The sequence below is a fragment of the Nonomuraea jabiensis genome, assembly GCF_014204795.1.
In the GTDB taxonomy this organism is placed as follows: Bacteria; Actinomycetota; Actinomycetes; order Streptosporangiales; family Streptosporangiaceae; genus Nonomuraea; species Nonomuraea jabiensis.
Genome location: NZ_JACHMB010000001.1, coordinates 2,790,675 through 3,016,870 on the forward strand (window position 1 = coordinate 2,790,675; position 226,196 = coordinate 3,016,870).

Consider the following 226,196-nt stretch of genomic DNA (forward strand, 5'->3'; position numbering starts at 1 on the left):
CCGGCCAGCCGGGCCGTCGCCCGGTGGAAGGACATGTTCGCGTCGTGCAGGAGGGCGTCGTGGCCGCGCAGGTGCCTGCCCGCCTCTTCGAGCACCCGCTTGAGCGGAGCCAGCTCCTCGGGGTCCGCGTTGTGCGCGGCCATCGCGGCCAGCGGCGGCTCGATCACGATCCGCGCGCCGAGCAGCTCCAGGAGCTGGGCGGCGTGCATCTCGCGCATGTTGGGGTTGGGCAGGACGACCCGTTCGATGTCGGTTCCGACGTAGATGCCGGAGCCGTGCCGCATCTCGATGGCCCCGGTGGCCTCGAGCCTGCGGAGCGCTTCGCGCAGCGTCGGGGTGGTGACGGCGAAGCGCTGGGAGAGCTCCCTGGTCGAGGGCAGCCTGTCGCCGGGCCGGTGCCCGCCCGTACGGATGAGCTCCAGCATGCGCTCGGTCAGAGCGTCGGACAGCGTCGGCCGCGTTACCTCGGACATATCAAGTGATCTAATCACTTATTCGTGTAGGCGTCTACGCCCATCGAGCGCTCGCTCCGGGACTTCCTCAGCGCTTCAGCAGCTTCATCATGATCTCGACCTGTCCCTTGCGCGAGGTCCGCACCTGCCCCGCCCACTCCTGAACGGCCGGATTCGCCCCGCCCGCCACCTCGGCGGCGGCCATCTGCACGGCGTCGTCCTGGTGCGCGATGAGCAGGTTGAGCAGGTCGTGCTCGAAGTTCTTGGACTTCCGCAGCGCCTGGATCCGCTTGACGTCGGTCTCGGGCATGCCGCCGTGGTGGTCGTGCGCGCCGTTCGGGGGCGTGAGCGGCTGGTCCCAGGAGTGCAGCCAGCGCAGCATCCGCTCGACCTCGCTCTGCTGCGTGCTGGCGATGGCCGCGGCCAGCGTCCTGAGCTCCGGCGTGGTGGCGCGCTCCGCCCCCACCTTGGCGATCTCGATGCCCTGCCGGTGGTGCGGCACCATCATCTGCACGAACATCACGTCCTCGGCGTTGACCGGGGCCTCCTGGACCGGGGCGGGGCCGCAGGCGGTGATCAGCAGCAGAGCCGCTAAGGCGGGCAGCGCGCGCATTATTGATAGGAAACCTTCCTAAGGGTTTTTGTCAGGCTACGTGACTTCGTAGCGCAGGTAAACGATCCCCGAGGGGAACGCCCGGGTTTCCAGCACCGGGTCGTCGGGCCGCTCGTCGGCGGTGGGCCAGTAGGCGGACGTGTTCTCGTAGAGGCGCCGGCCGTACAGGGAGCCGCCCGCGGAACTCATCACCTTCTCGCGAGGAATTCGAGCGCCTGCCCGCTGTGGAACTTCGAGATCCCCAGCATGAACTCCCGCTCCGGGAAATCGCCGTCCAGCAGCCGGAGCGGCCCCGCGGTGAGCGACAGGTGCTGGGCCAGCCCGTACAGCCTCATCCGGCCCTCGTCCAGCCCGTCGACGCGCAGCCGCTCGTAATGCTCGTGGAAGCGGATCCGCAGGAAGACGTGCTCCCACTCGACGTCGAAGAACATCGTGCCTTCGATGTCGATCAGCACCGGCCTGTCGCGGTCGTCCACCAGCACGTGATCAGGGCCGAGCTCCCCCTGGATGAGCCCGTGATCGGCCCGGGGCTCCACGTCCGCGGCCATCTCCCGCAGCGCGCTCTCGAAGTCCTCCCGGACCGCGCCGATCCGCCCGACCCGTACGGCCGCCTCGTCCAGGTCCCGCAGCGCCTGCTCCAGCACGACCTCGACCGCCGATCGCCGCCGGGTCCCCTCGACCTTCCCCACCCACGGGGCCCGCTCCCGCCCCATGGCCTCAAGGCTCTGCGCCAGCCGATCCATCACCCGGCCCGCCCGCCCCGGGTCGTCGCGCAGCAACGCCTCCAGCGTCCCGCCGCGCACGTCCTCGACCACCACGACGTCGCCCGGCCGGTCCACGAGATAGACCTCGGGCACCCGCACCCCGAGGCCCCTCAACCGCCCATGGGCAGCCTCAAAAAACCGCAGCCCGGACGCGTGGCCGAACGGCGTCTCCGGGTCGGCGTCCGCCGCGGCGGGCCAGAAGTCCTCCTCCCGGGACCAGACATAGACGATCGCACCGGGCCCGTCGTCGTCGAACGAGAGCCGATAAACGCCCTTCTTGCTCCCGCCCCGGAGCCGCTCGACCCCAGCCAGCCGGCGCCCCTTCCCGAACGCCGCACGCGCGATCTCGGCGAACCGCTGACCATCCATCACATGCCCTTCATCGTGGTGCCACTCAGCCTGCGCAGCCTCAAGAGCCCAGGCTCCACACCCGGATGGTCTTGTCGAGGCCGCTCGAAATGGCGACAGGGGTGCCGTCGCTGCGTTTCCCGATCGCCAACGCGAATATCGCGCGAGTGTCCCCGGTGAAGGGCCCGCCGACGCGAGCTCCCGTATCCAGGTCCCACACCGACAGGCCGCCACCGTCACCGGAAACGATGACCGGGGAGCCGTCGCCTCGCTGCCCGACCGCGACCTCCATGGTGTCGCTCTGGGCGGTGATGGATTCTCCGATGGGCTTGCCGGTGTCCAGGTTCCAGATCCGGATCGAGCTCTTGGGAGTGCTGCCCTCCTCGGCCGGAGAGCCCGGGATGTCAACGGTGACGGCCACCGGAGTGCCGTCGCCCCGCTTGCCTACGGCCAGCCCTTCCACCAGGCAGGTGCCGCACCGGCTGAGAGATTTGCTGAGAGGCTTGCCCGTGTTCATGTTCCAGATACGCGCCCTGCCGTTGGTCGCGCCCGTGACGAACACAGGCGTGCCGTCGCTGCGTCTGCCGGTCACCAGTTGGGTGACCGTGAACGCGAAGGGGTCGACGGACGGCTTGCCGATGAGTTTCCCCGTGTCCAGGTTCCAGATTTCGACGTCCCTGGTCAGGGCGTCTCCGCTGGAGATGATGACCGGGGTGCCATCGCCGCGCCTGCCGGTCGTCACCGCATGGACAAGCCCGTTCCGAGCCTTGAGAGGCTTGCCGATCGGCTTTCCGGTGTTCAGGTCCCAGATCCGTATGTCATCGGCGGCACCGGAGACGATGACCGGGGTCCCGTCGCTGCGCCTGCCGACGGCGACATCGTAGATCTCACCCTTGTGGCCTTTGAGGGGCTTGCCGAGGGCCTTTCCGGTGTCCAAGTCCCAGATCCGCACCGTCTTGTCGTAGCCGGCGGAGACGATGACCGGAGTGCCGTCACTGCGCTTGCCCACCGCCACCGCCTCCACCCGGGCTGTGTGCCCTTTGAGGGGCTTGCCGACGGGCGTGCCAAGGGGAGGGACATTTATCCGCGACAAGGCGGCCGCAGCCGTACCGGTCTGCGCGCCGGACGCGAGGCGGAAGTCGCTTCCCACTGCCGGATTGAGCAATCCGACGATCATCAACGCGCCCATTGCGATCGCCTTGGCCGGCGCGCTGCGGCTTCCCATGCCCGTACTCCCAAAGTTGATCATCCAGATCGCCGCAACGTCAGCGACTGGAACCGAAGTTCGTCAGATCCCACGGTGTGGAAATCCACCACCTCGAAAGCCTTGCGTGCGTACTCCTGGAGCTGCTCATCGCTGCGGAAGGAGAAGAACCGAGGAGGACGGTGATCGTCCTCCTCGAAGGGACCCTCGCCCGTCAGGCTGCCCCCGCCGTACACGCCGAGAAAGAAGAGGCCACCGGGCCGCATCAGCGTGTGGATCGCCTCCATCACCGCCGGAAGGTCGCTGTTGGGCACATGCAGCAGGCAGTTCATCGCGTACACCGCGTCGAACGAACCAGGCGCGAAATCGAGGCCCAGAAAGTCCATGACATGGGCTTCGACGCCCTTCTCCCGGCAGAGCGCCACCATGGCAGGCGACAGATCGACGGCCACGACCTCCAGGCCGTTTTCCTGAAAGTACACGCTGTCCTGGCCCGTTCCGGCGCCGATTTCCAGCAGCCGTCCGCAACGGTCGCCCTGCAGCCGGCTCAGGAACGCCTCCCGCTCCGCCAGCTTCCACTGGGTCTTGCCCATGGCATCACGTCGCTGGGCGCCATCGTCATATGCCGTTCGGAGGGGGCCGATCACGTCGTCGTAGCGCGCGCTCATCGCGCCATGATGCCCTACAAGGGATCTTCGACAACAGGCACCCGCCAGACGCTCAGAAGCCCTCCCGGATCCGCCGAGAGGTGACCCGTCGCGATCTTCCAGTGATCCGCGAACGGCACAATCTCCCGCATGCTGTTCCGCCTTTCGGCACTTCCAGGCCTGACCATATGCATGGTGGCCGCGCTCACGGCGTGTACCGCGGCGCCCGCTTCCTCGCCCTCCGCTACCCCTAGCGTCCGGCAGGCGGCTCAGCCGACCCCCTCCCCCTCCGAGGTCAGCCTTCCAGCCGGCGTGCACCGATATCACGCCACCGAACTGAGGCCGGGCGACTGCATCGATCCCCTACCTGACAACTTCATGGTGACGGTCGTTCCATGCGATCGGCCGCATGTGGCGGAATTCGCCACTATCTACGTCATCCCTGATGGTCCGTATCCGGGGATGGGGGATATGCAGCGCCTGACAGAGAACGGGTGCACGCCGAGAATGCGACTGGTGGAGAAGCGAAAGGACGAGGTCGCCGTGGGCGGCCTGGCGCCTTCGGCGGAAGACTGGCCTCGGTACAGGACGATTTACTGTCTCGCGATCGCCGTCGGCCAAGGATCGTCACTGGTTGGGCGGGTCATTATGTAGTGCAATATGTCGCCCTATTACAACAGCGCCGACCAGCTCGGCCAGATCGCGCCTACATCAGCCACCTCAGCGCATACGTCACCGACGACCTACCCCGCCAGCCCGTCCCGTCCGATCCCCTCCTGAAAGAAGTCGACTGCACGTGGCAGGGTGACGAGGACGCTGAGCAGGGCGGCGGTCCCCCGCTGGGCGTCGCCCGGCCCGCCGTTCGCTGCGCGGCTCGCGCGGCCGCTGTGAGCGGGGCGACTGTGAGCGGGCGGCTGTGAGCGGGCGGCTGCGAACGGGCGGCTGCGAACGGGCGGCCTGAAGCGGGGGGACTGTGAGCGGCGGCCGTCCTATGAGGCGTCGTGGACGACCAGCGCCAGCTGGACGCGGTTGTCCAGACCCGCCTTGGTGAGGATGCGGGAGATGTAGCCCTTGACCGTGCCCACGCTCATGTGCAGCTCGCCGGCGATGACGGCGTTGGTCTTGCCCTGCCCGACCGCGAGCGCCACCTCCCGCTCGCGGTCGCTGAGCGCCGACAGCACCCGCCGGGCGTCGGCGCGCCGCCGGTTGTCCTCCTCGGGCACCAGGTGGGCGATCAGCCGCCGGGTGACGCTCGGCGACAGGCTGGGCTCGCCGGCGGCGACGCGCCGGATCGCCTCGACGATCCCCTCGGGCGGCGTGTCCTTCAACAGGAACCCGCTGGCTCCCGCCCGCAGCGCCCGGAACACGTGCTCGTCGGCGTCGAACGTGGTCAGGATGATGACCTCCGGCGCATCCTGGCGGGCGCGCAGCCTGCGGGTCGCGTCGATGCCGTCGACGCCGGCCATCCGGATGTCCATCAGCACCACGTCGGGAGAGTGCTCGCCGACCGCGGCCTGGACCTGCGCACCGTCGGCCACCGCACCCACCACCTGGAGGTCGGGCGCGCCCTTGAGCATCAGCGTCAGCCCGGTACGGACGAGCGCGTCGTCGTCGACGATGAGCACCCGGATCGCGACGGCCGCACTCCCGGGCCCGCCGAGCGGCGCACCCGCAACCCCACTCACGGGCACACCCGCAGACCCACTCCCAGGCCGCCCCGGAGACCCACCCATGGGCGCACCCCCAGCCCCACTCACGGGCGGACCCGCGGACCCACTCACCGGCCCGCTCAACGGCTCACTCATGGCGCCGCTCACCGGCCCGCTCACCGGCTCACTCATGGGGCCGCTCACGTGGCCATGGTAGCCGCGCCGCCAGCCGGAACCCGCCGCCGTCAGTGCTTCCCCGTTCCAGGCGCCCACCCGCCAGCGACACCCGTTCCTCCAACCCTGCCAGCCCGGCTCCACCCCCGGTCGTGGCCAGCTCCACCGCCGCCTCCCACCCGGCAGGCAGCGGGTTGCGTACCTCGACCGTCAACTCACCACCGGCCGCGCCGGAGACCACGACGGTGACGGGCCGGCCGGGCGCGTGCTTGCGCGCGTTGGTCAGCCCCTCCTGCACGACGCGGTACGCGGTGCGCCGGGTCGCCTCCGGCAGATCGGCGAAACGTACGTCGTTCTCGTCCAGCTCGATGCGCATCCCGGCCCGCCGCGACTCCTCCACCAGCGGTGCGAGCCCGGTCAGCGGGAGCTCGGCCGACGGGCTCTCGCGCAGCACGGAGATGACCGCGCGCAGCTCCTGCAGCGCCTGGTGGGCGCTGGTCCGGATCACCCCGGCCGCCTCGGCGACCTCGTCCGGCCTGGCACCGGCATTGAACTCCAGCGCTCCGGCGTGCACCGCCAGCAGCGACAGCCGGTGGGCGAGCACGTCGTGCATCTCGCGGGCGATGCCGAGGCGTTCGGAGCGGCGGGCCTCCTCCGCGCGCAGCCGCTGGTCGGCTTCGGCGCGGCGGGCCCGTTCCGCCAGTGACGCCAGCAGCTCCCGCCGGGTCCTGGCCAGGATGCCCCAGCCGGTGATCGCCCCGCCGAACAGCACGCCGACCAGCGCCCACACCGGGTACGGCGCCAGCCCGGGCGGCCGCCACGCGAACCTGACCAGCGTCGCCGCCACCCAAGCCGCCCCCACCGCGACAGCCGCGGGCGGTCGCCGGTACAGCGCCGCGACAAGCGCGGCGATCCCCGCGGCCACCGACGCAGCCGCGGCGGGGACAGACAGCGCGATGACAACCAGCGAGGCAGCCACCGGCCACCGCCGGCACAGCCACAATCCCACGCACGCCAGGACCCCACCGCCCACGTCGGCCCACAGGTACCAGCCCGGCGTCCCCGGGACCAGATCCCCCCAGACCACCGCACCGGCCCCGGCCACGGCAAGCACGATGCCACCGGCTCCAACCGCCCAGTCACGCCGCGAACCCCGCCGCCCACCCACCCCCGAACCCCAGCCGCCCGCAACCGCGCCACCGCCCGCAGCCGCGCGACCCCGTCCCAGCCCGTCATCGCCCACAGCCGCGCGCTCCCCTCCCGGGCCGTCGTCGTCTGCGGCTGCGCGATCCCGCCCCGAACCGTCGTCGTCCGCGGTGTCTCCGTGCCTCCGGGGTCCGCCGTCGCGACGGCCCCCGTCCCTCCCCTGTGCTTCGAACACAACCGCAGATCGTATCCGCCGACCTTACGCTTGGTAAGCAACGAAGGTCACCATCGTCGCCCCACCATGGCAACCAAAGTCACCACCCGGAAGCGACCGAAGAGGCCACGGACCGGCCTGGCGGCAGCAGCGCGCCGCACCCGCCGCGGGAGACCGTAGGCGCATGGTCACCTCACGAGCACGCGGCCGGTGGGCCGCGCTCCTGCTGGCCGGGCTCACCCCGGTTGTCGCCGAGCTCACGCTCGGCAACCCGCCCCTCCGCAAGGCATGGTTGTTGCTGCTGTGGGTGCCGATCTACGGCGCCGGCACCGTACTGATCCGCGAGCTGGTACGCCGTACCGGCCGGGGCTGGCTCGCCATCCTGCTGCTCGGGGCGGCGTACGGGATCGTGGAGGAAGGACTGGCGCTGCAGGCGCTCACCAGCCCGACCATCTACGGCGTGGCCGACTGGGCGCCCAGGATCCTCGGCCTCAACAGCGCCTACACCGAGCTGAACATCCCCTATCACGCGGTCTTCAGCGTGGCACTGCCGATCCTGCTGGTGGATCTCATCGTCCCGAGCCTTCGCCATCGTCCCTACCTGGGGCGGACGGGGCTGGCCGTGGCGGGAGTGGTGTTCGTGCTGGGCGCCCTGCTGCTGCGGTGGACAACGGCCTTCATCGACCCCGGCTACCAGGCACCGCCGGCGATGCTGGCGGCCTTCGCACTGACGATCGCGGCGCTCACGGTGCTCGCACTGCGCTTCACCCCCCGCCCGCGCAACCTGCCGTCCACCCCGCCCCGAACGACCCCCACACCGCCAGATGCGCCAGCCACAGCCCCCCAGACGACCCCCACGCCACCGGACGTGCCAGCCACCGCCCTCCAGACGACTCCCACACCTCCGGTCGTCGCGTGCCTGGCCGGGACGGCGGCGTTCGGATATCTCGCGCTACTGTTCCCCTTCGGCGGCGCCCAGCACCCGGCCTTCACCCAAGGCGGCTGGGTAGCGGTCCCGATGGTGGCGGCGGCCCTCCTGGCGGTGGCGGCAGGGATGCTGCTACGCCGGTGGACGGCACACGACGGATGGCGCGATCAGCACAGCCTGGCACTGGCCGGCGGGGCACTCGTGGCGCACACCGTGTTCGGCGTGATCGCCAACGGCGAGAACACCACCGACCGCGTGTCACTGGCCGCGCTCGGCCTCGTCATGATCGCCCTGCTGGCCCTGCTCGCCCGGCGTAACCGGATCTTCGGCGCTCAGTGAACCTGCGCCATGGTTCGCTGACGCCCCTGCCTCAGTCTCCGATCCCTGATCACCGCAAGCACAAGCAGATGAGTCACCAGGCCAACACCCAGGATCAGTCCCGCGATCCGGAACGCAGGCGTCGTGAGTTCACCGGACAGGGACTTGAAGGCCAACGCAAACCCCAACCAGAGCTGAGCCCCGCCCCCAAGGCGTGCTCGCCCCCAGGGAATGCTGTGTACAACAGCCACCGCCGAGATGACATAAGCAAGGATCAGGAAGAACGCGGCAAGATCGTGGGGAGGATTCATCAGCAACAGCGCCATCCCGCCCACGAGGCCCACCGCTGATACTGCGACCACGATCACGCGCTGCGGCACGGTCAGGGCGTCAAACCACGACCTCTTCTGATCAACTGGCTCCACGGACTCACGGTCCCACAAGCGGCCACAAGCGACCACCCACGTCGCCACACCACCTTGCCGCGGCCTCCTCAACCAGCGCTCAGGCCCTTGTGCTCCGACGCAGGGGCCTGCAACGTTTCCCCTGCCGCCGACGCGGGCCGCCGTCTCCAAAGACCACGAGGTGAGACGTTGGCGCCGACGTGGATCCTCAGGTCACGTCGGGCCTGCTCGTAGAAATAGTCTCGTGCCGCCCCGGCATCAGCGTAGACCGACGCCCATTCCTCAGGGTCGTTCCGGCTACCGTGAGCGAACTCTTCCATTCGAAGTGCAAGAGAGTGCCATGCGCGTCCCGCCTCGATTGTCTTGTCATCGCCAAGCAGCAGGACCGATTCCCATTTGGCCGAGCGCTCAAATGCGACGCGGGCGAGCTCCTTGAGACTCTCCTCAGCATCGACCTTGTTCACGATCCTGAAGCGAGTGTTGACACCTCGCGCTGCGGCTATCTCGGCCGACATCTGAATCAGCGCCTTGACGGAGTGCGCGTACTCCGCGTAAGCCTTTCGACGTTCCTCATCCCACCGAGTCGTCTGTTGTCGGTTCCAACGGACACGCTCTACCAGGTAGGTAGCCGTATAGGAGCCCACTGCACCGACGATCACTCCCAGTAGGGCGGGGAGTTGCGAGAGTAAGACGTCCACAGCCCCATGCTGCATCATAACGATCATCTGGGCGAGCGCCCGTTAGCAGAAGTGTTAGCAAAAGGCCCTCCCGGATCATCCGAGAGGGCCTTTGACCTGGAGCCGCCTTGGGGATTCGAACCCCAGACCCCTTCATTACGAGTGAAGTGCTCTGGCCGACTGAGCTAAGGCGGCGTGCTCTGCGACTTGGAAGAGTCTACAGGAGCCGGAGGGGTACTCGCTCCCCCGTTCACGCCTCAGCCGAATCCCCATATGTCGAGTCATACGCCTTGCGCGGCGCGCACACGCTGGCCTTCGAGCAGGCGCACCGCCGCCCCCCGTCGTTGAGGCGCACCACCACGGAGTCCGACGGGACGTTGTGGCCCACCACGACGCCCGGACCCTGTGGGGTCTCCACGCTGACCCCCGCCCGGGGAGCCGAGGCGCGGAACTCCTGGTAGAGCGGGTGCTCGTACTTCAGGCAGCACATGAGCCGCCCGCACGCCCCGGCGATCCGCAGCGGATTGACCGGAAGATCCTGGTCCTTGGCCATGCGTACCGAGACCGGCTCGAAGTCCTTCAGGAACGTGGCGCAGCACAGGTCACGGCCGCAGGGCCCGATGCCGCCCTGCAGCCGCGCCTCGTCCCTCGGGCCGATCTGCCGCAGCTCGACCCTGGCCCGCAGGTTGCGGGCCAGGTCGCGGACCAGGGCGCGGAAGTCGACCCGGTGCGGCGCGGAGAAGTAGACCGTGTAGATGTTGTCCTCGTCGAGGTAGTCGATCCCGACCACCTTCATCGGCAGGGTGTGCCGTTTGATCAGCCGTTTCGACACGCTGCGGGCCTCGGCCCTGCGGCGCTTGTTGGTCTCGTCGCGGGCCAGGTGCTCCTCACCCGCCAGGCCGGCGCACAGGGGCAGCCCCTCGACGTCCTCGCTCGTGTACTGCGGCGCCCAGACGCACTCCGCCACCTCGGGGCCCGAGTCGGTCGGCACGAGCACCTTGTCGCCCACCTTCGGGCTGTGCTCGCCGGGATCGAGGTAGTAGAGCCTCCCGTAACGGGTGAAGCTCACGGCCATGATCATTCCCATGGGCTCGAGCTCGCCTCCTGACGGCCTAGGGGTCGAACGACCTTCCCTGCCACATTACGTGTGTCAGCCCGCCGTGGGAGAGGGGCCGGGGTCCGGATGTTCGCCGGATCGCCTGTCGGGAGGGCACACCTTGCTCTCGGGCAGGAACAACCCGTAGCGGTTCATCAGCCGAGCGCTGTCGTAAAGGCATCCGTGGTAGAGAGCCTGGCTCACCCCTGGTTCCCGCCCCAACCTGCTGACCAGCTTGCTCCAGTCGGCCTCGGGCAGCAGCATCACTCTGAACGATTGGGGCATGTCGGTGACTTTCGTGGCGTTGAGCATCACCTTGTTGTCTTTGTACAAGCGGCGGAAGTTCTCGTAAGCCGTCGTCTGGTCCTCGAAGAACACCTCCTTGACGCCGGGCGTCGAGACGATCAGCTTCTGGATGGCCTTCTTCTGCGCGAGCGTGACGCCCGTCCCCTCCTTCGTGACGGTGAAGCTGCCTTTGCCGTCGGGCTTACGCTCGGCGCCGCAGGACGGCATGCCGGACGAGGGGCTGCAGAGAAAGACGCTCAGATCCCATTTGCTCGGCGGAGTAGCGTCGTCGGGTACCACTTCCCGAACGTCCAAGATCCCTGGCAACCCGCGCAGCGCCTCCTGCACACTGCGCGGATCGGTGCCCTCCATGAGGGTCAACCGCAACGAATCAGGGATGTCGTCGACGCCGACAGCGGCCAGGAGTGGCTCGTTGTGCGCGAAATTCCGCCGGAAGTCGGCGTACACCGCGCTCTTGTCCGCGTAGGACATCTCTTTGAGCCCCGGCACCTGCCGGACCTTCGCCACGATCTCCTGCGTCTCCTCCTCACTGACAGCGCCCTTGCAGGCCGTCTGCTTCCGGTCCGACGACTTCGCGCACAGGAAGACGGTCACCTTCCGCTCGGCGGGCGGCGGATCGGCCGCCACCGCGCGGTTCTCGTCACCCGGGCCGCCCAGCAGCCCGACAGTGGTCGCCGCCCCCGCGAGCACCACGGTCGCCGCCACCGCCACCAGCCGGAAATCCACCCTGAACCGCCGCCGCTCCGGCGCCCTGAGCGGCCTGAGCGTGCCGGCGTCCACCGTCGCCCCCGCCTCGGTGAGGGCCTCGCGCAGCCTGTCTTCCATCGCGCTGTTCATGAATCCTCCCCAAGTGCCCGGCCGAGGGCGGCCAGCCCCCGCGCGATCGTGGACCTGACCGTGCTGGCGCCGATCCCCATGGTGTCGGCGATCTCCTGGTCGGACAGGTCGAGGTAGTAGCGGAGCGTGAGCGCCTCCCGCTGCCTGCGCGGCAGCTCACGCAGGGCGAGCAGCACCCCGCGCCGCTCCTCGCCCAGCAGCGCGGCGCTCTCCGCCGACCAGACGGGCGGCTCGTACGGCACCGCCCGCCGGAACACGGTCGCCCGCCTGCGCAGCACCGACCGGCAGCCGTTGAGCACCGCGGAGCGGACATAGGCCAGCGCCTTGTCGGCGTCGCGCAACCGGCCGCGCCCGGCGTGGGTGCGGGCGAACGCCTCCTGTACGACGTCTTCCGCGGTCGCCTGATCGCCGACCATGATCAGGGCAAGCCGTACGAGGCCCACGTGGTGCTCGGCGAAGATCGACGCCACGTCGACCCGCTGCCGCGCCAGGGCCTCTTGTTGGGTGAGTAGTTCGACTTCCACGTATCAGAGACGCCCGTCAGCCCCATCTGCTGCTCGCGTCACCCTACGGGTTCACCGGCGCGGCGCGCAGACCTTACTGTCGGGCAGGTCACTGCGCCCGTACTCCACTTCCAGCTTGAGCTTGGCGTCCGTACACCTCAGGTTGTACACCTGGCTCACCCCTGGCAGCCGCGCCAGGCTGCGGCTCACGGCGTTCCAGTCGACGTCGGGCCGCATGGTCAGCCGGTACGACTCAGGAATGTCCGACATCTTGGTGACGCTCATGAGCGACTCGTTGTCGGCATAGGACTCGACAAAGTTCCGGTAGGCCGTCGCCTGGTCCTCGAAGATGTACGTCTCGACCCCGGTCGTGCCCTCGATCGCCTTGGCTATGACCTTCTTCTCCTTTAGGGTCGCGATCTTCCCGTTCGCCTTGCCACGACCGGACAGGCAGGCCGGCATGGCCGAGTCCTTCACGCACAGAAAGATAGAAATGTCCCATTCCGACGCCACAGGCTGCGTATCGCCATAGAGCACGGTTTGGTCGATGACCTCGCCCACCCCGGGCCGCCGATACACCGCGTGCCGCATCCGATCCCGGTCGACCCCCGTCTTCACCCGCAGGCGGAACGACTCCGGCAGATCCTTCGCCCGTACGGCCTTCAGCAGCGTCCTGTTGCCGGCGAAGTCCCGCCGGAAACTCTTGTACGCGCTCGCCCGATCGACGAACCGGACGTCGCTCAGCTCCGGCCTGGACTCCAGGAACGTCCTGAGTGCCTGCTTCTGCTTCGCCGTGGCGTTGCGCTTGTGGCAGCCGTAGGTGGCCGGAGTGCACAGGAAGACGGCGATCTCCCACTCGTCGCTCGCACTGACCTCCGCCGCGGCCGGCGTACCCGCGAGGACCGACATCCCGGCCAGCAGCATGGCGATCAACGACCGTAACCTCCGGGGCGCCTCTCCAGCCACTGCCACTCCTCATCCCCGCGCGATCGACCCGGGCAGCCTAACGCCCCGTGATCACGACTCAGGAACGCAGCGACAGCATCATCGCCTCGACGGCCATCTGGGGGTTGACGTTCGCCGCCAGCCGCTCCCTGCACTGCATGATCGCGTCGATCCGGCGCAGCGTCTCCTCGGGCGTGGCCGCCTTGGCCAGCTGGTCGAGGTCGAAGCGGAGGTCGTCGTTGGCCAGCTCGACCGAGGCCCCGAACTGCATGGCCAGCACGTCCCGGTAGAACGACACCAGCTCCAGCAGCGCCGCGTCCAGCGAGTCGCGCTTGATCCGGGTGGCCCGCGACTTCTGCCGGTCCTCCAGCTCCTTCAGGGCCCCGGCCCCGCCGCGTACGAGCCCTCGGTTGAGCCCCTTGCCCGTGGACCCCTCGCCGTAGAGCTTGCGCAGCTCGGTGGTCTCGTTCTCGTTGAGCGCGGCCGTGGCCGCGGCGGCCTCCTCCTCCGCCGTCTTGACCAGCCGCTCGGCGGCCGAGACGCACTCCCCCACCCCGGTCAGCGAGCGCGGGATGCTCAGCACGGCCTCACGACGCCGCCTGACGCCCTCGTCGAGCGCCAGCGCCCGCGCCCTGCCGATGTGGCCCTGCGCGGCCCTGGCGGCGAACCTGGCCACGTCCGGCGGCACGCTGTCGCGTGTGGCCAGCACGTGGGCGACGGCCTCCGTGGCGGGAGTGGTCAGGTTGACCACCCGGCAGCGCGACCTGATGGTGATCATGAGGTCGTCGGGGGCGGGCGCGCACAGCAGCCAGACCGTACGGGGCGGGGGCTCCTCGATGGCCTTGAGCAGGGCGTTGGCGGCCGACTCCGTGGCCCGGTCGGCGTCCTCGAACAGGATGACCCGCCACCGCCCCTGCGTCGGCGCCCCGGCCGCCCGCAGGATGAGCTCGCGGGTCTGCTTGACGCTGTAGGACAGGCCCTCGGGGCGTACGGACTCCAGGTCGGGATGGGAGCCGACGAACACCTGGTGGCACTGGTCACAGTGGCCGCACCCGCCGTCGGGGCAGAGCAACGCGGCGGCGAAAGCCCGGGCGGCGTCCTCCCGGCCCGAGCCCGGCGGCCCGGTGAACAGCCACGCGTGCGTCATGCCCGCGCCGCGCCCGCCCCGGACGGCCTCCCCGGCCGCCGCCGCGGCCCGCGACAGCACGGCCACCGCCTGGTCCTGCCCGACGAGGTCATCGAAAACTGCCACGACGTAAGGCTAACCGCCGGCAGCAGCCCCCACGCCCGTACGTGGGGAAGGGGCTAGTCGCGGATGGTGGGCATCGTCCAGTCGCCGCGGATGGCGGGCATCGTGCCCGTGGCGTCCTCCGACTCCTGCGGCACCGGGTCCGGCAGGATGTCGCGGATCCGGTCCTGGATCTGCCGGGTGATCACCTCGGCCTCCAGCGTGCCGTCCACCACCAGGTAACGCTCGGGTGCCGCCGCGGCCAGCGCCCGGAACTCCTTGCGTACCCGCTCGTGGAAGTCCAGCGGCTCCGACTCGATCCGGTCGGCGGCCCCGCCCAGCCGGGTCAGCCCCACCTGCGGCGGCGTGTCGATGAGCACCGTCAGGTGCGGCACCAGCCCGCCGGTGGCCCAAGCGTTGATCTTGGACACGTCCTTGGGGTCGAGCGCCCGCCCGGCGCCCTGGTAGGCCAGGGAGGAGTCCACGTAGCGGTCGGTGATCACGAGCGAGCCCCGGTAGAGCGCGGGACGGATCACCTTCTCCACGTGCTCGGCCCGGTCGGCGGCGTAGAGGAGGGCCTCCGAGCGCGCCGACAGCCCGCGCTCGGCCGCGTCGAGCAGGATCGCCCGCAGCCGCATGCCGACCTTGGTCGAGCCCGGCTCGCGCGTCTGCACCACGTCGTAGCCCTGGTCACGCAGCCAGATGGCGATCAGCCGCGACTGGGTCGTCTTGCCCGACCCCTCGCCGCCCTCGAAGGCCACGAACAGCCCGGGCACCGCCTCGGCCGCCTCGGCCGGGAAGCGCTCGCCGCGCACCGCCGCGATCAGGTCGCCGGCCAGCGAGACGCCCTTCCTGTCGTCCATGTGCCGCAGCGCGAGGACGCCCACGACCATGGCGAGCACCCCGCCGATGACCAGCACCAGGTTGGAGCCGTCGAACCGGTAGGCGAACCCGCCGAACCTCAGCCAGTGGACGTCGAAGATCGCCGCCAGCGGGTTGGCCACGGCGACCACCAGCAGCAGCGTCACCCGTGCCGTGGACTGCAGGAACGAGAACGTACGGCCCCGCAGCCCGTCCTCGACCTCGAGCCCGATCAGCGTGTAGCCGATGATCCACGCGATGCCCGCGCACGCCCCCAGCAGCACGGTCAGCATGACCACGATCGCCAGGTTGTGCACCAGCGCGGTGGCCACCAGCACGAGCCCCGCCACGGTGATGGCCAGGCCGAACAGCCGCCGCCGCGACAGCTCGCGCAGCAGTCTGAGGCCGAAGAACATGCCCAGCGCCATGCCGACGAAGACGGCGCCGAACACGACGCCGTAGGCCGCGTCGCCGCCGCCGAGCGCCTGGACGTAGATCTTCGCGACGCCGACCACGGCCCCGCCCGCGGCGAAGGCCCCCAGCATGCCGATGATCAGCCCGCGCACCAGCTGGTTGCCGCCCACGAAGCGCCAGCCCTCGACGATCTGCTTGAGCACGGAGGGCGTGGAGATGGCGCCGTCACGCTTGGGGATCTCGCGCAGCGTGAAGATCAGGACGGCCGAGACGAGGTAGGCGCAGGCGTTGACGACCAGCGCGAGCGACGTGGCATCCTGGCCGGACATGAACGGCACCACGCTCGTGATCACGTCGCCCACCACGGACAGCGCCGCGAACAGCATGGCCGCGACCGGCGCGGTGCCGTACGTGACCAGCAGGTTGAGCCGGTTGGCCGACTCGAGCTGGTCCTTGCGCACCAGGTTGGGCACGGTGGCGTCCTTGGCCGGGACCCAGAACAGGTTGACGCACTCGACCAGGACGGTCGCGACGATCACCCACTGGTAGCTGCGGACGAACGGGATCGACAGCACCACGGCGAACCTGAGCAGGTCGGCCACGACCATCATCAGCCGCCGGTCGAACCGGTCGGCGAACACCCCGGCGAGCGGCCCGAGCAGCACGGCGGGCAGCATCTTGGCGATGAACACCCCGCCGACGGCCAGCGACTGCAGGCGGTAGTCGCTCTGCGTGAGATTACCGGCCAGGGCGGTCAGCGCCAGGATGTTGAGCCAGTCGCCCAGGCTGCACACCGACATGGCCATCCAAAGCCGTCGGAACGGCGCATTGGCCAGCACGTGGGCCGGGCGGCTTCGGCCAGGGGCAGTCATGATTTCAGCGTATCCAGGAAGTGGGCGGACAACAGACCAGCCGGATATTCCCGGCCGACTCGGGGCTGAGGGTATTACGTTCGCGGGCCAGCGTGCAGGTTACAGACCTCGAATAGGCCCCCAAAAGCATCATCAATTCATAACTCCGGCCTCAAGACGGGCCTCTTCCACCAATGGCCCCCACCCCGCGCGGATCTCCTCGGGCAGCTCCAGCTCGCCCCACAGCTCCACGAGCAGCACCCCGTCCACGTGATCGAGCAGCTCCTGGGGCTCGCCCTCGCACAGCAGCACGGTGTAGGCGGCCCGGCGGGCCTCCCGGTCGGCCAGGTCGTAGACCCGCTCCCGCAGCCGCACGACGCCCAGCGCCGCCCCGACCGGCAGCCGCCGCAACCGGCTCGGCACGTGGAACGTCCGCCCGTCGCCCGCGCGGGCCGCGAACTCGACCTTCGCCTCGAGCGCCAGCCGGAAGCCGGCCGCGTCGAGAATGCGCCCCGCGGTCTCCAGCGTCGGCGACTTCCGGCCGTGCTCGTAGGCCGACAGCGTGGTCCTCGACGTGCCGCTCACGCTGGCCAGGACGCGCTGGTTCATGCTCGCGGCATGCCTCGCCTGCTTGAACAGCTGCCCGCCACGCTTGGCCCAGAAGGCGGCATGCGCCGCCTCCATAGGCGAGGAGACCATCCCCCACCTCCGATCGGTATCCGGTTGGATACTCTACGCCATCATGACCGCAGGTGACCAGGGGATTGCGTAAAGTCAGCCGCGCAACTCCAGCAGCGTGATCTCGGGTGGCGCCCCGACGCGCACCGGCGGGCCCCAGAACCCGGCGCCCCTGGTGACGTAGACCTGCACCCCGTCGACCGTGGCCAGGCCGGAGACCACGGGCTGCTGCAGGCCCACCACCAGGTTGAACGGCGCGATCTGCCCGCCGTGCGTGTGGCCGGACAGCTGCAGGTCGACGCCGTGGCGGGCGGCCTGCTCGACCTGGACCGGCTGGTGTGCCAGCAGCACCGTGGACCTGCCGGTGTCCCGGCCGCCCAGCGCCTTGTCGAAGTCGGGCCCGTCGCCCGCCGAGGCGCCGTTGAGGTCGTTGACCCCGGCGAGGTCGAGCACGGCGCCCTGGTGCCTGATCTCCACGCGCTCGTTCCGCAGCGAGCGTACGCCGAGCTGATCGAGCTCCTCGATCCACTCCATGGGCCCGCTGGGAGCGAAGTATTCGTGGTTGCCGGTCACGAAATAGGCCCCGTAGCGGGACTCCAGGCTCTTCAGCGGCTGCGCCAGCGGCCCCAGCTGGGCCACCGACCCGTCCACCAGGTCGCCCACGATCGCCACCACGTCGGCCTCCAGGCCGTTGATCATGCGGACGATCCGCTCGGTGTGCCCCATGCCCGTGAGCGGCCCCAGGTGGATGTCGCTCACCACGGCGAATCGCAGGCCGCCGAGCCGAGGATCCAGCTTCGGCAGGACCACCTTCACGCGTTCGATCACGGGGTCGCCCAGGGCGCTCGTCATGCCGTACCCGACCGTGCCCAGCGCTCCCACGCCCGCGATGGCGGCGGTGGTCCGCCCCAGGAAGAGCCTCCTGCTGATCGGGGCCACCACGGGAGCGGGCTCCGGGGGCGCCGGGGCGCCCGCCATGGCGGGCACGGGCACCGGCGCCGCCTCGCGCGTCACGGCTTTCCGCGAGGCCCCGCGCAGGACGAGCGCGGCCACCGCCCGCGGCACCTCCAGCACCACGAGGAAGACGATCAGGTAGAACATGAGCGCCAGCCAGACGTAGCCCGGCCAGGCCAGCCAGTGCCCGAAGTCCATCCGCGTGAGCGCGAACGTGGCCACGACGAGCACCGCCAGCCCCACCACGCCCCACGTCAGCGCCTTGCGCAGCCGCCCGGGGGCCGTGGTGGAACGGACCATCCGCTGCCACAGATAAAGGTGTGCCAGCAGGATCAGGCCCGCGAAGAACAAGACGATCACAGCATCGATGCTACTTGCGGGGCCGCCGACGCGGCCCCGCAAGGTCTCGCGGCTCGCCCTACGACTTGGCCGCCGGCTTCTTGGCGGGAGCCTTCTTCGCCGGCGCCTTCCTCGTGGTGGTCTTCTTGGCCGCCGGCGCCCGCTCGCGCCGCTCGGCCAGCAGCTCGGCCGCCCGCTCGGTGGTGATGTCCTCGACCGTGTCGCCCTTGCGCAGCGAGGCGTTCGTCTCGCCGTCGGTCACGTAAGGCCCGAACCGCCCCTCCTTCACCACGATGGGCTTCTTGGAGTTGGGGTCGGCGCCCAGCTCGCGCAGCGGCGCCGCCGCCGCGGCCCGCCGCCCGCGCTGCTTCGGCTGCGCGAACAGCTCCTTGGCCTGCTCGATCGTGACCGTCAGCAGGTCTTCTTCCGAGGCGAGCGAGCGCGAGTCGGAGCCCTTCTTCAGGTACGGGCCGAACTTGCCGTTGGAGGCCACGACCTCCTCGCCCTCCAGCTCGCCCACGACCCTGGGGATCGTCAGCAGCTTGAGCGCGTCCTCGAACGTGATCGTGTCCAGCGACATCGACTTGAACAGCGAGGACGTGCGCGGCTTCGGCGCGTCGGCCTTCTTCGTCCGCCTCTTGGGCGCCTCGTCCTCGGGCGGCTCGGGCAGGACCTCCGTCACGTACGGGCCGTACCGGCCGTCCTTGGCCACGATCATGTTGCCGGTCACCGGGTCGCGCCCGAGCTCCCGGTCGCCCGTCGGCCTGGAGAACAGCTCCTCGGCCTTCTCCGCCGTCAGCTCGTCGGGCGTCATGTCCTCCGGCACGTTGACCCGCGCGCCGTCCCGATCGAGGTAAGGCCCGTAGCGCCCGACCCGCAGCACGATGTCCGTGCCCTTGACCGGGAACGAGCTGATCTCCTTGGCGTCGATGTCACCGAGGTCGGTGACCATCTCCTTCAGGCCCTCGTCGCCGTCGGAGCCGTAGTAGAAGCGCTGCAGCTCGGGCACCCGCTCGGCCCGGTCGTTGGCGATGTCGTCGAGGACCTTCTCCATCTCGGCCGTGAAGTCGTAGTCGACCAGGTTGCCGAAATGCTGCTCCAGCAGGTTGACCACGGCGAACGCCAGGAACGACGGCACCAGCGCCGTGCCCTTCTTGAACACGTAGCCGCGGTCGAGGATGGTCCCGATGATCGAGGCGTACGTCGAAGGCCGCCCGATCTCGCGGTCCTCCAGCTCCTTGACCAACGACGCCTCGGTGTAACGCGCGGGCGGCTTGGTCGAGTGGCCCGCCACGTCGAGCCTGGTGACGCTGAGCGCGTCGCCCTCCGCCAGGTTCGGCAGCCGCTTCTCGGAGTCGTCACGGTCGGTCGAGGGGTCGTCGGCCCCCTCCACGTACGCCTTGAGGAACCCGTAGAACGTGATCGTCCGCCCGGACGCGCTGAACTCGACGTCCTCGCCCGACGACGACCTGCCGGCCACCTTGACCGTGACCGACTCGCCGACCGCGTCCTTCATCTGCGAGGACACCGTGCGCTGCCAGATCAGCTCGTACAGCCGGAACATGTCGCCCGACAGCCCGGTCTCGCCCGGCGTGCGGAACTCCTCGCCCGACGGCCGGATCGCCTCGTGCGCCTCCTGCGCGCTCTTCACCTTGCTGCTGTAGACGCGCGGCTTGTCGGGCACGTACGCGGCCCCGTACAGCTTGATCGCCTGGGACCTGGCGGCCGCCACGGCGGTCTCCGACAGCGTGATGCTGTCGGTACGCATGTAGGTGATGAAGCCGTTCTCGTAGAGCCGCTGCGCCACCTGCATCGTGTACTTAGCGGAGAACCCCAGCTTCCGGCTGGCCTCCTGCTGCAGCGTGGTCGTCCGGAACGGCGCGTACGGCTTGCGCGTGTACGGCTTGCGCTCGACAGACCTGACCTCGAACGACGCGCCCCTCAGCCGCCCGGCCAGCTCGCCCGCGGCCGCCTCCGACAGGTGGAGCACGTCGACGTTCTTGAGCCGCCCGGTGCTGGCGAAGTCGCGGCCCTGCGCCACCCGCTTGCCGTCGACCCCCGTGAGGGTCGCGGTGAAGTCACGCGGCCGCTCCTCGGGCTTGTTGGTGTCGAAGAGCGCCTGCAGGTCCCAGTAGTGGGCGGGCGTGAACGCCATGCGCTCCCGCTCGCGCTCCACCACCAGCCTCGTGGCCACGGACTGCACGCGGCCGGCCGACAGGCGGGGCTTGACCTTCTTCCACAGGACCGGGCTGACCTCGTAGCCGTAGAGGCGGTCGAGGATGCGCCGGGTCTCCTGGGCGTCGACCAGGCGCAGGTTGAGGTCGCGCGGGTTGGCCACGGCGTCCTGGATGGCCTGCGGGGTGATCTCGTGGAACACCATGCGGTGGACCGGGACCTTGGGCTTGAGCACCTCGCGCAGGTGCCAGGCGATGGCCTCGCCCTCGCGGTCCTCGTCAGTGGCCAGGTAGAGCTCGTCGGCGTCCTTCAGCAGCTGCCGCAGCTTGTTGACCTGCGACCGCTTGTCCGGGTTGACGACGTACAGCGGCTCGAACTCGTGCTCGACGTTGACCCCGAGGCGGGCCCATGGGGCTCCCTTGTACTTCTCGGGGATGTCGTCGGCCTTCTCCGGAAGGTCACGGATGTGGCCGATGCTCGATTCGACGATGTAGCCGCGCCCGAGGTACCCGGCGATCGTCTTCGCCTTGGCGGGCGACTCGACTATCACCAGGCGTGTTCCGCCGGCGCTGCCGTTCTTGGCTGGCACGCTGCTTCCTACCTCGCTGTTCGCTTTGCAAATCCCCCTGCCGGGAGTCGGCACAGACTGAAAGGTAACCCGACTCGCGGAAATTTCCTTCCCCCGGGCTACCCACTAGCTTCCGGGTCCACCCACAAGCACGCAGAATAAGGCCCATCGAGCGGCATGGCGCCCTGACTCACCCTGGAGACTAATCGTTGTGCTCGACTACTCCTACATGGATATCTTCATTCCACGCGATCTCACTCGTGAAGCAGCACGTCAGCTGCTGACCGAACACGCAGAGTACGGGCAGTGGGAGCTGGCCCGCGTACGCGTGTACCCCGACGGGAGCCGTCACGTACGGCTACGCCGGAAGGTCATACGGGTACGCAGCACGCTGTGAACCCCGGACATGGCTTTGCCCGCCCCGGGCCGCGCCCCCGGAACGGGCAAAGCGTCTAACGCTGACCGCTCACAGGCTGTGAGCGGTAGCCCTGCTTGTTACGTGCTGCCTGATTCCCTTACTTCCGGCCGAACCGGAACCGGCGGGCGGTCCCGAACAGCGTCGCCGAGGCGGCGAACATGGCGCCGATCACGAGGGCGAGCAGGGAGCTGGAGTTCATCCCGCCGAGGCCGGCGGGCTGCTCGGCGCTCATCAGGCCGCTGACCGGCAGGCCGCGGGAGGCCGAGGTGACGGCCCCGCCGACCGGGGTGCCGGCCACCAGACCGGTCGCCGGGGCGAGCACCGACACGGCGCCGCCGGAGGCGGGGCGCCCGGCGCCGTCGGTCCGGCCGGCCGCGTGCGTCTTCTTCTTCGGCTGGGCCGGGGCCTGCGCCTGGGCGGGCAGGCCGGGCAGCTCGGGCAGGCTCGGCAGGCCGAACGTCTGGGCGGCGTCCTCGACCAGCGGCACCGAGGTCAGACCCGTACCCGTGACCTCCTGCAGCTTGCCGGCCACGCCCAGTTGCTGGGGAGCCCCGGCCAGGTCGTTGCCCTTCTGGGCGACGCCGGCGAGGTCCTGCACGCCGCCGAGGACCGGGACGGCGGGCAGCATGGGCAGCAGGCCGCCCTTGGTGCCCTTGCCGGCCGTCCTCTCGACGCTGCCGCGGACGTAGCCGTGCCCGTACTCGGGCCTGCCGACGTTGGCCCCGCCGAGGCACCCGGCCGCGGCGTCACCGAGGACGGCCACAGCGTTGCCGCAGACGTTGATGGGAGCGGCGATCGGCGCGATGACCTGGTTGCCCGCGAGCACCCCGGCGCGGCCGGAGGTGTGGTTGCCGCCGCCACCGGTGCGGTCGACCTTGGCCCCGCCCTTGCAGTGGGCCCTGGAGGCGCCGAGCACGGCGGCCGCGTTGCCGCAGATGTTGATCGGGGCGGTGATCGGCGCGATGACCTGGTTGCCGCTCAGCACGCCGGCCCGGCCGGAGGTGTGGTTGCCACCGGCGCCGGTGCCGCCGTTCTTCACGCGGGCGCCGCCCTTGCAGCCGGCGAACGCGTGCCCGACCAGGGCCACCGCGTTGCCGCAGACGTTGACGGGCGCGCTGATCGGCGCCACCACCTGGTTGCCGCTGAGGACGCCCGCCTGGCCGGAGGTGACGTTGCCGCCCGCCCCGGACCCGCGGCGGGTGTTCTCCACCTTGGAGCCGCCCTCGCACCTGGCGGCGGCGTTGCCCACGGCGTTGCCGCAGACGTTGATGGGCGCGCTGATCGGGGCGATCACCTGGTTGCCGCTGCCGACCCCGAAGCGCCCGTCGGTGTCGTTGCCCGAGGAGCCCACGGGGCCGCGGGGTCCGTGGTAGCCGCCCCGGTGGCCGCCGCCGTTGGTGACGGTCGAGCCGCCCTTGCAGCCCGCGAACGCCCGGCCGGCGACGGCGACGGCGTTGCCGCAGATGTTCACCGGCGCGGAGATCGGCGCGACGACCTGGTTGCCGCCGAGCACGCTCGCGTTGCCCGAGGTGCGGTTGCCGCCCGCGCCCGTCCCGGTGTTGTGGACGCTGGAGCCGCCCTTGCAGCCCGCCGTCGCGTCGCCGAAGATCGCGACCGCGTTGCCGCAGGCGTTGATCGGCGCGGAGATCGGCGCGGTGATCTGGTTTCCGCCGAGCACGCTGGCGTCGCCGGAGGTACGGTTACCGCCCGCGCCGCCCTTGCCCTGGTTGCGAACGGCGGCGCCGCCCTTGCAGCCCGCGTCGGACCTGCCGACCAGGGAGATGGCGTTGCCGCAGGCGTTGACCGGGGCGCTGATGGGCGCGTTCACCTGGTTGCCGCCGAGCACGCTCGCGTTGCCCGAGGTGCGGTTGCCGGGGATGCCGCCCTTGTTGACGACCTGGGCGCCGCCCTGCGAGGAGGCCGAGGAGCTGCCGACCGCGCCGACGGAGTTGCCGCTGATGTCGATGGGCAGGGAGATCGGCAGGTCGACCTGGTTGCCGCCGCCGACGGACGCGTCGCCCGAGGTGTCGGCCAGGGCGGTGCCGCCGCCGAACGACATGACGGCAACGGCGAGCAGGGCCGCGGGAGTAGATGCCTTTGCCCACGTACGCATGATGAATGCTCCTAGTGGTTCTTCTTGGGGGGATATCTTCTTTGGGGGAAAACGGAGCGGTTCGCGGGCAGCCCGAGGCCGTGCGAGGTTTCGCGCACAGCGGAGACCTCGGGTTCGCGAACAGCTGAACTGACGTGTTTGTGCACCCGCCGGCGGAGAGGCGTCTCAGATCGCGCTCAACCGCGTTACTTCGGAAAGGGGCCGGCCAACTCAAGGACCGGCAGCTGCAAGGCGGGATCAGTCAGGCGAGAAGGAGGGGTCGTCCGCCGCTGTGCGGACGACGGGGGCAGGCACCCGCGCCACGAGGGCGCGCCGCACCTGCAGTCGCGGGTCGAACAAGGACCTCGCGACGTCCCCCGCAGCGGCCCCGAACGAGCCGCTGCCACCGCCGTTGGGCACCAAGCCATTGGTGTCCAGGATCTTTCCGGCGGTGGATGGCGATGGCAGGCCAGGATCCCGCTGGCTGTTGAGCCCGTCGACCGTACGCCCGGCCATGGCCTCGGCGTTGTCATCGGGGCTGGTGAGGGAGTGAAGCACCTGAGCGGACGCGGCTGCGTCCACGGTCTGCGCGGCCGTGGTCTTCGCTTGCGCGTCCGCCGCAGGAGTCGTCGCTTCGGCCGCCGCCGGGGCGGCGGTGAGCATGCCGAAGATGACGGCGAACAGCCATCCGGCGGCTACCAGGGCGCCGACAGTGACTGCCCGCACGACGAGCCGCCGGGCACCGGCCGCGAACCGCGCCATCCGGTCAACCCGATCGGTGGTCACGTCATGCGCCGGGACGGTCACGGGCAGGCGATGCGCACCGAGGGCCACAGCCCTCCGCTGCACCACCATGCGCGCCACGTGACCTCCCGCACTCCAGAACCGGCCTCATTGGTCGTGAGGCCGGTCCATGGACTCACCCCTCAACGGTCCGTAACCGTAGCAGCACTCAAGGTTGCCGCAAGAGCTTTTCATCGGAGACCCAGAAAATCGCCAACTCCCCACCGGCCAAACCGCCACCAACTGCCCCAACACCCTCTGGCGTACGTCAGCAAGGCCCCATCGGGAGCTCCTGGCCGCCCCATTTCCCGGCCCGTGGGGACACCTCGGAGGGGCGAGCTGATTCTTGGTATGACGCACCCCTCAGAGTTTGCTAACCTTACTGAGCCGACGCGAGATGACGGTCCCGCGTGCAGGCACCAAGTCCGGGTGGCGGAATAGGCAGACGCGCTAGCTTGAGGTGCTAGTGCCCAGTGATGGGCATGGGGGTTCAAGTCCCCCCTCGGACACAGTTTCGTACATGATCGCCCAAGCTCAGCTTGGGCGATCACTGCGTTTCGGGTCGGTTCATAGGTCAGGCGCAGGCCGAGCTCGCCATAGACCTCGGCCTTGTCCTGCGGGTCCGCAGTGCGAAGTGCCCTGCGTATGTCTCCGATCGTGGCCACCATCTCGGCTATCTCCTCTTCGGTGAGTCGTTTCGGGATCTTGCTCATCACCTTGTCCAGGCGCATCTGCTCGACCTTCCGCTTCGCCTCCGTCTCGGCGATCCAGCCGGCGACCACAGCCGGATCGCTCCCCGCATCGACGAGGGCGCGGTAGGAGGTCAGCTTTCGCTCACACTCGGCCACGGCCTGGCGGACGGTTTCGAGTTCTGCCAGGCGGTGGTCGTCGGCGAGCTGGGCGCCGGACATCGCGCGGATCGTGTCCGGCAGGTGTGCGGGATCGAAGATCGTGGCCAACCACTCATCCAGCGGCTGGACTATCAGCTCCTCTCTCACATAGACGGAGCGTGGGTGGTCTATCTGGTTGGTCTGCGCGTACTCGCGGGGGAAAACGCAGCGGTAGTGCGGCTTGCAGTTGTTCCAGCTGCCCTGCATACGCCGCTCACAGATGCCGCAGAACAGCAGCCCCCGGAAGACGTACGGACGAGGAGTCCGGCGAGGCTTACGTCCCTCCTGGGCGCGTCCAGGAGCCGCCAGCAGCGCCTGAACCTGAGCGAAGGTCTCGTCCTCCACCAACGCCTCATGAGCCGCCTGCTGGGACCAGATCCAGTTGTCAGGGTCATTCCAGCGAAGCTTGGTCATGTGGCCGAGGGCGACGTCGTTGACGTCGATGAGCACCTCATCCTTGCGCTGCCGGTTCCAGACCTGCCGACCGGTGTAGCGAGGATTGAGCAGGATCGCTCGGACCGCCGCTTTCGACCAGGCGATCCCGCTGCGATGGCGGTTTCTGGCCTGGTCGTAGGCCGAGGGGCACAGGATGCCGTCGCGGGTGATCCCTTCTGCGATGGCGAGTAGTCCCCTGCCCCCGAGAAACTCGGTGAAGATGCGCTGCACCACGGGGCCGGTAAGCGGATCCGGCTCAAGGCGACGCAGGCGCTTGCCGTCGGCGGCCTTGGCCGGGTTGGGGTGTGGACCGGCATCGACCAGGCGATAGCCGTACGGTGGACGCCCTCCGAGATAGCGGCCCTCCACCTGGGCGAGCGCGGCCATAGAGGTGCGAACCCGCAGCTGCTGATGGTCGTCGGGCTGGGCAGTGTCGCCCTCGCCCGCAGCGCTCTCGACGCCGCCGCCCGCGACGCCGCCCGGCAAGCCTCCCTCGCACGCGATCCCACCACTGCCCGATCGGCGGCTGTGACGAGCGCACGGGCAGCACTTGCTCGTGAAGGACTGGCATGCGCACCGTCGGTGACCGTGGACACCGCAGGCTTGTCCGCACCACTGGGCAGGCCGGCCTCAGTGATCGCCCGAGTCTCCTGCGAGGTGAACCTGGCCGACCTCGGCCTACCAGGAATCCCCGGCACCAAGAACATCACCAGCAGCTTCACCAGTCCAATCGACCCGTACCGCGCACGAGGAGACCAGCCGTGAACGCGGAGAGAGGCTCGGTCACGCTGTTCACCGCAGTGGTCGCGTTCGCACTGCTGCTGTGCGCCGGACTCATGGTGGACGGCGGCGCCAAGATCCAGGCCTACCGCGAAGCCTATGCCGCAGCCGAGGAAGCCGCCCGCGCTGGAGCCGGGCAGATGAACACCGGCCACGCCTACACCAGCGGCCAGTTCAAGATCGACCCCGCCCAGGCAGCGAACGCCGCCCGCGCCTACCTGTCCTCGGCCGGCCACGCCGGCACCGTCTCCACGACCGGCAACCAGGTGCGGATCACCGTCACGGTGACCAAGCCCACCGTCCTGATCTCCTGATCGGCATCGGCACCGTTTCCGCCACAGCCACCGCCTCCGCGCGAATGTTCCACGGCATCGAACAAGGACAATCATGACGATGTACGGGCTGCGTCATCCACTGCTCGTCAGAACCGCCGCCGGCGCGGCACTCACCGGCCTGCTGGCCGGGATCCCCGCCATCCTTCTGATCTTCTTCTGGCCGATCGACCTGCCCACCTTCGACGACCTGGCCACTCCAGGCGAGCCCATCGTCATCAAAACATTGCTGCTGGCCACGGTGTGGACCTGCTGGGCCCTGTTCGCCCTCGCGGTGACGGTGGAGCTCGTGGGCACGCTCCGCGCCCAGCGCAGCCAGGTACGCCTGCCGTTCCAACGACTCGCCGCGTACCTGATCACCACCATCACCGTGGCCGCGACCGCCCCCATCGCCGCGCCTCGCGCCCTGATCCCAGCTGCAGCGATCGCCGCGACCTCCACAGAGATACACGATCACCCTGCGACCGCCGCATTGGACAAGGGCGAGGCTGCGAAGCCGTACGTGACCTACGTAGTCCAGTCCAGAGACACCCTCTGGACGATCGCCGAAAAGCAGCTCGGCGACCCGATGCGCTACCGGGACATCATCGCCCTGAACCAGGGCCGCACCATGAACGACGGCCGCCCCTTCACCCAGGGCGAGTGGCTACAGGCCGGCTGCACCCTGCACCTGCCCGCCGACGCCAGGAAGCCTGAGCCTACGCGGCTACGGACGCATACCGTCACCTCGGGCGAAACCCTGTGGGGCATCTCCAAGCAGCACCTCGGAAAGGGCATCCAGTACAAAAAGATCTTCAAGCTGAACAAAGGACGCCCACAGCCTGGCGGGACCCGGCTAACCGACCCTGACGTGCTGGAACCGGGCTGGCGGCTGATCCTGCCCAAGCACGGACGTGCCACGCAGAAGACCAAGTCGGTCCACCGCCGCACCCTCCAACGGCACGCAGCCAAGCCAACTCATCGCACCCCTTCGTCGCACCACTCGGAGGACCCACCTAGCTTCCGGACCTCGTCATCTCCCCTCGCCACCGAGACAGAGCCCTCCTCCCGGGATATCGCCCCACCTCATCCGGCCACCGGAACAATCGCGCTCCGCCCTGTTCTCAACCCCGCCTCGCCCCACCCACCTGCTGAGCCTGCGCCGCAGATTCCGAGACCGGCCGCAGTAGCGACCTCTGCCGAGGTGGTCATGCTGCCCCAGGGCGGGATGATGGCGCTCTCCTTCGCCGCGGGCATCGCCGTCGCACTCGCCGCCACCCGGCTCCACCGCAGACGCCGTCTGCCCGCCCCGACCATCGACGAACCCGTCAGCGTGCTCGCCCCAGAACCCCAATCCCCAGCCGTACGAGTGCTCGAACAAGCACACCGCAACAGTGATCCAGAAGCGGCACCGCCGGACGACTTCGAACTGGTCAGCTCGGCGTTCGAGATCGACCCACCCGTCACGCTCAAAGCCGGAATGCGTAACGACGACCCCGTACACCTGCCCCTGTCCGGACTGAACCTGGCCCTCACCGGCTCAGGAGCCGACGATTGCATCCGCGCCATCATCCTCGACCTGCTCGCCCAGGCCGACGCCCACCGCGCCAGCATCATCATCCCGATCCAAGACGCCGAACGCTGGTTCGGCGCCACCATCACCACCCTGACCAACCACCTGCCCGAGCTCCACCTAACCGCCACCCTCGACGAAGCCATCAACCACTTCGAAGAACAACTCGTCGGCCGCCGCGGCCTCCTCCAGGACTACGAGGCCAACGACATTCAGCAACTCCGCCAAGCCGAACCCGGCGAACCCCTCCCCGCCCTACTGCTCGCCACCTGCTGTCCCGACGGCCACCCCTACCTGGACACCCTCCTGACCATGACAGCCCACCTCGGGCTCGGCGCCGTACTGACCGGCCATTCACCATCAGGAACCACCTGCGAGCTCGACCAGAATCACCACGTCACCGAAGCAACCGGCCCCATGGCCACCGAACTCGACAACGTCACGCTCTTCCACCTACCGCCAGATGCCGCAACGTCGGTGCTCCACACGCTCGCCACCGGCAACGGCATGCCCACCGAACACCCCGAACAGCTAGCCGATCTCCCGATCCCTCCGCCCAGCACGACACCCCAACCAGTACGGTTCACCCTCCTGGGAGAACCCGCGATCGACGTACGCGGCACACCCGTGGACCTCACTCGACGCACCAAAGCACTCGAACTGTTCGTCCTCCTCGCCCTTCACCCGAAGGGACTGGACCGCGAGGAGATCTGCGAGCGCCTATGGCCCGACCTGGAGGAAACCCTGGCTAGCTACCGCTTCCACGCCGCCCTCAAAGACCTGCGTACCGCCCTTCGCGACGCCTCCACCCCTGACGACAAGAAGGCCCATTTCATCGAACGTAGCGGCAAGACCTACCGCATCGAGCCCCAACACATCGACGTCGACCTCTGGAGCTTCCATCAAGCACTCGCCGAGGCCCGTACCGCCACCAACGCACAGGAAAAGCTCACAGCCCTGGAAACCGCCGCATCCCTATGCCTCGGGCAGCTCTGCAAGGGCCTCAAATACGACTGGCTCGATCAGGACCACCGCTGGCCGCTCACCATCGCCAGCATCAAAGCCCTCCTCCAGCTCGGTGCTCTCCACGAACACGCAGGACATGATGAACGAGCCCTGGAGATCTACGATCAGGCCTGCGCCCTCGACCCCGACATGGAAAGCGCCGCTCGATCTACCATCCGCCTCCTGACCACCCTCGGCCGCACTGACGAAGCCCGGCAACGCGCCCGGCAGCTCAAAGCCCGCCTCAACGCCCTCGGCGTCACCCCCTCACCCGAAACCCAAACCGTCCTAAAACAACTGAACGGCCCTTCAAACCCGCCATACAGGCTTTAGCTGCTGCGCGCTGGCTACAACCGTCCAGCAACAAGGCGCTGATGCCTGCCCACGTCACCTTGTGAAACTGGCCAGCTTGCGTTGGCCTGCGATCGAGTCTGAAGGCATAGCCCAGCGGAGCTTGGAACCGTACCTGGTTGGGCCACCCTGAACTGCCTCAAAGGCACTCGTGCCCCCAACCAACTCCGTACCCTAGGTACATCGCCACCGACAAACATCGCTGCCAGGCACACCGCGATACCCTTCACCTCCTCGACGAAGTTAGTGGACCCAGCATTTCTGGAGAGGAGCGCAGGAAGGTGAAACAGCACCCCGCTGTTGCACAACCGAAGGAAAACGGCGCCTTCCGCCGATAAACCCGCAGGTGAACAAGTGTCGGCCCCGCGCACGCGGGGGTGTTCCGTACCCCTGTCCATCGAGATCAAGGACCCGTCCGTCGGCCCCGCGCACGCGGGGGTGTTCCGCACATCCAGGCGGTTGACGCCATGCGCCCCCCGTCGGCCCCGCGCACGCGGGGGTGTTCCTGGGCCACCCTATCTCGATCAGCACCCGCGAGGGTCGGCCCCGCGCACGCGGGGGTGTTCCACGCCCCAACGACGCCCGCTGTGATCGCCGCGCGTCGGCCCCGCGCACGCGGGGGTGTTCCCGATGTCCGCCAACAGGCGATAGTTGTACTTCCGTCGGCCCCGCGCACGCGGGGGTGTTCCTTCGCGACCCATGTAAAGGATGTCCTCAAGCTCGTCGGCCCCGCGCACGCGGGGGTGTTCCGTGCAGTGCCTCGCGATGGGCGTCGTGGAGCAGGTCGGCCCCGCGCACGCGGGGGTGTTCCCGGGGCGAGCCTGGCCTGCCAGGCGGTCGAGGCGTCGGCCCCGCGCACGCGGGGGTGTTCCGAACGTCGTGATCGTGGTCTGCACCGTGACGTGGTCGGCCCCGCGCACGCGGGGGTGTTCCGCGCGGAGGCCGGCCAGGCATTCCTCTGGGGTGGTCGGCCCCGCGCACGCGGGGGTGTTCCGCAAGGGGATTCCATCATCGTGGCGGACGAAATGTCGGCCCCGCGCACGCGGGGGTGTTCCCTTCCATTGCACCCCTTAGGTTTTCGCTGGTCAGTCGGCCCCGCGCACGCGGGGGTGTTCCGATGAACACCGACGTGCGTAACGGGCTCAACTTGTCGGCCCCGCGCACGCGGGGGTGTTCCGCCGCCGACGTCACCCAGGAGTGGGCGTCCATCGTCGGCCCCGCGCACGCGGGGGTGTTCCCGTAGCGTGACGTGGTTTCGCCCGGGGGGATGCGTCGGCCCCGCGCACGCGGGGGTGTTCCGCACTACGTGGCGAGCCTGCCGCCTTATACGTGGTCGGCCCCGCGCACGCGGGGGTGTTCCTCTGGTCTCTCACCAGTTCGCCCCCGCCACCGAGTCGGCCCCGCGCACGCGGGGGTGTTCCCTGCGGCGAGGCGAACGCCCTCGCCGAGCTGCTGTCGGCCCCGCGCACGCGGGGGTGTTCCGAGCACATCGCCGCGATGCAGGCCGAGGGGGACGTCGGCCCCGCGCACGCGGGGGTGTTCCGAGCACATCGCCGCGATGCAGGCCGAGGGGGACGTCGGCCCCGCGCACGCGGGGGTGTTCCTCGGATGGGCCAACGTGATCTTCACCATGTCACGTCGGCCCCGCGCACGCGGGGGTGTTCCCCCGGAGGGTTCATCACGACCGACATATTCGATGTCGGCCCCGCGCACGCGGGGGTGTTCCCCAGGACCGGCAAGACCGGTACCCGGATCTTGTGTCGGCCCCGCGCACGCGGGGGTGTTCCGCCGACCAGCGCGCACGGGTTCTCCGCCTGCGAGTCGGCCCCGCGCACGCGGGGGTGTTCCCTCGGCCTCATAGTCCCTGTGGACGAGCTGAGCGTCGGCCCCGCGCACGCGGGGGTGTTCCGACCAACCCCGGCCCGGCCGACCTTGTCGATGCGTCGACCCCGCCCACGCGGGGGTGTTCCTCGACTGGACGGACGAACACCTGGCCCTCCGTGGTCGGCCCCGCGCACGCGGGGGTGTTCCGTGCGGCAGGATGTGCGCGCGGATCATGTAGGTGTCGGCCCCGCGCACGCGGGGGTGTTCCGGCGGTGCGCCGTTGGAGTGGGCCCAGCTCCCCGTCGGCCCCGCGCACGCGGGGGTGTTCCCATCAACGGCACCACGATCTTCACGAACCAGAAGTCGGCCCCGCGCACGCGGGGGTGTTCCGGTCGCGCTCGGGATGGCGTACGCCACCCTGCTGTCGGCCCCGCGCACGCGGGGGTGTTCCTGGTCCCGCGCGAGACGGGGAGTTCTTGATCCAGTCGGCCCCGCGCACGCGGGGGTGTTCCCAACGAGTATGAGGGGGGAAGGTGCAGTCTGGGTCGGCCCCGCGCACGCGGGGGTGTTCCCTGGTCGCCGAGGGGGATGGAGGCGCGCTTGATGTCGGCCCCGCGCACGCGGGGGCGTTCCCCCCTTCCTGGTTAGCCCCTCCGGGTGATGAGGGTCGCCCCCGCGCACGCGGGGGTGTTCCGCTATGGACGCGTTCGTTCAGAACTTCGACCACGTCGGCCCCGCGCACGCGGGGGTGTTCCGGTCGGCGGCCGGTGGGTCATCACCCTCGCCGCGTCGGCCCCGCGCACGCGGGGGTGTTCCTAGGTCATGCCGTGCGCCTCGACCCAAGGTAGAGTCGGCCCCGCGCACGCGGGGGTGTTCCGCACATGTCGCACATGCTGACCGGGAAGGCGCCGTCGGCCCCGCGCACGCGGGGGTGTTCCCTCCATGGCCACCTCGCGCGGTGCCGCGGGGAGGTCGGCCCCGCGCACGCGGGGGTGTTCCGCACACCTTGGCCATCTCGGCGTCGCTTGTGGCGTCGGCCCCGCGCACGCGGGAGTGTTCCGAGCGCCTTCCCGGCCACCGAGCCCGGCCGTACGTCGGCCCCGCACACGCGGGGGTGTTCCCCTGAGGTGCCTGATCCCGTGCAGTAGCACGTCGTCGGCCCCGCGCACGTCGGAGTGTTCCGGAAGGCAGCCCGGCCGGTGACCGGTTCGCGAAGTCGACCCCGCGCACGCGGGGATGTTCCGACGCTCAAGGAAGCGGTTCCCGGACCGTCAGCCGTCGGCCCTGCGCACGCGGGGATGTTCCGCCGGTGGGGAGCTGGACTTCACGTCCCAAATGGTCGGCCCCGCGCACGCGGGGGGTGTTCCCCCTTGACCTGCTGGTTGACCTTGAATTCGTAGTCGGCCCCGCGCACACGGGGAGTGTTCGTGTCACATGCCGCCGTTGACGGGCAGTCGCTGTCAGGCCCCGCGCACGCGGGTGTTCCGTGGCGGCGCCGGCCTGGCGGAGTCCCGCTCTGTCACCCCGCGCACGCGGGGAGGTTTCCCGTGCAGGCCGAGGATATGGGGGGAAGTACTGGCGTCGGCCCCGCGCACGCGCGGCGTTTACCGCCATGCTCGGAATCCGCGCCCGTGTTGTAAATCCCTCTATGGGCGACGTGTGGGTTGGTCGGTGCGCGTACCCGCCACGGCGTCGTCGTGATCCCTGTATGTGGAGGCCATAGCGTGATCTGTGGGGTTAGCATGGGCGCGTTCGGGTGATCCCGCAGGGCCAACCGACCTGCATCGTGAAGCCGGCCTCTTCATCGAAGGTGGTTACGCGATGAAGAGGCCGGGGGACGGCATTGTTGAGCTGACGTTTTATCGGCGGTTGCGGGCGGAGAGAATCAGTCCGTCGAAGTCGACGGGGTACCAGCGGTCTTTCCCGGCCGTGCGGAGAGCCCAGCCTTGTTCGTTGGAGGCGGGTTCGACGAGGATGGCCTGGCCGTCGCCGATGCGGTTGGCGAGGAGGGTCCAGATGCGGTCGCGGATGCGTTTGCTGGGGTTTCCGACGAACATGCCGGCGCTGACTTCGACCATCCAGCGGGTGAGGTGGCCGCGTAGTCCTTCGGGAGCGGCCACCAGGACGATGACGGTCATGAGTTGCTCGCCTCATCGGTGTGGAGAGGTTTGTCGAAGTCAGGGCCGATGACGGCGATGTGGTCCTCGCCCATGGTGGCTTGGTTGAACTCGGCGTAGAGGGGATCGTCGGGGAACTCTTCGGTTCCGGCCCAGTTGACGCCTCCTGCGACGGTGCCGACCTTGTCGTCCCAAAGTTCGTTGACATCGATCTCGGGGACTTCGGTCCCATCAAGGGCCAGCAAGGTTTTGATGTCGCGGACGATGCGGCCGAGGAGTTTGTCTTCGGCGATGCGGTCGCGCAGGCGGAGGCGGGCGTCGCGTTCTTCGGTCAGGCCTTGGGCAGCCAGGTCAAAGGCGAGGGGGATGGTGTAGTCGGCTTTGTAGAGGTCTGCGATGTCCATGACGAAGGAGGTGGCGGAGCCGGTGTGGACGAAGCCGAGGCCGGGGCTGGCGCCGAGGCCGACGATGACGGCGTGGCAGATGCCGTAGAGGGCGGTGTTGGCCGCTGACAACAGGCGGTTGAGATCGTCGCCGGTGGCGAACGGGTCGCCGGGGCGGTAGTCGCGGCCGGTCCAGGCCACGCCGGTGCGTTGAGAGTGGTGCTGGTACTGCTTGCGGACGCGGGCCCCTTCGCGTCCGCGCAGTTGTTGCATGGTCATGGCGGAGACGTCTTCGCCGGGAAAGCGCATGCCGTACATGGCGCGGGCGACGGCGAGGCGTTCCTTGGGGCGGGTGACGAGCCAGGCCTGGCGGTAGAGCAGTCCGGCGCCGCGGCTCGGGCCGAGGCCTGAGGCGTAGAGGCGGACGCCCTGTTCGCCGACCCAGCACACGGCGGTGCCGGAGTCGCCGAGGAGTTGAACGGCGCCGTGGGTGATGCGGGTGCCGGGTCCGACCAGCATGACAGCGATCATCGCGGCGGGGATACGGACGGTGTCGCGTTTGTTGATGACGACGACGGCGTTCTCGTCGCGGTCGATGTGGCTGCGTTCGATGTAGACGCTGGAGACGCGGTCGGCGATGCGGTGCAGGTCGTGAGGGTGTGCCTTCTGCCAGATGTCGGCCATCACCTCTCCTGCCGTAGACCAGGCAAGGGAGCGAGGGTGAGCAGGCCGCAGCCGTAGGACTTGGCCGGGCCGATGCCGCCCAGGAGCCTCTCGGTGAACGCGACCGCATCAGTGATGCGTAGCCGGCCTTCAAAAGTGGCGGTGTGCAGGACGACCGGTTTGGCGCCGTTGTTCTTCTTGCGGAAGGAGCGGCGCGCTCGGGCGATGATGCGTACCTCGCGGGGTGTTGACGGCTGCTGGTCGTCGTCGGCGGCGTGCAGGCCGAGGGCGGGCGGGTCGGTGCGCGCGCGTGGGACCTCGAATCCCCACTGCTGGGTGCGGGACAGAAACCAGGCGAGTTGCTGGCCGGCCGTGCGGTGGCCGATGCGGAAGGACCGGCGTTTGGTCTCGGCGGCGCGTTCGAGTTGCGTGGCGGTGGGCTTGGTGGGGGTGGAGGTGTTCTGAACGGGGTTGGCGGTGAGGCGGAAAGCGAACTCGCGGCCGACGGCGATCTGACTGAGCAATGGGGCGTAGTCGCGGATGGCGGCGTGTTCGCCGTCGGCGTCGGGCCAGCCGACCTGTTCGACGAGGTGGCTCCAGTCCGGGCGGGTGGCGGTGAGGACGAACAACATGGGCCTGCGGGGGTCGTCCGCGTCAAGACGCCACAGGATGCGCTGGTCGGTGGGTGCGTCCGGGATGCCGTACATGACGGCGCCGTGCATGGCGTGCGGGCTGGCCAGCAGCACCCGGCTCTTCTCACGCAGGGGGTTGATTCTGATGCGGGATAGATAGGTCATGTCGGTGGTCACCAGCCCAGGAGGGCGAACGGGTCGTGGCTGGACGGGCTGTCCGGAGCGCTGCGGGCGTTGGAGAATCCGGTCGGTAGGGTGATCCAAAGGTGGTGGATGCGGCGGCTGGTGAAGCTGCGCTCACGAGGGGCGAAGGAGCGCGGGACGTCGGTGGCCGAGTCCTCGCCGTTGGGGTCGTCCACGGTGGCCGGGAGGCGAACTGTGGCGGGGCGGCCGCGGTCGCGGGCGTAGAGCTGTTTGGCGGTGTCGGTAGCCTGCCAGGGCTCGTTTTCCAGTGCCTCGAGTAGAGGTGTTTGGCGGACGGCGAGGAAGAGGGGCTGGGTGGGGACGCAGGAGCGGCGGCCCAGCGCGAGGGGGAAGGCGGGACGTTGCACGGCCTCGGCCAGCGTCTCCACAAGGGCGGTGGGACCGTGCAGAGCGGCGAGGAAGACCGCGTCCTGGAGGTAGAAACGCTGGGTGACGTGCGTGTGCTTGGCTGGCGAGGTGGGCTTTTGCACGCCTTTGGCGGATACGCCGGCCTGCGGCAGCGGGCGTCCCCGGTAGTCACTGACGGTGTGGTAGTCGCGCAGCAGGCTGCCAGGCTGGTCGACTCGGACGCCGAGATGGAGGCCGAGCAGGTCGTCCAGGGGTTCTTCGCGGGCTCGGCCGGAGGCGGCGGCGAGCAGGCCAAGGATGCCGGATTTGGTGGGTTCGGGGCGGGTCTCGCGGCGGTTGAAGACGCTCCGGTCGCCCCAGGACTGCAACGGGCCGGCCAGGCGCAGTAGCAGCGTGGCCTGGGGAGCGGTCATCGGGTCTGCTCGATCTTCTCGGCCAGTCTGGCGTGTAGGTCGGCGATCAGAGTGGGGAAGGGGGTGTTGGGGCCGAGGATCGTGGTCAGGCGTTCGCCGGTGTGCCGGTCGGGGTCGAAGGTGTGGCAGACGGCGACGTACGCGGGGGTGTCTCCCCATTGCCGAGTGGCGCGGTCGTGTTCCACGGCCAGACGGATTGCGGAGTCGGCGGCCAGGCCCTCACCCTCCTCGTCGGGCTGGAGCGGCTTTTCGAAGGCGGAGACGAGGTTGACCGGCTGGTCTTCGCGTACGACGACGGCGAGCAGGCTGGGCAAGGTGCGGTGGGCGAAGGAGTTCTGGTGCCCGGAGGGGATGGAGCGGGCGAAGTGCTCGATGAAGGCGTCAACGGCGGTCAGGGCGGCGTCGCCGTCGCCGAGGTTGTCGATCAGCTGTGGGACGTTGACGGTGGCGTAACGGTACAGAGTGGCGGAGTTGAAGCCGATCTGGCCGATCATGCCGGCGCCGGTCTCTTCCTTCGGGTTCTCGTCATCGACGGCGGTGTAGTAGTCGAACTCCAGGTCCACGGCGTGGGTGGACAGCGCGTGCGCGACCTGGACGGCGGCGTCGACGTTGAGGGCGGGGATGTCGGCGACCATGCGCCCGAACATCGCCACGTCCATCGGGTGGCCCTGCTGGAGTTTCGCGGCGACCGGGAGGTCTTTGACGGCTTTGGCCAGTTCCTCGTCCTCCAGGGCGATAAGGTCGGTGGCCTGGTCGGTGACCAGATCGATGATGTCCTCCAGCTGGCGGTAGCCGAAGAACAGCAGGTAGGCGGTGTCGCCGGCCTTCTTGCCGGGCTTGATGCCGAGCGGCTGCAGGAGCGCCGTGGCCAGGCGGGTGGCCTGCTCGGTCTCCAGGCCGGTGCGACCGGCCAACCGCTCGGCGAGTTCGGCCGCGATGCGCTTGGTTCGGGTGGCGTGATCCTGTTCATGGGTGTGCTCGGCGAAGCGGGTGCGGGTGGCGCGCTTCCACGCCTGTGACGAGACCCGGGCCCGGCGGTGCCCGCCGAAGTAGGCCTCCTTCGGGTTTCCCTGATCGTCGCGGTTCAGGTTCGCGGGCGGGACGGTCTGGATGATGTGCACGTCGACGTACAGGCGCTTGGCCATGGGAACTCCGGATGAGATCAGGGAACGTTATTCGGGGTTGGGCGTGGACTCGGCAGGTGCCTGCGGGGTTGGCTGCCAGCCGTAGTAGTCGAGTCCGAGCCGGCGTCGGGCCAGTTGCCGGGTGTCGGGGCGTTGCCAGTCGTGGATGTCGCGCAGCAGCCGGTCGTAGTCCAGCGGCGCGCCTACGGTCCGCAGTTGGGAGATCAGGCCGCGCAGGTGGGTGAGGAAGGCGGGGACCTGGGTGGCCGAGGCGGCGGCGTTGACCCGCCGGTCCACCGCCTCCCGGGAGAACCCCTTGTCGTGCTCCGACTGCTTGTGCAGACGCCGGAGCGCCTGACCGAGCCGGGTTCCGGGGCGGTGCATGGGATCGGAGCGGGACTGCTGATGAAGCCCGTACAGGGCGAGCGCGGCATGCTCGGCCGCCAGCTCGGGTGAGACCTTGCCCTGGCGGGCGAGCCGGTCGTCGATGGGCGAGGTGTAGTACGGCCACAGGGCCGGCACCGTACCCGCGGGGCGGCCCAGTCCGGCGCGGAAGGCGGCCAGGTCCTCCCCCGGCGGCGGCCCCTGTTTGGGACGCCAGGTGCCGTCGGCGGCCACATAGCGGGTCCAATATCGGACGGTGCGATCGTTGGTGGAGGTCATGGGTGTCCTCGTTCTCAGGCTGGCTGGGGTGCCCGTCAGGCGGGGAGTTCCGCGGGGCCGGCGTCCGGGTCATCGCGTACGGACTGAGCCCAGCGGGGCAGTGCGGCGCGTAGCCGCTGGCGGAAGTTCTGCTCGGCGGAGGCCAGCCGGTAGACGTACTCCATCTTGTCCTTCTTCACCACGCGCCCGGCGAACTCGCTGCCGGTGGCCGTGGCCAGCAGCTTGTCCGCCACGTCCTGGGTTTGCCGGTGGGCGAGCTTCTCCCAGGCGGTACGGCCCCGCTCCAGCAAGTCGGGATCATCCGCGCTGGCCCGTACCCCGACCAGGAAGCGCCGCACCAGCGGGTCGAGGGCGTGCAGCACGAACTCGCCGGGACGTTGCCCCTTGTTCCAGGGGATCGGATCGGCTCCACGTGCTCGCCGCAGGTCGCCCGACAGGTTGTTCACCGCTCGTGCCAGGTCTTCGGCCTGCTCGGTCACCTCGACCAAGGTGGTGTAGGTGTCGGTTTCAGTGCGTAGACCGGCGATCGGCAGCGGGATCGAGTCGAACAGCACGTCCTCCACGACCGCGGACTGGGTGCCGTAGACGATGCCGATCGTCTGCACCTGCAGCGGGTAGTCGAAGGGAAGAGCATCGTCGGCCTGAAGGTCGGCGAGCTGGCTCAGCAGCACCGAGGTCTCCATGCCGCCGTCACTGTTCTGCCGCTCCGCGGCCAGCAGCGCCTCCATGCCACGCCAGGCGGCCTTGCCCGGTATGTGGCGCCGCGGCCGGCGCACTGTGCCCGTGGGGCTCTTGGTCTCTTTGGCGAAGGTCCAGGCCGTGTGCGGCTCCCATTCCGGGATGGCCTGCAGCCGGTCCCCTGCGCACAGCACGACCCGGCAGACCCTCAAGCCGTGCTCGGTCTGTTCTGGGATCAGGCGGATCCGCCGCGCTTGCCAGGTCCATAGGTCCAGCAGACCGGTGGCGCGTCTGGGTGCCCACTGCCCGGATGAGGGTGGGCGTCGCCACTGTGGGAGGTCATCGGCGGGTTGGCGTCCGATCGGGATGTTGAGCATCAACGTCTCGAACAACGTGCGCCCCGTCGGAACGATCATGCCTAGCGACCCCAAGGGACCTGTGACATTTCCGGTGGTCTTGCCCGCTTTTGCCAGAGTGTCGTCGGCCGCGCCGGACTTGATGCCTGCGGTGTCCCAGCAATGTGTATGCAGCAGCCAGTGGACCGCCTCAGCCGGGGTCAACGGTAGCGGGTCGCCCTCGGTGCGGGTCGAGAACAGCGGCACGTTGTTCCCGGACGCTTGGCTGGCCACCAGGAGTGCGGAGCCTTTCGTCTCGTCCTTCGCCGTGTGCAGTCCGGCCGCCTGAGCGAACGGCGCTTCGGAGCTGAACAGGTCGAAGCGAGGCCGAACCTCGTCCAGATAGGCGCTGAGCGTTTCTTGCTCGGTCTCGGTGAAACGCCCGTTGGCGAACCGGCGAGCCCACTGTTTGCGGTCCGCGGGTCGTCCTAGAGCGTGCATGACGACGGGCAGAAGGACCTGGCGCAACAGCGCCGGGGTATGTGTGGAGACCTGGACTTCCAGCGCGTCGAATTGGTCCGCGTGGAGCAGCGTCTCCCGCAAGGAGCGGGGTTTTGCGGCGGTCTCGCCCCGTGGCCGGGGAAGCAGCCACGGGGAGTCGACCAGGTCGTAGCCGAACATTGAGAGCTCCTCTAACTAGTCTTGTTTAGAGGTTGCGGTTTGGAGCGTGCCATGCCGGACGTCACCGCGTCTGCGGAATCCCTAAAGTGGGGTAGGTCGGCCCTGCGTCACCGATGGCGCGGGGATGGCCCGTGGTCGTGTTTCGGGCATACGTCGGCCCCGCTATGCGGGGATCCAACCCCGCGCGAGCCGGGCGGTCTTCTCCATCAGGGCAGTGCCTGAAGCCGTCTGGCCGTGCGGGGCTCATGTGCGTCTCCGGGGTGGGCGCCGTGGACCGCCGTCGACCAATAGCCCGAGCTTCTTGTCGTACCGCACTTGATACTCACCCAGGGTGGTTGGGGTATCGGCCGTCAATTTCAGCGCCCGGCTGTGTTTCAGCCAAGGGTGGCTTCGCCATCCGTCCAGCGGTGCCAGTTCGCGCTCGGCCGACTCAGTCAGCTTGGACGGCAGTCGTACGGTCGCGCCGAGCACTTGCTCCACCACCTCGTCTGAGAGCGCCTCGCCATTGACTCCCAGCCAGCGGCCTGCCAGCGTGTGGTAGCCCCGCTGGTCCTCACGTACGAGGATCGCCTCCACGCTGCGCTCCCCATCCCGGACCACGGCCTCCAGCCTGTGCTCGGCCAGGCTGCCTGGAGCCGCGCCATAGTGCAGGCTGTCCAGCGTCTCATTCGTGTGCCCGCCAGCGCGGGTGAGCAGGAAGTGCTCGGCGCTCCGGGCCCGTTCCTCCTGCTGGGCCGTCCACTTCTGGCGGGCCTGCTGCTCGTCCGCGCTCCACGCGGGCGGGACCACGTCGGTTGCATCGCCGTACACGCGCTCGACCAGACATGGCACCTCACTCGGCACCGACCAGCTACCGCCGTCCGCAGCACAGACCATGGCGGCAGTGCGCAACAGCAAGTAACGGCCGTAGATGGCCTCACTCGCCGGCAATATCCACGGCGACTTCTCTCCATGCGGCGCGAACCCGGTGATGATCACCTCTGGCCGACGTACTCGTGCCGGCCGAGCTACCCCGCCATGGCGGTGCATCCGGCCGAGCCGTTGCAACAGCAGGTCGATCGTGGTCAGATCGGTGACCAGCACGTCCGCGTCCACGTCGAAGGACTGTTCGGCCAGCTGTGTCGCGACCAGGATCAGCCGCTCCGGCCGTCGTACTCCGTCATTGCCCGGCGGGCCCAGCGATTGCAAGCATTCCTCGGTGCCCTCCGCGCGATCATGTGCGGTCATGCGACCGTGCAGCAGTCGCACGTCACCATCGCCGAACCGCTCGCGCAGCACCTGGTACGCACGCTGTGCCCGGGGCACGGTGTTCCGAATCACCAGCGCGCACCCGCCCTGAGCCAGCCGGTCCTGCAGCAGGTCGGCGAGGTCGTTCTCAGCCTGCCGGCTCTCTTCTTCTGCTGTGTCCGCGCCGTGAATCTCCGGCAGGACGGTCACCTTCACGTCCAGGTCCGGCCGCCACTGCGGCGCGTCATCGACGTCGTAGACGGCCCGGCCGTCGACCAGGCACGCTGCGCTGACGCTCGGATAGCTCTGCGGCGGCGGCAAATCCGTGACGTCGAACGTCTCCGCCGAAGCTGTACCAGCCAGATACGCTGCAACGAACGCGCGGCGCTGTGCGGGAGGCAAGGTGGCCGACAACAGCACGACCGGCACCTGCGCCTGCCCCAGCCAGCGCAATCCCTCCAGCAGAAACTGGGACATGTACACGTCAGCGGCGTGCACCTCGTCCAGGACCACGACCTTGCCCATCAGCCCGGCGGCGCGCAGCATCACGTGCTTGGTCCGCGTCGCCGCAAACAGCAGCTGATCGATCGTGCCGACCACGAACGGGCTGAGCAACCCGCGCTTACGCCCCAGGAACCATTCCGCCGGCGCCTGCCGCTCCGCCGTCCCCGCGTCGCCGAACGGGGAGTCGGCCAGACCATACAGGTCGTCTTCCTCGATACCGCCATAGAAGCTGTCGGGGTCGGCGTCCGACCCGTCCAGCAGACTCTGCCACTCCTTGTTGAACATCCGCTTGCCGTGCAGCAGCGCCACCTGACCTGCCAGCTCAGGATCGATCTTGTTCAACCAGGTGCGGACCTGGCTGAACATCGGGTCGCTCGTCGCCTGCGTCGGCATCCCTACAAACACCCCGTCAGCGCCGAACCTGGCGGCCAGCACCTCGGCCGCGCCCAGCGCCGCCTTGGTCTTGCCCTCCCCCATCGGCGCCTCGACGATCAGCAATCCCGGCGCCGGCATCCGGCGGGCCACGTCGAGCACGAGCTCCTGTGATGGGCGAGGCGGTTGATCAAACCGGCACACGAAGGCGTCCAGCTTCGGGACATCCAGCCGTCCCCAGCCGCCTCTCAGGCCGAGTCGCCCCCACGCCTTCACCGCGCGGTCCCGAGCTCCCTGCATGGTCACATCGCCCAGGTCGTCGACGCCAGGGAAGTGCCGCTCATCGCTGGCGATCCAGTCCGCCATCACCACCATGCCGCTGAGCTGCAGCTGCACCGCCCGGCCGGGCACCTGTTGAGGCTGCACGTCGGCCAGATCTCCGAATCCGACCAGCCGCGTGAACACCTCCACCACCGCCGCCTGTACGCGCGCCCAGGCGGGACCTTTTCCTTGAGGTTCGCCCCGACCCGTCCGCAGCCCCAGCAGCGCCCCCTTCGACGGCACCGTCCCGTGATGACCGGCGACCAGTGGCCACAACCAGGCGATCTGCTCGGCCTCCCAGCCGGCCTCCTTCAGCAGACGCAGCAGGAGCGTTCCGCCAGCCTTGTCATGCCGCCATCGGGCCTTCTGCACCACCGGCTCGATCCAGCTCAACCCAGCCCGTCGGACCGCGTCCGCTCCCTCCGCGTCGACCCTCTGGAATGCCGGAGTCGCCTTACCGCAGTCATGAATCCCACACAACCACGCGAAAAACAGCCTGCCTCGGCCCTGCGAAAGCGTGTTCAACACCCGTTTTGTGGAGGGAGCCAGATAGTTATCCCATATTTGCTCCGCCACCGCCGCAGTGTCCAATAGATGCGAAAGCAGAAGATTTGTCCTGCCTCCTGCTTTCTGGCGCGATTTACCCCATAGCGCACCAAGTTGCCGCATCACGACCGGATCGCAGTCAAGCGCGTCATGCCAATTCATCACACCTCCTCCCATCAAGCCCGCACCCTAACCGCCGCCACCGACAAAACAGAGCCCCACGGCGCATCTCCGGTATCGTTCAACTTCTGCGTAGCGTTAGCAGGACGATCAACCTGAAGATAAGCCGTAGGCAGGGAATGCAGCAGCCCACCGATTCGCAACCGAAGGAAACCAGCGCACTCCGCTGGTAAACCCGCAGGTGAACAAGTGTCGGCCCCGCGCATGCGGGGGTGTTCCCCAAGATCCCCGGAGCGGAGCTACATCTCCCGGGTCGGCCCCGCGCATGCGGGGGTGTTCCTTACTTTGGCGAGTTCTTCGGCGCTGGAATGGCGTCGGCCCCGCGCATGCGGGGGTGTTCCGCTGCATCGGGATATCGCGTTGGCCACCAGGTTGTCGGCCCCGCGCATGCGGGGGTGTTCCACATGGGGATGCCCCCGGGCCTGGGTGGGATGAGTCGGCCCCGCGCATGCGGGGGTGTTCCGCGTGATGCCGGTAGTCCAGCAGATGATCAAAGGTCGGCCCCGCGCATGCGGGGGTGTTCCGCTCGCGAAGAACGGCAGCGTAGGGACGCGAAGGTCGGCCCCGCGCATGCGGGGGTGTTCCTGCGGGATCGTGTACGTGCCGTCGTCGGCGACCGTCGGCCCCGCGCATGCGGGGGTGTTCCGGACAGCATGGCGATGCTGATCCGCATCATGGTGTCGGCCCCGCGCATGCGGGGGTGTTCCGCCATCGACCTGGCCGCCGTGGCCGGTCTGCACGTCGGCCCCGCGCATGCGGGGGTGTTCCGTCGTCAAGGCCGGGCTGCCCGAGGATCAGGCCGTCGGCCCCGCGCATGCGGGGGTGTTCCGAGGGGCTTTGATGGATCTATCCGAGGAGTAGAGTCGGCCCCGCGCATGCGGGGGTGTTCCGCCTTTGGCGACATGTTCGCGGGCTGGACGGTCGTCGGCCCCGCGCATGCGGGGGTGTTCCCGCAACCGCCCCGCCCACAACGCCGCCGACGACGTCGGCCCCGCGCATGCGGGGGTGTTCCTCCACAAGGGCCTCATACGCTTGCCGGTCGTACGTCGGCCCCGCGCATGCGGGGGTGTTCCCTCCGCCGCGGTCTGCGCGGGGTCATGACCGGCGTCGGCCCCGCGCATGCGGGGGTGTTCCCCCGCGGGCACCACGGAAGCGGGTCCGAGCGCGGTCGGCCCCGCGCATGCGGGGGTGTTCCGCCCAGCGAGCGCGTTCTGTTCCCGTCCGTCACGTCGGCCCCGCGCATGCGGGGGTGTTCCGCTTTCGCGGCTGATCCGGTCGGGCCGCCACGGGTCGGCCCCGCGCATGCGGGGGTGTTCCCCGGAGCGTTTGCGGGTTGATCAGTCATCACGCGTCGGCCCCGCGCATGCGGGGGTGTTCCGGCGGCCGACGAGTCCGTCACCTCGAGCACGACGTCGGCCCCGCGCATGCGGGGGTGTTCCACGCTCTGTCGCCGGCGGGCAGGACCGCGGCCGGTCGGCCCCGCGCATGCGGGGGTGTTCCCCACCCCGGCTGTCTGGTCGGGCTCGACTCCCTGTCGGCCCCGCGCATGCGGGGGTGTTCCTCCCCGCCTGGGCCGGCCCAGTGTTCGCCTCGAGTCGGCCCCGCGCATGCGGGGGTGTTCCCCGCCAGGCAGAGACATCGTCGTACAGACGGATGTCGGCCCCGCGCATGCGGGGGTGTTCCGGTGCTCGACGTCGCCAACAGCGGCGGCGGGGAGTCGGCCCCGCGCATGCGGGGGTGTTCCCACGATTTGAGGCAGCGACGGACCCGCCGTGATGTCGGCCCCGCGCATGCGGGGGTGTTCCGACCCTGGTCTGGCGCGCGGCCCTCCTCCGCATGTCGGCCCCGCGCATGCGGGGGTGTTCCGTCGCCGAACGCGTGGCGGATGAATTCGGCCAGGTCGGCCCCGCGCATGCGGGGGTGTTCCCCCACCCAGGGGCCCAGTCGTAGAAGGGTTCCGGTCGGCCCCGCGCATGCGGGGGTGTTCCTGCCCGTGCGACCAGGTCCCCGACTCGGCGCGTGTCGGCCCCGCGCATGCGGGGGGTGTTCCCCCGATCGAGCGCGGCAGCGAGGCCTTCGCCCGGTCGGCCCCGCGCATGCGGGGGTGTTCCGCGGCGCGACCTGATCGACGCGATCGAGACCGGGTCGGCCCCGCGCATGCGGGGGTGTTCCCGATCCCCGCCATGGCCGAGGCCTCTGTGACAGGTCGGCCCCGCGCATGCGGGGGTGTTCCTACCAGACCGGTCCAGTCCAGGTACGGATTGTCGTCGGCCCCGCGCATGCGGGGGTGTTCCGGTGTCGATGTCGCCAGACAGCGCGGCCTTGAAGTCGGCCCCGCGCATGCGGGGGTGTTCCCGACGGTCCAGACGTCAAGGTCATCGTTCGAGCGTCGGCCCCGCGCATGCGGGGGTGTTCCGTACGCGACCGGAAACCGGCGGACGGCCTTGTGGTCGGCCCCGCGCATGCGGGGGTGTTCCGCGGCTGGAGTCGGAGGTGAGCACTTCGTCGGCGTCGGCCCCGCGCATGCGGGGGTGTTCCCGTCGCCACCGGTAACGACGTGGTGGGCGTCCAGTCGGCCCCGCGCATGCGGGGGTGTTCCGTTTCCTCGCTCGGTGCCGATTAACGAGCGTCCGTCGGCCCCGCGCATGCGGGGGTGTTCCGATGCTGGGTGGCACCCGTGGCTGATGACCAGCGTCGGCCCCGCGCATGCGGGGGTGTTCCGCCCGACGTCAAGACGCCCAAGGACGGCAGCGGGTCGGCCCCGCGCATGCGGGGGTGTTCCGTCCGGGATCTGTATGACCAGCTCATGCCGGAGGTCGGCCCCGTGCATGCGGGGGTGTTCCCCGGGCGCGACGCGGCGGCAAAAAGAAGTGATCGTCGGCCCCGCGCATGCGGGGGTGTTCCTCGCCAGTGTTCCGCCCAATGAGAAGTTCTGAGGTCGGCCCCGCGCATGCGGGGGTGTTCCGTCCCGCTAGTGCCAATGCTCGAGGCTCGCCTTGTCGGCCCCGCGCATGCGGGGGTGTTCCCTCCTCAGCACCGGCGAATCCGAGCCGCCGACCGTCGGCCCCGCGCATGCGGGGGTGTTCCGCGGGCGGCGACTTTCGCCGCGAGCACGGGCAAGTCGGCCCCGCGCATGCGGGGGTGTTCCGCCCTTGCCGGCCTGCACGCCGGCGTCGAACAGGTCGGCCCCGCGCATGCGGGGGTGTTCCTTCCGGTCGCTGCCCAGGACAATGACTGCCCCGGTCGGCCCCGCGCATGCGGGGGTGTTCCGGACACGCGGCGCTACTACCGGCAGGCGGCGGAGTCGGCCCCGCGCATGCGGGGGTGTTCCACCCCTTCAGGGTTCATGTAGCCGGGCTTCGCGGTCGGCCCCGCGCATGCGGGGGTGTTCCTCAGTCTCTCTGCCGCGCGACCGCGGCATTCATGTCGGCCCCGCGCATGCGGGGGTGTTCCCCGCGTGGCCATTTTCCACGGGGTGGTACCACCGTCGGCCCCGCGCATGCGGGGGTGTTCCCTGATCACGCAGCTTATGCAGGTCAAGGACCCGGTCGGCCCCGCGCATGCGGGGGTGTTCCGAATGACAATAGAGTAGTGGGGTGCCTTCTTAGGTCGGCCCCGCGCATGCGGGGGTGTTCCGCGCTGGGCGACCACCATGAACGGGCACGTGGCGTCGGCCCCGCGCATGCGGGGGTGTTCCGCCGGCCAGCGCGCGGCCTGGCCGCTCTTGACCGTCGGCCCCGCGCATGCGGGGGTGTTCCGGGCATCACGGTCGAGGTGATCCAGCTCGACGCGTCGGCTCCGCGCATGCGGGGGTGTTCCGGAGGACCCGAAGGCCCGCACCGCGTACGACCGCGTCGGCCCCGCGCATGCGGGGGTGTTCCCACCGAGCGTCGCGGTCCTCTGCGTTTTGAGGAGTCGGCCCCGCGCATGCGGGGGTGTTCCCCGTCACGGGGTCGGGGTCAGAGTCGCGACCCGGTCGGCCCCGCGCATGCGGGGGTGTTCCGCACGCTGGCCCATTTCCAACGGGGACGAGGATGTCGGCCCCGCGCATGCGGGGGTGTTCCCCCCGGGGCAAGCCCGTCGTGCTCGTTGGGTGTCGGCCCCGCGCATGCGGGGGTGTTCCGTTCTCCCGGTTGGCCAAGGCCCAGAGCAGGAGGTCGGCCCCGCGCATGCGGGGGTGTTCCAGGCCCACTCTTTGCCATGTTTGTCCAGTTCGGGTCGGCCCCGCGCATGCGGGGGTGTTCCCGCTCGCCACCGCGATAACGACGGGAGGGGCGTGTCGGCCCCGCGCATGCGGGGGTGTTCCGTCGATGAAGTCGAACAGGACGGTGCCCGTGCCGTCGGCCCCGCGCATGCGGGGGTGTTCCGCGTTTCGCTGAAAAGTACAGGGGGAAATTCGGTCGGCCCCGCGCATGCGGGGGTGTTCCATGGCGTACGACACTTACGGGCTGAGAGTTGCCGTCGGCCCCGCGCATGCGGGGGTGTTCCTTGCTCGGGTTGTTGATCGCGGTCGTGTCCTGGGTCGGCCCCGCGCATGCGGGGGTGTTCCCCTCGAGCACACGATCATGCTCAACTGCAGTCCGTCGGCCCCGCGCATGCGGGGGTGTTCCCGCGATGATCGGCTGATACATCAACGATTCGAGGTCGGCCCCGCGAATGCGGGGGTGTTCCCTATCCCGAGAGTTGGTCCGCGCGATGCTCGCCGTCGGCCCCGCGCATGCGGGGGTGTTCCGACCGCCAAGCAGTACGAGCACATTGTGCCAGCGTCGGCCCCGCGCATGCGGGGGTGTTCCCCTGGCGGGTCACCTCGGCGAGCCGGTTCTGCGGTCGGCCCCGCGCATGCGGGGGTGTTCCAGCACCCCGTACCACGGGGGCGAGTCCTTGCGCGTCGGCCCCGCGCATGCGGGGGTGTTCCGAGCTTTTCCCCGGAGGAGGAGGGGCCGGCCTTGTCGGCCCCGCGCATGCGGGGGTGTTCCGCGCTGACGTCCTGTCCTGCCCGACCCCCTGCGGTCGGCCCCGCGCATGCGGGGGTGTTCCCGTCAGCGTCCGGCCGTACTGCGTGCTTTGCGAGTCGGCCCCGCGCATGCGGGGGTGTTCCGGTCGAATCGGCTGTAAAGGGACAGGGAGAGACGTCGGCCCCGCGCATGCGGGGGTGTTCCGATCGGCGACATGGACCGGGCCGCGCAGGCCCCGCGCAGGCGGGGGTGTTCCTCCGCATCGTCGCCGTCCCCGAGGGCGGCGTGCAGTCGGCCCCGCGCATGCGGGGGTGTTCCGTTCTCTGAGTACGCCCACCTGTACGAGTGGGGGTCGGCCCCGCGCATGCGGGGGTGTTCCGTACGGCATCTCGTACGCCACAGTGCTGCCTGGGTCGGCCCCGCGCATGCGGGGGTGTTCCGTTTCCTCGCTCGGTGCCGATTAACGAGCGTCCGTCGGCCCCGCGCATGCGGGGGTGTTCCGGCGTTGAGATTGGCGATGTGCTCGGGAAGGTAGTCGGCCCCGCGCATGCGGGGGTGTTCCCCCTGTTCGACGCGCATGCGGGGGTGTTCCGAGCGTCATTCGCTGGGATTCCGTTGAGGAGCTGTCGGCCCCGCGCATGCGGGGGTGTTCCCTGGGGTCTCAACGAGCAGCTCCTAGCGCTGACGTCGGCCCCGCGCATGCGGGGGTGTTCCACGATCAGGCCAGCGCGGCAGGATGATCGGGTGGTCGGCCCCGCGCATTCGGGGGTGTTCCGGACGCCAACAACGTCTACATCTGGCAGGCCGGGTCGGCCCCGCGCATGCGGGGGTGTTCCCGTCGCTTTCCCCTTTGGCCGCCGCCCTCGGGCGTCGGCCCCGCGCATGCGGGGGTGTTCCCACCTACGTGCCCCCGGGCACGCACACGGTGACGTCGGCCCCGCGCATGCGGGGGTGTTCCCCGGCCTCGGCTGTTCTCGTACAGCTTGCGCCGGTCGGCCCCGCGCATGCGGGGGTGTTCCCCAGGACACGATGTCCTTGATCCATTGGACGCCGTCGGCCCCGCGCATGCGGGGGTGTTCCGCACGTCGCCCCGAGCGCGATGCCCGGGACGGTGTCGGCCCCGCGAATGCGGGGGTGTTCCGCCCGCCAGCACCGACACGTCCATCACCACGGAGTCGGCCCCGCGCATGCGGGGGTGTTCCAATCTGCCGGAAGAAGTAGTCGGTGCCCTGCTGGTCGGCCCCGCGCATGCGGGGGTGTTCCGTACGCCCTGCGGTGCGCCTTCCTGGCGCTCGGGTCGGCCCCGCGCATGCGGGGGTGTTCCGTGGCTGGCGGACGTGAAGCGGGAATGGACCTTGTCGGCCCCGCGCATGCGGGGGTGTTCCTCTCAACGCGGGGTCAGTAGCGCGTACGGGGCGGTCGGCCCCGCGCATGCGGGGGTGTTCCGCCGTCCGCGTTGCCGCCGGGCGCCGCCCAGGCGTCGGCCCCGCGCATGCGGGGGTGTTCCCAGGCGATGCAGCGCCTCACGGACCTGCACGACGTCGGCCCCGCGCATGCGGGTGTGTTCCGCTATCCAGCTAGCTTGTAGGTGATCCACATGCGTCGGCCCCGCGCATGCGGGGGTGTTCCTGTGAGACGGCTAGCCCGCCCCACTGTCGCCCGGTCGGCCCCGCGCATGCGGGGGTGTTCCGAGCGAGTCCTGGGCCCGGGTGGTGAGGGGTTCGTCGGCCCCACGCATGCGGGGGTGTTCCGCGCATCAACGGGTTCGTGGATCGGGCCGGCCGGTCGGCCCCGCGCATGCGGGGGTGTTCCAGAGCCAGCGCCGTTGGCAAGCGTGCGGATCACGTCGGCCCCGCGTATGCGGGGATGTTCCGGGGACGTACCCATGGCCAGACCCCATGTTGGTGTCGGCCCCGCGCATGCGGGGGTGTTCCGCATTGCCCCGGGTGCGAGGGCCACGTGGCCGCGTCGGCCCCGCGCATGCGGGGGGTGTTCCTGGGACGCTGACCCTGGCCGAGGACGAGACCGGGTCGGCCCCGCGCATGCGGGGGTGTTCCCGCGGACGGCACGGTCAAGTGGCGTGCGCTGGAGTCGGCCCCGCGCATGCGGGGGTGTTCCGCCGTCGGGGGACAATCTCGCGCGGCTCGTCGCGTCGGCCCCGCGCATGCGGGGGTGTTCCCCCGCTCAGGGGCGGGTGCCTGGGGTGGAGCTCGTCGGCCCCGCGCATGCGGGGGTGTTCCGTAGTAGACGCCATATCACGCCGTTCCATCCGTGTCGCCCCCGCGCATGCGGGGGCGTTCCGCCCCCGGGCCGGGATCGCGGCCCGGTAGAGGAGGTCGGCCCCGCGCATTCGGGGATGTTCCGGCCCGTGCGACGTGCAGTGTGGTACCGGCATCGTCGGCCCCGCGCATGCGGGGGTGTTCCGGCGATCGGCAACATCGCTGAGGCTATGGCCCCGTCGGCCCCGCGTATGCGGGGGTGTTCCGGATCCGGAGGACTACCTGGTCGGACAGTCCATGTCGGCCCCGCACATGCGGGGGTGTTCCGTACCACGCGGGCGCGAAGGTGGACCGATCGAAGTCGGCCCGCGCATGCGGGGTGTTCCCTGGGCGCGTCTCGTAGAAGGGCGTGCCGAGGTCGGCCCCGCGCATGCGGGTGTTCCGCTCCAGGCGGCAGTCATGGCCGGGTCACCAACGTCATGCTTGGTATCCGCTATGTCACGCGGCAGTGGAGTGATCGCGCCCTGCGAGCTTCCCTTCAAGACCAATTCGCTTGATCCAACGTCCCCACCGAGCACTCCGCGCGAACTGCTCAGCGATAACCCGGCCCGACGGGAGCGCCCCATCAGGAAGGCGATTCGCCAGAGCCCACCGCCAAGCGGTTCGACGGAGATCTTCCCTCCCGAACTCATCAGGACCCGCTTGCTCTGGCGAATCGTGGTCATAGACCCCGACAGGTTCCGGATCCCTTGCCACCTCGCCCTGCGCCCCAACTGGCTCTTGGGCGGAAGCTTGACGGATCTGGGACATCAAGAGCTCGTAACTGCCGATCAAAGCGGCGCTTGGCCAAGCGGCGATGATGCGACCGATCAGGCTCGGATCGGCGACGGCGATGTTGGCTCCGAGGCTGGCGAGGCTGCCGATCAGCAACATGGTCCAAGCCAGCAACCCGCCACGGGATCCGTACCGGTTGCCCAGGAGAATGGACATTGAGGCGACGACGATCGTGCCGTCGACCGCGAGCGGGATGAGCACCGCCGCCACATGATCCTCACCGTGGCGGAGGCACAGCTCGTGCATGTGCCGGAACGATACGACCGCCGCGATGGTTGCGAGAAGCAGGACTCCTGTGATCGTCGTACGGTGAATGCGGCGCACAGCTCGCATGTTCGTCTCCATAGCTGCTCAACCCTCCCGACCTGGGAGAACGAGTGTGGTGGAGGCGCTGAAGGGCATGTACTTATCGAGTGTGTCCCCCCTCGGACACAGGATTACTCCATAAAGGGCTCGCTCTCCGGAGCGGGCTCTTTAGCGTTGAGCCCACTCACGACGCGGGTCTGCGCATCTCGAGATCTGGCGCTCGTGTACCCGTGACGGCCCCGGTAACCTCCCGCTCACCCAATGCGAGTCCATCCGACGCCCGCAAAGCCACACCGAAGTAGCCCTGCGAGCAGCTAGATGCGCGTGCCGCCGTCCCGGGTCGACGAGCAGCTCGAATTCGGATCGGCCGGCGCGGTCAGCAGCGCGGCGGCCTTGCGGTCGCTCGGTCCACGGCAGCCGCCGCGGGCACCCGATGTCGACGAGCTCGGTCACGATCACGCCTTGGCCCGCGATCAAGCTCTGCACCACCTCGCGCTGCCACCCACAGCAGGAGACCGGATCCTGGAAATCCTCAGTGGACGTGCGCCCGTAAAGGGCGAGCCGCAACGGCTCATCCTTCGCGTCCATACATCGCGAGATGATGCCCCTGCTTCTGCCTTCACCACATGGGCCCGTCCGTGGTGTGGCTCACCTGGTGAGCGTGACGCGTTGTTCACGATCACTGGCGTCGTTCGCCTGACGACCCTCGGGGTGGCCCTGAGCTGGTCATTTCTCGGAAAGGCGGCACTCTTCACGAGGTGTGGGTTGAGGTGCGGCGTTAACGTCGCCGCATGGGGATCGACGTGGTGCTGCCCTGCCTGAACGAGGCGGCGGCCCTTCCGTGGGTGCTCGGGCGGATGCCGGACGGCTTTCGCCCGATCGTGGTCGACAACGGCTCGACCGACGGATCCGCGAAGATCGCGGTCGGGCTCGGCGCCACGGTGGTGTGCGAGCCCCACCGCGGGTTCGGCGCGGCCTGCCATGCGGGCCTCGTGGCCGCGGTCTCGGACGTCGTGTGCTTCATGGACGCCGATGCGTCGCTTGACCCGCAACAGCTGCCCCGGGTGAGCGGACCTGTCGTGGCCGGCGAGGCCGATCTCGTCCTCGGCCGCCGTGTCCTCCGGCCGGGCGCGTCATGGCCGGTGCATGCCCGGCTGGGCAACGCGATGCTGGCCCGGAGGCTGCGCCGCCGTACCAGTGCCTCGCTGCACGACCTGGGGCCGATGCGGGCGTGCGGGCGCGTGGCGCTGCTCCGGCTGGAGCTCGTCGACCGGCGTTTCGGCTATCCGCTGGAGATGGTGCTGCGTGCCGGGGCGGCGGGCTGGCGCATTCGGGAGACTGAGGTGGACTACCTGCCCCGCGAGGGCCGGTCAAAGGTGACCGGCACGGTACGCGGCACCCTGCGGGCGATCGGCGACATGCGCCGGGTCATGGCTCGTCGGGATGGAGCCGCGTGAGTCCGGAGGACGGCCGGGACGGCGACGGCCGCCCCCAGATCGTTGTGATCGCGAAGGAGCCCGTGCCCGGAAGGGTCAAGACGCGGCTCGTTCCCCCTCTTACCCCCGGTGAGGCCGCCACGCTGGCCGCCGCCTTCGAGGACACCCACAGGCTGCGGCCCACCCCCATCGTGCTCATTGGCATGGACACCCCGCAGGTCTCCCCCGGCCTGCTGGTCGACGCCGTGTCTCTGCTCGCCGGCCACGACGCGGTGTTCGGCCCGGCGGCCGACGGCGGCTTCTGGCTGCTCGGACTGCGCGCGCCCGATCCCGCGATGCTGCTCGGCGTACCGATGTCAGAGCCGGCCACCGGCGAGGTCCAGCTGCGAAGGCTCAGGAAGGCAGGGATGAGCGTCGCCTTGATGCCGTGCCTGACCGATGTGGACACCATCACGGACGCGATCGAGGTGGCGGCGCTGGTTCCGGGGTCGCGCTACGCCGCCGCGCTCGCCGGGATCGGAGCACCACGATGACGAAGGTACTGGTGACCGGTTCGGCCGGATTCATCGGAAGCCATGTGGTCGAGGCGCTGGAGGCGGGCGGCCATGAGGTGGCCGGTCTCGACCTTCGATCCGGCTACGACCTCCGGGACACGGCCGTTCTCGATCGGCTGCTGCCCGGGGCCGACGTGGTCGTGCACCAGGCCGCCAAGGTCGGGCTCGGCGTGAACGTGGCGGACCTGCCCGACTACGCCTCGGTCAACGTGTACGGCACGGCCGTGCTGCTGGCGGCGATGGCGGAGCACGGCGTCGGGCGGCTGGTGCTGGCGTCCTCGATGGTGGTCTACGGGGAGGGCGCCTACGACTGCGCGCGGCACGGCCGGGTGCGGCCAGGTCCCCGCTCCGCCTCGGACATGTCGCGCGGGTCCTTCGAGCCCCGTTGTCCCCGATGCGGTGAGGGCGTGGTCCTCGCCGCGATCGACGAGGAGGCGCCGACGGATCCGCGCAACGCGTACGCCACCACCAAGCTGGCCCAGGAGCATCTCGCCGCCAGTTGGGCGCGAGAGACGGGCGGTACGGTGACCGCACTTCGCTACCACAATGTGTACGGCCCCAGGATGCCGAGGAACACGCCGTACTCGGGCGTCGCGGCGATCTTCCGGTCCGCGCTGGAGGCCGGCTGCGCCCCGCGCGTGTTCGAGGACGGTGGGCAGATGCGCGACTTCGTCCACGTCCGCGATGTCGCCGACGCGAACGTCGCCGCCCTCACCTGCGGGGAGCCGGGAACGCTGACCGTCTACAACATCGCCAGCGGGGAGCCCCACACCGTCGGAGAGATGGCCCGAATCCTGGCGGCGCAACGGGGCGGCCCGAATCCGGTCACCACCGGGGAGTACCGGCTTGGGGACGTGCGCCACATCGTGGCCTCGCCGCACCGGGCAGCCGCCGAGCTCGGTTTTCAGGCGCGGATCGGCTTCGCCGAGGGGATGAAGGAGTTCGCCACCGCGCCGCTGGCCTGACCGCTCGTATCGAGGCTCGATTCCCAGCATGGCGAGGGAAGATGCACAACCTGATCCGCTGCCCTCTCGCCTGCGCGACCGTGCTCCTCCTCGCCCTGCTCTGCGTGCTCGCACTGACAATCAGCACGGGATCCTTCTACGCCGATCGCGCCGGCCTGCTCTGGCGGTACGCGCTCGCGTGGGCGCTCTACGCCGCGGGGGTGTGGGCGCTGCGCAAGGTGCCAGGACGTCAGGCGGCGTTCCTGGTGATCGCCGGGGGCATCGCAGTGACCGCCACGGGGCTCCTGGCGCCACCGGCCACCAGCACCGATGCCTATCGCTACGCCTGGGACGGCCGCGTGCAGGCGGCGGGCGTCTCACCCTATGACCACGCCCCGGCCGACCCCGCGCTCACGCCGCTACGCGACCGCTGGCTCTTCCCCGAGGGCGCCGACTGCGACGGCCCCGACCGTTACCCGGTCCCCTCCCGCGACGGCGCCCGATCGTGTACGCGGATCAACCGCCCCGCTGTCCACACGATCTACCCGCCGCTGGCGGAGGCGTACTTCGCGGTCGTGCACCGGCTCTCGCCCGAGGGGTCGCGGCACAAGCCGCTCCAGATCGGCGGAGCGCTGCTGGCCTTGGGCACGTCACTCGTCCTGCTGATAGCGCTCAGTCCCAAGGCTCCGGCGCGGGCGGCCTGGTGGGCATGGTGCCCCGCCGTTCCGATCGAGGCGGTGAACAACGCCCATGTCGACGCGTTCGGCGTCCTGCTCACCGTCATCGCCCTGATCACCGCGAGCAGGCACAGAGTCCGCGGCGGCCTGCTGCTCGGCGCGGCCACCGCCGTCAAGCTCCTGCCCGCCGCGGCCGCGCCCGGGATGCTCTCCGGGCTTCTGGCCAAGGGCGGGCCCTCCGGGTGGCGGCGGGCGCCGGCTGCTCTGGCGGTCCTCGGGCCTGCTCTTCTCGTCGTGGCGCTCGCCTATCTGCCGTACGTGCTGGCGTCCCGCGATTCCGTCTTCGGCTACTTCTTCGGTTATCTGAACGAAGAGGGCTACAGCGATGCCGGCGCTGACAGCCGCTACGCGGTACTGCGCCTGATCCTGCCCGACTCGTGGGCCCTGCCTGCCGCCCTCGCCGTTTTCGCGGCCGCGGCCCTGTTCGTGCTGCGCCGGGGCGATGCTCACCGGCCGTGGCGTGGAGCCTTGGTGGTGACCGGCACGGCCTTCCTCGTCTTCACGCCGGGATACTCCTGGTACGCCCTGCTGGTCGTCGCACTCGCCGCTCTTGACGGCCGGTGGGAATGGCTCGGTATCCCGCCGGCCGGTTCGGTCGCTTACCTGAGCGCTCAGGCCGGGCTCGGGACTGCCGCCTACGGTGTCGCGGCGCTGGCGGTCATCACGGGTCTCGTCGCCCGCGTCCGCTTCTCAGCGCACGGCGCCGCACGGCGTACAGCAGCCCCGAGACGCCGAAGAGAACCAAAGTGATCAGCAACCACCGCGCGAGGTAGGGAGAGGTGCTCAATCCGACCGCCCAGCGATAGTTGCGTCGGCGCCACGGAGGATGAGCGGGAACCACACCAACAGCAACAAGCCCGACAGCATGGCCGGCACTCTCAGGTAATTGACCACACCGGTCCGGCGTGGGCGAGCCACTCGCCTGGTCAAGGCCTGCGTGACCACGTCGGCCCCGGAATACAAGGGCAGCAGCACCAGATCGTGCAAGATGATCGCACCGGCGAACCACACGGCGAACCCCAGCAGGATGCCGGCGGCGACCACCCGCGTGGCGACATAGCCGGCGACCACGAAGCAGGCCACCAGCACGAGAAGATGCCACAGGGGCGCGCCGTAGACACTCGCCAACCGCTTCACGAGATCTCCACGCGGAAGTCGAGTTCGCGCACCCACTTGGTGTTGTGCACGCCAGGGGCGTTCGGCACGATGATCCGCGCCGGATATCCGTGGTCGAGCGACAGGTCGGCGCCGTTCACCCGCAGCGCGAGCAGCGAGCGCAGGTCGGCCACCTGCCGGGCGCTGAGCGACGCCTGGCCGAAATAGCCCACGCGCTGCAGTGACCTGGCCGTTACCCCCGCCGTACCGAGCCGCACTCCGGCCAGGTGGGCCAGGTCCGCCAGGCGTACGCCGGTCCAGGTCTGCTCGGTCGACCATCCCTCCACGCAGGCGATCGGCAGCGCGTAGGTGTGCAGCGGCATCGCCAGCAGGTCCTCCCGCGACAGAAGGATCCGGCCCGCGCCGACGACGGCCAGCCGCCACTGAGGGCCCGTCTCCGCCGCGGTGACACCGAGGCTGGCCGCCGTCTTGTTGACCTGGAAGTCGTTGGGCCCGGTGCCGTACTCGCGCCCGTGCGGCGCCAGCAACGCCGTACGGCGCAGCGGCCCGTCCACCGTCTGCCCCACCGACAGGCCGAACATCATCGCCGAACCCCCGCCGACGAACGCCAGCAGCCCGCGCCGGGACATGGTGGGCGGCGCCGGATCCACGGCCACCAGGCCGTCCGGGTCGGGCGGTTCCGGCCGCGTATCCGCCAGGCCCGTGCGCAACTCGCGGCCCAGGCCGCGGGACCGCACGGCGCGGATCGCCTTCGGCAGCCGCACCACGACGTGGACGACGAGCGCGGCCAGGAAGATCCACGCACCGTACAGATGCGCCGGGTAGAAGGAGAACGGGAAGACGTAGAAGACCTGGATGTTGAGAATCCCGGTGACGAACTGGAACACCGCGCCACCCACCAAAAGCACCAGACTGGCCCGCTCGACAGCCTCGGCGATCGAGCGCGCGGGCGGCCAGGCGAACAGCTTCGGGATCACTGACCACAGCTTGGCCAGCAGCACCGGCACCAGCGTCAACCCGACGACGACGTGAGCGCCCTGGGTGAGCCGGTACATCCAGACCGGGTTCGTCGGCCAGTCGAAGAGATAGAAGCCCAGCAGGCCCTTGGAGGGGGTGGTGTCGTTCCCCGGCAGTCGCGGCTCGTAGGCGGCGTACGACAACAGCCCGGTGACCGCGACGATGACCAGCCCGACGAGCAGGACCAGGCCGAGCACTGACGTGAGCCACGGGCCACGCAGGGGGCTGCGCCAGAACTCGGGCCGGAACGGCCCAGGAGGGCCGTCACGCAACCATGCCGCCAACCGCGTCCCACCACTCGCGTCACGCTCACGGTCGCGTCTGGGTGACATATCCGGCATAGATCCCCCCGAAGCCGATGTCGGATGCTGCTGTCCTTACCGGTTACGTCGCCTTCTACGCTTCACAGCGATACGTATTCGGCCAGGTCCGAGGCTTCGGATCGCCTGTGTCCCAGCTTCGCGCCTCGCCCGCATGCAGTGCTGCCCAGCGACATGGCTCATCCCGGTTCGGCCATGACGCCCCGTCACCCGGTTGACGCTAATGCGCTGCGCGGTCGTGCCGAAGTCTTGTTCGCACTCCGTAAGATCTAGCGGCCCGAGGTTCTTGCGAAGTGCGTACGGCCTGCGCCGCAGCGGCCGCGAACCCGGCCCCCGTTGCGAGACCGCGATCCGGCCGAACGGCTTCCGTCGCGGACCCGGCGACATCCAGAGTCGTCGCGGACCCGGCGACATCGGGAGTCGTCGCGGACCCGGCGACATCGGGAGTCGTCGCGGACCCGGCGACATCGGGAGTCGTCAGCATGTCGTAAGGATTGAGCACGGTCCGTCGCCCTACTGTCGATCACATGGCCCAGATCGTGATCATCGCCAAGGAGCCGGTAGCCGGGAGGGTCAAGACCCGGCTGACCCCGCCGTTCAGCCCGGACCAGGCAGCGGCGCTCGCAGCGGCCGCTCTGCGTGACAGCCTGGTCGCCGTGGGTGAGACACCCGTCGCCCAGCGGGTGCTCGCCCTGGACGGGCTGCCAGGTAGCTGGCTGCCGCCCGGCTTCGTGGTGATCCCGCAACGCGGCTCGGGCCTGGACGAGCGTCTGGCGGCGGCGTTCTCGGACGCCTATCGGCTCCGGCCGGAACCCGCCGTACTGATCGGCATGGACACCCCGCAGGTGACATCCGCTCTGCTCAAGGAGGCAGCGGACGCGCTGGAATGCCACGACGCCGTGTTCGGCCCGGCCACCGACGGCGGTTTCTGGCTGCTCGGCCTGCGCGAACCGGACCCTTCGCTGCTCCGCGGGGTGCCCATGTCACACCCGGAAACCGGCAAGCTCCAGCTCGACCGGCTGGACCGGGCCGGACTCGCCGTCCATCTGCTGCCCGAGCTGACCGACGTGGACACCGCGGCCGACGCCGTCTCGGTCGCCGCAGAGGCGCCCGATTCCCACTTCGCCAAGACGCTACGGGAGCTGGGCGAATGATCGGGCAGATCTACGCCGACGCGCTCGCCGGAGCCACCACCGAGATCGAGCACGTCGATGGCACCCGCGTCGTCCTGGAGACCGCCCGCTGGTTCGAGCCGGTCGACGGCGACGAGACGCTCCTGAGCAGGTGCACCAGCCCGACCCTGGACATCGGCTCAGGGCCCGGCCGACTCACGGTCGCACTGGCCCGCCGCGGCGTTCAGTCGCTCGGCATCGACATCACCCCTCGCGCCGTCGCCCTCACCCGCAAGGCGGGAGGCTTCGCCATGCTCCGGAACGTCTTCGACGAGGTCCCGGGCAGCGGTCAGTGGGCGACGGCGCTGCTCGCCGACGGCAACATCGGCATCGGCGGCCACCCCGAGATGCTGCTGCGGCGGGTCAGGCAGCTGGTCCGGCCGGACGGCACGGTCCTGGTCGAGGTAGCACCGCCCGAGACGAGAAGCCGCGTCGACCGGATACGCCTACGCCGCGGCCCGCACGTCGGTGACTGGTTCGGATGGGCGACCGTGTCGGTGAGCGACATCCAGCGCGTGGCAGGCGCCGGTGGCTTCCCGAACGTGGACTGCTGGACGACTCACGATCGCTGGATGGCCCGCCTGAGCTAGACAGGGGCCTCCACCGCCGGAAGCACGAACACGTCGCCCAGCTGCGCAACACGGCGAGCCTCCTGGCCGAAGAACGGGTGACGGCCCGAAGCTTGCCCACGGAGGGCACCTGGATCGCATCGAAGGAAGCCGTCATGATGACAGTCAACGGAGCGCCTGCCCGGTATGACGATCTGCGGGCGCTGTTCATCAACTGCACCCTCAAGAAGAGCCCCGAACGCAGCCACACCCAGGGCTTGATCGATCTCAGCACGCACATCATGGACACGCAGGGTGTACGCGTCGAGCAGTTGCGGGCGATCGACCACGACATCGCCACCGGCGTGTGGCCGGACATGACCGAGCACGGCTGGGAGAGCGACGAGTGGCCCGCCGTCTACCAGCGGGTGCTCGCCGCCGACATCCTGGTCATCGCCGGGCCGATCTGGCTGGGTGACAACAGCTCGGTGACCAAGAAGATCATCGAACGGCTGTACGCCTGCTCCAGCCTGCTCAACCAGGCCGGCCAGTACGCCTACTACGGGCGGGTGGGCGGCTGCCTGATCACGGGTAACGAGGACGGCGTCAAGCACTGCGCCATGAACGTGCTCTACAGCCTGCAGCACCTGGGGTACACCATCCCGCCGCAGGCCGACGCCGGCTGGGTGGGCGCGGCCGGACCCGGACCGTCCTACCTCGACCCGGGCTCGGGCGGGCCGGACAACGACTTCACCAACCGCAACACCACCTTCATGACCTGGAACCTGCTGCACCTGGCACGCATGCTCAAGGACGCCGACGGCATCCCGGCCCACGGCAACCAGCGCTCGGAATGGGACGCCGGATGCCGCTTCGACTTCGACAACCCCGAGCACCGGTAGGAGGTCCGGCGGGCGCGCCTGGTCGGTGGAGGCGCTCAACAGCGGTTGGGCCCTAGCGGCGGCCGACGCCCGACAGACCACCGACATCCCCCGCTTCTGGCATGCGAGACGTTAGCGTTATGTCCATAACGCAGTTCCAGGAGAAACCATGTCCTCACGGCTCAACCCGTACCTCACATTCAACGGCGACGCCCGCCAGGCGATGGAGTTCTATGCGAACGTGTTCGGCGGCAACCTCGCCCTCAACACCTTCGCCGAGTTCGGCGCCACGGACTCGCCGGACGCCGACCGGACCATGCACGCGACGCTGGAGACCGACGCCGGTTACACGATCATGGCCAGCGACGTCACCAGTGACATGCCGTACCAGCCCATGACGGGCTCTTCGGTGAGTCTCAGCGGCGACGACGCCGGCCTCCTGCGCGGCTACTGGGAGAAACTGTCCGCAGGCGGGACGGTCACGATGCCCATGCGGAGGCAGGCCTGGGGTGACGAGTTCGGCATGTGCGTCGACAAGTTCGGCGTGTCGTGGATGGTCAACATCAGCCAGCCGCAGGCTCAGCAGGGGTAACGATTGTTCTTGCGGCTTCTCCCACCGTTGGCCCGACCGCGGAGCCAAACCAGGAAGGTGACGAAGCGGCACCGGAACACCGTGGCCCTCGACGGCTCGCTGCGCGGCTGACCAGGGCCCAACGGGACAAGCTGAAGCCCTGACGGCATGGAGTAGGGCAGGACCTCCTCCGCTCGTTCGACCTGCCGGAGGTCGCCCGGCACTGACCGGTCACTGCTCCACCCGGACGCGACCTTCACCAGCAGAAACACATGGGTTCTCGCACCGCTGTCGCCTTACCACTACACCTGGCAGCACCGGGCCGGAGACATGGGCGAGGTCTCCCGCTCGCCGGCGACTTCGCCTTCACGCGCCTCGTCGCCGGATTCACCAATGGCGAAGGCTGTCGCGCCATGCCGCCGCCAACACCGCGACCGGCGTCGCTTCGACCGGCCGGATGTGCTCGACCCACGCCGCCCTCTCGGTATGAGGCAGGCACTGAGCGCTCCGCCGGTACGCGCCTGGTCGAGCTGAGCCTCACGCTTCGGCGGCCGCAGATCATGCGTCCTGCGTAGGCGGGTACAGCCCGGCCTGCCGGTAGACGGACGTGAGATAGCGCAGCATTTCGTCGGGGTCCGGTGGATCCGGCTGCAGGACGCGGTAGGTCACGGCGCCGGCCATCGCATCACCTGGGCCCTGCTCGCCCGAGGCAAACGGCTCAGCCGCAGAGAGTCAGCCTTGCTGCTGGTGCTGTACGTCGCGGTGCTGCCATTGATCGCGTGAAGGCGCGCCGAGGGCGGCGGCCTGGACGTGCTGCTGTCAGCCCGCCCTGCTCGGCGACGCCGCGCATGCGATGAGCCCGGGCCGCGGCCAAGGCGCCAGGCAATCCCTCGGCGACGCCGTCGTACTCGCCGCCGCCCTCGCCGACGAGCCCACGATCGAGGTCGCGCTCCACCGCTACGACGCCGAGCGCCGCCCGCGCACCCAGGCCACCGCTTGCAGGGCATGGGCGGGGGCCGGGCGGCGGCTCGTCCATGCCCCGATGTTCGCGCGCTCGCCCGCGAGGCCCAAATCGGGGCGACCGTGTCAGCGTCGCGTGTGCCCCGTGTGAGCGACTCCCGTCAGTCTTCGCATACCGCACCAACCCTCACGAACAACGGAGGCCACAGATGACCGGGACGAACGACGTCAGCAGCTGGGTCCGGAGCTGGAGCGCCTCGCCTCAGGCGGCTCACGACGGGCTCGGCTCGTTCGACGACCACCCGCCCCTCGCCGACGTGACCCTGCGCCAGGTGGTGCGCATCAGCGGTGGTGGGCGCCGGGTACGCGTCCGCTTCACCAACGAGTTCGGGACCGCACCCTTCGCCATCGGCGCGGCGCAGGTGGGCCTCGCGGTGCCCGGTGGCGGGGTGCGGCCGGGCAGCGAGCGCGTGCTGACCTTCTCCGGCGCACCGGACGTCACCGTACCGGCGGGCGCGCCGATCCTCAGCGATCCGGTCGACCTGCCCCTGCCCGGCCTCGCCAAGCTGGCGATCAGCCTCTACCTGCCGGGGCGCGTGGAGACCTGCACCTGCCACGACCCCGCCCTGGAGACCGGCTGGACGATCCCGGGCAACGCCGTCGCCGCCCCCGCCCTGCCGGAGAACGCCGAGGTCCTGCCGGTGCGGGCCCTGATCTCCGGCGTAGACCTGCTCGCCGACGCCCCTGCCAAGGCCATCGTGGTGGTGGGCGACTCCCGTACCGACGGCGCCGGCTCGACCCCGGACACCAACCACAGCTGGCCGGAGCTGCTGGCCGCGCGTCTCGCCAAGCAGGGCGGCGTGGCCACCGGCTACGTCTCCAACCAGGGCATCAGCGGCAACCGGATGCTCAACGACGGCATCGGTGCCGCCGCCCTGGCCCGCTTCGACCGTGACGTGCTGGCGACGCCCGGCCTCGGCTACGTGGTGCTCTCCGTGGGCGGCAACGACATCGGCATCTCGTTCGCCCCACGGGACGACGGCCTCATGGCCGATTTCCTGAAGAGGTTCCCCGGCGCGCCGGTGACGGCGGACGACGTCATCGCGGGCTACCGCCAGCTGGTCGCCCGGGCGCACGAACGTGGCGTCAAGGTCTACGCCACCACGATCGCGCCCTTCGAAGGCACGGAGATCTACACGCCGGAGGGCGAGAGCGCACGCCAGACGGTCAACGAATGGATCCGCACCGGCGGCGCCTTCGACGCTGTGCTGGACTTCGACGCCGTCTGGCGCGACCCGGGCCGCCCCAGCCGGATCAGGGAGGGCTTCCACGCCGGCGATCATCTGCACGGCAGCGATGCGGGCTACCAGGCCCTGGCCGACTCCATAGACCTGTCGCTGTTCAGCTGAGTCAGCCGGCGTGAGGTCCGCGCGGGAGTTTGCGGTCGTGGTCTTCGGCATCCGCGGACGGCGTTCCTGAAAGTCCCCACCGGAGCGCACTCCTCGCGCAGTAGCGTGCCTGGCATGGCCCGTGAACGCCTGGCCGAGTGCTCGACGCGTCGGCGGAGCCGGCCGCGTCCAGCGTCCATCGGCAGCTTCCCAGGACCGACCTGTCGGTGGTGGTCGATGGGGTCGGCCCGCTGCGGTTCCCCGTCTGGTGCGCTCGCGGCCGTCCTCGACGGAATGCGCCAAGGTTGGGGCTGCCGCCGCACTGCGAGCTCGCGCCTGACCTGCATTCCATGCTCCTGTACGAGACCGGGCAGTTCTTCGTCGCGCACCAGGATTCCGATAAGGACGACGCGATGGTCGCGACCTTGGTGGTGACGCTGCCGTCCGCGCACACCGGCGGCGAGCTCGTCGTCGAGCATCAGGGCCAGAGCAAGAAGTACCGGGGCTGAAGACCGCGGTCTCGCTGGTGGCCTTCTACGCCGACTGCCGGCACCAGGTTCTTCCTGTAAAGACGGGCAACCGCGTCACCCTCACCTACAACCTGCTCCTGACGGGTGACAGCCAGGCTGCGGCGGCCGAACATCCGCTGGTCAGCGATCTTGCGGCCTGCCTGCACGCGCACTTCACCACTCCGGCTGGCCTACCTCCTCGACCACGAGTACACCGCCCGCGGGCTGAGCTGGTCCCGGTTGAAGGGCTCCGACGCCGCGCGGGGCGCGCTGCTGCAGGCTGCGGCGGAGCGGGCGGGTTGCGAGATCACCCTGGCTCTCGCGGAGATCGCTCGCCCACTGGATCGGCCCGGAAACAGGGCGGCTCGAGGACATCTCGCTGGACCTCAGCGACGCCGAGGTGGCCTCGACGACCCCGACGGCCGATCTGACGCCCTACTTCTCCGAGTACGAGGGTTACATGGGCAACTACGGCAACGCCCTGGACCGCTGGTACCGGAGAGCGGCGCTGGTCATCTGGCCCAGGGGCCAGGGCTTCGCCAGCCGGGCCGAGGCGTCTCCGGGGTGGGCGCTGGACGAACTCACCGCGATGGCCCGCGCCGGGGATGTCTCGCGGGTCCGAGGGCTGGCGGCCCGGCTCCTACGGCCTCGCCCAGGCGCCGCTGGAATGGCTCGAGAATCTCCCACGGCTGTGTACCGCGCTCTCGGCGGAGGGGAACCCGTCCATCACGGCCGCCCGCCGCATCGTCGATGTCTCGTGGGCGATGTTCGCGGGCCAGGTCGGTCCAGCGCTCGACGGGCCTCTCACCTCCCGGCATGAAGCATGGCTGACCGCCTTGGGGGCGCCCTGCTCGGGGATCATCGCGGCCGCGGCCCGACTGGGATCGACGGGCGTACCGGAGGACGCCCGCAAGCTCATGCGGACGGCCGATGATCGGGCGCACGTGCTGGCGATGGCCACGCTGCGCGCCGCAGGGGCGCACCAGGCGGGCTTCGAGGAGCTGGCCATCGACTGTGCCGAACGGCTCCGGGCATCACTGGCGCAACCCCAACGCGCGCCGGGCGACTGGTCGATCGAGTTGCCCGCCGAATGCGCGTGCGACCTGTGCGAGGTGCTCGGCACGTTCCTCCTGCACCCTGAACGGCGTGCTCTCGACTGGCCGCTCGCGAAGGACAAGCGCAGGCATGTGCACGCCCGGATAGACGACGCGGAGCTGCCCGTCCGTCACGAGACCAGACGGCAGGGCCGCCCGTACACCCTGGTGTTGACCAAGACAGAAGCCCTTTTCGAACGCGAGCGTCTCGCCCGCGGGCGCCACGAAGCAGACCTGGCCTGGCTCACCGGCAACTGCTGAGAGGCGGGCGCTGCCGGAATAGCATGACCTGGTGGGATCGTTGTGGCCGGTGTGCTCGGTTGGCGACGAGCACCGTTCCCGGCAATAGCCTGTTCGGCTGCGACCGTGGCCCCCACGCCCCGCCATCATCCCTTGATCCACCGCTGTGCCAGGAGTGTGCATGACCGACCGCCTCACCGCCAGGCTGATCAGCCAGGCGGCCGAACGGCTACGGCCGGTGATACGCCATACCGCACTGGAGCCGAACCATCGGCTGTCCGACCTGCTCGGCGGTCAGGTGCTGCTCAAGCGCGAGGACGCGCAGGTCTGCCGCTCCTACAAGGTGCGCGGGGCGTTCAACCTGATCGCCTCCCTCACGGATGAGGAACGGCGGCGCGGCGTGGTCTGCGCGAGCGCGGGCAACCACGGGCAGGGCGTCGCGTTCGCCTGTGCCCGGCTGGGGATCAGCGGCCGGGTGTACGTCCCGTCCACCACGCCACGGCAGAAGCGCGAGCGCATCGCGGCGCTCGGCGGCGACCAGGTGGAGGTCGTGGTCGGCGGCGGCACCTACGACGAGGCGAGCAGCGCCGCGCACGCCGACAGCGAACACACCGGCGCCGTCTACGTGCATCCGTTCGACGATGTCAGGACGATGGCCGGGCAAGGCACGGTCGGCCTGGAGATCCTGGCGCAGTGCGGGGAGGCGCCGCACACCGTGGTCGTCCCCGTCGGTGGAGGCGGCCTGATCAGCGGCATCGCCGTCTGGCTGCGCGAGCACTCCCCCGCCACCCGCATCGTGGGCGCCGAACCCGCCGGAGCGGCCAGCATGCGAGCCGCCCTCGACCACGGCGGGCCTCTCGCCCTGCCCGAGCTGGACACCTTCGTGGACGGCGCCGCCGTCGGAAGGGTGGGAGACTCCACGTTTCCCCTGGTCAAGGATCTGGTGGACGAGGTGGTCGCGGTCGATGAGGGCGCGGTGTGCACCGAGATGCTGGATCTCTACCAGACCGACGGCATCATCGCCGAACCCGCCGGAGCTCTCGCGGGTGCCGCCGCCCGCGAGCTCCTGCCACACGCCTCCGCAGGACCGGTGGTGTGCGTGGTGTCGGGCGGCAACAACGACGTCAGCCGGTACAACGAGGTGCTGGAGCGCTCGCTTGTCCACATCGGGCTGAGGCACTACTTCCTGGTGACCTTCCCGCAGCGCCCCGGCGCCCTGCGCCACTTCCTGGACGAGGTTCTGGGAGAGGGCGAGGACATCATCGCCTTCGAGTACGTCAAGAAGAACAACCGCGAGACCGGCCCGGCGCTTGTCGGCATCGAGGTCGAGCGAGCCGGCGACCTCGACAGTCTCCTGTCCCGGATGAAGGCGAGCCCGCTCACGGTGGAGCGCATCCCACCGGGCTCGCCACTGTTCACCTTCATTCTCTGACGCGGCGGGGGCTGACGCCCCTCAAGCGACGGCGGGCACCGTCATCAGCAGGGTCCAGTGGGTCCAGAATCGCCGCAGGATGAGCCCGGCGACGACGAGCCCCCAGATCAGGCGATCCGGCGCCGCCTCTCCTGTCGCCGCTGTTGAGCCTGCAGCGCGGAGAGCCGCTCCTTATACGTGCCCTGCGGCCTGTCGCCCATTCGACTGCCTCTCCCTGCGATCTTCTACGTTGCGTAGAAGTTCTACCGCATGTAGAGGTCGTAAACGAGGTGTGGAGAACCTGATCGGGGGGCAGCGGGTTCGGATGGGTGTGGTCACGGTGTCGTCCTGGAGGGAGCTGGATGACGCGATCAGCGAGGCCGGTCGCGGCGACGGGCCTGCGCACGCGCATTCCACGCTGGTTTTCCGCGGCCTGGCGCGCAGCACGTACTCGCACGTGTCCGGCCTGGCCCGGCTGAGAGGCGACTACGCCGCCCTCGAATCACACCTGATCCGTAATTTCCGCAAGTACGCGCACCGGCAGGAGCCGGGTCCGACGGTCTGGGACTGGCTGGCGCTGGGCCAGCACCACGGCCTGCCCACCCGGCTGCTGGACTGGACCTTCTCCCCTTTGGTGGCCCTGCACTTCGCGACCGCGTCGTGGCCCGAGGAGGACGCCGTGCTGCTCGCGGTGGACTGCGCGGGCGCGCACCGGCTGCTGCCGAAGTCGTTGCGCCGGGTCCTCGAAGAGGAGGGAGCGCTCGTGTTCACCACGGAGATGCTCGCCGAATGCGCCCCGGATCTCGCGTGCCTGGACCGGTTGGGCGGCGAGGAGCCGTTCCTGACGTTCTTCGAGCCGCCGTCCCTGGACGAGCGCGTCGTCAACCAGTCGTCGGTGCTGTCGATGTTCTCCGGTCCGACGTTCCAGCTGGAGCAGTGGCTCGAGGAGCATCCTGGCCTGTGGCGCGGATGGGTGATCCCCGCCGAGGTGAAGGCCGAGATCAGGCAGCGCCTGGACCAGGCGAACATCACCGAGCGATTGCTGCTCCCGGGGCTCGACGGGCTCGCGGACTGGCTGCGGCGCTACTACTCTCCCGGCGCGATCCGGTACGGCCAAGGCGACGGCGGCGCCACCATGGGCGAATGAGCGGCGAGGCTCAGCGGAGCAGGTCGCGGATCCGTGCCGCCGCCGGGTGGTCCTGAGGGGCGATGCGGAGGAAGCGGGCCAGGGTCCGGCGGCCCTGCGGCGGGTCCGTCACGAGCTGCGCGGTGCCCCAGGACGAGAAGCAGGTCCGCGTCCTCGGGACGGCTCGACGCCAGCGGCTGGAGCAGGGACACGGCCTCGGCCGCCCGCCCCTCCTCCACCAGGCGGAGACCTCGTCGGTACACGGACTCCGGCTCTGGTGCGGACTGCCCGGTGGTGCCCGCTGACTGGGCCCGCTGGCCGGTCCACAAGCGCCGCCACCGGCAGCAGCCACAGCACGGCCGGCAGCCCGTCCGCGCGCGGCGAGAGCAGGATCCAGTCCCCGTATCGCTGCCTGAAGTGTTCGAGGATCGCTTCCTGATCGCGGCCCGCGCCGAGCTGGCGCTCGTTCTCGGCGCGGACCGACAGGGCCAGCTTCGAGGACGACTCCGCGGCCGACACCCCCTGGCAGTCCGGGCAGCGCAGCAAGTCGGCGATCTCGCGCGCCCGCTCGCCGGGGCCCGGCTCGCGCCCTGGTCTGCGGCGTGGGCGGTCATGAGCCGCTGGGCATGCGCGGCACCCCCCGCGTGACCGCGTGAGGTCCCATCGGCTCACCCGCCTGCGGCTGCCACTCCACGAGCAGCACGGTGGCATCGTCCTGGAGCACGCCTCGCTGGTACTCCAGCAGCGCCTGGACCAGCCGGCGCAGCGTTTCGGGGGCGGAGACCTGATCGGCTTCGTGGCGGGTGATGAAGTCCACGAAACGGTCCAGGCCGAACTCGCGGCCGTGCGGGTCCTTGGCCTCGACGACGCCGTCGGTGTAGCACAGCAGCCGGTCGCCGGGCTGGAGCTGGTAGTGGGCGGGCTTCTCGTAGGCGCCCAGGCGCAGCCCCATGGGAGGGTCGGGTTCGGTGGCCAGTTCGGCCACCACGTGGCCCTGGCGCAGCAGCAGCGGCGGCGGATGGCCGCGGTTGACCCAGGTGAGCATTCCGGTGCGGATGCCGAGGGCAGCCAGGATCCCGGTGGCGAACTGCGTACGGGGGAACTGCTGGGCGATGGCGGCGTCGATCGCCTCGCCGACGGCGCGCAGGCCGTGGCCGCGCAGGCGGTGGTTGCGGAAAGCGCCGATGGCGATGGCGGAGGTCAGCCCGGCGGTGAGGTCATGTCCCATGGCGTCGAAGACCGCCAGGTTCAGCGTGTCACGGGTCAGGGCGTAGTCGAAGGCGTCGCCGCCGATCTGGTAGGCCGGTTCCAGGGCGCCGGCGACGACGATCTGGTCGGTGGCGAAGGTCTTGGCGGGCAGCTGGGACCACAGCACTTCGGCCGACAGGTCCATCGGCCGGTCGCGGACCACGGTGGCGTAGGTGTCGCTGGTGGCCCGTTTGCTGGCTATCACCAGGGCCAGCAGGGAGGCGAGCCGGTCCGCGCGGCGCCGGGTGTCGTCGTCGCCGCAGGGGGCGGTGACGGCCAGGACGCCCATGCGGTCGGTGCCGTCCAGCATCGGCAGCCACCAGCGCCTGGGGCCGTCCTCACCGGGACGTGCCTCCTTGAGCCCCTCCGGGTCGGCCGCGCCGGGATCCCCGATCTTGGTGGAGGAGACCAGGTAGAGGCTGCGGTAGGCGCGCCCGGCCAGGGTGGTGTCGATGCGCAGGCGCTCCGGGGGCGAACCGTCGGGCGCGTGCTGGCCGGGCAGCGGCACCAGGTACTGCTGTTGCAGATCGGCCAGATACACCAGCGGCTCGGAGAAGCCGGCCAGGCCGGCGTAGGCGGCGACCGCCGCGGGCAGGTCGTCCATGGGCGTGAGGTGATGGGCGGCGATCAGCCCTGCGAGCATCTGTTCGCCGCCCCTGTCCATGTGCTGCCTGTCGCGGGCGTTCAGGCGTCCTCGCGCTGAGGGTTCTCCAGCCGGAAGAAGTTGCTCTGGCTGCCGTCGCTCTTGGATTCCTGATAGATGAAGTTGAGCCCCCGCTTGTCGAAGGTCTCGAACCACTCTTCCCAGCTCACGTGCCGAAGCTTGTCTCCCCCGCCGTAACCGGGGAAGTCGAATCGCAGCACCCCCAGATGATCGCCGTGCTCGGTGCCCTCGACCGTGGCGGCCGTCGCGCCGCGTCCCTCGGCCCAGTTCTTGATGACGTCGTGATCGGTGGTCACCAGGGTCTGGCCGGGGCGGTCGGGTTTTTCGTCCGGCGAATGGATCTCCTTGGCGTACTCCAGGCTCTTGGAGCTCTCAGGACCGCGGCGAGCCCCACCGTCGCCGGAACCGCCGTTGCCCCGGACCGCGTCCGTGGAATCGTCTCGTCGTGACATGGCCTGCTTCACCTCCGTGTGGCCCGCCTACCCGTGACCTGCACCGCTAACGGGGTCGGCGGCCCAAGCTTTCTTGGTGATGGCCAGGACCGGGGCGCGTTATGGAGCGGGCGTTCCGGGAAGCGGTACGAGGTGATGATCATCATCATCTCCCTGGGTGCGGCGTGCCTCCTGGGCATCGGCTTCGTCGCCCAGCAGCATGCCGCCTACCGCGAGCCCCTGGAGGAGATGCTGCACCCACGCCTGCTGCTGGACCTCATGCGCATGCCGCTGTGGCTGGCCGGGATCGGGCTGATGGTGTGCGGCCAGATCCTCGGCGCCATCGCGCTGCGGGACGCGGACGTGGCGCGGGTGGAGCCGCTGCTCGCGATGAACCTGCTGTTCGCCCTGACCGCGGCCCATGTCATCTACCAGGAGCCGTTCGGCCGCACGCTGCAACTGGGGGCCGTGCTGGTGTGCGGAGGAGTGGCGCTGTTCCTGTTCGCCGGGCGGCCGACGGGTGGCCGGCTACCCGATCCGGTCTCCATGCGGTGGCTCGCGGCGCTGCCGGTGGTCGTGGTCGCGGTGGCGCTGGTCTTCTTCGGGCTGCGGCGGTCCCTGAAGGTCAAGGCGATGTTGCTGGCGGCGGCCGCCGGGGTGCTGTACGGCCTGCAGGACGTGCTGACCCGCGGCTCCCTGCTCACGCTGGACAGCGGGCCGAACGTGCTCGTGACCTGGCAGCTGTACGCCCTGCCGTGCGTCGCCGTGGTGGGGCTGCTCCTCAATCAGAGCGCGTTCGACGCCGCCCCGCTCCAGATCTCGCTGCCGGCCACCACGGTCGCGGAGCCGATCTGCGGGATCGTGCTGGGGGTGGCGATCTTCGCCGAGCGTCTGCAGGTCACTCCGGCGGCCATCGCGGGCGAGGTGGCTGGTCTGGTCGCGATGGTGACCGGCACCGTCATCCTCGGCCGATCCCCGTTCCTGGCGAAGCCCGTGTCTCAGCCACAGTGACGTACGGCCCAGGTTTCCAGTTTCAGAGGCAGTACCGCACGAGCCATTCGTCCGCGTCGTAGGCGTCCCGTGCGGGGTCCGGCGGGGTGGCCGGGTGCTCCTCGACCGTGTCCTCCAGCCGGATCCGCTCAGGCAGCCGGCCGAACCGGGCACGGCGTGCCGACTCGGCCGGGTCCTGGGCCGGGCGCATTTCAGGCGGCTTTCGCGTTGATGGTGACCGGGATGTTGCCGCGGGTGGCCTTGGAGTAGGGGCAGATCTGGTGGGCGGCGGCGCCGAGCTCGTCGGCCGTCTGCTGGTCCACGCCTCCTAGTTCCAGGTTGAGCACGGCGCTGAGGCTGAACTCGCCGTCGTCGCCGTGGTGCAGGGTCACCTCCGTGGTGATGGCCGTGCTCGTCAGCGTGACCTTGCGCTGCGCCGCCGCCCTCCTGACCGCGCCGAGGAAGCAGGAGCCCCAGCCTGCGGCCAGCAGTTGCTCGGGGTTGGTGGCTCCGCCGGCGCCGCCGAGTTGCTTCGGGATGGCGAGGGTGGTGTCGAGGAGGCCGTCGTCGGCCTGGGCACGGCCTCCGTTCCGGCCTTCTCCTGTGACGGTGACGACGCCGGTGTAGCTGACAGGCATGGCTTTTCCCTTCAAGGGTTCCGGGGACACCGTGTGCGTCACCGGTTTAACTGGTGACGATATTGGCGCAGCTTCGCGTCACCTGTCAAGCCGGTGACATGCGCCCTGGGGGCCGCCCTGCGTCAGCTCACGTCGTGCCAGACGTCGCCCACGACCGGGGCGGCTTCCAGCTCGTCCCGCTCCGGCGTCGGCAGGGTCAGCCGGCTCATGAAGGTCGGCAGCCGGCTGCTCTCGCGGCACCGGAGCAGGGCGAACGCCTCTGGCTGACGGCCCAAGCATTGCCGGACGGACGCGGCCGTGAACTCGCCGTCGCTCTCGCGGACCAGGGTGATGAGCTCGTCGTGGCCGCAACCGTCCGGGACTGCTGCGGGCGGCCGAAGCGGTCCGGGACCTGGTGCATCGGCAGCCGCTGTTGTTCCCGGCGTTGCGCGAGCGCATCTCGCCGGAGGAGGCCACGCTCGTCCTGTCCGGCGTCACGGGAGCGCACGTAGCAACCGCACCGCTGCACCCTTCACCGACCGGCCGGCTATGGCTTGTATGCGCGTTGCCCGCCGTTCCGTATGAAGGCGGTGCCTAGGGTCGTACCGGGGCGGGCTTGCCCGGCCGTACCGTACGAGGAGACTCACGACCGACGCCGCGGAGCAGGGTGTCGACCACGAGGTCGGCGGCCTGTGCGGCGCTCAGCTCGGGCAGGTCCTCGGCGGCGTGCACCATCAGCGGCGGCAGGACCGTGGCCACCCAGCCGGGCGGCAGGTCTGAGCGCAGCAGGCCCTCGTCCGTGGCGCGCCGCAGGAAGGCGTCGACCTCGTCGATCAGGCCGCGACGGCGCTCGCGGAGCGTCTCCTCGCGGAGCATGCGGCTCGTTTCCACAGGCCATTTGCGGTTGACGGCGATGATGCCCTCGACGTAACGGTGCAGCGCGACCTCGACCGGGGCCTCGCGGAGCCTGGCCGCCTCGATGGCCTTCTCGACCGCGTCATAGCGGGCTCCGTAGACGGCGGCCATGAGGTCTTCGCGGGAGGCGAAGCGGCGGTAGACCGTACGGCGGTCCACTCCTGCCGCGGCGGCGATGGCGGCGATGGTCGCCGAGGGGTCGTCGGCGAGCATGCGGGCGCCTGTGCTCAGGACGCGTTCGAGGTTGCGGGTCGCGTCTGCTCTCACCCGCTCAAAGATACCTCTGCAGCGTGGCACATGAAGCAACTTACTGTCACATTAGTGAGGCAGTTATCGTTGTCCAGGAGTGAGGCCGCGTGGCCGACCTTGCGACACCGAGGCCCTGGTCTGTTAACAGCAACACTAACGGTGACCTTAGATTTGTAAGTGCTACATTGATGAGGCGGTTATACGAAGGGACACCCCATGGCCAAGACATGGCTCATCACCGGATCGTCGCGCGGTTTCGGCCGCCACCTCACCGAAGCCGTCCTCGAAGCAGGCGACCGGGTCATCGCCACCGCGCGCAGCCCCAAGCAGCTCGACGACCTGGTGGCCCGCCACGGCGACCGGATACGAGCGGTCGCGCTCGACGTCACCGACGCCGCCGCAGCCGCCCGGGCGGTCAAGGAGGCCATCGACGCCTTCGGCAGCCTCGACGTGGTCGTCAACAACGCCGGCTACGGCAACAGCGCGCCGATCGAGGAGATGGGCGAGGACGACTTCCGCGCCCAGATCGAGACCAACCTCTTCGGCGTGGTGAACGTCACCCGGGCCGCCCTACCCGTCCTGCGCACCCAGCGATCAGGAGTCTTCGTACAGTTCTCCTCCATCGGCGGGCGCGTCGGCGGCACTCCCGGGATGGGCGCCTACCAGACCGCGAAGTTCGCCGTCGAAGGGTTCTCCGAAGTGCTCGCCAGTGAGGTCGCGCCCTTCGGCGTCAAGGTCATCATCGTGGAGCCGGGCGCGTTCCGTACTGACTGGCAGGGGTCCTCCATGGAGCTCCACCCCGTCGGGCCCGACTACGAGCAGACCGTGGGCGCCATCCACCGCTACCGGCGCGACACCGACGGCACCCAGCCCGGCGACCCCGCCCGTGCCGCCAGGATCATCATCGACGTCGTCGGCCACGACGACCCGCCCCGGCGGCTCCTGCTCGGCAGCGACGCCGTCGCCTCCGCCCAGAAAGCCGCCGAGCTCCGTGCCGCAGAAACCGAGAAATGGGCCGACGTCAGCCGCTCGGCCGACTACCCGGCCGACGAACGCTAGTCACCGGCCCGGCCGCGCGGCCGGTGGGGGCGACGGGGAGGGCGAGGACGGCGTGGGAGGTGGGGGCGGCGGGAGGGCGAGGACCGCGCGGACGGCGGCCTTCAGCCGTTCGCGGCTGTCCGCCCCGATCTCGGGCCGGCCGTCCGCGGTCGGACCCGCCAGCGCCCGCCGGAACACGGCGGTCGGCAGATCGACCACGCACAGCGTCACCACCTCGACGCTCGCCCCGTCAGCACGGTCCCACAGCGCCCGCGACAGCCGGGTCAGCAGCGCCACCAACCGCTTGTCCAGGGCGAACATCTCCTCGGCCAGCTCCTGCGGCACCTCGGGACCGAGCAGTTGGTCACGCCGGACCGCCACGAGCATCCGGGCGGCGGCGGGCCGGCGGTCGGCGAACACCGCGGGCGCACTCGCCACCGCCGCCACCGCCTCGACTGCCGCTTCGCGATCGCCCCCTTGCACCGCGTCGGCCAGCTCGACCTGGAGATCCAGGAAATCTCCCGCCGCCCTCAGCCACAGCCGCCCGAGCAGTACGGGCAACGACCCGAACGCGTGGTAGATCACCCCGTTCGACACCCCGGCGGCCGTCGCCAGCGCTCGCACCGTGAACCGCTCCGGGCCGCCATCTGCCACCAACTGCTCGGCGACGTCCAGCAACCGATCGAGATCATGAACCCGAGGGCGAGGCATGCCCACCATCATAACAGAGCACACGCTCCAAAACCGCCCGGGTCGCGCCGGCCATCACGTCGCGGCCTCCATCCGGGCGCAGCGACGGTCACATCGTGGCCTCCGCCCGGGCGCGACGGCCGGCCCAGATCCGGCCGAGCTGAACGACGCTCATGCCGAACATCAGGACGCCCAACGGGACATGCAGGGTCTTCACGTGCGCTATGCCCAGCGCTATCTGCGCCGACGTGACCCCGAAGAAGCCGGCCGCGTACAGGATGGGCCTGGGCGAGCCGCCGCCCGGCCGCCACACCAAGATCGCGACCACCAGGTGCAACAGCGTCACGACGAACGTCGCATATGCTCCAGCACTGTGCAGGGCCCCACCCCCGGGCGAGGACAACAGCAGCCCGGCGGTGATCGCCTGGACAAAGACGGCCAAGGTTTGCAGGGTGATCGCGATCTGCAAGAACCTGAGGTTCGTGGGCGTGGACATGGCGGGGCTTCCCTTCTCGATCCCGGTGTCTCGGCAGTCCGACGACACGACCTCCGGGAATGTGAGGTGCGGCGACCTCACGTTCCGGAGTGTTGTCTCGTCTGTCCGGGTGAAGGCGGAAACGAGCGAGGAGCAGGCGACACCATGACCACCCCATCCGAGCCAGGGACCGACCCGAGCCTGAACGTGATCATGAGCGAGCGGCGCCAGCTGATCAATCTCGCCTACCGCCTCCTCGGCTCCCTTGCCGACGCCGAGGATGTCGTACAGGAGGCCTGCGCCCGCTGGTACGCCATGACCCCGCAGCAGCGGCAGGCCATCGAGTCCCCCGGCGCCTGGCTGACGAAGGTGGCCGGGCGCATCTGCCTCGACGTGCTCGGCTCGGCACGCAAGAGGCGCGAGCGCTACGTGGGCGAGTGGATCCCCGAACCGCTGCCCGACCGTACGGAGTGGATCAGCGCACGGCCGGGCGGCACCATGATCGACCCCGCCGACCGGATCACCCTCGACGAGTCGATCAACATGGCCTTCCTGGTCGTGCTCGAGTCGATGACCCCGGCCGAGCGCGTGGCGTTCATCCTGCACGACGTCTTCCGCTACTCCTTCGCCGAAGTGGCGGAGATCGTCGGCCGTACCCCGGTGGCGTGCCGCCAACTGGCCTCCTCGGCCCGCCGTCGTCTTCGCGACGCACAGGCTCCCACGGCTCCGGCGGCCCGGCCCGGCATCGTCGGTGATTTCAAACGGGCGTGGGAAGCCAAGGACATCAAAGCCCTCATCGACCTCCTCGACCCCGACGCCAGAGCGGTCATCGACGGCGGCGGCCTCGTCAGCGCCGGACTCCACCCGATCGAAGGCAGCGAGCAGATCGCCCGCTACCTCCTCGCCATCGCCGGAATGTCACCCGGCATGACGATCCTGGAACGTACGGTCAACGGTCAGCCCGGTCTGGTGGCCCAGCAGGACGGCGTGACGGTGACGGTGGCGGCGTTCGACGTCACGGGCGACCGGATCAAGCACATCTGGGCAGTACGCAACCCCGAGAAGCTCCGGCCCTGGACGGCGCAGCCCCAGCCTTAGGACCGCCTCGTCCGACTCGCTCCAGGAAGGCGCGAACCTCCCCGGCCTCCGGAACACCAAGCTCCTCACACATGCACTATCCCTGCCAACAAGACCAACTGAAGAGCCCTCCGGCACCGCCACTCGACGATAACCACCTGACACATGCACAAGCCCGACCTCAGGCCAACCGAACAGACGCCAGCGCCACCACCCCACAATGACCGCCCGCGACACATGCGCAAGCCCGGCCAAACGAGGGCAATCGGAGAGCCCTTGGCCTTGCCACCGGCGATAGCCGTGTCTGGCCGCGCGTTCTAACCCGGTTTGACGAGGCCGGCTTCGTAGGCGGCGATGACGAGTTGGGCGCGATCTCGGGCCTGAAGCTTGGCCAGCAGGCGGCCGATGTGCGTCTTCACGGTCCCGGGGCTCAACTGGAGCTGGGCGCTGAGCTCGGCGTTGGACAGTCCGTGAGCGATGAGTGTGAGCACCTCTCGCTCCCGATCCGTCAGGTTGTCGAGCCCGTGGAAGACCCGCTGGGCCGGCCGCCGTACGAACTCCGCGATCAATCGCGTGGTGACGCTGGGCGCGAGCAGCGTCTCACCCGACGCAACCACCCGGATCGCCCTCAGGAGATCATCGGGGGGCGCATCCTTGAGCAGGAACCCGCTGGCGCCCGCGCGCAGCGCCGCGTAGACGTACTCATCGAGGTCGAACGTCGTCAGAATGAGGACCCGAGTATCCCCGGCGATCTGCTGGGTGGCGGCGATGCCGTCCATCTCCGGCATCCTGACGTCCATGAGCACGACGTCAGGGGACTCTTTCCGCGCGAGCGCCACCGCCTGATGGCCGTCAGCCGCTTCCCCGACCACGACGAGATCGTCCTCCGAGTCGATCAGCAATCGGAAACTGCCACGCAGCAGTGCCTGATCGTCGGCGACGAGCACTCGAATCAAGAGATCCCCCACAACACACCCACCACGAGCAGGCTCGACACTAGGTCCGCTGACGCTCTGTCCAGCTCTCCGCCTCCCATCCTGCGCCACTCAACACCACGGATACCGGCTCCCGGGCCGCGATCTTGACATCAGCCGCTCCCGCATCCATCCATCCCCGCCGCACAGGACCACCGACCTCGAACCACATCGCCGACCAGCCAGTAAGCCCAAACACGAGGTCACGCCAGCCACAGGGACCACGTGGACAACGGGATCGCACCAACCACGGGATCACACCGACCACGGCGCACACCGACCACAAGATCCCACCAGCCACGAAGCCACACCGACCACGGAATCACACCAACCACGAGGTCACACCAACCGCAGGATCACACCAACCGCAGGATCACACCGCCCACAAGGCCCCACCAGCCACGGAGCCTCGCCGACCACGAGGTCACACCAACCGCAGGGGCGTGCCGGCCACGGGCCGACGTGGCGCGCCGGGGTCTCGGAGTGCCACGCAGCTGACGCCAGTCAGGTAAGTCACGGGATCTCCCATGATGCCTGTACGCCGAACCCACCCCCCGGCAGAGGCCCGGCCTCGAAGGCGCCGCCGTACATCGTCGCCCGTTCCCGCATCCCCGCAAGCCCGTGCCCGCCCGCCTTCCCCGGCAGCACTCGCTGCCCCGGCCCGTCGTCGACCACCGAGATCTTCAGCAACCCGTCGACGACCGACACGCTGGCCCGGCAACGGGCGGGAGCGGCGTGCCTGACGACGTTGGTGATCGCCTCCTGGACGATGCGATAGACGGACAGACCCATGCTGTCGGGCACGGCTCCGCTCACCGAGAGGTCGACCTGCACACCGGCCTCCGCCGCGCGGCGTGCCAGGGACGGCAGGTCGGCGAGGCCGGGGAGCGGCGTGCTCTCGGGCGCGCTGTCGGACGAGCGCAGGGCCCCGAGTAACTGGCGCATCTCCACGAGCGAGCCGCGCCCGATCTGCTCGATGGCCCGTAACGCCTCACGCCCTTCCTCCGGGTGCTTGTCCAGGACCTTGGCCGCCACCCCAGCCTTGACGGTGATCATGCTCAGCGAATGGGCGACGACGTCGTGCAGCTCGCGGGCGATCCGCAGGCGCTCGTCGACCACCGCTTTCTCGGCCTGCATCCTGGCTTCGCGCGCGGCGGACACGCGGCGGGTGCGCACCGCCGTACCGAGACTCCAGCTCGCTCCCACGACCAGCCAGGCCACCCCGACGACGGGGACGGGATCCGGCCAGCCGTTCACTCTCGGCGCGCCCATCACCGAGGCCAGCAGAGCGCCTCCGGTGACAAGCAGGCCCAGCCCGAGGGCGATCGCCGATCGCCGCACCGGTTGGGTGGCCGACACGGGGTAAATGGTCAGGGCCACCACACCGACCATCATCAGCCGGTTCTCCTGTAGCGTGAGCAGAAGGGGGCCGAGCAGGAGCGCACCGTAGTATGCGGGCATCGGCCAGATCCGCCGCACCGCCACGGGCACCATGAGCAGCCAGCAGATCAGCACCGACGTGGTGCTCACCGCCAGACCTTCCGGATCCGTCGTCGCCCCCAGCGCGAGCAGCACCGCGACGACGGCGTCGGCCAGGATGAGCAGCCTGTGGGTAGGCCGCCGGGCGAGCAGGTTCACAGCTCGACGTTATCGAGGAACGGCCGCGAGCGAATCGGAGCACGAGCCGTCAGACCAGGGTCGTACTCCGCTCTCTTACGCCCGCTCCGTATGACCCTGGTCCGAGCCGCAAGACCGGATCTGGCTCCGATGTGCACACCCACCGCCGTGCAGGATCGTTTCCCGCATGGATCGACGCACACTCATCGCCCTGTGCCTCGCCGCCTGCCTCGCCGTCTCGCTCGGCGGCATCGCGCTGGCGTCGGCGCAAGCGTACCCCCTCGTCTGGAAAGAATGTCGTGACGGCCTGCGATGCGCCGAGCTGGTCGTTCCCGTGGACTGGGCCGATCCGGGCGGCCCCAAGACCTCGGTGCACGTGGCCAGACTGCCCGCGACGGGCAGGAGCATGGGGCCGCTGATCATCAATTTCGGAGGCCCGGGCACCAACTCGACGATGCTCAGGCCCAGAAACGAACCCGATGTTCCGCCGGAGCTGCCGGCCCTGCTCAAGGAGCTGCGGAGCCGGTTCGACATCATCGCCATGGATCCGCGCGGGATGTCCGAGCCGGGGAGCGCCAAGAGAGTGAGCTGCGAGGAGCCCGGGGCCTCCGTCTTCGGATTGGTCCTGGCGCGGACGAAACAGGACTGGGACGCTCACGCCGCCAAGAACGCGGCCCACCAGGCGAGCTGCCGCAAGACGGCCAGGTCGGCGTGGTACGGAATGACGGCATGGAACGTGGCGCACGACATGGACGCGCTGCGCGCGGCACTCGGCCAGGAGAAGCTCCGCTACGCGGGCAACTCTTACGGGACCGTCTACGCCCAGGCCTATCTGGAGCTGTTCCCGCAGCGGGTGGAGCGGATGTATTTCGACGGGACCGCCGATCACACCCAGCAGGAGTTCGAGCCCTGGTTGCGCAACTACGCGCGCACCCAGGAACGGCATCTCACCCGCTTCCGTGACTGGTGCGCCCGCCGTACGGACTGCGCCCTGCACGGCAGGGATGCAGGCAAGGCATGGGACGAACTGGTCGCAAGGGTGCGCCGCGCGCCACTGCCGGCGTCGGCCGGCAGGACGGTGCATGAGGGACAGCTGTACGCGGGCGCGATCAAAGGCATCAGCCCGGCGTACTGGCCGCGGTTCGCGACTGCCATCCGAAAGGCCCTCGACGGCGACGCCGCCGACTTTCTCACCGAACTGGCGCCGGAGCAGGGCAGTTCCTCCGTGAGCCAAGATTCCCTGTGCAACGACTTCATGCCGAAGCTGCCGACGTACGAGGAGTTCCAAGGCATCGAGGCCAGGCTTCGTGAGATCGCGCCGAGGTTCGGCTGGATCGAGGGGCGCTTCGAGCTCGGGCGGTGCTGGGGGCGCAGCGGGGGCGCGTCCTGGGCGCCGCACCCGTTGCGCGTGAAGGACGTCCCACCGATCCTCTTCGCGATCGGGGAGCTCGACAACAACACCAATTACCTCGGACAGCAGCACGTGGCGGAGCAGGTTCCGTCCGCGCAGATCCTGTGGCACGGCGACGGCCACGCGTCGTGGGCCGGCAACACCTGCCTGCGGCGGCATGTCTTCGCCTATCTGACAACGGGGGCGCTGCCCGCGCGGGGCACGCGCTGCCCGGCCGAGCTGATTCAACGGGTGGGGAAATGATCGAGGTCATAGATCTGACAAAGGTGTACGGTTCCACGCGGGCGGTCTCGGGGCTGACGTTCGACGTGAAACCCGGACAGGTCACGGGATTTCTCGGGCACAACGGGGCCGGCAAGTCCACCACCATGCGAGTGATCCTCGGCCTTCACAAGCCCACCTCGGGCAGGGCGTTGATCAATGGCGTCCGCAAACGCGACCTCCGTGACCCCATGCGTGAGGTCGGGGCCATGCTCGATGCCACCGAGGTGCAGGGCGGGCGCAGCGCGTTCGATCACCTCCAGGCGCTGGCGCATGCCGGTGGGATCGCGCGCCGCAGAGTCGTAGAGGTTCTCGAGGAGGTCGGCCTGGCCGGCGCGGCACGCAAGCGGATCGCCGGGTTCTCCCACGGGATGCGCCAGCGCCTCGGCATCGCGGCGGCACTGCTCGGCGAACCGGGAGTGCTCATCCTTGACGAACCGGTCAACGGCCTCGACCCCGACGGCATCCGCTGGCTCAGGACGCTGCTGAGATCCCTGGCGGCCGAGGGGCGGACCGTCCTCCTGTCGAGCCATCTGATGACCGAGATGTCCCTCACCGCCGACCGGCTCATCATCATCGGCCGCGGTCAGCTGATCGAGGACACCACGATGGCGGAGTTACTGTCCCGCTTCCAAGGCGACGTATCGGTCCGATCGCCCCACGCGACCCGCTTGACCGGAGCACTCGAAGCAGCGGGAGCAACCGTACGCCGCGCCCAGGCGCCCGGCGCGAGCACGCCTTCGACTTCTGTCTCCCGGGCCGAAGGAGAGCTGCTGGTGACCGGCTTGTCCGCAGCCGCCATAGGAGATCTCGCCCTGGTGAACGGCTGCGCCATCCACGAATTGACGCCACGCCAGGCGTCGCTGGAAGAGGCCTTCATGGAGATAACCCAATGATCAACGTCGTCGCATCGGAATGGCTCAAGCTGCGCTCGCTCCGATCCACCTACTACGTCCTGGCCTCCACGCTCTCGGCCGTGGCGCTCACCGGCTTCATCGCCTTCTCGATCTCGCGTTACTTCGACACCAAGGGTCCCGGCGGCGAACCCGTCGGCACGGGACTCACCTTCAGCGCCGACATTCCCCCCGTGCTCTTCGGCATGCTGGGCGCACTCGCCATCTCCGGCGAATACAGCACTGGCATGATCAGGCTCACGTTGACCACGATCCGGCGCCCGTGGATCCTCGTCCTGGCCAAGGCCGCCGTGGTGGCCACCGTGGCCGCAGCAGCGGGTCAGGTGCTGGCCTTCGCCACCTATTTCACCGCACAGGCAGTGGTGGGCGGACGCCCGATCGGCGCCTCGTTCTCCGAACCGACCGCCCTGCCCGAGGTACTGTCAACAGGCGCCGGCTCCGCCGTCGCCGCGGTGATGGGGCTGTGCCTGGCCACGATTCTGCGTTCGACACCCGGAGCGCTCATCGCACTGGTCGCCCTACTGACGGCCCCGACCGTGACCGAGCGCTTTCTCCCCGCCCCTTGGAACGACTGGACCGGCTCCCTGACCATCCCATCACTGACGAGGCAGTTAGCCGCCGTCCCCGACTCCGGCGCCTTCGCCCCCTCCTGGGCCACCGCCGTCCTCGCCGGTTATGTCGTGATCTTCCTCGCCGCAGCAGTCCTGGCAATCACCCGCCGTGACGCCTGACCACAACTGAGCGCCTCGGGTGACGTCCGGCGGGAGTACGGCGGCGGCGGCGGTCTCAGGCACCGCTCCGGGACTTCGCCCCTCTTCGCCTCAGCCGGCTATGCCCTCGCCTTCCCCACCGCGTGCGATGTAGTTCTCCCCGGCCCCGCGCTGCTGCAGTCCCATCCGGCTCATGAGCGTGCGTCGGCGAAGCCAAATGGCCTATCGGCGCAGAGGGGCAACGGCATGCCGGTACGGGGCGAAGGGGCGGACCTTCGACCTCGCCGAAGCAGCCGCCGACGCCATTCGCGGAGTAAAGGAGCCTCGTTCAGTGGGGTGTCAGCGATACTTGTTGAGGGCTGCGGCGACGAGTTCGGCGGCGCGGTCGGCGGTGCCGAATCCGGAGCGGCGGGCTCTGACGGTGATGGACACTGAGACGTTCGACAGCCGGAAGGAGATCTTGGTCTCGTAGAGCCGCCATGGCCAGCCGGGCACCTGACGGGTGTAGCTGAACGCCTCGTCGCCGACCTTCGGTCCCGTGCGGATCTTGGTCTTCTCGTTGCGCTTCGGCTCGTCCTTCATGTACTCGACCATCTGATCATGGGTCAGGTTGGCCGCGGAGGCGCTCGGCAAGCGGTACGCCATGATGCTCAGGGTGGAAGCGTCCGCACTGGACCAGGAGCAGGCGGCGTCGGTCAGGAACTGGCGTTTCATCGAACCGCCGAACAGGGAGCGCGTCTGGGCGCTGGTCAGCAGATCGCACGCCTCGAAGTCGCGGGAGATGACCGGGGTGGCTTCTGGTGAGAAGCCGAACGTCGGCCGCGGGGAATAGGTATAGCTGACGCGGGGCGCGAGCATGACGCCGAGTACGCGGATGACGTTCGGGAACAGGTAGGGCACGACCACCACCCCCGCCGCCACGACCAGTACCACCGCGAGCAGGGCGCCGATGACGACCTGGACGCGGCGACGCCGACGCGGGCGGCTGCCCGGCACTGTCCGCGTCCGTGGCGAGGTCGGGACGTTCGTGGTCTCGCCCCGCGAGAGGGCCCTCAGCCAGCCGGCCACCTCGTCCGGGGAGCAGCGGCGTGCCGGGTCCTTCTCCAGGATCGCGGCCAGCACGGGTGCCAGCGGACCGGCCAGCCGGAAGGGGGCGGGCTCCTGCATCAGTACGGCGGCCAGGACCGCGGCCTCGTTCGGGCGGGGGAACGGCGGGCCGCCCTCCACAGCCGTGAAGAGCGTGGCACCGAGCGACCACAGGTCGGCGAGCGGGCCGTCGGCCTCACCGCGCAGGCGCTCCGGGGCGATGTAGCCGGGCGAGCCGGTCAGCATCCCCGTCTGCGTGAGCCCGGTGTCCCCGGCGATCGTCGCGATGCCGAAGTCGGTGAGCAGCACCCGCCCGTCGTCGGTGAGCAAGACGTTGGCGGGTTTGACGTCCCGGTGCAGGATGCCGGACGCGTGCGCGGCGGCGAGGGCGTCGAGCATCTGCATGCCGATCTCCGCCACGCGATGCGGCGGCAGCGGGCCGTCGTCGCGTACGACCCGGTCGAGGGAGCGGCCGCGGACCAGCTCCATGATGATCCACGGCCGGCCGTCGTCCAGGACGACATCGTGCACGGTGACGATGGACGGGTGGGAGCGTAGCGTCGCCGCGGCGCGCGCTTCCCGGAGCGTGCGTTCGGCCAGCTCGGCCCGCGACGCCTCGTCGAGATCCGACGGGAGCCGGACCTCCTTGATGGCTACCTCCTGCCGGAGGAGCTCGTCCATCGCCCGCCAGACGGTGCCCATGCCGCCTTGACCGAGCTGCGAAAGCAGGCGATAACGGCCCGCGAGCAGCGTCACCGTGCCATTACCGACGTCTCGGACTCCGCGACCATTCGTCGCCTCCTGTCGATATCCGGCTCAGCACGGGCACATCAGATAGTAAGCGAACGGATCGCTAGCGTCAGGGAATGTCGATCAAAGGTCACAGGACACCTTTTAACCTCTGGCTCAGGCCACTCTCGGCCTTCAAGGGAGGCTCGGCTCCAGATGGCCCCGCCGCCGACGCCGGCATGGCGGTCAAGCGGTGCTCGCGGCGCAGGCGGCCCAAGCTTTGCAAGCGGTGCTCGCTGGATAGGCGGCGTTGGCGGCGTTGGCGGCGTTGGCGGCGTTGGCGGCGTTGGCGGCGTTGGCGGCGTTGGCGGCGTTGGCGATGCACCCGGTGACGACGGCGTTCGCGGCGCTCGACGTTCACGGGGCTCGACGTCCGCGGGGCTCGGCGTCCGCGGGGCAGGCGGCGCCCGCCGGGGTTCGAGCGCCCCATGGCGACGCGTGGTGCGCTGGGTGCTGACCGCGTCCTCGGTGCTCGCTGCGTAGGCGGCGTGCTTCGACGTTGCGATGCACCCGGTGACGAAGGCGTTCGCGGCGCTCGGCGTTCGCGGCGCTCGGCGTTCGCGGGGCAGGCGGCGCCCGCCGGGGTTCGAGCGCCCCATGGCGACGCGTGGTGCGCTGGGTGCTGACCGCGTCCTCGGTGCTCGCTGCGCAGGCGGCGTGCTTCGACGTTGCGATGCACCCGGTGACGACGGCGTTGGCGGCGCTCGGCGCTCGCGGCGCTCGGCGCTCGCGGCGCTCGGCGCTCGCGGCGCTCGGCGCTCGCGGCGCTCGGCGCTCGCGGCGCTCGGCGCTCGCGGGGCTCGGCGCTCGCGGGGCTCGGCGTTGGCAGGGGCTCGGCGTTGGCAGGGGCTCGGCGTTGGCAGGGGCTCGGCGTTGGCGGGGCTCGGCGTTGGCGGGGCTCGGCGTTGGCGGGGCTCGGCGTTGGCGGTGGCCGAGGTGCTCGGCGCTCGCGGTCACGCTGCGCCCGCCGGGGTTCCAGTGTCCCCATGCCGACGGCGTTCGTGGGTGCGTTAGGTGCTGGTGGCGTCCTTGGTGTTCACGGTGCCGCCGTTCCCGGTGCTCAGCGGTGCTGGGGTCTTCTGGCGCTCAGGGTGCCGGCGGTGTGGGCAGCGGTGGTGCTCGGCGCTTGCGGTCGCGCGTCCGCCGGTGTCTCGAGGACCGTGACGTTGGCGGTGCCATGGTGCGGACGGCGTTCGTGGTGCTCATGGGGCTTGTGTGCATGTCGCGTTTGTTGGTGTTTGGAGTGCTCTCTATGCTCAGGGCGTTCGCGGTGCTCAGGGTGACCATCGCGTTCGCCCTGGTCATGGTGCTCGGCGCTCGCGGTGCGCGCCGCGTCCCTCGGTGTTCACAGTGCTGATGGTGCTGCGGTCTTGGGGTGCTCGCAAGGTTGGGGGTTCACGGGTGCTCGCGTTTAAGGATGTCGGCGCCGTCCCCACTCGCTTGAGTTGGCTGGTGTCCGCTATGCCGAGGTTTTTGCGATGTGCTGGGCCGTCTGTTTGTTAGGGCTGCGTGGCCGATGATGACGTTCGCTGGTCTGATCTTGGCTGCCTGGTGGCCCTTTGGCGCCTGATGGGAATGGGGCCGCGCCGGCGTGCTCGCGCTGCGGCGGCTCGGCCCTGGTATGCGTACCTTTCAGGATGTTTACCAGTGGTGGGCGCCGTGGAGCTGGCCGCGGACGGCGCCGTCGGGGAATTCGGACGTGTGCAGGTTGGCGTACCAGTTCTTCGGGTTCTTCTTGATGCCGTTGAGGATGCTGGTGTCCTTGACGCGGACGGAGCCGGAGCTGGTGTTGCCGCGGATGGTGCCGTTGGCTAGTAGGTCGATGACGACGGGGCCGTTCTTGCCGGCCTTGCCCCGGTGAATGTGGAAGGCGGTGGGCTTGGCGACCTTCTTCCACTGGACGAAGTAGTAGAGGCGGTTGCCCTTGATGCGGAACTTCGCGGCTGCCAGGCCGTTCCGGTCGTTGACCTTCTTGCCGGCCTCCGGCACCTCGTTCTTGCCGAGAAGGACTGTGGCGAAGTAGTACGTCTTGGCCGTGCTGGCCGCCTTGGCGCTGGTGGACGTGGCGGGGGCGGCGTTGGCCGGTGTCGAGGTGACGGCCAGGGCCGCGGTGGAGGCCAGCGCCGCGATGGCCGCGCCGGCCACCGCACGCCGCCACTGGATACGCCCGTTGCTGATCTGCTGGAAAGTGTTCACGGGGACCTGCCTCTGGTTGGTCTTACGGATCTCTTCGGACACGGCAGGACGTTAGTGAGGCGGTATCCGATGTTCTGTGGACAAATCCGCATAAGGGGGTGGGGTGATCAGTGTCACAAAGCGCGAGGCGGACAGGCCAAAGCCGCTGCGATTTGGTGCGGCGCTGGTGAGCAGGTGAGCCAGGCCGGTGAGGGGCGGGCAAAGGCTGGCGACGGGCAAGTGAAGGCCTATGACGGGCGGGTGACGGCTGGGGTCGGGCAAGCGGGATTCCACGACGGGCGGGGTGATGGCTGCCGACGCGTGGGCGGAACGCCACGACGGGCGCGTGATGGCTGCCGACGCGTGGGCAGAACTCCACGACAGGCGCGTGACGGCTGCCGACGCGTGGGCCACCGATGGAAGAGGGTAACGGCAATCTCGGCGGCGACCCTCACGATGATCACCTCCACCGCGCTCCCGGCCCTGTCACACGATGCCGCGGACGCGATCAAGCACGCCTGGACACGGGGATGCGTCACTCACGCGAGGCCATGCGGCGCTTGATGGACTCACGCCAGCCCTGCTGGTTGTGCCGCGCGTACTCTGGAAGAGGGGACGCTCGCCGGTCGAGCGCGACCACGACGCGGGAGACGGGTGAGCACACGCGCACTCGGGGGGTGAGCCCGATGAGGCCTCACGACGTCTGGTCCGCAGGCACCGCAACGGTCGCAATAACAGCCGCCCTATTCACCGGCACACCGACAGCCACGGCCCAACTGTCCACCGGCACACCAACAGCCACAGGACAACTATCAACCGGCACGCCAACGGCCGCAGGGAAGCCCTCCACCAGCACGCCAACGGCCACGGGGAAGCTGTCTACGGGCGCCGGCGGCGGCACACCAACGGTCACGGGAAAGGTGTCCACCGGCACACAAACGGCCGTGGGGCAGACGCCCGGGTTGCGACCCGCCCAAGAATGCACCCCTCCGCCACTGCCAGGCAAGGTAGTAGACGTCGACCTGACCGACGCGGCCGGGGCAGCACCCATGCGCCTGACAGTGAAGCCGACCAAGGTCCCGCCAGGCGCCGTGTCTCTCCGCGCCTCCAACACGGGCACCCTGGCCCACGAGGTGGTCGTACTGCCACTCGCAGCGGGCCAGCCCCTCGGAAAGCGGCCGATCGTATCCGACAGCCGAGTGAGCGAGACGGGCTCCGTCGGCGAAGCGGCCCACAACTGCGGCGCAGGCGAGGGCGGCGGCATCGCGCCCGGCTCCGCGGGCTGGGCCACCCTGACGCTGCAGCCCGGAAGGTACGAGCTGATCTGCAACTTCCCAGGACACTACGCCGCGGGCATGCGCGCAGAACTCGACGTCTCCCAGTAACCCCATGCCAACCGCGTGACGGCTCCCGACGCGTGGGCGAAACTCCACGACGGGGAGGTTGTCACTTCAGGTGTGTAAAGAACGTTTCTGATGGCCTGAGGTCGGTCTTTACCTGATGCGGCCTGGATAGGCGATGTCGAGTTCGATCAGCGCTTCGCGCCAGCCGATGGTGCGTTGTCCTTCGATCAGGCGGGCGGTGCTGGGCGAGTTCTTGATCTTTCCGGTCTCCTCCTTGGTGATGGCGCGTTCGCGGGCGCGTTTGTCCTCGATATTGATGATGGCCAGCCACAGCAGTTTGACCACGGCGTCGTCGCCGGGGAAGTGGCCGCGGGCCTTGGTGACCTTGCGCAGCTGGTAGTTCAGCGACTCGATGCTATTGGTGGTGTAGAGCAGCTTGCGGACCGCCGGGGAGAAGGCGAAGAACGGGGTGAAGCGGTCCCAGGCGGTCTCGAACACACGGGCCGCCTGCGGATACCTCTGGCCCCAGGTGGAGGCGGTGAAGTCGGCCAGGGCGTCGAAGGCGGCTTCCGCACTGGGCGCCGTATAGATCTTCTTGAGCTCGGCGGCCAGCGTGGCGCGGTCACGACGGGCGACCGGCCGCAGCGCGTTGCGGATCAGGTGCACGACGCAGGCCTGCACGATGGTGTGCGGGAAGGCATGGTGGATGGCGTCTTCGAAGCCGTTCAGTCCGTCGGTGCAGGCGATGAGGATGTCGCGCACTCCCCGGTTGCGCAGGTCGGTCATCACAGAGGTCCAAAAACGGGCCGACTCGCCGGCGGTGGCGGCATCGAGCGGGGTCTTGGCCAGCCAGATCCCCAGCACGTGCTTGTCGCCGTCGGCGTCGATACCGATCGCGAGGTAGGCGGGTTTGGCCTGGACGCTGTGGTTGTCGCGGACCTTGACCACGATGGCGTCCAGGAACACCACCGGGTAGACGGCATCCAACGGCCGTGCCTGCCAGGCGCGGACCTCTTCGAGTACGGCGTCGGTGATGTTGGAGATGGCCTCGTGCGACAGTTCGGTGTCGTAGATCTGACGCAGGTGGTGCTGGATGTCGCGCACGCTCATGCCGTGCGCGTACAGGCTGATGATCATGTCGTCCAGGCCGCCGGAGACGCGGCCGGCCCGTTTGGGCACCAGCATCGGCTCGAAGGTGCCGGCCCGGTCGCGGGGCACGGACAGCCGCACCGGCCCCACCCCCGTCTGCACGGTCTTGCCGATCCTGCCGTTGCGGGAGTTGCCGCTGCCATGGCCGGCCACCTCGTGCTTGCCGTAGCCCAGATGCGCCGACAGCTCGCCCTCCAGCGCGCGTTCCAGCACCGCCTTGACCAACTCGCCGAGCATCGAGCCCTGCCCGGTCAGCCGCAGCCCGCCCGCGCTGTCGCGTGAGCGTTCCAGCAGCAGGTCCAGCACGTGATCGCCGAGCAGGTCCCGCAACGGCGTCTCGCCGTCACGCTGGGGGGATTTTTCCCCGCCATGATGAGCAGCCGCCCCCAGCAGCGCCGATGTGTCATCGTGCTGGTCTTGCCCCACCGCGGCCAGCGCGGTTCTTCCCCGTGTCGTGGACATGATCGTGTTCTCCCCCGAGATGGTCAATGATCTTTGCAGATTTCCGTCTACGTTTGGTGATCATTTCCACACCTGGAGTGATACCCCCACGACGGGTGGGCGAGGGCTGGTGAGGGGCGGGTTTGAAGGGGTGGCGGTGTTTGGTTTGGCGTGGCCGCGGGCGTTGAGTGGTGCGTTTTGTGGGTTGAGGTGGGTGGGGTGTTGACTCCCCCTTTGTCACGGAAGCAAGTGTCGAATGTTGAAAGTTTCAGTTGCCGCGTGGCTGTTGTCGCAGATGGGCGGGGCGGGCGGTTTGGGGTGATTGAGGTCCTGCGGTTGCGATGCCTACGGTGCTGGGGTCCGCACACGGTGATCCCGTCAAGGAGTCCGTCATGCGCGCCCGTGCCGTACCCGCCCTGATTCTGGCCCTGATCGCCCTCATCGTCACCGCTCCCGAGGCACGCGCGCAGGTGGTCGGGGGTTTCGACTTCTCCAGGGCGGAGGTCTCCGTCACGGGGCTGCAGGTGCCGTGGGGGTTGGCGTTCCTGCCGGACGGCAGTGCGCTGGTCTCCGAGCGGAACACCGGGCGGATCCTCCAGGTACGGCCCGGTCAGACGCCCACCCAGGTCGCCACCGTGAACGGGGTGAGTGCTTCCGGTGAGAGCGGCCTGCTTGGCATCGCGGTCAGGGATGGCTGGGTGTACGCGTACTTCACCAGCACCGCCGGGGACAACCGGCTGGTCAGGTTCCAGTTGAGCGCGCCTCAGACGCAGACGGTGATCTTCTCCGGCGTCCCGAGCGCCACCATCCACGACGGCGGGCGCCTCGCCTTCGGACCGGACGGCATGCTTTACCTGAGCACCGGCGACGCGAGCAACACCAGCAACGCCCAGAACCTCAATAGCCCCGCCGGCAAGATCCTGCGCATGACGCCCACCGGTGGGGTGCCTTCGGACAATCCGTTCGCGGGATCCCGGGTCTGGAGCTACGGCCACCGCAACGTGCAGGGTCTGGCCTGGGACTCGCAGGGCAGGATGTACGCCAGCGAATTCGGCCAGAACACCTGGGACGAGATCAACCAGATCGTCGCGGGCGGCAACTACGGCTGGCCCACCTGCGAAGGCAACTGCGGCAACTCCTCCTTCCGCAACCCCATCGTCACCTGGGCGACCGCCGAGGCCTCGCCGAGCGGGCTCGCGTACGCCAACAACACGCTCTTCGCCGCGGCCCTGGGCGGCCGGCGCCTCTGGACGGTGCCGCTGAGCGGCAGCGGCACCCCCGGCACGCCGGTGGCCGAGCTCCAGTCCACGTACGGTCGTCTTCGCGCGGTCGCGCTCGGACCCGACGGCTGGCTCTGGGTGACGACCAGCAACCGGGACGGCCGCGGCACACCCGTGGCCCAGGACGACCGCATCATCCGCATCCCGCCCGCCACGAGCGGAACCGACACCACCCCGCCGACCGCCCCCGGCAACCTGGCCGCCTCCGCGACCACCTCCACCGGCACCACGCTGGCGTGGACCGCCTCGACCGACAACGTCGGCGTGACCGGCTACGACGTGCTGCGCGCGCCGGGCTCGTCCGGCGGCGCCTTCACGCAGGTGGGCACCGCGGCGACCGCCTCGTTCACCGACAGCGGGCTGACCGCCGCCACCACCTACCGCTACCAGGTACGCGCCCGCGACGCGGCGGGCAACGTGTCGCCGGTGTCCAACACGGTCACGGTCACCACCGGTCCGGGCGGCAGCACCGGCGGATGCACGGCCACGCCGACCACCCAGACCCAGTGGAGCACCGGCTACGTGATCCAGCCGGTCACGGTCACCAACACCGGCACCGCCACGACCACGGGCTGGACGGTGACGTTCACGCTGCCCAGCGGGCACGCCGTCACCGGCTCCTGGAACGCCACCCTGACCGCCAGCGGGCAGACCGTCACGGTCAGGAACGCCGCTCACAACGGCACGCTCGCGCCCGGTCAGAGCACCACGTTCGGCTTCCAGGCCAGCCGCCCCAACGGCGACACCCAGACTCCTTCCGCCTATCGGTGCACCAGTCCATGACCTGGCGCTGGGGATGGATCGACGGCGTCGTGCAAGGTCCAGCGGGGCCGGGTCATCGGCGGTCGCTGCCGGCTCCGTCCGTCTCGTCCGGGGATTGACCAAAGATGTAAAGCCATACATCGATCGATGTACGGCTCATTTCGCTCGCCGGGACGACTGGGACGGGCCACCCCGCCACCAGGCTTGATGGTGTGACCAGACGTATCGACGCGCTTGACGTGTTACGGGGCGTGGCCATCATGGGCACGCTCGGCACGAACATCTGGATCTTCACCGCACCGGGCGGATCCGCCGAGTTCCTTCAGTTCGGGGGCGGCGCCGGTGTGGTGGAGACGTTCCTGAGGTTCCTGTCGAACGGCAAGTTCCTCGGGCTGCTGACCCTGCTCTTCGGGGTCGGCCTGGAGTTGCAGTACCGCAGTGCGGTCCGGCGCGGGCTGACGTGGCCGGGCAGGTATCTCTGGCGTGCGACGCTGCTGTTCGTCGAGGGGGCGCTGCACTACGTCCTCGTCTTCGAGTTCGACGTGCTGATGGGGTACGCGATCACCTCCATGATCGTGGCGTACGTGGTGGGCAGGAGCCGCCGTGCGGTCACCGCCTGGATGGTCGCCGCTGGAGCACTGCACGTCGCCATGGTGGCCCTGCTCACGGCGGCCCTGATGGCGGGGCCGGCCGGTGGCGGCACCCCGATCTACCCCCAGGACGGCTGGCTCGACCAGGTCGTCTTCCGCCTGCGGCATGTCGCCGTCTTCCGCGCGGAGCTGGTGTTCATCATCCCCATGGGCATCGTGCTGTTCCTGCTCGGGGCCCGCCTGATGCGTGCGGGCGTCTTCGAGGAGCGCGGTGCTGGTCTGCGGAGGAGGCTGATCGTCGTCGGCCTTGGTGCCGGTGTGCCGCTGAACCTGGCGACCTCCTTCGCTGGGCCGGCGTGGTTCGCCGTCGACCGCTATCTGCTGGCGCCGCTGGTCGCCCTGGGTCTGCTGGGGCTGATCACCTCGATCGTGCTCGGTATGGGCGGTGCGCCGGGCGTGCTCAGGAGGGGCATTACGGACGTCGGGCGGACGGCGCTGTCCTGCTACGTCTTCCAGAACCTGGCGGCCAGTGTCCTCTGCTACGGCTGGGGTCTGGGGCTGGCGGAACGGTTCGACGGGCTGCGGCCCTGGTGGGTGCCGGGGGCGTGGGCCGGGATCTGCGTGTTGTTCATGGTGCTGTCGTCGCTGTGGCTGCGGCGGTTCAGCCGGGGGCCGCTGGAGCTGGCCTGGCAGTGGGCGTACCAGGCACCGGCCCTGGCGCGACGGCCGTGACAACCAGCGGCCGATGCGCGGGTGACCGGGCCCAGGGGGCTGGCGACATGAGGGCGGCCGGCGGCGCCGGGGATGGCCGTCGGGGATGGCCGGTGGGCAGGGGGGCGGGTGGGGTGGGGTGGGGAGACCGTACGCTGGGTCGCGGGTCCGGGACACGGAGGTGAGCGGAGGATGCGCTACCGGCGAGCGGTGGAGCGGCTGCGGCAGCTCGCCCAAGCCTGCGACCAGACCCGCCGCGTGCCCGCGGACCAACCCTTCCTGCGCGCCGCGCACGTCTTCGGCGACCTGCTCACCGGCGCCGACCCCATCGACCACCTGGAGATCGTCCTGGTGCTGAACCTCCCCCCGGAGGAGGTGACCTGGGGCTCCCAGCCGCCCGGCACCGCGTGGCTGGTCGACTTCCTCCGGCTGGACAAGGGCGGGGTCGCGTACTGGTGGCGCTCCCACCTGGATCCGGTGGAGAACCATCGCATCCACGACCCGGTGCGGTTCTGGTCGCTGGACGGGCCCGAGCAGGACGTGCTCGACGCGCTGGCCGAGCGCCGCTTCGACCGGGTGCGGGAGGTGGCGTCCCGGCCCCAGGAGGAGCCCGCCCAGGTCGCCGGGGAGTTGCAGGCGGCGCTGGACCATCTGCGCGCCGTACGCGACTCGTACTGGGACCGGCAGTGGCGCCGGCGGCACCGCACCCTGGGACGCTACCCCGAGCACCACCTGTGGGAGGCCGTACAGGGCTACCTGGATCTCCTGGACGCGCACGAGGAAATTCGTTTGCCGCCGGAATCCGCCGAGGGCTAAGGTCGCGATCACCATCTCGTGACGGAGGAGTTGCTTTATGCGTGTCGATGAGCTGACCCCGGTAAATCAGTCATCACACGTAAGGACTCACGATCTTGGATCTGCCACGTAGCTTCACCATCCGGGAGAGCAGCCACCGGATTCTCAACCCGTTCACCCCTGAGAAGCTGGCCACGCTCGGCGCGGCGATCGGGCTGCGGCCCGGAGCCACCGTGCTCGACCTGTGCTGCGGCAAGGGTGAGCTGTTGTGCACCTGGTCCCGCGATCACGGGATCGCCGGCACCGGGGTCGACATCAGCACCGTCTTCCTCGCCGCCGCCCGCGAGCGAGCCGCCGAGCTCGGCGTCGGCGAGCGGGTGCGGTTCACGCACGGGGACGCCTCCACGTACGTGGCCGGCGAGCCGGTCGACGTCGCGGCGTGCGTCGGCGCGACGTGGATCGGCGGCGGGACCGCCGGCACGGTCGCGCTGCTGGAGCGCAGCCTGCGCCCGGGCGGCACGATGCTGATCGGTGAGGTGTTCTGGCGGGCCGAGCCGCCCAGCCAGGAGGCCGTCGAGGCGTGCCACGCGACCTCGCGCGACGACTTCGGGACGCTGCCCGGCCTCTTCGAGGTGTTCGACGGGCTCGGGTACGACGTCGTCGAGATGGTGCTCGCCGACGAGGACAGCTGGGACCGGTACTACGCCGCCCAGTGGCGCAACCTGCGCACCTGGCTGGACGCCAACCCCGACGACGAGCTCGCGCCCGAACTGCGCGCCGAGCTGTCGCGCGAGCCGATGCGGTACGTCCGCTTCCGGCGGCATTTGCTCGGCTGGGGCGTGTTCGCCCTCATGAAGCGCTGAGCTGCGCATACTTCGGCCCGGTCTCGTGTTCGAGGCCGGGCCGAAGCCCTTTTCGCGGTCAGGTTTGAAAGGGCACGCGCGGAGAATCTTGACGGAGGGATCGCTTCGCGGGCTATCGTTGTTTATATGAATAGCTCTTCAAGTGAGCGAGTCGTCCTGTCTCCGGACGGGTGCGCGGTCCGGGTGGTCGACCCCGACCGCGTCGCCGCCGTGTGCGAGCGAATGCCGGCGGCCGACGATCTGGCCGACACCGCCGACATCTTCGGCCTGCTGTCCGATCCGAACCGGCTGCGGCTGCTCGTGGCGCTGCTGGACGGAGAGCTGTGCGTGTGCGACCTGGCCGCGGTGACCGGCCAGAGCGAGTCCGCGGTCTCCCACGCCCTGCGGCTGCTGCGCGCCCACCGCATCGTCGTCGCCCGGCGCGCCGGGCGGATGGCGTACTACCGGCTGGACGACCCCCACGTACGCATGCTGCTCGACCTGGCGCTCGCCCACACCGAGCACACCGAGGCCATCCACCCCGAACGGGACGGGACAGACTGATGGGCGCGGGGCACGGACACGGGCACGCCGGTGCCCGGCACCGGTGGCGGCTGACAGTCTCGTTCGTCCTGATCGGCGCGTTCTTCGTGGTCGAGCTGGTCTACGGCCTGATCTCCGGCTCGCTGGCGCTGATGTCGGACGCCGGGCACATGGCCGCGGACGTCGTCACGCTGGGCGCCGCCCTGGTGGCCACCCGCATCGCCGCCCGGCCGGACGCCACGGGAAGGCGCAGCTACGGCTCCTACCGGGCCGAGGTGTTCGCGTCCCTGCTGGCCGTGGTCATGATGCTCGGCGTCGCGCTGTACGTGGTCGCCGAGGCCATCGGGCGGATCGGCGAACCCGCGGAGGTCTCCTCCGGCCCGATGCTCGTCGTCGGCGGCGTCGGCCTGGTCGTCAACCTCGTCGCCCTGTTGCTGCTGCGCGCCGGGGCCGCCGAGAGCCTCAACGTCAAGGGCGCCTACCTGGAGGTCGTGGCCGACACGGCCGGGTCCGTCGGCGTCATCGCGGCGGGCTGGCTGATCACGGCCACCGGCCAGACGTTCTGGGACACGGTCGTCGCCCTCGCCATCGGCGTCTTCGTCGCCCTGCGCGCGATCTCCCTCGGCCGTCAGGTCTTCGCGGTGCTGGGCCAGCACGTGCCCGAGGGCATGGACGCGGCCGCGGTGGCGGCCGACCTGGCGGCGCTCGACGGCGTACGCGACGTGCACGACCTGCACCTGTGGACCCTCACCTCCGGCATGAACGTCGCCACCGCCCACCTGGTGACCGTCGACCCGAAGGACCACCACGCCATCCTGGACAAGGCCCGCGACCTGCTGCTCCGCCGACACGGCGTGGCGCACGCGACGCTCCAGGTGGAGCCGGCCGACCACACCGGCTGCGACGAGCTCGGCTGGTGACCCCCACCCCTGAGGGAGTCTTCAGGGACGTCTCAGGGAACTCCCCGACGCCCGGGCAGGGTCTCGTGACCCACACTTAGGCGTTATGGGCATGAAGAGAGCGGGCATGATCGCAGGGCTGCTGGGGGTCGCGGCGGTGTTAACCGGCTGCGGCCTCGGTGGACCCGTCGATGAGGAGACCAAGTCCTACGACGTCACCGACAAGGTGGCCGGCATCAGGGTCGGGTCCGACTCCGGCACCATCGAGGTGGTGGAGTCGGACCGCCAGGGCATCCACGTGACCGAGCATCTCGTCTGGCGCAAGAACAAGCCGGAGACCAGCCATGGCGTGGAGGGCGACACGCTCGCCCTGACGTACAAGTGCCCCCGCACCTGGGGGCTGGGGAGCGGGGGCACGGCCTGTGACGTGAACTACAAGGTGGAGATCCCCAAGGGGCTCCGTGTCAAGGTCAACTCCGACTCCGGGGACCTGACGCTGAAGGGCCTGTCCGGCGAGATGGACGTCCAGAGCGACTCCGGGGTGATCGAGGCCAGCGGGCTGTCGGGCAAGCGGATCGTCACGGAGACCGACTCGGGGGACGTCGAGCTCGCCTTCACCGCGCAGCCGGACAAGGTCGTCAGCACCTCGGACTCGGGCGCGATCAGGGTCCGCGTGCCGCAGGGGCCGTACAAGGTGATCGCCAAGACCGACTCCGGCAGCAAGCACGTCACGGCGGCCACCGACGCCGCGGCGCCGCGTACGATCGAGGTTTCCAGCGACTCCGGCGACCTGGAGGTCGTCACCCCCTGAGGCCACAGGTCCGGCCGAAAGTACTGTCGCGAACCCTGCTTCCGGCCGAAGCCGGCACCGGCATGAGCCCGCAGGATGAGGCGTCATGCCACCCGAAACACCAGATTCCCGAAGAAGAGCGCGGATCAGCGCGCTCGACGTCATACGCGGCTTCGCGCTCTGCGGGATCCTCCTGGCCAACGTCCAGCCGATCGCCCACGTCGGCGACGCCCTCGTCGCCGTCCACCACGCGGCGGAGAGCCCTGGCGCGATGTGGATGGGGCTGCTGGTCGAGCAGCGGTTCTTCCCGATCTTCTCGCTGCTGTTCGGCATCGGCTTCTCGCTGCTCCTGGAGTCCGCGGCCGGGCGCACCACCAGCCCGCGGCTGCTCCTGCTGCGCCGGCTCCTGGTGCTGCTCGCGATCGGCCTGGTGCACATGTTCGCGCTCTGGCGGGGCGACATCCTGACCATCTACGCCGTCGTCGGCCTGGTGGTGCTCCTGCCCTCGACGTGGCTGCCGCGCTGGGCCGTGGCGGGCCTCGCCGTCGCGCTCGTCGTCGCGGCGCTCGCCTTCGGCGGCGGGACCGCGCTGGTCCCCGGGCTGTTCCTGGCCGGATCGGCGCTGACCCGGTACGGGGTGATCGACCGGATCGAACGCTCCGCCCCCGTGGCGCTGACCGTGCTCTTCGCGGCCGGCGCGGCGCTCGCCCTGTGGCTGCAGGAACGCGCGCAGGACGGATCGCTCGCCGTCGGCGGGCTGCTCATGGCCGGCGTGTACGTGTGCGGCCTGCTGGTCCTGCTCAGGACGCCGCTCCGGCCGGTCCTGCAGGCCGTCTTCGCCCCGCTGGGCCGGATGGCCCTGACCAACTACCTGTCCGCCACGGTCCTCGTCCTGGTGATCTCCAAGTTCGTGACCGGCCCGCCGGAGACCTGGCCGGTGACGACGGTGCTGCTGATCGCCGGGGCCATCCTCGCGGGCCAGTGGCTGATCTCCACCCTCTGGCTGCGCCGCTTCCGGTACGGCCCCATGGAGTGGCTCTGGCGCTGGGCCACCTGGCTGCGCCGCCCGGCGATGCAGCGGATCGGGGACGGTGCGCGTTCCTAAGGCATGAACGGTGAGACAGTCGCCCGCGCGCCCGCGCCGCCCGAAGTCGAGGCGGTGCTGGCGATTCTGTACCGCGAGCACTGGCTCGCCCTGGTGCGCCTGGCCGTGCTCCTCGTCGGCGACCGGGAGAGCGCCGAGGACGTCGTGCAGGACGTCTTCTCCAGGTTGCACGGCATACGCCCCGAGAAGCTCACCCTGGCCTACGTCCGCGTCTGCGTGCTGAACGCCTCCCGCTCGGTCCTGCGCAGGCGCGGCGTGGCCGCCCGGGCGCCGCTGGGCGGGTCGAGCGAGCAGGTCGACTCGGCGGAGACGGCCGCGCTCCTGGGGGAGTCGCGCCAGGAGATGCTCGACGCGCTGGGCCGGCTGCCCAGGCGGCAGCGCGAGGTCCTCGTCCTGCGCTACTACCTCGATCTTTCCGACGCCGAGATCGCGAAGGCGACGCGCGTCAGGCAGAGCACCGTGCGGTCCACCGCCTCCAGGGCCCTGGACCGGCTCCAGCGCGAACTGGGAGGCCGCGAAATGCGAGGCCCAGAAATGCGAGGCCCCGAAATGGGAGGCCCCGAAATGGGAGGCAGGGCATGACCGGCATCGAGGAACGCCTGAGGGACGCGCTGGCCGCCAGGGCCGAGACCGTACGCGACGACGGGCGGCCCCGCCACCTGCCCGCGCCGCGCGAGCGGTCGTCCGGCGCGAGGTGGTGGGCGCCGCTGGCGGTGGCGGCCGCGATCCTGATCGTGGTGGCGGCCACCGTCGTGGTCACCCGTACGGTCACCTCACCCGCTCCGGCGGTCCGGCCGACCCCCGACACTTCGGTGGCCCCCGTCGAACAGATGTGGCCGGGCGCCGTACACGAAATCCCGACCAAGGGACCGGGCGGTGCGGGGTTCATGCCGGACGTGTTCGTCAGCGATCGGGTCGTGGTGGGACGGGGATACCCCGAGAACCGGCCGCTCGAGATCTGGTCGTACGACCTGGACAAGCGGACGTTCGCCACGATCGCGCGGCTCAGGAAGAAGGACGTGGGGAACCACCCGCTGGTCTTCGGCGACGGTCACCTGGCGTGGGCGGCGTTCAGCGGCCGTATGAAGGAGGTCTGGACGGTACCGGTCACGGGCGGCGTGCCCCGCCGGATCGCCTCGGACCGCGCCACGGTCACCCGCGACAACATGACCTTGGGGATCTCCCGCCTGGCCATCGCGGACGGCCTGGTGGTGTGGTCGCCCGACGAGGGCGGCGTCTATCGGGCCCCGCTGAAGGGCGGGAAGGCGACCCTGATCGACGGGACGAAGGGGTACAGCCTGGTCGAATGGCCCTGGGCCGGGTCACCGCGAAACGACAGCATGGTCGGCGACCTCAGCCGCCGTCCCGTGGAGCACCTGAAGAACCTCCTCACCGGCGAACGCAGGGACGTGGTCCCTCCCGCCGGGCGGACGTCGTGGACCGACTGCGGGGTGACGTGGTGCTTCAACGGCGAGGAGGCGTGGCGGCGCGACGGCGCGGGGCTGCGGAAGCTGCCGGGGTACACCCACGGGGAGCTTTCCATGGACCGCTTCGTCCGGCTGCTCCAGGCGGTCCCCGGCGGGCAGAAGTGGGTCACCCTGTACGACCTCGCCACGGGACGCGCCGGCCTGCTGTACCAGATCCAGACGGGCCTCAAGCGCACTCCCATCCTGGCCCTGCGGGACGGCATCGCCTGGTTCCAGAAGGGACGGAGCACCCAGGTAGTCATCAATCTGGCCGCCATCGGCCGATGAGTTCCGCCGGCGGCGGGAGTCATATCGGCGACGGTGAAATGACTGGAGGTTTCCATGACGAGCACGCACACCCTCGCCATCCCGGGCGGACGCCTGCACTACGAGGTCCGCGGCGCCGGCCCGGTGCTGGTGGTCACGGGGGCGCCGATGGCCGCGGCCGACTTCGCGCCACTGGCCGAGGCGATGGCGGGCGACTACACGGTGGTCACCCACGACCCGCGGGGCATCTCGGGCAGCGTGCTCCACGACCCCACCCAGGACTCCACCCCCGAGCTGCGGGCCGACGACCTGGCCCGGCTCCTGGACACCCTGGGCGTCGAGACCGCCGACGTGTTCGGCAGCAGCGGCGGCGCGGTGACCGGCCTGGCGCTGGTGGCCCGGCACCCCGGCCGGGTCCGTACGCTCGTCGCGCACGAGCCGCCCTCGCTGGAGCTGCTCCCCGACGCCGCCGACCAGCGCGCCGCGACCGAGGACATCATCGCGACCTACCACCGGGACGGCGTCTGGGCGGCTTTCGCCAAGTTCATGGCCACCGCCGGGTTCGACCAGGGCGACGAGGGCGCCCCGGCCGGCCCTCCCGGGGAGCCGACGGAGCAGATGCTGGCCGACAGCGCGCGCTTCTTCGCCCATGAGCTGCGTGGCACCACCCGCTACGTGCCCGACGTCGCCGCGCTGAAGGCCGCCCCGGCCCGGGTCGTGGTGGGCATCGGTGACGAGTCGGGCGGGCTGGTCACGTACCGGACCTCCGTGGCGCTGGCCGAGCTGCTGGGCACGGCTCCGACGGAGTTCCCCGGCGACCACGGCGGCTTCATCGGCAGGACCGAGGAGTTCGCCGCGGTGCTGCGCAAGGTGCTCGCCGGCTGAGATCGCCGGCCGGCCGACGTCGCTCGCCGGCTGAGATCGGCGGAAGACGCCCGCGGGCCCCGGGCGTTGGGGTGGAAAACCCCTATGAGGAGGGCCGATGAGCAAGCGGGCACTGGTGCTGGGTGGCGGCGGGGTCGCCGGGATCGCGTGGACGACGGGCGTGCTGGCGGCGCTCGCCGACGGCGGTGTGGACGTGACAGGGGCCGACCGCATCGTCGGCACGTCGGCGGGCTCGGCGGTCGCCGCCCAGGTCACCAGTGGCCTGCCGCTCTCCGAGTTGTTCGAGCGGCAGGTCGATCCCACGCTCCAGACGCTCGAACTGCCCAGCGGGGTGCGGATGGAGGAGCTGTGGGCGAAGCTCCAGGAGGTCTACGAGAGCACGTCCGACCCGGTCGAGCAGCGGCGGAAGATCGGCGCGCTGGCGCTGGCCGCCGACACGGTCAGCGAGGCCAGGCGGCGCGAGGTGATCGAGGCCCGGCTGCCCGTGCACGAGTGGCCGCGGCGCGACCTGGTGATCGTGGCGGTCGAGGCGGTCAGCGGCGAGACCCGGCTGTTCGACCCCGGGTCGGGGGTGGAGCTGGTGGACGCGGTGGCGGCCAGCTGCGCGGTGCCCGGCGTGTGGCCGTGCGTGACGATCGGCGGGGTCCGGTACATGGACGGCGGCGTGCGTACGAGCACCAACTCCGACCTCGCGGCCGGGTTCGACCGGGTCCTGGTGCTGGCCCCGATGCCCGACGTCGGCGAGCCGTCCTGGGCCGCGCTCGACGGCCGGGTCGAGGTGATCGGGCCGGACGCCGACTCGCTGGCCGCCTTCGGGACCGACCCGCTCGCCCCGGAGGTACGCACGCCCAGCGCCCGAGCCGGTTACGCCCAGGGCCGCGGCGCGGTCGCCCAGGTGGCGGCGCTCTGGGAGTGACGCCTCGAAGGTCGTCAGCGGAGCCGCACGGTCGTGGCGGCGCCCTCCCGGCCGGCCAGGCCGTCGAAGGTGAACGTCTCCCCCGCCCACGTGACGGTCAGCTCGTCGAGGTCGCACCGGGGGTCCGACACCGTCAGCGTGTCCCCGCGCACCAGCACCGCGCACGGGGCCGAGGCGGTCAGGCCGCCCGCGGTCCCGGCGGCCCAGAAGTTCGCCGCGGTGAGGCCCAGCGAGGGCACGTGGACGGCCTGCAGGCGGTCGGTGTTGGCGAGCACGCGCACCCAGCCGGGGTCGGCGGCCCTCGCGCGGGTCTCCTCCTGGCCGGCGCCGGGCATGAGCAGGTAGACGTATCCGGCCGCCCGCGGATCGACGCCGTGGTCGATCCAGAGCGTCACGTAGTCGCGGGTCACGCCGCCGCCGGCGCGGCGCTCGCGCAGCGTGCGCAGGGGCCCGCGCACGACGTAGCCGCCGTGCCCTTCGAGGTGGGCCCAGCCCTCCCGCACCGTCAGCGCGGCGCCGGTCCTGCGGTTGTCCACGACCGTCTCGACGGGCACGCCGTCCTCCGCGGTGATGCCCGCGCCCAGGCACACGATCGCGTCGTCGAGGAAGAACCACGACCTGAACGCCTCCATCGTGCTCTCCAGGCCGTTCAGGTGCTGCCCCACGGTGGCGTACGTGCCGTCCGTGGCCCCGCCCACCCACCGGCCCGGCGGGCAGGTGTCGCCCCAGTCGCCGCCCGCGCCGTCGGGCAGCCGCTTGGTGGAGACCATCGTCCCGGGCAGCCGGTAGGGGTCCACGGTGGGCCAGAAGTCGTCCGAATACTGGTCGCCGTGGCCCGCCGCCCACCAATAGAGCATGCCCGAGCCGGTGTGCCAGCCGCGCAGGTTCTCGCCGTTGCCGTGCTCGTAGTGGCCGATCCTGGACGAGGCCATGCTGAGCGCCGCGCACCAGCCCGGCCTGCGGTGCACGGCCCGGGCGCTCATCGGCAGCAGCCGGTGCCCGACCGGCTCCTGCGCCGCGGGCACGGAGGCGTCGTCCACGACCGCGGCCAGCCGGGCGTGGAAGGCGGGCTCGGGGTGCTCCAGCATCGGCCGGTACGTGTCGCGTACCGCCCAGCCCTTGACCATGGCGTGCCAGCGCGCCCGCTCGGCGGCCGAGGCGCCCTCCCCCAGCAGCAGGACCGCGGCGGCGATCTCCCGCCCCCGCTCGTGGTCGCCGAACGGCTTGCGGCCGACGCTTCTGCCGCGGACCAGGTCCATGCAGGCGCCGTCGCGGACGAAGGGCGCGAACGACCGCTCGACCATGTCGAACACGTTCTGGTCGGAGACCTCCCACGGCGTGCCCCGCAGCACCGCGAACATCGTCGCCAGCCCCGTCAGCAGCGTCACCCCGTAGGCTCCCTGGTAGGGCACGTGCGTGTGCTGGATGAACGACCCGTCCCGGTAGAACCCGTCGCCCTCGCCGACGAGGCGGAACACCGGCGCGAGCGCGGACACCGCCAGCGCCGCCTTGCCGTAGTCGGAGCCGAGCATGGCCCGCAGCAGCATCACCAGGCACAGGTCCACCCGGTTGGCCGCGGTGCTGTTGCCCCTGTACTGGCCGAGCCTGCGTTCCGGCACGAAGTGGTCGACCGCGTCCCGCAGCCGCGCGCTCACCGGCTCGGGCACCCCGGCGAGCACCGCCGCGTCGAGCAGCGCCTTCGGCACGCCGATCTGCCAGTGCCACCAGTTGCCGGTCGCCTCGGCGCCGTCGGCGTACACGCTGCGCCGGTAGTGGTCCACGCCTTCCGCGACCGCCGCCGCCAGCCCCGCGTCGCCGGTCAGGCCGGTGCCCTCCAGCACGTACGCCTGTGCCATGGCCCGCAGCCGCCGCGGCGTGGCCACGAAGGAGGGGAACGCCTGGTCGGGCCAGAGCGAGCCGCGGCCGGGGGCCATGGTGTCGCGGTGGCGGGCGGCCGTCCTGCCCAGTTCGGCCAGCCAGGTCCGGTACGGCTCGGCGGCCGGGTCGTACCCGCCGCCCACCGTGACCTCCCGCCAGCGGCGGCGTAAGCGCAGGAAGGAGTCGTCCGGGGTGTGCGCGGGGCCGGCGGGCACCAGCGCGCCGAGCACCCCGGCCGCGGTCACGCCGCCGAGCCGGAGGAGCGAGCGCCTGGTTGGCCTGTGCACGCCTCGATTATCGGGTCAGAGCGGGAGCACGGCCCCGAACCGCTTCACGGTCCTGATGATCGGCGCGGTCTCGATGCGCCCGATCGCGGGCAGCGCGCCCAGGCTCTCGGTCAGGTAGCGGTAGAGGGCGCGAGCTCGGCCGCCATGTCGTACGCCCCGCCGCACCGCGCGGGCATGGCCGCGAGCGCCGTCACCGGCATGGCGGCGGGGCTCCTGGTCCTGGCGACCGTCCGTCCCGCGAGAGCCGCGTGAGCGTCAGAGCAGGCGGCGGATGTCCCCGTACGCGCGGTAGAAGCCGCCCCGGCCGGCGGAGCGCACGCCGTCGACGAGGTAGCGGGCTCCGGCCTCCCGGATGTCCTTGGGGAACTGCACGTTCCACGACTCGTAGCCGGGGCTGACCACGCGGACGCGCAGCCGCTCGCCCTCCTTGAAGCACTCCACCACCACGCCGTCGCCCGCGTCGGTGGTGGTCTCCACCGTCACCGACGGCTCGACCACCTGCAGCGACGCGGCCGCCTTGACGTCGAGGGGCTGCGGCACGCTGCCCGCGCGGGCCGCGGCGATGGCCGCCTCGCCGGCGTCGATGCAGGCCAGCGAGCCGTCGGTGGTGACGATGTAGAGGCGGTCGTCCAGGAACTGCATGGAGAACGCGGAGCCGCAGCCGGTGCCGAGCTTCCACAGCCGCTCGCCGGAGGCGTCGAAGCAGTAGACCGACGAGCGGTCGTCACCGGCGAAGACGTGGCGGCCGCCCGGCGAGGTGGCGCAGGAGTAGACGGCGCCGTCGCACTGGTAGGCGGCCTCGATCCGGCCGTCGCCCTTGGCCAGGCGGATCACGCGGCCCACGGAGCCGCGGGCGGTGCCGGCGTAGACGGAGTGCGCCTCCTGCCAGCCGAACAGCACCTGCTCGCCGAGTGCGGTCTGCCAGACGGGCGTGCCGTCCTGGACGTCGTAGCGGGCCACGCCCTTGGAGTGCCCGTGGTAGACCGAGTCCTCGTCGCACCTGACCATCCAGGCCGAGTCGCCGGCGACGCCGCGCGACCACTGGAACTCGTCCTCGTAGTCGATCGTGGTGACCCCGCCGGCGCGGTCGGAGACGCCGAGCACGCCGTCGTGGATGTCGAGCCAGTAGATGTCCACGTCGGCGGCTATCTCGTACGCGGACCTCGGCACCTTGCCGCTCAGGTCGTACACGCGGCCGTCGTCGCAGCCGGCGTAGATCCAGAAGTCGTCGGCCACGATGCACTTGACGCCGTCCGGCAGCTTGAAGCGGCCGGTCACGGTGCCGGAGTGGGTGACGGTGTAGACGTCGCCGTGCTGGTTGCCGACCCAGCAGCGCTCGTCGTCCACGAAGATGCCGAACGCCGACGCCCCGCTGTCGAAGCGCCACAGGACCGGCGCCTGCTGGGCGGTCGACCGGGTGCTGGGGATGGCCCGGTGGGTGACGGCCCGGCGCTGGCGCACCCCGCGGACCGCCGGGGCGTACCCCTTGCGGGTCTTCTCGCCGATCTTCTTGGCGGCCGCGGCCTGGGCCTTGGCCTCGGTGGGGAAGTCGGTGACCTTGGTCTGGCCGGTCTCGCCGATGCGTCCGTACGTGATCGTGACGCGGGTGCCCGCCACGGTCACGTCATAGAACTTGTGCGATCCGCCGCCGTCCTCTGACAGCTCCAGGTAGGTCATGTCCGCACTTCTCCTGATTTGCCGGGCTTGATCACTTGCCCCGGAGAGTAGAGGACGGCGGCGACAAATCGCAGGAAGTTACTTGTCGTACTCGTACGCCCCGGCGTCGACCGCGCCGTCACTGCCGTCGATCGCCCGGCCGGTCACGTCGTTGTTGCTGAACTTGGTGATCCCGAAGTCGATGGCCGGGCTCCCGGCACGCAGGCTCAGCGGGTTGGCGGTGTTCGACAGGTTGAACAGCGGGTCGGCCGTGATGTTGTCGTGGCCGCCCATCTGGTGCTGCGTGGCGCCGAAGAACACGTTGTGGTGGCTGTCGGTGACGTTCGGGCCGTAGGCGGTCTTGGCCGTGACCTGGATGATGTTCTGCGACATCGACAGGTGGGCGTTGGTGCAACCGGCGTCGCAGACGACGCCCTGGGAGCCCGCCTGGGGCAGGTACACGGAGTTGTTGCGGAACACGGTGCCGAACACGGGCCCGTTCGGGTCGGGGTCCTCCCCGGGCTCCTGCGGGCCGCGGGTGACGAGGGCCGCGCCGGTCTTGGGGCCGGTGATCACGTTGTACTCGAAGACGTTGCCCGAGGTGCCGTCGGGGTCCACGGGGTTGCCGTCCTCGTCGACGTCATGGCTGGTGCCGAGCTCGGTGAAGGTCTCGTTGTCCACCGAGATGTTGTGGTGGATGCGGTTGCCGGAGCCGAGGAAGATCTCCACGGCCGCGCCGTCCAGCCCGTAGTCGAAGCTGTCCGCGATCGAGCCGCGGAACTCGTTCCAGCCGATGTCGGTGTTGTCGCCCTGGACGAGGATCGCGAACGCGCCCGAGTCGTCGTTGCGCGGCTCCTCGGTGTTCTTGCTCATGAAGTTGTTGTCGACGAAATCGTTGGCCGTCACCGCGTTGTACTGCGCCTTCGGCGCGATGTAGACCCCGGCCGCGGCGCCCGTGATGTAGTTGCGCTCGATGACGTTGTCGTTGCCCGTCACCTTCACACCGGCCCACTTGCAGCGGCCGTCGTCCTGGGGAACTCCCACCTGCAGGTTGTAGACCTCGATGTGGTTGCCCCCCAGGCTCACGCACGCCTCGTCGTCCCCGGAGATGATCGGTCTGGCGGTGCTCGTGCCGTAGGTGTCCACGACGATCGGGGCCTGCGCGCTGCCCGACTCGGTGATCGCGAGTTGCTGCCCCTTCCACCTGCTGCCGCGCTTCAGCAGCAGCTTGGCGCCTTGGGGCAGATTCGCCGCGGTCGCCTTGGTGAGGGTCTTCCACGCGGTGGTCTCCGAGGTGCCCAAGGCGGAGTCGTTGCCGTTGACGGAGTCCACGTAGTAGACGGCGGCGGCCGCCGATGCGGTGCCCGGGGCCACGGTTGTGGCGAGGGTGGTGGCGACGAGCGCGAGCGTTGCCGTCGTCGCACCGGTCCGCAAGTTCCAGCCTGACATTCAGCCTCCAGAACTGCCAGGGCTCCGTCACGCGACGAAGATCATCCCCGGCTTGCGGCTGACACATTAACTGGATTTAGTCGGAAAGTCCCGATTTTTCCTGACTCAAATCGGACGTTTAGGTCCCGGCCCGGATCGGCACCACGTTGCCGGGCGCCCCGCTCCGCGGCAGCGCGAACCAGGTGGCCTTGCCGACGAGATCGGGGTGGGTGACGTAGCGCTGGGGATGGCAGCCGTAGAACCCGTCGGAGAGCCTGGCGACGATCCGCAGCCCCCGCCCGTGCTCGGCCCGCACGTCCGGCGGGGCGGGCTCCGGCAGCAGCGGACTGCTGTCCACGACCACGCACATGATCTCTTTCTCGTCGATGTGCAGGGCCAGTTCGTACGGGCCGTCGCCGTACATCAGGGCATTGGTGATCAATTCACTCGCCATAAGGACGGCGTCGTCGACGAGATCCGAACAAAGGGAGAGTGCCGACAATTCTTCGCGGATGATCGCCCTCGCGTGGCCGACCGTCCGGACGTCCTCGTGCAGCGGCCACACGTACTGCAGCCGGCTCCGACGAGCTGATCGCAGCGTGGTCATGGCATCTCTCTCCTGTGTTTGCCGGGGTTCCGGGACAGAGGGACAGCGAATGCGCGTTTCACTCAGCAAGAGGGCCCGCCTTTGGGTCGACGTACACGGCCGTCGAAACCTGTACGCACGGGGAGGCCATTTGGGTCGAATCTTCGGGGAGAAATCGCAATTCTTTTTAGCCGCCGCCCGAAACGACGGGTATGGGCCCGGGTATGGCCCTGCCATGAGCACTGACGAGAACACATCCGAGATCGACTCCCAGCCCCCCGCCGCCGCCCGCCGGCCGGGCAGGCGTGGAGAGCCGCCGCCCAAGCCCAAGCCCGCGGGGATGCAAGCGCTGGAGCAGGCGCTGTCGCGGGCGGGCAAGGAGCTGAAGGACATCCTGTCGGTCCGGCCATGACCACCGGCTCCTGAGGGCCCGGTTCGCGTCGCCGCCGCCGAGGCCCGGCGACGCGACCGGCTCAAGAGGTCTCGGCCACCCCGCTCGGCTCAGGAGGTCTCGGCCACCCGCGCTCGGCGGCGCGACCGGCTCAGGAGGTCTCGGCCACCTCCGCGAGCAGGGACCAGAGCGAGTACGGGGTCAAGGGGACGTCGGTGATCCGGCCGGCGATCTCCGGGAGGGCGGCGGCCACGGCATTGGCGATGGCGGCCGGAGGGCCGATCGTGCCCGACTCCCCCACTCCCTTCATCCCGCCGGGCGTCAGCGGCGACGGCGTCTCCAGCATCACGACCTCGATGTCCGGCACCTCCCGCGTCGTCGGCAGGAAGTAGTCGGTGATGGGCTGGCCTTCGGGGGTGTAGACGATCTCCTCGGTGAGCGCCTGGCCGATCCCCTGGACCACGCCGCCGCGGATCTGGCCTTCCACGACGGCCGGATTGACCAGCACCCCGGCGTCGTTGACGACCCAGTAGCGCTCCACCTCGACGGCCCCGGTCTCCGGGTCCACGGCCACGGCGGCCGCGTGGGCCCCGTAGGCGAACGTGTAGGCGTCGGGGTCGTAGCTGACCCGTTCCTCCAGGCCCGGCTCGACCCCGTCGGGCAGGTCCCAGCCGCGCCACGCCGACGTGGCCAGCTCCCGCAGCGTGAGGGAGGCCGCCGGGTCGCCCTTCACCCGCACCACGCCGTCGGCGATCTCCAGGTCGCCGGGGGCCGCCTCCAGGCGGTGCGCGGCCAGGGCCACGAGCTTGCCGCGCAGCCGCTCCGCGGCCCGGGTGAGCGCCCCGCCGCCGACCACGAGCGAGCGGCTGGCGATCGACCCGACCGACGAGTACGGCGTGGCCGCCGTGTCCCCCAGCACCACCCGTACCCGCTCGATCGGCACCCCCACCCGATCGGCCGCGAGCTGGGCCAGCGCCGTCTCGATGCCCTGCCCTATCGACACCACCCCCGACGACACGACCACGGACGCGTCCTGCTCCATGCGCAGGAACACCGACTCGTAGCCGCCCGCCTGGATCCCGGTGTCCCTGAACTCCTTCGAGGGACCCATGCCCGTGGTCTCCACATGGCAGGAGTAGCCGATGCCGCGCCTGCGCCCGTCTGCCTTCTCGACGGGGGCGACCAGGTCGCGCAGGGTACGCAGGGCGTGCGGGTAGTCGCCGGAGTCGTAGCGCTGGTAGACGCGGTTGGTGTACGGCAGCTCGCCGGGCCCCAGCATGTTGCGCAGCCGCAGCTCGACCCGGTCGATCCCCAGCCGGCGCGCCGCCTCGTCGATCAGCCGCTCCCTGGTCAGGCTGCCCTCCGGCTGCCCGAACCCGCGGTAGGAGCCGGTCGGCGTGGTGTTCGTGACGACGCCGCGCACGCGTACCGCCACCCGGTCGAACCGGTACGGGCCCGGCAGCAGGGTGGCCGTCACCGCGAAGGTCGACGCGCCCACGTTCGAGGGGTGCGCGCCGAGGTCGCCGACCAGGTCCACGTACATCGCCACGAAGCGCCCGTCGCCGTCGAGTGCCAGCCGCGCCCGGTGCACGGCGGCGCGCGCCGGCAGCGTGGCGACCAACCGGTCGCCCGGCGACTCCGACCAGCTCACCGGCCGGCCCAGGCGCATCGAGGCCAGGCAGATGAGCGCCTCGTCCGGGTAGACGTGCTCCTTGCCGCCGAACCCGCCGCCCGTGTCGCGGCTGATGACGCGTACCCGGTCGTGGGAGAGCCCGAACGCCTCCGCCAGGTGCTCGCGCGCCTGGTGCGGCGCCTGCGAGGAGATGTGCACGGTCAGCTCGTCGTCGTCGTACGAGGCCACCACGCCGCGCGGCTCCATGGGGTACGGCGAGACCCGACCCATCGTGAACGTCAGCTCCACGACGTGCGCGGCCCCCTCGACGAAGGCGGCGCAGTCCTCGTCGCCCATCGTGAAGTCGGTGAGCACGTTCGTGCCCCACTCCGGATACAGCAGCGGGGCGCCGTCCCGCATCGCCCGCTCCGTCCCGACCACCGCCGGCAGCTCGTCCAGCGAGAGATCGACGAGCTCGGCGGCGTCCCTGGCGGCCTCGGGGGTCCGGGCGACGACGAGCGCGAGCGGCTGGCCGGCGTACCTGATGGCGTCGTCCAGCACCCGGTAGGACTGCAGCCGCTGGCCGGGGGACAGGTGGACGCAGGGCAGGCGCAGGTCGGGGGCGTCGCCGGGGGTGATGACGTCGAGCACGCCCTCGACCGCCCAGGCCGCCTTGGCGTCGCAGCCGAGCAGCCGCCCGTGGGCGATGGGGCTGCGGACCACGTACGCGTGGACCGTTCCCGGCAGCCGCACCGCCCCGACGTACCTGCCTCGGCCGGTCAGCAACCTGGCGTCTTCCCGTCGCGGCGTCCTGGCGCCGACATAAGGCTCACCCATGGTCCCGATTCTGAGCGCGCCCGCCCGGACTGTCGATGACCCCAAGGCAACCACGGACGGCGGGCCTCATACGACCTCGAAAGCCGCCATCATCGCCATGTCCTCGTGTTCGAGGTTGTGGCAGTGCAGCACGTACCGCCCCCGATAGTCGGTGAACCTGGTGACGATCTCCACGGTCTGGGCCTCGCGTAGCTCCACGGTGTCCTTCCACGCGGGCGGCCCCTGCGGTCGCTCCCCGTTCACCGTCAGCACCTGGAAGTGGTCGAGATGCAGGTGCACGGGATGGGCGACGTCACTGGTCAGCCGCCAGACCTCGACGTCCCCCAGCCTGGACCTGGCCTCCACGCGCTTGGGGTCGAACGGCTTGCCGTTGATCAGCCACCCCATCCCCCCGCTGCTGAACTCGAACTCCCGCGTCACCTTCGCCTTCCCGGGGTCGAGCGCCTCCACCGTGGACAGCCGCGCCGGCACGGCCGACTCGTCCCTCTCGTCCCGGTCCACGGCGAACCGCATGACCCTCGCCTGCGCGCCCTCCCCCGCCAGGTTCCGCAGCTCGACCTGCTGACCCACCTTGTACGCGGAGAAGTCGACCACCACGTCGGCCCGCTCGCCAGGAGCCAGCCGGAGCTGCCGCACCGTACGCGGCTGAGCCAGCAGCCCGCCGTCGGAGCCGATCTGGACCAGCGGCCCACCGGTCGCCAGCTCGTACGTCCGGGCGTTGGAGGCGTTGCACAGCCGCAGCCGGTACCGGGCCCTGGCCACCCGCAACTCGGGCCACGGCGCCCCGTTCACCAGGATGACGTCCCCGAGCACGCCCCCCATGTACGCCTCCCGCACCCCCGGCCGGCCCTCCAGCGCCGGATACAGCATCGTGCCGTCGGCGGCGAACGACCGGTCGCAGATCAGCAGCGGCAGGTCGCGCTCCCCGGCGGGCAGCGGCAGCGCCTCCTCCTCCGCGTCCCGCACCAGGAACATCCCGGCCAGCCCGCGCCAGACCTGCGGCCCCGTGTAGTCCATGCGATGGTCGTGGTACCAGAGCGTGGCGGCCCGCTGCTCCAGCGGGAACGCGTACTCGCGGGACGCCCCCGGCGCCACCAGGTCGGTGGGGAAGCCGTCGGACTCGGGCGGGGTGTGCCCGCCGTGCAGGTGCAGGACGGTCGGCTCGCCGAGCTGGTTGACCAGCTTCACGACGGTCCGCCGCCCGGCGCGCGCCTCGATGGTCGGCCCGGGGAAGGTGCCCCCGTACCCCCAGATCCCGGTACGCAGGCCCGGCAGCACCTCCACCTCGGCCGCCCGCTCGGTCAGCTCGTAGAAGTCGGCCCCGCCCGCGCTGCGCACCGGCTTGGCCACCTCCGGGACCGGCAGCGGCACCGCGTACGGCCTGGGCAGCGGCGCCGTGCTCGCCAGGAGCTGCGGCTGCGGGGTGCCGGTGATCAGCGAGCAGCCCGGCACAGCGGCCACCGCCACCGCGCCCAGTCCCAGCAGCCGCAGCGCGTCGCGTCGCGTGTGGGTCATTGCCGCGCCATGACCCGGTTGAGCTGCTCGACGCCTCCGTGGAACATCAGCACCCCCAAGGGCACGTGCAGGACCTTCAGCCCGGCGACTCCGAGAATCGCCTGCACCACCGTGGCCACCAGAAGGATCACTGCCGGAAGGATGAACGTGGCCTTCCCACCGCCGGGCCAGCGGACAAGGATCGCCACGACGACATGGACGATCCCTATGACGAGCAGGGCGACGGCCGTAGCCATGTGCAGCGACCGGCCGCCGGGCGTGGAGAGCAGCAGGCCCGCCGCCACCGCCTCGAACAGCAGTGCGACGGCGTGCAGGGGCGCCACGACCTTGAGCGCCCACATGGGCCAGGTCGCCGGCGGGGCGGCAAGGGTCTGTTGCGCGGTCATGATCCATCTCCTGTGAGTGCTGAGGCGGTGATGAAGGTCTCCATGCGTTCCATGGCCGACGCCGCGCCGTACGCGCAGAGCCGTACCAGGTCCTCGTCCGGCCGCGAGCCGCGCCAGGCGGCCACGTCGGCGTCGGTCACCCGGTACGGCGCGAGCGCGGCGAGCAGGGCCAGCCGGGCCCCGGCGCGCTCCCCCGCCGGGACCTCGGCGAGCGGCGCGTCCAGCCAGGCGCCGCCCATGGGCGGGTGCTCCCCGTCCCAGGCCGCCACCGTGTCCGCCACGGCCGCGCGGGCGGCGTCCCCGAGCAGTTCCCCACCGGCGATGCCGGCGGCCCGCAGCGCGGCGTAGGCGGCGCCCACGGACGTGCCGGCGCCCCAGGCGGGCTCCGGCCCGGCGGGCAGGTCCGCGACCAGGGGCAGGCTCGCGCCTGACAGCAGCCGCCTGCGCACCGTACGGGCCATCACCCGGCCGCCCACGCTCCTGACCAGGCGCGATTTCTGGAGGTTCGCGGGTAGGAGGTTCTCGGTGAGCAGCGCCGAGGCCATGCGGTTGACGAAGTGGAAGGCGAGCGCCGTGCCGATGTGCTCGGGCCCGATCTGGGCCCCGCCGCGCCGCGACGTGGCCCAGGCCAGCATCGCGGCGTGCTCGGGGTCGTCGGGCGTGCCGCCGGCGGCGACGGTCTCCGCCAGCCGGTGGTCGCCGGTCGCGTGCAGCAGCGTCGTGTGCGCGGCCACGCAGAACGGGCACCGGTTCGCCAGCGACACGCCCAGCGCCACGACCTCCTTCCCGGTCCTGGACGCCTTCCCGGCCAGCAGCGACTCGCGCAGCATGGCCCACGTCGCGGCGAGCACGTCCGGCGCGGGCGACAGCGTCAGGAAGACCGCCATGCGCGCCATGCCGAAGTCGTCCGCGAGCTGCGCGTAGACCTGGGCCACCCGGCCGGTCGCCGCGTGCGGCGGCACCGGCGTGACATAACGGAACTGTGTCTCCATAGCCGGACATCGTGGTATTTCTCGTGCCTTGGGGCGTCGTGCCGTGGTTGACTCATGCGCCTACCGCCCCGGAAGGCACCTTCGTGCGGACTACTTCGCCGGGAGTAGTCCGGAATTACATCCAGGCGGCGAGGATCGTGCCCTGGTCAAGGCTCTAATGTGCAGGAATGACCTTTCTGCGCGGATGGCACCCGCTCGCCGTGGACAGCGCGCTCGCCGCCGTCGTGGCCGTGATGCTGTCCGCCACTGTGCTGGTCACGCCGCAGGCGGGCGTCCTGGACCTGGCCGCCGTCCTGGTCGGCTCGCTCTCCCTCGTCGCCTGGCGCCGCGCGCCCCTGGTGCCGCTGGTCGTCGGCACGGCCAGCATGCTCGTCTTCTCCGTGCACGCCCAGCCGGGCCCGCCCGCCGCCTTCCCCGTGATGATGGCGGTCTTCGCCGCGGTGTGGGCCGGACACCGGCTGCTGCCCGCGCTGGCGAGCGCGGTGTTCCTGGGCGTCAGCCTGGCGGTCGACCTGGCCACCGCCACCGGGCAGAGCCCCAAGGACATCGTCCAGGCAACGACGCTGCTGCTCGGCTGGTTCCTGGCGTCGGGGGTGACGGCGACGGTCACCCGGCAGCGGCAGGCGTACCTGGAGCAGGTCGAGCAGCGGGCCGTGGAGGCCGAGCGCACCCGCGAGGAGGTCGCGCGCCGGCGCGCGGGCGAGGAGCGGCTCAGGATCGCCAGGGAGCTGCACGACTCGCTCACGCACAGCATCTCGGTCATCAAGGTGCAGGCGGGCGTGGCCGTGCACCTGGCCCGCAAGCGCGGCGAGGAGGTGCCCGGGGCGCTGCTGGCCATCCAGGAGGCCAGCGGGGACGCCATGCGCGAGCTGCGCGCCACGCTGGAGGTGCTGCGCGACACCGACGACCCGGACGGCTGCGGCGACCCGGACGGCTCCGGCGCGCAGGACAGCCGCCTCGACCGGCTCGACGACCTGGTGGAGCGGGCCCGCTCGACCGGGCTGGCCGCCACGGTCACGATCTCGGGGGTACGGCACGAGCTGCCCGCCGAGGTGGACCGGGCCGCGTACCGGATCGTCCAGGAGGCGCTCACCAACGTCTCCAGGCACGCGGGCGGGGCGGCGGCGTCCGTACGCGTCGACTTCGGCTGCGACGAGCTGGTCGTGCAGGTGGACGACGACGGCCTGGCCAGCAGCGACGCACCGCCCGTGCCCGGCGTGGGCCTGCTCGGCATGCGCGAGCGGGTCACGGCGCTCGGCGGCCGGCTGCGGGCCGAGCCCCGCCCGGAGGGCGGCTTCACCGTACGCGCAGAGCTTCCACTGGGGGAACCGACGTGATCCGCGTGCTGCTCGTGGACGACCAGGCACTCATCCGCGGCGGCTTCCGCGCCCTGCTGGAGGCCGAGGACGACATCGAGGTCGTGGCCGAGGCCGCCAACGGCGAGCAGGCCCTCGCCCTCGCCCTCGAACACCTGCCCGACGTGGCGCTCGTCGACGTCCAGATGCCGGTCATGGACGGCATCGAGGCGACCCGGCGCATCGCGGCCGACGAGCGGCTGAGCGAGGTCCACGTCGTGATCCTCACCAACTACGGCCTCGACGAGTACGTCTTCAACGCGCTCCGGGCGGGTGCGAGTGGGTTCCTGGTCAAGGACACCGAGCCCGCCGACCTGCTGCAGGGCGTCCGGGTCGCGGCCCGCGGCGACGCGCTGCTGTCCCCCGCCATCACCCGCCGCCTCATCGGCGAGTACGTGGCCCGCCGCCCCGAGCCGGAGCCGCAGGGCCTGGACGTGCTGACCAACCGCGAGCGCGAGGTGACGGCGCTGGTCGCCCGCGGCATGTCCAACGACGAGATCGCCGCCCACATGGTGATCAGCCCGACCACCGCGAAGACGCACGTCAGCAGGGCGATGACCAAGCTGCGGGCACGCGATCGGGCGCAGCTCGTGGTCTTCGCGTACGAGTCGGGCCTGGTGGCGCCGCGTCGGGGCTGATCGCGTGATGAAATGAGGCGTGAACATCATTTCGCGCGGTTTCCGCGGACGGCACCGGCCGGACGGCGACCGGCTGCCACCCGGGCAGTACCTGGTCGACGACTTCCCCGTGCTGTCGGCAGGGCCGACGCCGCGGGTGCCGCTGGATCGGTGGGAGTTCGCCATCGACACCGAGGCGGAGCAGACCCACCGCTGGTCGTGGCAGGAGTTCATGGCACTGCCCAGTGAGACTCCCACGGTCGACATCCACTGCGTGACCAAGTGGACCAAGCTGGACACCACCTGGGAGGGCGTCTCGCTCGACGTGCTCTTCGAGGACGTCGAGACCGCCGCCGAATACGCGCTCGTCTACTCGTACGGCGGCTACACCACGAACCTTCCGCTCGAGGACCTCCTCGACGGCAAGGCGTGGATCGTGCACCGCTTCGACGGCGAGGAGCTGGAGCCCCGGCACGGCGGCCCGGCCCGGCTGATCGTGCCGCACCTGTACTTCTGGAAGTCGGCCAAGTGGGTACGCGGCATCCGGCTGCTCAACGAGGACTGGCCCGGCTTCTGGGAGACCGCCGGCTACCACAACTACGGCGACCCGTGGCGCGAGCAGCGCTACGAGGGCGACTGAGGTGCGCCGCCTGGCCTGGCGGGCGGCCGAGCTCGCCGAGATCGTCACCGAGACCGCGACCGCGCGCACGCTGCGGTTCCGGGTGCCCGAATGGCCGGGGCACCTGGCGGGGCAGCACGTGGACGTGCGGCTGACGGCCGAGGACGGCTACACCGCGCAGCGCAGCTACTCGCTGGCCGGCCCCGCCGACGGCGACCTCGTCGATCTGACCGTGGAGACCGTCCCGGACGGCGAGGTGTCGCCGTACCTGACCCAGGTCATCGAGGTCGGCGACCAGGTCGAGCTGCGCGGCCCGGTGGGCGGCTGGTTCGTCTGGCGGCCGGAGAGCAAGGCGCCGGTCGTGCTGGTGGCCGGCGGGTCGGGGATCGTGCCGCTGATGGCGATGATCAGGACGCGCCGGCAGGCGGGCAGCCGGGTGCCGTTCCGCCTGCTCTACTCGCTGCGCGACCCGGACCGCCGCTACTACGCCGAGGAGCTGCGCAGCCCCGACCCGGGGCTCGACATCTCCTACCTCTACACCAGGTCCGCGCCGTCCGGCACGTCCCGCCCGCCGGGGCGGATCATGCTGGACGACCTGGCCGAGGGCGGCTGGCCCGCGACCTTCGAGCCCGACTGCTACGTGTGCGGGCCGACGGGGTTCGTGGAGGCGGCGGCCGACCTGCTGCTCGCGCTGGGGCACGCGCCCGAGCGCATCCGTACCGAACGTTTCGGAAGTTCCGGACAGGGGGAGCTGACATGACCGCAGAGCACCTCGACGGCAACGCGCTGGCGGGCCCGCTCGGCGAGATCTTCGCCGTGGACGTCACCGCCGCCACCGGCCGCTGCGCGAGCTGCGGCCTCGCGGGCCCGGTCGCCTCGCTGCGCGTGTACGGCCCCGACCCCGGGCTGGTGGCCCGGTGCCCCGGCTGCGAGGAGGTGATCCTCCGGCTGGTACGCGGCCCGGGCACGGCCTGGCTCGACCTGCGCGGCACGGTGTCGCTGCGCGTCAACCTGCCCGACTGACGACGTTGGGGACAGATCGTTCCGCATGAACGGGCCCGACTGAGTACACTCGGGCACGTTCAACCGGCCGAGATCTGTACGGCGAGGCTCTTGGCCATGGGCGGCGGCCCGCGGCCCCGTCCCTCTGGAGTCACGTGAGCAGCGGGCTAGTCGACGCGCCCCCGTCCGAACCGAGCGCGCCACCCCGGCGGCGCCGCCGCTGGCTGCGCTGGACGATCGCGGTCGCCGTGACCGTGGTCCTCCTGGTCGCGGGCGTCGCGGTCGGCGTCTACGCGAAGCTGACCGGCAACGTCAAGCACATCGACGTCACCGCCGACGACCTCGGCGCCACCCGGCCGCCCAAGGTCGCGGGCACCGCCATGAACGTCCTGGTCGTCGGATCGGACCAGCGCGACGGCAAGAACGCCAAGTACGGGCACCATATCGCGGGCGAGCGCACCGACACGATCATGCTCGTGCACGTGTCGTCCAAGCGCGACAACGCGATGGTCGTCAGCTTCCCGCGCGACTCGCTCGTCCAGCTCCCCGCCTGCCGCGCCACCGGCGGCCTGCCCGGCCAGCGGCCGCACCTGGGCATGATCAACGAGTCGTTCAACTCCGGCGGCATCGCCTGCACCTGGAAGACGATCGAGACGCTCACCCACATCCGCATCGACCACTTCGTGAAGGTCGACTTCACCGGCTTCAAGAGCATGGTCAACGCCATCGGCGGCGTCGAGATCTGCCTGCCCGAGCCGGTGAACGACAAGAAGGCCCTGCTCCACCTGCCCGCCGGGCGGCAGACGCTCACCGGCGAGCAGGCGCTCGGCTACGTACGCGCCCGCTACAGCATGGGCGACGGCTCGGACATCGGGCGCATCCAGCGGCAGCAGATGTTCATCGCGTCGATGGTCAAGAAGGTCATGAGCGGCGAGACGCTCACCGACCCCGCCAAGCTGCTGGGCATCCTCGACGCCGGCACCAAGGCGGTGACCACCGACCGCGGCCTGAACTTCGGCGTCATGAAGGACCTCGCCACCAGCCTCCAGGGCCTGAACGCGGGGCAGATCCGCTTCATCACCACCCCCTGGCACTACTCCCTCACCCAGCCCGGCCGGGTCGAGTGGGTGCAGCCGCAGGCCGGCCACCTGTTCCAGATCGTGGCCAAGGACCAGAGCGTCCAGGGCGTCAAGGGCGGCCAGGCCAAGGTGGGCCGGACCAAGATCCAGATCGAGCTCCGCAACGGCACCTGGCGCAGCGGCCTCGGCACCCAGGTGGCCGCCGCCTTGGAGCAGCGCGGCTACCACATCACCAAGATCGGCGACTCGGCCCGCAAGCCGCAGGCCAAGACCACCCTCCTGTACGGCCCCAACGGCGAGACCCGCGTCCCCACCCTCACCAACGACCTCCAGACCTCTGCGCTGCGGAAGGTGGCGGGGGCGCAGACGAATCGGCTGGTGCTGGTGATCGGCTCGGACTGGACGGGGCTGAAGCCGTTGCGCGCGGACGACACGGAGTCCATCAAGGGCTTCGACGCCACCCACGACACCTGCGCCACCTGACCCCCGCCGTACCCCGCCGACGCGGCGCGCCAAAGACGAGCGCCCACTGCGGGTGCGGCGGGCAGTGCGGCGGCGGCGGGGCGCGGTGGTGGCGTGGGTGCGCGGTGTGGCAGGCCGGAACGGGGGCGGGTTCGCGGGTGGCCAGGACGCCGTGGGCGGGTTCGCGGGTGGCCGGGAGGCGGCCGCGGTCAGCGGGCTTCGGAGAGGCCTCCGCCGTCGATGGCGGTGAAGCCGGCGTCCTCGATCAGCGGCACCACCTCCTTCTTGGCCGCGTCGTCGTCCCCCCAGTAAGGCATGTCGGCCCGCGCCCCGCCCCGCTGCCCCACCGTCCCCAGCGTCAGCAGTTCCTTCGAGTACTTCGTGTTGAACGTCCGCACCAGCCGGACCTCCTCCCCGAGCACGCGCTGCTGGTACTGCGGGCTGGTGAGCCCGCCGGGGACGGCGACCACCACGGCCAGGCCGTCCCGTTCGGCGATCGGGTTGCTGGGGTCGACGACGATCTTGCCGGAGAGGGCGTCTCCGAGCTCCGCCGACACGGCGCGGAACGCCTCCCAGCCCACCGCCAGCACGATGACCTCGCCGAACCGCACGGCCTCGCTCGGCGTGCCGCCCCGGGCCCGCCCGGCGGTCGCCGCCGTGGCCGCTGCCACGCGGCTGGGGTCGGCGTCGCTGAAGAACACCTCGTGTCCGCCCGTCGAGAGCAGGCGGCCAAGAGGCACGCCGAGTCTTCCAGAACCCACGATTGCCACACGCATGTCTTGATCACCTCGTCACCGAAAGGGACCCACCAGACCCCGCCGGTCACATTCCTCCCCAGGTCAGAGGCTTGCTACGCGATGAGCGACGAGAGAGCGGCGAGGGAGTCGACGACCTGCCGGGCGTCGGGCGTGGCGGCCGGGTCGAGCAGCCACTGCAGCAGCAGCCCGTCGGTGATGGCCACCAGCACCGACACGAGGACCTCGGGCGCCACCGGCAGCTCGATGCCGAACTGGGCGACGGCCCGGCGCACCATGTCGGCGCCCGCCCGGCGGCAGCGGGCGTACGACTCGGCCAGCCGTTCCCGCAGCGCGGCCTCGCGCAGCGCCGCCGGGTAGCCCTCGACGAAGACCACGAGCTGCGGCCGCAGCTCCTCGAATCTGTCGACCAACTCCGTCATGGCGCGCTCCAGCATCTCCCGCGCGCTGCCCGGCTGCGAGCTGAACATCGCCCGCTCGACCTGGGCGATCCACTGGTCGAAGAACTCGGCGAGGGCCTCGTTCAGCAGCGCGTCCTTGCCGCCGAAGTGGTAGCCGATGGAGGCCAGGTTGGTGCCCGAGGCGGCGACCAGGTCCCGGGCCGTCGTACGGGCATAGCCCTTCTCCTGCAGGCAGCTCACCGCTCCTGCCAGCAGTCTCTCCCGGTATCCACCGGCCTCTGTTCGTGCCACGTGATCCATGCTACAGATATATACAAGCGTCTATGACATACGTACGTACACGAAATGAAGAGGTCGGACATGATTCCTCCCGGGCCGAGACTTCCCTCGGCGGTGCAGACGGCGTGGTTCATCCGGGACGCGCCCGGCATGCTCACCAGGCTCCGGCGCAAGTACGGGCCGATCTTCACGGTCCGCTTCACCGGCCTCCCGCCGGAGGTCTACGTGACCACCGGGGAGCTGGCCGAGCAGGTCTTCCGGACCGACCACGGCGGCGGGCGCGCGGGCGAGGCCCGGCGCGAGTTCCTCGCGCACATGGTGGGCGAGCACTCCGTCCTCACGCTCGACGGCGACCCGTGGTGGCGGCACCGCAAGCTGCTCAACCCGCCGCTGCGCGCCAAGCAGGTCGCCGGCTACCGCGACGACATCGCGGCCATAGCGGCGGAGAGGATCGCGACCTGGCCGCTGGGCAGGCCTTTCGCGCTGCGCGACCGCATGCAGGACATCACGCTGGAGATCATCATCCGGCTGATCTTCGGCATCCACGACGCCGGGCGCGTCAGCCGGCTACGCGCGCTGCTGCCCGAGCTGATCGAGACCGGCGGGTCCCCGCTGATCCCCATGCTTCCGGAGAGGTTCCGCCGGATCCCGTTCGGGCCCTATCCCCGGTTCGTACGGGTGAGCGCCGAGGTGGACGCGATCCTGTTCGACGAGATCCGCCGCCGCCGGGCCGCGCCAGGAGGCACCGACGTGCTCGGCCGCCTGCTGGACACCGAGCTGGGCGACCACGAGATCCGCGACGAGCTGATCACCATGCTCCTCGCCGGGCACGAGACCACCGCCACCGGCCTCGCCTGGGCCTTCGAACGGCTCCTGCGCATGCCCGAGATCCTCGACCGGCTCCCCGACGACGAGGCCTACCTCGACGCGGTGGTCAAGGAGGTGCTGCGGGTCAGGCCGGTGGTCTACGAGGCGCCGAGAATGCTCGACGCCCCGCTACGGCTGGGCGAGTACGAGATCCCCGCCGGATGGTACGCGGGACCGTTCATCCCGCTCGTGCACCACGACCCCGCCGCCTTCCCCGAACCCGACGAGTTCCGCCCGGAGCGCTTCCTCGACGGGCCCCAGAGCAGGGCCTGGATGCCGTTCGGCGGCGGGCGGCGCTTCTGCGTCGGCGCGCAGCTGGCGCTGCTGGAGATGCGCGTCATCATCCGCGAGGTACTGCACCGCCTGGAGCTCACGGCACCCGATCAGGCGCCGGAGGCCAGGCGGCTGAAGAACGTCACGCTCGCACCCGCGAACCTGACCCGCGTCACTGCGCGCGCTCGGACTCCTGCTCGGACCCCGTAGGCGGGTAGATCTCCTCGCGGCGCGCATCGGCTCCCAACTCCTCGCGAAGCCGGTCATAGTCGATGTTGTGGTTGGTGTACTTCAGCTGGCGAGCGACCTTCGTCTGCTTCGCCTTGGCTCTTCCTCGGCCCATGGCTACTCCCTAGTCCCCGCTGTCATCCTAGCCAACAACGTTACGACTTGAAGAATTATGCAACTGCGCTGGATTAGTCTGGGCTATATGCACGTGGAGGTCCACCAGGCCAAGGCCGACTTCTTCAGAACGCTCGGCCACCCCGCTCGCATCCGAGTGTTGGAGCTACTCCAGGAAGGGCCGCTTCCCGTCCGGGATCTGCTGGCCCAGATCGACATCGAGGCCTCGAGCCTCTCCCAGCAGCTCGCCGTCCTGCGCAGAGCGGGGATCGTGAGCGCGATTCGCGAGGGCAGCACCGTCGTCTACACGCTGGCCACACCCGAGCTGGCCGACCTGCTCGGGGCTGCCCGCAGGATTCTCACCGACATGCTCGCCGACCAGGGCGAGCTGCTCGCGGAGCTGCGAGCGGAGGTCACTTAGCCAGCGCCGTCCGCACGCGCTTGGGGTACCAGGCCGTGAAGACGGCGGGCAGAACGAAGGTGAGCACCTTGATGGCGATGACGAGCGTCGTCGCGTGAGGTGAGAGGGACAGCACGAGCGTCAGGGAGACCGCGGCGACGGTGAAGGCCGCCGCCCAGACCGTGGTGATGACCGCGTTGACGCGGTGGAAGCGCGGGGTCTCCCAGACCTCCTTCGGCGCCATCGTGCGCGCGATGCCGAGCGTGAAGGGCTTGCGGATGGCCAGCGAGCCCCAGGCGGTGCCCGCCAGCCAGACGTTGACCAGCGCGGGGCCGTACGGAGTGAGCGGCGAGTGCGGGGCCACCAGCGACAGCGCCGTGAGGCAGGCGAAGAACAGCGCCGCGCTGCTCTCGATCACCATCTCGTCCCAGGCCCTGCCCGCCCTGCGGTCGATGACGACGAGGCCGAGGGCGATGACGAGCCCGGTGATGGCGCCCCAGCGCCACTCGTCGCCGGTGGCGATGACCGCGTAGACGATCCAGGGCAGGAAGCCGAGCAGACCGCGCATGGTGGGGTGTCCTTTCACATTCCTAAAGTGACATGTCGAAGCTAGAACCTCCTGCGCTGATATGTCAATATAGGAATATGAGCCTTCGACACGCCGTGCTGGGACTGCTCTCCGAGGGACCCGCGAGCGGATACGACCTGATGAAGATGTTCGACATCTCGCTGTCGAACGTGTGGCCCGCCACGCAGAGCCAGCTCTACGCGGAGCTGGGCAAACTGGCCGACGCGGGTCTCGTGGACGTGTCGGCCGAGGGCCCGCGCGGCCGCAAGGAGTACGCGATCACCGAGGCGGGCCTGGCCGAGCTGCGTCACTGGATCACCGAGGTCGAGCCGACCAGGGTCCTGCGCAGCGACATGCTGCTCCGCGTGTTCTTCCTGGCCCAGGTCGCGCCCGAGCAGGCCCGCGGCTACCTGCGCCACCAGGCCGAGCACGTCCGCAAGCACGTGGAGCACCTGGAGGGCATCCGCGGGTTCCTTGAGAACCGCGACGACAACCTCTCGGTGTACGGCCGGATCAGCCTCGAATACGGCCTGCGCCTGGGCAGGGCCCAGCAGGAGTGGGCCGAATGGGCCGAAGGTCAGATCGGTTAGGCTCTGGCGCATGGTCTCCGAGCTGTTCGATCCCAAGGCGTGGCAGGCGGTCGAGGGATTCGACTTCACCGACATCACCTACCACCGGGCAGTCGACCAGGGCACGGTGCGGATCGCGTTCGACCGCCCCGAGGTGCGCAACGCCTTCCGCCCGCAGACCGTGGACGAGCTCTACCGCGCGCTCGACCACGCCAGGCAGACCACCGACGTCGGCTGCGTGCTGCTCACCGGCAACGGCCCCTCGCCCAAGGACGGCGGGTGGGCCTTCTGCTCGGGCGGCGACCAGCGCATCAGGGGCAAGGACGGCTACCAGTACGCCGACGGCACGGCGGCCACCGGGCGGCTGCACATCCTGGAGGTGCAGCGGCTCATCCGGTTCATGCCCAAGATCGTGATCTGCGTGGTGCCCGGCTGGGCCGCGGGCGGCGGCCACAGCCTGCACGTCGTGGCGGATCTCACACTCGCCAGCGCCGAGCACGCCCGCTTCAAGCAGACCGACGCCGACGTGGCCAGCTTCGACGGCGGTTTCGGCTCGGCCTATCTCGCGCGGCAGGTCGGCCAGAAGTTCGCCCGCGAGATCTTCTTCCTCGGCGACACCTACACGGCGGCCGACGCGCACCGCATGGGCATGGTCAACGCCGTCGTCCCGCACGAGGAGCTGGAGCGTACGGCCCTGGAGTGGGGCCGCAAGATCAACGGCAAGTCGCCGACGGCGCAGCGGATGCTCAAGTTCGCCTTCAACGCGATCGACGACGGGCTCGTCGGGCAGCAGGTGTTCGCCGGCGAGGCGACGCGGCTGGCGTACATGACGGACGAGGCGGCCGAGGGGCGCGACTCGTTCCTGCAGAAGCGCGAGCCCGACTGGTCGCCGTACCCCTGGCACTTCTGAGCCGGCGCTTCCGGGCAGACTGGGGCCATGACGATCAGGGTGCCGGCGGCGTTGACCGAGTCGCACGTGAAATGGGACGGGGAGGCCGGTCGCGCCTGGTCCGCGGCGCTCCCCGCGCTGGCCGAGCGTTACCTGGAGGAGTGGGCGCTGCGGCTGGACGGGGAGCCCAGGCACGGGGTGGTGTCCCTCGTGCTGCCCGTCTTACGCGAGGACGGGACGAAGGCGGCGCTCAAGCTCCAGCCCGTCACCGACGAGAACGCCACCGAGGCTCCCGGCCTGCGCACCTGGGCCGGTGACGCGTCGGTGCTGCTGCTCGACTCCGACCCCGACACCGGCACCCTGCTGCTCGAACGGCTGGAGGCCGACCGGCCCCTGTCCGCCATGCCGGACGACCTGAAGGCCCTGGGCATCCTCGCGGACCTCCTGGCCCGCCTGGTGTCCTACCGGGCGCCCGAGGGGATGCGCCGGTTGGGCGACATCGCCCGGGCCATGCTGGAGGACGTGGACCGGGCCGTGGCGAAGCTGCCGCGCGAGAGCGACCGCCGCTGGATGCGCTACTGCGCGGGCGCCGTCGGCGAGCTCGTCTCCGAGCCGGGCGACCGGCTGCTGCACTGGGACCTGCACTACGACAACGTGCTGGCCGCCGACCGGGAGCCGTGGCTCAGCATCGACCCCAAGCCGCTGGCGGGCGACCCGGGGTTCGACCTGCTGCCCGCCCTGCACAACCGCTGGGACGCCGTGGTCGCGACCGGCGACGTGACGCGGGGCGTGCTGCGCCGCTTCGACCTCATGGTGGACCGGCTCGGCCTCGACCCCCGGCGGGCCGCCGGGTGGACGCTCGGTCGGGTGCTGCAGAACGCCCTGTGGGACGTCAAGAACGAGGAGACCGAGCTCGACGAGATCGGCCTGGCCGTCGCCGAGGCCGTACGTCAGCGGATCTGAAGGACGATCTTGCCCTGGCCGTGGCCGGTCTCGATCTCCCGGTGCGCCTGCGCCGCTTCCTCCAGCGGGTACGTCCTGCGTACCGAGAACGTGAAGGCGCCCTCGGCGTACAGGCGGGCGTAGCGCCCGAGCCGCTCGGCGGAGCGCTGCCCCTGCACCACCCGGACACCCAGCTCGGCCGCCTTGCCGTGCTCGACCAGCGTGACGATCCGGGCGCGGTCCTTGACCAGCTCGATCGAGACCTCCAGCGCGTGGCCTCCGGCCCCGTCGAGCGCGGCGTCCACGCCGTTGGGGGCGAGGGCGCGTACCCGGTCGGCGAGCCCGTCGCCGTAGGCCACCGGGACGGCGCCGAGGTCGCGCAGGTAGTCGTGGTTGGCCTCACGGGCCGTTCCGATCACGGTGGCCCCGCGCCGCCGGGCGATCTGCACGGCCGCCGTGCCCACGGACCCGGCCGCGCCGTGGACGAGCAGCGTCTCGCCCTCCGCCAGGCCGATCCCGTCGATCGCCAGCTCGGCGGTCTGCACGCCCGAGGTCAGCCCGCCGGCCACCTCCCACGGCACCTGCGCGGGCTTGGGCGCCACGTCCGTCCCCGGCACCACGATGTACTCGGCGTAGGCGTGCAGCGCCGAGAACCCGAGCACCTCGTCCCCGACGGAGACCCCGCTCACGCCGTCGCCCACCTGGTCCACCACGCCCGCGAACTCGTTGCCGGGAATGCGCGGGAAGGGCTTGGGGCCCATGTACGGCGGCAGCCACCCCGCCCGTACGGCGGTGTCGAACGGCTGCACGCCGGCCGCATGCACCCGTACCCGGACCTCGCCGGGGCCCGCCTGGGGCGCGGGCAGCTCCATCACCTTCAGGACCTCCGGGCCACCGGGTTCGGCGAAGGCCGCGGCTCTCATCACGTCAGTCATGAGCTCCAGCCTGCAACCTCAACCTAAGTGGAGGTCAAGTCGGGGAAACTCGCCAGACTTTTCGGGAACTTCTCGCTTTAGTCGCGCTTTATCTGTATATAGTCCGTCAGGACGTCAACGGGGGATGGGCACACGAGGCGGGATGACTGAGTTCTTAGACACCGTACTGAGCTTTCCGACTGTCATTTTCACTTTCCTTCTCGTGGTGGTCATCGGTTATTGGCTGACCGTGATCACCGGGCTGTTCGAACTGGAAGATGACGCCGCCTGGCTGGGCCTCGGGGGAGTCCCGGCCGGCATCGTGCTTTCGCTGTTGATTGCCCTGGCCTGGTTGCTCTGCCTCATAGGCAGCGTGGTGGCGAGTGGCGGCCTGCTGATCGCCGTCCCCTTCGCCGCACCGGTCGGGGCCTGGCTGGCCATCCGTGGCCTGCTGGGTCCGCTGCGCAGGCTGTTCCCCCCGGGGGACCGGCATTCGCGTGGCGACTTCGTCGGCCAGATGTGCGTGATCCGCACCGGCGCGGCCACCTCCGACTTCGGCCAGGCCGAGGTCACCGCCGCCGACGGCTCGTCCGCGGTCGTGCAGGTACGCACGACCGGCGAGGACCGCCTCGCCCGCGGCGACAACGCACTCATCTTCGAATACGACAAAGACGGCGAATTCTTCTGGGTCATGCCCTACGAAAGTGAGCACTGATGGACGTCATCTCCACCGGCTTCGGCGTATTTCTCGCCGTCATCCTGGTCATCGTGATTGGCCTGCTCGTCGTCATCGGCCGCCTTTTCCGCAAGGTGGAGCAGGGCAAAGCACTGATCATCTCCAAGGTCAACAAAGTGGACGTGACGTTCACCGGCGCCGTCGTCTTACCGGTCGTCCACAAGGCCGAGACGATGGACATCTCGGTCAAGACCATCGAGATCGAGCGGACCGGCCGGGAAGGGCTGATCTGCCGGGACAACATCAGGGCCGACATCAAGATCACGTTCTTCGTCCGCGTGAACAAGACCGCCGAGGACGTCATCAAGGTCGCCCAGGCCATCGGCACCGTCCGCGCCAGTGACGAGTCGACGCTGCAGGAGCTGTTCAGCGCGAAGTTCTCCGAGGCGCTCAAGACGGCCGGCAAGCAGCTCGACTTCGTGGACCTCTACACCAAGCGCGACGAGTTCAGGGACCAGATCGTCCGGCTCATCGGCACGGACCTGAACGGCTACAGCCTCGAGGACGCCGCCATCGACTACCTCGAGCAGACCTCGCTCATGCAGCTCGACAAGAGCAACATCCTCGACGCGCAGGGCATCCGCAAGATCACCGAGCTGACGGCGATCGAGCACGTGCGGACGAACGAGTTCCAGCGCAACGAGGAGAAGGAGATCACCCGCCAGAACGTCGACGCCCGCGAGGCCATCCTGGAGCTGCAGCGCCGCCAGGCCGACGCCGAGCTCAAGCAGCGGCGGGAGATCGAGACCGTCAAGGCCCGCGAGGAGGCGGAGATCGCCCGCGTGCAGGCCGAGGAGCGGCTGCGCGCCCAGAGCGCGAACATCAAGGCCGACGAGCAGCTCGGCGTGCAGAACGAGAACCGCGCCCGCGAGATCGCGGTCGCCGAGAAGAACCGCGAGCGCGTGATCGCGATCGAGTCCGAGCGGATCGAGAAGGACCGCGTGCTGGAGGTCATCGCCCGCGAGCGGGAGACCGAGCTGTCGCGCATCGCCAAGGACAAAGAGGTCGAGACCGAGAAGCGGACCATCGCCGAGGTCATCCGCGAGCGCATCGCGGTCGACAAGACCGTGGCCGAGCAGGAGGAGAGCATCAAGCGGCTGCGCGTGGTCGAGGAGGCCGAGCGCACCCGCCAGACCGTGATCATCGCCGCCGAGGCCGAGGCCCAGGAGAACCTGGTCAAGGACATCAAGGCGGCCGAGGCCGCGGAGGCCGCGTCCAAGTTCAGGGCCCGCGAGGAGCTGGTGCTCGCCGAGGCCAGGCAGCAGGCCGCGGAGCTGGAGACCAGGGCCAAGATCCGGCTGGCCGAGGGCATCCAGGCCGAGTCGGCCGCGGCCGGGCTGGCGCAGGTGCAGGTCAAGGAGCGCGACGCCGAGGCCATCGAGAAGGTCGGCCGCGCGGAGGCGCTGGTGCTGAAGGAGCGGCTGGCCGCCGAGGCCGAGGGCGCCAGGTCCATGGCGCTGGTCGAGGGCGACCGGCTCAAGGCGCAGGCCGCGGGTGAGCAGGCGATGGCGCTGGCCGGGGCGGCCGCGGTGGGCGAGAAGCTCAAGGCCGAGGCCGAGGGTCTCACGCAGAAGGCGGCCGCGATGGCGGCGCTGGACGAGGCCAGCAGGGCGCACGAGGAGTACCGCCTGCGCCTGGAGGCCGACAAGGAGATCAGGCTCAAGCACATCGACGTGTCGCGGCAGGTGGCGGAGTCGCAGGCCAGCGTGCTGGCCGCCGGTCTGGCCAAGGCGAACATCGACATCGTCGGCGGCGACACGATGTTCTTCGACAAGGTGGTCGGGTCCATCACCGCCGGCAAGGTGGTCGACGGGTTCGTGGACCACTCGCAGGTCGCGGGCGCGCTGGTCTCGCCGTACGTGAACGGCTCGGCCAGCCTGGCGGCCGACCTGGCGAACGTGATCGGCGGCGTGCGCAGCGAGGACATCAAGAACCTGACCGTCTCCGCCCTCCTCATGCGGCTCATCCAGGACGGCGGCCCGCAGTCGACGGCGCTCGGCGAGCTGCTGGAGACGGCCCGCAGGCTCGGCGTGGCCGACTCCCCCGTGGCGGCGCTCGCCGGGGCCGCTCGGTGACCGAGCTTGAGGCGGGGACTTACGAGGTCCTCAGGAACAGGCTCCAGGCCCAGGCCAAGATCCTGACGGCGGCGGCCGAGGCGCTCAACGGGGCGCGGCTGAAGGTGTTCGGGGGCGCGGAGCTGCGCCTGCTGGGCACCGAGCGGATCCGCACGGAGAACAACTGCGTCCCCAGGAACATCGTCTCCCTGGGCGACGTGATGCTCTTCGGCTACAACGTCTTCATCGGGCTCAAGCCGGAGACGGCGGTGGCGGACGTGTTCGCGGTGCACCGGTTCTCCAGGGACGGTGACGCGTTCCGGTTCGACGCCGACAAGCTGGAGACGCTGGACGATCCGGCGTTCAAGAAGGACTTCGCCGAGCTGTACCGGTACTACAAGGAGACCAGGCTGCAGCAGCTGCGGCGGGTCGAGGGCAAGCTGCTGGCGGTGTTCCAGACGGGGCCGGCGGACCTGCGGGTGCTGCGGTGGACGGTCGACAACGGCGGAGTCCCGAAATATCTGGACAACCGGGGGGAGCGTGACCACACCTTCCCCCCGTCCCACGACTTCGAGTGGACGCCGACCACGCGCGACGACCACGTGCTCGGACGGCACCCGCACATCTCGATCGAGGGCGAGGTGTTCGTCGAGACGGTCGGCGGCGACCTGACCATCAAGATCGAGAACAACACGGAGACCGGCGCCGGCATCTACGCCGAGCCGGTCACCGAACAGCTGCAGAGCCTGGCCGACGCCGACGTCGAGTACGCCAGGGTGGGGCCGCTCATCCTCATGCGGATCAGGCCGTACAAGGAGACCGAGTGGCGCCACCTGGTCTTCAACACCCGCACCAAGGCCGTCATCAGGCTCGACGGCCTCGGCCAGGCGTGCCAGCGCCTGCCCGAGGACCAGGGGCTGATCTTCCCCGGCGGCTACTACCTGGCGACCGGGACCAGCAAGACGTTCGACACGGACGTGACGGATCTGGAGTTCGAGCGGGTGGTCCGCTCGCCCAACGGCGAGGACGTCCTGTACGTCTTCCACGCCAGGGGCGACGGGCGCTCGCTGCTGCTGCCGTACAACGTGATCAGGAAGGAGGTCGCCAACCCCATCGTCTGCCACGGCTACTCGCTGTTCGACGACGGCACGATGGTGGTCTTCCGCGCGACCTCCGACGAGCCCACGCGGGTGCACCCGATGCAGGTCTGGCAGACGCCGTACGTCTCCGACACGTACGCCGCCGCCCAGCCCGCCGGGACGGGGCCGCTGGAGCGCATCGGCAACGCGGAGCTGGTGCGCGGCATCTCCGACTGCCTGTCCGTCTCGCGGATGGTCGAGGAGATGGCGGCGTCCGCGGGGACGTTCGAGGGGCTGATCGCGGCCTGCACGCGGACGTTCGACTCCTACCACTGGCTGGAGGAGCACGGCCTGAGCGGGCCGCTCGCCGACGTGCGGGCCACGGCCGAGCAGGTGCTGGACGAGTACGAGAACGTCGAGCAGCTCACCCGCCAGGCCACCGAGGCGCTCGCCGCCGCCTCCGAGGAGACCACCCACCTGGTACGCGAGGCGCGGGCGGACAGCCCGCTCACCGCGGACGCCTGGGTCGACACGCTGGCCACGCTGCGGCGGGCCCAGGGGCGCCTGGTGACGTTGCGCGAGACGCGCTACATCGACCTGGCCGGCCTGGACGCGCTGTCCTCCTCCGTGACGGAGGAGCTCGCCTCCGTCGGCAGGCGGGCGGTCGACTTCCTGCAGGGCTCGGACGCGTTCACCGCCTACCACGCGGCCGTCGAGGAGCTCGCCGGCGCGGCGGCCGCGATCGGCACGGTCGCGGAGGCCGCCCCCGTGGCGGACCGGCTGGCCGCGCAGGCGGAGGGCTTGGAGGTGGTGACCGAGGTCGTCGGCTCGCTGGACATCGCCGACGCGACCGTACGCACCTCCATCCTGGGCCGGATCGCCGAGGTCCTCGGCGGGGTGAACCGGGCGCGCGCCATCCTGGACGGGCGCCGGCGCGAGCTGCTCGGGGCGGAGGGGCGGGCCGCGTTCGCCGCCGAGTTCGCCCTGCTCGGCCAGGCCATCACGGGCGCGCTGGCCATGGCGGACTCCCCCGCCAAGTGCGACGAGCAGCTCGGGCGGCTGATGCTGCAGCTGGAGACCCTGGAGTCGCGCTTCGGCGAGTTCGACGACTTCGCGGCGCAGCTGTCGGCCAAGCGGGAGGACGTCTACGAGGCGTTCTCGGCCCGCAAGCAGACCCAGCTCGACGACCTCGCCCGGCGCGCCGACCGCGTCTTCGCCTCCGCCGAACGCATCCTGGGCAGCATCACGCGCCGCCTCGGCGCGCTCGGCTCCATGGACGAGGTCAACACGTACTTCGCCACCGACCCGATGGTGGCCAAGGTCCGCTCGGCCGCCGTGGAGCTGCGCTCGCTCGGGGACGCCGTACGGGCCGAGGAGCTGGACGGGCGCGTCAAGTCCGCCCAGCAGGAGGCCGGCCGGGCCCTCCGGGACCGCCTCGACCTCTTCTCCGACGGCGGAGAGACGCTCCGGCTCGGCCGCCACCGCTTCGCCGTCAACACCCAGCCCATCGACCTGACGCTGGTGCCGCACGACCAGTCCATGTACTTCGCGATCACCGGGACCGACTACCGCTCGCCGGTGCCCGCCTCCTTCGCCGACACCCGGCCCTTCTGGGACCAGCTACTGGTGTCGGAGACGCCCGAGGTGTACCGGGGCGAGCACCTGGCCGCCTCGCTCCTGGACTCCCTGCCCCCCGGGGCCGCTGTTGAGGACGCGGTGCGGCAGGCGGTGGAGTCGCGCTATGACGAGGGGTACGAGCGCGGAGTCCACGACCACGACGCCGTCGCCATCCTGGACGTGCTGGTACGGCTGCGGTCGGGGGCGGGGTTGCTGCGGTACCCGGCCGAGGTGCGGGCGGCGGCGCAGCTGTTCTGGGCCTTCGGGGTGGACGAGGTTTCACGTAAAACATTCACCACGCGCGCCGTGTCGCTCCTCCGCGCCCGCACCGTCTTCGGCCCCACGCCTGCCCTGGACTCGCTGGCGGTCGAGCTGGGGACGTCGATCGCGGGCTTCCTCGGCGCACTCCGCCCGAACCCGCTGGGCGCATTGGCAGCGGGCGACACCAGCATGGGGGCCGGGCTGGCGGGGGAGTATCTCGTCGAGGAGCTGGGTAGCAGCCCGTTCGGGTTCGTGACCAGCAAGGCGGCGCGCGACCTCCTCGACGGTTTCCGCCAGACCCTGGGCCCCGCCAAGCTGCGGGAGTTCGAGGACGAGCTCAAGAGCGTCCCGCTCCCCGAGCGCCTGCAGCTGGCCCACGCCTGGATGGCCGCCTACCACCAGGGCCCCGAGGTGGCGGAGGCCATCGCGGTGCAGCTGTGCGACGTCCCCCGCCACGACTCCAGCGCCGCCACCCAGGAAACCGTGGACGGCCTCCTGGGCACCCACCCCCGCATCAAGGACCGCAAACTCGACATCCGCCTGGACGAGCTCCTGACCAGGACACGCCACTTCCGCCAGGAGCGCGTCCCGGCGTACCGGGCCTACCAGCGGCGCAGGAGCGAGCTGGTCGAGGCCGAGCGCCGGCGCCTGCGCCTGGACGAGTACAAGCCCAAGGTCATGAGCGCCTTCGTACGCAACCGCCTGCTCGACGAGGTGTACCTGCCGCTGATCGGCGACAACCTGGCCAAGCAGCTCGGCGCGGCGGGCGCGGGCAAGCGTACCGACCAGATGGGCCTCCTGCTGCTCATCTCGCCGCCGGGCTACGGCAAGACGACCCTGATGGAGTACGTGGCCAGCCGCCTGGGCCTGGTGTTCGTCAAGGTGAACGGTCCCGCCCTGGGCCACGGAGTGACCTCGCTGGACCCGGCGGACGCGCCCGACGCGACGGCCAGGCAGGAGGTGGAGAAGATCTCGTTCGCGCTGGAGACGGGCAACAACACGCTGCTCTACCTCGACGACATCCAGCACACCTCGCCGGAACTGCTGCAGAAGTTCATCTCGCTCTGTGACGCCCAGCGGCGCATCGAGGGCGTGTGGAACGGCCGCACCCGTACGTACGACCTGCGCGGCAAGCGGTTCGCGGTGTGCATGGCGGGCAACCCGTACACCGAGTCCGGACAGCGTTTCCGCATCCCCGACATGCTGGCCAACCGCGCCGACGTCTGGAACCTGGGCGACGTCCTGTCGGGCAAGGACGACCTGTTCGCGCTGAGCTACGTGGACAACGCGCTGACCTCCAACCCGGTCCTCGCGCCGCTCTCCGGCCGCGACCGCGCGGACGTCGAGCTCCTCGTACGGCTCGCCAAGGGCGACACGACCGTCCAGCCCGACCAGCTCCGTCACCCGTACAGCAAGCCGGAGCTGGATCAGATCCTCAGCGTGCTGGCCAAGCTCGTACGGGTCCAGGAGGTCGTGCTGGCCAACAACCAGGCCTACATCGCCTCGGCCGCCCAGTCCGACGCGGCCCGCACCGAGCCCCCGTACCGGCTGCAGGGCTCGTACCGCAACATGAACAAGCTGGCCGAGCGCATCGTCCCCGCCATGAACGACGCCGAGCTGGAAGCGGTGATCGACGACCACTACCTGGGGGAGGCCCAGACCCTGACCACGGACGCCGAGGCCAACCTGCTCAAGCTGGCCGAACTGCGCGGCCGCCTCACCCCGGCCCAGGCCGGGCGCTGGGCGGAGATCAAGACCGCCTACCTCAAGGCCAAGGCCCTGGGCGGCACCGACGACGACCCGATGGCCCGGGCCGTGGGCGCCCTCGGCCTCCTGGCCGACCGCGTTGGCGAGGTCGGCACCGCCATCCGCGAGACCGACCGCTAGAGCCAGCCCACCCTGGTGCGGCGCCCGCGAACCCATCCACCACCCGCCGCACCAGGCCACCGCACGCCACCACCCGACCGCCGCGCCAAGCCGCCACACGCCACCACCCGGCCGCCGCACCAGGCCACTGCACGCCACCATCCACCGACCACCGACCACCGGCCATCGGCCATCGGCCACCGCGCCCGGTGTCGCACATCGCCGCCGGCATCCACCGACCCGGTGCGCCGTGTGCAGGGCGTCTGTGCTGGAGACCGCGCGTGATGGCGTGCGGCGCAAAGGGGGTGGCCGCAGGGGACAGTGGGGCTATGCCGTCAGGTCGCGGGTGGCCGCGCGTTGCAGGGCCGTGGCGCGGGTGACGTAGTCGAGGATCACCTCCAGCTCGTCATCCGTGTACCGCTCGTACAGCTCCCCCAACGCCGCCACGAACGGCTCGAACAGCTCGCTGAACCCGGCCAGCCGCTCGTAGTTGATCTCCACGATGACCCGCCGCCGGTCCCGCGTGTCACGCACCCGCCGTACCAGCCACTTCGCCTCCAGCCGGTCGATCAGCCCGCTGACGGTGGCCGGCGCCAGCCCCGCATGCTGGCCGATCTCCCCCGCCGTCAGCGGCCCCATGCGTTGCAGCAGGTCGAGCGTCTTCTCCTCCGTCATGCCGAGACCCAGCCGCTCGCCCATGGCGGTGTGGTACATCACGGCGGCGTTGCTGTTGTCCCGCCCCGCCATGCTGAGCGCCTCCAGCAAATTCTTTCGCCGCTCCGAAATATCTCTGGACACAGGTAAAGCCTCCGCATATATTTCGTTCGACCGAACGAAAGGTTACCACCATGAAGGCTCTGATCATAGGTTGCGGCATCTCCGGACCCGTCACGGCGATGGCCCTGCGCGAGGTGGGCATCGACGCCGAGATCTTCGAGGCGTACGGGCAGGGCGCGGAGGACGTGGGCTCCTTCCTGAACGTCGCCTCCAACGGCCTGGCCGCGCTCCGGGTGCTGGGCGCGCACCACCAGGTCCTCTCGCAGGCCATCCCCACCCCGCGCATGGTCATGTGGAGCGGATCGGGCAAGCGGCTGGGCGAGGTGGCCAACGGGCTGCGGCTCGACGACGGCACGGTGAGCCACACCGTCCTGCGGTCCGACCTCTACCGGAGCATGCGTGACGAGGCGACCCGGCGCGGCATCGAGGTCACGTACGGCAAGCGGCTGGTCGCGTACGACGAAAGCGGAAGGCAGGTGACGGCCAGGTTCGAGGACGGCACGGAGGCGACGGGCGACCTGCTGATCGCGTGCGACGGCGTGCACTCGCGCACCCGCATGATCCTCGACCCGCAGGCCCCCGCCGCCCGCTACAGCGGCCTCTACAGCTTCGGCGGGATCGTCAAGGACGCCGGTTTCCCCGGCGAGCCGGGCGTCTACAACATGGTCTTCGGCAAGCGCGCGTTCTTCGGTTTTTCGGTGCCTGAGTCGGGCGAGACCTGGTGGTTCGCGAACCTGCCCAGGCGGCTCGGTGACGTTCCGGAGGACTGGAAGCCGGTGCTGGTCAGGGCGTTCGAGGACGACGCGAACTTCTCCGCCGAGCTCATCCGGCACAGCGACGTCGGGCCGGGGTCGCCGGTCTACGACCTGCCGCCGGTGCCCGTGTGGCACCGCGGCCGGGTCCTGCTGATCGGGGACGCCGCGCACGCCACCTCCCCCAGCTCCGGCCAGGGCGCCTCGCTGGCCATGGAGGACGCGGTCGTGCTGGCCAGGTGCCTGCGCGACAGCGGGAGCCACACGAAGGCGTTCGAGCGGTTCGAGGCCGAACGGCGGCCCAGGGCGGAGCGGGTGGTGGCGTACTCCAGGACGATCAGCAACAGCAAGGCCGCAGGCCCGGTCGCCCGGGTCTTCCGCGACCTGATGCTGCCGTACTTCCTGAAGAAGAGCGCGAGTCAGGAGTCACTCGCCTGGATGTACCGCTACCAGGCGAGCCTGTGAGACCGCCGCCTCCCCGGCCGGGACCAGCGGCAACCGCACGTCCGGGGTCGGGATCAGGCCCTGGGCGTGCAGCACTCCCTTGATCACGGTGGGGTTCGGCTCGGCGAAGAGCGCGGCCGAGAGCCTGGCCAGCCGGTGGCCGAGCGCCCTCGCCCTGGCGGCGTCGCCCGCGTTCCAGGCCTCCACCAGCTCGACGTAGCCGCGGGTCTGCAGATGCGCCGAGGCGAGGATCCCGCCGACGGCGCCCAGGGCGAGCAGCGGCGAGATGAACGCGTCGTCGCCGCCCACCACCTCGAACCCCTCGGGCAGATCCCCCAGCAGGTCCACCGCGTCCTGGTCGATCCCGCCGGCCGCGTACTTCATGCCGGCGATCATCGGGTGCGCGCCCACCTGCCGGAACGTCGCGGCGCCGACCGCCTGACCCGTCCGGTAGGGGATGTGGTAGATCACCAGCGGCACCGGCGTCGCCTCCGCCAGCGCCTCGAAGTGCGCGATCACCCCGCGCTCGCCGGGCCGCAGGAAGTACGGCACCGTCACCAGCGCGGCCCCGACCCCCGAGGGCAGGCCCTGCAGCGCCCGGGCCGTCGAACGCGTGTCGTTCCCCGTGACCCCCACCGTCAGCAGCGCCTGCCGCTCGGCGCACACCCGCGCGCACGCCTCGATCACCAGCTCCCGCTCTCCGGGGTCGAGCGCGGCCACCTCGCCCGTCGTGCCCAGCGCGACCAGCCCGGCGGCGCCCTGGTCGAGGTAGTCCGAGGCGAGCTTCTCGATCGCGTCCACGGCCACCTCTCCCGACGAGGTGAACGGGGTGATCAGCGGTACGTGTAGTCCTCTCAGCATGGTTCGAGCCTGTCCTGCCCGGACCCGTTAGGTCCAGCGCGGATTTCTTCGGTTGAGATTAAGCTGAGCTTATGCTCGACCCGCGCAAGCTCCACCTCCTCCGCGAACTCGCCCGCCGCGGCACCATCGCCGCGGTCGCGGAGGCGGTGACGTTCACGCCTTCGGCCGTCTCCCAGCAGCTCAGCGCGCTGGAGCGGGAGGCAGGCGTGCCGCTGCTGGAGCGCACCGGCCGTACCGTGGCGCTGACGCCCGCCGGGCACCTGCTGGTCGAGCACGCGCACGCGGTGCTGGAACAGCTCGAACGCGCCTCGGCGGCGCTCGCCGCCGCGCGTGGCGGGCCTTCCGGGCCGCTGCGGATCGGCGCGTTCCCGACGGCGGCCCGGGTGCTCCTGCCCCCGGCGCTCGTCGACCTGACCGGGGCGCATCCGGGGCTGGTGCCGATGGTCTCCGAGATCGACCCCGCCGACGTCTCGGCCGCGCTGCGGGCAGGCGAGCTGGACGTGGCGCTCGTGCACGAGTACGACTTCGTGCCGCCCGTGACGGACGCCTCCATCGAGACGGAGCCGCTGTACAGCGAGCCGATGTACCTGACCGACCGGCCCTCCGTGGCCGACGCCCGCGCCGACGCGTGGATCACCGACAGGCCGGGCACCCTCTGCCACACCATGGCGATCCGGGCGTGCCAGGCGGCCGGGTTCGAGCCGCTCGTACGGCACCACATCGACGACTTCGACACCGTGCTCGCCTTCGTCGCCGCCGGGCAGGGCGTCGCGCTCGTACCGCATCTGGCGGCGATCGACCCGCCAGGCGGGGTGACGCTCACCCGCCTGCCGCTGAGCCGCCGCACGCTCGCGGCGTTCCGGAAGGGGAACGGCGAGCACCCGGCGATCAGGGCGGCCGTCGCCGCCTTCCACGCGGCGATCCCCCACCTGCCCCTCTAACGCAGCAGCCCGCTGACCAGGTCGGCGAAGCCGGCGGCGAGCCGTTCGTGCTGCCCGGCCCGCAGCTGGCTCGCGATCGGCTCCATGTGCAGCGTGCCGAGCAGCATGTGAGCGATCTGCTCGGCGTCCACGTCGGACCGCCCTTCGGCGATCAGCCGGGACACGTGCCGGTGCCAGGACCGGTAGATCGGGTTCTCCTCCCTGCGCTGCTCGCCGTGGGCCTTCGTGGTGACCCTGGCGTGCTCGATGGCGCTGACGAGGTTGCCGTTGCGCGCCGCCAGCACGGCCAGGTCCGCGAAGAACGCCACCAGCCGCTCGACCGGCTCCGCGCCCGGCCCCAGCGGCGGCGGCCCCTCGGTGAACGCCTGCTCGAACTCGCGCGCCCGCTCGCTCATCAGCTCCAGCATCAGCCCCGTACGGCTGCCGAACCGGTGGAACACCGTCCCCTTGCCCACGCCGGCGGCGGCCGCCACCCGCTCGACCGAGACCTGCTCGGGCGGATGCCGCCGCAGCAGCTCCTCGGCCGCCCGCAGGATGGCCTGCCTGTTGCGCGCGGCGTCGGCCCGCTCTCGACGTTCCATCCGGTCATTCTTTCCTATGGACAAACTTGACCAGTGGTCCATATATTAACTGGACCATCGGTTCAGTTAGAGGAGCTCAAGCATGCGCGCGATCGTCCTGTCGGAAAAGGGCGGCCCCGAACGGCTCGAAGTCGCGGACCTGCCGCGCCCCCATCCGGGCGAGGGCCAGGTCCTCATCCGCACCCGCGCCGCCGGCGTCAGCTACGCCGAGACGCAGATCCGGGCGGGGACGCTGCCGTTCCCGCTGCCGCTGCCCGCCGTGATCGGCGCGGAGGCGGCCGGCGAGGTCGTCGAGGTCGGCGAGGGGGTGGACGCGAAGCTGCTCGGCAGCACGATCGTCGGGGTCACCGGCGGGCTCGGCTCGTACGCCGAGTACGCCGTCCTCCCGGCCGCCATGACGGTCCCGGTACCGGACGGCGTGCTGCCGGACCAGGCGCTGGCCGCGGGGGCGCCCGGCGCGCTCGCCCTCGCCCTGCTGCACAAGGCCCGCCTCGCCGGCGGGGAGACCGTGCTCGTCGAGGCGGGCAGCAGCTCGGTGGGGACGTACCTGGTGCGGCACGCGAAGGAGTTCGGGGCCGGACGGGTGATCGCCACCGCCGGCTCGGCCGCCAAGCGGGACCGGACCGCCGAACTGGGCGCCGACCTCGTGCTCGACCACGGCCCGGCCGGCTGGACCGGCGAGCTGCCCGAGGTGGACGTGGCGTTCGAGGCCATCGGCGGCACGACGGCCAGGCGCGTGCTCGACCACCTCACCCCCGGCACCGGCCGGATGCTGTACTACGGGATGCTGAGCGGGGAGCCCGCCGCCGTCACGGCCGCCGACCTCATGGAGCTCGGGGTGACGCTCACCGGGTGCAGCGGGCCCGGCTGGGCCGGGGAGGTGTTCGGGACGCACTATCCGGCGATGCTCGACCGGCTCGCCTCCGGCCGCAGCGTGGCCTACATCGACCGGACGCTGCCGCTGGAGGAGGCCGCGCAGGCCCACCGCCTGCTGGAGAGCCGCGCGGTCACCGGCCGGATCCTGCTCGTCCCGTGACGAACCGTCAGGAGGCGAGGACCGCGTCGAGCACAGCCTTGGAGCTGTCCTCGGCCTGGTCGTAGTCGCCGGCCGTCAGTGCCACGACCAGTTCCTCCTCGGGCAGGACGAGCAGGCGCTGACCGCCGTTCCCGAGGCCGCCGACCCAGCGGCGGTCCTTGGTGTTCACGTACCACTGGTAGCCGTACTCGAAGCCCTCATCGATCACCACCCGCGACCGCACCAGCTCCCGAAGCCACTCACCGGGCACGATGTCCCGGCCGCCGTCGAGCACCAGCTGCCCGACGGCGGCCAGGTCGACCGGGCGCAGCCGCAGCCCGGCCGCGGCGCTCACCGTGTCGTGCTCCCCCTTGGACCACTCGAACGCGTCGATCCCGAGCGGGCGGAAGAGCGCGGTCGCGGCGTACTCCTCCAGCGGCCTGCCGGCACCGCGGGCGATCAGGCCGCCGAGCACGGCGGAGGCCCCGCCGCAGTAGTGCCAGACCTTTCCCGCCTCCTCGACGACGGGCCGCTCCAGCACGTACCGGTACCGGTCGGGCGCCAGCTCCATCGCGATCTCGCTGTTGGCGGGGCTGGTATAGGGGGCGCTCTCGTCCCATTCGAGGCCGAGGGTCATGGTCAGCGCGTGCTCGACGGTGAGATGAGCGCGCTCCGGATCCGCCACCAGGTCCTGATATTCCGGAAATTGGGCCACCAAGGCCGCCCCCGGCTCCGGCACCAGACCTTCGCCCAGCGCGATGCCGTACAGCAGCGCCACCATGCTCTTGGACACGGAGCGCAGGTCGTGCAGCGTGTCCCGGTCGAACTCGACGTGCCCCAGCGCGTCGCCCAGCCGGTGGTCCGGCCCGGCGCCGTAACGCTCCAGCACAGTCTGCCCGCCCCGCATCACCACGAGACCGTGGAAGTTCGGCGCCTTGCCCGCGCGCAGGATCTCGTCGACCCGCTCAGCCATTGCCACGATGTTCCTCCCGAAAGTCGGCACATCCTGGCATACCGCCTCACACAGTGTCAGGTGCAAGCCCTTTCACGACAGCTCTGACAGCGCGCGTTCCCAGGGGAAGCGGTGGGCGCCGGCGTCCGGCTCGTCCGTGGCGAACTGCTGCGGCAGGCCGAACACGACCCGGACACCCTCGGCGCGCAGCTCGTCGATGCTGCGCAGGAAGGGCCGGCGCTCGGCCAGGGCGCTGTTGACGAAGGGCAGCACGACGACGGGGATGCCGAGCCCGGGCGCCTCGGCCAGCAGGCCCAGGGCGTAGGTGTCGGCGATGCCCCGGGCGAACTTGTTGACCGTGTTGTACGTGGCCGGCGCGACGATGATCGCGCCCGGCCGAGGGGGCTTGGGCTCGTGCGGCTTGCGATAGCGGCTGCGGACGGGCCGGCCGGTCTGGGCCTCCAGGGCGGCCACGTCGACGAAGTCGAGGGCCGACGGAGTGGCGACGACCTGGACGGCCCAGCCCCGCTCCTGCGCCATGGCGACGAGCCGGCCGACGTCCGGGGCCGGTCCGGCGGCGCACACGATGATGTAGAGCTCGTCGCCCTGCGGTTCGGCCACGCGTTGACTCCCGGGGGTTCGGCGGCGCCGCCCATCGGCCGCGCCGCCGGTCGGTAAACGGCGGTCAGTCGGTGCCGGACTCCATCGCGGCGTGGTCGAGCAGCTCGTCGTCGCCGGGGATCTCGCCGCGCTCACCGCGGTTGGCGATCGCCTCGGCGCCGCCCTCGGGCATCTCGCCGATCAGCTCGGTCGAGGCCGTCTGCGGCACGTCGTTCAGCATCGGGTGCTGCGGGCCGACGATGCCGAGCGCGGCGTACTGCTCCAGCTTGGCGCGGGTGTCGGCGATGTCGAGGTTGCGCATGGTCAGCTGGCCGATGCGGTCGACCGGCCCGAAGGCGGAGTCCTCGGTGCGCTCCATGGACAGCTTGTCCGGGTGGTAGCTGAACGCCGGTCCGGACGTGTCCAGGATGGAGTAGTCCTCGCCGCGCCGCAGCCGCAGGGTCACCTCGCCGGTGACCGCCGTGCCGACCCAGCGCTGCAGCGACTCGCGCAGCATCAGCGCCTGCGGGTCCAGCCAGCGGCCCTCGTACAGCAGCCGGCCCAGCCGCCGGCCCTCGGCGTGGTAGTTGGCCAGGGTGTCCTCGTTGTGGATCGCGTTGACCAGCCGCTCGTAGGCGGCGTGCAGCAACGCCATGCCCGGCGCCTCGTAGATGCCGCGGCTCTTGGCCTCGATGATCCGGTTCTCGATCTGATCGGACATGCCCATGCCGTGCCGGCCGCCGATGGCGTTGGCCTCCAGGACCAGGTCGACGGCGGAGGGGAACTCCTTGCCGTTGATGGTCACCGGGCGGCCCTGATCGAAGCCGATCGTGACGTCCTCGGCGGCGATCTCGACGGCCGGGTCCCAGAACCGCACGCCCATGATCGGCTCGACGATCTCGATGCCCGCGTCGAGGTGCTCCAGCGCCTTGGCCTCGTGGGTCGCGCCCCAGATGTTCGCGTCCGTGGAGTATGCCTTCTCCGTGCTGTCGCGGTAGGGCAGCCCGTGGGCGAGCAGCCACTCCGACATCTCCTTGCGGCCGCCGAGCTCGGTGACGAAGTCGGCGTCCAGCCACGGCTTGTAGATCCGCAGGGAGGGGTTGGCGAGCAGGCCGTAGCGGTAGAACCGCTCGATGTCGTTGCCCTTGAAGGTGGAGCCGTCTCCCCAGATCAGCACGTTGTCGTCGAGCATCGCGCGCACGAGCAGGGTGCCCGTGACGGCCCGGCCGAGGGGCGTGGTGTTGAAGTAGGTGCGCCCGCCGGAGCGGATGTGGAACGCCCCGCAGGCCAGGGCCGCGAGCCCCTCCTCCACGAGCGCCGCGCGGCAGTCGACCAGCCGGGCGACCTCGGCGCCGTACGCCGTGGCGCGGCCGGGCACGGAGGCGATGTCAGGCTCGTCGTACTGGCCGATGTCGGCGGTGTAGGTGCACGGCACCGCGCCCTTCTCGCGCATCCACGCGACCGCGACCGAGGTGTCGAGGCCGCCGGAGAAGGCGATCCCGACACGTTCACCGACAGGCAAGGAGGTGAGCATCTTAGACACGAGTCGAAGTATATACACACCGATGCATGACCATGCAAACCCCCTCGCCGGATTTCCGCCGCGATGTGCATCGCCGGCTCAGGCGGCGGGTTTCCTGGCCTCCAGGATGCAGGTGCCGAACCACGGCCCGCCGTACCAGAACCGCCAGCCCGCGTCGCGCCGCCGCACGTCCACCACGCCGAGCGAGCGCAGCGTGTCCTCGTACGCCGCCGTGTGCTGGAAGTCGGCGATCAGCATCAACCCGCCGGGCCGCAGCACCCGGTGCGCCTCGCGCACGGCCTGCTCGCGCCCTTCGGCGTCGGGGATGTTGTGGATGGCCAGGCTCGACACGATCGCGTCGAACGCGCCGTCGCCGAACGGCAGGTCGCGCATGTCGCCCGTCACCAGCTCGACGCGGTCGGCGACGCCCTCGGCGGCGGCGTTCGCCCTGGCCCTGGCCTCCCGGTTGCCCGACTGGTCCTTCGACTGCCACAGGTCGATGCCGGTCGCCTTGCCGCGCTCCAGCCGCTGGGCCGCCATCAGCAGCACCGCGCCCCGGCCGCAGCCGAGGTCGAGCAGGAGCTCGTCGCCCTTCAACCTCTCCAGCTCGCCGGCCCATACCGCGAACTTGCCGCGCCGCGTCGTGTAGAGGTAGCTGGCCGCGCTGGCCAGCGTGTAGAGCCCGCCGAACAGGAACGCGATGCCTGCCAGGAGGATGTCGAGCAGGAACGAGACCGACGCCAGGGCGAGGAGCACGAGCGCCCCGAACGATAAGCCGACCAGTGCCCAGGGAGCGTCGAATCCGTAGCTTCCGTGTCGCTTGCGCACACTCACGTTATATCTCAAGGTGGTCTTGACATGGAATTGACCTGACCCGTCCCTTCCTACCGTCTTTCCCGCACAGCGCATTACTAAGGTGGCGTGGATGGGCGCGCAAATGGGGGTTTGACCAGGCATGACGGAGAAAGAGCGGGGATTCGGCCTGGGGGCGAGCATGGCCCTGACGCTGGCATCGTCCTTGTTGTGGGGAGTGGCACATCTAGCCGCAGAGCGCCGTAAGACGGGCTTGGCGCTCATGTTCGGATATGTCGTGATGCTGGCCGGCATCCTCATGGTGTTCACGGCGTACAGCACCCACCTGCTGTCGCTGGCGGTGCAGCCCCGCTGGCTCGTCGGGTTCACCGTGGTGCTGGTGGCGGTGGCGATCGCCTGGACCGGCGTGGTCATCTGGTCCTTCGTCCTGGTACGCCCGCCGAGCTCCGACAGGATCGGCCGCTTCCTGACCACGGCGCTGACGCTCGCGCTCTGCGCGCTCATCATGACCCCGACGGTGTACGCCACCAGGCTCGCCTACCTGTCACGCGACGTCGTGAACACCCTGTTCCCCAACGCCACCGCCACCGCGCCCATCATGGCCCAGGACCCGTGGAACGGCGCCCGCCGGGTCAACTTCCTGCTCCTGGGCGGCGACGCCGCGCCGAACCGGCCCGGCGTGCGTACCGACAGCATGACCGTGGCCAGCGTGGACACCGAGACCGGCGCGACCACCCTGTTCGGCCTGCCGCGCAACCTCCAGCGCGTCGAGTTCGCCCCGGGCCCGGCCAGGGACCAGTTCCCCTACGGGTTCACCGGCAGCGGCGCCGACACGCCCGGCCTGCTCAACGAGATCTTCCAGTACGCCGAGGACCACCCCGAGGTGGTGCCGGGCCTGGAGCGGCGCCAGCGCGGGCCCGCCCTGATCAAGCAGACGATCGGCGACATCCTCGGCCTCAGGGTGGACTACTACGCCCTGGTGGACATGAAGGGGTTCGCGGAGATCATCGACGCCATGGGCGGCGTGAAGGTCACCATCAAGGAGCCCATCGTGTACGGCAAGTACCGCGAGGGCCTGCTCCCGGCCGGCACCCGCAGGCTGTCCGGCGAGGAGGCGCTCTGGTACGGCCGCTCGCGCACCAACAGCGACGACTACGTCCGCATGGGACGCCAGAAGTGCCTGCTCAACGCGCTCGCCAAGCAGGCCGACCCGATGACCGTGATCAACAGCTTCGAGCGGCTGGCCGCGGCGACCAAGCGGGCCATCTCCACCGACCTCCCCCAGGACCTGCTGCCGGCCGTCATCGAGCTCGCGCAGCGGGTCAAGGACGCGAAGATCCGCAGCCTCAACTTCGTGCCGCCGCTGATCAACACGGCCTACCCCGACTGGTCGTTCATCCGCCGCAAGGTCGCCGAGACCCTGGAGGCCGGCCCCGTGACCAGGGCCGGCACCGCCGCCGAGCGGACACCTGACCCGGAGACCCCGGTCAACCTCGACGCCACCTGCACCTGACTCGCCTCGTCCCGGCCACGTGGAACCCCTCCACGTGGCCTTTTTCGTGTTGTCCGGGCATGCCCCGGACGGAGTGTGTCATGATGACAACCGAAACGGAAACGGTTTTCATACCCAGGTGGAGGGGTCGTGAGAGTGGCGTTCGTCGGAAAGGGCGGCAGTGGCAAGACGACGATGTCCGCGCTGTTCGCCAGACATGTGGCGAGCCAGGGCGGGCCGGTGGTGGCCGTGGACGCCGACATCAACCAGCACCTGGCCATGGTGCTCGGCCTCGACCGGCAGCCCGAGCCGCTCGGCGCCCACCTGAGCGAGATCAAGGAGCGGCTGCGCGGCGACAACCCCCGCATCCCCTCCGCCGACGTCATGGTCAAGACCACCCCGCCCGGCCGCGGGTCCCGGCTGCTGAGCTTCGACGACCTGGCCGCCGACCCGTACGCGCTGACCACCCCCGACGGGCCGCGCCTGCTCGCGACCGGCCCGTTCGGCGAGGACGACCTCGGCGTGGCCTGCTACCACTCGAAGGTCGGCGCGGTGGAGCTGCTGCTCAACCACCTCATCGACGGCCCCGGCGAGTACGTCGTGGTCGACATGACCGCGGGCGCCGACTCCTTCGCCTCGGGGCTGTTCACCCGGTTCGACCTGACGTTCCTCGTCGCCGAGCCGACCAGGCAGGGCGTGAGCGTCTACCGGCAGTACCGCGAGTACGCCGCCGCGTACGACGTCGCGCTGGCCGTCGTCGGCAACAAGGTCCACGGCCCGTCCGACGTCGAGTTCCTGCGCGAGCACGTGGGCGACGACCTGCTCACCTGGATGGAGCACTCCGCCGCCGTCCGCGCCATGGAGCAGGGCCGCCACTTCGCGCTCGACGACCTGGAGCCGGTCAACGCCGACGCGCTGGCGGTGCTCCGCAAGGCCCTCGACGAGCAGGAGAAGGACTGGGCGCGCTTCGGCCGCCAGACCGTGGAGTTCCACCTGCGCAACGCGCAGGCGTGGGGCAACGAGCGGACGGGGTCCGACCTGGCCTCACAGATAGACCCGGATTTCGTGTTCGGCCCCTGAGTGCCCCCCTCCAGGCATCTGGAGCGAGCACAGATCCCCACCTAGCGTCAGATTGATCCCATTCGAGAGGAGACAGCATGTCGCTGACCGTTCCGAACGAACTGCTCGACCAGGCCAGGGCCGGTGACGTGGACGACGCGGCATTCCTCGCGTGCGTCCGCGACTCGCTGCCGTACGCGTGGTCCCTGATCAGCGGGCTGGCCGAACAGCGCGAGCAGACCGGAGCCGAGTTCGCCGACAACCAGGTGCCACCACCGTCCGAGGAGGCCCGCGGGCAGCTCCTGCGCTGCCTGGCGAGCGACGCGATGCGCGCAGCGCTGGAGCGCCACTTCGGAGTACGGCTGGCCTTCCAGAACTGCCACCGGGTCGCCGTCTTCGACCCGACGGCGACCAAGGCCCTGCACGAGTTCGTCACCCCGAGGGCCCAGATCCTCAACCAGAAGCCGGAGCTGGTCGACTGCTGACCGGCCCGATGGCCCAGCCCGGTGACCCGGCCCAGTGAGCCAGCATTGCCCGGGTCACCGGGCCCGCAGCAGCGGCAGCACCTCCGCCCCGAACCGGCGCACGTTCTCCACCGTGCGCCGGTGCTCGCCCAGCCCCTCGACCAGCAGGATGAACCGCTCGATCCCGGTGTTCTCGGCGGTACGCCGGATCGTCGCGGCACAGTGCTCGGCCGACCCGACCGGATGAATCCGTGCCAACAAATCCACATATGCCGGGATATTTCGCGTAGGTCGGGGACGATCGTCCACCGGCACGTATCCCGCCAGCCCCGGCCCCAGCCACCGGGGCAGCGACTCCTTGATCTCCCGGACCGCCTCCGCCGTGGAGTCGGCCACGTAGGCCACCCCCGCCGCCACGTGATCGGTCGCGCTCCCGCCGCGGTCGACGTAGTCCTTGACCAGGGCGGCCTTCTCGGCGTCCCCGATGTGCATCCCGAGCAGCATCGGCAGCCCCCGCTCCGCCGCCACCCCCACGGTCGCCTCCGAGGTGCACGCGACCACCGGCCGCATCCTCGCGCCCGGCACCACCCGGACCTCCCTGAACCGGAAGAACTCCCCGTCACCTGCGACGGGACCGCCGGAGAGCCCGTCGAGCAGGAGGTCGAGCGACTCCCCGAACCCCCGCTCGAACCGCCCGGCACCAGTCCCGAACACCTCCAGGTCCACCCACGGCCCGCCCCTGCCGACCCCCAGCGTGAACCGCCCGCCGGACAGGTGGTGCAGCATGGCCGCCTGCTCGGCCAGCGCCACGGGATGCTGCGTGGACAGCACGCTGACGGCCGTGCCGAGCCCGATCCGCGAGGTCCTGCCGAGCGCGACCGCCGCCAGGGTGGTCGCGGAGGGGCACACGCCGTAGGACATGAAGTGATGCTCGGCGACCCACGCGTCGTCGAACCCCGCCTCCTCGGCGGCCACGATCACTTCGACGGCATCGGCCAGCACCTGCCCGGCCTCCTGACCGGGGAACTGCGCCGCGAGGACGAAGACGCCGATTCGCATTCACCCGATGATGCCCGATGCCCCCCGTTCAGCCGAAGAGGCTGGCCTGGCCCTCTCCCACGAGCGGGTCCCGGTGGTGCTTGAGGTGCCGCCATCGAGGGAGGTCGTCCAGGTAGGACCAGGAGAGCCGGTGGTGGGGCGTGGGGCCGAGCCGGGCCAGCGTCTCCTGGTGGAGGGGCGAGGGGTAGCCGGCGTTGTCGGCGAAGCCGTACTCCTCGCAGCCGATCGTCCCCATGTACGCGTCGCGCCGGACCTTGGCCAGGACGGACGCCGCCGCGACCGAGATGCTGGCCGCGTCGCCCTTGACCTCCAGGCGTACCGGCCAGGGCGGGCCGATGTAGTCGTGCTTGCCGTCGAGGATCACCGCGTCCGGGCGCACCGGCAGCGCCTCCAGCGCCCGCCGGGCGGCCCTGCGCAGGGCCTCGGTCATGCCCAGCTCGTCGATCTCCGTGTGGGTGGCCTCGCCGAAGCCGATGCCGGCCGCCCAGGCGGCCAGCTCCTCGGCGAGCGGGGTGCGTCTGGCCGCCGAGAGCTGCTTGGAGTCCGTGAGGCCGGACGGCGGCTCGGACAGGTCGGTGACGACGGCGCAGACCGTGACCGGCCCCGCCCAGGCGCCGCGGCCCACCTCGTCGACGCCCGCGACCGTGCGGATGCTCGGCTGGGAGAGCAGGAGGTGCTCGATGTCGTACGTCGGCGCCATAACGGCAGACGCTATCGCCTCCCGAGCCGTTCATTGGGCCGCCTCGTCATTCTTCCAGCGGATCGTCGGACGGATGGCGGTCCGCCGGGCGTACCGGATCCAGGTCGGCGGCGAGGTAGCGGGCGGCCACGTGGATCGCGCGCAGCGTCACCGACACCGACGGCCGGTTGACGCTCGAGTTCCTGGCGACCGCGTGCACGTCGCGCACCACCGGGTTTCCCGGGAACTGGCGCACCGCCAGCCCCCGCACCCCTGCCGCCAGCGCGAGCGCGGGCACGGCGGCGATGCCGATGCCCTTCGCCACCAGCGACAGGATCGTTCCCAGCCCCTCGAACTCCCACGGCGTGGGCCTGGTGCCGCCCACGTCCACCAGGAGCCGGTCCACCGCCAGCCGGGACGGCTCCCCGTCGGGCGTCGCCATCCACGGCTCGTCGCGCAGCTCCCGCAGGTCCACCGGCACGTCCGGGTCGGCCAGACGGTGCTTGCGCGGCACCACCAGCACCAGCGGGTCGCGCAGCAGCGGGAAGACCCGCAGGCTCTCGTTGTCGCGCACCCGCCCGTACCAGTCGTCCACGAGCGCGATGTCCACCTCCCCCGACTGCACCTCGCGCATGCCCCGGCCCGACCTGCTCTGCCCCAGCCGGAGCGCCAGCCCGGTGTGGCGGCGCAGCGAGCGGGCGAGCGCGGGGGCGAAGGCCACCGCGGCCGTCGGGAAGGCGGTGACCACGACCCGCCCCGCGGGTGTCCCCGCGTGGGCGGACAGGTCCGACTCCGCCTCCTCGACCATGGACAGGATGCGCTCCGCGTGCGCCACCAGCCGCCGCCCCGCGTCGGTCAGCTCGGCGCTGCGCGCGGTCCTGTCGATGAGGGCCGTGCCGGTCTCACGTTCGAGCGCGACGAGTTGCTGCGACACGGCCGAAGGACTGTATCCCAGCGAAGCCGCCGTCGCCGCGATACTTCCGCGACGTGCGAACTCGCAGATCAGCACCAAACGCCGCAATTCAAGCATCAGTCTTCCTTATGCCTACCCACGAAAAGCCTCGCTTGTACCGATGCCTTCATCCAACCACCCTGGGAACGTGACAACCATGACGGTGACGTTGTCCGCCACATTGGCGGCAAACGAAGACATCGACCGAAGACGGCGCGCCGGGGAACGAGTCCTCCACCTGGCCTTCGGCGAGGCGGGGCTGCCCGTCCACCCGGCGCTGCGAGACAGGCTGGCCGGCGCGGCCGAACGCAACGGCTACGGGCCGGTCGCGGGGGCGTCCGAGCTCAGGACCGCGGCGGCGGGCTACTGGACACGACGCGGGCTCCCCACCGACCCCGAACTCGTCGTCTGCGGACCGGGCAGCAAGTCCCTGCTGTACGGCCTGCTCCTGGCGATCGGCGGAGACATCGTCCTGCCCATGCCCAGCTGGGTCAGCTACGCCGCGCAGGCGGAGCTGGTCGGCTCCCGCCCGATCCTGGTGCCCGCACCGCCAGGAGGGGGCGGAGTGCCCGACCCCGACCTCGTGGCCGGCGCGGTGCGCCGGGCCAGGGCCCAGGGCAGGAGGGTCAACTCGCTGCTGGTGACGCTGCCCGACAACCCGACGGGCCGCCTGGCCGGTCCGGAGACCATCGCGCGCCTGGTGGAGATCGCCCGCGAGCTCGATCTGATGATCATCTCGGACGAGATCTACCGCGACGTCGTGCACGACCCCGCCCAGCCGTTCACCTCCCCTGCCGACCTCGCCCCCGAGCGCACGATCATCACCACCGGGCTGAGCAAGAGCCTGGCGCTGGGCGGCTGGCGGATCGGCGTGGCCAGGCTGCCCGCGGGCAGCCACGCGCTGCACAGGAGCCTGCTCGCGGTGGCCAGCGAGATCTGGTCGGCGCCCGCGGCCCCGGTGCAGGAGGCGGCGGCGTACGCCTTCGACGAGCCGCAGGAGCTGCTGGCCCGCATCGACCTCGCACGGCGGCTGCACGGCACGGTCGCCAGGGCCGTGCACGAGAGGTTCACCGCGATCGGGGCCGACGTGCCCGCCCCGCAGGGCGGCTTCTACCTCTATCCCGACCTGAGCCACCTCGGGCTCGGCGGCTCCGCCGAGATCACCAAGATCCTGCTGGAGGAACACGGCATCGGCGTCCTGCCCGGACACGCCTTCGGCGACGACCCGGCGGCGGCCAGGGTGCGGGTCGCGGTGAGCCTCCTCTACGGCGACACCGCCGAAGAGCGACTCACCGCCCTGAACAGCCCGAACCCCCTGCAAGTCCCCTGGATCGCCGACAATCTGGACTTCCTTTCGAGGGGTCTGAACGAGCTGACCTCGGTGCGGCACGGAACGGTGCGTGAACGGCGCCCCGCGTACGTCCCGACACCATGTCACAGTTAGGCGAATCTTTCCCCAAGGGCGGGTTTACCATCCCCCAAAAGGGGCCGCTGACCTGCAGCAACACCCCGTCTGCAGAAAGCTGCAAAAGATCTTCCTAACTGCATGGTTACGTGCACCCCCGGTTCCCCCCATCATGTGCACATGCCCGCTCTTGTCACCTTGTCCGGGCGCTCCGTGCGCCTGGAACCTCTCAGCCTCGCGGTGATCGATGATCTCGTCGCCGCGGCGAGTGAAGACCGTTGCACTTACGCCTTCACTCGCGTCCCGGAAAGCCGGGACGAGATGGTCTCCTATGTGGAGGCCGCCATGGCTGAGCAGGCGGAGGGCCGCTCCTTGCCCTTCGCCATCCGGTGGCTGAACACCGACCGCGTGGTCGGTGCCACCCGTCTCATGCACCTGGAGTACTGGCAGGGCCCCATGCCCTGGCCACCGGGTACACGCGGTGCGGTGGGCGAGATCCCGTCCGTGGCGGACATCGGTTACACCTGGCTGGCCGCCAGTGCCCAGGGCACGGGTGTCAACCGTGAGAGCAAGTTCCTGATGCTCTCGCACGCCTTCGAGACATGGAACGTCCACCGCATCACCCTCAAGGCAGATGTACGTAACACCAAGTCCCGGGCCGCCATCGAGGCCCTCGGCGCACACTTCGACGGGGTGCGGCGAGCGGATAGCCGAGGCGCCGACAACACGGTCCGAGATACCGCGTTCTACTCGATCCTGAGCTCCGAATGGCCGCTCGTACGCGAGCGGCTCGCCCTGCGGCTCGGACTGGTCGAGGCAGCCTGAGAACCTGTCCACCACGGCCCCGCCCCAAGAAAGTTCGGGCGGGGCCGTATTTTTTCCTGCCTACGAGTGCTCTACATGACACGCCCCCGCGGTGTGAGTCATGCCTGGCCGACCATCAGCATCCAGGGGCGCGCTCAACACCGGATCAAAGGCGGATTAACGGCACATTTAACGATCAGTCCGGAGTCTAGGTGACAAAGGACGTTGGATCTATCATTTGGTAACAAAACGATCCATTGGCTGGGAGACATTCGGCATGGCTGGTCAGAGCGTCGAGGGCGGGCTGAGGTTCGCCGTGCTCGGTCCTGTCCGCGCCTGGCGTGACGGCCAGGAGCTCGATCTGGGCACCCCTCTGCAGCGTTCCATCCTGGGCATGCTGCTGCTGCGCGAGGGCCATGCGGTCACCCCCAACGAGATGATCGACGCGGTCTGGGGCGAGGACGCGCCCCCGCGGGCCCTGGGCGCCCTGCGCACCTACGTCTCGCGGCTGCGTACGGTGCTGGAGCCGGACCGGCCCGCCCGTTCCCGCCCGGAGCTGCTGACCTCCATCGGCAGGGGCTACGCGCTGCGGCTGCCCGACGGCTCGCTCGACCTCGTCCGCTTCGAACGCGGCGTCCAGGACTCCGAGAGCGCGCGCAAGGGCGGCCGGCTGCGCGAGGCCGCCGAGGGGCTGCGCGAGGCGCTGTCGCTCTTCGAGGGCGAGCCGCTGGCCGGGACCGTCGGCCCCTACTCCGAGCACCAGCGCGACCGGCTGGTCGAGCGCCGCATCAGCGTCGTCGAGACGCTCATGGACGTGGACCTGGAGCTGGGCAACCACGCGAAGGTCGTCTCCGAGCTGATCGCGCTGACCGCCGACCACCCGCTGCGCGAGAAGCTGCGCGCCCAGCTCATGCTGGCCTACTACCGGTGCGGGCGGCAGGGCGACGCCCTCAACGTGTTCACCGAGACGCGCGAGGCCCTCATCGAGGAGCTCGGCATCGAGCCGGGCCCCGAGCTGGCCGCGCTGCACCAGCGCATCCTGGCCGCCGACCCCACGCTGGCCGCCGCCGAGGTGCCCGCCGAGGAGCCGGCGGAGGAGCCGGAGCAGCGCCAGGCCCCGCAGTTGCCGCGCCCCGCGCAGCTCCCCGCCGCCGTCAACGACTTCACCGGCCGCAAGGAGGTCGCCGTACGCCTCCGCACGCTGCTGTCGGCCCAGTCGTCGGCGCAGTCGTCGGCCGAGGGCGTGCCCGTGGTGGCGGTCTCCGGCATCGGCGGCGTGGGCAAGACCGCGCTGGCCGTACACGTGGCGCACCTGGCCGAGGACCTGTTCCCCGACGGCCAGCTCTACGCCGACCTGCGCGGCTACACCGACGAGGCGACCATGCCCGAGTCGGCGCTCGGCGGGTTCCTGCGGGCGCTCGGCATCCCGCCGGACATCGTCCCGGACGGGCTGCCCGAACGCGCCGCGCTCTACCGCTCGATCCTCGCCGACCGCCGCATCCTCGTGCTGCTTGACAACGCCCGCGACGCCGAGCAGGTCAGCCAGCTGCTGCCGGGCTCGCCCGGGTGCGCGGCCATCGTGACGAGCCGCGGCAAGCTGGCCGACCTGCCCTCCGCGCGACTCATCGACCTCGACGTGATGGAGCCGGGCGAGGCGCTGTCGCTGTTCGCGTCGGTGGCCGGGGCCGAGCGCGTGTCGGCCGAGCACGGCGCGGCCATGGACGTGGTGGCCGCCTGCGGGTTCCTGCCGCTGGCGGTGCGCATCGTGGCCGCCAGGCTGGCCGCGCGGCCCTCCTGGACGGTCGCCTCGCTCGTGCCCAGACTGGCCGACGAGCAGCGCCGCCTCGACGAGCTGCGCGTGGGCAACCTGGCCGTCGAGGCCACGTTCGCGCTCGGCTACGGGCAGCTCGCGCCGGCCCAGGCGCGAGCCTTCCGCCTGCTCTCGCTGTCCAAGGGGCCCGACATCTCCACGGGGGCGGCGGCCGCCGTGCTGGCGGTGAGCCAGTTCGAGGCGGAGTCCGTACTGGAGTCGCTGGTGGACGCGAGCCTGCTCGAGGCGCCCGCGCCCGGCCGCTACCGCTTCCACGACCTGCTCAAGCTGTTCGCCCGGCGCCAGCTCGACAAGACCGAGCGGCCCGAGGCCAAGGCGCAGGCGCTGCACCGGCTGCTCGGCTTCTACCTGGCCTCGGCCCAGTCCGCGCACAGCCTGGCCTACGAGGGCAGCATGATCCCGGCCAACATCGTGTCGATCAGCGAGGGGCTGTCGTTCACCAGCGTGGACGAGGCCGTGGCCTGGCTGATCGCCGAGGGCGACTCGCTGTTCGCGGCCATCAACCAGGCCGCCGCGTCGGCCGTCGCCGCCGAGCAGCTGCTGCCCGCCGGCGACCTGCTGGTGGCGATGGAGCCGCTGCTGGAGGCGGGCACGCACACGCGCGAGTTCGCCCAGGGCACGCGCGCCGTGCTGAGCGCCGCGCAGCGGATCGGCGACCAGGGCAGCGAGCTGCGCAGCCGGTACGTGCTCGGCCGGGTGCTGTTCGCCGACAACCAGCTGAAGGCGGCCGAGGAGCACTTCCGGGTCGTCCACGAGCTGTCCACGGCCCGCGGCGAGAAGATCGTCACCGGCGAGGTGCTGAACGCCCTGGCCGTCGTCGTCGGCCGGCAGCGCCGCCACGTCGAGGCGCTGGAGCTGTTCGACGCGGCCATGCGCTTCTACCGCGCCAACGACGTGCCGGCCGGCGAGGCGCTGGTGCTCAGCTACTCGGCCCGCGACCACCTGGGGCTCGGCCGCCCCGCGGACGCGATCGCGGCGGCGGAGAAGGGCCTGGCCCTGTTCACCGAGATCGGCAGCGGCGCCGGGACCGCCCGCGCCCGCTACCACCTCGGCATCGTGCTCTCCCGGGTCGGCCGCCTCACCGAGGCCGTCCACCACCACGCCGAGTGCCTGGCCTTCTTCCGGGCCAGCAAGCAGCGCGTCTGGGAGCAGCGGGTCTGCTCCAGGCTGGCCGAGACGTTCATCGCCGCCGGCCGCCACCCCGAGGCCGTGCGCCACGCGGAGCAGGCGCTGGTGGTCTCCCGCGAGATCGGCCACCCGTACGGCGAGGCGCTGTCGCTCACGGTGCTCGGCAAGGCGCTGCGCGGTCTGGGCAGCACGACCAGGAGCCTGGACTGCCTACGGCAGGCGTTCGAGATCTTCTCCCGGCTCGGCGCCCCCGAGGCCGGGGACCTCAAGGCCCTGATCGAGGCCATCCCCGCCGAAGGGGCCGTCGTCGAGTCCTGAGTACAGCTCGTCGTCCAGACGTGTCATCCACACATGGTTGATCAAGGCTGTCCTTTCGATGAGAAACCTGCCGAATGGACTGCCGCTACGATCTTGACCAGGCAGGTTTCTTGTCGATCAGGCCGTCAGGAAGGTGTCGTGATGCAGCCCGGCCGGTCATCTGTCGCCACCACGCGTCGCTAGGGGGCCCGGTTATCCGGATGCTCCGCGCCGTGGCCAGCCGCCTCACCGTAGACGACCGGCCGGACCTGACACGTCCCTCGAACCCCCCGGGGTCCGTGTCATGGCCATGAGCCTCCACCCGAGCGCTCAACGTCCAATTAACGAGCGATTAAAGCAGGAAATAACCCTCAGCGATCAGCGGCCTGACCGCGTCGGAGTCGGGAATCTCGCCGTCGCCGACCAGCTCGGCGATCACGTTGAGCAGGGGGCCGAGCGCCAGCTCGCCGTCGCAGACCCCGGCCAGCGCGGCCTCCACCGTGCCGACCTCCCTGCTGCGGCGCAGGCCCTGCGTCTGGCGCAGCACGATGCGGATGGGGTCCTCCGCGCCCGGCAGGCCGATGCGCTCGTCGAGCAGGCCGTCCGCGGTGCGCAGGAGCGCCGTGTCGAGGTCCTTGACGCGGTGCGCGGTGGCGATGGCGTCGAGCACGGAGTCGACGTAGTCGCCGACCGGGAGCGAGACCGCGTGGTCCAGGTGCTCGACGCGGACGACCGGGTCGAGCGTGCCGGAGTTGCGCATGGTGATCCAGCCGAACCCGATGCCCTCGACCTTCCGCTCGTCGAACCAGGCCAGCCAGCGGTCGTAGTGCTCGGCGTACGCCTTCGTGCCCTGCTCGGCGGCGTCCCTGAGCCAGAGCTCGACGTACTCGGCCGGGTCCTGCACGTCGCGCTGGACCACCCAGGCGTCGCAGCCGGTCTCGCGCAGCCAGCCGCCCACGCGGTCGTGCCAGTCCTCGCCCTCCACGTGCAGCCAGTTGGCCAGGAAGTGGGCCTGGCCGTCGGGGTTGAGGTGGCCGGGGGTGCGGCGTACGAGGTCGCGGCAGAAGCCGTCGCCGCCGGCCTCGCGGTAGGTCAGGCCGGCCCCGGGGCCGATGACGAACGGGGGGTTGCTCACGATCAGGTCGAACAGGTCGTCCTCGACCGGCTCGTACATCGACCCCGTACGTGCCTCCACGCCGGAGATGCCGGACAGCTCCCAGCTCAGCCTGGCCAGCTCGACGGCCCGCGGGTTCACGTCGGTGGCCACGATGTGCTCGGCCCGCCCGGCCAGGTGCAGCACCTGCACGCCGCAGCCGGTGCCGAGGTCGAGCGCGCGCCCCACCGGGCGGCGGGTGGCGAGCTGGGCCAGGTTGGCCGAGGCGCCGCCGGCCCCGACCACGTGATCGGGACGCAGCGCCGGGTCGCCGGGGCGCACCTTGCGGTCGGAGACGAGGTAGCCGCCGGTCTCCCAGGGCTGCAGGTGGACGGTGGCGCTCACCTGGTCGCCGTCGGCCCTGACCAGCCCCGAGCCGAGGACCTCCGGGGCGAGGGAGGCGGCGGGGACGGGAACGCCGAGCCACCACAGCCTGATCGACGCCGCCAGCGGATCGAGGTCGGCGGTGGCGCGCAGGGCCGGCACCAGCTCCTCCCTGGCCAGGGCCGAGGCTGCCATGCTGCCCAGCCGCTCGCGTACGCCGTCGATCGTGTAGTCGGTCTCCAGGAGGTGATGGCGCAGTCGTTCCACAAGTCCATCCTTTCACTACGCACTCTCACGCATGTCCTGATACTGCGCCGATGGTCGCACTCGCACGGGGCTCCGCTGGTGACGCAGGCTGCCGCTCTCCGCCCCAGGCTCGCCGCTCCGGGCCGATGGTCGCACTCGCACGGGGCTCCGCTGGTGACGCAGGCTGCCGCTCTCCGCCCCAGGCTCGCCGCTCCGGGCCGATGGTCGCACTCGCACGGGGCTCCGCTGGTGACGCAGGCTGCCGCTCTCCGCCCCAGGCTCGCCGCTCCGGGCCGATAGCCGCACTCGCACGGGGCTCCGCTGGTGACGCAGGCTGCCGCTCTCCGCCCCAGGCTCGCCGCTCCGGGCCGATGGTCGCACTCGCACAGGACTCAGCGGGGCTCGCAATCGTCGCTCGCTGTGCTCATACTGTTACTTAAGCACCCAAGCGTTCTGCAAGCGGCGGACAAGTGGTGAGCGGTATCTCTAGGGAGGTCGCCACGTCGTCCCGAGGAGCGGACCCATGCTGATCCCTTGCTTGGCCTGCGAGTCCCGGTTCGGACCTGACGAATACTTCCGCGCCTGCTCCGACTACAACCGGGGCATGGACCTGGTGTCCTGGACGTGCCCGCGCTGCGGCAACCGCGACGACCTGCGCGTGCTGCCGGGCGAGTTGGGGTTCGGCTACCCGCATCGGGGCAGGTTCGACGTGCACGCCCGGGTCCGAGTGCCCGGCCTGCGCAGGCACCGCGGCGACCTGCGGCTCGACATCTCGCTCGACCGGGCGAGCTGGCACGTCCACACGCGCCTCCGACAGCCCGCCTGAGGGCCCAGGGGCGAGGGCGGATCAGGCGAACGGCAGGGCGGGCACGCAGGCGTGAGCGGGCCGCTCGCCGCGCAACAACCGGGCGATGTCCTCCACCAGCGCCCCGGCCAGCTCCTCCCGGCTCTCCCCCGTGGCCTCGCCCAGGCGGGGCGTCAGCACCACGTTCGGCAGGCCCGTCAGGGGGTGGGCCGGATCGAGCCACTCGCCCTCGAAGTGGTCGAGCCCCGCGCCGCCCACCTTGCCCTGGCGCAGCGCGTCGACCAGCGCCGTCAGGTCGTGCAGCGCGCCGCGCGAGGTGTTGAGGTAGATCGAGCCCGGCCGCATCGCGCCGAACTCGGGATAGCCGAAGAAACCCCGCGTCTCCCCGGTGAGCGGCACGTGCAGCGACACCACGTCCGCCTCGGCCAGCAGGGCGGGCAGGGTGTGGGTGGCCTCGGGGACGAACGGATCGCAGGTGATCACCCGCATGCCCAGGCCCTCGCACCGCCACCGCATGGCCCTGCCGACCCGGCCCAGGCCCACGATGCCGAGCGTCCTGCCGGTCAGCCGCCTGCCGCGGTGGCGCTGGGCGGGCGGCACCCTGCCGACGCGTCCCTGGCGTACCTCCCGGTCGGCGGCCACGATGTTGCGGCTGACGGCGAACATCAGCGCGAGCGTGAGCTCGGCGACCGACTCGGGGTCGCGGTCGGCGGCGTGCAGGACGGTCACCCCGCGCTCGGCGGCCAGCGCCAGGTCCACGCCGGTGGTCGGGCCCATGACGGCCACCACGTCGAGGGGCAGGGCGAGCACCGACGTGCGAACCTGGTCGCCGTCGGTGATGAGCACGGTCGCGCCGGTCTCGATGACCAGGTCGGCGAGCTGCTCGTCGGTGAAGCCGAGGCTGGGACGCGCGGGAACCTCGGCCAGGTCGGCCACCTCGCCCAAGCGGGCGAGCGCGCTCTCCGGCATAGCGGGCAGTGCCAGCGCCCGAGGTCGAGTCACAAATGGACAATAACACCACAGACGGTGCCCGGATCATCGCTCCCCGCGCTGGCCGGGCCCCTTGTGGTCACTGCTGGCGCAGGCTCTGCCAGGCGGCGGCGCCCAGCCCCTTGATCTCCTCTTCCGTGGGCGTGTGGGCGCCCGCGAACCACAGCCGGCACATCTCCTGCGCCGGCCCCAGCCACAGCACGTAGCACATGGTCGGGTGGACGGGCTGGAGCAGGCCGTTCTTCATGTGCGGCCGCCACCAGTCGGAGACCTGGCGGAAGAACCCGCGCCGGGCCTCGGCCACCTCCGCGCCGCCCGGCTCGTGCTTGCGCGGCGGTCGCTCGCTGACCAGCAGCCTGGCCCGCTCCGGGTGCTCGCCGGCCCAGCGCATGTGGAAGGCCACGACGGCCTCGATGCCGTCGCGGGCCTCCTGGTGGCTGACCAGCTCGGCGAGGAAGGCCGCCTGGTAGGCGGTCAGGATCTCCGCGTACAGCACGCCGAAGACATGCTCTTTGCTGGCGAAGTGGTGGTAGAAGCTGCCGACGCTGACGCCGCTCTCCTCGCGGAGGCTGGCCAGCGTGGTGGCCGAGACCCCGTCCTGACTGAAGCGGCGGAGGGCGCCCTCGATGATGCGGGTACGGCCGTCGCGTCCGTTCTTGGCACTCTTCACGCTGTCAATGGTGTGCCAACAGAACCTTGTTCCGCAAATAGGCCGAGTGGATCGATCATAGCGGTCACCTCCACCGTTCCGGAAGTGACCTTCATCTCGGCGTCCGGCCAGAGCCGGCGGACGAGTCTCAGGACGCGCCGGTTCTCCCCCAGCACGTCCATGCCGACGGTCCGCGCACCGCGTACGGAGGCCCTGAGCAGCAGCACGTCGATCAGCCTGGGCCCGATCCCGAGGCCCTGCCACCGGTCGGCCACGACCACGGCGACCTCCACGTCGGCGCAGCCGCCCTTGAAGCTCATGGCGTGGCCGACGATCTCGCCCCCCTCGGTGGTCGCCACGAGCGCGTCGCGGCGCTCGTCCAGCGCGAGCAGCGTGCGCACCAGCCCCGCGGCGGGCGTGGAGATGCCGGTGAAGAAGCGGAGCGTCTGCGTGTGGAGCGACAGCCCGGTCAGGAAGCGTCTGATCCGCTCCTCGTCGTCCGGGCGTGCGGGGCGGATCTGGGTTCCCTGCATAGACTCAGCCTGCCCGTCGATGCTGAGTCTGTCAAATGAACTCAGATATAATGCAGCAATGAACGTTCCCTTCCGGGTGAACAACTGCTCGATCGAGCGCACCCTGGACATCGTCGGGGAGAAGTGGACCTTCCTCGTGCTCCGCGAGGCGTTCAGCGGCGTGCGGAGGTTCGCCGACATGCAGGCGATCACCGGCGCCCCCCGCCAGGTGCTCAGCGCCCGGCTGGCCCGGCTGGTCGACGAGGGCCTGCTGCGCAAGGAGCCCTACCGCGAGCCGGGGCAGCGGCAGCGCGACGAATACCGCCTCACGGACAAGGGCCGCGACCTCTATCCCCTCCTGGTCGCGCTCATGCACTGGGGCGACAAATACCTGGCGGACGAGGACGGGCCGGCGGTCCTGCTGACCCACCGCGACTGCGGCGCCCCCATCGAGCAGCACTTCCGGTGCGCGGACGGCCACGAGGTGAGCGGGCCGCGCGAGGTGACCCCGGTGCCGGGGTCGGGGGCCCAGCTCAGAAGCATAGGCGCGTGAAGGGGCACCCCCTGCGGTGCCTAACCTTGAAGCGTGTACCGGTTCCTGCTGACGCCTCGATGGCTCGCGCTCCACGTGGTGGTGCTGCTGGTCATCCCCGCCTTCGTGTTCCTCGGCCGGTGGCAGTTCGGGCGCTTCGAGGAGCGCTCGGCCAACAGCGAGCGGGTGACGGCCAACATCGAGGCCGCGCCGGTGCCGCTGGAGCGACTGGCGGCCCCGGGGCGGCAGGTCCGCGAGGATGACCGGTTCAGGAAGGTCACGGTCTCGGGCACGTACGACCCGTCCCACGCCCTCCTCGTACGCAGGCGCCCCCAGGAGGGGCAGAACGGCTTCTACGTCCTGACGCCCCTCGTCACCGGCAACGGCACGGCGGTGATCGTCAACCGGGGCTGGGTCAAGGCGGGCGCCACCGCCGACGCCACGCCCGAGGTGCCCGCTCCGCCCACGGGACAGGTAAATGTCACCGGGCGGCTACGGCTCAGCGAGACCGAGGACTCCAGCGGCATCCGGGAGCGCTCCGGGCTGCCGGCCGGGCAGGTGCTGCTGATCAACGCCGACAAGATCGGCAAGGGGCTGCCGTACCGGCTGGTGGGCGGCTACGTGGAGCTGACCGAGCAGACGCCCGCGCCCGCCACGGCGCCGGCCCCGGTGCCCGAGCCCGACGTGGGCGCGGGAGGCGGCCTCAACCTGGCCTACGGGGTCCAGTGGTGGCTGTTCATCGGCATCGCCCTGGCCGGCTGGGTCCTGCTGATCCGCCGCGAGGTGGCCGAGCGGAAGGCCGGCGATTCGTCCAAGGAGTCGGTCCCCGCCGCCAATTAAGGTGTTGAGGGTGATCCGCCACATTGAGTTCGCCAACATCTTCAATTTCCGCGACGTAGGTGGATATGCCGCCCATGACGGGCGCACGGTCCGATGGCAGCGGCTCTACCGGGCCGACTCGCTCTGCTGGCTGGCCGGAGACGATCTCAGGATCTTCCGGAAGCTGCGCGTGCGTACGGTCATCGACCTGCGGCACGCGTCCGAGATCGAGAAAGTGGGCCGCGTCCCGGACGCCGAGGGGCAGAACTATCACCACCTGCCCATCGAGGGCCGCCGCTGGGACCTCGCGGCCTACAAGGAGGAGAGCGGGGTCGCGAGGTTCTTCGCCGACCGCTACCTGGAGGTGACCGAGGACGGCGTCGGCAACCTCAGGACCGCCCTGGAGACGATCGCGCGGGCCGACAACGCGCCCGTGGTGATCCACTGCGCGGCCGGCAAGGACCGCACCGGGGTGCTCGCCGCGCTCGTCCTGTCTCTGGTGGGCGTGAGCGAGGACGACATCGTGGCGGACTACGCGCTCACCGGGCTGGCGACCGAGCAGTTCATCAGCAGCTGGCGCACCAGGCACCCCGAGGCGCGCATGTGGGCGGGGTTCGGCCAAGCGCCCGCGGAGGCCATGCGCTTCTTCCTCGGCGACCTGGCGGCACGGCACGGCTCGATCGAGACGTATGTCACACGGGTGCTGAACATTTCGCCGGCCACCATTTCCGATTTACGCGGCCACCTGCTGACTGAACCGGGCTCCGACGGGTAGTGGCAGGGCCGGGTCGCACCTGCTGCGTCCAGGTGAGCGGCCCATCCCTGGCCCGGGATCGCCCGTCGACCCCCCTCCCGGCGGTCCCGGGTCGAAGATCTCGGATACCCAACGGATACGTCGCAGCTTGTTCGACGTTATCCCGCCGTCGTACGGTTACCTGCGTGACTACGCCGCTGCTCCCCGACCCTGACCCGAGGCGGCGCGACTACGTGATCATCTCCGCCGACGATCACCTGATCGAGCCTCCCGACTTGTTCGAAGGGCGGTTGCCGGAGAAATATGCCGATGTCGCGCCCAAGGTCGTGGAGACGGAGGCGGGTCATCAGGTCTGGCGCTACGGCGGGGCGACATACCCGTGCGCCGGCATCGACGTGGGCGCCGGCCTGCCCCGCGAGCAGCGCACGCTCGACCCCGTCAGGTTCGAGAACATGCGCCCCGGCTGCCACGACATCGAGGCCCGCGTCCAGGACATGGACGTGGCGGGCATCTGGGCCGCGCTGTGCTTCCCCGGCATGCTGGCCGGGCAGTCCGGCATGCCGTTCGCCAGGACCCGCGACCAGGAGCTCGGCCTGGCCCTGGTCAAGGCGTGGAACGACTGGCACATCGACGTCTGGGCCGGCACCTACCCCGAGCGCATCATCGGCCTGCAACTGCCGTGGCTGCCCGACCCCGACGTGGCCGCCAAGGAGATCCGCGCAAACGCCGCCCGCGGCTTCAAGGCCGTGGTCTTCCCCGAGTTCCCGACCCGGCTGCGGCTGCCGTCGATCCACTCCGGGCACTGGGACCCGTTCTTCGCCGCCTGCGAGGAGACCGGCACGGTGGTCGCCCTGCACGCGGGCGACTCGTCGTGGTCTCCCGTGCCCTCGCCCGACACGCCCATCGAGGCCATCACCACGCTGATGCCGACCAGCGCGATGTTCGCCTGCGCCGACTGGCTCTGGTCGGGCGTGCCGCTGCGCTTCCCCGCGCTGCGCATCCTCATCGTCGAGGGCGGCGTGGGCTGGCTGCCCATGCTGGCCGAGCGCGCCGACTACGCCCTCGACCACCCGGTCGCGGGCGAGGCGTCGTGGGAGGGCGGGCTCAAGCCGAGCGAGGTGCTGCGCCGCAACTTCTTCTTCGGCACGCTCGACGACCACGCGCTGTCCGGCGTGCGGCTCGCGGTCGGGCTCGACCACGTGCTGCAGGAGAGCGGCTACCCGCACTCCGACTCGACCTGGCCCGACACGCAGAAGTCCGTGGCCCGCAATCTCGGAACGCTCCCGCCCGCCGACATCGCCAGGGTCGCCTACGGCAACGCCGCCCGCCTCTTCGGCCACCCGCTGCCCTCGCGCGCCTGGCTGCGCATGGAGGAGATCTAGCCGTCTTCCTCGACCAGCCTGGCCTGGATGACGTTGCGCTCGTGCTCGACGTAGCGGCCGCTCTCGCCGAGCAGCGTGGCGGCGAGCCACAGGAACACGCCGAAGTCATCGACCACGCCGATCAACACCAGGAAGTCGGGCACCACGTCGACGGGTGACAGGATGTAGACCACGCCGAGCCCGAGCATGGCGAGCTTGCTCTTGCCCATGCCCGCGTACTGTCCGCGCATGACCGCGCCGACCATCCGCGGGATCGCCCGGATCCTGGTCATCAGGCCGGGCGACCCCGGCTTGGTCACCTCGCGGTAAGTCCGCCAGGCCGCCGCTGCCCGTGCTGCCTTCGCCATCATGAGGAACCCCCTACCCTCGGCTTTCACGACATAACGCGTCTGGACCGCCACGAGTTCCTGGCCCGCTCCCGACGGGGGGTCAGCGCAGCGCCGCGTGCTCGAACGGCCTGGCCCGCTCGATCTGCGCGGCCACCCGGACGAGCAGGTCCTCCCTCCCGGCCGCGGCCACGAGCTGCACGCCCACCGGCAGGCCGGCCTCGGTGCGGTGCAGCGGCAGCGAGATGGCCGGCTGCCCGGTCGCGTTGATCGGCGAGGTGTAGGCCACGGCGTGCGCCGTGCGGCCGAACGCGACGCTGAGGTCCTGCGGTGGGATCCAGCCCAGCGGGAACGGCGCGACGCCCAGCGAGGGCATCAGCAGCAGGTCGTGGCCCGCGCTCCACCAGGCGGCCATGCGGCGGCGGTAGCCGTCGATCCACTGGGTGGCCAGGATGTGGTCGGCCGCGCTGTGCGTACGCGCCGCGCCGAGCATGGCGGCGTTGCGCGGCTCCAGCTCCTCCGGCCGCACGAGCGCGCCGCGCAGCTCGCCCAGGCTCTCCACGTGCGCGGCGAGGTTGTTGGCCACGATGGCGCCGAAGTGCTGGGCGAAGCCCGGCTCGGCGAGCGCCCTGGGGCCGCCGGGCGCGACGTCGTGACCGAGCGACTCCAGCAGCGCGGCGGCCCGGGTCACGGCCTCGGTCAGCGCGGGCACCTCGGGCACGGACCCGTTGGGATGCCTCGTGACGAACCCGACCCGCAGCCGCCCCGGCTCCCTGCCGACCTCGTCGGCCAGCGGGCCCGGCAGCGCGGGGGCGTCGTACGGGTCGCCGGGCCGCAGGCCGGACACGACGTCGAGCGCCGCCGCCGTGTCCCGCACGCTCCTGGTGACGAATCCCGGGCACGAGAACCCGCTCCACCCCTCCCCCATGGCCGGGCCCAGGCTCACGCGCCCACGCGTCGGCTTGAGCCCCACCAGGCCGCACAGGGACGCGGGGATGCGGATCGAGCCGCCGCCGTCGCTGGCGGTGGCCAGCGCGACCATCCCGGCCGCCACCGCCGCCGCGGAGCCCCCGCTGGAGCCGCCCGCCGAGTAGGCCGGGTCGTACGGGTTGCGCGTGGGCCCGAACGCCACCGGCTCCGTGGTGATCGTGCTGCCGAACTCGGGGGTGTTCGTCCTGCCGAGCAGGACGAAGCCGGCCTCGCGCAGGCTCACGACGCCGTAGCCGTCCACGCCGGGCTCGACGCCGTCGCGTACGTTCGAGCCTCCGCTGTACGGCTCGCCCGCCTCGCGCCACCCGAGATCCTTCAGCAGGATCGGCACGCCCCGGAAGGGCGCCTCCTCGGGGATGGAGTCGATCTCCGCCAGCGCCCGCTCGAACCGGCGGTGGATGACCGCGTTCAGCTCGCCGTCGTGGGCCTCGATGCGGGCGATGGCGGCCTCGGCCAGCTCCCGCGCCGTCACCTGCCCGTCCCTGACCGCCTGCGCCTGACCGACCGCGTCCAGCCTGAGTACGTCGTCCATGCACCCTCCTACGCTCGGGGAGCTACCTCTTGGGGGCCAGCTCGCGCACGGCCTGCTCGATGGAGACCTCACCACCCGGGACGGGCGCGAGGACAGGGGTGTCGAGGCCGTTGTCCACGTACTCCTGGATCCTGGCCCGGCAGGTGGCCGGGTCGCCGTGCACGATCAGGGCGTCGACCACCTCGTCGGGGATCGCCTTGAGCGCCGCCGGCCGGTCGCCGGCCTGCCACGCCTCGTGCATGGGCCGCAGCACCTCGCCCCGGCCCAGCCAGTCGTGGAAGGCGGCGTACACCGGGACGGTCAGGTAGGTGGCCAGCATCCACCTGGCCATCTCGCGCACGCGGTCGGCGTCCTCGCTGACGCAGACGAACAGGCGGGCGATCAGCTCGGTGCCCTCCCCGATCTCGGCGCGCACCTTGCGCACGTCGTCGGGCGAGAGCCAGTTGGTGATCGCGCCGTCGGCCTCCGCCGCGGCCAGGTGGAGCATCCTGGGCCGCAGCGCGGCCAGCACGATCTTCGGCGGGAGCTCGGGGGCCCGCTCCAGCTTGAACCCCTTGATCTCGAACGTCTCGTACGTCTCCGAGACCTTCTCCCCGGCCAGCGCCTTCTTCAGGAAGCGCAGCGTGTCGCGCGTGCGCGCGTAGGGCTTGTCGAACCGCCCCGCGTTCCACCGCTCGACGATCGCCGGCGACGAGGCGCCGATGCCCAGCACGAACCGCTCGGGGGCCAGGTCGGCCAGCGTGGCCGCGGACATGGCCAGCAGCCCCGGCCCGCGCGTCGAGACGGGCACGATGGCGCTGCCCAGCCTGATCCCCGGCGCCCACTGCGCGGCCATCGCCAGCGGCACGAACCCGTCGGCCCCGCTGACCTCGGCGGACCACGCGTCGGTGTAGCCCAGCTCGGGCAGCTCCGCGATCAGCTCCCGCGACTTCGACAGCGGGCGATCGTAGAAGGGGATGGTCATGCCCCAGTTGTGACTCATTCACGGCCTCCAGGCGCCTCCGCAGCGGGCCGCTCCACCCTACCAACCGACCGGTATGGCGTCCTAGGCTCGCAACTCGTGGACCGCCGCGATGAAGTCCTTCGTGATCCCCCTCAACCCGGGCAGGTGCGACAGCCCGACCAGCCGGTCCACCAGCGGCACCGTGACCTCGATCAGCCGGTACGTACGCGCGCACCCCGGCGAGGTGTCGTGCACCCAGAACAGCACCATGCCCATGGACAGCAGCCAGAGCAGCTCGGGCAGCTCCTCGCGCAGCTCGGCGTTCATGCGGTCCCGCGACCCCTCGACGACCTGGCGGTAGATCGCGATGGAGGCCTCACGGGCCGGGGAGGACTGCTTGCTGAACGGGCTCAGCGGGTTGGTGGGCTCGGCCGCGTGCTTGAAGAACTTCACGGCGAACTCGTGGTAGGGCTCGGAGACGCGTACCCACTCGCGTAGCACCCCGCTCAGCCTGGCCGCGAACGACGTCTCGGTGGCCAGGAACTCCCTGCAGGCCGCCTCGTGCTCGGCCTGGGCGCGGTCGTAGTACGCCTGGATCAACGCCTCCTTGCTCTCGAAGTAGTAGTAGGCGTTGCCCACGGACACCCCGGCCTCGGCGGCGATGGCACGCATGGTGGTCGCGTCGAAACCGCGCTCCCTGAACAGCCGCAATGCCGTCTCGACGATGACCTCTCGGGTGCTCTCCGATCCTCGGTTTCGGGCTTCGGACACGTTCGTCACTTTACGTCGGGATGGGGCGTCGGGCAGAAAACCCGCTCATCAGGCACCTGTCCCTCTGTCGTGTCTGGTCAGGGCCATAGCAGCAGTCCAACCTAGCAGGTTTCGCAGTCCAAGGTCATGGAGCCGCACGGTGATCACCGCCACAAGGCAAAGTTGCACCTGCGGCATGAGTTATCTCCCGCGAATGGTGGGATTGTCGTTTCAGGCGGAAGGGCTATTTCCGCGAAAAGGCATCGACATGTGGATACGTGGAACAGTGCGCCTCGCAGTAGTCGCACTCCTCGGCATTGAGATAACCATAATCGCGCTGGCCTCGGCCGCTTCAGCCGCTACCCACCCCGAAGGGTCGGCTGCGCCGGACAGCCAAAAATCGGCCGGGTCCGACGGCTCTGAGCACGAGGCAGGGCCGGACCCGGGCAGGGCCTGGGCGTTCGATCGGCTCATGGCGGCCGGTGAGGACCTCACCGACACGCCGGGCTGGCCCTTCAGCGACTCGGCCGACGAGCAGGAGCGGCAGGCGTACGAGCCGGACGACGACTGGACGACGGCCCCCCTGCGCCGGCCCGCTCAGCTGGCGGTCATCGACCCGCCGGCGACGGCACCGCGATCTCCGGCCGCCAGATCGGCCAAGAGCCGCGTACGCACCAGGGTGGCCCGGATACCCCGGGTACGGCCGCGCGCGGCGCTCAGGCGCGCTGAAGTCGATCTGACGCGTGTCCTGCCGCGCTTCGGGGCCATGCACATGTCCCACAGCCTCGCCACGGACTGGCTGAGGAGCGGGGGCGTGCGGATGAAGTCGACCGGCAACTGCTCCAGCAAGCACGTGCACCACTGCACGTCGCTCGACTCGGTGCGGACCGGGACCATCGCCCGGATGATCGAGCTGAAGCGCGAGAGCGGCTGCCCGATCATGGTGACGGGTGGCACGGAAGCGGGCCACGCGCCCGGGCAGTACAGCCACGGGAACGGCTACAAGCTCGACATCTCCCACAACGCCTGCATCGACCGGCACATCACGCGTTACCACGCGAAGGCCGGCGTGCGCAGCGACGGCGCCCGGCTCTACCGATCCGGCTCAGGCACCGTCTTCGCCGACGAGAGCGACCACTGGGACATCCTCTTCCGGTGACAGAGCCCGGGTGAGAGGGACGCCGCGCGGGGAGCGCACGGCGTCACACCACCCCGACGGCCCCGACGGCGGACGCCGTGCGGAACGCACGGCGTCACACCATCCGAACGGAGTTACTACAGCTCGCCCGCGACCAGCTCGGCGATCTCCGCCGCGTTGAGCGCCGCGCCCTTGCGCAGGTTGTCACCGCACACGAACAGGTCGAGCGTGTTGGGGAAGTCGACCGCCTGACGGATGCGGCCCACGTAGGTCGGGTCGTTGCCGACCACGTCGAGAGGCGTCGGGAAGACCCCGTTGGCCGGGTCGTCCATGAGGACCACCGTCGGCGCCGCCTCCAGGACGCGGTGCGCGTCGGCGACCGTGATCTCACGCTCGAACCGCGCGTGCACGGCCAGCGAGTGGGTGGTGATCACCGGCACGCGTACGCAGGTCGCGGAGACCTTGAGGTCGGGGATGCCGAGGATCTTGCGGGACTCGTTGCGGAGCTTGAGCTCCTCGGAGGCCCAGCCGCCGTCCTTGTAGGAGCCGGCCCACGGCACCACGTTGAACGCGATGGGCGCGGGGAACGGCGAGTCGTCGGGCAGCTTGTTGGCCAGCACCTTGCGTACGTCACCGGCCGCCTGGCCCACCGTGCGGTCGCCCGCCAGCGCCTCGACCTCGTCGTAGAGCCGCGCCGAACCCGCCACGCCGGCGCCCGACACCGCCTGGTAGGAGGCGACGACCAGCTCCGTGAGCGTGAACTCGGCGTGCAGCGCCCCCATGGCCGCCATCATCGACAGCGTCGTGCAGTTGGGGGTCGAGATGATGTTGCGCGGCCGGTCGCGGGCGTCGAGCGGGTTGACCTCGGGCACGACCAGCGGCACGTCCGGCTCCATCCGGAACGTCCCCGACTTGTCGATCACGATCGCGCCGCGCTCGGCCGCGATCGGCACCCACACCGCCGACACCTCGTCCGGCACGTCGAAGATCGCGATGTCGATGCCGTCGAACACCTCGGGCGCGAGGGCCTGCACCACGACGTCCTCGCCGCGCACCCGGAGCACCTTGCCCGCCGAACGCGGCGAGGCGACGAGACGGATCTCGCCCCAGATGTCCTCGCGCGACGACACGATGTCGCGCATGACGGTGCCCACGGCGCCCGTGGCGCCGATCAGGGCGAGATTGGGCCTGCTCATCGTCCACTACCTCCGTACACCACGGCTTCGACCTGGTCGGCGTCGAGCGAGAACGCGCGGTGGGCGGCCTGCACGGCCGCGTCGACCCCGTCCTGCTGGACGACCACTGAGATGCGGATCTCCGAGGTGGAGATCATCTCGATGTTGACCCCCGCGTCGGCGAGGGCCGCGAAGAACGTCGCCGTGACGCCGGGGTGCGAGCGCATGCCCGCGCCGATCAGCGACACCTTCCCGATCTGGTCGTCGAAGAGCAGCGACTCGTAACCGATCTGACCCTGGATCTTCTTCAGCGACGACAGCGCCGTCTGGGCGTCGGCCGTCGGCAGCGTGAAGGAGATGTCCGTGCGGCCCGTGGCCGCGGCCGAGACGTTCTGCACGATCATGTCGATGTTGATCTCGGCGTCGGCCAGCGTTTTGAAGATCGAGGCAGCCTCTCCGACCTTGTCGGGGACCCCGACAACGGTGATCTTGGCCTCGCTCCGGTCGCTCACGACGCCGGAGATGATCGGCTGCTCCATCTCGGTTCCTTCGGTGTCAGGGTCGGAGACGACCCAGGTGCCTTCCTTGGTGCTGAACGAGCTGCGTACGTGGATCGGCAGGTCGAACCGGCGGGCGTATTCGACGCAGCGCAGGTGCAGGATCTTCGCGCCGCACGCGGCCATCTCCATCATCTCGTCGTAGGAGATCTTGGGGATCTGCTGCGCCGCCGGCACGATGCGGGGGTCGGCGGTGAACACGCCGTCGACGTCGGTGTAGATCTCGCACACGTCGGCCTGCAGGGCCGCCGCCAGCGCCACCGCCGTGGTGTCGGACCCGCCGCGGCCCAGCGTGGTGATGTCCTTGGTGTCCTGCGAGACGCCCTGGAACCCGGCCACGATCGCGATGCGGCCGTGGTCGAGCGCCTCACGGATGCGGCTGGGCGTCACGTCGATGATGCGCGCCTTGCCGTGCGTCGAGTCGGTGATCACACCTGCCTGCGAGCCGGTGAACGAACGGGCCTCGTGGCCGAGGTTGGCGATCGCCATCGCCAGCAGGGCCATCGAGATGCGCTCGCCCGAGGTCAGCAGCATGTCGAGCTCGCGGCCCGGGGGCAGCGGCGACACCTGCTCGGCCAGGTCGAGCAGCTCGTCCGTCGTGTCGCCCATGGCGGAGACGATCACGACCACGTCGTTGCCGGCTTTTTTCGTCGCGACGATCCGCTGCGCGACCCGCTTGATGCAGGACGCGTCGGCGACGGACGAACCACCGTACTTTTGCACAACGAGCGCCACGAGAGTCTCCCGGTCTGGACTGTGAGCTGCCAGTCTACTGGGGGCCTCTTATGAACCCGATGGGCCGACCACTATCTGGACGATCAGACGGTGGTCTCCTCGGCGACGTCCAGGCGCGAGTGCGCGGCCAGGGCCTGCAGGGCGCGCATCGCCGCGCCCGCGTGGTTGCCCCAGGTGTTGAAGTAGGAGTACTGCCACCACCAGAGCGCCTCGTGGGGCCGTCCCGCGTGGTAGTGACGCAGGCCGTGGATGAGATCGGCGGCGACCGCGGTCAGGTCGTCGGAGAGCCGGTAGGGCGTGACGCCGGTGTCCTTGTACGGGTCGAACACCTCGGCGTAGTCGTCGACCGGCTTCAGCCGCTCGGCCAGCGCGGTGCGCACGCCGTCGATGTCGGGGTCCTCGCTCATGGCCGGCTCGTAGTTGCCCGCGAGGATGACGTCGCGGTTGGCCCCGAGCTTGGCGCCGGCCAGGCTGACCTGCGCGACCTCCACCAGCAACAGCGACCAGATGGCATCGCCGCCCTCGCCGCCGGCGACCCTGGTCAGGCCGTCGACGTAGTCCTGCGCATGCCCGGCGATCTCTTCAGCCAGCGCACTCCACTGGTCAGACATCCAGCAGCCTCCGTCCTTCGAACGCGCGGCCCAAGGTCACCTCGTCGGCGTACTCGAGGTCACCGCCCACAGGCAGACCGCTGGCCAGTCGTGTCACTTTGATGCCCATCGGCTTGACCAGACGGGCGAGGTAGGTAGCCGTCGCCTCGCCCTCGAGGTTGGGATCGGTGGCGAGGATGAGCTCGGTGACCCGGCCATCCGCCAGACGTGTCATGAGCTCGCGGATGCGCAGGTCGTCGGGGCCGATGCCGTCGATCGGGCTGATCGCGCCGCCGAGCACGTGGTACGTGCCACGGAACTCGCGCGTCTTCTCGATCGCGACGACGTCCTTCGACTCCTCCACCACACATATCACGTGGGTGTCGCGGCGCGGGTCACGACAGATCCGACACTCCTCCTCAGAGGCCACGTTTCCGCAGACCCGGCAGAAGCGGACCTTCTCCTTGACCTCCAGCAGGGCGTGCGCGAGCCGCTTCACGTCGGCCGGATCGGCCGCCAGCAGGTGGAACGCGATCCGCTGCGCGCTCTTGGGACCGACGCCGGGCAGCAGGCCCAGCTCGTCGATCAGGTTCTGGACGACCCCCTCGTACATGCCTAGAACCCTGGCAACTGTCCGAGGCCGCCGCCACCCAGCCCCTGGGCCAGCGGGCCGAGCTTCTCCTGCTGCAGATCGGCCGCCGCGCGGACGGCGTCGCGGACGGCCGCGATCACCAGGTCGGCGATCGTGTCCGCGGTGTCCTGCGCGTCCCCCGCGTCGATCACGCTGGGGTCGATCTTGAGCTCCAGCAGCTCGCCCGAGCCGTTGACCACGGCCGTGACCAGGCCACCGCCCGCTGAGCCTTCGATCTGCGCGTCGTTGAGCTCCTGCTGGGCGCTCACAAGCTGCTGCTGCATGAGCTGGGCCTGCTCCAGCAGCTGCTGCAGGTTGACATCCCCTGGGTTCACCGTCGTGCGCTCCTCGTGGCTCCGGTTCTTGACTGCCACGAGCCTACGGGGTTTGGGCGTCGTCCTGTACTGGTGCGGCCCTACCTGGGATGTTTTTTGGCCGGATCTCGGCCCCCCTCCAGCGTCCGAGACCCGGCCACCACGTCGGCGGAGCGGCCGCACCACGCCGACGCGTTGCCACGAGAAGTTAACGACCTGAACGTTGCACACACGTTGCGTTCATTCAATCACCCTCCGCAATCCCCCTTAAGGGGTTGCGCGCGCCCCCTGGAAGACGGATGCTCTTTGTTGACTACTTGGAGTGACCGATGAGTTACGCAGACCTCGACGCGTACTCGCGCCTGCTACGCGGAGCGCACGAAGCGGCGGAGGCCGGCCGCGTGCCGCCGGAGCTGCCCCGCCGCCTGATCACCGCCTCCTGGCAGCGGTCGCTGGAGGCCGGGATCGACCCGGACGGCAAGAGCGCGCCCCTGGTCTACGACCTTCCCCACATCGAGGACGTCCGTCAGGCGCACCCGTTGCGGCCGCTGCTGCCCCTCATCGCCCAGACACTGTCCAGCCTGGCCGACGAGGTCCTGATCGTCACCGACGGCGGCGGACGGGTGCTGTGGCGCGAGGGCAGCCACGCGATCATGCGCCGGGCGGACCAGATCGGTCTGGCCGACGGGCACCAGTGGGCCGAGGGCACGGTCGGCACCAACGGCATCGGCACCGCGCTCGAAGCGGGCCGGCCCGTGCACGTCTACTCGGAGGAGCACCTCATGCGGGTGCTGCACGTCTGGTCGTGCAGCGCCGCCCCGATCACCGACCCGGACTCGGGCCAGATCCTCGGCTGCGTCGACGTCAGCGGCACCTCGCGCAGCCTGCACCCCGCGACCGTCGCGCTGGTCGCCGCCACGGCCAAGCTCACCGAGACCCAGCTCGCGCTGCGCATGCACGAACGCGACGAGCGCCTGCGCCGCCGCTTCGAGTCCGTGCGCGGGCAGCCCGGGGTCCTGCTGTCGGCCAGCGGCCGCGTGCTCTCCGGCGACCCGGCCGGCTCCCTGGGCGAGCGCATCCGGCTGTCCGGCCGGCGGGTGATACTCCAGGACGGTTCCGCCGCCGTGCTGGAGCCGTTCGCCGACGGCTTCCTCCTGCGTCCCACGCCCTCCGCCGCGCCTCCCACGCTCGCCCTGTCCTTCCTCGGCGAGGCTCAGCCCGTGGCCACGTTCGGCGAGCTCAACCGGCCGCTCTCGCTCCGGCACGCCGAGATCCTGGCCCTGCTCGCGCTGCATCCGCACGGGCTGACGGCCGAGCAGCTCTCCTTCCACCTCTACGGCGACGACGGCAACCCGGTGACCATCAGGGCGGAGATCCACCGGCTGCGGGCCCAGTTCGGGGAGGCCATCGCGGCCAAGCCGTACCGGCTGACCTGCCCGCTGGAGGCCGACTTCCTGGAGGTACGCCGCCACCTGTCGGCCAACGACACCGGCGCGCTGGCCCGCGCGTACCGGGGCCCGCTGCTGCTCCGCTCGGAGTCGCCGGAGATCCGCCGCGAGCGGGACGAGCTGGAGGCGCAGGTCCGCGTGTGCCTGCTGCGGCACGGGGCGCCGGACGAGCTGTGGACGTACGCGCAGACCTGCAGCGGCCGCGACGACTACGAGGTCCTGGAGCGCCTGGCCGCCCTTCCCCCCACCGACCCCCGCTCCGCAGCCGCCCGCTCCCGCCTCTACCCCTAACCCCCAGGCCCGGCCTTTCGGCGCGCCCCAAGCGCGGCCTTCGGCGCGACCCAGGCGTCGCTCTCGGCCCGACCCCAATCGCGGCCCTCGGCACGACCCCAATCGCGGCCCTCGGCACGACCCCAACCGCCGCCCTCGGCACGACCCCAACCGCGAGCCTCGGCCCGACCCCAGACACCGCCCTCGGCGCGGCCTTTGGTGCGGCCCTCGGCCCGACCTCAAGCCCGACCCTCGGCCCGACCCTCGGTGCGGTCTCAGGTGTGGTCGATCTCGCCGATCACCTGGGCGCCGAGCTCGCGTTCCAGCAGGGCCATGCCGGAGACCGCGTCCACGTCGGCGTCGGCGTCGTTCAGGGGGTCGACCTCGTCCGACTCCGGGCCCTTGTTACGGCCGGGGACGGTCTCCGGCCAGGCCGCCGCGCCACCACGGGCGGCCGGAACGCGGGGACCCGCCTGGGCTGCGGCACGCGCCGCCGACCTCGCGGCGGCCAGCCCGCTGCCGACCGCGACGGCGGTGACGGTGTTCGTGGGGTCGGGGGCCGGCGGCGAGCCGGGGCTGAGGTCGTCGGGGGCGTCGGGCCAGGACTCGTCCGTGGTCTGACGTCCGCCGGACCCGGCCGCGGGATGGCCGGGGCCGGCCTCCTGGGCGTCCCCGTCCTCGTGGGACCCGCCGTGGGAGGCCGTACGCCCCTGGGAAACGTGCGCCCCCTGCTGGGCACCCGGCCCGCCCTGGGCACCGGGCACGCCGTGGGCGCCGGCGGGCCCGGCCATGCCGGAGGCGGCGGAATGCGGACCGGTCGAGCCCGAGGGGCCCGCGTGGGGACCGGCCGAGCCCGAGGGGCCTGCGTGGGGACCGGAGGAGGCGGCGTGCGGACCAGTCGGGCCGGGCGCCGCGCCGTGGCCTCCCGCCGGGCCGCCGTGCGCCGGCGGTCGGGGAGCGCCCCGGGACGCGGAGCCGCCGACGGGGGCTGGGGAGCCGCCGACGACCGCCTCGACCCGCCACGTACCGCCGAGCACGTCGCCGAGCGCGCCGGCCACGACGGCGTCCTTGCCACCGCCCGTGAAGTTCTTCATCGCGCCGACCTGGGTGAAGCCGAGCGTGACGACGTTGCCTTCCACGCCCACCACCTGGGCGTTGGTGCTCACGTTGGCCCAGACGACGATGCTGCGCTGCTTGAGCGAGGCCAGCACGGCAGCCCACTGCGCCTGTATGGCCCCCGTCCCACCCGCGGTGGGAGCACCGCCACCGGGCTGTCCGCCACTTGCCGCCTGGGGCGCGTCACCCGCCGCCGGGGCCGCCTGCGTCACGGAAGGCGAACCGGGACGAGCCGGCTCAGGCCAGTCGTCACCCCCCGCCGCACCGGAACCGGCGGCGGCCGGAGCCTGACCACCCACCGGGACGGACGCGCCCGCCGGACCGGACGAGTGCGAAGAGCCGGCCGCCGAACCGGGACCGGACGCGGGGGCCGTACCGGCGGGACCGGAAACGGGCGACGCGGAAACAGGCGAGGCGGAAACAACCGGCACAGACGGCACAGACGGCACAGACGGCACAGACGACACGGAAGGAACAGGCGGGGCGGCGACCCTGGCGGCCATCTGCGCGACAGCCCCACCGCGCTCCAGCCGCTCGATCCGGGCGAGCAACGCCTCCTCCCCCTGCGCGGCACCCGGGAGCAGAACGCGCGCGCACATCAGCTCCAGCAGCAGCCGAGGCGAGGTGGCCCCGCGCATCTCGGTGAGACCGGCGTTGAAGACCTCGGCCGCGCGGGTGAGCTCCGCCGGGCCCATCGAGGCGGCCTGCTGAACCAGGCGCTCCAGCTCGTCGGCGGGCCGGTCGAGCAGCCCGCTCGACGCCGCCTCGGGGACGTTGGCCAGGATGACCAGGTCGCGGAAGCGTTCGAGCAGGTCGGAGGCGAAGCGGCGCGGGTCGTGGCCGCCCTCGATGACCCGGTTGACCGCGTGGAACACCTGCCCGCCGTCACGCGCCGCGAACGCGTTGACGACCTCGTCGAGCAGGTCGCCGTCGGTGTAGCCGAGCAGGGAGACGGCCTTGGCATAGGTGACGCCGTCCTCCTCGGCCCCGGCGAGGAGCTGGTCGAGGATCGACAGCGAGTCACGCGCCGAGCCCGCGCCCGCCCGTACGACGAGGGGCAGCGCGGCGGGCTCGAAGGGCACGCCCTCGGAGGTGAGGATCTCCTCCAGCAGCGCACGGAGCGTCGCGGGCGGCATCAGCCTGAACGGGTAGTGGTGGGTACGCGACTTGATCGTGCCGATGACCTTTTCCGGCTCGGTCGTCGCGAAGATGAACTTCAGGTGCGGCGGGGGCTCCTCGACGAGCTTGAGCAGCGCGTTGAAACCCTCCCGGGTCACCATGTGCGCCTCGTCGATGATGTAGATCTTGTAGCGCGCGGAGACGGGGGCGAAGAACGCCCGCTCACGCAGGTCGCGAGCGTCGTCCACACCACCGTGCGAGGCGGCGTCGATCTCGATGACGTCGAGGTGGCCGGGACCGGTGGGGGCGAGCGCGACACACGACTCGCAGACGCCGCACGGGTCAGGCGTCGGCCCCTGCTCGCAGTTGAGGGAGCGCGCCAGGATGCGCGCGCTGGAGGTCTTGCCGCACCCGCGAGGGCCGCTGAACAGGAAGGCGTGGTTGATCCGCCCCATGCGCAACGCCTGCCGCAGCGGGTCTGTGACGTGCTCCTGACCCTTGACCTCGGCGAACGTCCCGGGCCGGTACTTGCGGTAAAGCGCAAGGCTCATGCGACCATCCCGCCTGCGAGGGGGCTCTCAACGAAGAGACCCCTCGCACACCCGCCAGAGCCCGCTTATCCTTGCTGCCTTCCGGCCCTGGGGAGGTTCACAGGATGACGCCGCGCGAGGGGTCCCTGCACAGTCTAGCCGGATGATGCAGTGCTTGCTCCACACCGGAAAAGGTGGTCTGCGCACGCCCAGAAGTCCGGTAAGCTCGTCGGCGGAGGATTCGCCTAGTGGCCGAGGGCGCACGCTTGGAAAGCGTGTATAGGGCAACCTATCAGGGGTTCAAATCCCCTATCCTCCGCGCCTGGTTGAGGCAGTAAACGCGAAGGGGCCGACCCCATCCAAGTCGGCCCCTTTCGCTATTCCAGTCTCAGTTTTAGTCTCAGTTGACCTCTTCGGAGGACTCGTCTCCCTCCTTACTCGTCTCCCAGAGCAGGCCGTCAACCTGCTTGGCCACCGTGTTCCGGATGCCGTCGGTGACGTGCTGGTACCGGCGTGCCATGCCGCTACTGGACCACCCCATGATGGCCATCACCGTTCTCTCGGGGACCCCGAGGACCAGCAGGACGGTTGCGGCGGTGTGCCGGGCGTCGTGGAGCCGACCGTCCCTCAATCCAGCAGATGCCAGGAGGCCTTTCCACTCGTGGTAGTCGGTGTACGGACTCACGGGCTGGCCGGTCGCCGTGGTGAAGACCCAGTCCCCCTCTTCCCAGAGCCGGCGCGCCTTGGCGCGCTCCGCCTGCTGTTCTTCCCGATGTCTGCGGAGTAGAGCAATGAGCTGAGCCGGAAGCCCGATGGTGCGGCGGCCAGCGCGGGACTTGGTGTCAGCGGTTGCGGCTCGCACCTGCTTGCGCTCGGGGCAGTAGCCAGGCTTGCGTCCACAGTTCTCTCGGCAGCCGTGTTCGTACTTCGGGCGCTGGCGCCCCCGGCGTACTCGCAGCTCGCCCCTGTCGAGATCCACGTCTGCCCACTTGAGCCCCAGCGCTTCGCCTTGGCGGAGTCCCAGCGCCAGCGCCACGGCCCATCGCGCGCTGTTTCGGGGTAGCTCGTCAGCCGCCTTGAGCAGGCGCTTCACCTCGTCGATCTCGTACGGCTCCACCTCCTCCTCAGTGAGTGTCGGCGCCTTGGCCAGGGTCGCTGGGTTGGTGGTGATGTGCCCCCGCCGCACCACGACGTTGAGCGCCGTCCGAACCGTCCGGTGGACGTGGTGCGCGGTGCCGGCCGATTTCCCCGACGCCTGGATCTTGGCGTACAGCTTCTCCAGGTGTTCGGGCGTCAGCTTGTCGAGACGATGCGCCCCGATGCCGGGGATCAGGTGGGTGTTGACGTCCACCTTGTAGCCAGAGTGTGTGCTCTCCCTGATGGAGGGCGGGACCGCGATGGTCTCGATCCAGTGCGTGAGCCACTTCGCGACCGTCCAGGTCTGCCCAGCCTTACGGACCTTGCCGCTGTCGCGCTCTTTCTCCAGCGCACGGACTCGGCGGATGGCCTCGGCTTGCGACTTGACCATGACGTGCCGACGGTCGGGCTTCCCGTCGTCCTTGACGCCTACGGTCACCCGACCGTGCCAGTAGCCGTCCTTGCCGAGATAAACGCTTGATGCACCGTTGGGCTTGCGTCCCATGTCAGCGGCTCCCCTCACGCAGGTTGTTCACGTAAGCGCTCAAGCACTCGATGGGGACGCGGCGGAGTCGGCCGATGCAGAGCTCGTAGGACAGGCCGGTGCTCTGCGTGGACGCGACCGGACGCTACCGAGTGCCGGGGACACCGACCCGAGAAAGTGTCCCCGGCGTCCCCGGTGTCCTTGAACCTGTGAGTTGGGGCGGCCGACGAGGTCAGGGCGCGGGCCGTTTCCGCGAGGTGGGATCTGCCGGGCGTTCCTCGTGCGCTCGCCTCGCGACTGACGGAGCAGGTGGCGTCAAGATGGGCGACCTGCCGCCCCGTCGACCGGCTCCGGACCGCCGCTGATCGTCCTGCTCCTCACCCCGAGGCCACCGTCCCGACCAGCTTCGGGCGCCGCCACCTGATCCGCACGGCAGAGCCCTTCGCCGGGCGGCGCGTGCTCGACCGCCCGCCCGGCCCCGCCCACTGATCCGGGGCGACAGGCCGTCACCCCGGATGGCTCCACCGGGTCAGGGGCGGTGCAGGCCGCCGAGCTTGTCGGGGTTGACCTGCAGGCGCAGGTTGCGGATGCGGCCGTCGACCAGGTCGTAGGTCAGGGCGCCGACAGCCGCCCCCTCGACGGTGACCAGCACGCCCAGCTCGCCGTTGATGGTGGCGGGCCGCAGCGCGGCACCGGCCACCTGCGGCTTGGCCATGACACCGAGCATCCACCGGCCGACATGATCGGGTCCGTACAGGGGACGGCGCGCGGCGGTTACCTTGCCGCCCCCGTCGGACCAGGCGGTCACCTCCGGCGCCAGCAGTTCCATCACCGCGTTCAGATCGCCGCCCGAGCAGGCCGCGATGAACCGCGCGGTCACCAGCTCGCGCTGGGCCCGGTCGCTGTCGAAGCGGGGCCGGCGAGCCTGCACGTGCTCGCGGGCGCGATGGGCGATCTGACGGACCGTCGGCTCGGGCCGCTCCAGGATGCCCGCGATCTCGGCGTAGGAGTAGCCGAAGCTCTCACGAAGCAGGAACACCGCGCGCTCGACGGGGCTCAGGGTCTCCAGCACCACCATCAACGCGGTGGAGACGGTGTCGGCCAACTCGCTCTCCCCTGCGACATCGGGCGAGGTCAGCAGCGGCTCCGGCAGCCAGGGGCCGACATAGGTCTCACGCGTCGCCCGGGCCGAGGTCAGCCGGTTCAGCGACAGGTTGGTCACCATCCGCACCAGGTACGCCCTCGGCTGCCGGACCGCGGCGCGGTCGGCGGCGTTCCACGCCAGCCAGGCGTCCTGCAGGACGTCCTCGGCATCGGCGACGCTGCCCAGCATCTGGTAGGCGGTGGCGAACAGCAGCCGCCGGTGCTCCAGGTACGGATCTGAGTCGGGCATCGTGTCCATCACCAGCTCATCCTCTCGGTGCGCTGATCCGAAAGCGGCGCCGGGGTGGCCTTGCCGCGAGGCCGTCGCGGCGCCCCGCCGTTGTCAGAGCGCGGGCTCGTCAATGGCGCGGCCACCCTTGGAGACGACGGTGGTCACGTTCATGCGCTTGCTGAGCCGGTACGTCATGAGGGGGCTGCCGCTGACCATCTCCTTGTAGGCGACGGCGGCCCGGCCGGTGAGGTACCAGCGGCCGGGGGTGTCGTCGGCGTGGGTGAACTGGATGACCGCGTCGCGGCGGCCCAGGCTGACGGGCTGGTGGAAGTAGCCGAACCGGAACGGCTTGACCCGCTTGCCGCGCAGCAGCCGGGCGATGGTGTCGGCGGTGTACTGGGCGGTGGGCATGCCGCTCTGGCAGGTGCCGTGGATCCGCCCCCACGGCATCCGGATCGCGGCGGCGTCGCCGATCGCGTGGATCTCGGGGTGGGACAGCGACCGCAGCGTCGCGTCGACCAGCACCAGCCCGCGCTCGTCGACCGCGATCCCGGCGTCGGCGGCCAGCGGCGACACCTTCACCCCGGTGGTCCACAGGCAGGCGTCGGAGTGGACCAGCTCGCCGCCCGCCAGCTCGACCGCGTCGGGCAGCACCTTGACGACCTCGGCGCCGGCCTTGAGCGTGATGCCCAGCCGCTCGATGGCGCGCATCAGGTAGGCGCGGGCCTTGCCGCCCATCATCGCGGCGGGCTCGTCGAGGCTGATCAGCGTGACGTTCAGGCCGGGGTGGCTCTCGGCGATCTCGGTGGCCGCCTCGATGCCGGTCAGGCCGCCGCCGCAGACGGTGACGGCACCGCCGGCCCGGGCCACCTCGGCGAGCCGTTCGGCGAACCGGCCGGCGATCTCGGGGCTGTTGAGGGTGAACGCGTGGAGGTCGGCGCCGGGGACCGTGCCGGCGTCGGTCGAGCTGCCCAGGGCGTAGACGAGCGTGTCGTAGGCGAGGGTCCGGTCACCGTCGACGGTGATCTGCCGGGCGTCGGGGTCGATCGCGGTGGCCGCGCCCTGCACGAACGCGACGCCGGTGCCGGCGAGCAGGTCGGGGATCCGGTGCACGGCCAGCTCCTGCCCGGCGGCGATCTGGTGCATCCGCAGCCGCTCGACGAACCGGCTCGACGGGTTGACCAGCGTGATCTCCACGTCGAGCCGCCGGGTGCGGTGGGCCAGCCGGATGGCGCTGAACATGCCCGTGTAGCCGGCGCCGATGACCACGATCCGGTGGGTGTCGTTCATGTCGTTCTCCCCAAGGTCAGGCACCGTTTTCGGAAGCGGTGTCGCCCATGGGACAAACAACCGGGTTCGCACGTGACACACCGCCGTTGTGATCCGCCTCACAGGCGGCCGGCCGGCCTCCGGGCGGGAGGGTGTTCACGTCGAGGCGACCGGACCGGAACAGGTGCACGTGTGGGAGGTGGCGCAGACCGAACTCATGACGGCATAGTCAACCCAGCAGAGCCTCACGCGAGAGCCGAACTACACCACTCCGCGGGACGTGACCCATTGACCGACCAACCGAGTCAGTTCTCGCGATTTATCTGCAACGCCAAGCAACGCCTTGGGGTACATCGGATCTTGCTCTAAGTGGGCCATCAACAAATGTTGATAGAAGCGATCTAGAAAGTCCAGCGCACACGACATCATCTGACGTTTCCGCAGGTAGTTGGCCATATCGGAACCTCCGCGATTTATCGGTCGCACCCGGAACCCTTGACCTAGACGGCATTCGTTCGCGAAAGCGAACGGCCTCCCGTTGGCGCGGGAGGCCGTCTACCTTCCGGATGGGCATCTCGAGAGGCGTTACTGATGATGGCATGCTCCACAGATCCAGCGCCGAGCGTGGCTACGACGCGACACTGTGGCAGAACCTGGTGACTACGTCGAACCTTGAGTCAGCATCTCCCAGAAGCTCCACGTGGAGAGCTGTAGGGCGGTGGGCTGGCGGAGCGGCATTGACAGGCGCAGGAGTCGGTGGAGTTTGGGCCTACCCTGTTCTGGGCTATGTGCTGGCAGGAGGGGTTGCGCTAGCGATACTCGCCCTTGTGATCGTCGCGGTAGTTACCGTCCTCAGCTCCGAGGAGGAGGATCCTCGTTTCGAGCGCTTGATGCGCCTGGCCTGCCTTCTTCTAGGACGAAGCGAGCCTGGACGGAGAAGGCGTCGAACACCTCCGTGACCTGCGACTCAGCAGAATTCGTAGTCTCATTTGTAGTCTCAGTTCACCGTCGTTCGTGGGTGTTCATCGGGGCCCGCCCCAAGGACTACAGCCCAGCTAGAGACTCGTGTGACCGGCCACGAACGAAGGTCCACAGACTTGGAAAGCGTGTATAGGGCAACCTCTCAGGGGTTCAAATCCCCTATCCTCCGCGCCTGGTTGAGGCAGTAAACGCGAAGGGGCCGACCCCATCCAAGTCGGCCCCTTTCGCTATTCGAGTCCCAGTTGGCCTTTCCAGAGCCCCTGTCCGCCTCCCAGATGAGACCCCCGACCGCGGTGCGGCGGGCATCGTGAAGACGTCCATCCCGTAGTCGCTCCGCGATGACGTCGGCCAGGTCGTCGAAGCGAATGCCACGCCGGGTGACGGGCTTGCCGTCGATTCGGTGGCCGGGAGCTTTGGGCGAAAGGTGAGGCCGTCAACAGAGCGCCCCTAAACGAACTCAACCAGCGCTGGGCTTGAGGGCCTGGACCATGGCGGAGTGGAGCCCGCCACCAGCGTCGGTGGTGGGCGTGATGCGGACGCTGGCGAAGCCCACGTCTCGTAGTAGCTGCTCATACTCGCGAGCGGTGAGGGTGCCGTTGGCGCAGCCGACGTGTTTTTCGGCGGCGGCCCGCTGGTCGGGGTCCAGGCCGTCGTCGGCGATGACGTCGCTGATGCCCAGACGTCCTCCGGGTGTCAGGACGCGGAAGGCTTCGGCCAGTACGGCGGGCTTGTCGGTGGACAGGTTGATGACGCAGTTGGAGATGACGACGTCCACAGCGGCCTCGGGCAGCGGGATGTCCTCGATGTGTCCGTACAGGAACTCGGCGTTCTCCGCTCCGGCCTGTTCGGCGTTGGCGCGGGCCAGGGCGAGCATGTCGGGGCTGGCGTCGAGGCCGTAGGCGCGGCCGGTGGGGCCGACGCGGCGGGCGGACAGCAGTACGTCCAGGCCGCCGCCGGAGCCGAGGTCCAGCACCGTTTCGCCGGGGTGAAGGTCGGCGACGGCGAGCGGGTTGCCGCAGCCGAGGCTGGCGCGCAGGGCCGCTTCCGGCGCATCGGGTGCGTCGCGGTCGGTGTAGGCGGCGGCGCCGAAGCAGCCGTCGGTGAAAGCGCCGGCCTCGCAGTCCAGCGGCGTGCCGCCGGACACCGCCAGCTGGGCCAGCCCGGAGTAGCGCTGAACGGTGGCCTCACGCCGATCGGCGGGTTCACTCATCGGTGTCTCCTGACACGGGCGTACAGGTGGGCGGTGCGGGAGCAGGGCGGCCCATGACGAGATCGGCGGCGCTGGGGAAGCACTCCACACACGCGGTGTTGATCCGGTAGAACGCCGAGGTGCCGACGCGCTCGACCAGCACGAACCGCACCTCTGAAAGGGTCTTGAGGTGCGCCGAGACGGTGGACTGGCCCACGTCCACAGCCTCGACGATTTCGCCCACGCTCATCGGCACGCCACGGCGGGCCAGCAGCGAGACGATCTGCACCCGGGTGGTGTCGGCCAGGGCTTTGAACCACGAGGCGTACGTGGCTGCGGTCGGCCGATCAAGCGGGCCTTTCTCTTCATTCATCGTTAATCGACGATAGACGATGAAAGGCGGCCGGGAAGCCTCCAGGATGAGAGCGGCCTCGGCCGAGAATTCACGTCACCGTGGAGCTGCGGCGCTCGATCATTACGACGTCCTGCCAGATCCCGTGGTGGCGGCCGATGCGTTCGCGGGTGCCGATCACCCGGAAGCCGGCGCGGGCGTGCAGGGTCAGGCTGGCGGTGTTTTCAGGGAAGATGCCGGATTGGATCGTCCAGATGCCTGCGGCCTCGGTGGAGGCGATCAGTGCCCGCAGCAGCGCCAGGCCGACTCCACGGCGGCGGGCACCGGGATGCACGTAGACCGAATGCTCGACCACTCCGGCGTAGGCACTGCGGGCCGAGACGGGCGATGCGGCGATCCAGCCGAGGCATTGCCTACTTCGTCGAGGGCCAGGGACGCGGGCATGCCCACGATCACCCCGACAACCCGGTGGACTACTTCCGGAAGGGGCAGACGGGCAACCCCAAGGGCACGTGCTTGCCTCCCAGCATTCGCATGGGTGCCTCAGAGGGCGCCTTAGTAGTCTCAGGGAGATATTTGTCGGACAGCGCGGAGGCCATGAATGATGCGGTTAGAGCGGGGTTCGAGTCGGCTGTACGGCATGATGCTCATGCTGGCCGCGGTGGTCCTTGTCGTGGATCAGCTCACCAAGCTCTGGGCGGTCTCCACGCTGTCCGCGAGTGAGCGCGTCGCCGTGATTCCTCCTCTGATTCACTTCCGGCTGTTTTACAACGCCGGAGCCGCGTTCTCCGTAGGTACCGGCGCCACATGGGTGTTCGCCCTGGCGGCGACAGCCGCAGTGGTCGGCATTCTCTACACCGCGCGCCGGCTGGCCTCCCCTGGCTGGGCGCTCGTGCTGGGGGTGCTGCTTGGTGGGGCGGTGTCTCACCTAGGCGATCGGCTCTTCCGCGAGCCCGGCTTCGCCCGCGGGCACGTCGTGGACTTCATCGACTACGGCCCGTTCGTGGGTAACGTCGCCGACATCGCGCTCACCTGCGGGTGTGTTGCGATGGTACTGCTCAGCCTGCGTGGTGTGCCGCTCGCCAGGGTGCCCGGGGAAGAGTCCGCCTAGCTTCTGGCCCAGGACCATCGGCAGGCGACAGCAAACAATGCGAGGAACCTGCCTCATGATCGGTGAGACGCCTTCGGCTCCGCGTTGTCTCACCCGCGGCCGCCGTGGTGTAGAGCGTCAGGCCTTCGAGGAGTCTGCGTCAGAAATTGGCGCTAGGAACGTGATCTTCGTTTCGGTTCAGTGACTGCTCTCGTTTGTCCTGGTTGACGGGCCTACGTTCCAGGTCCATGCCTTTCGAATTCCTCTCCGGCGAGCAGGTCGCCCGCTACGGACGCTTCCCCGACGAACCCTCGCCGGCGGAACTGGAGCAGTTCTTCCGCCTGGACCGCGCGGCCCTGGACGCTCTGGCGACCAAGCGCCGCCCGGCGACGATGCTGGGATGGGCGGTGCAGTGGGGGACGGTACGGATGCTCGGGGTGTTCCTGACCGAGGACCCGCTCGTGGTGCCTCCCGGCGCGGTCGCTTTCGTTGCCGAGCAGCTTGACCTCGACCCGGCCTGCCTGGCCGATTATGGCCAGCGTCCCAAGACCGCCTACGAGCACGCGTGGGAGATCCGCAAGCTGCCGGGCTACCGCGACTTCGGCGCGTGTGAGGCTGAGGTGCGCCAGTTCGTGGCGGCGCGGGTGTGGGCCTCGGTGGAAGGGCCGCGGGCGCTGTTCGACCGGGCGCGGGTGCACCTGCTGAAGGAGCGCATCCTGCTGCCGGGCATCAGCGTGCCGGTACGGCTGGTCGGCGAGGTACGGCGGGCAGAGAACGAGCGGCTGCGGGTGTCACCGGAATACGGCGGGCATGGGCCGCGGACTTCTCGGACGTAGGTTTCTGGACGGTCTTCGTGCAGGTCGGCACGCCGTCCGGGAAGGTCCACCTTTCTGGACAGCGAGTGGCTGGCCTCTCAAGATCTACCCGAAGGTAGGCGTCGGCACCCGTACTGAACCGGCGTCCCTAGTAGTTCTACGGAAGGCACCCGTAGCAGGACAGGCCATGCTTTGAGCATGCCTGAGAACAACATCTGGAGCGAAGAGTTCGGCGCGGCGACGGACGCGCCGATCCTGCTGATCATGGGTTCGATGTCGCAGGGCGTCCTGTGGCCGGACGAGTTCGTCGGCAGGCTGACGGCCGGTGGCCGGCGTGTGATCCGATACGACCACCGCGACACCGGCCGCTCGGACACCATCGACTTCGACAAGGAGCCTTATACGTGGGACGACATCAAGAACGACGTACTCCGGGTGATGGACGCGCATGGCCTGAACAGCGCGCATCTGGTCTGCCACTCGGCAGGCGGGCTGCTCGGCCAGCTGATCGCGGTGGAGCGGCCGGAGCGGGTGCGCACACTCACCGTCATCGGCTCTTCGCCGCTCGGCGGCGGTGAAGGCGCGGTGATCATGCGGGCGTTGATGGGCGAGCCGCAGCCCGAAGGCAGCCTGCCGCCGCCGGCGCCCGAGTTCGTCGAGTTCTTCCGGGCGCTGATCACGAACCCGCCGCCCGCCGACCGGCGCGAGCAGATCGACCTCATGATCGCCGAGCAGCGCGTCCTGCACGGCACGGGGTTGCCCTTCGACGAGGACGCCGCCCGCCTGCTGCAAGAACGCATCTACGACCGGGCCCGCGACCTGTCCGCTGTGGCCAATCACCGCCGGGCCGCGGCGGCGAACCCGGACTTCGAGCCGGTGGGCGTCCTGGACCAGATCAAGGCGCCGACCCTGGTCATCGAGGGCACCTGCGAGCCTGCCAAACCCGGTCACAGCGCGCTCATCGCGGAGCGGATCCCAGGGGCGCGGTTGATGATGGTGGAGGGGATGGGGCACACGCTGCCGATGGAGGTGCACGAGGAACTGGCGACGGCGATCCTCGCGCATACGGCGGCATGATCGCCCTGTCCAGGGCTGGGACGCTGCACTGACCGGGCGCTTTCCACCGCCGACCCCGAGTCCTGGCATGTGCAAAAATCCGCCCCACCGCCAAGACGGCTTCAAGGCCCACCTGGTTGTCGGGCCCGAGACCGGCCTGTTCACCGCGATGGTGCTCGGGCCCGGGTCTGGTTCAGACACTTGACTCAGATGATGACAAGAGATCGGTAATCTCTTCAGATGATTTCCAACCGCCCTACCGTCCCCACCGACCTCGACCGCGTGACGGCGTGGACCGTGACCGAGCCCGTCGGCTGGATCCCCGCCGAGCGTTACCTCGCAGAACTGGCCGAGAACATGTACCGGCCGGAATGGACGTGGATCGCCGAGATCGACGGCCGGGTCGTGGGACGGGCGCTGTGGTGGGGGCCGCGGGACAGCGCGCACCCGGTCGCGCTCGACTGCCTCGATGTGGATCCCGCAGCGGGTGACCGCGCCGCCATCGCCGCCGAGCTGATCAGGGCCGCGCTGGCCGGATTCCCGCAGCCGGTGCAGTACGCGATCAAGGTGGCCGGCGGCTGGCGCGACGATCCGGCCACCTCGACGGCCGTGGAATGGCGGCGGGCGGCGGCGCACGCGGCCGGACTCACCCGGGAAGTGGAGCGGCTGCAGTTCGAATGGGCACCCGCCGACGGAGTGCCCCCGTCAACCGGCGTGCTGCGGTTCGCCGAGGCGTCCGACGAGGAGTTCCTGACGGTATTCAAGAGAATCGCCGAGGGCAGCCTGGACGCCCAGACCCGAGCGAACGTGGCGGTCAAGGGCGTGGACGCGACCGCGCGCGAAGAGATGGACTTCTATCTCAGGGCGCCGAGCAAGCGGGAGTGGTGGCGGATCGCCTATACGCCCGAGGGCCAGGTGGCGGGCATGGCGATCCCCTCAGCGACGCCGTACAACGTGAACGTCGGGTATCTCGGGGTGGTCCCGGAGGTCCGGGGGCGCGGCTACGTGGACGAGATACTTGCCGAGATCACCCGCATCCACGCGGCCAACGGAGAGCCACGCATCACCGCCACCACCGACATGGGCAACGCGCCGATGGCGGCCGCATTCCGGCGCGCCGGATACCGCAACACGGAGATCCGCATCAACCTGTCCAACAACGTCCAGCCCTAGGGACTGCTTCTTGGATCAGGCACGGAGCCAAGATGTAGGCGCGTGTCGAGGGGCATCGACCCCGCCGGGCGTGCCGTCGAGGCTGCCCAGGGCGACATGGCGGTGGTCGGGCAGCTTGGACGCGTCGAACCGAGCCCAGGTGAGGTCAGCGATCAGCGCACGTACGCGGGCCTCGATCGCATCCCGGATCGGGCGCACGGCTTCGACTCCTTGCCCGGCCGGGTCGTCCAGCACCCAGTCCTCGTAGCGCTTGCCGGGAAAGATCGGGCAGGCGTCGCCGCAGCCCATGGTGATCACGACGTCGCCGGCCCGGACAACACCTGCGGCGGCGCATCGATCTGGTCCGGCACGGGTTCCCCCTATCAAGGCTGGTAGGCAGAGCCGGGGACGGGCTCCGCAATGGGCTGCGGGCTGTTCGGGTAGAGCGCGACCAGCAGCAGGCCGCCGAGCGTGGCACCAGCCAACTGGGCAGCGATGAAAGCGGGCACCGAAGCAGGGGCGATCCCGGCGAAGGTGTCGGTGAAGGCCCGCCCCAGAGTGACGGCAGGGTTGGCGAAGCTCGTACTGCTGGTGAACCAGTAGGCGGCGCCGATGTAGCCACCGACCGTGACCGGGGCGAGCGCGGCGCGGTCTTGGCGGGCCAACGCGAAGACGACCACGATGAGCCCCGCGGTGGCCACCACTTCACCCAGCAGCAGGTGAGGGGCCGACCGGTCATGAGCCGAGATCTGAACGGCCGGGAGCGCGAACATGGCGTTCGCCAGGACGCCCCCCGCGACGGCTCCGGCGACCTGGGCGGGAATGTAGGCCGCCACCTCCCGTCCGCGCATCGCCGGGGCAGCTTCGCGTCGGGTGAGCACCCAGGCCGCCACCGAGACGACCGGATTGAAGTGCGCGCCGGACGCGGGCCCGAGGATCAAGATGAGCACCGCCAGGCTCGCCGCCGTGGCCAGGCTGTTGGCCAGCAGTTGTACGCCGGCGTCACGCGAAAGATCGGTTGCCATGATGCCGGAGCCGACCACCACGGCCACCAGAGCGGCGGTGCCGGCGAACTCTGCCAGCGCCCGCCGGGCCAGGTTCACCGGGCGTCCGCGACTAGCGTCTCGGGCAGGGCCAGAACACTCGTCAGGCGCTTCAGCGTGGCCGGGATGATCCAGTAGTAGACCCAGGTACCACGCCGCTGGCTGTCGATCAGACCAGCCTCGCGCAGCACTTTGAGATGATGCGAGATCGTCGGCGCGGTCACCGCGAAGGCACCGGTCAACTCGCACACGCACACCCCGTCACCAACCTGGCGGCCGCTTTCGTGCGCGCCGATCAGGGACAGCAGCCGCAACCGGATCGGATCGCCGAGCGCCTTGAACACACGCGCCATCTCGGCGGCCTCGTCTTCCGCGATCGGCTCCGCGATCAGCGGTGTGCAGCACTCGGAGGTATGCACCGGCAGCTCTTGTTTCGGCATATCTCTAATTTGACAGATTCCTAAGCAGAGGCACAAACTCGGCCCTACTTAGACATCCGTCGAAACAACGATGGGAGATCGTCATGTCTCGCGTCCAGCTCGCCCTCCGTGTCGCCGACCTGGAAGGCTCGATCACCTTCTACTCCAAGCTGTTCGGCACCGAACCGGCCAAGCGCCGCCCTGGCTACGCCAACTTCGCGATCGCCGAACCCCCGCTCAAGCTGGTGCTCATCGAGGGCGAGGAAGGGGAGCCCACCCGTATGGACCATCTCGGCGTCGAGGTCGAGGACACCACCCAGGTCAATGCCACCACCCAGCGGCTCAAGGACGCCGGACTGGCCACCTTCGAGGAGAACGACACCTCCTGCTGCTACGCCCTGCAGGACAAGGTCTGGGTGCACGGCCCGGGTGCCGAGCCTTGGGAGGTGTACGTGGTCAAGGGCGACGCCGACACCCTGACCAAGGAAGCCGATTCCGCCTGCACCCCGGCCACGGCATCGGCCGACGGGTTGGCCGTCGAACCGGTCAACGCCCCGAGGAGCTGCTGCTAACTCACGCTGCCACCGGCCTCCCTGCGGCCGGCTCGCACACGCCCCGGTGCTACAGCCCGATCCGCGCCTGGTTTGAGGCAGTAAACGCAAAGGGGCCGACCCCATCCAAGTCGGCCCCTTTTGCTATGTCGGGTCTCGCTCCGCTTCCGTTCGGTGAACCGGTGGCGGGCGGACAACGTCATCAGCGGTGTGAAACCCGTCCATTGGATCAGCGCAGTCGCGGCGGCGGTCCTGCTGCTGGCGGCGGTCGTCCTGGCTCCGGGCACGGTCGGCGAGCCCGCCCCGCCGGTGCCGGCTTCGTGTCCGCAGCGATGGGAGAGCAAGCAGATCGGCCGCTGGGTGCCGGCCACCGCCGAGCTCGACGGTGTTGAGGACTCACTCGTGCCAGGCGCGCCCACGAGCGCGTTGATCTGCGCCTATCCCGGGCAGAACGCGAATTCGGGCGGGGAGCCGCTCGCCGGATCACGGACGTTGACCGACCAGGCCAAGCCGATGGCGTACGACCTGGGCTACCTTCCGGTCACCACCGCTCGCATCGAAAAGGCGTGCACCTTGATAGGCGGGCAGGCGACGAACTACCTCATCCGGTTCGCCTACCCCGACGGCCAGGCGCTGTGGGTGGGCAGCGCCGAGGAGATCAACTCCTGCGTCACGACCACCAACGGCACAGTCGTCAGCCATTCCTACGTCGGGCCCAGCATCACCGTCGCCTACCGCACCGGGACCTGGAAGCTCCTCCAGCCGAAGGACCCTTGCGACCCGGCGACCGGGCGGCGGGGACAGAATGAGCGGATGGTGCCCGATGGGGCGATCAAGGTGCTGGTCTGCCGGGAGGCACCGAGCGGCAACCCCACACCCCGCCCGTCACCCGGGTCGGAACATGGGGAGCAGCGGGCGCGCGAGCTGGCGGCTGAGCTGAACTCGCTGGACACCGAACCTGGCGGGAACACGTGCCGACAAGTCGGTAGTAGACGACGGGAGGTGTTCTATCTGCACTTCGGTTATGAGGAGGGACCCCCGGCCTGGGTGCGGATCATGTCCCGTTGCCGGCCTTCGGTGAACAACGGGCTGCTTGCGGGGGATCTGGACGATGCGCTTCTTGACCGGATAGGTCGGCTGGCGCCTCCTGTCTGAGGCCCCCGGCCAACTGCCGTGGATCACGGCAGCAGGGCGGTTCCCAAGCCGGTCCAGCTTGCGCCAGATCGTGATGGGCAGCGTCGAGGGCTGGCGCGGAATCCGGTATGCCAGCAGCACCCACTGCCCAGCCGTGCTCACGACCATGGCGAGGTTCTGCGCACGGCGCTGTTGACGGCACCGCGGCGCTGTGCCACCGCCTCCCTCAACTGCTTGACATCCGCAGGGGATGGCTATGGTCCGTCCATGGAGGACCTGTTCGGCGGGGCGGCGCCGTACTACGCCAGGTACCGTCCGGGCTACGGGCAGGCGGCGATGGAGCACCTGGCGGAGACGTTCGGCGAGGACAGCCGCGTGCTGGATCTCGGCTGCGGCCCGGGGACGATCGCGATCCCGCTGGCCCGGCGGGTGCGGGCGGTGCTCGCGGTGGACCCGGCGCGGGAGATGCTCGCCGAGGGGAGGCGGCTGGCCGAGGGGGTCGCCAACATCGCGTGGTTGCAGGGGGACTCGACCGTTCTGCGGAGGTTGCCGCCGTTCGAGCACGTGGTGATGGGGCGGTCGTTCCACTGGATGGATCGCGGGTCCGTGCTGGCGGAGCTGGACGAGCTGCTGCCGGCCGGCGGTGCGGTGGCTCTGGTCGGGCCGGCGAGGCAGCGGGGAGAGCCGTGGCAGCCGGACGCGCAACCGTGGCAGCCGGTCGAGAGGCGGGTGTGCGAGGAGTTCGGCCTCGACATCCGTACGGCCGCCGACTCCTTCCACGCCACCGGCGAGCACCACCACGACGTGCTGGCCGCCTCGCCCTTCTGCAGGGTGGAATCCCGGGTGTTCAGCCGGCGGCTGGTCTGGGACGTGGACGGGCTGGTCGGGCTCCAGCTCTCCTACTCCTACAGCTCGCCCGCCAGGCTCGGCGACCGCCTGCCCGCCTTCGTCGAGACGCTGCGACGGGCGTTGCTCGCCGACAACCCGGCGGGCCGGTGGGAACAGGAGCTGGTGAGCGAGGTGCTGGTCGCCAGGCGGCGCTGAGATCTAGGGTTTCACCCGGCCGGCCCGGGACTCCAGGTATCGCTGCTCGGCGAGGCTGGCGGTGGCTTTCGCGGCCCGCCGGTAGTGCTCGTACGCCCCGGCCAGGTCGCCGGTCTTCTCCAGCAGATGCGCCCGTACGGACAGCAGCCGGTGATGCCCGGCCATCCGCTCGTCACTGTCCAAGGTGGACAGCAGGGCCAGCCCGGCCGACGGGCCCTCGGTCTCGGCGAGCGCGATCGCGCGGTTGAGGGTGACCATCGGGTTGGGCGCGATCCGTTCGAGGATCAGGTAGAGGGCGTGCACCTGCCCCCAGTCGGTCTCCTCGGCCGTGGCCGCGTCGGCGTGCGTCGCGGCGATGGCGGCCTGCAGCTGGTACGGCCCCAGCTCCGGGCCGGCCAGCGACGCCTTGACCAGCTCGATGCCCTCGTCGATCAGGGCGCGGTCCCACTTCGTACGGTCCTGCTCGTCCAGCGGTATCAGGTCGCCGGCCGCCGTCGTACGCGCCTGCCGGCGGGCGTCGGTCAGCAGCATCAGCGCGAGCAGCCCGGTCACCTCGCCGTCCTCGGGAAGTTGCGCGTGCACCATCCTGGCCAGCCGGATCGCCTCGTGCGCGAGGTCGGAGCGGTGCAGCTCGCTGCCCGAGGAGGCGGTGTAGCCCTCGTTGAAGATCAGGTAGAGCACGTGCAGGACGACCCGCAGCCGCTCCTCGCGCTCCGGGCCCTCCGGCAGGCTGAACGAGCTGCCGGCGGCCTTGATGCGCTGCTTGGCCCGGCTGATCCTGGCCGCCATCGTGGCCTCCGGCACCAGGAACGCGCGGGCGATCTCGGCTGTGGTCAGCCCGCCGACCGCCCGCAGCGTCAGGGCGGTCTGGGAGGCCGCGGTCAGGATCGGATGGCAGCACAGGAACAGCAGGACGAGCGTGTCGTCGGTGTCCGGCACGTCCTCGGGCACCACCTCGGTGGCGGTGGCCGACTCCCGCTCGCGGCGAGCGTGGTCACTGCGCATCTGGTCGATGAGCCGCCGGGAGGCGACGGTCACCAGCCAGCCGCGCGGGTTGTCCGGCAGGCCCTCGGCAGGCCACTGCACGGTGGCGGCGAGGACGGCCTCCTGCACGGCGTCCTCGCACTCCTCGAACTGGCCGTGCCGGCGTACCAACGCGCCGAGGACCTGCGGCGTGAGCTCACGCAGCAGGTCCTCGATGGCTGATGTCGTCATGCCTCCAATTGTCCGTCAGCGAACATCACCTGCCGCACCTCCACCCCCAGTCCCTGGATCGCGGTGTCCGGGATCTGCGTCGCCAGCTCGATCGCCCGCTCCTTGCTCTCGCAGTCGATCAGGTAGAAGCCGCCCAGGTACTCCTTCGCCTCCAGGAAAGGGCCGTCGGTCACCACAGGCTGGCCGTTGCGTACGGACACCACAGCCGCCTGTGACGGGTCGACCAGCGCCTGCGTGGTGATCAGCTCGCCGGACTCCTTCAGCGCCTCCATGAACCTGCCGTGGCCCTCGCCGATCGCCGCCTTCTCCTCGTCGGTCAGCGCGTCCAGCACGGCCGGATTGATGTGCAGGCTGATCAGGAACTTCATCGTGTCCTCCTCGTGGTTCGCGAGCCCCGGCCGGGGCCCCTTCGACCGGTTGGTCGGAGCCGCCGCCACCTTCTTGACGTCCCCCGGCAGAACATTCGCATGAGTTTTCCGCTCCCCACGATTTCCCTGCCGATGTCAAGAAGCTCTCGACCGCTCCGACCAACCGGCGAAACGTCGAGAGAACAGGGAGTTTTCGGATATGCGAGTCAACCGGGCGTGGCTGGGGCTGGTCGTCCTCATGCTGCCGACACTGCTCGTCGCGATGGACATGACGGCGCTGCTCCTCGCTCTTCCGCAGCTGAGCGCCGACCTGGGCGCCACCAATGTCGAGCAGCTGTGGATCAGTGACAGCTACGGGTTCATGGTGGCCGGGATGGTCATCACGATGGGCACGCTCGGCGACCGGATCGGCCGCCGCCGGCTGCTGATGATCGGCGCGGCGGCGTTCGCGGTGCTGTCGGTCGTGGCGGCCTTCGCGGCCGGCCCGCTGATGCTGATCATCGCACGCGCGCTCCTGGGCATCGCCGGCGCGACGCTGGCGCCGTCCACGCTTGCCCTGATCACCAACATGTTCCGCGACGAGCGGCAGCGCGGGCAGGCCATCGCGATCTGGGCGACCTGCCAGTTCACCGGCGGCGCGCTCGGACCCGTACTCGCCGGATTCCTGCTCCAGCACTTCTGGTGGGGATCGGTGTTCCTGGTCGCCGTCCCCGCGATGGCGCTGCTGCTGCTCGCCGGGCCGGTCCTGCTGCCGGAGTTCCGCAGCGACCGGGCCGGCCGGCTGGACCTCGCCGGCGTCGGGCTGTCGCTCGTGGCGGTGCTCCTGATGGTCTACGGCATCAAGCAGCTGGCCGTCGAGAGCGTGCCGGTCGTGCCGGCGGTGGCCCTCGCCGCCGGCGCGGCCATCGGCGCGGTGTTCGTACGCCGGCAGCTGCGGCTGGAGACGCCGCTGCTGGACCTGCGGCTGTTCCGCAACCGCCCGTTCACGGCCGTGATCGTCGCGCTGGTCTTCGCCGGCATCGCCATGGCGGGCACGGGCCTGCTGGTGACCCAGTACCTGCAGAGCGTGCTGGGCTTCTCGCCGGTCGCGTCGGCGGTCCTGTTCGCGCCCATGGGCCTGGGCGTGGCGGTCGGGACCATGACGGCGCCGGCGCTGGCCCGGCGGATGAAGCAGACGACCGCGATCGCCGGCGGGCTGGTGGGGTCGGCGCTGGGCAGCCTGCTGCTGGTCGTCGTCGGCGGTACGGGCGCGCTGCCGCTGGTGATGATCGGGATCACCGTGCTGGCGCTGGGCACCGGCCCGCTGTTCGCGCTGGGCACCGGCCTGGTCGTCGGGTCCGTGCCGCCGGAGCGCGCCGGCTCGGCGGCGTCGATGTCGGAGACCGGCAACTACTTCGGCGGTTCGCTCGGCTTCGCGCTGCTCGGCGTGGTGGCGGCGGTGGTCTACCGCAGCCGGATGGACGGCACGTCCGACTCGCTGGCCGGCGCGGTCGCCGCCAGCCGGCGCCTTCCCGCCGATCAGGGCGCGGAGCTGCTGCACGCCGCGCGGGAGGCGTTCACCGCCGCCCTGCACGTCACCGGCGTCGTCGCCGCGGTCATCTTCGTCGGGCTGGCCGTAGTGGTCCTGGCGATGCGCCCGGCGACCCGGCCCTCCTCGGCCCCGCTCCCCGAGACGGCTCGCTCATGAGGGGCGTCAGGCCGCTAGGCGGCCACCAGGGCCTTGGAGCGGTCGGTGGCCATGTGGATGGCGAAGGCGCCGAGAATCGTGCCCGTGACGTAGCGCTGGACGCGGAGCCAGAGGGGGCGGCTGCCCAGGAAGGCGGCCAGGGCGCCGGCCGAGATGGCGATCAGGCCGTTGACGGTGGTGGCGACGACGATCTGGACCGAGCCGAGCGCCAGGCTCTGCGCCAGCACGTGGCCCATCGACGGGTCGATGAACTGCGGGAGCAGCGACAGGTACAGGATGGCGATCTTGGGGTTGAGCAGGCAGGTCAGCAGGCCCATGCCGAACAGCTTGCGCGGGGGTTCGGGCGTGAGCGTGCGCGGCTGGAAGGCCGAGGTGCCGCCCGGCTTGACGGCGTTCCAGGCCAGCCAGAGCAGGTAGGCGGCGCCGGCGAGCTTGAGTGCCGTGTAGGCGGCCGGTACGTACGCGAAGACAGCCGTCAGCCCCAGGCACGTCGCGGTCAGGTAGAGCGTGAAGCCGAGGAACACGCCGGTGAGGGAGATCAGGCCGGCCCGGCGGCCCTGGGTGATCGATCGTGAGACCAGATAGACCATGTTCGGCCCGGGCGTGAGAACCATGCCCAGCGACACCAGCGCGATTCCGATCAAGCCACCCGTCATATCGGCAGATTAGCGGACATATCTGGTCGCACGCATCCCCATTTGGTCGCGCTGCGTATTCGATCCGTTGCTGGGGAGTAGGGAGGCATGCAGTTCGACGACGACGCGCAACTCGATCCGTCGCAGGTCGAGGACGTACGGGCCTCGGGTCCGCAGCCGGGCTGGGGCGGGATGCCGGGCGGGTGCATGCTGCCCATCGGCGGTCGCGGCGGCTGCGGCGGGTGCCTGCTGTTCGTCGTGGCGGCGGCCGCGCTGTTCCTGTTCGGGGTCATCCCCTCGCCGTTCAGCGGCCAGGGCGGCGGGCCGCAGGGAGGCGGGCGGCAGCCCAGCGCTCCGCCCGCCCCGACCGGCAACCTGGCGGCGCGGTGCCGGACGGGCGCCGACGCCGACCAGTCCGAGGACTGCCGCGTCGTCGGCACGGTCAACAGCATCCAGTCGTACTGGCGGCAGGCGTTCCAGGAGCGCGGGCGCACGTACCGGCCCGCCAGGACCGTGCTGTTCTCCAACGCGGTCAGCACCGGCTGCGGCGCGGCCGACGCCGCCGTGGGCCCCTTCTACTGCCCCGCCGATCGCAAGGTCTACCTCGACCTGTCGTTCTTCAACACCCTCCAGCGCGACTTCGGCGCCGAGGGTGGTCCGTTCGCGCAGGCGTACGTGGTCGCCCACGAGTACGGCCACCACGTCCAGAACCTCCTCGGCACCATGAACAGGGTCGGCCCCGACAGCAGGCCGGGCGCCGGCAGCCCGTCGGTACGGCTGGAGCTGCAGGCCGACTGCTACGCGGGCGTCTGGGCGCACAACGCGGTCAAGACCGGCTTCTTCCGGGAGCCGTTCTCCCAGACGGACATCGACCAGGCGCTCAGCGCGGCCGCGGCGGTCGGCGACGACAGCATCCAGCGCCGCACGCAGGGCCGGGTGACCCCCGACGCCTTCACCCACGGCACGTCGCGGCAGCGGGAGAGCTGGTTCACCGTCGGGTACGACAGCGGGGACCCCAAACGGTGCGACACGTTCTCCGGAGGTATTTGATACGGCCCTGTGGGGAAGCTGTCATGCGGGCGGCAGCAGAAGGGACGTCAGTATGGACTTCAGAGACGACGTCGAACTCGACTCCTCGCAGGTCGAGGATGCCGGCGGCGGCGGTAATCCGGGCGGTGGCGGCGGCTTCCCCGGCGGCATGATCCTCGGCGGTGGCGGCATCGTCAGCCTGATCGCGCTCGTGCTGGTCTTCGTGCTGAACAACGTGGGCGGTGGCGGTGGCGGCGGCGAGCCCGCCCAGCAGCGGTCCCCGTCGAACCTGTCCGGGCAGTGCCGGACGGGCAAGGACGCCGACCAGTCGGAGCAGTGCCGGGTGGTCGGCGTGGTGAACAGCATCCAGGACTACTGGAAGCAGGAAATTTCGGGATATCGGGCGTCGAAGACGATCCTCTACTCCGGCCGCTTACGGACGGGCTGCGGCACGGCCAGCTCGGCGGTCGGCCCGTTCTACTGCCCCGGCGACCAGCGCGTCTACCTCGACCTGAGCTTCTTCGACCAGCTCCACACCCAGTTCGGCGCCAAGGGCGGCCCGTTCGCGCAGGCGTACGTGATCGCCCACGAGTACGGCCACCACGTGCAGGACCTGCTCGGCGCGCTCGACACGGGCGGCTCCTCCGTCTCCACCGAACTCCAGGCGGACTGCTACGCCGGCGTCTGGGCGCACAACGCGGTCAAGACCGGCTTCTACGAGAAGCCGTTCACCCAGGCGGATATCGCCGAGGCCCTGGACGCGGCCGCGGCGGTCGGCGACGACAGAATCCAGCAACGCACCCAAGGCAGAATCGATCCTGAATCGTTCACGCACGGCAGCTCCGAGCAACGCGTCAACGCCTTCCAACGCGGCTACGAAAACGGCGCGCCCGGCGCCTGCGACCCGGGTGACCTGCGCTGATGCCGCCGGACAACGCAAGGAATCGAATTCTCTCCTAAAATCGGGGGGTGATCTTCAAGCTTGTCGGCGACGGCCGCCCTTATCCCGACCACGGTCTCTCGAACCGGGAGTGGGCGCAGATCCCGCCACGGCAGGTCCGGCTCGACTCATTGATCACCACGAAGGCCGTACTGGACCTGCATTCGCTGCTCGCCGCCGACTCCACCTTCTACGGAGACCTTTTCCCGCACGTGGTGCAGTGGCAGGGCGAGCTCTATCTGGAGGACGGCCTGCACCGCGCGTTGCGCGCGGCCCTGCACCAAAGATCGATCCTGCACGCCAGGGTCCTCGAACTGCCCAACTGAGAAAGGAAAAAAGGGAGCCGCGGGATTCGCGGCTCCCTTTTGCGTACGCGCATAAATGATGTTGGAAAGCCCCCGCCTCATGACGAAGGGCCCCCGACCCGTAGGTCGGAGGCCCTTCTGGTGGCGGTGGTGGTGGGATTTGAACCCACGGATGAGTTGCCCCATCACACGCTTTCGAGGCGTGCGCCCTCGGCCACTAGGCGACACCACCGCGCATGAGCTTACCGGATCCGGCGAGTAGCGAAGAACCGCTTTAGTGCCGACGAGCACTCGTCCGCCAGCACCCCCATGACGACCTCGGGCCGATGGTTGAGCCGGCGGTCGCGTACGACGTCCCAGAGCGAGCCCACGGCCCCGCCCTTCTCGTCCACTGCGCCGTACACGATCCGGTCGACTCGGGCCAGCACAGCGGCGCCCGCGCACATCGTGCAGGGCTCCAGGGTCACCACGAGCGTGCAGCCGCTCAGCCGCCACTGGCCGCGCCGCACGGCCGCCTGCCGGAGGGCGAGGACCTCGGCGTGGGCCGTCGGGTCGGCGGAGGACTCGCGGTCGTTGCCCGCCGCGGACAGGACCTCGCCGAGCGGGTCGAGCACCACCGCGCCCACGGGGATCTCCCCCCTGGCCCCCGCCGCGTCCGCCTCCGCCAGCGCCAGGCGCATGGCCTCCTCGTACGTCACGGCAAGAGCTCGGTCACCGCAGCCGGTCGAGCTCGTCCGCGAAGGCCAGCCGCTCGGCGATCACCGACAGGATGTCGGCCGGCAGCATGCCCTCCTCCATGCTCAGCTCCAGCAGCTCCTCGGAGCTCACCCCGAGGTCGCTGAGCAGCTCGAAGTCGCCGGCCGGACGCACGCCCAGGCTGTTGCCCTCCTTGTCGGGCACCACGCCGGCGAACTCGGCGAACAGCTCGCCGAGCGGGTCGGACAGGATCGCGTGCGCGTCCGACAGGAACACGCGCGGCTCCTCCTCGCCCCGGTAGCGGGCGATCGCGAACCACTCGTCCTCGACCTCGACGCAGAGCAGGGCCAGCTCGTCGCCGGACAGGCCCAGCGCCTCCATGACCGCGTCACCGAGGTCGTCGACGATCTCGGCCTCACCCAGATCGATCTCGGCGCCGCTCCAGCCGTCCGAGGTCCTGACGAATGCCGCAGAGAAGGTGTTGGACGCCATGTCCGAGCTCCAGGGGGTCAGCCGAAGACCGATTCGATGGCACGCTCGAACGGCTCGGAGAAGCCGAGCCGCGCGGCGATGCTGGACAGCACATCTTCGGGCAGCAAGTCGATGTCGCCGGAGAGGATGCCCAGCTCCATCTCGTCCAACCCGAGATCGGCGAAGATCGACAGATCTCCGGCGGGGAGCACGGTCTCCTCGTCCTGGAGGATCTCGTCGAGCTCCTCCTCGTCCGGCACGGGCACGTCGAGGTAGTCGAGAACCTGGCGGGCCAGCGGGAAGTCCCAGGAGGCGGCGATGTCGGACAGGAACACGTCCACCCGCTCGCCCAGGACCCGCAGCGCCACGAAGAACTCGTCACCCACCGCGACCAGGCCGATCGTCCCGCTCTCGCTCGGCTGCTGCCGCAGGGCGTGGATCAGCCCCTTCAGGTCGGACGTGAGCACGACCGGCAGGAGCTCGGCGTCCCAGCACTCGTCCTCGCGATAAACCACGATGGCGAAATCGAGAGCGTCGTCTTCGTCTGCCATCGCCATCCCCACCCGACCTCTGACACGACAGATACCACCAGCACCCAATCGTTCCAGACCCGGGCACTAGGCGTGTGCCTCTCGGACCAAATTGTGATCAAAACCAATGCCTGAGGGGTCCGGCCGGGGTCAGCGCGCTCGGGGGAACCACCGCAGGTGGCGGGGTCCCCAGCACGTTCCCCAGCAGATAGCCTTGCCGTCTATGGAAACCCTCGTCGTCGACCATCCGCTCGTGGCCCACAAGCTGACCACGCTGCGCGATGTCCGCACCGACTCGCCGACCTTCCGCAGGCTCGCGGACGAGCTGGTGACGCTGCTCGCGTACGAGGCCACCCGCGACGTGCGCACCACCGACGTCACGGTCGAGACGCCCGTGTCCCCCGCCCACGGCGTGCGGCTGGCCAAGCCGTACCCCCTGGTGGTGCCCATCCTGCGGGCCGGGCTCGGCATGCTCGACGGCATGACCAGGCTGCTGCCCACGGCCGAGGTCGGGTTCCTCGGCATGATCAGGAACGAGTCCACCCTCCAGGCCGAGACGTACGCCACGCGGCTGCCCGACGACCTGTCGGGGCGCCAGTGCTACGTCGTCGACCCGATGCTGGCCACCGGCGGCACGCTGGCGGCGGCCGTGCAGTTCCTGTTCGACAGGGGCGCGGTCGACGTCACGGCCATCTGCCTGCTGGCCGCCCCCGAGGGCCTGGCGTACATGGACAAGGTGTTCGCCAACTCGGGCAAGCCCATCCGCGTGGTGACCGCCGCCCTCGACGAGCGGCTCAACGAGAACGGCTACATCGTGCCCGGCCTCGGCGACGCGGGCGACCGCCTCTACGGCGTGGTCTGACGCCACACGTGGCCTGAAAAGCACCTTTCCCGTCACAGGCAGTCATCTCTTCGTTACATACTGTTGTTTCGTGGGTACGAAGAGGCAGGAAGGCAACTTCCGCATGCGCGTGAGGGAGCACGATGAGCGATCACAGCGAGGCGGACCCGGCTCCGTACGCGGAGGTGGAAACTGTGCTGTGCGACGAGTTCGCCGGCATCCACTCCGCGACCACCGTAACGCGCTGCGTTGAAGCTGCGCACTACGGCGCGCTGGAGGTCACCGGTTACGCCCATCCAAGCCTTGTAGAGCGCATCGCACGCAAGCACCTTCACGTCCTGGCCCTCGTGGCCAGCGAACGCGGCTGACAAGATCGGAACTATCCCGCGAAGGCATCTTTACCCGGGCATCCGGGTGGGTAATGTATAGGGCGGGTGGAGTGGGTAAGGGCACGGAGGCGACGGTGCAGGTCAAAAAGGTCCTCACATACGGTGGTATCGCATTTGTCGCGTACTACCTGTTCGCGCGACCATCTGACGCCGCGGACGCGGTGAGAGGAGCGTTCGACACGGTGTTCAACGCGGCTGACTCGCTGGCTCAATTTGTGAACAGCCTGTCATGAGACTTGTGACCCACGGGGACTCCGCCCCGTCGTCGGTCAACCGATACCTTCTCCCCCAAGAACAACAGTTCATCATGGTCCGGCGGCACCCTGCGATCTTGCTGCGCCCGGTTGCCGAGGTGCTCGCCGGCCTGATCGTCGCGGGCTTGCTCAGCAGGTTCTTCGGAGGCAGCGATCAGGGTGGCACGGCGCTCGTCGTCGTGTGGTGGTTGTGGCTCCTGCTTCTGGTGCGTTTCGTGTGGAAAGTCGCGGAGTGGTCGGTCGATTACTTTGTGGTGACTTCGAAGCGCATGCTGCTGACAACGGGCTTGATCACCCGTAAGGTCGCGATGATGCCTTTGGGCAAGGTCACCGACATGAGCTTCCAAAGAAGTCTCCTTGGGCGCATGCTCGGTTACGGCGAGTTCATCCTCGAGTCAGCAGGTCAGGACCAGGCACTCTCGACGGTCGAGTACATTCCGTACCCCGAGACGCTGTACCTCGAGGTCTGCGGGATGCTTTTTCCCAGCAAGGACGAGAGCGACGATTAATCTCCTCGCGGGGAATTCTTCACTCGGGGATACCCGATTCGGCTACTTCATGCAATCATTGCGTGTTGTTGACCCTTCCCCGCCTTGAGAGATGAGATGCCGAGTCAGGGAACCATCGGTGACCGCGTCCGCGGACTGCGGCTGAACAGGCGGATGTCCCAGGCCCAACTGGCCGGACCCGACCTGTCTGACAGTTATGTCTCGCTCATAGAGTCAGGCAAGCGCACGCCGACTCCGGTCGTGGCCCGGCTGCTGGCCGAGCGGCTGGGGTGCACGACCGAGTTCCTCCTTCACGGGATCGAACCTCGGCAGCGCATCGACACCGAGCTCGGCCTGCGTCACGCCGAGCTCGAGCTGCAGCATGGCGACCCGTCCGTCGCCGCCGACCGCTTCACGGAGATCGTGAAGGCGGCCGACGAGGAGAATGCCATGCTGACCGCGCACGCCCGCTTCGGCAGGGCGCGCGCGCTCGAGGCCCAGGGTCGCCTCGGCCAGGCGGTGGAGGCGTTCGAGCGCCTGCGCAGGGAGGCCTCGGCTCACCCCGAGCGGCTGGCCGACCTCCCGCTCACGATCGCACTGAGCCGCTGCTACCAGCGGGCGGGCGACCGCCTGCGGGCCCGCGACCTGGCCACCGCCGCCCTCCAGCAGGCCGAGCGGCTGTCCATCACGCAGGGCGAGATCGCCGTCGACCTGGCAGCCGCTCTGGTCGAGGCACGCAGCGAGCGCGAGAGCGAGTCCCGCGAGCTGGGATACGTCCAGCGGGTGCTGGGCCTCACCGGCGTTCCTCAAGTTGTGGACCGTTCCGGAGAGATCCAGGCGCTGTGGCACGCGAGCGCCGCCGCCGCTGCCGGCGAGGACTCGGCGCTGGCCGTGCGCCTCGCCGACGACGCCATCATGGCCGGCCGCCAGGCCCGGCTGTCGCTGCAGCTGGCCAGGACCGCCATGCACTGGTCCAGGCTGACCACGGTGCCGGTCGACGAGGCCGAGCGCCTCATCTCGGCCGCCACCGAGGCGTTCGCCACCTTCCCCGGCACGGCACGCGAGCACGGCGAGAGCCTCGTCGTCCACGCGCGGGTCATGCTGCGGGCCGGCGCCTCGGCGCGGGCGAGCGAGCTGGCGACCTCGGCCCTGGGCCTGTCGCAGGACCGCGTCGGCACCACGCCCGCCGAGGCCCACCTCGTGCTGGCCACCGTCGCGTTCGACGAGGGGGGCGACGCCTCCGCGCACCTGCGCGACGCCCACCAGGCGCTCGACACGCTCGACCGGCCGGTGTTCGGCTCCGACCGGCAGGCCGCGCGTTGCTGGCGCGAGCTGGGCGACCTCTACGGCAGGGCCGGGTCCGGCACGCAGCAGACGGCCGCCTATCGTAAAGCCCTCGAGGCTGCCGGGGTCCGTTCCGCCATGGCGGGGGTGACCGTCGACGCCACAGTTTCGCGCTGATCCTCCAGGAGCTCCAGATTTGGTGTTTTGAGTCTGGAATAATTAGGGTCTACCAGTCATTGACTCATAGGATGATTGGTTTCCCCGGAGGAGGCGGACTGTGAGTCTGCGTACGGCGCAGCGGGCTTCGCTCGTCGACCAGGTGATCGACCAGCTCAAGGAGCAGATCACCTCAGGGTCGTGGCCAATGAACGGCAAGATCCCGACCGAGACGGTGCTCGCCGAGCAGCTCGGGGTGGGCCGCAACACCGTTCGGGAAGCCGTACGCGCGCTCACGCACGCCGGGCTGCTCGAGTGCCGTCAGGGGGACGGCACTTACGTCCGCGCGACCAGCGAGCTGTCCGGCGCGATGCTGCGCCGGCTCAAGCAGGCCGAGCAGCTCGAGATCCTCGAGGTACGCCGTGCGCTCGAGGTCGAGTCCGCGCGCCTGGCCGCCACCCGGCGCACGGATGACGACATCAAGCACATCGAGGCGGCCCTGGCCGAGCGGGACCGGGCCTGGGAGCTGGACGACCCCGACTACTTCGTGGAGGCCGACCTGGCCTTCCACATGGCCGTGGCGCACGCGACGCACAACCTCGTGCTGATCGACCTGTACGAGGACTTCTCGGCGGCGCTGCGCGCCAGCATCACGGCCGCGGGCACCTCGCTCAACAAGAGCTACATCCCGCACGACGCCATCGCCCGCGCCATCGCGGCGGGGGACGCGGCGGCGGCCGAGCGGGCGGGGCACGCCTGCATGGAACACATCCTCATCGCCCTCACCGAGTCCTGATCCCCTCCCCGGGGTGTGACAAAGCAGACAGCGGCCCCTGGAATGGCGCCTGATCGCTTCGGTGCTCTAGCAGAAGAGTGAAGCGAAAGGGAGAACGCCATGACCATCCTTGTCGCCTACGACGGCTCGGCCGACTCGCGAACCGCGATCGAATTCGCGGCCAAGCATCTCGCCGCCGAGTCCACCGTCGTCGTGACGGTGTGGGAGCCGCTGCTCGTGCAGCTCAAGAAGTATCCGCTGGCCGCGGGCGCCCTCGACCAGAGCACCGAGGACGAGGCGCACGCGCAGGCGGAGCAGCATGCCCGGGAGGGGGCCGAGCTGGCCATCGCGGCCGGGCTCTCGGATGTCACCTACCGGGCGGTGGCTGACAACGAGTCGATCTGGAAGACGATTGTCGACGTGGCGGACGAGGTGGACGCCTCGCTGATCGTCACGGGATCGCGGGGGTTGGCGGGGGTGCGATCGGTGTTGCTGGGCAGTGTGTCCAACCACGTGCTCCATCACGCGCACCGGCCGACGCTCATCGTCCCGCCGGCCAAGCCCGCCCGCTGAGAGGGCTCAGGACCCCCGCCGAGTCGGCTGGGGTCCTTCTGCGTCTCCAAGGGCGAGGGGGGCGTCAGGAGGCCGTCGGGAGGGGCGTTTCCATGAAGGGGGCGCAGCCCGGGGTGGCGGCGCAGGACTGGGGCGGCGGGCAGAGGCGGGTGTCGATGCGGCGGGCGCCCGGGCCCTCGTCGCCGAGCCGGTCGTGCGGGTTGGCCACCGGGCACCGGTCGAGCGACAGGCAGCCGCACCCGATGCATTCCGTGAGGTCGTCGCGCAGCCGCTGAAGCTGCTCGATCCGGTCGTCCAGCTCCCCGCGCCAGGCGGCCGACAGCCGGGCCCAGTCGTCCCGGGTGGGCGTGCGCTCGTCCGGCAGCTCGGCCAGGGCGTCCTTGATGGTCTTCAGGGGGATGCCGATGCGCTGGGCCAGCCTGATGAACGCGACCCTGCGCAGGCTGTCACGGGTGTACCGGCGCTGGTTTCCCGCCGTACGGCGGCTCTTGATCAGTCCCTTGGCCTCGTAGAAGTGCAGGGCGGAGACGGCGACCCCGCTGCGCTCGGCGAGCTGGCCGACGGTGAGCTCCTTGGTGTTCCAGGCGACCTTCGTCATACCTGGAGATTACTTGAGGGTCCGCTCGAACAGCGTCTCCAGGACCACGATCGTCCGCGTCCCCGTGACCCCGTCCACCCCGAACACCCGGCGCAGCACGTCCTGCAGCTCCACCGTCCCGGCCATACGGACCTTGAGCAGCACCGACGCCGGCCCCGCGATGACGTGCGCCTCCTCGATCTCCGGGATCGCCGCCAGCCGGTCGGCGCTGTCGCCCATCCAGGTGCTCCCGTCCACCAGCACGTACGCCGTCACCGCGCGCCCGAGCGCCGCCTGGTCCACCTCGATCGTCGTGCGCCTGATCACCCCGCGCTCGCGCAGCTTGCGCACCCGCTCGTGCGCGGCCCCGCTGGACAGCCCCACCGCCTTGCCCAGCACCGCGTACGACCGCGTCGCGTCCTCCTCCAGCAGGCCGATCAGCATCCTGTCGATATCATCCACAACCGAATGCTATCCGGTGATATGCCGCAGATGTCGAACAGCATATTGTGGATCGTATGACGGACACGATCCCCACTGAGTTCGAGGTGCTCGACGAGCGGTTCGCCGCGGTAGGCGGAGACGACTATGTCGAACGCCTCCACACCGGCACCCGCTGGGCGGAGGGCCCTGTTTACTTCCCGGCCGGCCGGTTCCTGGTCTGGAGCGACATCCCCAACGAGCGGATGCTGCGCTGGGACGAGATGACGGGCGCGGTCGGCCTGTTCCGCCAGCCGTCCGGCTACACCAACGGCAACACCCTCGACCGCGAGGGCCGACTGATCTCCTGCGAGCACGGCAACCGCCGCGTCACCCGCACCGAGCACGACGGCTCGATCACGGTCGTCGCCGACCGCTGGGAGGGCAAGCGGCTCAACAGCCCCAACGACGTCGTGGTCCGCTCCGACGGGTCGATCTGGTTCACCGACCCGCCGTACGGGATCCTCAGCAACTACGAAGGCCACGCCGCCGAGCAGGAGATCGACGGCTGTCACGTCTACCGCGCCGACCCGGTGACGGGCGAGGTCCGCGTCGTGGCCGACGACTTCTCCCGGCCCAACGGCCTGGCGTTCTCGCTCGACGAGAGCCGGCTCTACGTCGCCGACACGCGGATGAAGCACCTGCGCGTGTTCGACGTGCGCGAGGACGGCACGCTGGCGGGCGGCAAGATCTTCGCCGAGGGGACGGAGCAGGACATCTTCGACGGCCTGCGGCTCGACGACACGGGCCGCGTCTGGGCCGCGGCAGGCAGGGCGGTGCTCTGCTACGACCCGGACGGCACGCTGATCGGCCGGCTGAAGCTCCCGGAGCCCACGGCCAACCTGGTGTTCGGCGGGCTCAAGCGCAACCGGATGTTCATCACGGCCTCGTCCTCGCTCTACTCCCTGATGACCAACGTCACCGGCGCGCGCCCGGTCTGGGCCGGGCGCTAGCCTCACTCCCACCTGAACAGCCGCACGGCCAGCCCACCGAAGATCAGCAGCGCGGCGCCCACCACCGCGAGGTGCGCGGCCTGCGGCGCGTGGCCCGCCCAGGTGTCCCTGAGCGCCTGGGCGAACGGGCCCGCGACGGAGTAGTCGCTGACCGTCCGCAGCGCGTCCGGCATGATGTCGCGCGGCACCCACATGCCCCCCAGGAACATCAGCGGGAACATCACCGCGGACCCGATCCCCGGCGCGACCTTCGCGTTGGGCGCCACCGCGGCGATCACCAGCCCGATGGCCTGCAGCGCGGCGCTGCCGAGCAGGAAGACCAGGACGAACCCCACCCACTGCCGCGGCGCCGCCGACCCGAACACCAGCGAGCCCGTCACGATCAGCAGGGCCGTGGTGATCGCCCCGACCGTCAGGTTGATCAGGAGCTGCACCCCCAGCAGCCGTCCCGGGTGCACAGGGGTGGTGGACATCCGCCTGAGCACCCCTTGCTCGCGGTAGGCGGTCAGCACGGCGGGCACCACGTTGCAGGCCAGGACCAGCAGCGCGAGCAGCGTCATCATGCTCGGCAGCTGCGTGTCCACGGCCCTCTCCCCCGATGCCGCGGGCTGGGTCATGATCGGGATGCTGAGTCCCAGCACGAGCAGGAGCGCGACCGGCAGCCCGATCGTGAAGATCAGGAACGGCCATTCGCGCAGGTGCAGCTTGGTCTCCACGAGGAGCAGCTTCATGCCAGCTTCCTTCCGGTGAGTGCGAGGAACGCGTCGTCGAGCGTGGCCTGCTCGATCCGCAGGTCTCCTGGAACGACTCCCTGCCGGGCCAGGGCGAGCGTGACGGCCGGCGCGAGGTTGCCCGTGCCGCTCACCACGAGCTGGTCGCCGCTCCTGGTGACCTCACGTACCTCCGGCAGGGCCCGGAGCACCGCGTCGTCGACGGGCGCCGACGGCCGGAACCTCAGCCGCTGCTCCTCCCCCACCTGCGCGATGAGCCCGGCGGGAGTGTCCGTGGCCGCCACCTTGCCCGCGTCGATGAGCGCGAGCCGGTCGCAGAGCCGCTCGGCCTCCTCCATGAAGTGCGTGACCAGCACGATCGTCACGCCGGAGTCGCGTACCTGCTCGACCAGCTCCCAGGTGTCCCTGCGAGCCTGCGGGTCGAGGCCGGTGGTCAGCTCGTCCAGCACCGCGACGCGCGGCCTGCCGACCAGCGCCAGCGCGACCGAGAGCCGCTGGCGCTGTCCGCCGGAGAGCTTCTTGAACGCCGTGTCGCGCTTGCCGCCGAGGCCGACCCGTTCGAGCAGCTCGGACCAGTCGGCGGGGTCGGGGTAGAAGGAGGCGTACAGGTCCATGGCCTCCCACACCTTGATCTTCTCGGGCAGCGCCGCGCTCTGCAGCTGCATGCCCAGCACGTGGCGCAGCTCGCCCCTGTTGAGCTGCGGGTCCAGCCCGGCCACCCGTACGGTGCCGCCGTCAGGCACGCGCAGGCCGGCCACGCATTCCACGGTGGTGGTCTTGCCCGCGCCGTTCGGGCCGAGGATGCCGAAGATCTCACCCTCGGCCACCTCGAACGACACGTCCTCGACCGCCAGCTGGTTCGGGTACTGCTTGCGCAGGTTCCTGACTTCGATGACCTTCATGGAGACGACGCTAGGAACGCGGCCTTCGCCGGGGAATCCGGTTGGATGTCGGGCAAGGGTGCACCTAGGTGCAATGGTCCGGCCGCGCCCGTTGGCTCAGACTGGGGGCATGCTGCTGCGAAGGTTCGGTCAGGCCGCGGCGCTGATCGGGCTCCTCCTCGTCGAGGTGCCGGCGATCGCGCTCAGCCTCACCATGCTGCTGCTGTCGTTCGGGGTGGGCATGGTGTTCCTGTACTCGCCGCAGGTCAAGGTGGTCAGGAGGCTGGCCGAGCTCAACCGGCGGCTGATGCGGAGCTGGGCCGACGTACGCATCGAGTCCCCGTACCTGCCCGAGCCCCCGCCTCCGGAGCCGCAGGCGGACGGCATGTACCGCTCCGACCGGACCCTCTACAAGACGCCGCGGATCCCCGCGTGGAACAACCGGTGGAGGTGGCTGACCTCCGACCCGGCGACCTGGCGCGACCTGATCTGGCTGGTGCTCGAACCGCTGGTGAAGGCGGCACTGCTGCCGGTGTTCGTCACGCTCCCCGAGCGGGGCCTGCGGATCTACGCCCTCTGGAGCGACCTCATGCTCCGCGCGACCGTCGCCAGCCGCCTGGCGAGCCAGGTGAGCCACCTCACGCGGACGCGTAACCTGGCCGCCGACTCGCAGGCCGCCGAGATGCGCAGGATCGAGCGGGACCTGCACGACGGCACGCAGGCCCGGCTGGTGGCGATCGGCATGACGCTGGGCGCGGTCGAGGAGCTCGTCGACAAGGACCCCGCGGCGGCCAAGGCGCTGCTGTCGAAGGCCCGGGACGCCTCCTCCGAGACGCTGACCGAGCTGCGCCGGGTCATCCGCGGCATCCACCCTCCGGTGCTGGCCGAGCGCGGGCTGGCCGACGCCGTACGCGCGCTGGCCATGGACAGCCCGTTGCAGGTCACGGTGGACGTCGACCTGCCGCACCGGCCCGAGGCGCCGGTGGAGGCGGCGGTGTACTTCGCGGTCAGCGAGCTGCTCTCCAACGCCGCCCGGCACGGCGACGCGCGCACGGTGACGGTGGATCTCAGCACCAACGGGCCCAACCTGCGCGTCACGGTCACCGACGACGGCATGGGCGGCGCCGATCCGGCCAAGGGCAGCGGCCTGTCCGGGATCGAGCGGCGGCTGGCCGCCTTCGACGGGCTGCTCGCCGTGCACAGCCCGCCGGGCGGCCCCACCACCGTGTCGATGGAGCTGCCCCGGGTGCTGCCCGAGCACTGGGCGGGCGGCCTGCCCAAGCTGCCGCGATGGAAGGCGGCCATCGTCGTGTTCCTCTGGGCGACGGCCTGGTGCCCGACCTTCCCTCAGGGCATCGTGGCCGGCGTCATGAAGACGTTAGGCATCGACGAGAGGAGCTGGTTCCTCGCCCTGTACCTGCCCGATCCCTGGCAGTGGCCGGCCATCCTCGGCATGATCATGCTGGGCCTGTGCATGCACATCCTGGCCATCTGGATACCCTCCAACCACAAGCGCGACCTCTGGTTCGCGGGTGCCACGCCGATCAAACCATGGTGCTGATGAAGAACCGCGTACTCGTCGCCGAGGACCTCTACCTGCTCAGAGACGGGCTGGTGCACCTGCTCCAGGCCCACGGCTTCTCGGTCGTGGCGGCCGTGGAGAGCGGGCCCGAGCTGCTGCGGGGGCTGCTGGAGCTGCGGCCCGACGTTTCGATCGTGGACGTGCGGCTGCCGCCGACGTTCACGGACGAGGGGCTGCAGGCGGCGCTCGCGGCCAGGAAGCAGGTGCCGGGGCTGCCCGTCCTCGTGCTGTCCCAGCACGTCGAGCAGCTCTACGCCCGCGAGCTGCTGGCCGACGGCTCGGGCGCGATCGGCTATCTGCTCAAGGACCGGGTCTTCAACGCCGAGCAGTTCGTCGACGCCGTACGCAGGGTCGCCGAGGGCGGCACGGCCATGGACCCCGAGGTCATCGCCAAGCTGCTGGCCAGCAACGCCAGGCACGAGCCGCTGGCCGCGCTCACGCCGCGCGAGCGGGAGGTCCTGGAGGCCATGGCGGAAGGGCGCTCCAACACGGCCATCTGCCAGCGGCTCTACCTGAGCGAGAGCGCCGTGGCCAAGCACACGGCCTCGATTTTCGCCAAGCTGGGGCTCGCGCCGTCGGACGACGACAACCGCCGTGTGCTGGCCGTACTCGCCTATCTCAACAGCCGTTAGGAACCTTCCACCTGGGGTTGGTCACCAGGAGACCGCCCAGAGTTGTCGGTCGCACCGGCTATTTTCATAGGGGCACGGCGACGAAGGGGTGGTAGCAGGTGAAAATCCGGGTTAACCGCGATGTTCTGGCAGATGCGGTGGCGTGGGCTGCCCGAGTCCTGCCCAGCCGTCCCGTGGTGCCCGTCCTGTCCGGGCTGCTGCTGGAGGCGAGCGACGAGCTGGTCCTGTCCGCGTTCGACTACGACGTCTCGGCCAGGGCCGCGGTCGACGCCGACGTGGCCGAGGCGGGCAGCGTGCTGATCCCCGGGCGGCTGCTCGCCGAGATCAGCAGGAGCCTGCCCGCCGACGACGTGGAGATCGTCACCGAGGGCGCCGAGGCGGTGCTGACCTGCGGGAGCGCGGAGTTCGGGCTGATCACGATGCCGGTCGAGGACTTCCCGACCATGCCCACGATGCCGCCGAGCATCGGCGCCATCGGCGGCGGCGTGTTCGCCTCTGCGGTCGGCCAGGTCGCGCCCGCCGCCAGCCGCGACGACACGCTGCCCATGCTCACCGGCATCAGGGTCGACATCGAGGGCGAGTCCGTGGCCATGGCGGCCACCGACCGCTACCGCATCGCGGCCCGCGACTTCACCTGGCGCCCGGCCGGCCCCGACGTCTCGGTCTCGGCCATGGTCCCGGCGAAGGTGCTGGTCGAGGTGGCCAAGTCGCTGCGCGGCGGCGAGGTGTCGATCGCGATGGGCGACGGGGTGGCCGGGTTCGAGAGCGTCGGGCGGAGCACGACCGTGCGGCTGCTCGACGAGCAGTTCATCGACTACCGCTCCCGGCTGACCTCCGACTGGTCGATCAGGGCCGACGTGGCGGTGACGCCGTTCGTCAACGCCATCAAGCGCGTCGCCCTGGTGGCCGAGCGCAACACCGCGATCCGGCTGTCGTTCAGCCAGGGGCAGGTCCTCATCCAGGCGGGCGGCGGCGACATCGGGCGCGGCGCCGAGGTCGTCGACTGCGAGCTGCGGGGCGACGACATCCAGATCGCCTTCCAGTCGCAGTTCCTGCTCGACGGGCTGACCGGGATCGAGAGCGAGCTGGCCCGCATCAACATGGAGTCGCCCACCAGGCCCGCCCTGATCCAGGACGTGCCCGGCGACGCCGAGCCCGCCTTCCGCTACCTCGTCATGTCACTCCGCCAGGGCTGAGCCGCCGGTCTGGCGCTCGGCGACCAGCTTGAACACCCTCTTGAACGCCGTGTACGCCTCCTCGCCCACGGCCTTGGCGTGCTCCGCCTCCATGGCGGCGAGGATGGCGTCCGACTTGACCATGTGATCGCGCCCCTTCTCGGTGGGCACGATCAGCTTGGCCCGCCGGTCGGCCGGGTCCGGCTGCCGCTCCACGTAGCCCAGCTCGACCAGCTCGTCCACCAGCGTGCCGATCACCTGCTTGTGCTGGCCTGACTGCGTGGCCAGGTCCGTGGCCCTGCTGCCCTCCTCGTCCAGGTACGCCAGCACCGCCCCGTGCCGTGGCCTGAGCCCGGGATGCCCCTGCTGGGCCAGCGTCTCGAACAGCTGCCGTTGCAGGCTGAATAGGGTCCTGCTGGACAGGATGCCGAGATCGGGCTCTTCCTGCTTGCGCCGGCTCCTGCGCACCGTCATGTCCTCCATTTAGTCATAAATCTTGATTGTCACTGATTCTTACTATATCGTCGACCGCATGAGCATCTTGATCACGGGTGCCAACGGCACCGTTTCCAGCGCTGTCCTGCGCTCCCTGGCCGGCACCGCCGACGTGCGGGTCCTCGTGCGTGACGCGGCCAAGGCGCCGTCGGGGGTGGAGGTAGCGGTCGGCGATCTGGACGAACCCGCCACGCTCGACCGGGCCTTCCAGGGCGTGGACACGTTGTGGCTGCTGACCGCCATGGGCCCGCAGTCGCCGCACGCCAGCATGAACGCCGTCTGGGCCGCCAGGAAGGCCGGCGTGAGCCACGTCGTACGCATGTCGGCCATCGGCGCGGCCCACGACGCGCCGACCCGCAACGGCCGCCTGCACGCCCTGTCGGACGTCGAGCTCGCGGCCTCGGGCCTCGACTGGACCGTCATCCGCCCGGCCTTCTTCATGCAGAACCTTTTCGGCTCGGTCAACGGCGACACCTTGTACGGCGCGACCGGCGAGGGGCGGCTCGGCATGATCGACGTACGCGACATCGGCGACTTCGCCGCCACGGTCCTGCGCGCTCCCGCACAGCACAAGGGCAGCACCTACACTCTCACGGGCCCGGCCAGCGTCTCGCTGCGGGACGCGGCCGCCGTGCTGGGCGAGGTGTACGGCGCTCCGATCACCTACCAGCCGCTGACGCCGGACGACGCTCAACGGTCGATGCTGGACGCCGGGGTGTCCCCGTGGATCGCGGCGGTCACCAAGGAGTACCTGACGGCGTACGCGGCGGGGTGGGGTGACTACACGACGCCGGACTTCGAGAAGGTGATGGGCCGCCCGGCCCGGTCGTTCGCCGACTTCGCCCGCGCCCACGCCGCCCAGCTCCGCCCCTGACCGTCGTTTTCGTACAAGACGGTCACGGTGGCTCCTTCGTAGCATGGTCCCGGGCACTCCGGCCCGCTTGTCGATCCACCTGGCGACCTCGTCGCCGGACCATGAGGAGAACGGCACATGCGTGATCTGGTCTACACCGGATTCGTCTCGCTTGACGGCGTTGTGGACTCCCCCGGCGGCGGGCCGGGCGAGGAGCACCGCAGCGGTGGCTGGGTGGTCAAGGACGTCGAGTTCCTGCCCGAGGCCTTCTCGCTCAAGGGCGAGGAGCTCGCGGACACGACGGCGCTGATGTTCGGCCGCCGGAGCTACGAGGCGTTCGCGCCGACCTGGCGCGACTCGGAGGACCACGCGGCCTACAAGGAGCTGCCCAAGTACGTGGTCTCGGCCACGCTGTCCGAGGACGCCCTCGTCGAGGGATGGGGGCCGACGACGATCCTGCGCTCGGCCGACGACGTCGTCGAGCTGAAGAAGAGCGAGGGCGGCGCGATCTTCATCCATGGCAGCGCGGAGCTCGCCCGGCGGCTGTCGGAGGCCGGCCTGATCGACCGCTACCACCTGCTCCTCTTCCCGGTGCTGCTCGGAGCCGGGAAGAGCCTGTTCAGCAAGGCGGACATGGACAAGCAGATGCTGACCCTTCGAGCGTCCGAGGCCTATCCCAACGGGATCGTCAAGCTGATCTACGACGTCGCCCGCTGATCCAGATCCAGGCCGATCGCACCGCCGGTGCCCTCGCGGAGCTGTCGCGCCGTACGTCCGACGTACCGACGCAGCGCACGGGCCAGGTGCGGCTCGTCGAAGTACCCGAGCCTGGGGACGACCTCGGCGGCCAGGACGCCGCCGGCCAGGAGCGCCGAGGCCCTGCGTGCGCGCTCGATCTGCCGTACGGCGCCCTGGGTCAGGCCGGTCGCCTCCCGGAACCGGCGTTCGACGGTTCGTCCCGAGATCGCCGGACGGTGGCCGCGGCGGACCTCGGCGACGAGCGGGTCGCGGATCACGGCTCCGGCGCGGACCAGGCGGTCGACCAGGGCTTCGGCGTCTTCGAAGCCGGGGGATTCGCAGCGGACGCCGTCCAGGAGAAAGGTCCCGCGCGTGGCCTCGGGGAGCTCCACGCCCGCGTCGACCAGGGCTCGGGTGGGCACTGCCCGCAGCGACGTGCCCACGGCGAACTCGATGCCGACGAAGGTCGCGCCCTCCGGCACCGGCGCGGTGCCGGCCCTGGTCTCCGGGCCGGAAACACTCGCGTACGCCCTGCCCTCGCGCTCCCAGAAGACCAGGCCCCAGCACACCGTCGCGACGGAGGTCATCTCCGCGACGTGCTCGCTCGTACAGCTCCACACGGTGTCGACCCACGGCGAGTCGGACGCGCGCGTCTCGAACCGCAGTGTCACGGAAGAAGGATACGCGCGGCACCGCTCGACCGGTGAGAAGATCGAGGGTGCTCCGAATAGCAAAGGCAGTACTCGCGAGATTGCCGGCACCGCTGCACGCGCTTGCGCTGAAGCACCATGAGCTGCTGAAGTTCGCGGTGGTGGGTGGCACCACGTTCTTAGTGGACAACGCGGTGTTCTACGGGCTGAAGCTGACCGTTCTGGAACCGAAGCCGGTGACCGCGAAGATCATCGCGGTGCTCGTCGCGACGATCGTGTCCTACGTGTTGAACCGCGAATGGTCGTTCCGGACCAGGGGCGGCCGCGAGCGCCGTCACGAGGCGGCGCTGTTCTTCCTGGTCAGTGGCGTCGGTCTGGTGCTCAGCTCCGCGCCGCTGTGGATCTCCCGGTACGGGTTCCACCTGGAGACCCCGGACGTGAGCCTGGTGACCCAGGAGATCGCCGACTTCGTGAGCGCCCAGGTCATCGGCACGCTGATCGCCATGGTCTTCCGCTTCTGGGCGCTCCGGAAGTGGGTCTTCCCCGACGAGAAGGAACAGTCCGGCAGCGTGCGGCTGGCTCCCGCTCCGGATTCCACGGACGAGGCGGCCTGATCCCGTACACAACAGATGAGTCAGTGCTGCGCCATGTCCACGCACCCGGCAGTAGTGGCCCTGAAACGCCACCGTCACCGTGGCTGTGGGACCCGTTACAGTACGGCGACAGGCCACGATCGGCGGGGATGCGATGTCCCCTTGGCCAGGATGCGACGGGCGACGTCTGCTTTGCGATCCAGCACGGTTGGGGCATCGTTGTACAACAGATGGATGATCTTCTTGGCGGGCTTGCCAGTCGTTCCGATGATATGGATGCTCTTGTGCGAGCGCACCGTGAGACCCGTCATGCCCTGAGACGCAAGGAACTCGTTGAAAGCCTCCAACAGCTGACGCTTTCCTACCAGTCTCACTTGCGCTTTCCCGCCATACTCACCCAATGAGCCGTCTCCATCCAGGACGCCACGCCAAAAATGGCGTGACTTGGCAAGCGTACGATCTATGGAGCCGCTGTAACGACCAAGAGCGAGGAGTCTATCTGCCAGCCTTTCGGATCGCACTGAGAAGATGCATGCACGATTGGAAGATATGTCCGAAATTGCGTGAGTCGAGCCGAGAAAATCCCGCAATTTAACAAGATGTTCTCGGTCTCGCTTCGACAGAGCTACGCCAATTTGGGGCTTCAAACCCTCCCGAAAATGTACAGTCCCGTCCGCGAACAAGAACCCTATCCAATACGCGGCATCTGCCGTAAGATCATCGAATGCGCCCTCTCGAAGAGAGTGCTTGCCACGTATCGCGACTCCACGTCTCCGGAGAACACCCAGGATGGCCATATCCGAGACCTTGAAGGCGGCTGCGATCCGTGGAGAGCTCTCACCCGCAATATAGCGTTCGACAGCCGCCGCTTTCTGCTCTGAGGTCAGCTTCGCGTTGACGCGTACTGCGATGCCACGTCGGCGAAGGATACCTACGACGGCCTGACGAGTCACCCCCAACGACGTCGCGATTCTCGAGGCGCTTTCTCCCGACGTATAACGCCGAACAACATCCGCCTTCTCCGACTCGGCTAGCTTTCCTCCCATAGACTTCGAATAATACTAGTGGGCAGCCATGTCAACAAAGCGTGAATAATGTCCCTGGAAGGCAACAGTGACGGTGGCAGTTGGACCATTTCGATGCTTAGCAACTATAAGGTCCGCCTCACCCGCTCTGGGCGACTCACGCTCGTAAGCATCCTCACGATGGAGCAAAATGACCATATCCGCATCTTGCTCGATGGATCCGGACTCACGCAGGTCGCTCACCTGGGGGCGCTTGTCCGTGCGCTGCTCCGGGCCACGGTTGAGCTGGGAGATCGCGATGACCGGCACCTCCAGCTCCTTGGCCAGCAGCTTGATCGCACGGGAGATCTCCGAGACCTCGTTCTGCCGGCTCTCGGTCTTCTTCGGCGAGCTCATCAGCTGGAGGTAGTCGATGACCACGAACCGCAGGTCGTTACGCTGCTTGAGCCGCCGGCACTTGGCCCGGATCTCCATCATCGACATGTTGGGCGAGTCGTCGATGAACAGCGGCGCCTCCGCAACCTCGCTCATCCGCCGGGCCAGGCGCGTCCAGTCGTCGTCGCCCATCATGCCCGAGCGCATGGCGTGGAGGGCGACCCTGGCCTCGGCGGACAGCAGACGCATGGTGATCTCGTTGCGCGACATCTCCAGCGAGAAGATGACCGTGGTCATCCCATGCTTGATAGCCGCAGAACGGGCGAAATCCAGACCTAGTGTGCTTTTTCCGATGGCGGGCCGGGCGGCCACGACGATCATCTGGCCCGGGTGGAGGCCGTTGGTGAGCTGGTCGAGGTCCTGGAAGCCGGTCGGCACGCCGACCATCTGGCCGCCCCGGCTGCCGATGGCCTCCAGCTCGTCGAGGGCGCCGGGCATGATGTCGGCCAGGGGCGCGTAGTCCTCCGAGGTGCGGCGCTCGGTGACCTTGTAGATCTCCGCCTGGGCGCGGTCGACGAGGTCGTCGACCTCTTCGTTCTGCCCGCCGTAGCCGAAGGAGACGATGCGGGTGCCGGCCTCGATGAGGCGGCGGAGGATGGCCTGCTCTCTGACGATCTTGGCGTAGTAGCCGGCGTTGGCCGCGGTGGGGACGACGGCCGTGAGGGTGTGGAGGTAGGCGGCCCCGCCCACCCTGGCCATCTCGCCGCGCTTCTGCAGCTCGTCGAAGACGGTGACCGCGTCGGCGGGCTCGCCCCTTCCGTAGAGGTCGGTGATGACGTCGTAGACCATCTGGTGGGCGGGCCGGTAGAAGTCGTCGGACCGCAGGATCTCGACGACGTCGGCGATGGCGTCCTTGGACAGCAGCATGCCGCCCAGGACGGACTGCTCCGCCTCGATGTTGTGCGGGGGGGTGCGCTCGAAACCAGGGCCAGCGCCCGTCTCGTCGTCAATGCTCACCGCGCCCCCTCGAACACTTGCAGGCGGTCGCACCACCCCCACTTGTAGCCGACCGGTCTGACAGTTTCTCGGAGTCGCGAGCCGACGGCAACGTGACCTGTGGACAACCCTGTGGTCAAGCTGTGCACTACCGTGCCCAGGGTGTGAAAGGCCTGTGGACTCCGCTGTGGATAACTCTCTCGGATATCCACCTCTGGGCCGCTGACCTGGGCGAACGATATCCACCGGCTGTGGAGAAAAGAAAGTTTCGCCGACACGCCGTGTAATGGTCATAATGGACAAATGCTCATTACCCCCAAGGATCGGGAGATACTCCGGCTGGCCGTGCCGGCGTTCGGCGCGCTGGTGGCCGAGCCGCTCTTCCTCCTCGCCGACTACGCCATCGTGGGGCACGGGCTGGGCACCACGGCGGTGGGGGCGCTGGGCGTGGCGGGCACGGTCCTCGCGACCCTGGTGAACCTGTGCGTCTTCCTCGCGTACGGCACCACGGCCTCCGTGGCGCGGCAGACGGGCGCCGGGAACCACACGCGGGCCATGCGCAGCGGTGTGGACGGGATCTGGCTGGCCCTGGGCATCGGCGCGCTCCTGATCGCCGTGTGCTGGCCGCTGGCCCCCGCCATCGTGGAGCTGTTCGGGGCGGCCGAGGGGCAGGGCGCGCAGGCCGTGACGTACCTGCGGATCAGCCTGATCGGCGCGCCCGGCATGCTGGTCGTGCTGGCCGGGACGGGGGTGCTGCGCGGCCTGCAGGACACCGTCACGCCGCTGGTGGTCGCCATCGGCTCGTTCGTGCTGAACGCGGCGCTGAACGCCTGGTTCGTGCTGGGGCTGGGGTGGGGCATCGCCGGGTCGGCCTGGGGCACGGTGATCGCGCAGACGCTGGGCGCGGCCGTCTACCTCGCCGTCGTGGCGCGGGGCGCGCGGCGGCTGGGGACGCCGCTCACGCCGGGCCTGGCGGGGGTCAAGGAGGCGGGCACGGCCGGGTTCGCGCTGCTCGTCCGTACCCTCTGCCTGCGGGTGGTGCTGCTCGCGGCCACCGTGATCGCCACCAGGATGGGCGAGGCGGAGCTGGCCGCGTACGCGATCGCCACCCAGGTGTGGACGCTGCTGGCGTTCGCGCTGGACGCCATCGCCATCGCCGGGCAGGCCATCACGGGACGCTCGCTCGGAGCCGGGGACGTCGCGTCCACCAGGGCCGCGACCCGGCGGATGGTGCAGTGGGGCATCTGGTCGGGCGTGCTGCTCGGCCTGCTGGTCGTGGCCGCCAGGCCGCTGCTGCCCGGGCTGTTCGACACGGACCCGCAGGTCACCGACCTGCTGCTGGCGCTGATGTGGCCGGTGGCGGCTTTCCAGCCGGTGTGCGGGGTGGTATTCGTGCTGGACGGCGTGCTGATCGGCGCGGGCGACCAGCGCTACCTGGCGTGGGCGGGGGTGTGGACGACCCTGGCGTACCTCCCCGCCGCCCTCCTCGCCTCCGGCTTCGGGGTCGTGGCGCTGTGGTGCGCGCTCGGGGTGTGGATGCTCGCCCGTCTGGTCAGCCTCGTACGCCGCGCCGCCGGCACCGCCTGGCTGGTGACCGGGGCGTAGGCGCTCTCACTTTGGGCGCAGACCCCGCTACATGCGGTGATCTGCGGAAACACTGTGACCGTCCTGTGCTTGCCGTTGTCCGAGTGGTGAGACATTGTGGGCGCGTTCCCTGAGCGGGGTGTTGCGTGTCCACGATTCTGCGGCGGCTGCCGCCCTCCGAGGCGACCGGGTTGCGCACGGGCGCCCGCCACAGCCTGGCCGAGCTCTACCGCCCGGCCGACCTGGTGGTGCTCGGACTCGGTGTGATCATCGGCGCCGGCATCTTCTCCATCGCCGGGCAGCAGGCGGCCACCACGGCGGGCCCCGGCGTCATCCTGTCCTTCATGATCGCGGGCATCGCCTGCCTGCTCGCCTGCCTGTGCTATGCCGAGCTGTCGTCCACGATGCCGACCTCGGGCAGCGCCTACACCTTCACGTACGTCATCTTCGGCGAGGTCTGGGCGTGGATCATCGGCTGGGCGCTGATCCTGGAGCTGCAGTTCGCCGCCGCCGTCGTGGCCAGGGCGTGGGCCGCGATCACGGTCGGGGCGATCTCCAACTTCGGGGTACGCGTGCCGCACCAGGAGCTCGTCGGCGACGTGCTCGTGTTCGTGATCCTGGTGCTGCTCACCGGCGTGGTGGCGCTCAGCGCGCGGATCGGGCTGCGGGCCCTGTGGATCATGGTGGCGGCCAAGCTGCTGGCCATCGGGGCGGTCATCGTCGTCGGCCTGCCCCACATCGACGTGCGGAACTTCGGCGAGTTCCACGTGCCGTCCAAGATCCTGCCGAGGCCGCCCACGAGCGTGCTGGAGATCCTGTTCGGCCAGAGCCACGCGTTCGGCTGGTTCGGGATCTTCGCGGCGGCCTCGGCGATCGCGTTCGCGTACATCGGGTTCGACATCGTGGCCACCTCCGCCGAGGAGACCGTGAACGCGCCCGCCGCCGTGCCCAAGGGCATGATCCGCAGCCTGATCATCGCCACCGTCCTCTACCTCGCGGTGGCCCTGGTCATGGTGGGCATGGTCCCGTACACGAAGATCTCCGAGGACGCGCCGCTGACCGGGGCGTTCCGGGCGGTCGGCGTGGACTGGATGGTGCACGTCATCGACGTGGGCGCGGTGCTCGGCCTGACGACGGTGATCCTGGTGCTGATCGTGGGGCAGACGCGGGTGCTGTTCTCGATGGCCCGCGACGGGCTGATCCCGCGGGGCCTGGCCGCGGTCAGCCGGAAATATCACACTCCGACCCGGGTGACGCTGGTGATCGGGTTCGTGGCGATCGTGCTGGCCGAATTCGTGCCGGTGCTCACGATGCAGGAGCTCGTGGTGATCGGGACGCTGTTCGCGTTCGCGTTCGTGGCGGCCGGGGTGATCGTGATGCGGCGGCGCATGCCGTACCTGGAGCGGGGGTTCAGGGTGCCGCTCTCGCCGGTGCTGCCCGGGCTGTCGCTGGTGGTCACCGTCTGGCTGATGGTGAACCTGCAGCTGCTCACCTGGGCGTGGTTCGCCCTGTGGATGGCCTTCGGCCTGCTGGTCTACCTCGTGTACGGCCGCCGCCACAGCCTGCTGGCCCGCCCGCGCATCCCGATCGAGCCGGCACGCGGCCGCCACCGCCGCTAGAACCACCCCACACCCAACTGCTGCCCCCCGCCACCGCTAGAACCGGCCCCGCACCCGACCAAGCCGGTACGCGGCCCCCGCCACCGCCGCTAGAGTCGGCCCGACTTCAGGACGCTGCGGAGGAACTCCCTGGTGCGGGGGTTCTCCGGCTCGGTGAAGATCTGCTCGGCGGGGCCCTTCTCCAGGAGCACGCCGCCGTCGAGGAAGCACACCGTGTCCGAAATATCGCGACAAAAGCCCATCTCGTGAGTCGTCAGGATCATCGTCATGCCCGACTCCTTGAGCTCCTTGATGACCCCCAGCACCTCCAGCACCAGCTCGGGGTCGAGCGCCGAGGTCACCTCGTCCAGCAGCATCAGCCTGGGCTGCGTGGCCAGCGCCCTGATGATGGCCACCCGCTGCTGCTGACCGCCCGAGAGCTGGTCGGGGTACGCCCGCGCCTTGTCCGCCAGCCCGAACCTGGCCAGCAGTCCGTGCGCCTGCTCCTCGGCCTCCCCCTTGGCCACCCTGTGCACCTGGCGCGGCGCGAGCGTGACGTTGTCCAGCACGGTCATGTGCGGGAACAGGTTGAACGCCTGGAACACGATGCCCAGCCGCTTGCGCACGTCGTCCACGTTCACGCGCGGGTCGGTGATGTCCTCGCCGTCGAGCAGGATGACGCCGTCGTCCACGGTCTCCAGCAGGTTGACGCAGCGCAGGAGCGTGGACTTGCCCGAGCCGGAGGCCCCGATGAGGCTCACCACCTCGTGCGGGCGCACCTCGAGGTCGATGCCACGCAGCACGCCGCGGCCGTGGAAGTTCTTCCAGATCCCGTCAATGGTAAGAAGGCTCATGCGCCACGCCTCCTGTGCGTGCGGGCCGCCAGGTGGTCGGTGAGCCTGGCCATGGGGATGGTGAGCAGGATGAACAGCAGCGCCGCCGGCAGGTAGGCCGTGTAGTTGAACGTGCTGGCAGCGTGGATCTGCGCCTGCCTGAGTGCCTCCAACGGCCCGATGGTCGCCACGAGCGCGGTGTCCTTCTGCAGCGAGATGAAGTCGTTCAGCAGCGGCGGCACGACCCTGCGGGTGGCCTGCGGCAGCACCACGAACCGCATGGTCTTGAAGTGGCCCAGCCCCAGCGAGCGGGCCGCCGCGACCTGGCTCGGGTGGATGGAGTCGATGCCCGAACGGAACACCTCGGCCACGTACGCGCCGTACGAGAGCGTCAGCGCGAGGATGCCCAGCGTCACCAGGTCGGTCGGAATGCCCTGCAGCCGGAGCGCGGGCAGCCCGAACCCGGTCAGGTAGATCACCAGGAGCGTCGGTACGCCGCGGAAGACGTCGGTGTAGAGCGTGGCCAGCGCCCGGATCGGGAAGAACGCGGGCTTCCTGATCCCCCTGGCCAGCGCCACCAGCAGCCCCACGATCAGGATCAGCGGCTCTGCGATCAGGAAGATCTTGATGTTGAGCAGGAAGCCGCTCAGGACGTCGGGCAGTGCCTTGACGAGTTCGTCGGGGTTGAAGAACTTGTCCTGCACCGTGGGCCAGCCGGGTGAGTTCGTGACGATCGAGACGACCAGCACGATGAAGACGATCGTCGAAACCGTCGCGATCGAGGCCGAGCGGCGGGCGTGCGACCGGCGCACCCGCTCCCGCTCGACCTGCCGCTCCGACTTGACCCACTCGCCCACCGCGGCCCCGCCAGGCCCACCGGACTCGCCCGCCGTGGTCTTGCTGGGTTCGTCGAACTCGCTCATTGCAGCTCTGGCGCGCCCGCCGCCGAGCCGAGCCACTGCTGCTCGATCTTGGCCAGCTCGCCCTTCGACTTCAGCGCCTCAACGGCCTTGTCGATGCACGGCTTGAGCGCGCTGCCCTTCTCCATGACCAGCCCGAACTCCTCGGGCGTGCCACCCGTCGAGCTGAACTGCCCCACGATCTTGGACTTCTCGACCTGCGCGGCCGTCACGTAGAACGCCGTCGGCAGGTCCACGACCAGCGCGTCCACCTGCTTGTTCTTCAGCGCGGTGACGGCGTCGATCTGCACGTTGTAGACGTTGGGGTCGTCGGCGGGCTTGATGACGTTCTTGACCGCGTCGAGCGAGGTCGTGCCCACCTGTACGCCGATCTTCGCGTCCCGCAGCTCGGCCAGGCTCTTCGCCCCGGCGAACTTGCTCCCGTCGATCGCCACGATGGCCTGCTTGACGGTGTAGTAGCCCTTGCTGAAGTCGACCGCCTTGGCCCGGTCCGGCGTGATGGAGACCTGGTTGACGTCGAAGTCGAACTGCTTGACCCCAGGGGCGAACGCCGAGTCGAACGGGATCGTGCTCCACTGCACCTCGGTGCGGTCGAAGCCGAGCTCCCCGGCCACGGCGAAGGCCACCGCGCTCTCGAAACCCTGCCCGTTGCTCGGGTCGTCGTCCTTGAACCAGGGCTCGTAGGCGGGCTTGTCGGTGCCGATGGTCAGCTTGCCCGCGTTGACCAGCTTGAGCTGGTCCTTGGTGCACGCGGTGGACGCGGACGCGAGCGGGCTCGCCGAGCTCGACGTGTTGTCGACCGGCGCGCAGCCGACGAGCGCCACGGCCAGCGCGAGCAGCATGAGGGGACGGGCCATGGCCATGCCTCCAGGGGGAACACGCGAAAGAACGAACGCATTCTACGCTGACCGAATAGGAAATTACGCCCGGCGGTGCCCCTGACCACGGAGTTGGCCAAGATGGGCTCGCGTAACGGCGGCCCGCCGGTGAAGGGTCAGCGGCCGTTTCCTGGAGGGCGCTCAGCCGGAGTACGGCGGGTGGCCTGCCCGTGCGCAGCCGTACAGTATGGGCCTTTTCCACAGGGACAGCGGCCGTTTCCAGAGGCTCTCAGACCGGAGGCAGCGGCCGTTTTTGGAGGGTCTGCGCGGTGGGGAGCTTGTCACAGGGACGGGAAATGCGAAAACCCCCTCCGGGCGGAGGGGGCTTTCACAGCAGGGCTAGCCCGCGACGACCTCCACGTCCACCGAGGCCGAAACCTCCGGGTGGAGCTTGATGGTGACGCGGTGCGAGCCGACGCTCTTGATCGGGTTGACGATCTCGATGCGGCGGCGGTCGACGATCGGGCCACCGGCGGCCTTGACGGCGTCGGCGATGTCGCCCGTCGTGATCGAGCCGAACAGGCGGCCCGACTCGCCGGCGCGCGTGGTCAGGCGGACGCGCAGCGCGCCGATCTGACCGGCGACCTCCTTGGCGGTGCCGAGGTCGCGAATCTCGCGGGCGTCGCGAGCCTTCCTGATGGTCTCGATCTGCTTCTCGGCGCCCCGCGTCCAGCGCATGGCGTAGCCGCGCGGGATGAGGTAGTTACGGCCGTAGCCGTCCTTGACCTCGACGACGTCGCCAGGGGTGCCGAGGCCGGAGACCTCGTTGGTGAGGATGAGCTTCATTTCGACAGGCCTCCTTAGCGCGCGGTGCTCGTGTAAGGCAGCAGGGCCACCTCACGGGCGTTCTTGATCGCGGTCGCCACGTCGCGCTGGTGCTGGGTGCAGTTGCCCGTCACCCGGCGCGCACGGATCTTGCCGCGGTCGGAGATGAACTTCCGCAGCAGCGCCGTGTCCTTGTAGTCGACGTAGGAGATCTTGTCGTGGCAGAACAGGCAAACCTTCTTCTTCGGCTTGCGCAGTGCCGGCTTAGCCATCGTGGTGCTCCTTTCAGAGCCCCGCCTTCCGGGCGGGAATGGACTCGGGCTTGTGGACAGGTTTTAGAAAGGCGGTTCGTCGCTGAAGTCGCCGCCGCCGCCGAAGCCGCCGCCGCCCTGCTGGCCGCCGCCCCCGCCGAAGCCGCCACCACCGCCGCCGCCGCCGCCGTAGCCGCCGCCCCCCTGGGGCGGAGCGGGCGAGGCGGAGGCCCACGGGTCGTCGGCCGGGCCGCCGAAGCCGCCGCCACCGCCTCCACCCTGACGGGAGGTGCGGTTGACCTTGGCGGTCGCGTTACGCAGGGACGGGCCGACCTCGTCGACCTCGACCTCGTAAACGGTGCGCTTCTCGCCTTCCTTGGTCTCGTAGGACCGCTGCTTGAGCCGCCCCTGCACGATGACCCGCATGCCGCGCTGCAGGCTCTCGGCGGCGTTCTCCGCCGCCTGTCGCCACACGTTGCAGGTCAGGAAGAGGCTTTCGCCGTCTTTCCACTCGTTGGTCTGACGATCCATGAACCGCGGAGTGGACGCGATGCGGAATCGAGCCACCGCTTGCCCCGTCGGGGTGAAGCGCAGCTCCGGGTCGTCGACCAGGTTGCCGACGATGGTGATTACGGTGTCGCCTGCTGCCATGGCTAGCGCTCGCCTTCCTGCACGCCTTCGCTTGGATTACGGCTCAGAGTACGGGGCTTCCCCGACAAAAACCGGGGGTTAGTGCACGTCGGGGCGGAGGACCTTGGTGCGCAGGATGCCCTCGTTGAGGTTCATCTGCCGGTCCAGCTCCTTGACCGTCGCGGGCTCCGCGGACAGGTCGATGACGGCGTAGATGCCTTCGGACTTCTTGTCGATGTCGTAGGCGAGACGGCGACGGCCCCAGACGTCGACCTTCTCCACGGTGCCGCCGTCGTTGCGGACCACGGAGAGGAACTGGTCGAGGGACGGCGCGACAGTGCGCTCATCGAGCGAAGGGTCCAGGATGACCATTACTTCGTAACGACGCATGCGGACTCCAACCTCCTCTGGACTCTTGCGGTCACGACACTCTGCCGTGACAGGAGGACGCTGACGTCTGTGCCCGGACGCCCCTTTCGGCACCCCGGGGCGATGGTTCATCCATCACAACGCAGCTTGCCCAGGTTACCAGCCGCAGGAAGGTGGGAAGGCCTTTAGGAAACCTAGGGGGTGGTGGCCGTGCCACATGTGCTTCAGCCCTCCCAGAGGGAGCGGTTCAGGCTCACACTCAACAGCGACGGGCAAGCGCACCCGGTGGAGAACGCCCTGGCGGTGGCGGCGCTCGTTTGCGGTCTCGTTGCCTTCGTCTCTACGTTCTGGGTCTCCGCGCACGCGGTCTCCTCGTGGGCCGGCACGCTCGGCTTCGGGATCGGGCTGTACTCCCAGTACATCTCGGCGACCACGCCGCAGCGCGCGCTCAACATCGTCGGCATCGTGGGGTCGTTCGTGGGAGCCGCGCTGGGCATCGCCCACGGTGGCTTCCTCCCCCACTGAACGTCATCCAGGAACGGCCCCGTCGCCCGGGGCCGTTCCGGCATGCCGCTCATCCGCCGATGTGCAGGTCTATACCGAGCAGGACCAGGAACCAGAGGAACACCGCGAGCAGCGCTTCCGCGAGGTCCCTGAGCAGTCCGGGGGTGATGTAGTGGTACACCCAGCCCACGTAGATCCCGATCACGACGTAAACCAATAAGATCAGCGCTCGCCAGCGCCAGCGTGCCATGTCGTTTCTCCTCGTTTAGGGGGCGCATGGCGACTTCCCGAGCACGCGTCCGGCAAACCGATCCGTCCCGCCGCTGCCGCCTTACTCTCCGGCGTAAGCTCGGGAGCTATGGTGCGCATCGGAGCTCATGTCGGTCAGGACGATCCCGCCGCCCACGCGGAGGCGGTCGGGGCCGAGGTGGTGCAGTTCTTCCTCGGCGACCCGCAGGGTTACGACAAGCCGGTGCTGCCCGCCAGGCCGGTCGAGGGCGTCGACATCTACATCCACGCCCCCTACCTGGTCAACGTCGCCACCACCAACAACCGCATCAGGATCCCCAGCCGCAAGCTGCTGGAGCAGCACCTCAAGGCCGCCGCCGGGCTCGGCGCCAAGGGCCTGATCGTGCACGGCGGCCACGTCAACAAGAACGACGACCCGCAGACCGGCTTCGACAACTGGCGCAAGGTGTTCGAGCGCATGGAGTGCCCCATCCCCGTGCTGATCGAGAACACCGCGGGCGGCGGCAACGCGATGGCGCGCAAGCTGGAGCGCATCGCCCGGCTGTGGGAGGCGCTCGACGGGTTCGACGTGGGGTTCTGTCTCGACACCTGCCACGCCCACGCGGGCGGCGAGGAGCTGGTCGACCTGGTCGAGCGGGTCAAGGCCATCACAGGCCGGATCGACCTCGTCCACTGCAACGACTCGCGCGACGACTTCGACTCCGGTGCCGACCGCCACGCCAACCTGGGCAAGGGGAAGATCGACCCCGAGCTGATCCTGGCGGTCTGCCGCGCGGCCGACGCGCCGATCGTGGTGGAGACGCCCGCCGACGGCCAGGCGGACGACATCGCGTTCCTGCGCAAGAACCTCTAGGAAATACACACAGCCTGTGGATAACTTCCCTGGATTACCAAGACGAAGAAGTGGGTAGGAAGATCAGCCCGCCCACGCGCCACTCAGGAAACGTTCCGCGTTGAGCAGCATGAGCGGCCCGAAGATCAGGGCGTACCCGACCATCACCCACGGCCTCCTGGTCGCGACCTTCGCGACCAGGATCCACAGCGGGAACCACAGCAGCAGCGAGCGCGGGATCGACAGGTAGTAGGCCGAGGTCATCAGCGCCGCCGCCTGCAGCCCCGTGTAGACGAGCTCGCTCCACCGGCACAGCGCGAGCAGCCAGATCAGCACCGCCAGCGCCAGGACCGCCCCGGCGATCTCCATCCGGAACGCCACCGCGTTGTCGTCGGAGCCCATGGCCGAGCGCCAGGTCGACTTCCACGCCTCCCACGGCCAGGCGAAGTCCCGCCCCCACCCGGCCTCCTGCGCGTGCTTCCACGCCAGCCAGTCACCCGACCTGCTGTAGTGGTAGTACGAATACGTCACCAGCGGCACGAACGGCACCACCAGCCACCCCGCTTGCCGGATGGACTCGCGCCGGGTCAAGAACTCCACGACGAGCGCGACAGCGAGAAACAGCCCCGTGATCCGCACGCACGAGGCGCCCGCGGCGAGGGACGCCGCCAGGGACCATTGCCCCTGCCTGGCCGCCAGCCAGGCCGGGATCGCGAAGGCCAGGAAGAGGGACTCGCTGTAGCCCGCCGCCAGGAACACCGCCATCGGGTAGAGCAGCAGCGCCAGCACCGCCATCCAGCCGGAGGCGCCCTCCAGCTCGGCCAGCCGGGCCAGCGCCACCATGGCCACCGCCCCGGCGGCGAGCGAGATGAGCAGCCCGGCCGCCGCCCAGTCCGGCACGACGAGGTGCACCACCCGCAGCAGCATCGGGAAGCCGGGGAAGAACGCGGGTAAGCCGTCGTCCACAGGCTTGCCGGGCTCGCCGTCGTAGCCGTACTGGGCGATGGTGATGAACAGCCCGGCGTCCCACTTGCGCCACTTGTCGGCGTACGCGCCGAGGGCCGTCCCCAGCAGCGTCACCACCAGCAGCCCCGCCCGCGAGCCGAACCAGAGCAGCAGCGCGTCCCGGCCGGCCGAGCGGGTGATCATCGAACGGCTGGTGTCAGCGCGAACCGGTCGCGAGCGTCGTCGAAGACGCCGCCACCCTGGTCGTCGACGTCGTCCTGGCGCACGACGTCCTTGTCGGGACGGAGGATGTCCCGCACGACGAACGCCATCATGATCCCGATCGTGATGACCCGGCCCCAGACGGCGGTGAAGTACGTGTCGTCACCGATGCCCAGGTCGTTCCTGCTGAACGGCGACTGCGCGACCAGGTAGAGCCAGATGGCGATGAAGTACCAGACCTCGGCGAGCTGCCACAACACCAGCGGCTTCCAGTTGGGCCTGGCCAGCACGGCGAACGGCACGAGCCAGAGCACGAACTGCGGCGACCACACCTTGTTCGTCATCATGAACGCGGCCAGCGCCAGGAAGCAGATCTGCGCCAGCCTGGGCCGCCGCGGCGCGGCCAGCGCGAGCACGGCGATGCCCAGGCACAGGATGGCCAGCGAGGCCATGCCCAGCTTGCTGACGTCACCCGTCCCCAGGACGGGAATCCCCTTGCTCTGGAAGAACAGCCACGGCGAGCCCCAGTCGACCCCGCGTTCCTGGGAGAAGACGTAGAACCTGCGCCATCCCTCCCACGCGAAGATCATGAACGGCGCGTTGACCACGATCCACGCGCCGGCCGCGGAGCCCAGGGTGACCAGGAACGGCCGCCATCGCGCGGTGCGCAGCGTGAGCAGGAACAGCGCCCCCAGGAACATCAGCGGATAGAACTTGGTCGCGATGGCCAGCCCCAGCAGCACCCCGGCCAGCATCTGGCGGCGCCGCGCCCAGGCCAGCAGCATGCCCATCGACAGCGCGCCGGCGACCAGGTCCCAGTTGATGTACGCGGCCAGCACGACGGCTGGCGAGATGGCGTACCAGAGCGCGTCCCACCGCCGCGTGGGCCCGGCCACCGCGGCCATCAGCAGGACGCCGACGACCAGGCAGACGCCGAGCAGGATGACCGTCAGGTCGTAGAACCTGACGGCCTGCGCGCCCACGTCGGCTCCGACCGCCCTGGCGAACCAGCTGATCACCTGCATGACCTCACCCAGCACGACCGGGTACTCGACCTGCTTGTCGAACGGCACGGCGGCGAAGTAGGGGTCCTGGGTCGACAGCGCCCTGTCGAAGTACAGGGGGTAGATGTCGGTGTAACAGAAGTTCGTGTACGTCGTGACCTGGTCGTTCCAGCCGCCGGTGCGGCAGGGCAGGCGCACGACGTACGCCAGGGTCGCCCCCAGGGCCGCGAACAGCCCCAGGGGCAGGTACGGAACGGCACGCGCCGCGAAGGGGACGC

Annotated in this window: 214 protein-coding genes, 4 tRNA genes, 1 other RNA gene, 2 pseudogenes and 2 CRISPR repeat arrays (2 of these 223 cut by a window edge); of the genes and pseudogenes, 98 read left to right on the plus strand and 123 right to left on the minus strand. The window is 70.1% G+C overall.

Going from position 1 to position 226,196, the window contains the following annotated elements; all coding sequences use genetic code 11:
* The 8 genes from HD596_RS12175 to HD596_RS12210 form a co-directional block, all read right to left on the minus strand.
* Positions 1-473: the 5' portion of a FadR/GntR family transcriptional regulator gene (locus HD596_RS12175; protein WP_185069364.1), read on the minus strand. 229 nt of this gene lie to the left of the window's left edge; only the first 473 of its 702 coding nucleotides appear in the window; its start codon is at positions 471-473; its stop codon lies off the left edge, out of view.
* A 67-nt stretch (positions 474-540) separates the two neighbouring features.
* Positions 541-1,065, minus strand: a complete 525-nt coding sequence (locus HD596_RS12180; RefSeq protein ID WP_185069365.1) for a DUF305 domain-containing protein — start codon at positions 1,063-1,065, stop codon at positions 541-543.
* 36 nt (positions 1,066-1,101) lie between these two features.
* The gene (locus HD596_RS12185; RefSeq protein WP_185069366.1) at positions 1,102-1,254 is read right to left on the minus strand and encodes a hypothetical protein; all 153 of its coding nucleotides are present in this window, start codon (positions 1,252-1,254) and stop codon (positions 1,102-1,104) included.
* On the minus strand, positions 1,254-2,198 hold the full coding sequence (locus HD596_RS12190) for a phosphotransferase family protein (RefSeq protein WP_185069367.1): 945 nt from the start codon (positions 2,196-2,198) through the stop codon (positions 1,254-1,256). Before HD596_RS12190 ends, HD596_RS12185 begins: the two co-directional genes overlap by 1 nt.
* A 40-nt stretch (positions 2,199-2,238) precedes the next feature.
* The gene (locus tag HD596_RS12195) at positions 2,239-3,402 is read right to left on the minus strand and encodes a WD40 repeat domain-containing protein (RefSeq protein ID WP_185069368.1); all 1,164 of its coding nucleotides are present in this window, start codon (positions 3,400-3,402) and stop codon (positions 2,239-2,241) included.
* 20 nt (positions 3,403-3,422) lie between these two features.
* On the minus strand, positions 3,423-4,049 hold the full coding sequence (locus HD596_RS12200; RefSeq protein WP_185069369.1) for a class I SAM-dependent methyltransferase: 627 nt from the start codon (positions 4,047-4,049) through the stop codon (positions 3,423-3,425).
* Positions 4,050-5,017: 968 nt separating this feature from the next.
* Positions 5,018-5,713 carry a response regulator gene (locus HD596_RS12205; protein WP_313043724.1) on the minus strand — a complete coding sequence of 232 codons (696 nt, stop codon included), beginning with the start codon at positions 5,711-5,713 and terminating at the stop codon, positions 5,018-5,020.
* 148 nt (positions 5,714-5,861) lie between these two features.
* A complete protein-coding gene (locus tag HD596_RS12210) occupies positions 5,862-6,956 on the minus strand; it encodes a sensor histidine kinase (RefSeq protein ID WP_185069371.1) in 1,095 nt (364 codons plus the stop codon).
* Between the two features lie 439 nt (positions 6,957-7,395).
* Here HD596_RS12210 and HD596_RS12215 point away from each other — a divergent pair, with 439 nt between their 5' ends.
* Positions 7,396-8,478 (plus strand): AF_0692 family protein, encoded by a 1,083-nt coding sequence (locus HD596_RS12215; RefSeq protein WP_185069372.1) that lies wholly within the window; start codon positions 7,396-7,398, stop codon positions 8,476-8,478.
* Here the strand turns inward: HD596_RS12215 and HD596_RS12220 are convergent.
* The 12 genes from HD596_RS12220 to topA all read right to left on the minus strand — a co-directional run bounded on the left by HD596_RS12220 (position 8,472) and on the right by topA (position 21,314).
* Positions 8,472-8,882, minus strand: coding sequence for a hypothetical protein (locus tag HD596_RS12220; RefSeq protein ID WP_185069373.1), 411 nt, complete (start codon positions 8,880-8,882; stop codon positions 8,472-8,474). The genes HD596_RS12215 and HD596_RS12220 overlap by 7 nt on opposite strands.
* Before the next feature lie 68 nt (positions 8,883-8,950).
* A complete protein-coding gene (locus HD596_RS12225) occupies positions 8,951-9,559 on the minus strand; it encodes a hypothetical protein (protein WP_185069374.1) in 609 nt (202 codons plus the stop codon).
* A 97-nt stretch (positions 9,560-9,656) separates the two neighbouring features.
* Positions 9,657-9,733 (minus strand) — tRNA-Thr (locus tag HD596_RS12230).
* A 55-nt stretch (positions 9,734-9,788) separates the two neighbouring features.
* The gene (locus HD596_RS12235; RefSeq protein ID WP_185078431.1) at positions 9,789-10,619 is read right to left on the minus strand and encodes a PSP1 domain-containing protein; all 831 of its coding nucleotides are present in this window, start codon (positions 10,617-10,619) and stop codon (positions 9,789-9,791) included.
* A gap of 69 nt (positions 10,620-10,688) precedes the next feature.
* Positions 10,689-11,720, minus strand: coding sequence for a permease-like cell division protein FtsX (locus HD596_RS12240; RefSeq protein ID WP_185069375.1), 1,032 nt, complete (start codon positions 11,718-11,720; stop codon positions 10,689-10,691).
* 53 nt (positions 11,721-11,773) lie between these two features.
* Complete coding sequence (locus tag HD596_RS12245) at positions 11,774-12,301, minus strand: SigE family RNA polymerase sigma factor (RefSeq protein ID WP_185069376.1); 528 nt, start codon at positions 12,299-12,301, stop codon at positions 11,774-11,776.
* Between the two features lie 51 nt (positions 12,302-12,352).
* Positions 12,353-13,204, minus strand: a complete 852-nt coding sequence (locus HD596_RS12250) for a permease-like cell division protein FtsX (protein ID WP_246556006.1) — start codon at positions 13,202-13,204, stop codon at positions 12,353-12,355.
* 100 nt (positions 13,205-13,304) lie between these two features.
* Positions 13,305-14,477, minus strand: coding sequence for a DNA polymerase III subunit delta' (locus tag HD596_RS12255; protein ID WP_185069378.1), 1,173 nt, complete (start codon positions 14,475-14,477; stop codon positions 13,305-13,307).
* 53 nt (positions 14,478-14,530) lie between these two features.
* Positions 14,531-16,600, minus strand: coding sequence for a dTMP kinase (gene tmk / locus HD596_RS12260; RefSeq protein WP_185069379.1), 2,070 nt, complete (start codon positions 16,598-16,600; stop codon positions 14,531-14,533).
* A 132-nt stretch (positions 16,601-16,732) separates the two neighbouring features.
* Positions 16,733-17,278: a helix-turn-helix domain-containing protein gene (locus HD596_RS12265; protein WP_221519293.1), complete on the minus strand. Its 546-nt coding sequence runs from the start codon at positions 17,276-17,278 to the stop codon at positions 16,733-16,735.
* A 75-nt stretch (positions 17,279-17,353) separates the two neighbouring features.
* Positions 17,354-18,571 carry a metallophosphoesterase gene (locus HD596_RS12270; RefSeq protein ID WP_185069380.1) on the minus strand — a complete coding sequence of 406 codons (1,218 nt, stop codon included), beginning with the start codon at positions 18,569-18,571 and terminating at the stop codon, positions 17,354-17,356.
* A 58-nt stretch (positions 18,572-18,629) separates the two neighbouring features.
* On the minus strand, positions 18,630-21,314 hold the full coding sequence (gene topA, locus HD596_RS12275) for a type I DNA topoisomerase (RefSeq protein ID WP_185069381.1): 2,685 nt from the start codon (positions 21,312-21,314) through the stop codon (positions 18,630-18,632).
* 208 nt (positions 21,315-21,522) lie between these two features.
* Here topA and HD596_RS60350 point away from each other — a divergent pair, with 208 nt between their 5' ends.
* Positions 21,523-21,690 (plus strand): DUF5703 family protein, encoded by a 168-nt coding sequence (locus tag HD596_RS60350; protein WP_221520381.1) that lies wholly within the window; start codon positions 21,523-21,525, stop codon positions 21,688-21,690.
* A gap of 118 nt (positions 21,691-21,808) precedes the next feature.
* On the opposite strand, the gene HD596_RS12280 is transcribed toward HD596_RS60350, so the two are convergent.
* Positions 21,809-23,824: a chaplin gene (locus tag HD596_RS12280; RefSeq protein WP_185069382.1), complete on the minus strand. Its 2,016-nt coding sequence runs from the start codon at positions 23,822-23,824 to the stop codon at positions 21,809-21,811.
* 237 nt (positions 23,825-24,061) lie between these two features.
* Entirely contained in the window at positions 24,062-24,658 is a 597-nt protein-coding gene (locus HD596_RS12285) for a hypothetical protein (RefSeq protein WP_246556008.1), read from the minus strand.
* Between the two features lie 351 nt (positions 24,659-25,009).
* On the opposite strand from HD596_RS12285, the gene HD596_RS12290 reads away from it, so the two are divergent.
* Positions 25,010-25,095 (plus strand) — tRNA-Leu (locus tag HD596_RS12290).
* A 531-nt stretch (positions 25,096-25,626) separates the two neighbouring features.
* Here HD596_RS12290 and HD596_RS65610 read toward each other — a convergent pair.
* A pseudogene (locus tag HD596_RS65610) lies at positions 25,627-26,298 on the minus strand (recombinase family protein); the annotation flags it as partial.
* Positions 26,299-26,672: 374 nt separating this feature from the next.
* Here HD596_RS65610 and HD596_RS64740 point away from each other — a divergent pair.
* Positions 26,673-27,005: a pilus assembly protein TadG-related protein gene (locus tag HD596_RS64740; protein ID WP_185069383.1), complete on the plus strand. Its 333-nt coding sequence runs from the start codon at positions 26,673-26,675 to the stop codon at positions 27,003-27,005.
* A gap of 73 nt (positions 27,006-27,078) precedes the next feature.
* Positions 27,079-29,913, plus strand: a complete 2,835-nt coding sequence (locus HD596_RS12305) for an AfsR/SARP family transcriptional regulator (protein ID WP_185069384.1) — start codon at positions 27,079-27,081, stop codon at positions 29,911-29,913.
* Between the two features lie 374 nt (positions 29,914-30,287).
* Positions 30,288-33,121: a CRISPR direct-repeat array (repeat unit 28 nt; unit sequence GTCGGCCCCGCGCACGCGGGGGTGTTCC).
* Positions 33,122-33,614: 493 nt separating this feature from the next.
* Here HD596_RS12305 and cas2e read toward each other — a convergent pair.
* From cas2e to HD596_RS12350, 9 genes are all read right to left on the minus strand, one after another.
* Entirely contained in the window at positions 33,615-33,893 is a 279-nt protein-coding gene (gene cas2e / locus HD596_RS12310; protein ID WP_185069385.1) for a type I-E CRISPR-associated endoribonuclease Cas2e, read from the minus strand.
* Complete coding sequence (gene cas1e / locus HD596_RS12315) at positions 33,890-34,939, minus strand: type I-E CRISPR-associated endonuclease Cas1e (protein WP_185069386.1); 1,050 nt, start codon at positions 34,937-34,939, stop codon at positions 33,890-33,892. The genes cas2e and cas1e overlap by 4 nt, the downstream gene beginning before the upstream one ends.
* Positions 34,939-35,727, minus strand: coding sequence for a type I-E CRISPR-associated protein Cas6/Cse3/CasE (cas6e, locus tag HD596_RS12320; protein WP_221519294.1), 789 nt, complete (start codon positions 35,725-35,727; stop codon positions 34,939-34,941). Before cas6e ends, cas1e begins: the two co-directional genes overlap by 1 nt.
* Complete coding sequence (cas5e, locus tag HD596_RS12325) at positions 35,724-36,515, minus strand: type I-E CRISPR-associated protein Cas5/CasD (RefSeq protein WP_185069387.1); 792 nt, start codon at positions 36,513-36,515, stop codon at positions 35,724-35,726. Before cas5e ends, cas6e begins: the two co-directional genes overlap by 4 nt.
* Entirely contained in the window at positions 36,512-37,660 is a 1,149-nt protein-coding gene (gene cas7e, locus HD596_RS12330; RefSeq protein ID WP_185069388.1) for a type I-E CRISPR-associated protein Cas7/Cse4/CasC, read from the minus strand. Before cas7e ends, cas5e begins: the two co-directional genes overlap by 4 nt.
* Positions 37,661-37,687: 27 nt before the next feature.
* A complete protein-coding gene (gene casB, locus HD596_RS12335) occupies positions 37,688-38,302 on the minus strand; it encodes a type I-E CRISPR-associated protein Cse2/CasB (RefSeq protein ID WP_185069389.1) in 615 nt (204 codons plus the stop codon).
* Positions 38,303-38,337: 35 nt separating this feature from the next.
* Positions 38,338-39,996, minus strand: coding sequence for a type I-E CRISPR-associated protein Cse1/CasA (gene casA / locus HD596_RS12340; RefSeq protein WP_185069390.1), 1,659 nt, complete (start codon positions 39,994-39,996; stop codon positions 38,338-38,340).
* Between the two features lie 243 nt (positions 39,997-40,239).
* Positions 40,240-43,128, minus strand: coding sequence for a CRISPR-associated helicase Cas3' (gene cas3, locus HD596_RS12345; RefSeq protein WP_221519295.1), 2,889 nt, complete (start codon positions 43,126-43,128; stop codon positions 40,240-40,242).
* Positions 43,129-43,337: 209 nt separating this feature from the next.
* Positions 43,338-50,647: a CRISPR direct-repeat array (repeat unit 28 nt; unit sequence GTCGGCCCCGCGCATGCGGGGGTGTTCC).
* 171 nt (positions 50,648-50,818) lie between these two features.
* Positions 50,819-51,487, minus strand: a complete 669-nt coding sequence (locus HD596_RS12350) for a DUF2637 domain-containing protein (protein WP_185069391.1) — start codon at positions 51,485-51,487, stop codon at positions 50,819-50,821.
* Between the two features lie 764 nt (positions 51,488-52,251).
* Here HD596_RS12350 and HD596_RS12355 point away from each other — a divergent pair.
* Genes HD596_RS12355 through HD596_RS12370 form a run of 4 tightly spaced genes read left to right on the plus strand, consistent with a single transcriptional unit; the run spans position 52,252 to position 55,881 of the window.
* The gene (locus HD596_RS12355; protein ID WP_185069392.1) at positions 52,252-52,917 is read left to right on the plus strand and encodes a glycosyltransferase family 2 protein; all 666 of its coding nucleotides are present in this window, start codon (positions 52,252-52,254) and stop codon (positions 52,915-52,917) included.
* Positions 52,914-53,429 carry a TIGR04282 family arsenosugar biosynthesis glycosyltransferase gene (locus HD596_RS12360; protein WP_185069393.1) on the plus strand — a complete coding sequence of 172 codons (516 nt, stop codon included), beginning with the start codon at positions 52,914-52,916 and terminating at the stop codon, positions 53,427-53,429. Before HD596_RS12355 ends, HD596_RS12360 begins: the two co-directional genes overlap by 4 nt.
* Positions 53,426-54,415, plus strand: a complete 990-nt coding sequence (locus tag HD596_RS12365; protein ID WP_185069394.1) for an NAD-dependent epimerase/dehydratase family protein — start codon at positions 53,426-53,428, stop codon at positions 54,413-54,415. The genes HD596_RS12360 and HD596_RS12365 overlap by 4 nt, the downstream gene beginning before the upstream one ends.
* Positions 54,416-54,456: 41 nt before the next feature.
* On the plus strand, positions 54,457-55,881 hold the full coding sequence (locus tag HD596_RS12370) for a glycosyltransferase 87 family protein (RefSeq protein WP_185069395.1): 1,425 nt from the start codon (positions 54,457-54,459) through the stop codon (positions 55,879-55,881).
* A 33-nt stretch (positions 55,882-55,914) separates the two neighbouring features.
* Here HD596_RS12370 and HD596_RS12375 read toward each other — a convergent pair whose 3' ends face one another.
* A complete protein-coding gene (locus tag HD596_RS12375) occupies positions 55,915-56,268 on the minus strand; it encodes a hypothetical protein (RefSeq protein WP_221519296.1) in 354 nt (117 codons plus the stop codon).
* Entirely contained in the window at positions 56,265-57,548 is a 1,284-nt protein-coding gene (locus tag HD596_RS12380) for a molybdopterin-dependent oxidoreductase (RefSeq protein ID WP_246554378.1), read from the minus strand. The genes HD596_RS12375 and HD596_RS12380 overlap by 4 nt, the downstream gene beginning before the upstream one ends.
* A 563-nt stretch (positions 57,549-58,111) precedes the next feature.
* On the opposite strand from HD596_RS12380, the gene HD596_RS12385 reads away from it, so the two are divergent.
* The 4 genes from HD596_RS12385 to HD596_RS12400 all read left to right on the plus strand — a co-directional run bounded on the left by HD596_RS12385 (position 58,112) and on the right by HD596_RS12400 (position 60,777).
* Positions 58,112-58,738 (plus strand): TIGR04282 family arsenosugar biosynthesis glycosyltransferase, encoded by a 627-nt coding sequence (locus tag HD596_RS12385; protein ID WP_185069397.1) that lies wholly within the window; start codon positions 58,112-58,114, stop codon positions 58,736-58,738.
* A complete protein-coding gene (locus HD596_RS12390; RefSeq protein WP_185069398.1) occupies positions 58,735-59,346 on the plus strand; it encodes a class I SAM-dependent methyltransferase in 612 nt (203 codons plus the stop codon). Before HD596_RS12385 ends, HD596_RS12390 begins: the two co-directional genes overlap by 4 nt.
* A gap of 134 nt (positions 59,347-59,480) precedes the next feature.
* The gene (locus HD596_RS12395) at positions 59,481-60,206 is read left to right on the plus strand and encodes a flavodoxin family protein (protein ID WP_246554385.1); all 726 of its coding nucleotides are present in this window, start codon (positions 59,481-59,483) and stop codon (positions 60,204-60,206) included.
* Between the two features lie 148 nt (positions 60,207-60,354).
* Entirely contained in the window at positions 60,355-60,777 is a 423-nt protein-coding gene (locus HD596_RS12400) for a VOC family protein (protein ID WP_185069399.1), read from the plus strand.
* A 537-nt stretch (positions 60,778-61,314) separates the two neighbouring features.
* On the opposite strand, the gene HD596_RS63710 is transcribed toward HD596_RS12400, so the two are convergent.
* The gene (locus HD596_RS63710) at positions 61,315-61,437 is read right to left on the minus strand and encodes a hypothetical protein (protein WP_281398222.1); all 123 of its coding nucleotides are present in this window, start codon (positions 61,435-61,437) and stop codon (positions 61,315-61,317) included.
* A 148-nt stretch (positions 61,438-61,585) separates the two neighbouring features.
* Between HD596_RS63710 and HD596_RS12410 the strand changes: the two genes are divergently transcribed.
* The 6 genes from HD596_RS12410 to HD596_RS12435 all read left to right on the plus strand — a co-directional run bounded on the left by HD596_RS12410 (position 61,586) and on the right by HD596_RS12435 (position 67,505).
* On the plus strand, positions 61,586-61,867 hold the full coding sequence (locus HD596_RS12410) for an FAD-dependent monooxygenase (protein WP_281398512.1): 282 nt from the start codon (positions 61,586-61,588) through the stop codon (positions 61,865-61,867).
* A 58-nt stretch (positions 61,868-61,925) separates the two neighbouring features.
* Entirely contained in the window at positions 61,926-63,125 is a 1,200-nt protein-coding gene (locus HD596_RS12415) for an SGNH/GDSL hydrolase family protein (RefSeq protein ID WP_185069400.1), read from the plus strand.
* 329 nt (positions 63,126-63,454) lie between these two features.
* Positions 63,455-63,613 carry a 2OG-Fe(II) oxygenase family protein gene (locus tag HD596_RS12420; RefSeq protein WP_185069401.1) on the plus strand — a complete coding sequence of 53 codons (159 nt, stop codon included), beginning with the start codon at positions 63,455-63,457 and terminating at the stop codon, positions 63,611-63,613.
* 605 nt (positions 63,614-64,218) lie between these two features.
* Positions 64,219-64,968: a hypothetical protein gene (locus HD596_RS12425; protein ID WP_185069402.1), complete on the plus strand. Its 750-nt coding sequence runs from the start codon at positions 64,219-64,221 to the stop codon at positions 64,966-64,968.
* A 160-nt stretch (positions 64,969-65,128) separates the two neighbouring features.
* Complete coding sequence (ilvA, locus tag HD596_RS12430; protein WP_185069403.1) at positions 65,129-66,379, plus strand: threonine ammonia-lyase IlvA; 1,251 nt, start codon at positions 65,129-65,131, stop codon at positions 66,377-66,379.
* A gap of 304 nt (positions 66,380-66,683) precedes the next feature.
* Entirely contained in the window at positions 66,684-67,505 is an 822-nt protein-coding gene (locus HD596_RS12435) for an FRG domain-containing protein (RefSeq protein WP_185069404.1), read from the plus strand.
* A 108-nt stretch (positions 67,506-67,613) separates the two neighbouring features.
* Here HD596_RS12435 and HD596_RS65615 read toward each other — a convergent pair whose 3' ends face one another.
* The 3 genes from HD596_RS65615 to HD596_RS12450 are packed head-to-tail and all read right to left on the minus strand — an operon-like array spanning position 67,614 to position 69,848.
* The gene (locus HD596_RS65615) at positions 67,614-68,195 is read right to left on the minus strand and encodes a cytochrome c-type biogenesis protein (protein ID WP_376775838.1); all 582 of its coding nucleotides are present in this window, start codon (positions 68,193-68,195) and stop codon (positions 67,614-67,616) included.
* Positions 68,095-69,375: a PP2C family protein-serine/threonine phosphatase gene (locus HD596_RS12445; protein ID WP_246554390.1), complete on the minus strand. Its 1,281-nt coding sequence runs from the start codon at positions 69,373-69,375 to the stop codon at positions 68,095-68,097. The genes HD596_RS65615 and HD596_RS12445 overlap by 101 nt, the downstream gene beginning before the upstream one ends.
* 41 nt (positions 69,376-69,416) lie before the next feature.
* Positions 69,417-69,848, minus strand: coding sequence for a hypothetical protein (locus tag HD596_RS12450; RefSeq protein ID WP_185069407.1), 432 nt, complete (start codon positions 69,846-69,848; stop codon positions 69,417-69,419).
* A 135-nt stretch (positions 69,849-69,983) separates the two neighbouring features.
* Between HD596_RS12450 and HD596_RS12455 the strand changes: the two genes are divergently transcribed.
* Positions 69,984-70,838, plus strand: a complete 855-nt coding sequence (locus HD596_RS12455) for a DMT family transporter (RefSeq protein WP_185069408.1) — start codon at positions 69,984-69,986, stop codon at positions 70,836-70,838.
* A gap of 22 nt (positions 70,839-70,860) precedes the next feature.
* Here the strand turns inward: HD596_RS12455 and HD596_RS12460 are convergent, their stop codons facing one another.
* The 4 genes from HD596_RS12460 to HD596_RS12475 form a co-directional block, all read right to left on the minus strand.
* Positions 70,861-71,028 carry a hypothetical protein gene (locus HD596_RS12460; protein ID WP_185069409.1) on the minus strand — a complete coding sequence of 56 codons (168 nt, stop codon included), beginning with the start codon at positions 71,026-71,028 and terminating at the stop codon, positions 70,861-70,863.
* Position 71,029: 1 nt separating this feature from the next.
* Positions 71,030-71,455, minus strand: coding sequence for an organic hydroperoxide resistance protein (locus tag HD596_RS12465; protein ID WP_185069410.1), 426 nt, complete (start codon positions 71,453-71,455; stop codon positions 71,030-71,032).
* Between the two features lie 122 nt (positions 71,456-71,577).
* Entirely contained in the window at positions 71,578-71,730 is a 153-nt protein-coding gene (locus HD596_RS12470) for a hypothetical protein (protein ID WP_185069411.1), read from the minus strand.
* A 298-nt stretch (positions 71,731-72,028) separates the two neighbouring features.
* Complete coding sequence (locus HD596_RS12475; RefSeq protein WP_185069412.1) at positions 72,029-72,616, minus strand: TetR/AcrR family transcriptional regulator; 588 nt, start codon at positions 72,614-72,616, stop codon at positions 72,029-72,031.
* A 198-nt stretch (positions 72,617-72,814) separates the two neighbouring features.
* On the opposite strand from HD596_RS12475, the gene HD596_RS12480 reads away from it, so the two are divergent.
* On the plus strand, positions 72,815-73,657 hold the full coding sequence (locus HD596_RS12480; RefSeq protein ID WP_185069413.1) for an oxidoreductase: 843 nt from the start codon (positions 72,815-72,817) through the stop codon (positions 73,655-73,657).
* Here HD596_RS12480 and HD596_RS12485 read toward each other — a convergent pair whose 3' ends face one another.
* Positions 73,658-74,347: a TetR/AcrR family transcriptional regulator gene (locus tag HD596_RS12485; RefSeq protein ID WP_185069414.1), complete on the minus strand. Its 690-nt coding sequence runs from the start codon at positions 74,345-74,347 to the stop codon at positions 73,658-73,660.
* Positions 74,348-74,435: 88 nt separating this feature from the next.
* Positions 74,436-74,795: a hypothetical protein gene (locus HD596_RS12490; RefSeq protein WP_246554393.1), complete on the minus strand. Its 360-nt coding sequence runs from the start codon at positions 74,793-74,795 to the stop codon at positions 74,436-74,438.
* A 171-nt stretch (positions 74,796-74,966) separates the two neighbouring features.
* On the opposite strand from HD596_RS12490, the gene sigJ reads away from it, so the two are divergent.
* The gene (sigJ, locus tag HD596_RS12495) at positions 74,967-75,899 is read left to right on the plus strand and encodes an RNA polymerase sigma factor SigJ (RefSeq protein WP_185069416.1); all 933 of its coding nucleotides are present in this window, start codon (positions 74,967-74,969) and stop codon (positions 75,897-75,899) included.
* Positions 75,900-76,195: 296 nt separating this feature from the next.
* Here sigJ and HD596_RS12500 read toward each other — a convergent pair whose 3' ends face one another.
* Positions 76,196-76,834: a response regulator gene (locus HD596_RS12500; protein WP_185069417.1), complete on the minus strand. Its 639-nt coding sequence runs from the start codon at positions 76,832-76,834 to the stop codon at positions 76,196-76,198.
* A gap of 531 nt (positions 76,835-77,365) precedes the next feature.
* On the minus strand, positions 77,366-78,490 hold the full coding sequence (locus HD596_RS12505; protein ID WP_185069418.1) for a sensor histidine kinase: 1,125 nt from the start codon (positions 78,488-78,490) through the stop codon (positions 77,366-77,368).
* Between the two features lie 166 nt (positions 78,491-78,656).
* On the opposite strand from HD596_RS12505, the gene HD596_RS12510 reads away from it, so the two are divergent.
* The 3 genes from HD596_RS12510 to HD596_RS12520 are packed head-to-tail and all read left to right on the plus strand — an operon-like array spanning position 78,657 to position 81,786.
* The gene (locus HD596_RS12510) at positions 78,657-80,123 is read left to right on the plus strand and encodes an alpha/beta fold hydrolase (protein WP_185069419.1); all 1,467 of its coding nucleotides are present in this window, start codon (positions 78,657-78,659) and stop codon (positions 80,121-80,123) included.
* Complete coding sequence (locus HD596_RS12515) at positions 80,120-81,037, plus strand: ABC transporter ATP-binding protein (protein ID WP_185069420.1); 918 nt, start codon at positions 80,120-80,122, stop codon at positions 81,035-81,037. Before HD596_RS12510 ends, HD596_RS12515 begins: the two co-directional genes overlap by 4 nt.
* Positions 81,034-81,786, plus strand: coding sequence for a DUF2705 family protein (locus HD596_RS12520; protein WP_185069421.1), 753 nt, complete (start codon positions 81,034-81,036; stop codon positions 81,784-81,786). Before HD596_RS12515 ends, HD596_RS12520 begins: the two co-directional genes overlap by 4 nt.
* A 318-nt stretch (positions 81,787-82,104) precedes the next feature.
* Here HD596_RS12520 and HD596_RS12525 read toward each other — a convergent pair whose 3' ends face one another.
* Together HD596_RS12525 and HD596_RS12530 are read right to left on the minus strand one after the other, a co-directional pair.
* The gene (locus HD596_RS12525; protein ID WP_313043756.1) at positions 82,105-83,607 is read right to left on the minus strand and encodes a serine/threonine-protein kinase; all 1,503 of its coding nucleotides are present in this window, start codon (positions 83,605-83,607) and stop codon (positions 82,105-82,107) included.
* A gap of 1,674 nt (positions 83,608-85,281) precedes the next feature.
* Positions 85,282-85,878, minus strand: coding sequence for a CHRD domain-containing protein (locus HD596_RS12530; protein WP_185069422.1), 597 nt, complete (start codon positions 85,876-85,878; stop codon positions 85,282-85,284).
* Between the two features lie 1,136 nt (positions 85,879-87,014).
* On the opposite strand from HD596_RS12530, the gene HD596_RS12535 reads away from it, so the two are divergent.
* Positions 87,015-87,200 carry a plastocyanin/azurin family copper-binding protein gene (locus HD596_RS12535; protein ID WP_185069423.1) on the plus strand — a complete coding sequence of 62 codons (186 nt, stop codon included), beginning with the start codon at positions 87,015-87,017 and terminating at the stop codon, positions 87,198-87,200.
* A gap of 108 nt (positions 87,201-87,308) precedes the next feature.
* Here HD596_RS12535 and HD596_RS12540 read toward each other — a convergent pair whose 3' ends face one another.
* Positions 87,309-88,697, minus strand: coding sequence for an IS256 family transposase (locus HD596_RS12540; RefSeq protein ID WP_446685872.1), 1,389 nt, complete (start codon positions 88,695-88,697; stop codon positions 87,309-87,311).
* A 443-nt stretch (positions 88,698-89,140) separates the two neighbouring features.
* On the opposite strand from HD596_RS12540, the gene HD596_RS12545 reads away from it, so the two are divergent.
* The 12 genes from HD596_RS12545 (at position 89,141) to HD596_RS12600 (ending at position 100,599) form a co-directional block, all read left to right on the plus strand.
* Complete coding sequence (locus tag HD596_RS12545) at positions 89,141-90,811, plus strand: PQQ-dependent sugar dehydrogenase (protein ID WP_185069424.1); 1,671 nt, start codon at positions 89,141-89,143, stop codon at positions 90,809-90,811.
* 191 nt (positions 90,812-91,002) lie between these two features.
* Positions 91,003-92,112 carry a DUF418 domain-containing protein gene (locus HD596_RS12550; protein WP_313043760.1) on the plus strand — a complete coding sequence of 370 codons (1,110 nt, stop codon included), beginning with the start codon at positions 91,003-91,005 and terminating at the stop codon, positions 92,110-92,112.
* Positions 92,113-92,283: 171 nt separating this feature from the next.
* Positions 92,284-92,907 carry a DUF7711 family protein gene (locus HD596_RS12555; RefSeq protein ID WP_185069425.1) on the plus strand — a complete coding sequence of 208 codons (624 nt, stop codon included), beginning with the start codon at positions 92,284-92,286 and terminating at the stop codon, positions 92,905-92,907.
* 95 nt (positions 92,908-93,002) lie between these two features.
* A complete protein-coding gene (locus HD596_RS12560; RefSeq protein WP_185069426.1) occupies positions 93,003-93,749 on the plus strand; it encodes an SAM-dependent methyltransferase in 747 nt (248 codons plus the stop codon).
* A 126-nt stretch (positions 93,750-93,875) separates the two neighbouring features.
* Positions 93,876-94,292 carry an ArsR/SmtB family transcription factor gene (locus HD596_RS12565; RefSeq protein WP_185069427.1) on the plus strand — a complete coding sequence of 139 codons (417 nt, stop codon included), beginning with the start codon at positions 93,876-93,878 and terminating at the stop codon, positions 94,290-94,292.
* Positions 94,292-95,191, plus strand: coding sequence for a cation diffusion facilitator family transporter (locus HD596_RS12570; protein WP_185069428.1), 900 nt, complete (start codon positions 94,292-94,294; stop codon positions 95,189-95,191). The genes HD596_RS12565 and HD596_RS12570 overlap by 1 nt, the downstream gene beginning before the upstream one ends.
* Before the next feature lie 85 nt (positions 95,192-95,276).
* Positions 95,277-95,981: a DUF4097 family beta strand repeat-containing protein gene (locus HD596_RS12575; RefSeq protein ID WP_185069429.1), complete on the plus strand. Its 705-nt coding sequence runs from the start codon at positions 95,277-95,279 to the stop codon at positions 95,979-95,981.
* 85 nt (positions 95,982-96,066) lie between these two features.
* Positions 96,067-97,065 carry a DUF418 domain-containing protein gene (locus HD596_RS12580; RefSeq protein WP_185069430.1) on the plus strand — a complete coding sequence of 333 codons (999 nt, stop codon included), beginning with the start codon at positions 96,067-96,069 and terminating at the stop codon, positions 97,063-97,065.
* A gap of 3 nt (positions 97,066-97,068) precedes the next feature.
* Positions 97,069-97,647, plus strand: coding sequence for an RNA polymerase sigma factor (locus tag HD596_RS12585; protein WP_185069431.1), 579 nt, complete (start codon positions 97,069-97,071; stop codon positions 97,645-97,647).
* On the plus strand, positions 97,644-98,819 hold the full coding sequence (locus HD596_RS12590) for a TolB-like translocation protein (RefSeq protein ID WP_185069432.1): 1,176 nt from the start codon (positions 97,644-97,646) through the stop codon (positions 98,817-98,819). Before HD596_RS12585 ends, HD596_RS12590 begins: the two co-directional genes overlap by 4 nt.
* Before the next feature lie 54 nt (positions 98,820-98,873).
* The gene (locus tag HD596_RS12595; RefSeq protein WP_185069433.1) at positions 98,874-99,683 is read left to right on the plus strand and encodes an alpha/beta fold hydrolase; all 810 of its coding nucleotides are present in this window, start codon (positions 98,874-98,876) and stop codon (positions 99,681-99,683) included.
* A 97-nt stretch (positions 99,684-99,780) separates the two neighbouring features.
* Positions 99,781-100,599: a patatin-like phospholipase family protein gene (locus HD596_RS12600; protein WP_185069434.1), complete on the plus strand. Its 819-nt coding sequence runs from the start codon at positions 99,781-99,783 to the stop codon at positions 100,597-100,599.
* Between the two features lie 14 nt (positions 100,600-100,613).
* Here the strand turns inward: HD596_RS12600 and HD596_RS12605 are convergent, their stop codons facing one another.
* The 5 genes from HD596_RS12605 to HD596_RS12625 all read right to left on the minus strand — a co-directional run bounded on the left by HD596_RS12605 (position 100,614) and on the right by HD596_RS12625 (position 106,455).
* Entirely contained in the window at positions 100,614-102,764 is a 2,151-nt protein-coding gene (locus HD596_RS12605; RefSeq protein ID WP_185069435.1) for a polysaccharide lyase 8 family protein, read from the minus strand.
* Positions 102,765-102,779: 15 nt separating this feature from the next.
* Positions 102,780-102,929: a hypothetical protein gene (locus tag HD596_RS12610; RefSeq protein WP_221519298.1), complete on the minus strand. Its 150-nt coding sequence runs from the start codon at positions 102,927-102,929 to the stop codon at positions 102,780-102,782.
* A gap of 90 nt (positions 102,930-103,019) precedes the next feature.
* Entirely contained in the window at positions 103,020-104,441 is a 1,422-nt protein-coding gene (locus HD596_RS12615; RefSeq protein ID WP_185069436.1) for a WGR domain-containing protein, read from the minus strand.
* Between the two features lie 78 nt (positions 104,442-104,519).
* The gene (locus tag HD596_RS12620; RefSeq protein WP_185069437.1) at positions 104,520-105,869 is read right to left on the minus strand and encodes a right-handed parallel beta-helix repeat-containing protein; all 1,350 of its coding nucleotides are present in this window, start codon (positions 105,867-105,869) and stop codon (positions 104,520-104,522) included.
* Positions 105,870-105,987: 118 nt separating this feature from the next.
* Positions 105,988-106,455, minus strand: coding sequence for an ATP-binding protein (locus tag HD596_RS12625; protein WP_185069438.1), 468 nt, complete (start codon positions 106,453-106,455; stop codon positions 105,988-105,990).
* A gap of 214 nt (positions 106,456-106,669) precedes the next feature.
* On the opposite strand from HD596_RS12625, the gene HD596_RS12630 reads away from it, so the two are divergent.
* Positions 106,670-106,846 carry a hypothetical protein gene (locus HD596_RS12630; protein WP_185069439.1) on the plus strand — a complete coding sequence of 59 codons (177 nt, stop codon included), beginning with the start codon at positions 106,670-106,672 and terminating at the stop codon, positions 106,844-106,846.
* Positions 106,847-106,976: 130 nt separating this feature from the next.
* Here HD596_RS12630 and HD596_RS12635 read toward each other — a convergent pair whose 3' ends face one another.
* From HD596_RS12635 to HD596_RS12650, 4 genes are all read right to left on the minus strand, one after another.
* Positions 106,977-109,274, minus strand: coding sequence for a xanthine dehydrogenase family protein molybdopterin-binding subunit (locus tag HD596_RS12635; RefSeq protein ID WP_185069440.1), 2,298 nt, complete (start codon positions 109,272-109,274; stop codon positions 106,977-106,979).
* 66 nt (positions 109,275-109,340) lie between these two features.
* Positions 109,341-110,789 carry a multicopper oxidase family protein gene (locus tag HD596_RS12640; RefSeq protein ID WP_185069441.1) on the minus strand — a complete coding sequence of 483 codons (1,449 nt, stop codon included), beginning with the start codon at positions 110,787-110,789 and terminating at the stop codon, positions 109,341-109,343.
* Positions 110,786-111,175, minus strand: coding sequence for a hypothetical protein (locus HD596_RS12645; protein WP_221519299.1), 390 nt, complete (start codon positions 111,173-111,175; stop codon positions 110,786-110,788). The genes HD596_RS12640 and HD596_RS12645 overlap by 4 nt, the downstream gene beginning before the upstream one ends.
* A complete protein-coding gene (locus HD596_RS12650; RefSeq protein ID WP_185069442.1) occupies positions 111,172-112,167 on the minus strand; it encodes a carboxymuconolactone decarboxylase family protein in 996 nt (331 codons plus the stop codon). Before HD596_RS12650 ends, HD596_RS12645 begins: the two co-directional genes overlap by 4 nt.
* A 167-nt stretch (positions 112,168-112,334) precedes the next feature.
* On the opposite strand from HD596_RS12650, the gene HD596_RS12655 reads away from it, so the two are divergent.
* The 6 genes from HD596_RS12655 to HD596_RS12680 all read left to right on the plus strand — a co-directional run bounded on the left by HD596_RS12655 (position 112,335) and on the right by HD596_RS12680 (position 117,322).
* On the plus strand, positions 112,335-113,504 hold the full coding sequence (locus HD596_RS12655) for a sensor histidine kinase (protein WP_185069443.1): 1,170 nt from the start codon (positions 112,335-112,337) through the stop codon (positions 113,502-113,504).
* Complete coding sequence (locus HD596_RS12660; protein ID WP_185069444.1) at positions 113,501-114,160, plus strand: response regulator; 660 nt, start codon at positions 113,501-113,503, stop codon at positions 114,158-114,160. Before HD596_RS12655 ends, HD596_RS12660 begins: the two co-directional genes overlap by 4 nt.
* A 19-nt stretch (positions 114,161-114,179) precedes the next feature.
* Positions 114,180-114,779, plus strand: coding sequence for a sulfite oxidase-like oxidoreductase (locus HD596_RS12665; RefSeq protein WP_185069445.1), 600 nt, complete (start codon positions 114,180-114,182; stop codon positions 114,777-114,779).
* Between the two features lies 1 nt (position 114,780).
* A complete protein-coding gene (locus HD596_RS12670) occupies positions 114,781-115,518 on the plus strand; it encodes a ferredoxin reductase (protein WP_185069446.1) in 738 nt (245 codons plus the stop codon).
* Positions 115,515-115,781, plus strand: coding sequence for a DUF6510 family protein (locus tag HD596_RS12675; protein WP_185069447.1), 267 nt, complete (start codon positions 115,515-115,517; stop codon positions 115,779-115,781). The genes HD596_RS12670 and HD596_RS12675 overlap by 4 nt, the downstream gene beginning before the upstream one ends.
* 134 nt (positions 115,782-115,915) lie before the next feature.
* Positions 115,916-117,322 (plus strand): LCP family protein, encoded by a 1,407-nt coding sequence (locus tag HD596_RS12680; RefSeq protein ID WP_185069448.1) that lies wholly within the window; start codon positions 115,916-115,918, stop codon positions 117,320-117,322.
* A gap of 188 nt (positions 117,323-117,510) precedes the next feature.
* On the opposite strand, the gene HD596_RS12685 is transcribed toward HD596_RS12680, so the two are convergent.
* The gene (locus HD596_RS12685) at positions 117,511-118,077 is read right to left on the minus strand and encodes an NADPH-dependent F420 reductase (protein ID WP_185069449.1); all 567 of its coding nucleotides are present in this window, start codon (positions 118,075-118,077) and stop codon (positions 117,511-117,513) included.
* 74 nt (positions 118,078-118,151) lie between these two features.
* Complete coding sequence (locus tag HD596_RS12690) at positions 118,152-118,748, minus strand: TetR/AcrR family transcriptional regulator (RefSeq protein ID WP_185069450.1); 597 nt, start codon at positions 118,746-118,748, stop codon at positions 118,152-118,154.
* A gap of 69 nt (positions 118,749-118,817) precedes the next feature.
* Here HD596_RS12690 and HD596_RS12695 point away from each other — a divergent pair, with 69 nt between their 5' ends.
* Complete coding sequence (locus tag HD596_RS12695) at positions 118,818-120,086, plus strand: cytochrome P450 (protein WP_185069451.1); 1,269 nt, start codon at positions 118,818-118,820, stop codon at positions 120,084-120,086.
* On the opposite strand, the gene HD596_RS12700 is transcribed toward HD596_RS12695, so the two are convergent.
* Positions 120,049-120,219: a DUF3073 domain-containing protein gene (locus HD596_RS12700; RefSeq protein WP_185069452.1), complete on the minus strand. Its 171-nt coding sequence runs from the start codon at positions 120,217-120,219 to the stop codon at positions 120,049-120,051. The genes HD596_RS12695 and HD596_RS12700 overlap by 38 nt on opposite strands.
* Before the next feature lie 87 nt (positions 120,220-120,306).
* Between HD596_RS12700 and HD596_RS12705 the strand changes: the two genes are divergently transcribed.
* Positions 120,307-120,639: an ArsR/SmtB family transcription factor gene (locus HD596_RS12705; RefSeq protein WP_090938046.1), complete on the plus strand. Its 333-nt coding sequence runs from the start codon at positions 120,307-120,309 to the stop codon at positions 120,637-120,639.
* Here HD596_RS12705 and HD596_RS12710 read toward each other — a convergent pair.
* Positions 120,632-121,186 carry a hypothetical protein gene (locus HD596_RS12710; RefSeq protein ID WP_185069453.1) on the minus strand — a complete coding sequence of 185 codons (555 nt, stop codon included), beginning with the start codon at positions 121,184-121,186 and terminating at the stop codon, positions 120,632-120,634. The two genes, HD596_RS12705 and HD596_RS12710, sit on opposite strands and share 8 nt — an antisense overlap.
* 77 nt (positions 121,187-121,263) lie before the next feature.
* Between HD596_RS12710 and HD596_RS12715 the strand changes: the two genes are divergently transcribed.
* The 3 genes from HD596_RS12715 to HD596_RS12725 are packed head-to-tail and all read left to right on the plus strand — an operon-like array spanning position 121,264 to position 123,607.
* A complete protein-coding gene (locus tag HD596_RS12715) occupies positions 121,264-121,776 on the plus strand; it encodes a PadR family transcriptional regulator (protein ID WP_185069454.1) in 513 nt (170 codons plus the stop codon).
* A gap of 10 nt (positions 121,777-121,786) precedes the next feature.
* Positions 121,787-122,665, plus strand: coding sequence for a 1,4-dihydroxy-2-naphthoyl-CoA synthase (locus HD596_RS12720; RefSeq protein WP_185069455.1), 879 nt, complete (start codon positions 121,787-121,789; stop codon positions 122,663-122,665).
* A gap of 27 nt (positions 122,666-122,692) precedes the next feature.
* Positions 122,693-123,607: an aminoglycoside phosphotransferase family protein gene (locus tag HD596_RS12725; protein ID WP_185069456.1), complete on the plus strand. Its 915-nt coding sequence runs from the start codon at positions 122,693-122,695 to the stop codon at positions 123,605-123,607.
* Here HD596_RS12725 and HD596_RS12730 read toward each other — a convergent pair.
* Positions 123,595-124,521, minus strand: coding sequence for an NADP-dependent oxidoreductase (locus HD596_RS12730; RefSeq protein ID WP_246554396.1), 927 nt, complete (start codon positions 124,519-124,521; stop codon positions 123,595-123,597). The two genes, HD596_RS12725 and HD596_RS12730, sit on opposite strands and share 13 nt — an antisense overlap.
* A gap of 142 nt (positions 124,522-124,663) precedes the next feature.
* Between HD596_RS12730 and HD596_RS12735 the strand changes: the two genes are divergently transcribed.
* From HD596_RS12735 to HD596_RS12745, 3 genes are read left to right on the plus strand one after another with little or no spacing between them, the layout of a single operon-like run.
* Complete coding sequence (locus tag HD596_RS12735; RefSeq protein ID WP_185069457.1) at positions 124,664-125,215, plus strand: hypothetical protein; 552 nt, start codon at positions 124,664-124,666, stop codon at positions 125,213-125,215.
* Positions 125,215-127,311 carry a flotillin family protein gene (locus HD596_RS12740; RefSeq protein WP_185069458.1) on the plus strand — a complete coding sequence of 699 codons (2,097 nt, stop codon included), beginning with the start codon at positions 125,215-125,217 and terminating at the stop codon, positions 127,309-127,311. Before HD596_RS12735 ends, HD596_RS12740 begins: the two co-directional genes overlap by 1 nt.
* Entirely contained in the window at positions 127,308-132,134 is a 4,827-nt protein-coding gene (locus HD596_RS12745) for a DNA repair ATPase (protein WP_185069459.1), read from the plus strand. Before HD596_RS12740 ends, HD596_RS12745 begins: the two co-directional genes overlap by 4 nt.
* Positions 132,135-132,440: 306 nt before the next feature.
* Here the strand turns inward: HD596_RS12745 and HD596_RS12750 are convergent, their stop codons facing one another.
* The gene (locus HD596_RS12750) at positions 132,441-132,911 is read right to left on the minus strand and encodes a MarR family winged helix-turn-helix transcriptional regulator (protein WP_313043786.1); all 471 of its coding nucleotides are present in this window, start codon (positions 132,909-132,911) and stop codon (positions 132,441-132,443) included.
* Positions 132,912-132,961: 50 nt separating this feature from the next.
* Here HD596_RS12750 and HD596_RS12755 point away from each other — a divergent pair, with 50 nt between their 5' ends.
* Positions 132,962-134,107 carry an FAD-dependent oxidoreductase gene (locus tag HD596_RS12755; protein WP_185069460.1) on the plus strand — a complete coding sequence of 382 codons (1,146 nt, stop codon included), beginning with the start codon at positions 132,962-132,964 and terminating at the stop codon, positions 134,105-134,107.
* Here HD596_RS12755 and HD596_RS12760 read toward each other — a convergent pair.
* The gene (locus tag HD596_RS12760) at positions 134,069-134,947 is read right to left on the minus strand and encodes a 4-hydroxy-tetrahydrodipicolinate synthase family protein (RefSeq protein ID WP_185069461.1); all 879 of its coding nucleotides are present in this window, start codon (positions 134,945-134,947) and stop codon (positions 134,069-134,071) included. The two genes, HD596_RS12755 and HD596_RS12760, sit on opposite strands and share 39 nt — an antisense overlap.
* A gap of 71 nt (positions 134,948-135,018) precedes the next feature.
* Here HD596_RS12760 and HD596_RS12765 point away from each other — a divergent pair, with 71 nt between their 5' ends.
* Positions 135,019-135,888 (plus strand): LysR family transcriptional regulator, encoded by an 870-nt coding sequence (locus HD596_RS12765; RefSeq protein WP_185069462.1) that lies wholly within the window; start codon positions 135,019-135,021, stop codon positions 135,886-135,888.
* Here HD596_RS12765 and HD596_RS12770 read toward each other — a convergent pair.
* Positions 135,885-136,469, minus strand: a complete 585-nt coding sequence (locus HD596_RS12770; protein ID WP_185069463.1) for a TetR/AcrR family transcriptional regulator — start codon at positions 136,467-136,469, stop codon at positions 135,885-135,887. The two genes, HD596_RS12765 and HD596_RS12770, sit on opposite strands and share 4 nt — an antisense overlap.
* 82 nt (positions 136,470-136,551) lie before the next feature.
* Here HD596_RS12770 and HD596_RS12775 point away from each other — a divergent pair, with 82 nt between their 5' ends.
* Positions 136,552-137,505 carry a quinone oxidoreductase family protein gene (locus HD596_RS12775; RefSeq protein WP_185069464.1) on the plus strand — a complete coding sequence of 318 codons (954 nt, stop codon included), beginning with the start codon at positions 136,552-136,554 and terminating at the stop codon, positions 137,503-137,505.
* Positions 137,506-137,512: 7 nt separating this feature from the next.
* Here HD596_RS12775 and HD596_RS12780 read toward each other — a convergent pair whose 3' ends face one another.
* The 4 genes from HD596_RS12780 to HD596_RS12795 all read right to left on the minus strand — a co-directional run bounded on the left by HD596_RS12780 (position 137,513) and on the right by HD596_RS12795 (position 141,386).
* A complete protein-coding gene (locus HD596_RS12780; RefSeq protein WP_221519301.1) occupies positions 137,513-138,457 on the minus strand; it encodes a serine hydrolase domain-containing protein in 945 nt (314 codons plus the stop codon).
* Positions 138,458-138,529: 72 nt separating this feature from the next.
* Positions 138,530-139,057 carry a flavoprotein gene (locus HD596_RS12785; protein ID WP_185069465.1) on the minus strand — a complete coding sequence of 176 codons (528 nt, stop codon included), beginning with the start codon at positions 139,055-139,057 and terminating at the stop codon, positions 138,530-138,532.
* Positions 139,058-139,121: 64 nt separating this feature from the next.
* Positions 139,122-140,579 carry an argininosuccinate synthase gene (gene argG / locus HD596_RS12790; RefSeq protein WP_185069466.1) on the minus strand — a complete coding sequence of 486 codons (1,458 nt, stop codon included), beginning with the start codon at positions 140,577-140,579 and terminating at the stop codon, positions 139,122-139,124.
* 78 nt (positions 140,580-140,657) lie between these two features.
* Entirely contained in the window at positions 140,658-141,386 is a 729-nt protein-coding gene (locus HD596_RS12795) for a class I SAM-dependent methyltransferase (protein WP_185069467.1), read from the minus strand.
* 247 nt (positions 141,387-141,633) lie between these two features.
* On the opposite strand from HD596_RS12795, the gene HD596_RS12800 reads away from it, so the two are divergent.
* The 3 genes from HD596_RS12800 to HD596_RS12810 all read left to right on the plus strand — a co-directional run bounded on the left by HD596_RS12800 (position 141,634) and on the right by HD596_RS12810 (position 144,407).
* The gene (locus HD596_RS12800) at positions 141,634-142,884 is read left to right on the plus strand and encodes an LCP family protein (RefSeq protein WP_246554399.1); all 1,251 of its coding nucleotides are present in this window, start codon (positions 141,634-141,636) and stop codon (positions 142,882-142,884) included.
* 129 nt (positions 142,885-143,013) lie between these two features.
* A complete protein-coding gene (locus tag HD596_RS12805) occupies positions 143,014-143,943 on the plus strand; it encodes an ATP-binding protein (RefSeq protein WP_185069468.1) in 930 nt (309 codons plus the stop codon).
* Between the two features lie 77 nt (positions 143,944-144,020).
* Positions 144,021-144,407 carry an SCO5389 family protein gene (locus tag HD596_RS12810; protein ID WP_185069469.1) on the plus strand — a complete coding sequence of 129 codons (387 nt, stop codon included), beginning with the start codon at positions 144,021-144,023 and terminating at the stop codon, positions 144,405-144,407.
* A gap of 54 nt (positions 144,408-144,461) precedes the next feature.
* Here the strand turns inward: HD596_RS12810 and HD596_RS12815 are convergent, their stop codons facing one another.
* The 3 genes from HD596_RS12815 to HD596_RS12825 are packed head-to-tail and all read right to left on the minus strand — an operon-like array spanning position 144,462 to position 147,154.
* Positions 144,462-145,445, minus strand: coding sequence for an LLM class flavin-dependent oxidoreductase (locus HD596_RS12815; protein WP_185069470.1), 984 nt, complete (start codon positions 145,443-145,445; stop codon positions 144,462-144,464).
* Positions 145,446-145,473: 28 nt separating this feature from the next.
* Complete coding sequence (gene rnhB / locus HD596_RS12820) at positions 145,474-146,145, minus strand: ribonuclease HII (RefSeq protein ID WP_185069471.1); 672 nt, start codon at positions 146,143-146,145, stop codon at positions 145,474-145,476.
* Positions 146,146-146,191: 46 nt separating this feature from the next.
* Positions 146,192-147,154: a LysR family transcriptional regulator gene (locus tag HD596_RS12825; protein WP_185069472.1), complete on the minus strand. Its 963-nt coding sequence runs from the start codon at positions 147,152-147,154 to the stop codon at positions 146,192-146,194.
* 79 nt (positions 147,155-147,233) lie between these two features.
* Between HD596_RS12825 and HD596_RS12830 the strand changes: the two genes are divergently transcribed.
* The 3 genes from HD596_RS12830 (at position 147,234) to HD596_RS12840 (ending at position 152,562) form a co-directional block, all read left to right on the plus strand.
* Entirely contained in the window at positions 147,234-148,520 is a 1,287-nt protein-coding gene (locus HD596_RS12830) for a pyridoxal phosphate-dependent aminotransferase (protein ID WP_185078444.1), read from the plus strand.
* Between the two features lie 141 nt (positions 148,521-148,661).
* On the plus strand, positions 148,662-149,306 hold the full coding sequence (locus HD596_RS12835; RefSeq protein WP_185069473.1) for a GNAT family N-acetyltransferase: 645 nt from the start codon (positions 148,662-148,664) through the stop codon (positions 149,304-149,306).
* Positions 149,307-149,562: 256 nt separating this feature from the next.
* Positions 149,563-152,562, plus strand: a complete 3,000-nt coding sequence (locus HD596_RS12840) for an AfsR/SARP family transcriptional regulator (protein WP_185069474.1) — start codon at positions 149,563-149,565, stop codon at positions 152,560-152,562.
* A gap of 331 nt (positions 152,563-152,893) precedes the next feature.
* Here HD596_RS12840 and HD596_RS12845 read toward each other — a convergent pair whose 3' ends face one another.
* A complete protein-coding gene (locus HD596_RS12845; protein ID WP_185069475.1) occupies positions 152,894-154,285 on the minus strand; it encodes a DUF7059 domain-containing protein in 1,392 nt (463 codons plus the stop codon).
* 502 nt (positions 154,286-154,787) lie between these two features.
* Between HD596_RS12845 and HD596_RS12850 the strand changes: the two genes are divergently transcribed.
* A complete protein-coding gene (locus HD596_RS12850) occupies positions 154,788-155,090 on the plus strand; it encodes a hypothetical protein (protein ID WP_185069476.1) in 303 nt (100 codons plus the stop codon).
* A 21-nt stretch (positions 155,091-155,111) separates the two neighbouring features.
* Here the strand turns inward: HD596_RS12850 and HD596_RS12855 are convergent, their stop codons facing one another.
* The 3 genes from HD596_RS12855 to HD596_RS12865 all read right to left on the minus strand — a co-directional run bounded on the left by HD596_RS12855 (position 155,112) and on the right by HD596_RS12865 (position 157,241).
* Positions 155,112-156,071, minus strand: a complete 960-nt coding sequence (locus HD596_RS12855; protein ID WP_185069477.1) for a 2-hydroxyacid dehydrogenase — start codon at positions 156,069-156,071, stop codon at positions 155,112-155,114.
* A gap of 67 nt (positions 156,072-156,138) precedes the next feature.
* Positions 156,139-156,729, minus strand: coding sequence for a TetR/AcrR family transcriptional regulator (locus HD596_RS12860; protein WP_185069478.1), 591 nt, complete (start codon positions 156,727-156,729; stop codon positions 156,139-156,141).
* A complete protein-coding gene (locus HD596_RS12865; protein WP_185069479.1) occupies positions 156,726-157,241 on the minus strand; it encodes a GNAT family N-acetyltransferase in 516 nt (171 codons plus the stop codon). Before HD596_RS12865 ends, HD596_RS12860 begins: the two co-directional genes overlap by 4 nt.
* A gap of 58 nt (positions 157,242-157,299) precedes the next feature.
* Between HD596_RS12865 and HD596_RS12870 the strand changes: the two genes are divergently transcribed.
* The 4 genes from HD596_RS12870 (at position 157,300) to HD596_RS12885 (ending at position 160,707) form a co-directional block, all read left to right on the plus strand.
* Positions 157,300-157,773 carry a winged helix-turn-helix transcriptional regulator gene (locus tag HD596_RS12870; RefSeq protein WP_185069480.1) on the plus strand — a complete coding sequence of 158 codons (474 nt, stop codon included), beginning with the start codon at positions 157,300-157,302 and terminating at the stop codon, positions 157,771-157,773.
* A 33-nt stretch (positions 157,774-157,806) separates the two neighbouring features.
* The gene (locus tag HD596_RS12875; RefSeq protein ID WP_185069481.1) at positions 157,807-158,592 is read left to right on the plus strand and encodes an SURF1 family cytochrome oxidase biogenesis protein; all 786 of its coding nucleotides are present in this window, start codon (positions 157,807-157,809) and stop codon (positions 158,590-158,592) included.
* A 10-nt stretch (positions 158,593-158,602) separates the two neighbouring features.
* On the plus strand, positions 158,603-159,346 hold the full coding sequence (locus HD596_RS12880; RefSeq protein WP_185069482.1) for a tyrosine-protein phosphatase: 744 nt from the start codon (positions 158,603-158,605) through the stop codon (positions 159,344-159,346).
* A 164-nt stretch (positions 159,347-159,510) separates the two neighbouring features.
* Entirely contained in the window at positions 159,511-160,707 is a 1,197-nt protein-coding gene (locus HD596_RS12885; RefSeq protein WP_185069483.1) for an amidohydrolase family protein, read from the plus strand.
* Here the strand turns inward: HD596_RS12885 and HD596_RS12890 are convergent.
* The 4 genes from HD596_RS12890 to HD596_RS12905 form a co-directional block, all read right to left on the minus strand.
* Positions 160,704-161,057: a YkvA family protein gene (locus HD596_RS12890; protein WP_246554403.1), complete on the minus strand. Its 354-nt coding sequence runs from the start codon at positions 161,055-161,057 to the stop codon at positions 160,704-160,706. The genes HD596_RS12885 and HD596_RS12890 overlap by 4 nt on opposite strands.
* A 79-nt stretch (positions 161,058-161,136) precedes the next feature.
* Complete coding sequence (locus HD596_RS12895; protein ID WP_185069484.1) at positions 161,137-162,555, minus strand: amidase; 1,419 nt, start codon at positions 162,553-162,555, stop codon at positions 161,137-161,139.
* A gap of 22 nt (positions 162,556-162,577) precedes the next feature.
* Entirely contained in the window at positions 162,578-163,537 is a 960-nt protein-coding gene (locus HD596_RS12900; RefSeq protein WP_185069485.1) for an LLM class F420-dependent oxidoreductase, read from the minus strand.
* Between the two features lie 63 nt (positions 163,538-163,600).
* Complete coding sequence (locus tag HD596_RS12905; protein WP_185069486.1) at positions 163,601-164,269, minus strand: TetR/AcrR family transcriptional regulator; 669 nt, start codon at positions 164,267-164,269, stop codon at positions 163,601-163,603.
* 451 nt (positions 164,270-164,720) lie between these two features.
* Here HD596_RS12905 and HD596_RS12910 point away from each other — a divergent pair, with 451 nt between their 5' ends.
* Positions 164,721-165,407 (plus strand): hypothetical protein, encoded by a 687-nt coding sequence (locus tag HD596_RS12910; protein ID WP_185069487.1) that lies wholly within the window; start codon positions 164,721-164,723, stop codon positions 165,405-165,407.
* A 116-nt stretch (positions 165,408-165,523) separates the two neighbouring features.
* On the opposite strand, the gene HD596_RS12915 is transcribed toward HD596_RS12910, so the two are convergent.
* From HD596_RS12915 to HD596_RS12935, 5 genes are all read right to left on the minus strand, one after another.
* Positions 165,524-166,582: an aspartate-semialdehyde dehydrogenase gene (locus HD596_RS12915; RefSeq protein ID WP_185069488.1), complete on the minus strand. Its 1,059-nt coding sequence runs from the start codon at positions 166,580-166,582 to the stop codon at positions 165,524-165,526.
* Positions 166,579-167,853 carry an aspartate kinase gene (locus tag HD596_RS12920; protein ID WP_185069489.1) on the minus strand — a complete coding sequence of 425 codons (1,275 nt, stop codon included), beginning with the start codon at positions 167,851-167,853 and terminating at the stop codon, positions 166,579-166,581. Before HD596_RS12920 ends, HD596_RS12915 begins: the two co-directional genes overlap by 4 nt.
* A gap of 83 nt (positions 167,854-167,936) precedes the next feature.
* Entirely contained in the window at positions 167,937-168,464 is a 528-nt protein-coding gene (locus HD596_RS12925; protein WP_185069490.1) for a DUF5063 domain-containing protein, read from the minus strand.
* Positions 168,457-169,056: a recombination mediator RecR gene (gene recR / locus HD596_RS12930; RefSeq protein WP_185069491.1), complete on the minus strand. Its 600-nt coding sequence runs from the start codon at positions 169,054-169,056 to the stop codon at positions 168,457-168,459. The genes HD596_RS12925 and recR overlap by 8 nt, the downstream gene beginning before the upstream one ends.
* A gap of 2 nt (positions 169,057-169,058) precedes the next feature.
* Complete coding sequence (locus tag HD596_RS12935; protein ID WP_185069492.1) at positions 169,059-169,409, minus strand: YbaB/EbfC family nucleoid-associated protein; 351 nt, start codon at positions 169,407-169,409, stop codon at positions 169,059-169,061.
* 308 nt (positions 169,410-169,717) lie between these two features.
* On the opposite strand from HD596_RS12935, the gene HD596_RS12940 reads away from it, so the two are divergent.
* On the plus strand, positions 169,718-171,127 hold the full coding sequence (locus tag HD596_RS12940; RefSeq protein WP_185069493.1) for a helix-turn-helix domain-containing protein: 1,410 nt from the start codon (positions 169,718-169,720) through the stop codon (positions 171,125-171,127).
* Positions 171,128-171,381: 254 nt separating this feature from the next.
* Here HD596_RS12940 and HD596_RS12945 read toward each other — a convergent pair whose 3' ends face one another.
* Together HD596_RS12945 and ffs are read right to left on the minus strand one after the other, a co-directional pair.
* On the minus strand, positions 171,382-173,892 hold the full coding sequence (locus HD596_RS12945; protein ID WP_185069494.1) for a DNA polymerase III subunit gamma and tau: 2,511 nt from the start codon (positions 173,890-173,892) through the stop codon (positions 171,382-171,384).
* Positions 173,893-173,923: 31 nt separating this feature from the next.
* Positions 173,924-174,019, minus strand: an RNA gene (gene ffs / locus HD596_RS12950) — signal recognition particle sRNA small type.
* A gap of 86 nt (positions 174,020-174,105) precedes the next feature.
* Between ffs and HD596_RS12955 the strand changes: the two genes are divergently transcribed.
* Positions 174,106-174,190, plus strand: a tRNA-Ser gene (locus HD596_RS12955).
* An 81-nt stretch (positions 174,191-174,271) separates the two neighbouring features.
* Here the strand turns inward: HD596_RS12955 and HD596_RS12960 are convergent.
* The 7 genes from HD596_RS12960 to HD596_RS12990 all read right to left on the minus strand — a co-directional run bounded on the left by HD596_RS12960 (position 174,272) and on the right by HD596_RS12990 (position 181,232).
* Complete coding sequence (locus HD596_RS12960; protein ID WP_185069495.1) at positions 174,272-175,513, minus strand: tyrosine-type recombinase/integrase; 1,242 nt, start codon at positions 175,511-175,513, stop codon at positions 174,272-174,274.
* 508 nt (positions 175,514-176,021) lie between these two features.
* A complete protein-coding gene (locus HD596_RS12965) occupies positions 176,022-176,894 on the minus strand; it encodes an RNA polymerase sigma-70 factor (RefSeq protein ID WP_246556035.1) in 873 nt (290 codons plus the stop codon).
* A gap of 84 nt (positions 176,895-176,978) precedes the next feature.
* Complete coding sequence (locus tag HD596_RS12970; protein WP_185069496.1) at positions 176,979-178,157, minus strand: NAD(P)/FAD-dependent oxidoreductase; 1,179 nt, start codon at positions 178,155-178,157, stop codon at positions 176,979-176,981.
* 240 nt (positions 178,158-178,397) lie between these two features.
* Complete coding sequence (locus HD596_RS12975; RefSeq protein WP_185069497.1) at positions 178,398-178,592, minus strand: hypothetical protein; 195 nt, start codon at positions 178,590-178,592, stop codon at positions 178,398-178,400.
* A gap of 982 nt (positions 178,593-179,574) precedes the next feature.
* Positions 179,575-180,327, minus strand: coding sequence for a methyltransferase domain-containing protein (locus HD596_RS12980; RefSeq protein WP_185069498.1), 753 nt, complete (start codon positions 180,325-180,327; stop codon positions 179,575-179,577).
* Complete coding sequence (locus HD596_RS12985) at positions 180,320-180,679, minus strand: ArsR/SmtB family transcription factor (protein ID WP_185069499.1); 360 nt, start codon at positions 180,677-180,679, stop codon at positions 180,320-180,322. The genes HD596_RS12980 and HD596_RS12985 overlap by 8 nt, the downstream gene beginning before the upstream one ends.
* A gap of 70 nt (positions 180,680-180,749) precedes the next feature.
* Positions 180,750-181,232 carry a GNAT family N-acetyltransferase gene (locus HD596_RS12990; RefSeq protein WP_185078447.1) on the minus strand — a complete coding sequence of 161 codons (483 nt, stop codon included), beginning with the start codon at positions 181,230-181,232 and terminating at the stop codon, positions 180,750-180,752.
* Between the two features lie 66 nt (positions 181,233-181,298).
* Here HD596_RS12990 and HD596_RS12995 point away from each other — a divergent pair, with 66 nt between their 5' ends.
* The 4 genes from HD596_RS12995 (at position 181,299) to HD596_RS13010 (ending at position 184,792) form a co-directional block, all read left to right on the plus strand.
* Positions 181,299-181,769 (plus strand): signal peptidase II, encoded by a 471-nt coding sequence (locus HD596_RS12995; RefSeq protein ID WP_246554406.1) that lies wholly within the window; start codon positions 181,299-181,301, stop codon positions 181,767-181,769.
* Between the two features lie 227 nt (positions 181,770-181,996).
* Positions 181,997-182,584, plus strand: coding sequence for a DUF4158 domain-containing protein (locus HD596_RS13000; RefSeq protein WP_185069501.1), 588 nt, complete (start codon positions 181,997-181,999; stop codon positions 182,582-182,584).
* Positions 182,585-182,761: 177 nt separating this feature from the next.
* Positions 182,762-183,640, plus strand: a complete 879-nt coding sequence (locus tag HD596_RS13005; RefSeq protein ID WP_185069502.1) for an alpha/beta fold hydrolase — start codon at positions 182,762-182,764, stop codon at positions 183,638-183,640.
* 219 nt (positions 183,641-183,859) lie between these two features.
* Positions 183,860-184,792 (plus strand): GNAT family N-acetyltransferase, encoded by a 933-nt coding sequence (locus HD596_RS13010; RefSeq protein ID WP_185069503.1) that lies wholly within the window; start codon positions 183,860-183,862, stop codon positions 184,790-184,792.
* A 141-nt stretch (positions 184,793-184,933) separates the two neighbouring features.
* Here HD596_RS13010 and HD596_RS60360 read toward each other — a convergent pair.
* From HD596_RS60360 to HD596_RS13025, 3 genes and pseudogenes are all read right to left on the minus strand, one after another.
* Positions 184,934-185,107, minus strand: a pseudogene (locus HD596_RS60360) (low molecular weight phosphatase family protein); the annotation flags it as partial.
* Positions 185,108-185,154: 47 nt separating this feature from the next.
* Complete coding sequence (locus HD596_RS13020; protein WP_221519304.1) at positions 185,155-185,874, minus strand: aquaporin; 720 nt, start codon at positions 185,872-185,874, stop codon at positions 185,155-185,157.
* Complete coding sequence (locus HD596_RS13025; RefSeq protein ID WP_185069504.1) at positions 185,871-186,254, minus strand: ArsR/SmtB family transcription factor; 384 nt, start codon at positions 186,252-186,254, stop codon at positions 185,871-185,873. The genes HD596_RS13020 and HD596_RS13025 overlap by 4 nt, the downstream gene beginning before the upstream one ends.
* Positions 186,255-186,337: 83 nt before the next feature.
* Between HD596_RS13025 and HD596_RS13030 the strand changes: the two genes are divergently transcribed.
* The 3 genes from HD596_RS13030 to HD596_RS13040 all read left to right on the plus strand — a co-directional run bounded on the left by HD596_RS13030 (position 186,338) and on the right by HD596_RS13040 (position 188,962).
* Complete coding sequence (locus tag HD596_RS13030) at positions 186,338-186,805, plus strand: ArsI/CadI family heavy metal resistance metalloenzyme (protein ID WP_185069505.1); 468 nt, start codon at positions 186,338-186,340, stop codon at positions 186,803-186,805.
* 189 nt (positions 186,806-186,994) lie between these two features.
* Positions 186,995-187,939, plus strand: a complete 945-nt coding sequence (locus tag HD596_RS13035) for a hypothetical protein (RefSeq protein ID WP_185069506.1) — start codon at positions 186,995-186,997, stop codon at positions 187,937-187,939.
* A 246-nt stretch (positions 187,940-188,185) separates the two neighbouring features.
* Positions 188,186-188,962, plus strand: coding sequence for a class I SAM-dependent methyltransferase (locus tag HD596_RS13040; RefSeq protein WP_185069507.1), 777 nt, complete (start codon positions 188,186-188,188; stop codon positions 188,960-188,962).
* 3 nt (positions 188,963-188,965) lie between these two features.
* On the opposite strand, the gene HD596_RS13045 is transcribed toward HD596_RS13040, so the two are convergent.
* Both HD596_RS13045 and HD596_RS13050 read right to left on the minus strand, forming a co-directional pair.
* Positions 188,966-190,177 carry an RNA polymerase sigma factor gene (locus HD596_RS13045; protein WP_185069508.1) on the minus strand — a complete coding sequence of 404 codons (1,212 nt, stop codon included), beginning with the start codon at positions 190,175-190,177 and terminating at the stop codon, positions 188,966-188,968.
* On the minus strand, positions 190,174-190,545 hold the full coding sequence (locus tag HD596_RS13050; RefSeq protein ID WP_185069509.1) for a YciI family protein: 372 nt from the start codon (positions 190,543-190,545) through the stop codon (positions 190,174-190,176). The genes HD596_RS13045 and HD596_RS13050 overlap by 4 nt, the downstream gene beginning before the upstream one ends.
* Before the next feature lie 199 nt (positions 190,546-190,744).
* Here HD596_RS13050 and HD596_RS13055 point away from each other — a divergent pair, with 199 nt between their 5' ends.
* Positions 190,745-192,232, plus strand: a complete 1,488-nt coding sequence (locus tag HD596_RS13055) for an MFS transporter (RefSeq protein WP_185069510.1) — start codon at positions 190,745-190,747, stop codon at positions 192,230-192,232.
* 14 nt (positions 192,233-192,246) lie between these two features.
* Here the strand turns inward: HD596_RS13055 and HD596_RS13060 are convergent, their stop codons facing one another.
* The gene (locus HD596_RS13060) at positions 192,247-192,876 is read right to left on the minus strand and encodes a LysE family translocator (RefSeq protein ID WP_246554409.1); all 630 of its coding nucleotides are present in this window, start codon (positions 192,874-192,876) and stop codon (positions 192,247-192,249) included.
* Between the two features lie 99 nt (positions 192,877-192,975).
* On the opposite strand from HD596_RS13060, the gene ypfJ (HD596_RS13065) reads away from it, so the two are divergent.
* Genes ypfJ (HD596_RS13065) through HD596_RS13075 form a run of 3 tightly spaced genes read left to right on the plus strand, consistent with a single transcriptional unit; the run spans position 192,976 to position 195,162 of the window.
* Positions 192,976-193,917 (plus strand): KPN_02809 family neutral zinc metallopeptidase, encoded by a 942-nt coding sequence (gene ypfJ / locus HD596_RS13065; RefSeq protein ID WP_185069512.1) that lies wholly within the window; start codon positions 192,976-192,978, stop codon positions 193,915-193,917.
* A 52-nt stretch (positions 193,918-193,969) separates the two neighbouring features.
* Positions 193,970-194,818 carry a KPN_02809 family neutral zinc metallopeptidase gene (ypfJ, locus tag HD596_RS13070; RefSeq protein ID WP_185069513.1) on the plus strand — a complete coding sequence of 283 codons (849 nt, stop codon included), beginning with the start codon at positions 193,970-193,972 and terminating at the stop codon, positions 194,816-194,818.
* Positions 194,819-194,865: 47 nt separating this feature from the next.
* Positions 194,866-195,162, plus strand: coding sequence for a type II toxin-antitoxin system VapB family antitoxin (locus HD596_RS13075; protein ID WP_185069514.1), 297 nt, complete (start codon positions 194,866-194,868; stop codon positions 195,160-195,162).
* A 121-nt stretch (positions 195,163-195,283) separates the two neighbouring features.
* Here the strand turns inward: HD596_RS13075 and HD596_RS13080 are convergent.
* From HD596_RS13080 to HD596_RS13095, 4 genes are all read right to left on the minus strand, one after another.
* Positions 195,284-195,373: transfer RNA gene (locus HD596_RS13080), tRNA-Ser, on the minus strand.
* Positions 195,374-195,383: 10 nt separating this feature from the next.
* On the minus strand, positions 195,384-195,821 hold the full coding sequence (gene tadA / locus HD596_RS13085; protein WP_185078449.1) for a tRNA adenosine(34) deaminase TadA: 438 nt from the start codon (positions 195,819-195,821) through the stop codon (positions 195,384-195,386).
* Positions 195,822-195,852: 31 nt separating this feature from the next.
* Positions 195,853-196,329: a tRNA adenosine deaminase-associated protein gene (locus HD596_RS13090; protein ID WP_185069515.1), complete on the minus strand. Its 477-nt coding sequence runs from the start codon at positions 196,327-196,329 to the stop codon at positions 195,853-195,855.
* Positions 196,330-196,346: 17 nt separating this feature from the next.
* Positions 196,347-196,859: a tRNA adenosine deaminase-associated protein gene (locus HD596_RS13095; protein WP_376775841.1), complete on the minus strand. Its 513-nt coding sequence runs from the start codon at positions 196,857-196,859 to the stop codon at positions 196,347-196,349.
* 202 nt (positions 196,860-197,061) lie between these two features.
* Here HD596_RS13095 and upp point away from each other — a divergent pair, with 202 nt between their 5' ends.
* The 6 genes from upp (at position 197,062) to HD596_RS13125 (ending at position 201,598) form a co-directional block, all read left to right on the plus strand.
* Positions 197,062-197,700, plus strand: a complete 639-nt coding sequence (gene upp / locus HD596_RS13100; protein WP_185069517.1) for a uracil phosphoribosyltransferase — start codon at positions 197,062-197,064, stop codon at positions 197,698-197,700.
* Between the two features lie 122 nt (positions 197,701-197,822).
* On the plus strand, positions 197,823-198,047 hold the full coding sequence (locus HD596_RS13105) for a hypothetical protein (protein WP_185069518.1): 225 nt from the start codon (positions 197,823-197,825) through the stop codon (positions 198,045-198,047).
* Positions 198,048-198,297: 250 nt separating this feature from the next.
* On the plus strand, positions 198,298-198,831 hold the full coding sequence (locus HD596_RS13110) for a PH domain-containing protein (protein ID WP_185069519.1): 534 nt from the start codon (positions 198,298-198,300) through the stop codon (positions 198,829-198,831).
* Between the two features lie 96 nt (positions 198,832-198,927).
* The gene (locus tag HD596_RS13115; RefSeq protein WP_185069520.1) at positions 198,928-200,271 is read left to right on the plus strand and encodes a helix-turn-helix domain-containing protein; all 1,344 of its coding nucleotides are present in this window, start codon (positions 198,928-198,930) and stop codon (positions 200,269-200,271) included.
* Between the two features lie 100 nt (positions 200,272-200,371).
* Positions 200,372-201,046, plus strand: a complete 675-nt coding sequence (locus HD596_RS13120; RefSeq protein WP_185069521.1) for a FadR/GntR family transcriptional regulator — start codon at positions 200,372-200,374, stop codon at positions 201,044-201,046.
* Positions 201,047-201,145: 99 nt separating this feature from the next.
* Positions 201,146-201,598 (plus strand): universal stress protein, encoded by a 453-nt coding sequence (locus HD596_RS13125; RefSeq protein ID WP_185069522.1) that lies wholly within the window; start codon positions 201,146-201,148, stop codon positions 201,596-201,598.
* Positions 201,599-201,662: 64 nt separating this feature from the next.
* Here HD596_RS13125 and soxR read toward each other — a convergent pair whose 3' ends face one another.
* Together soxR and HD596_RS64745 are read right to left on the minus strand one after the other, a co-directional pair.
* Complete coding sequence (soxR, locus tag HD596_RS13130; RefSeq protein ID WP_185069523.1) at positions 201,663-202,196, minus strand: redox-sensitive transcriptional activator SoxR; 534 nt, start codon at positions 202,194-202,196, stop codon at positions 201,663-201,665.
* Positions 202,197-202,205: 9 nt separating this feature from the next.
* Positions 202,206-202,637: an Lrp/AsnC family transcriptional regulator gene (locus tag HD596_RS64745; protein ID WP_313043834.1), complete on the minus strand. Its 432-nt coding sequence runs from the start codon at positions 202,635-202,637 to the stop codon at positions 202,206-202,208.
* Between the two features lie 56 nt (positions 202,638-202,693).
* Here HD596_RS64745 and HD596_RS13140 point away from each other — a divergent pair, with 56 nt between their 5' ends.
* Entirely contained in the window at positions 202,694-203,608 is a 915-nt protein-coding gene (locus tag HD596_RS13140; RefSeq protein ID WP_185069524.1) for an SMP-30/gluconolactonase/LRE family protein, read from the plus strand.
* Between the two features lie 2 nt (positions 203,609-203,610).
* Here the strand turns inward: HD596_RS13140 and HD596_RS13145 are convergent, their stop codons facing one another.
* Positions 203,611-204,339, minus strand: a complete 729-nt coding sequence (locus tag HD596_RS13145; RefSeq protein WP_185069525.1) for an ABC transporter permease — start codon at positions 204,337-204,339, stop codon at positions 203,611-203,613.
* The gene (locus tag HD596_RS13150; RefSeq protein WP_185069526.1) at positions 204,336-205,241 is read right to left on the minus strand and encodes an ABC transporter ATP-binding protein; all 906 of its coding nucleotides are present in this window, start codon (positions 205,239-205,241) and stop codon (positions 204,336-204,338) included. The genes HD596_RS13145 and HD596_RS13150 overlap by 4 nt, the downstream gene beginning before the upstream one ends.
* Positions 205,242-205,350: 109 nt before the next feature.
* On the opposite strand from HD596_RS13150, the gene HD596_RS13155 reads away from it, so the two are divergent.
* From HD596_RS13155 to dnaN, 3 genes are all read left to right on the plus strand, one after another.
* On the plus strand, positions 205,351-206,781 hold the full coding sequence (locus HD596_RS13155) for a sensor histidine kinase (RefSeq protein WP_185069527.1): 1,431 nt from the start codon (positions 205,351-205,353) through the stop codon (positions 206,779-206,781).
* On the plus strand, positions 206,781-207,434 hold the full coding sequence (locus tag HD596_RS13160) for a response regulator (RefSeq protein ID WP_185069528.1): 654 nt from the start codon (positions 206,781-206,783) through the stop codon (positions 207,432-207,434). Before HD596_RS13155 ends, HD596_RS13160 begins: the two co-directional genes overlap by 1 nt.
* A 98-nt stretch (positions 207,435-207,532) precedes the next feature.
* On the plus strand, positions 207,533-208,630 hold the full coding sequence (dnaN, locus tag HD596_RS13165) for a DNA polymerase III subunit beta (protein WP_185069529.1): 1,098 nt from the start codon (positions 207,533-207,535) through the stop codon (positions 208,628-208,630).
* On the opposite strand, the gene HD596_RS13170 is transcribed toward dnaN, so the two are convergent.
* Complete coding sequence (locus tag HD596_RS13170; RefSeq protein WP_185069530.1) at positions 208,613-209,083, minus strand: MarR family winged helix-turn-helix transcriptional regulator; 471 nt, start codon at positions 209,081-209,083, stop codon at positions 208,613-208,615. The two genes, dnaN and HD596_RS13170, sit on opposite strands and share 18 nt — an antisense overlap.
* Positions 209,084-209,141: 58 nt before the next feature.
* On the opposite strand from HD596_RS13170, the gene HD596_RS13175 reads away from it, so the two are divergent.
* Both HD596_RS13175 and HD596_RS13180 read left to right on the plus strand, forming a co-directional pair.
* Positions 209,142-209,978 carry an SDR family oxidoreductase gene (locus tag HD596_RS13175; RefSeq protein ID WP_185069531.1) on the plus strand — a complete coding sequence of 279 codons (837 nt, stop codon included), beginning with the start codon at positions 209,142-209,144 and terminating at the stop codon, positions 209,976-209,978.
* Between the two features lie 117 nt (positions 209,979-210,095).
* Positions 210,096-210,674 carry a dihydrofolate reductase family protein gene (locus tag HD596_RS13180; protein WP_185069532.1) on the plus strand — a complete coding sequence of 193 codons (579 nt, stop codon included), beginning with the start codon at positions 210,096-210,098 and terminating at the stop codon, positions 210,672-210,674.
* On the opposite strand, the gene HD596_RS13185 is transcribed toward HD596_RS13180, so the two are convergent.
* Complete coding sequence (locus HD596_RS13185) at positions 210,656-211,366, minus strand: helix-turn-helix domain-containing protein (protein ID WP_185069533.1); 711 nt, start codon at positions 211,364-211,366, stop codon at positions 210,656-210,658. The two genes, HD596_RS13180 and HD596_RS13185, sit on opposite strands and share 19 nt — an antisense overlap.
* 80 nt (positions 211,367-211,446) lie before the next feature.
* Between HD596_RS13185 and HD596_RS13190 the strand changes: the two genes are divergently transcribed.
* Positions 211,447-211,959, plus strand: a complete 513-nt coding sequence (locus tag HD596_RS13190; protein WP_221519305.1) for a GtrA family protein — start codon at positions 211,447-211,449, stop codon at positions 211,957-211,959.
* 95 nt (positions 211,960-212,054) lie between these two features.
* On the opposite strand, the gene HD596_RS13195 is transcribed toward HD596_RS13190, so the two are convergent.
* The gene (locus HD596_RS13195) at positions 212,055-212,285 is read right to left on the minus strand and encodes a hypothetical protein (protein ID WP_185069535.1); all 231 of its coding nucleotides are present in this window, start codon (positions 212,283-212,285) and stop codon (positions 212,055-212,057) included.
* Positions 212,286-212,999: 714 nt separating this feature from the next.
* Positions 213,000-214,355, minus strand: coding sequence for a replicative DNA helicase (gene dnaB, locus HD596_RS13200; RefSeq protein WP_185069536.1), 1,356 nt, complete (start codon positions 214,353-214,355; stop codon positions 213,000-213,002).
* Between the two features lie 282 nt (positions 214,356-214,637).
* Between dnaB and HD596_RS13205 the strand changes: the two genes are divergently transcribed.
* Together HD596_RS13205 and HD596_RS13210 are read left to right on the plus strand one after the other, a co-directional pair.
* Positions 214,638-215,939: an MATE family efflux transporter gene (locus HD596_RS13205; RefSeq protein WP_185069537.1), complete on the plus strand. Its 1,302-nt coding sequence runs from the start codon at positions 214,638-214,640 to the stop codon at positions 215,937-215,939.
* A 125-nt stretch (positions 215,940-216,064) separates the two neighbouring features.
* Entirely contained in the window at positions 216,065-217,537 is a 1,473-nt protein-coding gene (locus HD596_RS13210) for an APC family permease (RefSeq protein ID WP_313043843.1), read from the plus strand.
* Positions 217,538-217,626: 89 nt separating this feature from the next.
* Here HD596_RS13210 and HD596_RS13215 read toward each other — a convergent pair whose 3' ends face one another.
* The 7 genes from HD596_RS13215 to rpsF all read right to left on the minus strand — a co-directional run bounded on the left by HD596_RS13215 (position 217,627) and on the right by rpsF (position 222,183).
* Positions 217,627-218,370, minus strand: coding sequence for an amino acid ABC transporter ATP-binding protein (locus HD596_RS13215; RefSeq protein ID WP_185069538.1), 744 nt, complete (start codon positions 218,368-218,370; stop codon positions 217,627-217,629).
* The gene (locus HD596_RS13220) at positions 218,367-219,272 is read right to left on the minus strand and encodes an amino acid ABC transporter permease (protein WP_185069539.1); all 906 of its coding nucleotides are present in this window, start codon (positions 219,270-219,272) and stop codon (positions 218,367-218,369) included. The genes HD596_RS13215 and HD596_RS13220 overlap by 4 nt, the downstream gene beginning before the upstream one ends.
* Positions 219,269-220,126: an ABC transporter substrate-binding protein gene (locus HD596_RS13225; protein WP_185069540.1), complete on the minus strand. Its 858-nt coding sequence runs from the start codon at positions 220,124-220,126 to the stop codon at positions 219,269-219,271. The genes HD596_RS13220 and HD596_RS13225 overlap by 4 nt, the downstream gene beginning before the upstream one ends.
* A 360-nt stretch (positions 220,127-220,486) precedes the next feature.
* Positions 220,487-220,933 (minus strand): 50S ribosomal protein L9, encoded by a 447-nt coding sequence (gene rplI, locus HD596_RS13230; protein WP_185069541.1) that lies wholly within the window; start codon positions 220,931-220,933, stop codon positions 220,487-220,489.
* 14 nt (positions 220,934-220,947) lie between these two features.
* Entirely contained in the window at positions 220,948-221,184 is a 237-nt protein-coding gene (gene rpsR / locus HD596_RS13235; protein WP_020543048.1) for a 30S ribosomal protein S18, read from the minus strand.
* Between the two features lie 63 nt (positions 221,185-221,247).
* A complete protein-coding gene (locus HD596_RS13240) occupies positions 221,248-221,814 on the minus strand; it encodes a single-stranded DNA-binding protein (protein WP_185069542.1) in 567 nt (188 codons plus the stop codon).
* 78 nt (positions 221,815-221,892) lie between these two features.
* On the minus strand, positions 221,893-222,183 hold the full coding sequence (rpsF, locus tag HD596_RS13245; RefSeq protein ID WP_080044189.1) for a 30S ribosomal protein S6: 291 nt from the start codon (positions 222,181-222,183) through the stop codon (positions 221,893-221,895).
* Positions 222,184-222,372: 189 nt separating this feature from the next.
* On the opposite strand from rpsF, the gene HD596_RS13250 reads away from it, so the two are divergent.
* Positions 222,373-222,687, plus strand: a complete 315-nt coding sequence (locus HD596_RS13250) for a hypothetical protein (RefSeq protein WP_246554412.1) — start codon at positions 222,373-222,375, stop codon at positions 222,685-222,687.
* Positions 222,688-222,736: 49 nt separating this feature from the next.
* Here HD596_RS13250 and HD596_RS13255 read toward each other — a convergent pair whose 3' ends face one another.
* A complete protein-coding gene (locus HD596_RS13255) occupies positions 222,737-222,916 on the minus strand; it encodes a hypothetical protein (RefSeq protein ID WP_185069543.1) in 180 nt (59 codons plus the stop codon).
* A 108-nt stretch (positions 222,917-223,024) separates the two neighbouring features.
* On the opposite strand from HD596_RS13255, the gene HD596_RS13260 reads away from it, so the two are divergent.
* Complete coding sequence (locus HD596_RS13260; RefSeq protein WP_185069544.1) at positions 223,025-223,768, plus strand: deoxyribonuclease IV; 744 nt, start codon at positions 223,025-223,027, stop codon at positions 223,766-223,768.
* A 63-nt stretch (positions 223,769-223,831) separates the two neighbouring features.
* Here HD596_RS13260 and HD596_RS13265 read toward each other — a convergent pair whose 3' ends face one another.
* Positions 223,832-224,896: a mannosyltransferase family protein gene (locus HD596_RS13265; protein ID WP_185069545.1), complete on the minus strand. Its 1,065-nt coding sequence runs from the start codon at positions 224,894-224,896 to the stop codon at positions 223,832-223,834.
* Positions 224,893-226,196, minus strand: partial view of a glycosyltransferase family 87 protein gene (locus HD596_RS13270; RefSeq protein WP_313043852.1) — the 3' portion only. It continues 19 nt past the right edge of the window; 1,304 of the gene's 1,323 nt are visible here — the last part of the coding sequence; its start codon lies off the right edge, out of view; it ends in the stop codon at positions 224,893-224,895. The genes HD596_RS13265 and HD596_RS13270 overlap by 4 nt, the downstream gene beginning before the upstream one ends.

Excerpts from the sequence above, each read along its gene's own strand:
- HD596_RS12180 (WP_185069365.1), bottom strand. The coding sequence starts at position 1,065 with ATGCGCGCGCTGCCCGCCTTAGCGGCTCTGCTGCTGATCACCGCCTGC.
- HD596_RS12185 (WP_185069366.1), bottom strand. The coding sequence starts at position 1,254 with ATGAGTTCCGCGGGCGGCTCCCTGTACGGCCGGCGCCTCTACGAGAAC.
- HD596_RS12190 (WP_185069367.1), bottom strand. The coding sequence starts at position 2,198 with ATGGATGGTCAGCGGTTCGCCGAGATCGCGCGTGCGGCGTTCGGGAAG.
- HD596_RS12195 (WP_185069368.1), bottom strand. The coding sequence starts at position 3,402 with ATGGGAAGCCGCAGCGCGCCGGCCAAGGCGATCGCAATGGGCGCGTTG.
- HD596_RS12200 (WP_185069369.1), bottom strand. The coding sequence starts at position 4,049 with ATGAGCGCGCGCTACGACGACGTGATCGGCCCCCTCCGAACGGCATAT.
- HD596_RS12215 (WP_185069372.1), top strand. The coding sequence starts at position 7,396 with ATGGTCACCTCACGAGCACGCGGCCGGTGGGCCGCGCTCCTGCTGGCC.
- HD596_RS12235 (WP_185078431.1), bottom strand. The coding sequence starts at position 10,619 with ATGATCATGGCCGTGAGCTTCACCCGTTACGGGAGGCTCTACTACCTC.
- HD596_RS12250 (WP_246556006.1), bottom strand. The coding sequence starts at position 13,204 with ATGCTGCTGGCCGGGATGTCGGTCCTCGCGGGTACGCCGGCCGCGGCG.
- tmk (WP_185069379.1), bottom strand. The coding sequence starts at position 16,600 with ATGACTGCCCCTGGCCGAAGCCGCCCGGCCCACGTGCTGGCCAATGCG.
- HD596_RS12265 (WP_221519293.1), bottom strand. The coding sequence starts at position 17,278 with ATGGTCTCCTCGCCTATGGAGGCGGCGCATGCCGCCTTCTGGGCCAAG.
- HD596_RS60350 (WP_221520381.1), top strand. The coding sequence starts at position 21,523 with ATGGATATCTTCATTCCACGCGATCTCACTCGTGAAGCAGCACGTCAG.
- HD596_RS12280 (WP_185069382.1), bottom strand. The coding sequence starts at position 23,824 with ATGCGTACGTGGGCAAAGGCATCTACTCCCGCGGCCCTGCTCGCCGTT.
- HD596_RS12285 (WP_246556008.1), bottom strand. The coding sequence starts at position 24,658 with ATGGTGGTGCAGCGGAGGGCTGTGGCCCTCGGTGCGCATCGCCTGCCC.
- HD596_RS12305 (WP_185069384.1), top strand. The coding sequence starts at position 27,079 with ATGACGATGTACGGGCTGCGTCATCCACTGCTCGTCAGAACCGCCGCC.
- cas2e (WP_185069385.1), bottom strand. The coding sequence starts at position 33,893 with ATGACCGTCATCGTCCTGGTGGCCGCTCCCGAAGGACTACGCGGCCAC.
- cas1e (WP_185069386.1), bottom strand. The coding sequence starts at position 34,939 with ATGGCCGACATCTGGCAGAAGGCACACCCTCACGACCTGCACCGCATC.
- cas5e (WP_185069387.1), bottom strand. The coding sequence starts at position 36,515 with ATGACCGCTCCCCAGGCCACGCTGCTACTGCGCCTGGCCGGCCCGTTG.
- cas7e (WP_185069388.1), bottom strand. The coding sequence starts at position 37,660 with ATGGCCAAGCGCCTGTACGTCGACGTGCACATCATCCAGACCGTCCCG.
- casB (WP_185069389.1), bottom strand. The coding sequence starts at position 38,302 with ATGACCTCCACCAACGATCGCACCGTCCGATATTGGACCCGCTATGTG.
- casA (WP_185069390.1), bottom strand. The coding sequence starts at position 39,996 with ATGTTCGGCTACGACCTGGTCGACTCCCCGTGGCTGCTTCCCCGGCCA.
- cas3 (WP_221519295.1), bottom strand. The coding sequence starts at position 43,128 with ATGAATTGGCATGACGCGCTTGACTGCGATCCGGTCGTGATGCGGCAA.
- HD596_RS12350 (WP_185069391.1), bottom strand. The coding sequence starts at position 51,487 with ATGCGAGCTGTGCGCCGCATTCACCGTACGACGATCACAGGAGTCCTG.
- HD596_RS12355 (WP_185069392.1), top strand. The coding sequence starts at position 52,252 with ATGGGGATCGACGTGGTGCTGCCCTGCCTGAACGAGGCGGCGGCCCTT.
- HD596_RS12365 (WP_185069394.1), top strand. The coding sequence starts at position 53,426 with ATGACGAAGGTACTGGTGACCGGTTCGGCCGGATTCATCGGAAGCCAT.
- HD596_RS12370 (WP_185069395.1), top strand. The coding sequence starts at position 54,457 with ATGCACAACCTGATCCGCTGCCCTCTCGCCTGCGCGACCGTGCTCCTC.
- HD596_RS12385 (WP_185069397.1), top strand. The coding sequence starts at position 58,112 with ATGGCCCAGATCGTGATCATCGCCAAGGAGCCGGTAGCCGGGAGGGTC.
- HD596_RS12390 (WP_185069398.1), top strand. The coding sequence starts at position 58,735 with ATGATCGGGCAGATCTACGCCGACGCGCTCGCCGGAGCCACCACCGAG.
- HD596_RS12395 (WP_246554385.1), top strand. The coding sequence starts at position 59,481 with ATGATGACAGTCAACGGAGCGCCTGCCCGGTATGACGATCTGCGGGCG.
- HD596_RS12400 (WP_185069399.1), top strand. The coding sequence starts at position 60,355 with ATGTCCTCACGGCTCAACCCGTACCTCACATTCAACGGCGACGCCCGC.
- HD596_RS63710 (WP_281398222.1), bottom strand. The coding sequence starts at position 61,437 with ATGGCCGGCGCCGTGACCTACCGCGTCCTGCAGCCGGATCCACCGGAC.
- HD596_RS12415 (WP_185069400.1), top strand. The coding sequence starts at position 61,926 with ATGACCGGGACGAACGACGTCAGCAGCTGGGTCCGGAGCTGGAGCGCC.
- HD596_RS12420 (WP_185069401.1), top strand. The coding sequence starts at position 63,455 with ATGCTCCTGTACGAGACCGGGCAGTTCTTCGTCGCGCACCAGGATTCC.
- HD596_RS12425 (WP_185069402.1), top strand. The coding sequence starts at position 64,219 with ATGTCTCGCGGGTCCGAGGGCTGGCGGCCCGGCTCCTACGGCCTCGCC.
- ilvA (WP_185069403.1), top strand. The coding sequence starts at position 65,129 with ATGACCGACCGCCTCACCGCCAGGCTGATCAGCCAGGCGGCCGAACGG.
- HD596_RS12435 (WP_185069404.1), top strand. The coding sequence starts at position 66,684 with ATGGGTGTGGTCACGGTGTCGTCCTGGAGGGAGCTGGATGACGCGATC.
- HD596_RS65615 (WP_376775838.1), bottom strand. The coding sequence starts at position 68,195 with ATGCCACCGTGCTGCTCGTGGAGTGGCAGCCGCAGGCGGGTGAGCCGA.
- HD596_RS12445 (WP_246554390.1), bottom strand. The coding sequence starts at position 69,375 with ATGCTCGCAGGGCTGATCGCCGCCCATCACCTCACGCCCATGGACGAC.
- HD596_RS12450 (WP_185069407.1), bottom strand. The coding sequence starts at position 69,848 with ATGTCACGACGAGACGATTCCACGGACGCGGTCCGGGGCAACGGCGGT.
- HD596_RS12455 (WP_185069408.1), top strand. The coding sequence starts at position 69,984 with ATGATCATCATCATCTCCCTGGGTGCGGCGTGCCTCCTGGGCATCGGC.
- HD596_RS12460 (WP_185069409.1), bottom strand. The coding sequence starts at position 71,028 with ATGCGCCCGGCCCAGGACCCGGCCGAGTCGGCACGCCGTGCCCGGTTC.
- HD596_RS12465 (WP_185069410.1), bottom strand. The coding sequence starts at position 71,455 with ATGCCTGTCAGCTACACCGGCGTCGTCACCGTCACAGGAGAAGGCCGG.
- HD596_RS12480 (WP_185069413.1), top strand. The coding sequence starts at position 72,815 with ATGGCCAAGACATGGCTCATCACCGGATCGTCGCGCGGTTTCGGCCGC.
- HD596_RS12485 (WP_185069414.1), bottom strand. The coding sequence starts at position 74,347 with ATGCCTCGCCCTCGGGTTCATGATCTCGATCGGTTGCTGGACGTCGCC.
- sigJ (WP_185069416.1), top strand. The coding sequence starts at position 74,967 with ATGACCACCCCATCCGAGCCAGGGACCGACCCGAGCCTGAACGTGATC.
- HD596_RS12510 (WP_185069419.1), top strand. The coding sequence starts at position 78,657 with ATGGATCGACGCACACTCATCGCCCTGTGCCTCGCCGCCTGCCTCGCC.
- HD596_RS12515 (WP_185069420.1), top strand. The coding sequence starts at position 80,120 with ATGATCGAGGTCATAGATCTGACAAAGGTGTACGGTTCCACGCGGGCG.
- HD596_RS12520 (WP_185069421.1), top strand. The coding sequence starts at position 81,034 with ATGATCAACGTCGTCGCATCGGAATGGCTCAAGCTGCGCTCGCTCCGA.
- HD596_RS12545 (WP_185069424.1), top strand. The coding sequence starts at position 89,141 with ATGCGCGCCCGTGCCGTACCCGCCCTGATTCTGGCCCTGATCGCCCTC.
- HD596_RS12555 (WP_185069425.1), top strand. The coding sequence starts at position 92,284 with ATGCGCTACCGGCGAGCGGTGGAGCGGCTGCGGCAGCTCGCCCAAGCC.
- HD596_RS12565 (WP_185069427.1), top strand. The coding sequence starts at position 93,876 with ATGAATAGCTCTTCAAGTGAGCGAGTCGTCCTGTCTCCGGACGGGTGC.
- HD596_RS12570 (WP_185069428.1), top strand. The coding sequence starts at position 94,292 with ATGGGCGCGGGGCACGGACACGGGCACGCCGGTGCCCGGCACCGGTGG.
- HD596_RS12575 (WP_185069429.1), top strand. The coding sequence starts at position 95,277 with ATGGGCATGAAGAGAGCGGGCATGATCGCAGGGCTGCTGGGGGTCGCG.
- HD596_RS12580 (WP_185069430.1), top strand. The coding sequence starts at position 96,067 with ATGCCACCCGAAACACCAGATTCCCGAAGAAGAGCGCGGATCAGCGCG.
- HD596_RS12585 (WP_185069431.1), top strand. The coding sequence starts at position 97,069 with ATGAACGGTGAGACAGTCGCCCGCGCGCCCGCGCCGCCCGAAGTCGAG.
- HD596_RS12590 (WP_185069432.1), top strand. The coding sequence starts at position 97,644 with ATGACCGGCATCGAGGAACGCCTGAGGGACGCGCTGGCCGCCAGGGCC.
- HD596_RS12595 (WP_185069433.1), top strand. The coding sequence starts at position 98,874 with ATGACGAGCACGCACACCCTCGCCATCCCGGGCGGACGCCTGCACTAC.
- HD596_RS12600 (WP_185069434.1), top strand. The coding sequence starts at position 99,781 with ATGAGCAAGCGGGCACTGGTGCTGGGTGGCGGCGGGGTCGCCGGGATC.
- HD596_RS12615 (WP_185069436.1), bottom strand. The coding sequence starts at position 104,441 with ATGACCTACCTGGAGCTGTCAGAGGACGGCGGCGGATCGCACAAGTTC.
- HD596_RS12620 (WP_185069437.1), bottom strand. The coding sequence starts at position 105,869 with ATGTCAGGCTGGAACTTGCGGACCGGTGCGACGACGGCAACGCTCGCG.
- HD596_RS12625 (WP_185069438.1), bottom strand. The coding sequence starts at position 106,455 with ATGACCACGCTGCGATCAGCTCGTCGGAGCCGGCTGCAGTACGTGTGG.
- HD596_RS12630 (WP_185069439.1), top strand. The coding sequence starts at position 106,670 with ATGAGCACTGACGAGAACACATCCGAGATCGACTCCCAGCCCCCCGCC.
- HD596_RS12635 (WP_185069440.1), bottom strand. The coding sequence starts at position 109,274 with ATGGGTGAGCCTTATGTCGGCGCCAGGACGCCGCGACGGGAAGACGCC.
- HD596_RS12640 (WP_185069441.1), bottom strand. The coding sequence starts at position 110,789 with ATGACCCACACGCGACGCGACGCGCTGCGGCTGCTGGGACTGGGCGCG.
- HD596_RS12645 (WP_221519299.1), bottom strand. The coding sequence starts at position 111,175 with ATGACCGCGCAACAGACCCTTGCCGCCCCGCCGGCGACCTGGCCCATG.
- HD596_RS12650 (WP_185069442.1), bottom strand. The coding sequence starts at position 112,167 with ATGGAGACACAGTTCCGTTATGTCACGCCGGTGCCGCCGCACGCGGCG.
- HD596_RS12655 (WP_185069443.1), top strand. The coding sequence starts at position 112,335 with ATGACCTTTCTGCGCGGATGGCACCCGCTCGCCGTGGACAGCGCGCTC.
- HD596_RS12675 (WP_185069447.1), top strand. The coding sequence starts at position 115,515 with ATGACCGCAGAGCACCTCGACGGCAACGCGCTGGCGGGCCCGCTCGGC.
- HD596_RS12685 (WP_185069449.1), bottom strand. The coding sequence starts at position 118,077 with ATGCGTGTGGCAATCGTGGGTTCTGGAAGACTCGGCGTGCCTCTTGGC.
- HD596_RS12695 (WP_185069451.1), top strand. The coding sequence starts at position 118,818 with ATGATTCCTCCCGGGCCGAGACTTCCCTCGGCGGTGCAGACGGCGTGG.
- HD596_RS12700 (WP_185069452.1), bottom strand. The coding sequence starts at position 120,219 with ATGGGCCGAGGAAGAGCCAAGGCGAAGCAGACGAAGGTCGCTCGCCAG.
- HD596_RS12705 (WP_090938046.1), top strand. The coding sequence starts at position 120,307 with ATGCACGTGGAGGTCCACCAGGCCAAGGCCGACTTCTTCAGAACGCTC.
- HD596_RS12710 (WP_185069453.1), bottom strand. The coding sequence starts at position 121,186 with ATGCGCGGTCTGCTCGGCTTCCTGCCCTGGATCGTCTACGCGGTCATC.
- HD596_RS12715 (WP_185069454.1), top strand. The coding sequence starts at position 121,264 with ATGAGCCTTCGACACGCCGTGCTGGGACTGCTCTCCGAGGGACCCGCG.
- HD596_RS12720 (WP_185069455.1), top strand. The coding sequence starts at position 121,787 with ATGGTCTCCGAGCTGTTCGATCCCAAGGCGTGGCAGGCGGTCGAGGGA.
- HD596_RS12725 (WP_185069456.1), top strand. The coding sequence starts at position 122,693 with ATGACGATCAGGGTGCCGGCGGCGTTGACCGAGTCGCACGTGAAATGG.
- HD596_RS12730 (WP_246554396.1), bottom strand. The coding sequence starts at position 124,521 with ATGACTGACGTGATGAGAGCCGCGGCCTTCGCCGAACCCGGTGGCCCG.
- HD596_RS12735 (WP_185069457.1), top strand. The coding sequence starts at position 124,664 with ATGACTGAGTTCTTAGACACCGTACTGAGCTTTCCGACTGTCATTTTC.
- HD596_RS12740 (WP_185069458.1), top strand. The coding sequence starts at position 125,215 with ATGGACGTCATCTCCACCGGCTTCGGCGTATTTCTCGCCGTCATCCTG.
- HD596_RS12755 (WP_185069460.1), top strand. The coding sequence starts at position 132,962 with ATGAAGGCTCTGATCATAGGTTGCGGCATCTCCGGACCCGTCACGGCG.
- HD596_RS12760 (WP_185069461.1), bottom strand. The coding sequence starts at position 134,947 with ATGCTGAGAGGACTACACGTACCGCTGATCACCCCGTTCACCTCGTCG.
- HD596_RS12765 (WP_185069462.1), top strand. The coding sequence starts at position 135,019 with ATGCTCGACCCGCGCAAGCTCCACCTCCTCCGCGAACTCGCCCGCCGC.
- HD596_RS12770 (WP_185069463.1), bottom strand. The coding sequence starts at position 136,469 with ATGGAACGTCGAGAGCGGGCCGACGCCGCGCGCAACAGGCAGGCCATC.
- HD596_RS12775 (WP_185069464.1), top strand. The coding sequence starts at position 136,552 with ATGCGCGCGATCGTCCTGTCGGAAAAGGGCGGCCCCGAACGGCTCGAA.
- HD596_RS12780 (WP_221519301.1), bottom strand. The coding sequence starts at position 138,457 with ATGGCTGAGCGGGTCGACGAGATCCTGCGCGCGGGCAAGGCGCCGAAC.
- HD596_RS12800 (WP_246554399.1), top strand. The coding sequence starts at position 141,634 with ATGTTCGGATATGTCGTGATGCTGGCCGGCATCCTCATGGTGTTCACG.
- HD596_RS12810 (WP_185069469.1), top strand. The coding sequence starts at position 144,021 with ATGTCGCTGACCGTTCCGAACGAACTGCTCGACCAGGCCAGGGCCGGT.
- HD596_RS12815 (WP_185069470.1), bottom strand. The coding sequence starts at position 145,445 with ATGCGAATCGGCGTCTTCGTCCTCGCGGCGCAGTTCCCCGGTCAGGAG.
- rnhB (WP_185069471.1), bottom strand. The coding sequence starts at position 146,145 with ATGGCGCCGACGTACGACATCGAGCACCTCCTGCTCTCCCAGCCGAGC.
- HD596_RS12825 (WP_185069472.1), bottom strand. The coding sequence starts at position 147,154 with ATGCTTGAATTGCGGCGTTTGGTGCTGATCTGCGAGTTCGCACGTCGC.
- HD596_RS12830 (WP_185078444.1), top strand. The coding sequence starts at position 147,234 with ATGACGGTGACGTTGTCCGCCACATTGGCGGCAAACGAAGACATCGAC.
- HD596_RS12835 (WP_185069473.1), top strand. The coding sequence starts at position 148,662 with ATGCCCGCTCTTGTCACCTTGTCCGGGCGCTCCGTGCGCCTGGAACCT.
- HD596_RS12840 (WP_185069474.1), top strand. The coding sequence starts at position 149,563 with ATGGCTGGTCAGAGCGTCGAGGGCGGGCTGAGGTTCGCCGTGCTCGGT.
- HD596_RS12850 (WP_185069476.1), top strand. The coding sequence starts at position 154,788 with ATGCTGATCCCTTGCTTGGCCTGCGAGTCCCGGTTCGGACCTGACGAA.
- HD596_RS12865 (WP_185069479.1), bottom strand. The coding sequence starts at position 157,241 with ATGCAGGGAACCCAGATCCGCCCCGCACGCCCGGACGACGAGGAGCGG.
- HD596_RS12870 (WP_185069480.1), top strand. The coding sequence starts at position 157,300 with ATGAACGTTCCCTTCCGGGTGAACAACTGCTCGATCGAGCGCACCCTG.
- HD596_RS12890 (WP_246554403.1), bottom strand. The coding sequence starts at position 161,057 with ATGATGGCGAAGGCAGCACGGGCAGCGGCGGCCTGGCGGACTTACCGC.
- HD596_RS12895 (WP_185069484.1), bottom strand. The coding sequence starts at position 162,555 with ATGGACGACGTACTCAGGCTGGACGCGGTCGGTCAGGCGCAGGCGGTC.
- HD596_RS12900 (WP_185069485.1), bottom strand. The coding sequence starts at position 163,537 with ATGAGTCACAACTGGGGCATGACCATCCCCTTCTACGATCGCCCGCTG.
- HD596_RS12910 (WP_185069487.1), top strand. The coding sequence starts at position 164,721 with ATGGCGGCCGGTGAGGACCTCACCGACACGCCGGGCTGGCCCTTCAGC.
- HD596_RS12915 (WP_185069488.1), bottom strand. The coding sequence starts at position 166,582 with ATGAGCAGGCCCAATCTCGCCCTGATCGGCGCCACGGGCGCCGTGGGC.
- HD596_RS12925 (WP_185069490.1), bottom strand. The coding sequence starts at position 168,464 with ATGTCTGACCAGTGGAGTGCGCTGGCTGAAGAGATCGCCGGGCATGCG.
- recR (WP_185069491.1), bottom strand. The coding sequence starts at position 169,056 with ATGTACGAGGGGGTCGTCCAGAACCTGATCGACGAGCTGGGCCTGCTG.
- HD596_RS12940 (WP_185069493.1), top strand. The coding sequence starts at position 169,718 with ATGAGTTACGCAGACCTCGACGCGTACTCGCGCCTGCTACGCGGAGCG.
- HD596_RS12945 (WP_185069494.1), bottom strand. The coding sequence starts at position 173,892 with ATGAGCCTTGCGCTTTACCGCAAGTACCGGCCCGGGACGTTCGCCGAG.
- HD596_RS12960 (WP_185069495.1), bottom strand. The coding sequence starts at position 175,513 with ATGGGACGCAAGCCCAACGGTGCATCAAGCGTTTATCTCGGCAAGGAC.
- HD596_RS12965 (WP_246556035.1), bottom strand. The coding sequence starts at position 176,894 with ATGGACACGATGCCCGACTCAGATCCGTACCTGGAGCACCGGCGGCTG.
- HD596_RS12970 (WP_185069496.1), bottom strand. The coding sequence starts at position 178,157 with ATGAACGACACCCACCGGATCGTGGTCATCGGCGCCGGCTACACGGGC.
- HD596_RS12975 (WP_185069497.1), bottom strand. The coding sequence starts at position 178,592 with ATGGCCAACTACCTGCGGAAACGTCAGATGATGTCGTGTGCGCTGGAC.
- HD596_RS12980 (WP_185069498.1), bottom strand. The coding sequence starts at position 180,327 with ATGAGTGAACCCGCCGATCGGCGTGAGGCCACCGTTCAGCGCTACTCC.
- HD596_RS12985 (WP_185069499.1), bottom strand. The coding sequence starts at position 180,679 with ATGAATGAAGAGAAAGGCCCGCTTGATCGGCCGACCGCAGCCACGTAC.
- HD596_RS12995 (WP_246554406.1), top strand. The coding sequence starts at position 181,299 with ATGATGCTCATGCTGGCCGCGGTGGTCCTTGTCGTGGATCAGCTCACC.
- HD596_RS13000 (WP_185069501.1), top strand. The coding sequence starts at position 181,997 with ATGCCTTTCGAATTCCTCTCCGGCGAGCAGGTCGCCCGCTACGGACGC.
- HD596_RS13005 (WP_185069502.1), top strand. The coding sequence starts at position 182,762 with ATGCCTGAGAACAACATCTGGAGCGAAGAGTTCGGCGCGGCGACGGAC.
- HD596_RS13010 (WP_185069503.1), top strand. The coding sequence starts at position 183,860 with ATGATTTCCAACCGCCCTACCGTCCCCACCGACCTCGACCGCGTGACG.
- HD596_RS13025 (WP_185069504.1), bottom strand. The coding sequence starts at position 186,254 with ATGCCGAAACAAGAGCTGCCGGTGCATACCTCCGAGTGCTGCACACCG.
- HD596_RS13030 (WP_185069505.1), top strand. The coding sequence starts at position 186,338 with ATGTCTCGCGTCCAGCTCGCCCTCCGTGTCGCCGACCTGGAAGGCTCG.
- HD596_RS13040 (WP_185069507.1), top strand. The coding sequence starts at position 188,186 with ATGGAGGACCTGTTCGGCGGGGCGGCGCCGTACTACGCCAGGTACCGT.
- HD596_RS13045 (WP_185069508.1), bottom strand. The coding sequence starts at position 190,177 with ATGACGACATCAGCCATCGAGGACCTGCTGCGTGAGCTCACGCCGCAG.
- HD596_RS13050 (WP_185069509.1), bottom strand. The coding sequence starts at position 190,545 with ATGAAGTTCCTGATCAGCCTGCACATCAATCCGGCCGTGCTGGACGCG.
- HD596_RS13055 (WP_185069510.1), top strand. The coding sequence starts at position 190,745 with ATGCGAGTCAACCGGGCGTGGCTGGGGCTGGTCGTCCTCATGCTGCCG.
- ypfJ (WP_185069512.1), top strand. The coding sequence starts at position 192,976 with ATGCAGTTCGACGACGACGCGCAACTCGATCCGTCGCAGGTCGAGGAC.
- ypfJ (WP_185069513.1), top strand. The coding sequence starts at position 193,970 with ATGGACTTCAGAGACGACGTCGAACTCGACTCCTCGCAGGTCGAGGAT.
- tadA (WP_185078449.1), bottom strand. The coding sequence starts at position 195,821 with ATGCGCCTGGCGCTGGCGGAGGCGGACGCGGCGGGGGCCAGGGGGGAG.
- HD596_RS13090 (WP_185069515.1), bottom strand. The coding sequence starts at position 196,329 with ATGGCGTCCAACACCTTCTCTGCGGCATTCGTCAGGACCTCGGACGGC.
- HD596_RS13095 (WP_376775841.1), bottom strand. The coding sequence starts at position 196,859 with ATGGCAGACGAAGACGACGCTCTCGATTTCGCCATCGTGGTTTATCGC.
- upp (WP_185069517.1), top strand. The coding sequence starts at position 197,062 with ATGGAAACCCTCGTCGTCGACCATCCGCTCGTGGCCCACAAGCTGACC.
- HD596_RS13105 (WP_185069518.1), top strand. The coding sequence starts at position 197,823 with ATGAGCGATCACAGCGAGGCGGACCCGGCTCCGTACGCGGAGGTGGAA.
- HD596_RS13110 (WP_185069519.1), top strand. The coding sequence starts at position 198,298 with ATGAGACTTGTGACCCACGGGGACTCCGCCCCGTCGTCGGTCAACCGA.
- HD596_RS13115 (WP_185069520.1), top strand. The coding sequence starts at position 198,928 with ATGCCGAGTCAGGGAACCATCGGTGACCGCGTCCGCGGACTGCGGCTG.
- HD596_RS13125 (WP_185069522.1), top strand. The coding sequence starts at position 201,146 with ATGACCATCCTTGTCGCCTACGACGGCTCGGCCGACTCGCGAACCGCG.
- soxR (WP_185069523.1), bottom strand. The coding sequence starts at position 202,196 with ATGACGAAGGTCGCCTGGAACACCAAGGAGCTCACCGTCGGCCAGCTC.
- HD596_RS13140 (WP_185069524.1), top strand. The coding sequence starts at position 202,694 with ATGACGGACACGATCCCCACTGAGTTCGAGGTGCTCGACGAGCGGTTC.
- HD596_RS13145 (WP_185069525.1), bottom strand. The coding sequence starts at position 204,339 with ATGAAGCTGCTCCTCGTGGAGACCAAGCTGCACCTGCGCGAATGGCCG.
- HD596_RS13150 (WP_185069526.1), bottom strand. The coding sequence starts at position 205,241 with ATGAAGGTCATCGAAGTCAGGAACCTGCGCAAGCAGTACCCGAACCAG.
- HD596_RS13155 (WP_185069527.1), top strand. The coding sequence starts at position 205,351 with ATGCTGCTGCGAAGGTTCGGTCAGGCCGCGGCGCTGATCGGGCTCCTC.
- HD596_RS13160 (WP_185069528.1), top strand. The coding sequence starts at position 206,781 with ATGAAGAACCGCGTACTCGTCGCCGAGGACCTCTACCTGCTCAGAGAC.
- HD596_RS13170 (WP_185069530.1), bottom strand. The coding sequence starts at position 209,083 with ATGACGGTGCGCAGGAGCCGGCGCAAGCAGGAAGAGCCCGATCTCGGC.
- HD596_RS13175 (WP_185069531.1), top strand. The coding sequence starts at position 209,142 with ATGAGCATCTTGATCACGGGTGCCAACGGCACCGTTTCCAGCGCTGTC.
- HD596_RS13180 (WP_185069532.1), top strand. The coding sequence starts at position 210,096 with ATGCGTGATCTGGTCTACACCGGATTCGTCTCGCTTGACGGCGTTGTG.
- HD596_RS13205 (WP_185069537.1), top strand. The coding sequence starts at position 214,638 with ATGCTCATTACCCCCAAGGATCGGGAGATACTCCGGCTGGCCGTGCCG.
- HD596_RS13215 (WP_185069538.1), bottom strand. The coding sequence starts at position 218,370 with ATGAGCCTTCTTACCATTGACGGGATCTGGAAGAACTTCCACGGCCGC.
- HD596_RS13220 (WP_185069539.1), bottom strand. The coding sequence starts at position 219,272 with ATGAGCGAGTTCGACGAACCCAGCAAGACCACGGCGGGCGAGTCCGGT.
- HD596_RS13225 (WP_185069540.1), bottom strand. The coding sequence starts at position 220,126 with ATGGCCCGTCCCCTCATGCTGCTCGCGCTGGCCGTGGCGCTCGTCGGC.
- rplI (WP_185069541.1), bottom strand. The coding sequence starts at position 220,933 with ATGAAGCTCATCCTCACCAACGAGGTCTCCGGCCTCGGCACCCCTGGC.
- rpsR (WP_020543048.1), bottom strand. The coding sequence starts at position 221,184 with ATGGCTAAGCCGGCACTGCGCAAGCCGAAGAAGAAGGTTTGCCTGTTC.
- HD596_RS13240 (WP_185069542.1), bottom strand. The coding sequence starts at position 221,814 with ATGGCAGCAGGCGACACCGTAATCACCATCGTCGGCAACCTGGTCGAC.
- rpsF (WP_080044189.1), bottom strand. The coding sequence starts at position 222,183 with ATGCGTCGTTACGAAGTAATGGTCATCCTGGACCCTTCGCTCGATGAG.
- HD596_RS13255 (WP_185069543.1), bottom strand. The coding sequence starts at position 222,916 with ATGGCACGCTGGCGCTGGCGAGCGCTGATCTTATTGGTTTACGTCGTG.
- HD596_RS13260 (WP_185069544.1), top strand. The coding sequence starts at position 223,025 with ATGGTGCGCATCGGAGCTCATGTCGGTCAGGACGATCCCGCCGCCCAC.
- HD596_RS13265 (WP_185069545.1), bottom strand. The coding sequence starts at position 224,896 with ATGATCACCCGCTCGGCCGGCCGGGACGCGCTGCTGCTCTGGTTCGGC.